Genomic DNA, 230,686 nt, shown 5'->3' with positions numbered 1-230,686 from the left:
TGCGCGGTACCAGATGTGAACCACTTCTGTAGTCGACTAACACTCCAGTATGTCAGTTTTGAAAGCTCTCCATATGTCAGCCTTTTCCCGAATCGAGCCATGTAGGCCTCTGAAATAACCTCAAAGAATTGAGGCTGGTCTATATCGATAACCCTTTCCCATACAGGGAACTCAGCTAATTTTGACTGCCTAGGTTTATGCGGTGTCGGGCTTTTTCTATACGGGTCTATTCCTAGCTTGTGCCTGCGTTGCATGACCCTAGATGCTGATAGACCAAGAACTCCGGCGACTTTCCTGTCTGACATTGTCCCAAGCAGAGCATCATCGCTATTGCCCCACACAACTTCTGAGCTTTTACTATAAGCAGCGATCCCCAGTTCCTTGCGAAGCTGTGTAACTCTTGCCGTGCTACATCCAATTTTCTTGCCAATTTTTTTGTCCGTATCAGTTCCTAGTAGATCCTTATACTTCAGCGCAGTATCTTTTGGTTCTGGCCTGGGAGTAAATGCTTGGATTTCCTCGTATATCCGCTTGTTCATAACCTGAATACGGTCAAGCCCCAACCTGTCAGCTATCCGCTGGTCAGTATCAGTCCCAAGCAGTGCTAATTCTTCTTTAGTCCATTTATGCCGTTTCTTGCTGCCTGATCGCGCAATGCCTTCTTTGATGCGCCTGCCTCTGACTACTGCAAGTGACACCCCAAGCTTTTCAGCTAATTTTCGATCTGGCATGGTGCCGAGTAGAGCAATAGCCTCTTCAGTCCATTCGTACCTCTTCATATCAGTCCTTCCAACCCATCAGCGAAACAATCTTCAAAGCCTCATTGTTCATGCTGCAGCGAACTCTACACCCGGCAGCACGAGGTAAGAGGTGCCGTGTTCATCATCCATTTCAACTGCCAGGTAACCCAGCTTGCGAGCTACCTGACCACGCATGCGCTGTGCTACCCAGCTGGCCATGCCGATGCTTGCGTCTTCGCCGATCATAGCCATTTCGAAGGCTTCCAGCACTTCGTCTTCGTCCATGTCGAAAACATCAGCTTCTTCGATAACCGCTTCCCAGATCAGATCTGATTCGGCATCGACGCTTTCTTCTGCGCATACAGCTTCGAAGGCTGCTTTTACTTCATCATGATCCAGTTCGTAATTGAGGGAGTAGTCAGTCAGGATCTGGTCATCATTCAGCTCTACAGTGTGCAGGTCACCGTGGGAGCCGGCTGTTTCTTCACATGCGCTGGCAAAGATACCGCGGAAGAGGCCTTTATCTTCAACTTTGCTGATGTTTCCGCCGTGGTAGAGTTCCATGATGTTGCTCCTGATTGCTTGCTGTTCCCCTTACCGTTGAATTAATAATAGTTCCTCAAATGAACTATTGCAAGCATTGAGGCGAAGTTTTCTTGAGTTTTTGACAGTTTTAAAATCACGCCCTCACCTCTCTCATACCTTCTGCCTGAATAATCATCTGCCGAATGCGATCAATGGTTTCGATCTCCTGCGCCAGCGCTTCCCTTGCCCTCATAAGTCGCTGCACATACTGCCGATCTCCCAACCCCAAGCGCCTACACACCACTTGCGCCGACTCCTGCGCCCAATACCGTTCAGCCAGCAGCACCATGGCGTACTCATTCTTGAGGATCCCTTTAACCAACCGCACACCCAGCCCTGAACAGCTGGCGCAACCCTGTTTCACCACCTGACCCATCAGGCTTGCTGACTTCACACTCAGCGCATCGGATAGTTGCTTCAGCTCACTTTCGGACGGCAATACGTTCCCAGCCAACCAGTCACGGCAGGTTTTGTATTCCGGCTGGCCAACCTCATCTGATGAAGCTGGCCAATTGCTTCGTATCCAGCTCGCACGTTCTTGTTCAGCAATGCCAGCAGCAGACATAGTGTTATTCAGATTTGTCGCAAACAGCCCCACTTGCCCATCCCCCTCATGGCTGCAATCACCGCACGGGGACGGCTTACCCAGCAGGTACTGGATTTTGACCAACTGCGCATGCTGCTCCCGGGTCATACCAAGCGCACCGATCATGAACGCATTGGACCGATCAAATTCGGACGACGGGGGTAGATCGCCCTTATAGTCAGCAAGTCGCTGCAGATCGTTTTCCGAGTGCCAACCTGCTTGGTGCTGCTCCAGGTGGTTCAGGTACACCGACAACAGGTTGTCGATCCGTTTGCGCATTTCCTTGTCGATCGCCATGCCCATCCCCTTCAATCAGTCGATCTTGCTGCCAACGCGCTGAGTGCCCAGCCTCAGGCTTTCGCGCAGCTCCCGGATTTCACGCGCCTGCGCAATACACTTGCTGGCCAGCGCATCCTGCAGATCTGAAAAGTAGTCCTGATCTATAGTCACGAGGCCCAGTCCTCCACACTCGCCACAGGTGTACTCATATACCGCGCCACGAATGGCCCCTGAGCCAAAACAGGCTTTGCACCGCTCCCCAGTAGGCATTTCGATCTGCAGGGGCCGGGTTTTCAGCTTCGGTTTACGCAAGGTGCCTCCTCAACCCATACAGCGCCAACATGGCGGCATCGCGCTTGTCCTCATTGCTCTTGCCTGTCCAGCCGGTCACCTGGTTGAACAGCTCGGCATCCTCCTTGATGCCCTTAATGGATCCACCCGTTTTGAAGTAGAACAGCCGCTCTCGACCAGCCGCATCACGGTACCGCTCGGCGCCGGTGAGCGGCTTAACCATCAAATAATCAGCACCCACTCGATCCAGATACTTGCGCACCACCCGGGCAATCGCCTTCACCTGCCCCACGTTCTGGCTGATCTTCGAGATCTGCGCCTGGCGATTGCCCGCCTTCAGCGTCCGGGGGAATGTCGGCTTCATCGACTCCACATCCTCAACCACGAACGTCGCGCCCATGGCATGCTGCTCATCAATTAACAGGAACAGGTCAAACAGATCCATCGAATGCAGGTCTGACAGCCGGCCATCAACCGCCACACCAACGCCACTCTTCTCCAGATCCGGATCAATCCCGATTACCACCTCAGTCATTTGTTTGTCCGCTCCCACTCTTCCCGCATGGCCTTTTCAACCTCCGATCGGCTCATGGGCGACAGTCGCTTTGTCTCCCACATAAATGCCTGTTTGCGGCTTTGGTGTGTCTCAAACGCTCGCAGGTACTTCACCAGCGCCACTACATCGATGCCGTGAACCACGTTCTCAACCGCACTCACTCAGATACCCTCGCACCTCAATTGCCGGACCTGTCTCTTCCAGAGCGCACTCATCTACACCATCAGCCGCCTGCACCAGCAGTTCACGGCTTACACCCAGCTTCAGCGCCAGCTCGGTCATGCACCGGATGGTGACCGGGTTGGTGCACTCCAGAGTGGCTGTTATCAGCGTGACCCTGTCCGACTCAGTGATAAGCCCATCAGTGATGACCGTCATTGCGACTCTCCTTCATGATTTCGGCGTGCAGCTGGCGAAGACGATTGGCTGCACAGTGCGGATACCCGCGCTCGATCTGCTCGCAGGCCTGACCAATTGCGTTGGCGAACTCCATGATCAGCTGGCGTGTGTGTTCTGCCTGATCCGCCAGCGCCCGTTCGTGCCTTCTCTTGGCCCGGTGATCCCTACCCTTAATCAGCTCATTGACTCGGCAAGACAACCTGTTAACTTCTGACTGCATGGTGCGGTACTTCTGGTTCAGCTCCTGCGGATCGCCAAGCCGTGCGAGCAGGTGCGCCATCAATTCCATTTCGCCCTTCACGTTCACTTGATGCTGCCATGGCTCCAACTCATTCTTGGTCTTCCAGCTCTTTAGCAGTAGAACGTGTCCAGCTTTTGGCTTTACGTGGCCGCGCTTGTTCACCCAAAGCAGCCCCCAGCCGTCCGGTAGTTCATCCGGCTGGATTACACCCTCCGGGCACAGGTAGTAGCGATATGTGCCCATGCCCAAAACATCACCGTTCCGGTGAGGCTTCTTTGCATCCGCAAGGAAGTCCGAACGACTTACTTTCACCTCAACTAATACTGAGCCGCCACCATGGCCCCAGCGGTAACCCCAGGCATCCGCTCGCTCACCGCCAAACAACCCACCAACCTCGACCAAACCGATATGGCAACCGGGGCCATTTGCGCTATAACTGCGCTTGAGCCATTTACTGGCGAGATAGCTAAGGCTGTCGTGTGTTAGTTCACTCATGCCGGTCACCAGTCCGTGTCGTCAATGTTCATGATTGATGCGGATACCACGGCGCGTTTCTGCTGCTGGGTGGCCGCAGGGGTATGGCCGACAGCTGCTACACGCCGAAGCTGGTTCAGGAGTTTGTGTTCCCACTGCGCCTGCGTAGCGGTATCGCCTCGCGCCTCCCAGTAGCTGCGGAATTCACCCAGGATCGATTCCTGCTGCTCAGGCTCAAGGCGGGTCAGGTTCACACCGCTGGTGCGACAGCGCTCCGCGAACCACTCGCTGGGCAACCACTCGAAGTGCATGGCGAACTTTTCACGGGTGGCGCCCTGCGGCATCAACCCAACCGGCAGGGTTTCGTCAGGTTCTGCGGTAAACAGGTTGGACAGGAACGGATCTTCAGGCTCGGTTGCCGGGATGGTACCGACATGAGTGTCGGTCGCATCGGTGTGTTCGTGATCAGCACAATCGACCGTGTGCGTGCTGCTGGACGCGCCAGCGTCATCAACAGGATTACTGGTATCTTGATTTGTCGGAGAATTTTCCGACCATTGCTCGGATATTTTTCCGACCCTTTATGGTCGTGATTCCAGGTCTTGCCGACATCGGTCAGACGCACCAGCGTGATGCTGCTGGTATGCGACAACTCGATCATGCCCTTGGCTGCCAGCTGCTTCAGCAGGCGGTATGCTGTGTCGATCTTGTCGGTCAGCAGGGGCAGCTCATCAATGATCTTCTGCTTGCTGAGCGCATAGAATACGGTGTCGTCCTTGGTGACAGCCTTGCACCAGCTGGGGCACTCGTACACAAACGAGAACAGCAGCGCCTGCTGGGCGTTCAGGCCCCACTCAAGCGCTTTGGTTTGGTTGATGGATAGGGTGTACTGCATCCCGATCAGGCCTCCAGCCGCTCAACTTCAGCGCACAGGCGGGCTGCGTATCGCTGCATATAAATTCGGGAAAGCCGCTTCTTGCGCTGCTCAAAAGTCATACCGGCCTCAATCAGTCCGGTATCGATGTTCTGCAGGTGGGTGATGCACTGCATCTCAATAGGTGACAGGTGATCCCTGATCGCTTCATTGGCGGCCAGACCGTGACGAGCACGGAACTGCTTAGCCGTAGAGCCCAGTGCAATGCGGTTGATCAGGTCGTATTCGTTAGAAAAATGGTAGTGCTTGACCGGCTGCCCGGCATCCAGGCGATTGAACTTCACAGCGTCGTTCAGGTAACGCGACTCCAGCCGGGCACGTTCGCGCTGCACCTGTTGTTGTGCCAGTTCAACCTGGTTGTTGATTAGTGCGTCATAGGCGCGAATTACCTTCAGGTGAAACGCTGCACTGATCCACATGGCATAGGCATACACCAGCTCTTTGCAGACATATGTACCGCCCTTTCGCCCCCCAGCCGTTACTACCGGAATTCCGGTAGTTTCCAGTTCATCAATCAATTCTTTGGTTTGCTGGTTGTTCAGCCAGTAACTGGGCGCGTGGCGCTTCTCATTACCCGCAGCCTTATGCAGATCATTCAGGCAGAATCGGCCTTCCTCATCTGTACGAATCTTCAGGTTGTCAATCTTCATGATTTGTTGCATCATCAACCCTCGTTTTGAGTTAACCCCGTCGCGGCTGCCCAGCCATATCAGCGTCGGGGTTTTCTTTTGTCTGGTAAGTGCCAAAACTGCCACCCACTGAACTGCACCCTCTTCCATGCCTGCGGGCCAGGATAAAAACCCAGCGGCTGAAGGCGCAGATCAGTTCCCTCTCTCTGTCGCCACCGGCGAGAGGGACACCGGTTTAAGAGGTTCGCAAAACCCGGGCTTGCAGATTGTCTGGGGCGCCGATCTGCCAGCGGTACAACGCGCCCACAACTAGAGCATTCGTGTGCCCGTCTTTCCGAGCTGTCCGCGACCGTACTCATCCAGGGCGCTGCCCCACTGCAGCTGTATCACCCTGTACTTTCAGGAGAGCGCCTGGCGTGCCGTGAGGCCCAAAGGAGTGTTGCCATCGCTCTGCTGCTGCGGTTATTCCATGCCCGGTCACTCACAGCTGATACCGGTCGGCGCAATTCCCCGCCGCTGGGTGCCATCACTGCTGGCAGTAGGCCCGCTCAAGTGCGTTGGCACTCGATTCCATCAGCGCAGCCGCTACCGGCGCAGCACTGCGCACCATGGCAGCGCCACGGCGGTTAAACATGATCAGATCAATCAGATTGGTCGGCGGTCGATTTCGGCTGTCAGTTCTTTCAGCTGCGCCAGCGCTTCTTCAAGCGCGGTCTTGTCGGTGTCGTACACTTGCAGAGGCGGGTCATATACCTGCTCATCCAGCACCACCTCAGCAGCACCGAATACCGGTACATCTGCGAACCCTTCCACTGTGGACTCAACAGCTCCGGTGGCAGCTTCCGGCTCGGCAGGGGTCTCCTGTTCAGCGTCCTGCTGGGCTGCCGTGGGCGCCGGAAGCTCGCCACATTCAAGCGATGCGCGGCCTGAATCGGTCAGGTGGTACTCGGTTTTATCTTTCAGACCGGTGGTCACGATCAGTCCACGAACATGCATGTCCTTGATCGCTGACGGAAAGGTCTTGGCTGTCACATATGTGCAACGCGCCAGCAGCTGTCCAGCCGTCAGCCCCGGTGCTTTGTTGATCGTTTCGAGCAGTTCAAAGATGCGTTGGTCGTGAGTCATGAATCACCTGTTTGTTGGAAACGCTGTTAAACTCGATCGCCAGTACCAGCCACAAAAGCAGCAACTGAGTAGCCCCCAGAGAAATGAAGAGGAAACTGGCCAAGTGGTGGGCCGGCGTCATGAACCCGCCACAGACATGGATAAACACCAAGGCAGAAGCACAGATTCGCAGCAAATGCTTCTGGCGAGCAGCTGCTTGGATGAACTGCACGCTGGTTGTTGGGGCTTTATTCGCGCTCATTTTCTTCACCTACAAAGGCCTCACCACAATTCATTCCGGCTGGGATACTGCGCGAATAGTTACTCTCGCAGTGATCCCCGGCCTTACGGCATTCATGAACATCTACTACGACCGCAAACATCTGCTTCTGAAAGACAGGGCTGCCGTTGCCAGCGAAAAAGCGAAAATGGAAAAAGATTAATCATCACCGCCCCGCTCCGAACTGTGATGGCCACACACGCTCTGCATTTCGCGTATCCCTGCCACTACCTCATTGACGCAATCAGCCAGCGATTTCCCCGACATTTTTTTGATCTCAAAGGCATGCCAGAACAGCTTTGTGTTGATCGCCGCATCAATCTGGGCTTCCGTGAGTGCTTCAGCAGCCACAGTCACTTCAGGCTCATAGCTGGCAAGTGTCTTCTCCACCGCATCCAAGATGCTCTTCACAATGGTCAGGTTGTTCCTGGCGGCTGCTATTTCTTCTTTGAGCTCGGCAATCGTGTTCATGTCGTTATTCCCTGTATGCGTATACATGTAGAGCACCCAGTAAAAAAACAGGCACCAGTTGTTATGCTGGTACCTGTCAGGCAACACGTGAGGAATTGAAAGCCGATGCAGGATAAAAGTGCGCCAGCACATCATCACGCGTCAGGGCTCCGTTTGAGTTAATGACCAGTGCAGTCATCAACTCTTTCCTCGGGGTTTTGTAGCCGGGGCGAAGGTGGCCCGTCAGATAGACAGCCGACGTCCCGCAGCGCTGTGCATAACTTGTGAGCTCTTCTTCAGTCAGTGACTTGATGAATTTGGAAAAAGTAGTGTCTTGCACGTCATCATCTCCTCAATTGGAGATGAATATAACCCTATAGGTGTTATTTAACAACCCGTAAGGTGTTTTACCTTAAAGGTGATACACGCGAAAATATGAACATGACCACTAGACCGATCAAAGAGACCCGACTACACAACGCACGGCTGCTCCAAGCTGAGGCGGGTAGTCAAAAAGCTGTCTGCGAAAAGCTCGGGAAATCACAATCCAGAGTGAGCGCCTTCATGGGTGATAACCCAAGCAAGGGCATAGGTGATGCAATTGCGCGTGAATTTGAGGTCGCGTTTGATCTACCGAACGGATGGATGGATAGCTGGCACGATGCGATCTACCGTTCACCAGCAGACCTGCCTGATAAGCCGTTACTTGTTAGTGAGCTTCCAGGATCCTACCAGGACGATTCACATCGCCGCCGTGAAATTATTCGCAGTGCGCGAAGAGGGGCTATAGACATAGATTGTTTGGCTGAGTGCATCGAGAACATCGAACTCGCGCTTGAATACCCCGACGAAGAGCCTGTTTCACCAAGCCAAAAGGCAAAAATGATCGCCGGCCTCTATGTTACGAGGACAGCAAACGGCAGCAAGACAGAGGGTGGTGATGTAGACACTGCTATTGCTGTAGTTCTAGCCGGTGGCGTCTAATTAAATCATCCAGCTCCATCTGAAGACGGGCCCTGCCTGCAACGCGCTCGGACTGACTCATAACCCCTAGATGCACCACCTTCTGGAAAGACACCAGCCTCTCCATATAGGCAATATAGTCACGATCTCTCTTGGCCAAGTTAATGCGCGGCTTGAGATCCAGAATTTCCCCTGACATAGCAACCCCCTCTATCCATGTGCTGTATGAATATACAGCTTAAAGGTTTGTGTTGCCACCCTGGGACAATCACATCTTTTGCAATCAAAGTTGAGAATTATCAATTACCGATATAATCGTTCCATCAAGCCCCACCTTTGCAATAGCCTGGTACAGTCTCTTCGCCCCAAATCCGTTAACAGCGCGGTACTTGAGCGCCACCATAAGGTGATCACCTTTATCGGAATATCTCGTCTCAACGTGGTCATAACTGTCAGGGTCATGCAGCGAATCCTGAATAAGCGCTTCAAGATTGCGGTGAGAGCCGTCCCATGCTGAAAACTGCCTTCTGATATCTTTTGCGCGCTGCTCAGCAGGTGTTAGAACCTTCTTCGGTTTAGGCTCTGGCCTTGGCTCTGGGCTTGCCCTTTCCTCGACCCGCTCTGGTTCAGAACGTTCATTCGAATCCTTATATACCCCACTCATCCATCCGTAGCCGCCAACCACAAAAATCACCAGCCAGATCACCGCGCCAACGCCGATGCTTTTGGGCTTGGTTTTAACTGGATCAGGTGTATCCAGAACAGGTGCAGCCTGCTCCATCGCCATTCTTGGCGATCCGCAATGAGGGCAATGTGTCGCCCTTACACTGACGGTCCCACCGCAATCATCACACTTAACGATGTTCGTTTTTGCGCCATCGGCAGGCGAGCCTTCCGGCTGTGAAGGCTTCGAGCGAAAAGATTCTGGCTTCGCAGATTTCCCATCCAAGCGGCTTCCGCAAGCCGAGCACTGGGTTGCCAAAGACGAATTAGAGGCCCCGCATTCAGGGCACTGTTTTTTGCTCACTCATCTCCTCCTTGATAGTCAGAACCAGCGCCTCGCAGAGGCGCTTTGCATCCACCCAAACGATAACCCAAAAGAAAAAATTGCAAAAACACCTTTTGGGTGTTGACGAATATAACCCTAAAGGTAATACTAAGCTCAAATACAACCTTTAAGGTGTTTAAATGATCACGCGCACAGAACACGGATACGCACTGAACGGATGGGAGGCTCGCCCAATGCCCCTGCCGTCTGGCGCCAAGTTCACCGCTGGTGAATCACGCGCAGCAGTGTGTCGGGTCAACGGCCTGAAGGCATCCGAAGCCGCTCAAGAGCTGCACTGCAGCCGCCGCAACATCGACCAGTATTGGCAGACCCTCTACTACAAGCTGGGCTGCAACAACGCCATCGTCGCCATCAACAAACTGGTCGAGCTGGGCGCACTGCACCGCATCAACACCCTGCTGCTGGCGCTGATACTTGGCACCGGCAGCGCACTGGATACCGATCTGGATATCGAGGCCCGCGCCGGCCGCGTCCGCAGCAGCCAGACCCGCACCGCCCGCCGTGGTGGACGCAGGTCTGGTATGCGCACCAACCGCGACATGATGACCGACCTCGATATGTGGACCAACGGCAGCGCCAGCGACATCTACACCCTCGCTGACCTCGCCAGCTAAACGATTACAGCAGTACCGAGCAGGCGGAACCTGCCCAGCTTTGAACCACAAGGCGCAAGCCGAATCCCGAAGTGGCGAGCTGTGACCGAACCGAGCCTCTGAATGTAAGCCGGTAGGTGTGTCGGGGACCATTAACAGGTCTTTTTCCAAGAGTGCAGGTGCGCCTGTGCTGCTGGAAAAAAACAGGAGAACCACATGGACGCACAAACGGTTTTTACCTTCATCCTGCTGTTTGCAGGCCCCCTGCTGGCGCTAACGGCCGGTTGGGCACTGTTCACCTTGGCTTTCTGCGCCAGGGCATTAATCAAGCGCCAGCCGGTAGGCCCGGTACTGCGCGAAATGCTGGAGGAGTGGTAATGCTCAACCACGTAATGCTCGACCTCGAAACCATGGACACCCGGCCCACGGCAGCCATTGTCGCCATCGGCGCAGTGGCCTTTAACCCGCACATGGGCAAAGTCGACCGTGAAGGCGGCTTCTACGTCACCGTAGACCTGCAGAGCTGCCTCGATGCGGGCCTAACCGTCAGCGCCAGCACCATCAACTTCTGGCTCAAGCAGAGCGAAGAAGCGCGCCAGCAGATCACCGGCTGGTCTGAACCGCTCGAAGACGCTCTGCGCATGCTGGAAGGCTGGCTGCACAGCCTGAATATCGCGGCCTGTCCGCCCGACGGCGACCCCTACGGCCCGCATCTTGAGATCTGGGGCAACGGCGCAGACTTCGACAACGTCATACTGACCAACGCCTATCGCGCAGCCGGTTTCGATCTGCCCTGGGGCCGATACCACAACCGCTGCTACCGCACCCTGAAAAAGCTGTTCCCCAGTATTGAGATCGAGCGCACAGGAATCCACCACTGCGCCATCGATGACGCTGCCAGCCAAGCCGAGCACGCCTGCCGGATTATCCAGCACCTGGACGACCTGAAGCGCCTTGGCTACCAGAACGCAAAACAAACAGAGGCTATCTGATCATGTTCGCACCCAAAAACGTAATCGCCTACACCGTTACAGACCTGCCGCCCGTTCACGACCTCGAAGCTGCCCTGCGTGAACATATCTTCAAGCCGCGTGGCGCATCAGAACTTAGCCGCTCCGGCTGGGCAGAGCCAGCGCCAGACGTGTTCGCAGAGGAAACACTGGTGGTCGACAGCAACGGCATGCTGCTGATCACCCTGAAAGAACAGGAAGCCGATCTAAAAGGCTCCGTTGTCCGCGAAGCACTGGACGAACGTGTGGCTCTGATCGAGGCCGAACAGTCCCGCAAGGTGTACCGGAAAGAAAAGCTGCAGCTCAAGGATGAAGTGATCCTCGACATGCTGCCCCGGGCATTCAACAAGACACGCACCACCAGCGCCCTCATCAACCCGGCAGGCGGCTACATCTTCATTGACGCATCCAGACACACCAAAGCCGAAAACCTGCTGAACCAGCTACGTCAGGCGCTGGGCTCGCTCAAGGTAGCACTGATCCAGACCCTGCACCCTTTAGACACGGTGATGACCACCTGGCTACAGGGCGCCAGCATGCCGAAAGGCTTTGCGCTTGAAGATGAGTGCGTGCTGATCGATCCAATGCTTGAAGCCGGACGGATCGCAGCCAAAGGTCAGGACCTACTCAGTGAAGAGATCACCGCCCACATTGCCGGGGGCTACTACGTCCGACGCCTGGCGCTGGAGTGGATGCAGCAGTGCCGGTTCGTACTGCACTCGGACCTCAGTATTCACCGCCTGCGCATGGTGGATGAATACCGTGATCAGCTTGATGCCGAAGCGCCTGAAGACGTACAGGCAGCCATCCTCGCAGACGTATGGCGCTGGAATGTTCAACTCACCCAGCTGACCACCGAGCTGATCGCAGCCTTTGGTGGATCGGATTACCAGCTGGCACAGGAGACAGACGGGGTGGCGGCATGAACACCGCCCTGATAGCCAGCATGAAACCCGGCCAGGAATACACCTCCCGCCTCCTCTCCGAAATCACCGGCATGGATCAGTCAGATATCTGCCGTGAGCTGAAAGAAGCGTCACAGGGGGGGTGGTAACCCGCTACAAAAAGACCGGCGTGCGCGGCTTTGTGTACGTCACCAATCAGCTCAGATTTGAATTCCAGAACGGAGATACACAGTGAAAAACGTGCAGATCACCACCCCGGACAACAGCATCCGAATCAACCTAGCCGACAGCGAACTATCCATCGCGATCAACCCTCAGGTTGCGGCAGAGCCCACTATCAAAAACTCATCGCTGGAATGGAGCGGAACCCTGCTTGATGGCGAAGCGGTCACCTATACCGATGCTGAAGAAGCGGTAGCAGCGCTCGGCCAAGGCTGGCGACTACCAACTCGCCAAGAGCTCGAGTCGATCCTCGACTTATCGTGTCACGACCCGGCGATCGACACCGACACATTCCCCGACACACAGAGCAGCAGCTACTGGACCAGCACGCCGTGCGCCTGGAATGACTCTGCCCGCTGGGTGGTCTTTTTCTACTACGGCTATGTCAACCACCTCCTCCGCTACTACGGCGCCTGCGTTCGTGCGGTGCGTGCCGGTCAGTAATCTCTGATCTTTTTGAAAACCCACTGGAGAAAAAACCATGACACGTTTTGTTCAGCACGATAACGACACCGTAACTGACACCCAGACTGGCCTGATCTGGATGAAAAAGACCTTGGTCAAAGATGTGACACACCAGGATGCCGAGCAGGCTGTCGCCGATCTGGGTGATGGATGGCGACTCCCAACCATTCAGGAGTTGTTTTCACTGGCGGACCACTCTAAGCACAGCCCAGCGATTGATGCTGATGCATTCCCGGATACAGAGAGCGATTGGTACTGGACCAGCACGTCGTGCGCCTGGAATGACTCTGCCCGCTGGGTGGTCTATTTCTACTACGGCTATGTCAACAACTACCCCCGCCACTACTACGCCTGCGTTCGTGCGGTGCGTGCCGGTCAGTAGTTTTTGATTTTTGAGGTGAGTATGACGACTAGCAATCAGCTGCCAGAAATCGCGAAAAAGGCTGAACGGATGATGGTTGATATTGAGCAAGCGGTTCGCAGCTTTGTTCGGTACCACAAGTACACGCTTGGTAGTGACATTCGCGCTCAAGCCATGACCGTAGTACGCCTGTGTCATCGCGCATGGAGGGATCGCAGTCGTCAGTCTCACTGGGTTTCAGAACTGATCTGGGCGATTGACGAACTGAAGCTATCCCTGCAGCTGGGTAGCCAGCTTCGGGCATTCAAGAGCTTCCGCCAGTTCGAGTCCATCATCCGGTCCGCCGAAGAAGTTGGTCGGTGTGCCGGAGGGTGGAAGCGACAGCTACACCGAAAGAGCCAGAATCCAGCGGGTAATGCCCCGCAGGAGCGTGCTCAGATACTGAGTGGCCGTGACGCCTCTGCGTATTATGCGGGGGCCAAATTATGACGAATCCGAACTACCAGAACGGCTGTCCGGCAGAGTCGAAAGTGCACGGCAACACGTCTGCCCGCTGGGTGGTCAATTTCAACAACGGCAATGTCAACAACAACCACCGCAACAACAACGCCTGCGTTCGTGCGGTGCGTGCCGGTGAGTATCACGGTGAAGATACAGTCACACTGAAAGCCCTGCACATCGCGTGGATGATAGCCAGAAAAGGTAAAAAACCAAGTCGAAACCAACTTGCGTTTGATGCCCGCTGGGCTGATGGACTGCTCAAGTTGCACCGCAGTCTAAACGACTGTACATGGCAGCCAGGCCCAAGCGCCTGCTTTGTCGCTGAAAAGCCAAAGGCCAGGGAGATACACGCGCCTGATTTTGCCGATCGAGTCGTTCATCACTGGCTTGTGCCTCAGCTGGAGGCACTATGGGAGCCGTCATTCATATTCGACAGCTATGCCAACCGGCAGGGAAAAGGCAGTCACGCAGCGGTGCAGCGGCTGCAGAAATTCGTTCGGCAGGTGCATAGCGGCCAAAACGGCGGATGGTACCTGCAACTTGACATCCATAACTTCTTTAACTCAATACATCGGCCAACCCTATGGGCGATTTTAAAGAAGAAACTGGCTCGAATCGATGCATCGAATCAGGTAATGCGCGCCACGCATGCCCTGCTGCGCCATCCACCCCTGAAGGCCGGCGTAATTCGCCACGGATCTGCAGAGCAACACGATCTAGTGCCGCCGCACAAGCGACTGGCAAACGCACAGCCTGGATGCGGGCTACCTATTGGCAACCTCAGCAGCCAATTTTTCGCGAACGTCTATATGGACTCACTGGACCAGTTCGTAAAGCACACGCTAAAAGCCAAGCGCTACCTGCGCTATGTCGATGACTTTGTTCTGATACACCAGAGCCGAGAACAGCTTGTTGAGTGGCAACTGAAAATCGAAACCTTCCTGAAGGAAGCGCTTCGTCTGCGCCTTAAGCCGGATATTCGGCTTCAAAGACTAACTGACGGAATCGATTTCCTGGGCTACATCGTACGGCCAACACACACGCTTGTTCGCCGGCGTGTCGTCGTTAACGCCATAAAGGCCCTATCTGACTGGGAGGAAAAGCACGTAAGCGACAGCACCATCAGTGCTACGCCTCATCAACTACGCGCAATCCAGTCAACAGCGGCGAGTTTCTGCGGCCACATACGTCACGCAAATAGCAAGCGCCTGCTGCAGAAGCTGGACAACAAATACCCCTGGTTAGTCACCGCCACCGCCAAGCGAAGATTCGACTACCGCCTGGAAGGCGTGCCCGTGTCACTAACAATCATGAGGAGATCAGCATGAGCACCATCGCTACCCGCCCACTGGCAAACGCCGCCGTGAACATCATCCTCAGCGCAAACAGCAGCGCTGAGGACTACACCGAAGCCGACGCAAGAGCTGCAGACATTGACTTACTGCGGGCTCACATGTCGACCGGACAAATGGATGAAGCAACCCAAAGACGCGCATCGCGCACACTGAGGCTGCTGCACTCTGGACAGCGGAGATACTGAAAATGAACCATCTGAATATGGATGCGCACCTGATTGACGGTGACGTAGGTGACGAACAGCATCACGTACACAAACAGTGCGTTGAGCCGATCGAACAGCGACCTGCAACAGCTCACTACTGGAGCGCCGGTGGCGCCGGCCACGTACCGGGCTGGTACAAAGTCGCGCACGATGGCGAGTGGTGGTTCTGGCGCACTGATAGGGATTGCTGGCTGCACGCCCCCTGTCCAGCGGGTGAGGTGCTTCGTAACCTGGTTGCGTTGCCGCCGCTGGACAACGCCACCTACGTGACAGGTAGCCACTATTTTCGTCTAGGCCAGTACGGCTGGGAGCACTGGGAAAGTGGCTCGAAACAATGGACCCCTTGCGACGCGCCCAACCCCGGCAGCGTAGACCGCGTTATTCATCCCGGCCTCAAGCCCAACGCTTCGGAAATACCGAACAGTTCAGATCATATTGCTGACGCCGGGGAAATGGTGGAAGGCGCCCCCGCAGCGCTCGAAGCCAAGCGCCAGCAGTTGCAGCAAGACCATTCCGGTGACACCACCAAAAAGCCCAGCATGGTCGATCTGTACCCGAAGTATTACAAGGACTTCACCGGCGTAGATGAAGTGGATGTGTACATGGTTCACGACCGCTTCCAGATCAATGATCCGTCCGGGTGCATCCATCATGCCAGCAAGAAGCTGCTGTTGTGTGGCGTACGCACCGGCGGCAAGGATATGGCAACCGAGATCAAAGAAGCCCGCGACACACTGACGCGAAAGCTGCAACTGATGGGTGTGGAGAAATGACAACAGAACAACTTGAGCAAGCAACCCGGCTTTGGAACCGGGTCTGCACTCTACAGCAGAGCATTACCAGCCTTGGGCATGGCGGCCTGACCGATATCGTTATGCGCTTCGATGATGGCACAGCCAAGCGCATTACGGATGAATCCTTGATACTGGCCCGCGCCGGTATTGAGCAGGCATTCAGACAGGAGATCGACCAGATCAAGTATGTGCTGCGCACCGAGTTTGGCGTGACCGAAACTGTGCGGGAGGTGGCATGAATCCACCAAAGGCATACCCAAGAGGCGGAAGATGTGCCGCCTGCAAGCACCGTGACGCCGACTGTTCATGGCGTGACTTTGAATCCATGCCGCCGATGCAAAAGGACGGCGAGGAGATGATCGTGAAATGCACAGAATTTGAGAGGATCGAGCGATGAACGAGATCGAGAAAATGCGCAGCGAATTGGAGCGGCTGCAGCAGCGGATAGACGACCGGCAGGCAACAGGCATCTCTGAAAATGATCCGGTACTTGCCCGAATGATCGGACGCAAGGTGGAGCTGGAGCGTGCGATGAGCATGATCGAGCGGTTGCGAGAAGGCATGCAGCGAGATGGCGAAATCATGAACAACATGATCGCTGCAAACCAAGCCGCATGGATTCAATGGCAGCGCGGCCAAGGGGCTGAGGCTGCAATGGTATGGGTGCATAACGGCTTGGACGGCCTCGGCCTTATCCCTGACGAAAGCGAGGCTTGGTCAGATGACCCTCAAGCCTACTACGACGCCAACAAAGCAGCCCCCTTCCCTGTTTGCCACTGCGGCCGCCCGTCGAACCAACTCTGGATGGGGCATGGTGCGTGCTGCCATGAGCACATGAAAGAGATCCAGCAGAAGGAGCAAGCCAATGAAGCGTAACGTACTGATGGACGGCAACGGCTCCGACACAGTGATGATTGAAGGCTTGGGAGTGTATGTGCCGGTGAGTCAGGTTCGCTCGATGCAGGCCGAGCTGGAGCGGTTGCGTACCGCCAATCTCGACAGCGTTGCGGTGTGCGAGCAGGCGCTGCAGGCGAAGACTGCAGTAGAGCAAGAGCGCGATCAGCTGAAGGATGAGGTGCCGCCTAATGAGTGTGGTTCAAACCGTTACGGCCTTGATTGCTCATATTTCCGTGGCGTAATCAACCGCGAACTAAACCGCCCACTGGTCGACTTTAAACCAGATGAGTTGGCCCGCGTCCTGATGCGCATGGCTGTCACAGCAGATGCGGCTGTTTTGAGTGAGCCTGAATTTTTACGGCGCGTTGATCTCGCCCAGCACGACGCCGAGGTGATTGAGCGGGCGTTAGATCATCTTGAAAGAAGAGCAACGGAGGAAGGGTACTTCACTATCGACCCTATTTGGTTGAAGGAATACGCGGATCAACTCCGCCAGCAAGCCAAGGAGGCGCAGTCGTGACAGGCAACAAATTCTTCCGCGCCCTGCCCTACATCGTAATTTCGCTGGCTTTAGCAGTGGTGTTCGGTGTCGGGTATGGAATTTATGGGATTTATCAGTGGGTGGCGGGATGAACATTCTCAGCAGAATAACCGGACGCAGGTATCACTACCTTGTTCGGTTCCGGTACCGACCTGATAGCGGTAGTGATAGACAGTACGCCGATCAGGTGATGACCATCTGGATAGACGATCAGCGGCTTATCAACGATCAAAGAACGCTCAAGCAAACGTGCTGGAGCATTGAGGAGCTTCCGTTATGGATGCGGAAAAACGGAACTCTGCAGATCGAGCAGATCAATTATCTCGGCTGGTTCAAGCCGAAGAAGGTAGCGAGAGGTAAAACATGACCTGCATCGGCCAAGGCATAGCTTTCGCCGGACTGGCAATCGCGGCAGCCATGCTTGAAATCCACGATAAGGACGCAGCCGGGCTTTGGTTGATAATCGTTCTTTGGTGGGTATTTGCAGACTGGCATCCAAAGGAAAAAGCCAATGACCCTACCCCTTGATGTATCCCGTTGTTCTGGCCGGTACAGCTTCCTGAAAACTGATTATTGCCCAGAGCGACACACCTGTGAACGGCATCTGGCGTGGATTGAGCGGGATGCTGAGGCCGGTATCCAGAATTACAAAGGCATCCCGGTCAGCATGGCTGTGCGGGATTGTGAACACAAGATTGAGGTGAGTGAAGAGTGAGTATTGGAACAGGTATGACAGGCAGGCACCTGCCGTCAATGCAGAAGGATGAATGGTTAACGCCGCCGGAGATCATCAAGGTGCTAGGGCCTTTTGATCTCGACCCTTGCAGTCCTGCTGATCGCAGACCGTGGGATACCGCTACAGTCCATTTAGGCGTTGAGGATAACGGTCTGGATTGGGAATGGTTCGGTAGGGTTTGGTTGAATCCGCCATACGGCAGGGAGGCGGCAAAGTGGTTGGAGCGCATGGCAGATCACGGCAACGGCATTGCACTGGTCTTTGCACGCACCGAAACGGATATGTTCTTCCGTCACGTATGGCAGCGAGCGCACAGCATTCTGTTTATCAGGGGACGCCTGCATTTCCACCACGTAGACGGAACAAGGGCCAAGGCAAACAGCGGCGCACCTTCTTGTCTGATTGCATACAGCGATGCTGACACGGAGGTACTGAGGAGCTGCGGCATTGAAGGCCAGCTGGTTGAACTCCAGCAAAGTGAATCGAGTGCAGCATGAAGAAATCAAAACTCGCGCTGGCTTGTGCTGAGGCAATGACGGCACCGATGACTGCACAAGCCGATGCGGTGCTCTATGGTCCCGGGCTGATCACGATTGATGACCCGGGCATGCGAAAAATAGAACGCCAGCTGCACTGGAGACGGGCTGAATCAGTCACTCAGACACACGAGCCGCAGCCAGTACCCTCAACCTACTGGGACTGGCGAGCGGTGTCGCGGCAGATAAATCGGAGGAAGTGATGGAGCTATTACCCTGTCCTTTTTGTGGAAGCTCTCCCGTATTTCCAGAGGCAAAGCATGTTTTAGGCACTTTCTATGAAGGCGGGTGTGAGGACTGCGGCATTCCGACAATCTCCATTCAGATTATCGATTGCTTTGATTACCCGAGAGACAAAATCCACGACACATGGAATGAAGAAACCCTTCAGTATGGAATTGAATATATAGAAGTTGCACGAGCCAAGGCACTAACCGCATGGAATAGCCGAATGACATATGCGCCAGCATCAACTAAATGTGACAAAGCAACACAGGAATAGGATCATGAGAGAAGAGATCAGTCCTAAACAGAACGAAAAGCTCACCCTTGGCGACAGCCTGTTCATTGCAGAACTGACGGGCTATATCTCGTTGGAGATGTGGGCCTTGTATGAGGGCTGCACAACCAACGCTATCCGAGTGCGGGTATCCAAAGGCATCTGGCAAAAGGGCAAACACGTGGTGACGCCAAAAGGCGGAAAGTCCATGGTGAACTTGAAGGCGGCAAAACAATGGCTGGAAGGAAAAGGCAGCTCCCGCGTGGCGTAAAAATCCGGCAATACGCCAACAGCGAAGCAATCCAAATCGCGTTTACCTACAAAGGCATCGAGTGCCGGGAAACGCTCAAGCTACCGGCCACAGCCGGCAACCTCCGATACGCCGAAAACCTGCGCCATGAGATACTGGCCGAGATCGAACGCGGCACATTCAACTACCAAGAGAAGTTCCCCGAGAGCAAACGCGCTGCAAAGTTCGGCTTCCAAACGCGGCGACCATTCATGCGAACCCTGTTCGATGAAGCCCTAGAGATGAAAAAACCGCAGCTGAAGAGCTCATCGATCAAGGCCTACACAAACTCGGTTGAACTACAGCTCAAGCCCGTCTTCGGTCACCTGCGCATCGATATGATCACCCCGAAGGTTATAAGGGATTGGTTTGTAAACTCAGGTCTTTCTGCAAAAACGTTGCGCACGCACAGGATAATGCTCGACTTTACACTGAACTGGGCAGTGCAAGAAAAGATGATCCCAAGCAACCCAAGCGACTCACTGAAGCTGGAACACATACTACCCAAGAAGCAGCTATCCAGTGACTACGAACCAGACCCGCTCAACAAAAGCGAGATTGCCGCCGTCATCAATGCCGCCGATGACTGGTACCGGCAGATGATCATCACCTGGCTGTTTACCGGCGTGCGACCGGGTGAACTTCTGGGCCTGCGCTGGTCTGATATCGACTTCAAGAACCGCGCGATCCACATCCGCCGCGCCCGGGTTATGGGTGTCGAGGATACCCCCAAAACAAGTACATCCATCCGACAGATCGACATGCTACCGATGGTGTACGATGCTCTGCAGACCCAGCGCCAGCAGACCTATTTCATATCAGGTACTGACGGGTACGTGTTCCTGTCCAAGCACCAGAAAAAGCCCTTCAACGATCACCGGGGCCTTGGCCGTGCTGCGTGGAACCCAGCCATCAAAGCAGCCGGCATCCGACACCGCAACCAGTACCAAGCTCGCCACACATTCGCCAGCCAGATGCTGACCGAAGGCAACGACCCATGGTGGCTTGCACGTCAGCTTGGTCATAAGGGCATTGAGATGATCAACCGCGTATACGGCAAGTGGATACCGGACAACGGGGCTACCGCATACCAGCCGAAAGGCGACTGGTCAGAAGTCGTGACAAATTCGCACGCTGGCCGCACGGATTGAAACAAACTTTAAAAACCGCCTTTGTTTACAGCCGGTTATAGCAGCATGCGACAAAGACGCGGACTATGTAGCACAGAAACTGGGGCTGTAACGCCCCTTTAGAAGTAATACACCCGCTCTTCAAGCATGATCGACCGGTGCAGCGCCTGCTCTGACCGGTCGATCAGCTCATCCGCTGTCAGACCATCATCCGGGCTCACCGCCACGCCGATATTGATGCAAAGCCCCGGCAGATCCGCTTGCTGCATCTGTTCCAGCGCCGCCGCCAGCTTGTTGATCACTCGCTCAATGGCTTCCGGGCAGTCGATCTGTTCCAGCACCACCAGCCAGGCGCCTGAGTCCAGCCGCGCCAGCGTATCACCCTTGCGAATCTGCTCCTGCAGCACTTGCGACATCCGCCTAAGACTGTTGTTGTAGCGCCCCTCCGCTTGCTCCGGCTGCTGCCCGCTGAGTTGCAGCGACAGAAACACAACATACTCCTGAGCTCGCTGGGCGCGCTGCAGGGAGTGCTCCAGGCGTGCCCGCACCTTCATGTCTGCTGCCGGCGGCAAGTTGTCCTCACTCAAAGGTGCCAGCGGATGTTGCAGGCGGTACAACGGTGTCATGTCACGCCCAGTAATCAGAACCGAATCGATCGCCTCGTCATCGCCGACTCCGGGGGTCACCTCGAATCGAATCAGACGTGGGCTGGAATCAGGCACCTCCAGCCAGCGCTCCAGATCCTTGCGCTCGTCCGCCACCATCAGTTCACGCAAGACAGGCAACGGGTAGGCCTTGCCCAGCAGCACTTCACGAGATTTGCCGGTGAGACGCGCAAACGCAAGATTACACCAGCTGCAGGTTCCATCCAGACTCAGGACCAGAATCAGCTCCGGCAACTGGTCCATAAGGGCATACAGGTGTTGCGGGTTTACAGCCTGTACTGTTTTTTGTTCTGTGCTGCTGGCACTCATTGGGGGGCTTTCCTGATCTGGTTGTTACAAAGTCTGTCGGGCCTGACACGATAACCAATCCTGCGCCATCTGACCAGATTGTCTCGACCTGTCAGGCCATCAGGTGCGACAATTTGTCACCTTCACGGCTTACCCCTGCTCACCTAAACTGGAGCTCGAATGAATACGCGCACCGATACTGCCATGGACTGGCTGAAGCCACTGCTGATGGCACTGTTGATGATCGGCCTGCTGGCCAGCTTCTGGCTGGGTGCACGCTTGATCCAAGAAAGCCTCAGCAGTGGGACGCATGCCCAAACAGTGGACTGTGACCTGCAACAGGGGCCGTGCCAGTTTGAACTGGACGGGGTATTGATGCAGCTTGAAGCAACACCGAGACCTCTGCGATCATTACTGCCGTTCGAGCTGTTTCTGAAGGTACAGGGTGAACGGGATATTACCCAAGTTAATGCAGAGCTGCAGGGGGTAGATATGTATATGGGACAGAACCGTTTCAACCTCACAGCTGAACCCGGCAAAAGCAACCTATGGCGCGGACGCAGCGAGCTCGCCATCTGTACCACCGGCGAGATGCGCTGGTACCTTCTGCTGATGCTTGAAACGGCCACCGGGCAGAAACAGGCCCGATTCGAGTTCAATGCCCGATGAATACACAGCTGAAAACACTCAAGATATTGCTGTTACTGACCGCCTTTCTACTGGCGGGGCTTACGCTCGCGTTCGTATTGCGGCCACAGCCAGTCGAGACACGCATTGCACAGGGCGATACCCGCCTTGGCGGCGATTTCACCCTGACTTCTGCCACGGGGCCGGTATCCCTGTCCGACTTCAGGGGGCAGGTTGCCGTTGTATATATCGGCTACGCCTCCTGCCCGGATGTATGCCCCACTGCGCTGGCCGTGCTGACCCAGGCACTTCGCAACCTGGATGACACTCAGCGCGAACAGGTACAGGGCATTTTCATCAGTGTTGACCCGGAGCGAGACACCCCCGAGAAGCTGGCACAATACACCGCTTTCTTCTCACCACGCTTGATCGGTGTTACCGGCAACAAGAGTGAAATCGACAGAGTGGTGAAACAATATGGCGCTTTCTATCGACGCGTAGAGATGCGTGATTCTGCGTTGGGATATGCCGTGGATCACTCATCAAGGCTTTACCTGATCAATCGCGAAGGACAGCTGGTGGACACACTGCTGCACAACAGCACCCCGGATGAACTAACGCTGCACCTTAAACAACTTCTCGCCGAACAAGGATAACATCATGACTCGATTGTCGACTCTGCTGACCGCCCTTTGCCTGAGCAGCTCCATGGCCTTTGCCGCCGATATCAGCGTTGAACAACCTGTTGCCCGCGCCACACCACCGGGCCAGCCTAACAGCGCCGCATTCATGCAACTGGTCAACAAGGGCGAGACAACCGCGCTGGTCGCAGCCAAGTCATCCGTGGCAGACGTGGTTGAACTGCACACGCACACCAATGACGAAGGTGTAATGCGCATGCGCAAAATCGAGAAGATTGAACTGCCCGCCGGAGAAACTACTGTACTGCAACCCGGTGGACTGCATGTAATGCTGATCGGCTTGAAGCAACCGCTGCAGGCCGGCAGTCAGATCGACCTCAGCCTTGAATATGCAGATGGCAGCCAACAGCAGGTTGAGGTTCCTGTACAAATGGCGATGCCGGCCGGCATGCAGATGCAACAGCAAAAACACGGTAGCCACTGAGCCCGGAATGGACCGGAGCCTGCAGGCTCCGGTTCAGCACATCTTGCAGCCGCGCAAGCGTGCATCGAAATGGCTGTAAATTGCCAGGCAGGCTTCCTTCTCGCTTGCCACACCCAAAAATTGACTGTTGTAACCTTCCACATAGTGCATGCTGCGCAGTTCGGGATCCAGCTTGTCCGTCTCAACCCGATACGACTTGAAGCCTACCCGGTAAACACCGGCATAATCCGCATAAGTCAGCTTCCCGCCGTCCACCGTTACGGGCGGGCCTGACCGAGGCAGCTCCAGTGCAGGCACTTTCAGCGGATTGTCAGTGTGCAGAGCCAGAAAAAAGTCTGCCTGCCCAGCGGTATCAAATACACCCAGCACCCAGCTGGCGTCTTCATTCCAGGCATAAAGATACCAGAACACCTCAGCCCCACGACTCAGCGCCAGGCGCTGGTAGTAAAACTGGTCAGAGCGGGCACACTCAAGCGTCAGCAACCGCTCCTGATTTGGCAGTTCACATGACGCATCCGGCAGGCAACTGGCCCAGTCGGTTGCCTGAATCATCAGGTTACGCATATTCACACTCGTCATGTCCGAGGCAGAACTGTTCCGGCTGAAGGGGTTCTGTGCCATATTCTTGCTGCAGTCCTTCCACCAGCGTTCTGACCCGCGGCGGCAACCCCCGCTGCAGTATCATCTGCACCTCAGCCAGTACCGACTGCCTGAAGCCATCGCTGGCACCGATACCGGCACTGAGATTATCGGCACTGAAGTGAAACTTGCGTCCGGCGGACATATTGAAGATCCACTCGTAGGCCTGTGGACGCACTTCAACACGTTCGAACTCGGCCTGTTCATCCGCAGTGCGTCCATCCGGCTTGTACCAGTAACCAAAATCTTCCAGCAGACGACGCTCGGGACCCGCCACGCACCAGTGTGCAATTTCGTGCAGCGCACTGGCATAAAAGCCATGCGCAAAGATGATGCGATGATGCGGATGAACCTGATCGGCCGGCAGATAGATCGGCTCATCGTCACCCGCTACCAGTTCAGTATTGTAGCTGAGAAGAAAAAGGCGGTTGAACAGCCGAATCAGCGGCTGGTAATCCGGTTCAGTCACTGATGTACTCCTGCCAGCGGGTATCGTTGAGCCACCAGGTACTGCCGGTGTTACGATCAATCCTGACCGCCACATACCCTTTGCGATCCTGGTCCGCTCGGTGCAGCAGCACTTTATAGTCCCCTTGCGATGGCGCTTGCTGCTCCTGTAGCGGACGCCATTCACCTCTGTCCGCAAGCCAGGTCGAACCGTTCAGTCGGTGGTAACGCAGCAGAATCCAGTCGCCGTTGCGTGTATAGGTCGTGCCGAGTGCATATTCACCGTCCGAGGAACCGGTATTGTCGAGCGAATTCAACACCTGCATCAGCTGCCCGATCACCATATCCAGCTGTTCACTACCATTGGCAGCTGTTCCCGAGGCTTCAGATTCAACATCCACTTCACTTGTAGCTGCAGTACTGCTGCTGATCAGCTGCAAGCGATTGAGCACCATCTGGTTTTGCTCCTGCAGCCGCTGATTATCGGAGCGCAGTTGCAGCATCTGCTCCTGAATGAGCGTAAGGCGACCACTGAGTTGATCAAACTGGGACTGGCTCGAAATCGTTGGTGCAGCAGGTGGCTGCTGTTCGGGACGTGAGCGATCTTCGCTGGCAGATTGACCGCCAGAGGCTTCTGCCCTTGCACCATCACGCACCTGCTGAGTTTGTGGGGCTTCGTCAGAGGCGCTTTCCGGCCGCGTCTGATTGGTGGCATTACACCCCAAAAGCAGGGCGCTCAACAGCAAGGGAGTTAATTTGATGATGCGCACATTAGCCTCGGGTCACCGTAAAATGTGTAGTTATCTTATCCGATCTAGCCGCCGGCATCAGCATTGCCTGAATCCGTTTCATGACCCAATTGCAAACGCTGCAGCTTGCGATACAGGGTACGTTCACTGACTCCCAGGCGCCGTGCCAGTTCCCGACGTTCACCGCTGAAGCGGGCACTGACTTGCTCCAGATAGCGGTTTTCAAGCTGATCCAGTGGCATCAGCGGCAACGCATCCAGATCCTGCTGCGGCAGCGGTTGTATCTCCAGGCATTCCTGTGGCAAGTGCTCCGGCTGAATAACGCCATCATCGGCCAGCAGAATCCCGCGCTCCAGAATGTTGCGCAGCTCACGGATATTCCCCGGAAAGGCATAGTGCTGCAGCAGGTCGAGCGTTTGCGCAGCCAGCGTCACCCCCACTCCACCCGGCAGACGTTGCAGCAGCGACGCCGTCAGCAATGGCAGATCTTCTATACGCTCATGCAACGCCGGCAAGGGTACCGGAAACGCTGAAATCCGATAGTAAAGATCCTGACGGAACAGCCCTTCTCTCACCCGCTGACGCAAATCACGGTGAGTCGCACAGACCAGCCGGAAATCGGCATGTTGTGGCTCAACACTGCCCACGGGCCGAAAGCTGCCGGTTTCGATCAAACGCAACAGCTTGACTTGCAGACTGAGCGGAATTTCGCCAATCTCATCCAGAAACAACGTGCCACCTCGGGCCGCTTCCACCAGCCCCTTCTTGCGACTGACTGCACCGGTAAACGCCCCCCGCTCATGACCGAACAACTCACTTTCAAACAACCCTTCACTCAGGCCGGAGCACTCCACTGTTACGAATGGCGCACGCGCACGCGGGCTGCTCTCATGCAAGGCACGCGCAACCAACTCCTTTCCGGTACCGGACTCGCCCAGCAACAGCACAGTGATTTCACTGGGCGCCGCGCGATGGATCAATGACAACATGCGAGTAAAGGCAGGCGCACGCCCAACCAGCCCTTCCTGATCACTGACCTGCGCCCGCGCTTCGCGTACCTGGTGCATCACTTCCAGAAACCCGGTCAGGCGCCCGCGCGCATCGGTCAGCGGCATCATTTCCACATCCACATGCTCGTCACCATAGGGCGTGTTGTGCAGATGCAATACACGTTGACGCTGACCACTCTGACGGCATTCCTTCAACGGGCAGGATTCCCCCGCCTGGTCACAGGGCACCGAATAACCGTGTGACACCTCATAGCAGGTGCGGCCAATCACCTCCCGTTCACCCGCATAAAGGGCACGGTAAGACTGATTGGTTGCCATGACTCTGTATTCAGTCGACAGCAATGCTGCCGGTTCGGGTATTGCTTCCAGCATTGTCGCAGGATCAAACGGCCCGGTTTGTTGCATCGACTACCTCCATATTTCACCTAAAGCCTTACCGCCACAGATGTCAGCCACGCCATCAACGACTGACATTATTGACGCTCCGCGACACTTTGTCACTTCCACCAACGCCAAGATCAGCGTAAAACTCCAGTCACTATTGTGATCTACACTTGATGAATACTGACTTATGCAAAAATGTTACCCATTACAAACAAATTGAAATATATGGCACAGGTCCTGCATTATTGCAGGCAGTCGCATTACGCACTCGGTTTTAACCTGCAACAGGAGACTGGTAATGATCACTGAGGAAATCGTTGATCTTTCCCGGCTACAGTTCGCCATAACGGCGCTGTATCACTACCTCTTCGTCCCGCTGACGCTGGGACTGTCATTCATGCTTGCCATCATGGAGTCGGTTTACGTCATGACCGGCAAGCAGATCTACAAGGACATGACCAAATTCTGGGGCAAGTTGTTTGGCATCAACTTTGCTCTTGGGGTCACTACCGGTCTGACCATGGAATTCGAGTTCGGTACCAACTGGGCTTACTACTCGCATTACGTAGGCGATGTGTTTGGCGCTCCGCTGGCGATCGAAGGCTTGATGGCATTTTTCCTTGAATCAACCTTTGTCGGCCTGTTCTTCTTTGGCTGGGAACGACTGTCCAAGGTCAAGCACCTGATGGTGACTTGGCTGGTCGCACTGGGCTCAAACCTGTCTGCACTCTGGATTTTGGTGGCCAACGGCTGGATGCAGAATCCGGTCGGTTCCGAGTTCAACTACGAAACCATGCGCATGGAGATGACCAGCTTCGCCGAAGTGTTCCTCAACCCGGTAGCGCAGGTGAAATTCGTCCATACTGTTTCAGCAGGGTATGTCACCGCAGCCATGTTCGTGTTGGGCATCAGCGCCTATTACCTGCTTAAGGGGCGCGACCTTGCTTTTGCACGCCGCTCATTTGCGATCGCATCCGCTTTCGGTCTGGCCTCTATTCTGTCGGTGATCCTGCTGGGCGACGAGTCCGGTTATGAGCTGGGTGACGTGCAGAAAACCAAGCTGGCCGCAATCGAAGCTGAATGGCATACCGAAGCGGCACCGGCAGCTTTTACCCTGTTCGGCATGCCGAATGATGAGACCATGAACACCGACTACGCCGTCAAAATCCCTTATGTGATGGGTATCATCGCGACTCGGTCGTTGGATGAAGAGGTCACTGGCATCCGTGACTTGATTGTTGAGCATGAAGCCCGTATCCGCCGCGGCATCTACGCTTACGAGGTACTGCAGAAACTGCGCAATGGTGAAGTGACCGAAGAGCTTGAGGCCGAATTTGATCGCGTCAAAGTCGATCTGGGTTACGGTTTGCTGCTCAAGCGGTATACCGAAAACGTGGTCGATGCCACTGAAGAACAGATTCAGGCAGCCGCCCGGGATACAATCCCAAGTGTTGCACCGATGTTCTGGGCCTTCCGCATCATGGTCGCCAGTGGCTTCTGGATGTTGCTGGTATTTGCACTCGCATTCTATTTCACTGCCAAGCGCACAGCCTTTACCAAACGCTGGTTGCTCAAAGCGGCATTGTTCTCCATTCCAGCCCCCTGGATCGCCAACGAGATGGGCTGGTTTGTTGCCGAGTATGGCCGTCAGCCATGGGCAATCGGTGAGATTCTTCCCACCTTCGTTGCACCATCGGTACTGACCAAAGCTGACCTGTTGGGCAGTCTGGCCGCCTTTATCGTGCTGTACACCCTGCTGGCGATTGTTGAGATCTACCTGATGGTGAGATTCTCGCGCATCGGCCCCAGCAGCCTGCAAACCGGCCGCTACCACCACGAGCAGGATGAGCAATCCGCTTCCGAGCCGGCCAAGGCCTGATCAGGCAAGAGGAGAGATACGATGCTATTCGATTATGAAACACTGAAACTGATCTGGTGGGTGCTGGTTGGCGTGTTGCTGGTCGGCTTCGCCATTACAGACGGCTTCGATATGGGGGCCTGTGCCCTGCTGCCTTTTTTGGGCAAGACGGATGACGAACGCCGTGTGGTAATCAACACGGTAGGCCCACACTGGGAAGGCAACCAGGTCTGGTTTGTTACCGCTGGTGGCGCATTGTTCGCTGCCTGGCCTGCGGTTTATGCCGCGGCCTTCTCGGGCTTCTACTGGGCGATGCTGCTGGTGCTGTTTGCCCTGTTTTTCCGCCCGGTCGGTTTTGACTACCGCTCCAAACTGACCAATACCAAATGGCGCAAAGCCTGGGATATGGGGCTGATTGCCGGAGGTGTCGTTCCCTCACTGGTTTTCGGTGTAGCCTTTGGCAACCTGCTGCTGGGCGTGCCCTTTCAGCATGACGAGCTTTTACGCCCAAGCTACTCTGGCAACCTGTTCGGTTTGCTCAACCCCTTCGGCCTGCTTTGCGGTGTTGTGAGCCTCGCAATGCTCTCAATGCACGGCGCCGTCTGGGTACAGCTGCGCAGTCACGGCGTGGTAGAACTGCGCGCCCAGCGTTATGCCCAGTTACTGTCAGTGGTGACACTGGTGGCCTTTGCGCTGGCCGGCATCTGGCTCAGCATGGGCATCGATGGTTATCGCATCATCAGCCAGCCCGCACTGGATGCACTGCCCAACCCGCTGGCCAAGGAAGTTGAAGTCGCAGCCGGCGCCTGGCTGAGCAACTACAGCCTCTACCCGCTCAGCATGCTGGCACCCATCACCGGTTTCACCGGTCTGATTGGCGTCTTCCTCATGGCAGGACGTGGGCGCACAGGATGGTCATTCCTGTTCAGCGCACTGGCATTGGCCGGTATCATTGCCACTGCGGGGGTTTCCATGTTCCCGTTCGTGATGCCATCAAGCCTGAGCCCGAACTCCAGCCTCACGCTGTGGGACGCTGCCTCCAGTCACCTGACCCTGAATGTGATGACCATCGCCGCCATCATCTTCGTACCAACCGTTCTGGGCTACACTCTGTGGTGCTACCGCTCCCTGTGGGCCAAGATTTCGGTGGAATACATTCAGGACAACGATTACTCATCCTACTAAAGGAGATTCAGCCATGTGGTATTTCGCCTGGATTCTCGGTGTGCTTCTGGCCTGCGCATTCGGCATCATCAACGTGATGTGGCTTGAGGCCGAAGATATCGACAGCGAATGATTCGCTGACGCTATGATCATCTCTCCCCAAAGGCGCCCGCACAGGCGCCTTTTTATCGTCTGATCAACGGTGCGTCCATTCCGGTTTGCGCTTGTTGATGAACGCATCAATGCCTTCCTGTGCATCTGCCGTCAGCATGTTTTCCACCATCACCTCACTGCAGGCCGCATAGGCATCCGCCAGCGGCAGCTCACGCTGGCGCTGGAACGCCTGCTTGCCGATCTGCAGCGTGCGACGTGATTTGGATGCTATCTTGCCGGCCAGTTCAGCGGCCGCCTGATCCAGATCGGACTCAGGCACCAGACGATTCACCAGACCGATCTCGTAGGCGCGTTGTGCATTGACCAACTCGCCGGTCAGCAGCAGCTCCATCGCATGCTTGGGCTGCACGGCACGGCTCAGCGCCACCATCGGTGTGGAGCAGAACAGGCCGATATTGACACCAGGGGTAGCAAAACGGGCATTATCCGCCGCCACTGCCAGATCCGCCGTGGCAACCAGCTGACAACCTGCGGCCGTCGCCACGCCGTGAACCTGAGCGATCACCGGTACAGGGAGGCTGACGATGCGCTGCATAAGCCCGGCGCAGGTCTGGAAGGTACAACGGTAGTAGTCTTCTTCGCCCTCACCCAGCATTTGCTTGAGATCATGGCCAGCACAGAAACCTTTGCCTGACCCCTTGATCACCACACAACGAATGGTGAGGTCATCAGCAATGGCATCAAGCTCAGCATGCAATGCCTGCATCAACTCCATGGAAAGGCTGTTGTAGGCGTCGGGACGGGAAAGCATCAAGGTGGCCACGCCTTCGTGGTCCTGACGCTGCAGTAATGAATGAGTCATGCGGTTACTCCCTTTTTGTTGTTATTCGGGTTTACCCGAATATCGGTCAAAAGGGAGCAGCAGGTCAAGCCGGTTTTTCAGACCGAGAGAATATCGATCTTCTCCATCACCTGTACACCCGACCCACCAGCTGTAGCTTCATCATCTTCACCTATTGGGCCTGCCATGGCCTGCATGGCCGGGCCAATACCGTGCGGAAAGCCCAGCTGCAGGTTTTTGAAATCAAACAGTTGTGGATCGGCCAGATGGGAGGGCACCACATTGCACAGGGCACGGAACATGGTCTCAATCCTGCCAGGATGGGATTTATCCCAGCCCTGCAGCATCTCCTTGATCACCTGACGCTGCAGGTTCTCCTGCGAGCCGCACAGGTTGCATGGAATGATCGGGAATTCACGCAACTCGGCGTATTCCATGATGTCCTTTTCACGGGCATAGGCGAGCGGGCGGATCACCATGTTCTTGCCGTCATCGGACACCAACTTGGGCGGCATCGACTTCAACTTGCCACCGAAGAACATGTTGAGAAAGAAGGTTTCCAGAATGTCATCACGGTGATGACCGAGCGCAATTTTGTTGGCCCCGATCTCATCGGCAAAGCCATACAGCGTGCCGCGGCGCAAGCGTGAACAAAGACCACAGGTGGTTTTGCCTTCAGGTACCACCGATTTAACGATGGAGTAGGTATCTCGTTCAACGATATGAAACGGCACACCCAGAGACTCAAGGTAGGCCGGCAGTACCTCTTCGGGGAAGCCAGGCTGCTTCTGATCCAGATTGACCGCCACCAGCTCAAACCGGATCGGCGCGCTTTTCTGCAGGTTCATCAGAATATCCAGCATGGCAAAGGAGTCCTTGCCACCAGACAGGCAGACCATCACCTTGTCGCCGTCTTCAATCATGTTGAAGGCTTCGATCGCCTGCCCCATTTCACGGCGCAGCCGCTTTTGCAGCTTATTGAGGCGGGTTTTCTTCTGCTTATCGAGGCTATCGGTCTGCATGGTTAGTTACTACTGATGACGGGTTAAAAATTGAGCACAGATTATACATGAATAGCGCTGCGGATAATAAACCCGATATTTTAATGCAGCCCTGATCCATTAAATAAAAAACCTCTAATTTAATGGAACCTTCATGCCCTAAGGGCTATGCTTTTTGGCTGAACTCCAACATCAACGTGGCGCAGTTCTGGGTTAACCGTGCAGCTGATCTACCCGTACTTCCATGACAGGCGGCCACTCGACTGAGGCTGGGCCTCGGCGTGCAGTAGGGACAGTGCAATAAACTTCTACTATTGCCCCCATTGCCATGTTAAATTTCATTTTATTATAAGCTTATAATATTGTGTTCTCAGTAGGGGCGCAGCAGCGCCAAATGAATGACAACAGGAGAAACAAAATGGCACTTCGCATTAATGACACCGTACCCAACCTTGATCTGAAAACCGATCTGGGCGACTTCAAACTGCACGACTTCATCGGTGACAGCTGGGCGATCCTGTTCAGCCACCCGAAGGACTTCACCCCGGTCTGCACCACCGAATTCGGTGCTGTAGCACAGCTGGCTGCCGAGTGGGAAAAACGCGGCACCAAGGTGATCGGTCTGTCCGTTGATGGCGTGGACGAGCACGTTGAATGGAAAGCCGATATCGAGAAATACGCCGGCGCACCGGCCAAGTTCCCAATCATCGCTGACGAAGACATGGCTGTTGCCAAGGCTCTGGACATGCTGCCGGCTGATGCCTACCTGCCGGATGGCCGTACCGCAGCTGACTCCGCCAGCGTACGTGTCGTGTTCATCTTCAGCCCGGACAAGAAGCTTCAGCTGTCCATGACCTACCCGATGTCCATCGGCCGTAACTTCGCTGAAGTCGTTCGTGCTCTGGATGCGCTGCAGGCAACCTACAAGGTGCCGATCGCAACTGGCGCCAACTGGGAAGTAGGTGATGACGTGATCGTGGCTTTGTCTTTGAACGATGAAGAAGCCAAGGCCAAGTTCGGCGATATCGACGTCAAACTGCCGTACCTGCGTACCACTAAACAGCCGTCTTAATTCCGGCTGTCACTATTGCTCGAACACTATGCTCGAAACAATAGTACTCAACAGCTCTGATACACATTGGTGCTGATTCCGGCCTGCCGAGGCAGGCCGGATGGTACACCAACCTGAGGGCTCGGTTGGCGGTGTGCCTCTCCGGGTTTCCCCATGCCTGTCTGGCAGCACCTGCATAAATACTGGCCTGTATTTCTGAAAACCACAAACAGACAGGTTCACGATATGAAAATTGCCGTTACCAGTCAAAACCGCAAGACCGTTACTGAACATGCCGGACGCTGCCGGCGATTCTGGATCTACACCGTCGAAAACGGTGTCATTACCGACAAGAACCTGCTCGAGTTAAGTAAGGAAGAGTCTTTTCATGACAGCGACAGCAATGTACCTCATCCGCTGGATGGGATAGATGTACTGCTGACCGGCGGCATGGGTAGTGGTCTGGCCCAGCGTCTGGCGCGCAAGGAGATAGTGGCAAAAGTTACAACCCAGACTGAGCCTGATAAAGCCATCCAACATTACCTTGATAGCCGGACAGGACAGGAAGATGACTGACATTAAGACGTCATCCGGTAGATTTTAGTCTGGTCCGTCCTGGTATGGCGCTGTGATCGACAAGGAGCAGGAATGACCCCTTCACCTCTTTTGACGCCTTTTGTTCGCCGGATACTCGTTTTCAGCGTTCTGCTCGCACTGGCAGGTGGTTGGTTGATGGGTCGGCTTACAACACCAGTGCTGGGCCTGGAAGTCAGTTTTCGCAACGTCAGCGACGTGACAATTGAATCCATACAGCTGGATTTTGGCAGTGCCGATACACAGTCCAGTATTAAGGCTTTTCGCATTGAGCCGGGGGAAGTACGCACACTGGCGCTGAACCACGGTCCCGGAATGGGCTTCAACGTGCAGGTCAGCTACAGTAATGGTCGTAAGCAGGAGTTCTGCGCGTTGCGCGGAGATGAGCGTACTCAGCCAAGGCTTGATTTACGGCCATGAATTTCTAATCACCTGTTCGCAATTGACAAGGAGTTAACATGCGCAAGGTAACAGTTGCCGTTATTGGTGCCGGAACTGCCGGCCTTACCGCCTATAGGGCAGCCCGAAAGCATACGGACTCGGTACTACTGATCGATCCAGGTCCGCTGGGCACCACCTGTGCCCGTGTCGGCTGCATGCCCAGCAAGTTGTTGATTGCCGCGGCCGATACCGCCTGGCATATGCGCCACGCGGATATGTTCGGCGTGAGTGCGGCCGACATTCAGGTGGATGGCCACAAAGTGATGCAGCGTGTCCGCCGGATGCGCGATCGTTTTGTCAGCAAGGTACTGGAGGGAATGGAGTCAATTCCGGAACAGGATATGCTGCATAAACCCGTGCGTTTTATCTCTGATCATCTGCTGGAAACGGCTGACGGACAGCTCATTGAAGCGGAAAAAATTGTAATCGCCACCGGATCACGCCCTGCTGTGCCCGAATTTCTGCAAAAAGCCGGCAAGCGGCTGCTGCTCAATGATGATCTGTTTGAGCTGGATACTTTGCCTGAGTCCGTTGCCGTGTTCGGTCCCGGTGTGATCGGGCTGGAACTGGGGCAGGCCCTGCTCCGCCTTGGGGTACGGGTGCGCATGTTCGGCGTTGGTGGAGCCGTAGGACCAATCGGTGATGATGAGATTCGCCAGGCAGCTGTTCAATGTTTCAGCGCTGAATTCCCGCTTGACCCCGATGCCCAGGTAAAAGAGATCCGTGAAACGGACAGAGCTGTCGAGGTCACTTTCATACATACCGATGAAAAGCCTCTGACCGAGCACTTTGACTACCTGCTTGCGGCAACCGGGCGGCGGCCCAACGTGGATCAACTGGGACTTGATCAGACTCATCTGCAGCTGGATGACCGTGGCGTGCCTGTTTTCGATCCACAAACGTTGCAGTGTTCGGTCGAACACATATTCATCGCCGGTGATGCCAACAACCATCTGCCCCTGCTCCATGAGGCTGCGGATGAAGGTGGCATTGCAGGCCGTAATGCCGCCCTGCTGCCCGATGTACAGCCGGGAGATCGCACAGTCCCGTTGGCCGTTGTGTTTTCCGATCCGCAAATTGCGACGATCGGCATGCGCCCTGCCGATATCCACGAGCAGTTTTCTGGCCGCTTTGCAGAAGCCGTGTATGACTTCGCTGATCAGGCCCGCGCCAAGGTACTGGGCAGAGACAGGGGCTTAATGAAGGTATGGGCTGAAACCGGCAGCGGAACCCTGCTCGGGGCCGAGATTCTCGGGCCTGACGCTGAGCATCTAGCCCACCTGCTGGCATGGGCCATGCAGCAACAGTTGAGCGTTAGCGATCTTTTGGCGATGCCCTACTATCACCCGGTGCTGGAAGAAGGGCTTCGCAGCCTATTGCGTGATCTGCAGACACGCCTTTGAAGTCATGAGTACAGGCACGACTGGCGCTCTTTCTGTGCCACAACGCTTGCAAACTCTGCTTTTCCTTCAAATGTTCGGCTTGCAACTGTATTTTGAACTCTTCCTCTTTTTGGTGATGTCTAAGACCCAGTGAAAACTTACAAGCCTCAAAGATACAACTAATAATTTATTTGGAATGATAATGAATTAATACGCTAGGAATTTCGGCAGCTGGAACAGGCCTACTGATGAAGAACCCCTGAATTTCATCGCAGCCAAAAGCGGTCAGAAGTGAGAGCTCTTCGGCGGTTTCAACGCCCTCGGCGATCACGCGCATATTCAGACTTTCAGCAATACCCAATACAGCTTTGACAATCCCCTGGTCGGCCGGGTTATGAACCAGATTTTTGATAAACGCTCGGTCAATCTTGATGAAGTCAACGCAAAATTTTTGCAGATACTCCAACGATGAATAACCGGTACCAAAGTCATCAATCGCGAGCGTCACACCCAACTGTTTCAATTCACTGAGCAAAAACAGTGCTTGGTCAGGGTTATCCATGGCGACACTTTCCGTGATTTCCAAATCCAACAGTTTTGGGGGTAAGCCTGACAAACGGATCATATGACCCAGCTTACTAGCCAAGTCACCATCCATGAACTGTCTGCCAGAGAGGTTAATACCTACACGTAAACCAAGTCCTTCGCGATACCATTCAGACGCTTGCCGAATTGCTTCTTCCGCGACCCAGTAACCGATACTGTGAATTAGCTCCATTTGTTCGGCTATAGGGATAAACTCAGCCGGAGAAACCATCCCCATTTCAGGATGAATCCAACGAATCAAGGCCTCAACACCCACTATACGATTTGAATGTGCATCCAACTGGGGTTGGTAGAGTAGCTTGAATTGGTGCTTCTCAAGCGCATGTCTGAGTTCTGACTCAATATAAAGACGTCGAGCGTAGTCGGCCTGACAGCTTTCATCAAAAATTTTGTAGCGGCTGCCACCGGCTTTTTTAGCAACCTGACGCGCCTGAATCGCGGCACTGATCAGTTGATTGGGCTCGGAGCCGTGATCAGGACTTATGGCGATGCCCACACTGGTTTCAATGAATATCGGCTGACCGCCCAATTCATAGACTGCTCCAAGTCTCAGTTGTAGATCAGCAATCCAGTTGATGAGTACCTGTTGATCATCAAGCTCAGGTATGAGAATGGCGAATTCATCTGCACCCAGCCTGGCCATTGGATATAGCCCTTGGGTGGCACTTTGCAGCCGTAAAGAAAAAAGCTGCAGCAACTTATCCCCTTCAACCTGGCCGAAGGAATCATTGATCATATGAAAACGAGCGACATCAAGTGTCACCACAGCGCAGGGCTGAACCTGCTCCAATTGCTTGGCCAGTAATGCCTGGAAACTTTTCCTATTTGACAACTGTGTCAGGTTGTCATGATGGCGCTGAAATTCAATTGTCTGCCGAGCCTGCCAAAAGTCTGTGACATCCTGCAATACACAGAGGATCGTATTCTCTGAAGTTTTACGGGCTGTCATACGAACATGGCGATCGCCGTCTCCAGCCTTGAATCCATGGCCCAACATTGCTCTTTCATGTTCGTCCGTCAGCAGTTTTTCAAGCTGCTGTCGCACATGCTCTCGCTGCCCGGACTCAACTCGCTGTAAATACCCCTCCAACCCCATCTGCGAAACGGTTTCAGGTAACTGAAACAACTCAATCAGCCCAGGTGCCCAATCAAGGGTATCGGTTTTTGGGCACCACTCAAAAAAGCCCAGCTGAGCAACCCCCTGCGCTTCGTTTTGCATTGTGCGCACCTGATCCAATGCACAGGTGATGCGATAGGTTCGCAATGAATATCGAACCCGTCTGATAAGCAACGCCCAATTGATGGGCTTGGTTATAAAATCGGTTGCTCCCTTAGCAAATGCATTATCTACTGCCGTGACGTCATCCAGCCCTGTCAGCATAACAATGGGCACGTTGGCATCCAGTTTTCGAATATGTTCACAGACCTCGAAGCCATCCATGTCCGGCATCACTACGTCCAGCAGCACAAGATCGGGGATAGAGTGTGTTTCAAGCCATTCAAGCGCGGCTTGGCCGTTCAAGGCCTGAAATACTTCGTGGCCTTCCTTCTGAATAATCTTCGTCAGTGTCAGCCTCGTGGTAAGATCATCATCCACCACCAGTATGCGGCTTGCCTCTGCATCATTTGTATTCAGTTCAAACAATATTCACTCCTGGTGTCCGCGTAATTGCAGAAACTTGTGCAGAGCACCCTCCAGGCTCTCTGACTCAACGCAGCACTCACATGGAGACTCCCTATGAAAGCCTTGTTTCCATCATCCTATCAATGTCGCTATCACACAACACAAATGGAGACTGTTTTATTGACCCAATGCAAAATGATGGCTGCCAAAGTGTTACTTCAAAATGGCAAGCCTTCCCAAACAATGCAATTAAACCATTGTTTTAAATAGCGGACTTTTAATAAAAATCACCAGTAATAAATCCAGTCAAAGTGTATGTTCACACGATTGTGACATAGCAGCCATCAATCGGAAGTCCGCGTTTCATGAGACTTTGGCAACGTCACCTTGAAACAGCTACCTTTACCAAGAGTACTCTCAACCTCAATACGGCCTTCATGGGCACTAATGATGCCATATGCGACCGCAAGCCCCAGTCCGGTTCCTTCACCGGGCTCTTTGGTTGTGAAAAAAGGCTCGAAGATATGATTTAGGTTTTCAGGAGCAATACCACAGCCGCTGTCACAAACTTCGAATATTACATTTGTTTCAGTTTGACTTGAGGTGATACGAATGCAGCCATCGCTTCGAATAGCCTGCGCAGCGTTAACAACCAATGCCATGATCACCTGGTTAAGCTGTGCTGGCACAGCCCTGATCTGTGGCAGTGACGGATCCAGTCGAGTTTCGACTTTGGCCTTATATTTGTACTCGTAATGGCAGATGACCAATGTAGTTTCGATACAGTGGTTCAGATCACAGGCCTGCCATGCCGTATCACCGGAGTGGGAGAACTCCAACAGACTCTCGGTAATATGACGGATACGGCGGACGCCCTCCATCGAGTCAGCCAGCAAATCACCTATGTTATCGGTAATATTCACATAGCGTTCTTGAGTTTCCAGTTTGCTCAAATGTTCCTGTTGTCCGCCTGGAACAAGCTCAGAAGCATTCTGGTAGAGGCGTAACAGTGAGGGCACATAATCATTCAGGATACTCACGTTGGCACTGACGAATGCCAATGGGTTGTTGATTTCGTGCGCTACCCCGGTAGCCAGAACCCCAACGGAAGCCATTTTCTCGGACTGCACCAGCTGTGCCTGAGTAGATTTTAGTTCAGAAATCAGCCTATTTTGCTCTTCACGTTCATGCTGCAGATCCACGTTGGTCTGGCGTAACTCTCGCGTCCTCTCCTCTACCCGGGCCTCCAGCACTTGATTCAGTCTGGCCAGACGCCGGTTCGCTTCATCAAGCTCTGCGCGACTGAGTTCAATGGTTTTACCCATTTCAAGCAAACCACTTGAAACGGCACTCAACTCCGTAATATCGGTTGTCACAGGTTCAGGACGATAACGCCCCTGACCGATGGCACTGATCATGCGCCTCAAGCCTTGCATTGGCTGAGACAAACGCAAGCTCACCTGCTGTGACTTGCGGTACAGGTACACCATGAACAGCAGATAAAACGCCAGCAGCCCTAAAATTATTCCGATAGCAATTTGATCCACGCGCGCTTTCAAAGCGTTGGCATCGGCATACAATCGTGCCTGATCAGCAACTACCAGCAAATGCCAGTCGGCACCGGGAATCAGCGACCAGGCAGCCAATTTAGGCTCTCCTGCCATCTCCAGCGCAACGACACCATCCTCTGAGGTGTGAATACCTTCAGCCAACAAGATGCTGTCTTGACGCTTGAACAGGTTAAAGGCTTCCGGCTTGAAGGTATCCTGCTTGATCGCTGTCGCGTAATCATGCTCAGTTAGCTCTTTCAGCTGCCAATCATGCTCAGCGGCTTCCGGCATTGCCAGAATTGTACCGCTACTATCAACCAGCAATGCATAGCTGTCCCAAGGAAGGCTCAGGGCCAATACCTGCTGGATGATTTCAGAGACCCTGATATCCAGCCCTGCAACCCCTTCAAGAAAATCGCTGTTGCTGCGATAAACAGGCGCAATTGCTGATGCCATCCAACCTTGCCCCGCCGGATCAATGTACACATCCGTCCACACCACTTTACGCTCAGGGTTATGCTCCGCATCCGCTTCATAATAGAAGTTGTAGTCACGCACATTCAGATCGTAGGGATACTGCTCCACCACGTCGAATGGTGGATAAATCCGATTCATTGAATCGTGGGTGTTCATGTAGGCCTGGGTGACCAGCGAACTGCTGTATACCAACTGTTTCATCAACGGGTCGATTTGTACCAGCTGCCAAGCCTTGTTCATTTCGGCAGTACCCACAGGTGTAATGGATGAATAGAACATGGCGGCACCTTCTGTATCAGCCCGTGTATGCCAAACACCGTTTTCACTCAGGGCATAGCGGGATTTTTCCACAGCACTGGCTTCATGCGGTGTGTCATAGGCCTGTGAGATGAGCGCCGCGAACAGATCAGTCATTTCGGCAACGCCATTAAGCTGACTGGCAATCACGTCGGACTCGATGCGTGCTGTTTCCAGCAAAGACTCCTGCGCACTGCGCTGCATGGTAGCGATGTTTTCATCACGGATAATGTAGTTGGTGGCAAGATAGGCCGCGATCAACGCCAATTCTATGAAAATAATGGGTATCAGAGCATTTCTTATATAGGTACTCCACAATACTCTGAAGACGTTTTGTTCGTGGCTGCTCTGCTGTTTGTTCATACCAAAATCAACTCTGTTTGATTGGAAGGGTCAAAGTGAAGCAAGCGCCTCCACTTGGCCGATTTTCGGCACGAATTTCACCTCCATGGGCAACCATTATTTCATGGCATATCGCTAAACCGAGCCCGGTTCCCTTCCCTGCAAGCTTCGTAGTGACGAAAGGTTCAAACAGACGCGTTTTGATCTCTTCAGAAATCCCATGGCCTTCATCACAAACACTAATCTCAACGCGGCTCTCGGCACATTCATGTATACCAATATAAATATCGCCTCCCCTGGGCATAGCTTGGGCGGCATTGACAAACAGGTTCACCAACACCTGAGACATCTGAGCCGGACGGCACCACACCTCAGGCACTTCTGTAAATTCGCGTTTAATTTGGCGAACCGTGTATTTCAGTTCGTGGGTAACTAGACGAAGCGCCGTTTCAACCAGTTTTTGCAGGCACACAAACTGCTTCTGGTCTTCATCATCATGAGCATAGTTTCTCAGGTTTGAGACAATACCTTCGATACGCTCGACACCTTCACTGGTTTCATTCAGCAGGATAGGCAATTCGGCATGAAGGTAGTCATAGTCATGCCGTTTCTTTAGTTCTGCCAAACCCTTGGATAACGTTGAATCCAGCTGTGAATCAGCCAGTGACAACATACTGTCAACTAATTGATCAAGCTCCGCCACATACTGCGTCAGAGTCTGTAAGTTGGTCTTTACATAACAGACGGGATTATTGATCTCATGGGCAACGCCAGCAACCAACCGGCCAAGGGTTGCCATTTTTTCCAACTGCATTAACTGTTGCAGTTCCTGCTGACCGGTAAAATCACTGCTCTCTAGGGGAAGCTTAGTCACTATTTGCCTCAACGGCATCATTCAGAGTGCCATACTGCAGTTTGACAGCGGCATTCAGAATTTCGGTTGCAGGCTCACAGTCAGAGGGCAGATCAGGATCCAGTTGATGCTGTATCGCTTCAATCACTTCTGACTCAAAGCCCCATAATTCCAGCAGGTAGGCACTTGCAAGATTGTACTCTTGAGAGTCAGCGCCCAGTAACAGTACACCAATGTTGTGCAACAATGCGCTGACCACTGCAAGGTTACGAATATTCCTACTGACACCTCGACTGTCGGCCAAGGTTCCAACGTGCTCGGCCAACAACAATGCATCACGCATCAATCGATCACCCAGTGCTCGAGGCACGGTGCTGTTGTGTTGGTAAAGTTCAATAATTAATACCAGATTATGAATGGTCTGGAGTCCCAACCGCATCACTGCAACTTCAACATCGTGGGTACGGGAGTTAAAACCAAAGAAAGGAGAGTTCACCAACTGCAATACTCTACTCAGCAATACCTGGTCGTGCCGAATCAATTCAGCCACCTCAGCGACGTCTGGTTCTTGCTGCTCCAAAACATGAGTAATCTGTTGATACACTTCAGGAAGCACGGGTAGACTTTCCTGCTGCCCCAGACGACTACGCAACGTTCCACTCAGAGGCAATTGGTGCAGAACACGTGCCCTTGTCAACAGATCATCGATGACTTCACGCTCAAAGGGTTTGCGGATGACCAAATGTGCGGCTGCTGTTGCCCTGATAGCACTTTCCATCTGCGCATCACCCGAAAGCAACACACGTATAGCTTCAGGTGCAGTATCTGCGACATGTCCCAGAAGCTCAATGCCATCCATTTCGGACATATGCCGGTCAGCCACCACAACCCATGGAGTGAGGCTATCAAGTTGATCCAGCGCTTGTACAGGCGAGCTGAAAAAGTGCATATCCCAATCACGATGACTTAGACGCAGAAGGCGCCTGAGAGCATTAAGCACACCTGGCTCATTATCAACAAACACTATACAGGGCGCGTTCATGTGCCATCCTTTTCACTACAAATATACACGTGGCCTTTACCATCAAGCTACTGCAGACTCTTGCAAGGGTAGTAATCGTGAAACCGTTCTGGTGAGCGTTTCGATGTCGAAAGGTTTGGAGAGTACGGCATCCGCCCCCTCGTCCCGAGCACGCTGGAGTGACAGCTGATCCAGCGCGGATATGACAATAACCTTGATATGCTCAGTTTCGGGAGTTGATCGGATGAACTTCAAGACATCATATCCACTAACCCCAGGCATCCTGAGATCCAGTGTAACCAGTGCAGGCTGGTACTTGATCATCTGACTTCCACCCTGAAACCCATCCAAGGCGGTCTCTGTCTCATATCCCTCCGCCCTGAGAATACGGGCAATAGAACGTGCCACTGCAGCCTCATCGTCAATGATCAGAATACGCTTATTATTTTCCGCAGCCAAATCAGGCGGGACAGGCATATTGTGCTCATGGAGAAACTGGACAAAGTCCTCAACACGCACTCGGTTGTTTCCTCGTCCAGGAAGCTTGAATCCTTTGAGTGCACCGCGATCTATCCAGCGAATAACCGTTCGCAGATTCACGTCGCACATCTTCGCAATATCGCCCGTTGTGAGTGTTTTCATGTCATACCTGATCAGGTTGTTCAGTCATAAGCGGGGTTACCTTCAAGCACCGGCAGGATCAACCCAGAGAAGGCCTTGACCTATTTTATAGACAAATGACAAAAATGCGACAGTTGTGACAGGCTTTTCTACCTCTGCTTTATGCCAGCAATAACACCAGTGACACGATAATCAGAAGCCAAGCGCTTTGTGCAGACATCCAAGGCTCAAACCTTTGAGCCCAAGGTAATACTCTTCTCAGACTGCTGTACAAAGGTCTTATCAATTCAGTGTAGACTATGGGCTGCATTTGGTAAGGAAGCGTTACTCGCTTGCAAAGCACTTCCAAGGGAGCAACCAGATCACCCGCCGGTACTCTGGGGGCACGCAAATGAACTTTAAGGGATATCCCACCCAGCAGAAAAGCCAGCAGTATCGGCCATAACAGTGTCGGCAATGCATTGAGTTGGTCGACCGGCACTGACTCAATTGCCAGCGGCAGACCGGGTGCAAGCAAGGGGAACAGTACCAGACTGGTCACCAGCGTCAGCAGCCAGCCCACTACTCTGCGCGGATCAGTTCCATCCTTGTTTGTGTGCTGCCATTGCAGCCAGAGGAACCTCAACACCAGCACCATAGTTGCAACGGCGCCAGCACTGAGCAAGCTACTCAGCCAAGGCGCGAGCCAAAGGGACAGCCCTTCTGGCGCCAGCGCCTGCTTCATGGCCAGCTTGGCATGGGCTCCACTGGTAAAGGGCAAGCCGGCCAGTGACAGCCCCGGCAATGCAAGCAGCAGCCAATACAGCCCTCGCGGAACAGAAGCACATGGCGATGATATGCCCACCGACAGAAACATCGCCCCTTTGGCCAGGCCATGATGCAGTGCGTACAGGCCAATCAGCGGCAGCAACCAATGGGCACGCTCGGGCTCAGCCAGCGCAATACCCAGCATCAGCGTCATCAACCCCATCTGGCTGATGCTGGAATAGGCCAGCACTGCCTTCGCCTGCTGCTGACAGACTCCGATCAGCGCAGCGCCGAGCGATGCCACAACACCGGTGAGTGCAAGCACCGTACCCGGAAGTTCATAGCTCGCCAGCCCCAGCGGCAGGGTCAGTAGCCATCCCAGCAAGCCCGCCTTGATCATAGCTCCGCTGAGCACGGCACTGGCCGGCGTCGGCGCAACCGGGTGAGCCAATGGCAGCCACATGTGTAACAGTGGAAGCCCGGCCTTTACACCAAAGCCACACAACAATAGCGCCATGATCAGCACAGTATCGGCTGATGCCGCGATCGCACCGGGCAGGTCAGCCAGCAGCAGGCTGTCAGCGGCACCTGCCGCCAGAATCAGTCCTGCCAGCAGCGCCATCTCACCGAACACCGCCATGATCAGGTATAGCCGTCCCGCCCTGAATGCATCAGGCTTGCGCTCATGCACAACCAGCCCATAGCCGGCAAAGGTCATCAGCGCAAAAAAGGTATAGAAACTGACCAGATCCCCCGCCAGTACCAACCCCAGATTACCGCTGAGGGTCAACCCCCAGTACAGGGCAAAACTGGTTCGCCGCGTTGTTATATAGCCGGATGCAAACAGTCCCGCAAAGCTCCACAGCAGTGCCGTCAATAAAAGGAATGGCTGGCGCAGCTCATCAAGTTGCCAACTGGCTCCAAGCAACAACCCGGGCAGCTCCAGTTGCCAATTCCCGGGCCCCATCAGAGCCAACCCCAGCGCAGGCAGTGGCAACAAGGGAAGCACGGGCCACAGCAGTGGCCGTGTTGCACGGCCCGGTACCAACAGCAACACGCACAGCGGTATTGCAACAGCGCTCAGAATCCAAAAGGTCATGGCAGGTACTCCCGTGCAGCGATCAGCTTAGCCCAGCTCAGAGGACTAAAGGGCAGAGCAGCAAACAGGCCCACCAATAGAGTCAATACGGCGGTTACCAGCGGAGGCCAAAGCAGCCAGCTATGGGTCTCCAGTTTCCCCCAGCGCCGCTGCTCTGACCAATCATATTCCGGTTGAAACCAGAGGCGGTGAATCACAGGCAAAAAGTAGGCGGCATTCAGCAGACTGCTGATCAGCAGCACTCCTATAACCCACTCCATCTGGACATTAAGTGCCCCTGTTCCCAGGGTCCATTTGGTAATAAAGCCTGCCAATGGTGGCACGCCGATCATGCCAAAGGCCGCCAGCGTGAAAGCGGTTGACGTCAGGGGCATGCGCTTTCCAGCTCCATTCAACTCATGGATCTTGTGAATGCCAAGTGTCTCGGCATAATTACCGGCACAGAAAAACAGCGTGATTTTCATAATCCCTTGATGCAACAGATGGACCAGACCACCCACTGTTCCCACCGGGCCGAATACTGCAGTGCCCAGCACGATATAGGACACCTGGCTGACAGTGGAAAAAGCCAGCCGCCGCTTCAGGTCCGTCTGAGCCAGCGCCCGGACAGAGCCATATATAATCGTAAACGCCGCCAGCCAACCCAAAGGTTCCAGAACACCCAACAGGGTCGCAAACTCAATACCGTACAGATCATATACAACGCGCACGATGCCAAACGCCCCGGCTTTTACGACCGCTACCGCATGCAGCAGAGCGCTGACAGGCGCAGGTGCAACCATGGCCTGTGGCAGCCAGCCATGCAGTGGAAACAGCGCCGCTTTGACACCGAGCCCAGCCACCAGCAGAACAAAAACCATAATCAGCTGAGGGTGCAATTCTGCATTAAGATCGACCAGTTGGCCGGTTTCTTGAAACGATAGATCACCTGCCAGCCCCTGCAGCCAGATCATGCCCAGCAGCAACGCAGCCCCGCCACTGAGCGTATAGATAATGTAGTTACGCCCGGCCTGTAATGCTTTCTCAGTTCCCCGGTGGACCACCAATGGGTAGGTGGAGAGCGTCAACATCTCGTAGAACAGGAAGAAGGTGAAGAGATTGCCCGCCAGTGCAATACCCATGGTACTGGCCACGCAGAGACTGAAAAATCCGAAAAAGCGGCTGCGATTCGGCGAATCTTCGAGGTAGCCCACTGCATAAATGGTGGTCAACAGCCACAACACGGCCGACAGACCAGCAAACATCATTGCCAGCGCATCGGCCTGCAGCTCAAAGCTGACACCGGGCAGGATCTCGTAGCTGAGGCCATAATCCAGCTGATGAATAACCCCCCAGGTCATTACCCCCACCAATACCACCTTGATCAGGGCTGCCAGCAGGTTGATACCAGTACGCAAGCGGTGCCGCTGCTCCGGCAGTGCAAAGATGATCACCGCTGCAAGCATTGAACTGAGCAGCGCCAGTATCGGGATCAGAACCAGCTGGGTCATTGCACCTCCTCAAACGGCAGCGCCATCACCGACAGGACCTGGCTGCCCGCCAGGCCCAGCCCCAACGAGGCCACTGCCAACAACATTGCCACCACTTCAAGCCGGCGATCCGGATGGTAAAAATGATCCTTCTCATCCCTTTCCAGAAACGATGCGCGATAGATGCGAAACACATAAGCCGCCGACAGCAGACCGCCCCCCACCAGCACCAGTATCCACCACCACTGGCCCGACGCCATACTGGCCTGTAGCAGCATCCACTTGGCCGCAAAACCACCCGAAGGCGGCAGCCCCATCAGGGAGACGCCGGCCAGACCAAAGGAAAACAGTGAAAACGGCAGAAAGTGGCTGACACCTGCCAGCGCATCCACACGATTGCTGCCCACCGCCAGAATCAGGTTACCTGCTGCCAGAAACATGGCCGACTTGGCCAGAGCATGACTGATAACCTGCAAGGTAATGCCCTGCTGTGCCTGTAATGATGTGGATGCATCAACCCCGAACGTCAACGGAAACAGCAGGAACAGATAACCGATCTGCGCAACCGAGGAATAGGCCACCACCTGTTTAAGCCGTGGTTGGCACCAGGCCAGCCAGCTTCCCCATATAACGGCAGCGGCTCCCAGCGCTCCAATAAGCTGAGCCATCCATTGGGTGGCGACAACCTCCCCTGCCTCAAGCCAGATTCGTGCTGCAATATAGAACGATGCCTTGACCACCAGTGCTGACAGCAGAGCACTGACCGGTGACTTCGCAATGCCGTGCGCAGGCGGCAGCCAGCCGTGCAAAGGGAACAGCGCCGTCTTGAGCGCCAGCCCCACCAACATCAGTACCAATGCGGGACGCATCAGCTCCGCCTGATGCATCAGTCTGACCTGATGTGCCACTTCGGCCAGCGAAAGCGTACCAAACTGACCATAGATCAGCGCCACACCCAACAGATAGGCCATGGAGCCCAATAATGCCGCCAGCAAATAGCGCAGCGCCGCCCGCAGCGCCTCCGCCTGCCCACCCAGAGCCACCAGTCCAACCGCTGCCAGACTGATCAGCTCCAGCCCGACATAGAGGTTGAACAGATCACCACCGATCCAAACCGTATTCAGTCCGGCCCACAGAAACCAGTACAGCGGCCAGAAATAACGCTGCCAGGGCTTGTCAGGCTTCAAATAGATACCGGCATGAATGCCACAGCCACTGGCCACCAGCGTCGTCAACAGCAGGAAGGTCACGGCAAGGCCATCCACCCGTAACTCAATTCCGAGGGGAGCATCCCAGCCGGCCAGACTGTAGTAGAAACCTCCTTCCTGCTTCACCAGCCCCCAGAGTCCGACCGACACCAACAGTTGTAACACCATACCCAGCCAGGCCAGAGCGCGCCCCTGCCTGAAATCCAGCAGCAACGAGGTGGTAGCCAGCGCCAGTGGGGTAAACAGCAACCCTGCCATTAACCAGTTGCTCATGGGGCTTTGTCCTCCTTCGAGCCCTCAGCACCGTTACCCAGTTCTGTGCATCCGGTCAGATGGAAGTAACGTCGTATCAGCACCACCCCCAGAGCAGTGGCGGCTATGGATACGACAATACCGGTCAGCACGAGAGCCTGAGGAACAGGATCAGGCCCGTTATGGTGCTGCGCCAGGCCCACCAGGATCAAAAAGGTGGCTGAACCGATCAGATTCAGTGCCAATAACTTGCGCAGCAGATGCCGCAGGCCAACCAGTCCCAGCAAGCCGACGCCCCAAAGCACAACGCCTGTCAGGGCATACAGCAAAGGTGTGCTCATTGTTCACCCTCCTCAGGCTCACTGGCGTTATTCACCGGCGCCGAAACAAACAGAGCCAACAGAATCATGCCGATCGACAGCGTCAACAAGGTTTCGATTGACAGAATCAGTGCCTTGCTGAGTTCCGGCGGATAGGCCAGAAACGCCTCACCCGCGATGGCGCTCGCCAGCCCCACCAGCAGAAAAAGGGCAAATCCGAGCACCAACCCTATCCTCAGCAACAGGCCCGGACGCAGGAAATCGAGCGGCATGCCGGTCAGCCGCATCAGCACACCGGTTGCCGCCAGCATCGCACCGGCCTGAAACGCACCGCCGGGCCGGTCCGCTCCGGCCCAAATCAGGTAGGCCGCCAATAACAGCATCAAGGGTACAAGCCAGCGCAACAACGCCCTGAGCAGGGCATCAGCGGTACGCAGTTCCGGATCTTCCAGCGAGCGAGTCCGCGCCATGGAGATCCCCACCATTGCCGCAATCACCAGCACTGCAATTTCAAGCAGGGTATCGTAGCTGCGAAAATTCAGCAGTACGGCGGTTACCGGGTGCTCAACCCCGCTTGCAGCGAGGTTGTTCTGCAGCAATCGAGGCAGTTCAGAGCCCGAGTCAAACGCTGCCAATTGCCAGACCGCCCGCCCCAGCAGTGCCGTCAGCATGATGACCAACAGCAGGACCGACACATATGCAGTGGGTGAGCGCATCAGTTTTCCTCCTCGGCCTGGCTTTCCAAGCCATGGCTGTTGCCACGACGAAAGTGACTCACCGCATCCAGCAGCAATACGCCGGTGAGCCCGGCACCGATGGCGGCTTCAGCAAGGGCAAGATCCGGCGCCTGCAACCGTACCCAACACACGGCCATCAGCAGACCAAAAGCGATAAACACCACCACTGCACGGAACAGATCGCGCGACAGCAGTGCGGCGGCAGCGGTCGATACCAGTGCCAGTGCCAGCAACAGGTCCAGCAGCCATTCAATCATCACACCGCTCCCGTTGCTGCATCGGGCGTTCATGCATGCGAACGGCTCTTGCCACCAGATGCGCCGAGGTTGCACTGGCCGCAAGTGCAACCCACCAGATCAACAGCGTTTTCAAGCTACTGGCCAACGATGGCGTCATCATCAGTAAGGCCAGAGTGATCAGTCCCAGTCCCAGATTATCGATTTTGGTCAATGCGTGAATCCGACACAGTGTATCGTCGAACCGAAACAGCCCCAGCGTTCCCAAAGCAAAGAAAATACAGCCGCTGACTAACAGCAGCACCTGCACGACAGGCAACAGCCACTCAATCATCTCCATTCCCCTTTACGGCATGTCGATCCGATCGGGCACTTTCGATCCGCACAACACGCGTCACAAAAGCGGCAACTGAAAACACGGCCAATACCGCCAGGATCAGCGCCACATCTCTCAGGGACGGCATCTGTTGTGCCTCGGCCAGTACCAACAGCAGCGCAACCCCCGTAGTACCAAACAGCTGCGAGGCCAACATCCGGTCGGCCGCCGTGGGCCCGCGCCAGATGCGGACAAACCCCAGCATCAGCGTCAGTAGAAGAAACAGTGCAACAAGGTGCAATACCAGTGTCATCCGTCCCCCTCCCGCTGGCCTGGCGTAAGCCCAAACAGTGCTGCAACCCTGGCTTGCGTGTACTCAAGGTCCTGTCGTACCGGCTGAGTCAGATCCAGGCAATGCAGCTCAATCTCATTACCCTCCAGGGTTACACTCAAGGTGCCAGGCAAGAGTGACAAGGTGTTGGCCAGCACCCAGCGGGGAGCACCTTCCGGCAGCGACAGCACGGCACGCAAATAGCCGGGGGTCACCGGTAAAGAAGGTGAAAGCAAACGTCGAGAGACATCGAATGCAGCAAGCAATGAGCGACTAAGGAAAAACAGCACGAATCCGGGCAATGCCTGCAGACGGATGAGGTAACGCGACGGAGGAAACAGCAGCAGCGAGATCCAGGCAACCAGAAAACTGACAGCCAAACCGAACACAAGACCGGACGCATCACCGTCGGTCAATGCCCACCAGACCAGCGAAAACATCAGCCACCGCAGTACTAGCGTCGGGAGTCGGGACATGGGACCTCCTGCTCGTTTGTATCAATGTCTGAACTGACCACGAATCAAGCGGTTAGGTTCAGCCTAACACAGAACAAGAAAGCCCGCGCAGCCTCGTTTATCAATCCAGTACGCAAAGGCTTAAAGCAGGGCCGGCAAGCCCTGATCCCGGCGGAATGGCCAGCCAACTCAACTGGGAAGGGGTTTACAACACTCAGTGGTGCAGCTCCAGCCCCTGCAGATCCTGCCAGCTGAACGTCAGGTCTCGGCTATCGTTCAGCCAGAGACTGACATAGGGGTTGGAAGCCGTTCCGGCATGGAACTGCACCACTGCCAACGGTGATGAAGCCCGGGATATGCTCAGGGTCTGCACCCTATTCGGCGTGATTGCATGATCACGCACCCCATTGCGGAAACCGTTCTCCATCGGGTGGCGAACCTGAGCCCTGACCTCCCCCGCTCCACCTGCATCAGGCATGGCAACACGGGGGGTGTGCATTGTCATTGTCTCGGCGGCAGGGGCTGGCCCTGTCAGACAGCCACTCAGCGCAACACGGACCTGAACTTCTGTTTGCCATTGCCGCCCTGTATTGCTTTGGGCACGAATGACAACCCGCTGCGACTCACTCAACCGTATCCGGGTTGCCAACCTGATCGGAACCACGGCCTGCAGGAATTCAAAACGGATCACATCCGGCTCAGGGTTAAGGGGAGCCTGCACCTGTATCGTTTTCAGGTATTCACCGGGATCAAGCCGCTCATCAAATGCGATCCGCAACGGCACCTGCGCACCATCCTCAATCACGGCGGGCAGTTGCACCTTAAGCCCTTGCATGAGCACCGGCTCGCCCCCCAAGGCCGGGTTGGCCAGCAGCAACAACAGTGCAACCCAGTGGCGCATCGAATCAGCCGCCCCAGATATCAGCGATGGTGGCACGATACCAGCCTTCAGCCGACCGAGCTTCGGACTGACGCAAACGAGGTGAAGCCTCCAACGGGCTCAGATGATCGGTACCGGGCTTGAGCACCAGAGCCCCCTGATCCACTTCATACTGACCCGCCACCGAAATGGCATAGCTCGGCTCTACCAGGCTGTAACAGATATTGGACAGTTGCGGCGTGACAACATCCTGCCCTGTCAGCTCGCTGATGATGTGCGTCACTGCCACGCGTGCCTGCATGCCGGCGGCAAAGCCGGATTTGGGCATCGGGGCCGCAATACAGGCATCCCCTATCACATGTACACCTGCGGCATGGCGGGATTCAAATGTGTGCGGATCAACCGGCACCCAGCCGCTGGCATCGGTCAGCCCGGCCGTTACCGCAATACGACCGGCTTGCTGCGGTGGAATCACATTGAGCACTGCGGCACGGTGGCGGCTGGAGAAGTCGGTTTCCACCTCCCGCCGCTGCGGATCCACCCGCATCACTTTGCCATCATCCGACAGCCCAACCCACTCAACTCGGTCACCATAAAGGTTTTTCCACGCCGACATGAACAGGGCCTGCTTGGAAAAACGGTCCTTGCTGTCCAGTATCAGCAGTTTTGAGCGCGGTTTATGCCGACTGAGATAGTACGCAATCAGGCTGGCACGTTCGTAAGGACCCGGCGGACAACGGTAGGGATTGCCAGGCACCGTGATGATGACGCTGCCACCATCCGGCATCGCTTTGAGCTGACGACGCAAGAGCAGCGTTTGTGGCCCCGCCTTCCAGGCATGCGGCACCCGCTCGGCGGCCGCTGCATTGTAACCCTCTATCGCATCCCAGCGCAGATCAATACCGGGCGAGACAATCAGGCGGTCATATTCAATTCGGGCGCCATCGTCCAGAATGACCTGTTTACGAATCGGATCAATATCCAGCGCCTGCTGACGCCGATGGCTTACCCCTGCCTGTATCAGTCCGGCATAATCCTGCTCAATAGCCTTTAGCGGCAGCAGGCCGGCCAGTACAAGATTGGAAAAGGGACAGGTATAGAAACGGCTGGCGGGTTCAACCAGAGTGACATCCAGCTGCGGTGCCTGCTGCCTGAGCAAGCGCGCCGCCGTGGCACCCCCAAAGCCGCCACCGATAATCACCACCCGGCCTTCGGACGGGCGGCCTGACAGCATACGCTGACACCCGCTCAGCAGCAGTGGGCTCAACAGCAGACCCGCCAGCAGCGTGCGTCTTGAAACAGCGGAGATGTTTCTCTGCTTCATATCCCTTCCCGTCTGGACCATTGCGGTTTGAGACTAGCAAAGAGAGCAGTGGCTGAAAGCAGTACTTTAGAACCTTTTATCCAGCCTGTGGGCAAACTCAAGAAACTGTTATGCACTCAAGGAGTGGCAGTCGCCCAGATGAAAAAACGTTCAAATCCGAGTAAACAGCCACAACATGGCCCAGCACACCAGTAACATCACCGGCGCATAGAGTCGATTCAGCCGCATCAACTGGACAGCCGGTATGGAATAGCGTGCCCGCAGGCTGAGCTGAACTCCCGACAGAGGGGACAGTCCCACACCCAGTGCCCACCCCATCAGCATGGTCAGCCCGAGCAGGTTCGGGTCACTCACGCTCGGTGCGAGAATACTGCCCACCAGTACGACACTGGTCACCGGGTGCATGCCAGCAAAGGCGAGCAATATGAGTACCAACAGTGTGATACAGGCTTCCAGAGCACCATAGTGTTCCGGTGCAAGCGCCAGATCAAACGCGCTCAAGCTGGACGCCACGCCAGCCGCCAACACCGCAGCGGCCAGAAACAGCATCACCTCTCCTGCCAGGCCCGGCAGACCTTCATGAATGTGGTTCAGCAGACGTCGACCACCCTGTCGTTTTTGACGCAACAGCAGCCAACTGACGGCAAACAGGATGGAGATCAATGTCACCAGCGTCAGCACACTGATCGCAGGCCATATCTCATGACAGATCACTACCAGAACGGCCAGCACCAGCGGCATCCATAATGCCTTCAGGTGCATGGGATAGCCGCGTGCCTGCTCAACAGCAGGTGCTCGCGCCACTTCCCACATGCTGAACAGCAGACCTGCCAGCGCGACCGGCAAACCAAACAGCACCAGAGTTTTCAGTTCCGCCCCGGGGGCGCTTACCAGTGTTAGCCCCATGGCTGCAAAAAACGGTGACCAGAAGGCACAGATGCTGAAACTGCGCAGCAATACCAGCGCCTGAACCGGTTGCAGTGGCTGACGAGCAGACAGCCGATCCCCCACAATCAGCACGGATGAAATATTGATCACCGAACCGATCAGGTGCGCCCCCAGAAGCGTCTGCCACAGTGCCGTCCGACCACGCGGCAGCTGCTCATCACTGTGTACCCCCTGCATGGCGACAAGGCGCAGAAAGCTGACCCCGACCAGCATGGCCAGCACCAGGTAGTTGGCCTCCAGCGCCTTGAGCAAATATTGTGGGTCATCACCATAGACCGTACCAAACAGAAGCAGCGGGGCACCTGTCAGCAGAAGAACAGCGGTTTGCTTGCGCTGCGCCGACTTGAGTCGCGGCCAAAGCAGCAGGGCCGAGATCCAGACAGGAACACCTATAAGATAGCCGGGAAGAACTGAAAAGAATGCGTTCAAGACAGCTGCAAGTGCCATCCCGATCAACAGGTAGCCTGATAGAAACAACATGCACCTCGGGCGAAAAAACGAGGCGGCGAGAATAGCACGCCTGCCGGAAAGCCGACAGGCGCAAGAGCGGGACCTGCAGGCCCCGCCACGGGAGTATCAGCGGTCGATACGGTAGATTTTTTCAGGGTTTGGCTTGCTGCCCCAGGGCAAACCAGAGTTCTGCCAGCCGTTCTGGATGCGGAACCCGGCATTGTCTCCAGCCTTGATGCTGTCACCCTGAAAGCCGTTAATTACATAGGTCGCATTGGGAAAGCCGTTCTCGCGCAGAAATTCGGCACTGGGCAGGCCACGCTCGCTGCCCGAACGGCACATGGTGATGACGGTCGCATTCTTGTCCAGACCACGCTGTATCAATGCCTGCTCTACCTGAGCGGCAAAGTCAGGATTCTGATACAGGCGGAAGCGGTTTTTCTGCGCATCCCACTGACTACGGTCCACCATCAGGTAGGGAATATTCAGATCCACCTCGTCGGTGAAACCGATGAACATGATCTCAACCGGATCACGCACATCGATGAACAGCACCTCATCACGCTTTTCCTGTACCAACTCATAGGTCGCTTCAGGCGTAATGCCGATTTCATCATTAGCCTGTGCAGCCGCCATCGGCATTGCCAGAGCTGCACTGAGCAGCAGCGGTGTCAGCAGTTTTTTCATTAAGCCGTTCTCCTTAGAAGCTGAATACACGCGTCTCTTCAGACGTCATCTGTTTGGCAATGGCAGGCGGTGTCGCCACGCCAACACCTTCACGCAGGGCTGCCTTGTCATGACCGCCATTGGGCAGATACAGCGCACACACGTTTACATTGGCACCACCTTTCTGCAGCTTCATCAGCAACTGTTCAGGGGTCACATCACGTGGCTTGAGGGGTTCATTGGCGGTTTCGCTGAGGGCCAGGTCCCCTGCCTTGTCGCACAGCAGTACATCAACCTGAGTACCCTGCTGCTGCATGGCGTTGCCCAGCACCATCGCCATGCCCTGAGTCTGCAACGACCCACTGTTGACCAGAATCAGCGCCTTCTCGACCTGTTGGCCGTCAGCCTGAGCCGCCAGCGGAGCCATCAAACTGGCCCCCAACAGCAATGCGGTAAGTTTGCCTGCTTTCATGAATACCACCTTTATTATTCAATTTAAGAATATAGTTCTTTTAAATGCGAATAATCTAATTAATGAGGAAAACTACACCACTCCCCCGCCACTGTAAAGCCGATTCCCTCCGCCCGGGCCGGTTAAAGGTCAAACTGTTATGCGACAGCCAACGTACTACAATGCACAGGCTTATGATTAAACAGAAAACTTTCCTGCAGGAACAATGATGATACCGACAATGCTTAACATGGACTTCAGTCAGCACGTTGTGATTGAAACAGCCAACATGGATTGGATCACCAGCCCTGCGGCGGGGGTGTTGCGCAAGCCCCTGGAACGAGAAGCCAAAGAGTCCGGCCACACCACCAGTATTGTGCAGTATCTGCCCGGCTCCGCGTTTGCAAGCCACCCTCACCCGCTGGGTGAAGAAATTCTGGTACTGGAGGGTGTGTTTTCAGACGAGAGTGGGGACTACCCGGCCGGCAGTTACATCCGAAATCCACCCGGTAGCCAACACGCACCCTTCAGCCGACAGGGATGCACGCTGTTCGTGAAACTGAATCACTTCAGCCCAAACGATCTGGCACAGGTATGTATCGACACCCAGAGTGCACCATGGCAGCCGGGACAGGGAGGGCTTGAGGTGATGCCGCTGCACCACTTCGAAACCGAGCATACCGCACTGGTTCGATGGCCAGCCGGCGAACGCTTTCAGCCGCATCGCTATTTTGGTGGCGAAGAAATTCTAGTGCTGTCAGGCGAGTTTCGGGATGAGCACGGCGTATACCCCGCTGGCACCTGGCTACGCAGCCCGCACTTGAGCAAACATTTCCCATGGGTTGAGCAGGAAACCGTGATATTTGTGAAAACAGGCCATTTACCGCTGAACTCACAATCTCAATTACCGGATACGGATCTTTGACCGTTTGACATTATGGCTGGGTGTCAGCAGTTCAAGCTCGGCCCCCAAATCTTCCAGCTCATCATAACCTTCCAGCCGTAGTACCTCGCCCTCCTGAGTCGTCATCTGGATCTGCTCCAGGTGATAGCTGCGGTATTTGAGGCGCAGATCGAGAATATGACTGATATCGACCTGAATTCGGTTATCGCCCTGAACCAGCGTCAGGGTTTTCGCCTGATTGTCCAGCTCGATTTCCGGATAGGCCGAACGCCCCTGCCGTACATGCTGAAACAGCTTGATGAAGTAGGCCGAGCAGGCCGCTATACCCAGTACCGGCAGTATGAAGTCTGCAACTGCCGCGGCCTGAAACAGGTAATAGAAACTGGCCAGCACTGCTGCAACCAGACCCACCATCCAAAGCAGATGCCTGGCCGTTTGGGTACGATAATAGGCAGATGAAATGCGATACAGCATGACACGCAATGTCCGTAGTTGTGATCAGGGGGTCAGAGTGTAGTCACGACAGGCCGCTTTGGGAATCCTTGGGCGGCTTAGCCGCCAGAATCAGGATTCTGTGCCTTCGCTGTATTGATGCGAAACAACATTGCATAAAACAGCGGCAACACCACCAGCGTCAAAGCCGTTGCGAATAACAAACCAAACATCACCGTCACAGCCATGCTTTTAAAAAAAGGGTCAATCAACAGGGGGGCAACCCCGAGTACCGTCGTCAATGCACCCAGCACAACCGGGCGCGCACGCCCAAGACAGGCCTCAATGATGGCACCATAGGGCTGCTGCCCCTCATTTATCCGGGTATCGGCCTCGTCGACCAGCACAATAGCGTTTTTGACCATCATACCGATCAGGCTCAGGAACCCCAGAATCGCCATGAATTCGAAAGGTGTCCGGAACAGAATCAGGCCAAACACCACACCGATCAGAGCCAGAGGAGCCGTCATCCAGATGACCAGCGGCTGTTTGAACGCATTGAACATGAACACGACCGCCAGCACCATGGCAGCAAATCCATAGGGTGCAGAAGCCGCCAGACCCGCATTGGCCTCACGCGATGATTCATACTCTCCATACCACTTCAGCTTGTAACCCGGGGGCAGTGGTATGGACTCAATGGCGGGACGAATCAGGTTAAACACATCGCTGGTAACCTGCCCCGGCGCCGGGTCGGCCTGAACCATCAAGGTGGGTTCACGGTTTAACCTGCGTATGGTGGCGTCCTGCCAGACCAGGTCAACCGACTCAAGCAGCTGGCCCAGAGTAACGGTCTGGCCGGCAGCAGGGCTGAAGACTTCAGTATTCTGAATCACGCCTGCCTGTTCACGCTCCGTCACCGGTGCTCTGACAATCAACGGAATCAGCTCATCCCTTTCACGATACACACCCACCTGACGACCACTGAGCGTCTGTGCCAGTGCCGCATTCACATCAGAACCCGTCAAGCCCAAGCGCTGCAACTGTTCCTGACGCCAGCGTGGCTGTGCTACCGGAACCTGCTGCCGCCAGTCATCCTGTATCGCGATCAGTGCTGGTTCTGTCAGCATTCTTGCCTTGGCTTCTTCCGCCAGTTGGCGAAGGATTTCCGAATCAGGTCCAGTAAAGGCCGCTTCAATCTTCTTGCCGCCACCACGCCCCAGCATGAATTTCCAGACCTTGACCGATGTATCCGGCAGCAATACGGACAACTCCTGCTGCAGCTGCTCAACCAATCCGGCGATACGTCCATAGTCATCCACATTGATGAGCAACTGGGCAAACGCCGGGTTACGTGGTTCCGGCGAGTAGGTCAACATGAACCGAAGTCCTCCTCCACCGATAAAACCGGTGGTGTGCACAACCCCCTCCCTCGAGGCCACAACCTTTTCCGCCTGGGCCAGTATCTCCGCCGTACGACTGATGTCGGTGCCCTGTGGCAGGTACAGATCCACCACAAACTGGGGCCGCTCGGAATCAGGCATGAAGCCCGGAGGTATAAGACGCGAAGCCAAGACTGCACCTGCAAGAGCCATTACCAGCATCACCACGGTCACACGTCTATGCGCCAGGACCCAATGCAGGAGTTTCTCATAGCTTTGAGACAGTTTTCCTCGGGGACGATCTGAATCAACGGTGGCAGGACGAAGAAATTGATGACAGAGCATGGGCGTCACCGTAATGGCAAACAGCCAGCTCAGCAGCATCGAATAGAGAATCACCCAGAACAGCGAACCGGCATATTCCCCCATATCACTGGGCGACAGACCAATGGCACTGAACGCCAGTATCCCGACCAGTGTCCCACCCAATAACGGCCAGATGGTACTGCGAACCACTGCTGACACGGCCTTATCTCGGTCTTCACCTCGTTGCAACCGAACCAGAACCCCATCACTGACCACAATGGCGTTATCCACCAGCATACCCAGCGCAATGATCAGCGCCCCCAGTGAAATGCGCTGCATGGCAATGTTATCGAACAGCATGATAATCAGTGTGCCCGCCACCGTCAGCAGCAGTACAAAACCGATAATCAGACCCACTCTGAGCCCCATAAACAGCAACAGCACAACAAACACAATCACCACTGCCGCCAGAAGATTACCGGCAAATGCCGAAACCGCCATGCGTACCGATTCAGACTGCAGCGAAATCGGGTGCAGCTCCATTCCCACTGGCCGCATGTTTTCAAGTTCACTCAAGCGCTGGCTGACTGCATCTCCCATGGCAACCACATTGCCTCCCTGCACATTGGAAATGCCAAGACCGATGGCGCGCTGACCATCAAACGTCATCAGCATTGCAGGTGGATCGGCATAGCCTCTCGAGACTTGGGCGATATCAGAAAGACGCAGTACGGTACTACCGGTCCCCAGCCCTATTTGAAGGTTTTTCAGATCTTCAAAACTGCTCACACTCCGATCCGGAATGACAGGCACCCGCAATCCATCAGCCGGCACATCTCCAGCAACCGTGATCAGGTTTTGCTGCTGCAACACCTGATACACCTGCTGAACGCCCAGGCCAAAGTGAGCCATGCGTTCACGGGAAATCTCAATAAAGATCTGTTCCTGCCGTGCTCCCAGCAATGCGGTGCGCGCCACACCGGGTACCAGCGCCAGCTCTTTTGCCAAGTGATCAACATAATTGAACAGCTCACGCTCCGTGTAACCTTCAGCTGTCACGGCATAAAACTGGGCATACACATCCGCGTAGTCATCATTGACAATGATCGGCCCTGCACCGGGTGGGAGCGTGCGTTGTGCATCGTTCACCTTGCGCCTGAGCTTGTCCCAAACCTGCTGCAATTCGGCCTGTGTGCGGGCAAACTCCAGCTTGATCTCGACGCTGACCTCCGAGTAACCCTGCCGGGAAACCGACTTGATTTTTTTGACCTCTTGAAGCGCCTGCACTGCCGCCTCAATTCGATCGGTTACCTCTTCAGCGACTTCCTGTGCACTGGCGCCTGGGTAGGTCGTAATCAGAATGGCCTGCCGAATGATGAATTCGGGATCTTCAAATCGGGGCAGCTTTTCATAGCTCAGATAGCCCCCAAAAAGAATGAGCACAATCACGACCCACAGACTGGTGCGTCTGGCAACTGAATAGCCTGCAATATCCATCAGCGTGAAACTCCATTACCCTGCAGCGGACGGACCTTCATGCCTTCACGCACACTGCTGACCCCAGCGGTGATAATGCGATCACCCGGCTGAAGACCCGACGTAACAACCACTCTGTCACCGGACAGTTGCCCGGCTTCAATATTGGCACGCTGCGCCCGGTTATCGACATCAAGCTTCCAGACAAACTGTTGCCCCTGGTTGTTGGGCACGATGGCTCCAAGAGGGACTGTCACCCCGGCATTTGCTGCGCTGCCGCTGTCTGAAAAAACTCGCGCAGACATGCCAGGCAAGATCCGCGCATCTCCCTTTCCATCGAGTCCAAGAATCACCTGATAGGTCTGGGTAGTCGGGTCGGCTTCGGTTGAGAAAAACTTGAGTGAAAGCGGAAAGGTCTGATCAAGTCCCGATATCTCGGCATAGACATCAGAACTTCCGGATGACTGTAACACCACACGATCCGGCACCTGGATCACCACTTCCAGATCCTGCAGGTTTTGTACAACGAGGACGGTCTGGTTCGCGCCTACTCGGCTGAAATCCTCAACCAGCTTACGCCCCACAATGCCGTCGAAAGGCGCCTTGAGAAGGGTTTCATCGAGTGCCAACTGTGCGCTGCGCAGACGGTTGGCCGCCAGATTGCGCTGGGTTTCGAGTTTCTCGAGGTCACGCCGCGAAATCGCCTGGCTACGTTCATAAATCGCCTGTCCACGACGGTAATCGGCATCGGCAGTAGCAAATTCGGCCTGAGCGGATGCCAACACCGTTCTGAACTCGCGATCATCAAGACGCGCCAGCTCCTGACCGGCAGTGACCGAGGCGCCCTCATCGACCATAACCTTGTCAACTCGCCCCGCCACTTTGAAGGCCAGCTCAGCTCTTTGAGCTGCGCGTACGGTACCGTTAAAGACCAAACCGGACGAAGAGACCGATTGCAGTGTTTCGATCCGTGCGGGCCTTACCACCTCTTCGACTTCGGTTTCACCCTTGTTCGTCTGTGGTTCGCAGGCAGCAAACAGACCCACCACACAAACAAGCACAACATGCCTAATCCGTTTCCCTGACCACACCCGGTGCAAAGCCATCTTGTCTGCCCCCACGCATTTCCTTAATCGGTATCCACATACCTGATATTAGCGCTGGTTGAGAAATCTGCAGCACACTTCAGTTGCTATTTTCTTTCTCCGCCGCACGGCGCAGTAACGCATCCAGCCAACGGGCCGGCAACACGCGCCGGAGATACCCCAGCAGGTAGGTCGGCACGGTCACATAGTACCGTGCCCTTGGAGATCGAGCGGTCAACGCGGACTGCAGCGCCTTGAACACGGCCTCCGGCGGAAGAGTAAAAGCCGAGCCCTCCTGCTCACCCGCTTCCAGCCGATTCAGAACGCCCCGGTAGGTATCCGCATGTGCACTGTGCTCGGTATCGATGTTGCGCTTGAAGGCGACAAGGGCATTTTCCCGGAAGGCGCTGGTGATAGGCCCCGGTTCAATCAGTGAAATATGAATACCACTGCCATGCAGTTCCTGACGGTAAGTGTCGGTGATCCCTTCCAGAGCAAATTTTGAGGCGTTATAGGCGCCACGGTACTTCATCGCGACCAGCCCCAGAACCGACGAATTCATGACGATTCGTCCCCTCTGCTGCCGACGCATGACAGGAATCACGAGGTTCGTCAGCTCAACCCAGCCAAACAGGTTGGTTTCGAACTGGGCTCGCAACACCTCACGGCTCAGATCCTCAACGGCCCCGGGCTGGCCATAGGCACCGTTATTGAACAGCGCATCCAGACGTCCGCCCGTCAACATCATGGCCTGCTCAAACCCGGCCCGAACAGACTCGGATGAATCCAGATCCAGCACGAAGCTTTCCAGGCCCTGAGCTTCCAGCGAGGCAATATCTTCCGGGCTGCGAACCGTTGCCAGTACGCGCCATCCCGCTTTTTTCAGTTCAAGCGCACAGTGACGCCCTATACCGGTTGAGCAACCGGTAACCAGAATCGTTTTCTCCACGTATATTCCTTCAATATTCCTCGCGGGCGGTCAGTGCCCGCCTTCCTCACTGCCATAACGCTGTACCACCCAATAGGCCACACTCATGGCAACCACTATCAGTGCCATGCCCCAGAGGTATTCAGCCGGCGTGGTATCCAGGTCAAGAATAATCACCTTTCGGGCAATGGCCATCAGAGCGGTCGCAATGACGATTTTGACATGGATAACGTTGTCACGCAGATAGATCGTGATATTGATAAAGATTTCGATGGCGATCAGTACCGCCATAAAGGCACCAAAGGTGGCCAGCATGTCGGAAATGGTGAGGATGTATTTGGGAGCGGCCAGCAGCTTCTCATATAGCGTCCAGCCCACGTCAACAACGCCCATAATGATCACGAAAACCATCAAAATGGCCAACAGCCGAACAGACCACTTGATCAGCCGATTAAGGAAATCCATTAACCGGGCATCATTGTCTTTATAATCCATTTCTGACTCCTGATCGGTTGAGCAGGCTGAAAATCATACTGAACGAAAAAGGGCCGGATAGCTACTGCTATCCGGCCCAGGGGGTGTCAATTAGCAGCTGGGTCAGGCCGCTACGTTGCGAAGATGCGGCGGCGTATGGGGTGACTGAGGCGCCGCGCTCTCTTCCACCCTGAACAGGTGGTAGGCCTCTGGCCCGAAGGGGTCCAGCGCCGTATCCATGTATTCATAATGCATCGCCACCGGCTTTCCGGTCATGGTAACCTTGAAGCTCGCATCGACGTAAGGAACGTCGGCCCTCAGCGGCTCTTCAGCCCAGAGGAACAAGCCTTTTTCAGCCACCAGATACTCGAAGCGTACAATGCGGAAACCTTCACGCAGGCGCAGTGTGGTCAGTGAATCGGACGCATCCAGATGGTATTTGTGAATTGCTTTCATGGCCGTGGCCCTCTTCTGATTGCTTACGGATTCATATTGGCCAAGCATCACGAAAGAAAAAAGCAGATTTATTCGTCTCTTTCATCAGATTTAATCTGATGGTCTTGAGTACCACGGGCACAAATAGCCTCAACAGCGGGGTTATGGATTCGACTTGAGCGCGTCACGGCGAACAAGCGATCCTGAACTGCCTCCACCTCACCCAAACATTCCACTTCGTACTGACGGCAGACTTCATCGGCAATCATGGCAGGCGCTGCAAACACGCCCATACCATGATGACCAAACACCTTGATCAACGCACTGTCATCCACTTGGCCCCGGACTGAGACTCGAATCCCCTGATCATTGAACCACTGCATCAACTGACTGACATGCGGCGCATCCACGGCATTCACCAGAAACGGCTGCCCCTCAAGGTTTGCTGGAAAAGGTCCTTTTAACGTATTGGCCAATTGGGGCGCAGCAAACAGCATCATCGAAGAACTGCCCAACTCATGCAGACGAAAGCCCGAATCATGCGCCAGCACCGGCGGGTGGTCCGTAAGCACCACATCCAGATGACGCTTACCCAGATCGGACAACAGATACCGTGTGCGCCCCGTTTCACACACCACATTCACTTCACGCTCCAGCTGCAGCGCAGGCTCCAGCAGGCGCCAGGCAATAAGCTTGTGAATGGATGCGGAAACGCCCACAGCCAAGCGCATAGGGCGTGATTCCAGCGGTACCTCCATAGCCTGCTCAAGCGCTTCAGCCGCTTCAAATATCTCATCGGCATGGGACTGAACCCTGAGCCCCAGATCCGTTAAGCGCAACCCCCGGCCCTCTCGACGAAACAGAAGCCCACCTATTTCGCTTTCAAGCGCAGCGACCTGGCTACTCAGCGTTTGCGGTGTCAACTCCAGGATCTGGCCAGCACGCGCCATACTGCCTTCTCGGGCCACAACCCAAAAGTGATACAGGTGCCGGAAGTTCAGTCTATTCAACATGGCAGAGCTCGATTCTTGACTGTCAGGGTTAGAGTCTACCTCAACCTCAGTCACACAAAACCTCATTCAGAGTGCAGAACCCAAAAACGCCACCCGAAGGTGGCGTGTCGTGGTACGACCGAATCAGGATTTTTTATCAGTATCCAGATAGAACACCGGCAGAATCATCGCCAAGGCGAGGATATTTTTAATCCTGGTTGCCAATGCGTTTTCCTCTAAACCTGAGTGGTGTCGATCAAGTCCAGCCAACGGTTAACCAGCGTGCGAGCAAAGTCCGTCTGCGCCGCCTGGTACTGCGTAAAGTCCTGTTGTGCCTGTGCGATAAGTTCCGCTATGTGAGCTTGATCCTGGGCAGGATCGCCAAGCAACTCGCGGCGGTTCCAGGTATCCACGATCTCCGGCGTCACTTCAAAGTGGCATTGGAAGGCATAGATCAGATCGCCCAGACGATAGGCCTGATTTTTGACCGCCTTACCGCTCATCAGTAACGTAGCACCTTCAGGCAGGTCAAACGTGTCCGAATGCATTTCGAACAGCTTCGGCTGTAACTCAATTTCTTTCAACAGCGGGTCGTCTTGCCCCGCTTCAGTCAGTTGCAATGACGTAAAACCGTACTCCAGAAAGCCCTGTGGCTTAACTGCCGCACCAAAGGCATAGGCAATTGACTGACACCCCAGACAAGATCCCAGCACCGGCTTGCGAGCGGAAGCGAACCGACGAATCAGATCAGCCAAGTCATCGAAATAGGGCTGAAGCAACGGGTCATGGACACTGACCTCACCACCAAAGACGATCAGGCCATCAAACGCGTCAATATCCAGCGGCAGCACATCACCCTTGCGGCGATAGAACCAGTGCAGGGTTCCCCCACGCTCTGCGACGACTTCGCCTATACGACCCGATTCTGCGGGCCCGTCCATCCCGCCAGCCATAATGGCGACAATTCTCATCAGACGACTCCTTTCTCCAGATACTCGTCAAGACCCGGTGTGCGATAACCGTCTTCGCGGTAGGTGATCGGGAAATAGCCTTCATCGACTTCGTTGGAGCCCAACTTCTTGTACTTGCCGTAGATCGGGCCATTTCCGATGCTTATCCGTTCCGGATTGAACTGAATATCATGCTGGAAGAAGTGTGCTGCCAATGCTCGTCTCGGCACATCAGCCTTATTGACCCGAGAGCCATGCCAGAGCCAGCCATCGTGGAAAGCACCGCCTCCCGGAGGCACAACAATCGGTACCAGTTCCAGCTCAAAACCATGGATTTTGGCCCACTCTCGCACCTCTTTCAGGTCATCTTCGGGGCCATGAAATTGCATGATCGGTTTGGCTTCACCCCATTTGTGTGACCCTTTGATATACACCAGCGTGCCACCATCAGCCGTCGTCTTATCCAGCGCTACCCAGCAGCTTACCAACTCAGGCTTGTCGATCCAGAGCGAGTACATACTGTCCTGATGGAAGCCGATTGAGCGACCGTTCACCGGCTTCCACAACAGATTGTCGATCATCAGCCGGACACCATCCCATCCGCCCAGCTCTGCACATGCCTTGCCGAGATTCTCGGACAGGATGTGGCGGGCAACGGAAAGGTCTGATTTCCACGCATTACAGATCTGCTTGGTAAAGGGCGGCTCACCCACTGGCAGATTCACTTCATCCGGTTTGATGCCCGTTTGATAGTGTCCTTCAAAAACCCCTTCAAAATTTTCCAGAATCTCGGCAGCGGCTTCCGGTTCAATGATCTTGTCGACGATCAGGAACCCGTCTTCACGAAATTGGGCGATCTGCGCTTGAGTCAGTGTGATCATGTTGGATGCTCCAATCAGTAAAAAGTCAGATAGCGGTTGATTTCCCACTCGGAAACGGCGCGATGGTATTCATGCCACTCTTGCCGCTTCAATCGCAGGAAACTGTCGATCAGACGTTCGCCCAACGCTTCGGCAAGAAAGGTATCTTCAGCCAGTGCTTTCAAGGCTTCATTCAGGTTTTCAGGCAAGCGGGCAACACCAAGTTCATCTACCTGCTCGGGAGTCAGGTCGTAGAAGTTGATGGAATGAGCTTCTGGGGCCTCAAGCTCACGATCAATCCCATCCAAACCGGCCGCTATGATGGCAGCCGTAGCCAGGTAGGGGTTCATGCTGCTATCGCCGATACGCACTTCAATCCGACCATAGGGAATACGCAGCATGGCGGAGCGGTTGTTATCGCCATACGCGATGAAAACGGGTGCCCAGCTTGGGCTTTGCGGTGTGCCCGTGATCAGGCGCTTGTATGAGTTGACCGACGGACACAGCAATGCAGCCAGTGCTGGCGCGTGTTCCATGACACCGGCGATGAACTGATAGGCCGTTTTCGATAGCCCCATGCCGCTGGGATCATTAGCATCATGGAAAATGTTATTGTCGGCTTCATCCACCAGCGAGCAATGTACGTGCATGCCATTACCGGTGGTGGTGGCGGATAGCTTGGGCAGGAAACTGCAAATCGCCCCCAAATCATTGGCAACCTCTTTCGCCGCCATTTTGAAGAACTGCATGTTGTCCGCCGACTGCAACGCTTCATCGTATTTAAAGTTGAGCTCAAACTGGCCGTTGGCATCCTCATGGTCAATCTGATAGACATCAAGCCCTATCACCGTCAGCGCGTCGTACAGCCCTTCAAGGAATGCGGCGTTGCGAGTCAACCCTTGATAGTCATACGTTGGCCTGTCGAGGGTATCAGTGGAATCAAACGGAACCACTCTGCCCTCCTGATCTCGCTTGAGCAGATAGAACTCCGGTTCAAGACCGGTCATGAAACGCAGGCCACGCGCTTTCAAGCGTGCGGCCTGTGCCGCCAATACATTGCGCGGGTCCAGCGGATAAGGCGCATCGCCAACCATACCGGTACCACGAATACAGGCGTAACCGGGCAACCAGGGCAACAATGCCAACGTGGACAGGTCAGCGACCATCATGAATTCAGGGTCTTGCGGTGTCATATCGAAACCGAGAATTGCACCACCGGCAAAACCTGCACCGGTTTCAGACAGACCTTTCAGGCAATGGACAGGAACCGCTTTGCTCTTGATGCCGCCATGCAGGTCGACAAACTGAGCCAATATATATTTGACGTTATGACGCTCCAGAAAAAGACAGGCTTCTTCAAGCGCGTTCTCTGGTGGGCAAACCCATACAGAAGGCAGAACATTTGGCATCTGTGACATGGAAACCATCCTCGTAGATGTTGGACGGTTTCAGTGTCTCAGAGGGGGTGGGAAAAGCAGTTGACTGCAGAAACTGAAGTTTTGACTTCTGGCGCCATTTCGTTGGCACCGGATATCAAAGAGGGAAATTACCGCACCCGCCAGTCACTGGGACTCATGTTTTTCCAGCGGATGAAGGCACGGGTGAACGCGCTGACCTCAGAGTAACCCAGACGGTAGGCCACTTCGGAAATGCTGAGGCGCTCATAGCCAAGGTAACAAATGGCCAGCTCCTCACGCACTTCATCGATAACCCCCTTGAACGACTGTTGTTCCGCTGACAGCAGACGTTGCAGCGTGCGCGATGACAGGTTGAGCCGGCTGGCGACCCGATCCAGGCTGACCTCTCCACTGGGCAACAGCTCGATAATTTCACTCTTGGTGCGCTGCACCGTACTCAGATTCTGTTGCACCACACCAGCCAACTCCAGAATGGAGCCACGGGTAACATTGTTCAGCATTGCATTGGCATCAGGCATCGGCTGATTCAGACAGGACTCACGGAACAGGATCAAATTGCTCTCTTGCCGAAACCGAATATCACACTGAAACGCTTCACGATGCTGCCCCGCATCAACCAGTGCCGGATGTTGAAAGTGTACTTCGAGCGGTGACCACTGATCACCCATGGCACGGCGCAGTACATTATTGAGCATGCCTACTGTCAATTCGGCGTCTTGGCGCCGGTCCATGATATCGCCATCCAACAGACGATATTCAAGCTGGCAGATGCCATTGCTGACTGTCATTTGAAGCAGACTGTTACGCTGAAATACCGGAAAGTACTCCTGCATACTGTGGATCGCCGCCCGCAAGTCTGGCGAGGTGATCGCATGAAAACCGAACAGCCCCAGCCCTTCAGGGTCGAACTGCTCACCGAACCAGAGCCCAAAGTGCTCGTTATGGGTAGAGCGCGCAGCCTCATGCATGGAGTTACAATAATGTTTCAGTGGAATGTGGCGATTAGGCTTCTCATAGAGGCCGGATTTCAAGCCAGAGCGTGCCAGAACTTCTGCACTGTGTCCGCCCTGTGCCTCAATGAACTCTTCCAATCCCAGCGTGACGGATGCCAGCACACTAGAGGGTACATGGTTGCTGGCAGGGCCTCGTTTGGTATTCAACAACATGATGCAGACCCTGATCTGTGATTCGTACACAGAACGGATGCAACAAGCAGGCCACTACAGAGCATAATCCGGTAACAGGCACCGCACCTGATCCCATGACAACATAAAACCGTCCGGTTCCGCTCCCAGGTGGGGCACGCCTGAGCACCCTGCCACAAATCAGGGCGTGCCAACGAGGGGCTGGCGCAGCACCAATAAAAAGGACAAACCGATTATGCCTGACAAGTCGCCAGCCAGAAGTTCCAGCTGCCATACTCGGTGATCTCTTCAGCACCAGCCAAGCTTAAAGATTGCATGTTGCGATGATCACCTCCATCTATTAAGCTCAAAATCAGGTTACGGCTGCGGTGTTGTTTAGCAAGCCGAACCACGCCCGTCGATGACTATGCAAAATCAAGCCCCTTTTTGGAGATAATAACCATGTATAACCGCCTTCCAGTATTTGGGGCTGCCTTGCTGCTTGCCACCCAGGCAACTGCCGCAATACAGGTCAACATAGAACCTACTACCCTGCTGACCAACGAAGACGGCTCAGCGGTCACCTACTTTGTGGTTTTGGATCAAGCGCCCAGCGCTGGCGAGACTGTCACTGTAACACCATCGAGCGGCGACGTGACTGAGGGGACGGTCAGTGGCGCAGTCTTGTTCACAGATGCCAACTGGGACGTGCCACAAACGATCACCGTTACGCCCGGTGCATCAGGCGACGGCAATGATGGTGACGTCATGTATACGATTGGGCATACTACGACCGCGGCAGGAGGTACCGCTTCATTCAACGGCGCACCCTCTCCGAACGTTAGCGCCACCAATCGAAACATCGAAGGCATCAATACCATTGTCATGGACCCTGCCAGTGGCGGCGCATTTTATCTAACCGAGGGAACATCGCAGACTGTAACCGTATCGGTGACTGGAGCGCCCACAAATAATATCTCTATTGATGTAAGTATCGCCGGGGCCGAAGCAACGGTGACGCCCGCAACGGTAATCCTTACCGCCGGTAATGGCTACGCGGCAACGTTCAATGTAACAGCAGCTGATGATACGAACATAGACGGTGATCAGCCATTTACCGTGGTGGTAGACCCGGCTGTCAGCGCTGATCTCAGTTATTCCGGACAGAATTTGAGTGATATCAATGGCGTGGCCCTTGATAACGATGTGGCCACGCCACCGCCAGCACCAGCACAAGTAACACCTGTTCCGACCTTGCCCCTTTTCGGCATACTCGCTCTGAGTGGCCTGCTTGGCCTGTTTGGCATGTTTGGAATGCGCAAGACCAAGGCGTAATAGACCAGTGCAACCATGAAGCCCGGCAGCACATCTGCCGGGCTTTTGTCCCGTCGTGTAGCCCCTCACTGAAAGATCGAGTGCTCTCGGACCAGTCACAGCAACTGTGCAGCCGGAACCCTGGCGCACTATTGGTCAAATTGTCTGTCGCGTAATGTCGGCAGCATTCAGCCGTATCAGGTCTTGCTGACCTTGAACCAGAGCGCGTACAACGCAGGTACAAACAGCAGGGTTATCAGCGTACCCACCGCCACGCCACCGATCAGTACATAGGCCAGAGGCCCCCAGAACAGATCCAGCGTCAGCGGGATGAAGGCCAGCATTGCAGCCAGCGCTGTCAGAATCACGGGGCGTGCCCGCTGCACCGCTGCTTCAATGACGGCGTCACGCACCGCCATGCCGGTGTCGAAATTGTCCTGCACCTGCTGGGTCAGAATCATGGTGTTGCGCATCAGAATCCCCCCAAGGCCGATCAGACCCAGCAGCGCCGTAAAGCCAAATGGCTGCTGGAACAGGAGCAGTGCTGCCACGGCTCCCACCAGCCCAAGCGGAGCCGTAGCCACCACCATGAAAGTGCCCGAGAATGAGCGCATCTGCAGCATGATGAAGATCAGCATCAGTGCCAGCATCACCGGCTGCAGCTTCTGAATGGACGCATCCGCCTTGCCGGACTGCTCAACAGAACCGCCAATGTCAATGTGATAGCCCGGTGGCAGCCCGGCCCGCAGCTGTGCCATCTGCTGCCAGATGGCCTGAGTCACATCCGGTGCCTGTGCCCCCTGCACATCCGCCTGTACCGCCAGGAAAGGCTCCCGGTTGTAGCGTTTGATCACCGGATCTTCATAGCGGATTTCAAGCTCACCCAGCTGCTGCAGCGACAATTTTCGGCCTTCTGCAGTCTTGATTTCGAGCGCCTCCGGCAGCAGAACACCGTCACGCGCACTGCGCGCCACCACCTGCACACTGCGGATATCCTGCCGCACCTCAGTGACAGCAAGTCCGTTCAGCTGCAACTGAAGCTGCCTCGCCACCTCGTTCGGCGTCAGCCCCATCAGGCGCAGGCGTTCAGCGTCCATATTCAGATGGTAACTCGGTGCCCGCTCGTCCCACTCCAGATGCGGGATCACGGTATTGGGATGTGCTTCCATCCGTTCACGTATCTGATGTGCAATACGTCGCAACTCATTGGCATCGGGCCCCATAACGCGGAAGCTGACAGGCCAGACCACGGGCGGACCAAACAGCAGTCGTGTCACCCGCACCCGCGCCTCGGAACATTCACCCGCGACAATATGCCGATCCAGCTCAGCCATAATGCGATCACGGGCCGCGGCATCCTCTCCAATGGCAATGATTTTGGCGAAGGCAGGGTCAGGCTGTTCGGGATTGGCCGAAATAAAGAACCGAGGGGCACCGGCTCCCACATAGGCCGAAAGGCTTTTGACTTCTTCCATCTGTGACAGAATCGCTTCCAGCTTGCGCACGGTTGCATCTGTCGCGCCAATGGCACTGCCCTGTGGCAGGTAGACTGAAACCAGTACCTCCGGGCGGTCCGAACTGGGGAAGAACTGCTTCTGTACCTGTGTAGCCATGCCGATCACACTCAGTACAAGCACGCCTATCGTTGCGGCCACCACCGTCTTGCGAAAGCGCACACAGGCGCCAATCAAGGCACGCAGGCGACGATACAGTGCCGTTTGATACAGATCACCGGAGGTGTGCTGATGATAGTCCGGCAGCAGCTTTACACCCAGATAGGGCGTAAAGGTCACTGCGACTAGCCAGGAGATCAACAGCGCGAATGCCAGCACCCAAAAAATATTGCCCGCATACTCGCCCACGCCGGACTGGGCAAACCCGATCGGCACAAACCCCACCACCGTAACCAGGGTGCCAAACAGCATCGGTGCCGCCGTGACATTCCAGGCATGGCTGGCTGCCTGTACGCGGTCCCAGCCTTCCTCCATCTTCACGATCATCATCTCGATCGCGATGATCGCATCATCCACCAGCAGTCCCAGTGCGATGATCAACGCCCCCAATGTGATGCGGTCAAGATTGATGCCGGCCATTTTCATCAGCAGGAACGTCAGGCCGATGGTGACCGGAATTGCGATCCCGACCACAAGGCCGGCACGAAAACCGATCGCCAGAATGCTCACTGCCATCACCACCAGAACCGCGACCAGAAACTTGACCTGAAACAGGTTAACCGCCTGACTGATCGCCTCGGTCTGGTTGGTCAGCATCTGCAACGACATGCCCAGAGGCAAGCGCGACTGCTCGTCTGCAATGAAGGCTTCAAGACGCCCACCAAATTCGAGCCCGTTCTGACCGGATTGCATCACGACACCCAGCAAAATGGCGTCCTTACCATTGGCACGTACCAGATAGCTCGGTGGATCTTCATATCCCCGTCGCACTTCAGCCAAGTCAGACAGCTTGATGAGCTGCCCTCCTACTCTCAGCGGCACCGCCGCCAACTGTTCAGGGTCGGCCAGGTCCGCCTCAATGCGTAGATAGGCTCGCGGACCGTCCAGATCCACAAACCCCGAGGCCACCATCCTGTTGCTGGCTTCGATGGCAGCAAATATCTGCTCTGGGGTCAGGCCAAGATTGTTGAGCCGATTCATGTCAAATTCGATATATACACGCTCAGGGCGTTCACCCAGCACCAGCGCCTTTTGCAGACCCGGCAGACGCTGCAAACGATCACGAATCGACTCGGCTTCACGTGTCAGTTCGCGCATCGGCATGCCCGGGGCCGTCAGGGCGATCAGCGAGAAGTACACATCCGAAAAATCATCATTCACAATGGGGCCGATCACACCGGCAGGCAGGCTGGCGGCCTCATCCTGCATCCGCTTGCGCACTTCATAAAACAGATCGGGTACCACCTCGCTGGGCGAAAAATCTTCAAACTCCACCTGCAGATCCGCACGCCCCGGACGTACAGTGGTTTCAACCTTGTTCAGATATTCCACTTCCTGGATGCGCTTCTCCAGTCGATCAACGACCTGATTCTGCAGCTCTTGCGGGGTTGCTCCGGGCCAAACCACCGACACCACCATCACGCGAACGGTGAAGGCCGGATCTTCAGCCCGCCCCAGTGAAAGGAATGCATACACACCGGCACACACGGACAGAATGATGAAAAACAGCGTGACGGAGCGCTCACGTACCGCAAGCGCCGAGAGGTTGGGAAAGCTCATTGTGCCTGCTCCCTCACATCCATTCCCGGCGTCAACAGATGGGTGCCCAAGGCAATAATGCGGCTGCCCTCGGCCAGTGAAGCGCGAATTCTGGCCTGCTCGCTTTCCAGTGACAGAACCTCAACCGGAACAGGCTGTGCCTTGCCCTCCAACACCTGCCACACCTGCGGGCCGCCGCTGCGCTCATCCAACGCCCCCAGCGGCACACTCAGCGTGACACCCTGCTGATCCTGGTTCAGCAGTACCTGCACCACCGTACCCAGGCTCAGGGCGTCAGAAGGCTGTTCAATGCGGTAACGCGCACGCCAACTGCGGCTTTGCGGGTCCGCCGCACCGGCAACCTCACGTAAGCTCAGTGGTAGCATCCTGTCTTCCAGTTGCAGCTTGCCACCTTCGGGGGGACGCACACCTTCGGCAAGATATACCTCAACCTCCAGTGGACCATCTTCAACCAACACCGCCAATGGCTGCCCCACGGCCACCACCTGGCCCGGCTCTGCACTGACCTCGGTCAGCACACCCGACCTGTCAGCTGCAAGTTTGGCGTAACCAAGGCCGTTGTGTGCCTGTGCCAGCACCGCCAGTGCGGCATCACGATGGCTTTCCGCTTCACGCAAAGCCAGCTCAAAACGATCCAGTGTCTGCCGGCTTACAAAATCACGTTCAACCAATTGCTGTTGACGCTTTAACTCGCTGCGGGCAATCGCCAAAGCCGCTTCAGCGGTTTTGACTTCGGCTTCCGCCACTCGAACCGTTGCCATCAGGTCGCGTGTATCAAGCTGAAACAGCAGCTGCCCGGCTACCACTCGCTGCCCAGCATCGACATGGCGTTCCAGAATGCGACCGGGGACCTGAAACGAGACAGGGATTTCGTGACGTCCCTTGACCGTACCCGACAATTTCACCCACGCACTGTCATGACTCTGCACTGCCACTGTTCTGACCAAGGGAGCCGGTGTTGTCTCTGGCGAAGCGGATTTGTCACCGCTGCACCCGACCAGCAGCAGAGAAAGCAGAATCAGAGGAAGTGTCAGTCGCATGGCAATATACCCGATGGTCGCGTCGATTCAGTTGACCCAATCGTAAAATATTAGAGATAACAAATATATATTCGCAACGTATTGAATACTGGCTGGTTACTCAAGCGGGGTGTTGAAACGAGTATCACTGCGGACCACTGTCTGCCCCACCGGAGCCAGCGCAATCATCGCCAGTTTGAGGTGCTGAATGCCGAAAGGAATACCAATGATGGTGATAAAGCAGGCCAGTGCCGACATTAAATGACCAATTGCCAGCCATATACCGGCGAAAATGAACCAGATGATGTTGCCAATCAGCCCCAAAACCCCAGTGCCAATATCGTCACGACCCGTCAAGTCGCGACGGTTGACCGGTTCCTTGCCGAACGGGAAAAAGGCAAAACTGCCTATTACGAAGCATGAACGCGCCCAAGGGATACCCACAATGGTGATTAACGCCAGCAAGCCGGCCAGCCACCAGGCCAACCCCATCAGCACACCACCCAACACGAACCAGAGAATATTACCCAGTACACGCAGCATTTGAATGATCCCTCACATATGCAAATAAAGTTCGAGCCATTGTTCCACTATTTATCCAGTAGAGCGAGAGGCAAGACAAGGGATGTTCTCTCCCTTGATACATACAAAAAAGCCGAGCCCCTCACGGGGCCCGGCTTTTTACTGGTAAGCCAGAGATTACTTGGCTTTCTTGAGCAGTTTTTTCAGACCTTTCAGCTTGCCTTCGTGCTTGGCAATTTTGGCCTTGCGTGCCTTGATCTCTTTCTTAACAGCTTTGGTCTTTACTTTGTTCGCCATGGTCGTTCTCTCCATCTAATGAGCAGACTATTTCTGTAGCGAAGCATGTTCGGCTACGAAGCTGCGAATAAAACGTCGAATTTCACGTGCTGCACTGGTATCCAGTTCATCACAAAGCGCGACAAACTGATCGCGATCTTCATTATTGATCCGGATAACCAGCTGGCTGTTTTTGGGTCTGCTTTTCTTTTTACCGCTCATTAAAAGCCTCCCAAAGCTGCCTGCAGCGACTATCGACTGACAATCATATGTATATACAAAGCAAACCATAGCAGCTGACAGAGGCAGGGTCAAACTGCCTTAACCAGAGGCAGACCTATTCACATCTTTGCTAAACTGTTGACCAGCTTAAACGTGCAACCGCATTCAAATCATCGGGGCCAGCAAAGGCATCCGATCTCAGGGAGACAATGATGAAGCATGACGATACGCTGGTGCAGCAACTGAACAGGGTACTGACGCTTGAGCTTACATCCATCAACCAGTATTTCCTGCATGCTCGCATTTTCAGGAACTGGGGGCTGGAACGACTGAACCACAAGGCCTACAAGAAATCGATTCTTGACATGAAGCAGGCCGACCGGTTGATTGAGCGCATTCTGTTTCTGGAAGGGCTACCCAACCTGCAGCACCTGGAGCGCCTGCGCATCGGTGAAGATACCGAAGAGATGCTGCAGGGGGACCTGAGCCTTGAGACTGACCAGATTGCGCTGCTGCGTGATGTGATCGCCCAGTGCGAAGCCGGTGGTGATTATGTCAGCCGCAAGCTGCTGGTCGACATTCTGGAAGAAGAAGAGGAACACCTGGACTGGATTGAAACCCAGCAGCATCTGATCCGAGAGGTAGGTATTCAGAACTACCTGCAATCGGCCATTGAGGAGGATTGATTATGCAAGGCAAGCAAAATGTCATTGACGCACTGAACAAGCTACTGGCCGGCGAACTGGCCGCCATGGATCAGTATTTTATCCATTCGGAAATGTATGCCGACTGGGGGTTCAACAAGCTCTATGAGCGCATCGCGCACGAGTTTGATGATGAAAAGGGTCACGCCAAATTGATGATTGAGCGCATATTGTTCCTGGGTGGCACACCGGACCTGGTAACACGTGAGCCCATTCATGTCGGCAAAACCGTCCCGGAAATGCTGCAGAATGACCTGAACACCGAATATCAGGTGGTGCATAACCTTAAACAGGTCATTGCGCTGTGTGAACAGGAACAGGATTACCAGACCCGAGAAATGCTGCGTCAGCAACTGGCCGATACCGAGGAAGACCATGCCTACTGGCTAGAAAAGCAGCTGGGGCTAATCAACCGTGTTGGCCTGCAGAACTACCTGCAGTCACAGATGTAATTTTGGGGACCGACCTCCAAGCGCGGTCGGTCATCCCCTCTGTTTTAACATCCGGCCCACAGCATGTGATCGAAGAGGGAGCTAGCATTATAAGTCTCGGTGAGTCCACCGAGGCTCTTCAGAACCGTCCAACAGGCACTGCCAATCAACAAGAGACCCTGTATTGATTCAACGATGCTGATCTGCTTGAGTTTAAACATGGGAAATGGCGGTCAGGGAGGGATTCGAACCCTCGATACGTTGCCGTATACACACTTTCCAGGCGTGCTCCTTCAGCCACTCGGACACCTGACCGCATTGTGCAATTGATGCTGTTTTTGGCTGTCATGGCGACCGCCTCATCAATTGAGGTGCGCATTCTAGCAGACTGATTTCAAAGCACAACATCTGGCCCTACTTTTTTTGTCGGTGCCTGTATCCAGACCAAGACGTGGGCCATTTGGCGGGGTATCATGCCGCTATTGCACAAACCGTTCGACTATTCAGGGAGTTCTGTTACAGATGTTAATGCCAATTTTGGCCGTGGTTGGGGGTCTGGCTCTACTGGTGTGGAGTGCTGACCGTTTTATTGACGGAGCGGCAGCAACCGCGCGTTTTGCCGGGATGCCACCTTTACTCATCGGCATGGTAATCATAGGTTTTGGTACCTCTGCTCCCGAAATGGTCGTTTCGGCTTTTGCTTCGGTCCAGGGCAACCCTAACCTGGCACTGGGGAACGGCTATGGCTCCAATATTGCCAATATCGCACTTATTCTGGGTCTGACCGCCCTGCTCAGCCCTATTGCGGTTCATTCCCAGATTTTGCGCAAAGAGCTGCCGCTGCTGACCGTGTTCACTTTTCTCGCGGGTTACCAGTTGCTCGATGGACAGATTACGCGCGCTGAAGCAGTGGTACTGCTGATTGTGTTCTTTGCCATGATGGGCTGGTCAGTCATGCAAGGCATACGCCAGCGAGGCGACACCCTCGGCAACGATATGGAACATGAACTGGAAAGCGAGCCAGCCATGACACTGGGAAAAGCCATCTTCTGGCTGCTGCTGGGGCTGGTATTGCTGATCGTGAGTTCCAGAGTCCTGGTGTGGGGCGCTGTGGACATTGCCAGTGCGCTTGGCGTCAGTGATCTGATTATTGGTTTGACTGTAGTGGCAATCGGCACCTCCCTGCCGGAGCTGGCGTCCTCTATTATCGCTGTACGCAAGAACGAACATGACCTGGCTTTGGGCAATGTAATCGGCTCGAACATGTTCAACACCCTGGCGGTTGTTGGTATTGCCGGCGCCATTCACCCGATGTCATTCAGCCCTGAAGTCCTTACCCGAGACTGGGTCGTAATGGCGGGCCTGACACTGTCGTTGTTTATTCTGGGCTATGGTTTCAGAGGCAAGGGCCGAATCAATCGCATTGAAGGTGGCTTGCTGGTAGCGGTCTTTGCTGGCTATACCACATGGCTGATCTTCGGTGTAATCGCCACACAGGCCTGACAGGGAGACACAGATGATCCGCACATTCACGCTAGAACACGGCAAGCTGCGTGAGCAGGAACAGCTGGCCAGTGATGGATTGACCACTGCCAGCTGGATTGACCTGCAAGATGCGGATGAAGTCGAGCGCGCCAATGTGGAGCAGTTGTTTCCGGAGAGCTTGCCGGATGCAGATGAGGTCGAAGAGATAGAGTCCAGCGCACGCTACTTTGTCGAGGGCAATGATCTGCATGTCCATTCCCTTTTTCTGTACCAGAGCGAGGGGCGCTTCAAAACGGCAACGGTGGCATTCACCCTGCAACCGGAGCGTTTGATCAGCACCCGTGACGTTGAGCTGCCTGACTTTCGTCTGACCCGCCTGCGAGCACGGCGCGGATGGGTTGAAGCCACGTCCCCACTGCAGATCCTGACCGCACTGTTTGAGCAGAAGGTGGACAACCTGGCTGACCAGCTTGAAGACCTGCATCGGGACCTGGAACAGCTCAGCGTCGAAGTACTGGAGAACCGAGACGCGGAGCTTGGTGACCAATTGGATCGGCTGGCCAAGCTGGAGGACAGCAACGGCCAGATTCGTCTCTGTTTGATGGACACGCAGCGCTCGACCTCGTTTCTGCTGCGACACATCCGCGACCAGAAACGTGAGGTCAAAACCTTCCGCGAGATTCTGCGAGACCTGGACACGCTAATGGCGCATGCCACCTTCGTGTTCGAGAAAATAAACTTCCTGATGAATGCTGCCCAGGGTTTTATCAACATCCGCCAGAACCAGATCATCAAGATCTTTTCCATTGCGGCGGTGGTGTTTCTGCCCCCCACACTGGTAGGCACTGTTTACGGCATGAACTTTGAGATGATGCCGGAGCTGGAGTGGGTTTTCGGCTATCCGATGGCGTTGGGGCTGATGATCATTTCAGCCATCTCGCCCTACCTTTTTTTCAAGCACAAGGGCTGGCTCTGAAGCCACCGCTTCAGCCCCCCTTCATTTCAGCTTCAGCTCAAACTCACTGGCGGGCAACGGACGGGCGTAAAAGTAGCCTTGCGCAATATGGCAACCTGCTCGGCGCAGGAACTCACAGTGCGCTTCGGTCTCGACACCCTCCGCTACTGTTTTCAGCCGCAGATGGCGCGCAATATCGATAATGGATGAGGTGATCGCCACATCATCCTCATCGTCCGGGATGCCCATAATGAAGGTTCGATCGATCTTGAGCTTGTCCAGTGCAAACCGTTTCAGGTAGGCCAGACTTGCGTAACCGGTACCAAAATCATCCAGCGCGATACGAACGCCCAGTTCACGCAGCTGATGCAGAAGACTGACTGAACCTTCAACATCACTCATCAGCACACTTTCAGTGACTTCAAGCACCAATTGATCGGCCGGGAAGCCGCTTTCTGACAACGCAGCCTTCACCTCGTCAACCAGCTCAGGTCGGAACTGTACTGCTGACACATTCACCGCCATGCTCAGCGGCTTGCCATGGATACGATCCCATTCACGCGCCTGGTTGCAGGCCTGCTGCAGCACCCAGGCACCAATTGGAATGATCAGACCAGTCTCTTCCGCCAGCGGAATAAAACGATCCGGCATCACCAAACCCTGGCTACTGTTCCACCGCAGCAAGGCTTCACAGCCAGTGAGGCAGTTGCTGGAAACGTCATATTGCGGCTGATAGTAGAGCTCAAGCTCATCACGGCCCAGCGCATCTCGTAATCGCGTTTCCATCAACAGACGTTCGGAGACCTGCTGGTTCATCGCCTCAGTGAAGAACTGGAAGTTGTTACGCCCCTGCCCTTTGGCGTGATACAGCGCCGTATCAGCATTCTTGAACAACGTATCAAAATCTTCACCATCACCGGGATAAAGTGCCAAACCGATACTGGCTGTGGTGACCATCGTATGATCTTCAACCTGTAAAGGCTCCGCGATCAGTTGCAGGTAGCGTGAAGCCAGGCCTGATAGGTCAGCCTGTTCACCCAGATCCGGCAGCAGGATTACGAATTCGTCCCCCCCCAAGCGACTGATGGTGTCACTATCACGCGCCTGCTCGGAAAGCCGGCTCGCAATAATCTTGAGTACCGTGTCACCACTGCCGTGACCCAGCGAGTCGTTGATGTTCTTGAACCGATCCAGGTCAATAATCAGCAGTGCAGCCTGCTCATGGCGTCTGCGTGCACGAGCAATTGCCTGAATGGTACGATCACGCAACAGGCGACGGTTGGGCAAGTCCGTGAGCGGGTCGAAGTCAGAGAGGTAACGCAGTTGGTCTTCTGCCTCCTTTCGCTCAGTCATGTCGGTCAGCATGGCGACATGATTGCGCACCGCACCCGCCTCATCCCGAACCAGGCTGATCGACAGCCATTGTGGGTATATCTCGCCACTGCGTCGTCGGTTCCATACCTCACCCTGCCATCTACCCTGTTCCTGCAAGGTCTGCCACATCCGCTCGAAGAAAGCCGAACTGTGGCGTCCGGAAGCCAATAACGCCGGCGTTTTACCCACCACATCTGCTTCCGGATAGCCTGTAATACGAGTGAAGGCAGGGTTGACCGCCATGATGCGGTTGTCGGCATCGCTGATCATGGCCCCCTCACTGGCTGACTCAAACACCTGCGCCGACAGTTTCAATTCATCCGCCGTACGCTCAAGCTCAACCTGACGCTGGTCGATCTCCTGCTGGTAACGGCGCATCAACGTACGCAGCCAGCGTGAAATAATCCAGGCGACCAGAATGGCGGCCGCCATGGCAAACAACAGGACCAGAATCAGCCACTGCAGATCATTCTGCAGTTCCTGCTCCAGCTTGGCTTTTTGCATTGCCAGCACTTCGTCCATGCTTTCTTGATAAATCCCGGCAATGAGCACCCAGTCCCTCTCGGGGACGTCCTGCACCAGCGACAGTTTATGGTGAATTCCTTCAGCACCCGGTTTGTACCAGTCATACTCAACAAAGCGCCCCTCGGGCGTTGCCTGTTCAAGCAGCCAGTTAACCATCTTGCGGTGTTCAGAGTCGAGTTGACTCACCAGCTTTCCGGATGAGCCGGGGCGCGTTGGCGAAAGCAGCACCTGTCCATTTTTATGCAATACCGCGATGTAGCCCTCATCTCCAAACGTCAGCGCCTCAAGTCGATTCAGTGCCTGCTGTTTGAGATCGTTCTCGACCTGGTAAAGGTAATCGCCGGTGCCGATAATCCAATCAAGCGGTTCAAACAGTTCCACATAAGCGATTTTTTCCCGCATTTCATCCGGGTAATCCGGTGCATACCAGCGATAGCGCGAAAAACCGGCCTGATTCGGGTTCTGCACTGCCTCAATCAACCCACGCATGATGTAGTGACCGGTATCATCCTGGTTATCGAGCAGGGATTTGCCTTCAATGTCAGGACTGATCGGCAGCAGTATGCATTCACCTTCAAGCGTGTCGATGAAAATATAGCCTCGCCCATCGAAGAAGCGCAGATCGCGCAGTGCTTCACGGATCAGTTCGCCAACCTGCTCCTTTGCACCATCGCCATGCAGCTGAATTTCCATGTCATAGATCGACTGGGCCAACTGCATCGCCTGACGTACCTGAGCCTGGATATTGTCACGCAGAACAGCTTCGGTTTGCTGGCGAGTAAAATTGATGTAATCGAGAGTGGCATCCACTTCCTGACGCAGCTTTTCCTGACTGCTTTGCTGCAGCGAAAGGCGTTGCTGGCGCAGCCGTTCATGGCCATTCTGCCAAGCCGTCATCACAAAGAAGGCCGACACCAGCAGCATGAGTACAAGCACGGTACCGATGAAGGCACGGGTCTGATAGCGTGGAAGCGTTTTTGAATCAATCGTCAGGGGCATGGTTTCATCTGGCCCATCTACATCTGGGCAAACTCAGTACAGATTCAGCTCCCTGCCGCCTGCTGAGAAGTTATTGAAATTTCATGTTTTATAACATTGAGTCTACACAGTAGCAAACCCGCAACATGGCTAAAGCGGAAGATTCTGAGTGTTCTTGATCTCACGCAAGGCAAAATTGGAGTGTACTTGGGCAATGCCTTGAAGTGTAAAGATCTTTTCATTCAGAAAACGATCATACGAAGGCATGTCCGGTACCACTACTCGCAGCACAAAATCAGCATTACCGGTTACGGCAAAGCACTGCAGTACCTCGGGATAGGTCATCACCTGTTGCTCAAATTCAGCCGTACTGTCGATGTTGTGTCGCTGCAGCGAAACCAGTGCAAACACACTCAGCGCCTGCCCCAAGACCTGTGGATTAAGTCTCGCCGCATAGCTTTCAATGGCGCCCTTCTCTTCCAGAGCTCTCACCCGGCGCCAGCAGGCCGCTGGTGATAACCCTACCTGCTCAGCCAATTGCTGGTTACTGATGCGCCCATCCTGTTGCAGATGATCGAGTATCCGGCGATCAAAACTGTCCAATTCAACCTGTTTCATTTGGTAACACTCTATTTTTTTCAAAGATTATTTCTTAAATATACGTTTAGCGAAATAATTTTTTAATATTTGTTGAAACCCCTGTTCAAATAGCAAGCACCTTTACCCGCCTTCTCCCTACAATTTCACTTCATGAAAACGGGGTTATCCGCTCTGCCATCCGGCGTTAACCACCGATAACAACAAGATCCAACACAGAGAGGTACCGGGTATGTCTGTCAATGATGCCCCCACGCTCGATGACTATCGTCTCGAGGATCGCTATCTGCGCGACACCGGTCGCGTGTTTCTCACCGGCACTCAGGCGCTGGTCCGCATTCCGCTGATGCAGGCACGCCTCGACAGGCAGAACGGCCTCAACACCGCTGGCCTGATCAGCGGATATCGTGGCTCACCGCTGGGCGCCTACGACCAGGCACTCTGGCAGACCAAAAAGCTGTTGGATGAACACCGCATCGATTTCGTACCCGCCATCAACGAAGATCTGGCGGCCACCATTATTCTCGGCAGCCAGCAGGTCGAGACTGATGCCGACAAGCAGGTCGAAGGCGTCTTCGGTCTTTGGTATGGCAAGGGTCCGGGCGTCGATCGCGCCGGGGATGCACTCAAGCACGGCACCACCTACGGCAGCTCGCCCCATGGCGGCGTACTGGTCGTCGCCGGTGATGACCACGGCTGTGTATCCTCCTCCATGCCGCACCAGTCCGATGTAGCGTTCATGGCCTGGTTCATGCCGACTATCAATCCGGCCAACCTTTCCGAATATATGGAGTTTGGTCTCTGGGGCTACGCCCTGTCGCGCTTCAGCGGCTGCTGGGTGGGTTTCAAGGCGATCTCCGAAACCGTCGAAAGTGCGGCCTCTGTCGAACTCAAGCCGCTGCCAGCCTTTGTGACCCCAACCGATTTCACACCGCCGGCGGATGGTCTGCACTACCGTTGGCCGGACCTGCCCGGGCCTCAGCTGGAAACCCGCATCGAGCACAAGATGGCAGCAGTTCAGGCCTTTGCACGCGCCAATCCCATCGACCGTCGCATCTTCAACACCGACAATGCGCGCTTCGGTATCGTGACCACCGGCAAGGCATATCTGGATCTGATGGAAGCGCTGCAGCTGCTGGGTATCGATGCAGCACGTGCCAAAACGCTCGGTCTCGATATTTACAAGATCGGTATGGTCTGGCCTCTGGAGCGCAAGGGCATTCTCGATTTCGTTCACGGCAAGGAAGAGGTGCTGGTGATCGAAGAGAAGCGCGGCATCATCGAAAGCCAGATCAAGGAGTACATGTCCGAGCCCGACCGCCCGGGTGAAGTGCTGATCACCGGCAAGCAGGATCAGAACGGCGAGCCGCTGATTCCCTATGTGGGCGAACTGAGCCCGAAACTATTGGCCGGCTATCTGGCTGCCCGTCTGGATCGCTTTTTCGGTGTGAAGTTCAGCAACGGACTGGAGCAGATCAACTGCTCGCTGGGCATTACCGACCCGGGTGGCGTGCGCCGCATGCCGTACTTCTGCTCCGGCTGTCCGCACAACTCCTCTACCAAGGTGCCCGAAGGCAGCAAGGCGCTGGCCGGTATCGGTTGTCACTTCATGGCCTCCTGGATGGGACGCGACACCGAATCCCTGATTCAGATGGGCGGTGAAGGCGTCAACTGGATCGGCAAGAGCCGTTACACCGGCAACCCGCACGTATTCCAGAACCTGGGCGAAGGCACCTACTTCCACTCCGGTTCCATGGCGATCCGTCAGGCGATTGCGGCCGGGATCAACATCACCTACAAGATCCTGTTCAACGACGCCGTCGCCATGACCGGCGGTCAGCCGGTAGACGGCCAGATCACTGTGGACGCCATCGCCAAGCAGGTATCGGCCGAAGGTGCCAAACGCGTGGTCGTCCTGAGCGACGAGCCGGAAAAATACAAGGGCCATGAGTCCCTGTTCCCGCAGGGCGTGACCTTCCACGACCGTTCCGAGCTGGATGCCGTACAGCGCGAGCTGCGCGAGATTCCGGGCTGTACCGTGCTGATCTACGATCAAACCTGTGCCGCCGAGAAACGCCGTCGCCGCAAGCGTGGCCAGTTCCCGGACCCGGCCAAGCGTGCCGTCATCAACCATCACGTCTGTGAAGGCTGTGGCGACTGTTCCACTCAATCCAACTGCCTGTCCGTGATTCCGCGCGAGACCGAACTGGGCCGCAAGCGCAAGATCGACCAGTCCTCCTGCAACAAGGACTTCTCCTGCGTCACCGGTTTTTGCCCGAGCTTCGTGACCATCGAAGGCGGCCAGCTGCGCAAGTCGAAGGGACTGGATCTGGGCGCCGAGCTGGAGCAGCGCCTGCATAACATCTCTCAGCCCACCGTTCCCGCACTGCAAGGCAGCTATGACCTGCTGGTCGGCGGCGTCGGCGGCACCGGTGTGGTCACTGTGGGCCAGCTGATCACCATGGCGGCCCATCTGGAATCCAAGGGCGCCTCGGTACTCGACTTCATGGGCTTTGCCCAGAAAGGCGGCACCGTGCTGAGCTATGTGCGCCTGGCACCCTCACCGGACAATCTGCATCAGGTGCGGATCGAGAACGGTCAGGCCGATGCCATGGTCGCCTGCGACATGGTCGTGGCCACCTCGCAGAAAGCGCTGAACGTGCTGCGCCCGAACCACACCCGCATCGTCGCCAATGAAGCCGAGCTGGCCACTGCCGACTACGTGCTCTACCGCGATGCCGACATGCAGGCCGACAAGCGACTGAAGCTGCTGCAGGATGCCGTGGGTCAGGACGCTTTCGATCAACTGAATGCCAACCTGATCGCCGAAAAACTGCTGGGCGATACCGTGTTCTCTAACGTGATGATGCTTGGCTTCGCCTGGCAGAAAGGCTTGGTGCCTGTATCACTGGACGCCCTGATGCGGGCCATCGAACTCAATGGCGTGGCGATCGAGCGCAACAAACAGGCATTTGGCTGGGGACGTCTGGCGGTAACTGATCGTGACTACGTAATGTCGCTGCTCAGTGAAGAAGCCCGCGAAAAGACGATCACGCCTGAAAAAGAGACGCTGGAGCAATTGATCGAGCGTCGCATGAAACACCTGACGGCGTACCAGAACGCCGACTGGGCCGAACAGTATCGTGTACAGGTTGAACAGGTCCGCCTGGCCGAAACGGCGCTGGGACAGACAGATCTGCCCCTTACCCGCAGCGTGGCCCAGCAGCTGTTCCGGCTGATGTCGTACAAGGACGAGTATGAAGTTGCACGACTGTTCACCCAAACCGATTTCCTGCGAGAGATCGAGCAGACCTTTGATGGCGACTACCGTATCCACTTCCACCTGGCACCCCCACTGCTGAGCCGGAAGAAGGATGCTCGTGGTCGTCCAGCAAAACGCCAGTTCGGTCCGTGGATGCTGAGAGCCATGAACGTTCTCGCACCTTTGAAGGGGCTTCGTAACACAGCGTTCGACCCCTTCCGTTTTTCCGCCGATCGCAAGCTGGATCGTGCCCTGCTGGCGGAATACAGAGAGCTGCTTGGCCGTTTTGCCAAGGAGCTGAACGCATCCAACTACAGTTTTGCCCTTGAGCTGGCAGAACTGCCGTCCGAAATCCGCGGCTACGGCCCCGTGCGCGAGCAGGCAGCCGAGGGTGTCGCCCAGAAGCGCACGCTGCTGATGAAAGCATTCGAGACCGGACAGGCTACGCTGATCAAGCTGGCCAAAACCGAGGAGGAAGCCCATGTTTGAACAGCTGAAAACCCTGCCACAGGACCCGATTCTGGGGCTGATGAAGGCCTTTCGTGAAGACCCGAGAACCGACAAGGTAGACCTTGGAGTGGGCGTGTACCGGGACGAGGCCGGTCAAACACCGATCATGACTGCTGTACAGGCTGCCGAACGGCGTCTGCTCGGAACGGAAACCACCAAGGCCTACATCGGCCCGGCAGGTTCCGAAGGCTTCAATCAGCTGATCGGTCAGCTGATGCTGGGGGCTGGCCATAACGCTCTGCGTGATGGCCGCGCGACCGTGGTACAGACACCCGGTGGCTGTGGCGCCCTGCGGATGGCGGCCGAGTTTCTCAAATTGTGCCGACCGGACACCACTGTCTGGGTCAGCACCCCAACCTGGGCCAACCATATACCGCTGCTGGGCGGGGCTGGCCTGACTATTCGCGAATATCCCTATCTGGACCGCACCACCTTAAGTGTCGATTTCGATGCCATGATCTCGTGCCTGGAGCAAGCCGATAGCGGCGATGTGGTGCTCCTGCACGGCTGCTGTCATAATCCGTCCGGCGCAGATCTGGACGCCGATCAGTGGGCCGCTATCACGGACCTGATCGAGCGCAAGGGACTGCTGCCGTTTATCGATATGGCCTATCAGGGCCTGGGTGAAGGGCTGGAACAGGACGCACAAGGCGTTCGCCTGATGGCAGAGCGGCTGCCTGAGGTGATCGTGGCCTCGTCCTGCTCCAAGAACTTTGGCCTGTACCGGGAACGTACCGGTGCCCTGATGCTGATTGCCGCCACGCCCGCACAGGGCAAGGCGGCGGCCAGTCAGCTGCTGAGTGCGATCCGGTCGCACTACTCCATGCCGCCTTCGCATGGCGCAGCGGTGGTCGAGCTGATCCTCGACTCACCCGAGCTGGCACACCAGTGGCAAACAGAACTGGGCGCGATGTGTGATCGCATCCTGGATCTGCGCGCCGCCTTCAGCAAGGCACTGGCCCCGGCAGGTGACTTCAGCTTTATCGAACGGCAGCGCGGCATGTTCTCCTTCCTGGGGATTACGCCACAACAGGTTCAGATCCTGCGCGAGGAGTTTGGCATCTACATGCTGGATTCCAGTCGGATCAATATTGCCGGTCTGTCCGCCACCACCCTGCCCCGCGTCAGCGAAGCGATCAGGGAGGTAAGTGGACGCACAGCCTAATTTGTTTTACCAGGCCTCGCTGCAACAACAGCGGGGCCTTTCAGTCAGCACCGGCCTCTGACCGATAACAATAACGAAACCGGAGAACTCACACCATGAGTCAAGCAACATCCAAAGCACACCAGCAGGCGGGCAGCCTCTGGTCGTCCCGCATGGCCTTTATTCTGGCCGCCGTCGGCTCGGCCGTCGGCCTTGGCAACATCTGGAAATTCCCCTACATTACCGGTGAAAACGGCGGCGGCGCCTTTGTTCTGGTGTACCTTGCCTGCATCGCCATCGTTGGCATTCCCGTCCTGATCGCGGAAGTGATGATCGGCCGTCGCGGCGGTCAAAGTCCGGTGGCGAGCATGCGCGAGCTGACCGCCACCGAGGGCACTCGGAAAGGCTGGCGGTTGATCGGCTGGAACGGCATTGTGGCCTCCTTCCTTGTCCTGTCCTTCTATTCCGTCATCGGTGGCTGGGCACTGGTCTATGTATTCAAAGCCGCATCCGGCATGTTTACCGGAGCCGACGCCGATGCCATCGGCGGCACATTTGGCGGCATGCTCGCCAGCGCAACAGACCTGTTGCTTTGGCACAGCGTGTTCATGGCGATCGTGATTTTCATTGTGGGTCGCGGTATTCGCTCCGGCATGGAAAGAGCGATCAACACCCTGATGCCACTGCTGTTCGTACTGCTGTTCATCATGGTGGGCTACGCCATGACCACCGGCAAGTTCGGTGAAGCGGTCAGCTTCATGTTCTCGCCCGACTTCAGCAAACTCACCACTGAAGGGATACTCACCGCACTGGGCCACGCGGCCTTTACCCTGAGCATCGGTATTGGCGTTATGATGGCCTACGGCTCCTACCTGCCACAGAAGGTCAATATTGCGCGTACTGCCATGACCATTGCGGTACTGGATACAGGTGTCGCCCTGATGGCAGGTCTGGCCATTTTCCCGCTGGTGTTTGCTAACGGGCTGGAACCCGGCGCAGGCCCCGGTCTGATCTTTGTCACCCTGCCGCTGGCATTTGGCCAGATGAGCGGCGGTGTAATCTTCGGCACCCTGTTCTTCGCCCTGTTGCTGGTGGCCGCACTGACATCCGCCATCTCCATGCTGGAGCCCGTGGTTGAATGGCTCGAAGAGCACAAGGGCATCAGCCGTGCCAAGAGCGCTTTGGGTGGTGGCCTGGCAATCTGGCTGGTCGGTATCGGTACCGTACTGTCATTCAACAACTTGGCTGATTTCCATCCACTGGCCTTCATCCCGTTCTTTGAAGGCAAAACCATTTTTGACCTGCTCGACTTCCTTGTCTCCAACCTGATGATGCCACTGGGCGGTCTCGCCATCGCGCTGTTTGCCGGTTGGGCCATGAAGCGCCAGGGACTGGATCAGGAAATCGGTTTGAAAGGCGGCGTTTACAGCACATTCATGTTCGTACTGCGTTTCCTGACTCCGGCAGGGATTGCTGTGGTGTTCCTGTATAACTTGATCTGATACTGGATCACCTTGCGTCACCCAAGCCGGCCGGTTTCTGACCCGCCGGCTTTTCTTTGTGCAAAGATGTAACAACCGTTACAGACCAGGCATGGGCAGATTAGAATAAAGCTGTTGTCCATGAAGAACAGGAACTCTCGATGACCGCGTCTCAACCCTCTGCGTATGAGTCAGCCTCAGTGCGCTGGCTCACGCTGATCAGCATCTGTGTCGCAACGTTTCTGATGCCGTTGAACATGTCCTCCGTCAACGTCGCTCTTCCGGCCATTGCCGCTGATCTGAGCGCTGATGCGGTACTGGTCAGCTGGATTCCAACCATGAATCTGCTCGGTGCCATCGCCCTGCAGCTTCCGGCGGGTCGTATCGCTGACATGATCGGACGCAAGCGGGTATTCCTGAGCGGACTGCTGCTGTTTACTCTCAGCTCACTGGCGGTAATCATCATCGACAGCATCGGATGGCTGCTGTTGGTGCGTCTGCTGCAGGGGATCTCTGGTGCCATGATTTTCGGTACCGGTATGGCTATTGTGTCACAGGTCTTTGCTAATCACGGTCGCGGTATGGCCCTGGGGTTAACGTCCACATCGGTCTATCTGGGGCTGACCTGCGGGCCACCCATCGGCGGCTGGCTGACAGAATGGTGGGACTGGCACGCCGTGTTTCTGGCACCACTGCCGCTTGCCGTGATCTGTGCCCTTCTGGTCTGGCGTCATGTGAGTGAAACCGAGCGGCAGGTGGATGAGCGGCTGGACTGGATCGGCAGCCTGCTGTTTATCGCGGCCTCAAGCCTGTTTTTTGTTGGCCTGGCAGAGCTGCCCACCATCAATGGCGGCCTGCTGGCACTGTGTGGTCTGCTATTGCTGGCCGGGTTTGTATATCAGCAGGAACACTCACCTCACCCACTGATTCGTCTGCGGCGCATGGTGCAGAACAAGATCTTTTTCCGCTCCATTCAGGCCTGCTTCTTCATGTATGCCGCCAACTATCCGCTGCAGTTCCTGCTCAGTCTGTATCTGCAGTATATCCGCGGACTGTCGCCGGCCGAGGCCGGTCAGCTGATGCTGCTGCAGGCGATGATGATGGCGCTGCTGGCACCTTTTGCCGGTCGCCTTTCGGACCATTTTGAACCTCGAATACCGGCCACTCTGGGCTGCCTGATGTTTGCAGCTGGCTTTCTTATACTGGCTATGCTGGATCAGGACAGTGGCAATATGCACGTCATCATTGCGCTGCTGGTCATGGGTACCGGCTTTGGTCTGTTCTCGTCGCCCAATAACAACAGCGCCCTCAGTGCGGTACCCACTGAAAAGCTCAGCATCGGCTCCTCACTGCTGAATATCTCCCGCACGCTGGGCAACATGTTGGGGATGGCCGTTGTGGTATTCCTGTTCAACATTATGCTTGGCAATGAAAGGATTACACCGGAGCAGTATCCGGCCTTGATGAACCTGTTGAAGCTGGCGTTTGTATTGTGCTGTGGCTATGCCTTGATGGCCGGATGGCGGTCCTGGTCACGTGGCAAGGTCAGGTAGAAGCTGGTAGAAGCGAGGTCAATGAAGGGAAAAAGCCGGGGGCCGAGGCCCCCGGAAGCACTTCCGTAGCGTTGAACTTTGAAGTGAGATGATGAAAAAATCAGCCGCGGCTGATGTTGAGCAGTTGCGGAGCCGTGTATTCCAAAAGTCCTTCTTCGCCAAACTCCAGACCAAAACCGGACATCTTGCAGCCACCGAAGGGGCAGTGGGGCAAGACTTCAGCATGGTTGTTGATCCAGGCAGTACCACACTCAAGCCGTGATGCCACCTTGCGTGCCGCCTCGATATCGGTGCCCCAAACAGAGCCACCCAAACCGTTGACGTTATTGTTGGCACGGGCCACTGCATCGTCGATATCGCTGTAGCGAACCACCGGCAGTACCGGGCCAAACTGTTCTTCATCCACCAGACGCACGCCATCACTCAGGCCTGCCACGATGGTTGGCGGGTAGAAGTAACCGGCACCGGCCAGTGGAGCACCGCCAGACAGAACCTGTCCACCCTGCGCCTTGGCATCTTCGACCAGCTCAGACACCAGGTCAAACTGTGCCTTGTTCTGTACCGGACCAAAGGTCACACCCTCGTCCAGCCCTGGGCCAACTTTCTGCTCGGATGCGATTTTGGCCAGACGCTGACACAGATCGTCATACTGAGATTCATGCACGTACAGACGCTTGAGCGCGGCACAGGTCTGTCCCATGTTGAGGAATGCGGTCTGGAAGATGGCAGGCGCCACCTTGTCCAGGTCGGCATCCGGCAACACGATACCGGCATCATTGCCACCCAGCTCAAGCGTCAGGCGCTTCAGGTTATCGGCCGCCTTGCGCATGATGTCCTGACCAGTCGGGGTGGAGCCGGTAAAGACAATCTTCTGAATGTTGGGATGAGATGTCATGGCTCGGCCGATACCGCCCTCGCCAGTAACAATGTTGGCCACGCCCGCGGGCACGACCTGATTGATCAGCTCAACCAGTTTCAGTGTGCTGAACGGCGTAAATGAGGACGGCTTGGACACGAAGGTGTTACCAGTACGAAGCGCTGGCATCAGGTGCCAAACCGCAATCATCAGCGGCCAGTTCCAGGGGGTGATCGACCCCACCACACCCAGCGGCTTGCGGTGCAATTCAACAAGACGCTCAGGGCTGTCTTCGATCAGCTTAACCGGGATATCCAGATCAGCCGTATAACGAGTCCAGCCGATGGCACCACCGACTTCCATCTGCGCCAGTGCCAGGGGCTTGCCCTGCTCAAGAGTCACCAACCGTGCCAGTTCTTCTACATTGGCCTCGATCAGATCGGCAATCTTGTGCAGCATCGCCTTTCGCTCGGCATCGGGCGTGTGCTGGTAAGTCTTGAACGCTTCGGCAGCCGCCGCAACCGCCTGATCCACCTGCTCCGGCGAAGCAGCCGGACAATCCGCAAAGGCCTCTTCGGTCGCCGGATTGATCACCGGGAAGGCATCACGGTCACCCTGTACCGCCTGACCGTTGATGAAGAGTGAAAATGTAGTCTGCATAAAAAATCCTTTGTCTACAGATGACACAGCCGATGCAGGCACCGGCTGTGTGTTGTTCAAATGCTTGGTAGAAATCAGAACGGAACGATCGCAATCACCTGACCGTAGACGTTGGTGTCGTTACCACCCAATTGTGATCCGGCGCTGCTGTCAGGCTTGTAGAAGCCGACCAGCGGGCTCACGATCAGATTTGGTGTCACCACCCATTCGGCATAGAGATCCAGTTCCTGACCATCCATGAAACCTGCATCGGTATCGCTGAAATTGAAGTACAAGGCACCGACACTCAGCATCTCTGTGGGGTTAGCTTTCACACCTACATGGTGAACATCAGTTCCTGTATTGAACGGACCGGCATAGTTGGCCGCCACTTCACCCTGGAACCAGGTGCCGTAACCACGGTTGAAGCCGAAGAACAACGGATCAAAGCCTTCGTCGAAGCTGGAATAGCGGTAGTTTACGCTCGGCGACCAGGGCATGTCGGCAAAGGTCCAGCCTGCTTCTACATACCAGGCATCACCATCTGCCTGAGAACTGTCGCCCTGATCCTGGGTGACGATTTCACCGGAAAGGAACAGGTTTTCGACACCGGCGTTGCCCTGATAGCGCAAGCTCAATGTCTGCTGTCCGTCACGATGTGTCGCGCCACCATTCATGACATCCAGGCCCTCAATGTAGGCCACACCAAAGGTGCCTTCCGGCATCACGTACTCGGCATTAATACCCGCGAGTTCCATTTTGGACTGGGCTACGTTGTCAGACTCCAGCCAGAACAGGTCAGCACGCATTCCTTCGGCACCACCGACACGCACGATGGCAGTACGGTCAAACGCCTTGCGCGCGGCCAGCCAGTAGGCACCGCCACGATCCATCTCTGGTCCAAGCGCATCACCGAAGTTCAGCGCATCGCCATTGATCAGGAAGCCGTCACCAATGGAGAAATTTTGACGGCCAAAAGAAAACTCCAGACCATCTTCACCCAATGCCGGGATCAGGCTACCGGAGCGCCAGCCCACGTATGCATCTTCAAGATCCGTTTCACTTTCATCACCTGATGTGAAACCACCGGCATCACCATCGCCCCAGGTTGCCGAGCTGATCAGATTCAAACCACCAAATACACTGGCACCGGAGCTGTAGGCATGGCTGCCGGACAAACCATACTTGATATAACCTTCCTGCCAGCTGGAACGACCCGGGTCGGTTTTAGCGCCCAAACCATAGCTCTCTTTGCTGGTAAAAACGCCGAACACCGCCTCGATATCGAGGTTCAGTTCGGTGCCGTTTTCGCTGTGAAGAGTATAGGCAGAAGCAGAAGCTGACAGGCCTGCCGCAACGGCAGCCGTCAGGAGGTATCCGGAAGTGCGACGGAAGATCTGATTTTTCATGGGCGTGATTCCTTGGGAACATGTCCGATAGCCGGACGTCCAGCTACCGTGTCTACGCTGTGTATTATTGTTAACGACACTAAGCGTAGAACGCCGCTGTAAACCAGTTTCGTGTTTATTGTGTGAACTTGTACCCTTTTGTAACAAGTTGTAAATATCAGGCCAGACCCAGGGATTTCATGCGTCGATACAACGTGGCACGACTGATCCCCAACTCGGTGGCAGCCGCCGTGACGTTGCCTTGCTGCTGCTCCAATGCCTGACGAATCAGCGCCTCCTGAGTTTCCTGCAATGTGCCACAAGGAGCGGGAGCGTGCACCAGTTCATCCAGGAACTCATCACTCAAGTGATCTTCACTCAGGCGGGTTTCTTCAGGCTCCATAAAGGCCAACGCCACTTTCAGTACCATTTCCAGTTGGCGCACGTTACCCGGCCAGTGATATTCGGACAGTTGCTGCAGCAGCTGCGGCTCAATGCCAACTTCAGATCGACCCAACTGACTCAGCAAACGTTCACACAAACCTTTAAAATCACTACGCTCACGCAGTGCCGGCAGCCGAACACAGACACCGTTCAAACGGTAGTACAGATCCTCACGGAAACTGCCTTCTGCCACCATCTGTTTTAAATTACGGTGCGTCGCGCCGATCAACGCAATATCCAGTACCACTTCCTCGGCGCCCCCCAGCGGAGCCACCTTACGCTCCTGCAGCACTCTCAGCAGGCGAGCCTGCAGCGACAGCGGCATATCCCCGATCTCGTCCAGAAACAGAGTCCCGCCATTCGCCTGCTGGAAGCGCCCAACCATGCCACCCTTACGAGAGCCCGTAAACGCCCCTTCCCGATAGCCAAACAGCTCGGACTCAATCAGCCCTTCAGGAATAGCGGCACAATTGACTGCTACAAAGGGCTCCCCTGCGCGGGCACTGGTACGGTGCAAGGCCTGTGCTGCCACCTCCTTGCCACTGCCAGTCTCGCCACTGAGAAGCACCGGGATATCCTGATCCAGCGCCTTTACAGCCATGGTCATGGAGCGCTGCAGCCTGGGCTCACCGGCCGCAAAGCACTCCAGCGGACGGGGCTGTCTATCTGCTGCAGGAGCAGTGCCGGGTTTGAGGTTGGGGGCCAACCCGGTCAGACGCTTGGGAAACTGCAGCAGCTCACAGAACAGCTCACCCGCCCGGGTTTGCAAAGAGGCGATACGTTGGCGCATACAGGTGTTAAGCAAAACACCGATCTTTTCTCCCACCAGCTCATCCAGCGTCCGGTTGACGATCTGTTCACGGCTGCGGCCCAACAATTGACAGCCCTGCTCGTTGATGGCCAGCAGGCGACCTTCCTCATCCAGTGCCACCAATCCCTGCCATGCCGAGCGCAAATACTGCTGGCGGGTATGAAAAGCCAGTACGATCTGATTCTGGTACTGACCCGCGAACAAGCGCCCCTCGATACTGCGGGCAGCCAGCTGTACGACTCCCAGTGTATCCTGAGGCTGGCTGTTGCGACCGATGCGTGTCAGATCCAATACACCAATCAGTTGACCGCTCGCATCAATCAGAGGGGAAGACGTGCAGGAAAAATGAGATACCGTATCGAGAAAGTGCTCTTCCTCGTTGATTAGGATGGGACGACGTTCTATGACGGCGGTACCGATGGCGTTGGTTCCCCGGTGTGTTTCACTCCAGGAAACACCCTGACGCAGCGCCAACTGCCTTGAGGGGGTAATGATGTCATCACTGCCTTCAAGCGCCAGAATGCGAGCATCCGCATTGGCCAGCATGATCAGCCCCTGATCACCAAACTGGTGCGCCAGCTGCTCTATTTCGGGCATGGCCGCATGAATAAGCAGCTCGTGTTGCTGACGAAAACCCTTCAGGTCGTTGACCTCGTCAATCAACTGCTGCGACTGACTGGAGTTGGTCAGCCCTGCATCAAGGCTGCGCCGCCAAGAAGCTTCAATTTCATCACGCAGATAACCACAGGGGAGTTCTCCCTCCTGCTGCAGCCGCTCACGGGCAACGCGGGCGGCATGAACGGGATCACTGATCAGATCCTGACGTAAACGGGGTGCCATGTTTCCGGCCTCTTTATTGTTATTTTCCGGATATACTATCGACATAAATTGTCACTCCTGTATACGCCAAAGACAGTCGAGGCGCAAACCTCTTGCCACTCTCTTACTGTCACAAAGCAATATACAGGCCAGTGTTCACAGGAGCCCCCATGAACCGTTTAATGCTTGTCTTTATCGTCCTTTTCATCAATGGCTGCGCGACGGTCCCATCCGATTTGCGCTCAGGGCCTGATCAGGCTCTATTGCCGTTTTCTGAGGCCTCTACCGTAATAACTCATGGTCAAGCCGCCCGCTGGGGTGGCGAGATTGCCCATGTCAGCAACCTGCAGCAGGGTAGCCAGCTGGAGGTGGTTCAGTTTTCACTCAATGCCAGCGGTCGTCCGCTGAAAACGGATAAAAGCGGTGGTCGCTTCAGAATTCTGGTACCAGGCTTTATCGACCCAGCCATTTATGCGCCCGGCAGATTGGTAACCGCGCTGGGTACCTTTACCGGCATCAAGCAGGGCAAGGTCGGCGAGCAGGAGTATGCGTTCCCGACACTGGAATCAGAACAGATACACCTTTGGCCCGAAATCAAGGATCCGCCGGTGCATTGTGACTGTGATCCGTTTTTCAGCAGCCCCTTCATGATGCGGCCCATTATTGTCGTGCCTGCAAAGTAGCTCAGGCAGGGCGGTTTCCCGCCCTGCCCTTCAGCTGCATCCGTTCCCAACCTCGATCAGAACGGTACGATTGCAATCACCTGGCCGTAGACATTGGTGTCGTCTGTGCCGATCTGGCTGCCGCCATTGGCGCTGCTGTTATCAGGCGTATAGAAACCGATCAGCGGGCTTATGATCAGGTTGGGTGTGACCACCCACTCGGCATAAAGATCCAGTTCCTGTCCGTCCAGGGCTCCGGAGCCCCCAGCGGTATCACTGAAATCAAAAAACAGTGCGCCAATACTCAGCATCTCGGTTGGACTGGCTTTTATCCCGATATGATGGACATCGGTATCCGAATTGAAGGGGCCTGCATAGTTGGCAGCCACCTCACCCTGGAACCAGGTGCCGTAACCTCGGTTGAAACCGAAGAACAGCGGATCAAAGCCTTCGTCAAAAGTGGCGTAACGGTAGTTCACGCTGGGTGACCAAGGCATGTCGGCAAAGGTCCAGCCCGCTTCCACATACCATGCATCGCCATCCTTGCGCGTATTGTCGCCCTGATCCTGAGTCACGAGCTCACCGGATAAAAACAGGTTCTCGACACCCGCATTGCCCTGATAGCGCAGGCTCAGGGTCTGCTGACCGTCACGGTGGGTATAACCCAGTGCCTGAGCATACTTGTCATTGACCCCCAAGCCTTCAATATAAGCCACGCCCACGGTGCCTTCAGGCATCACATACTCGGCGTTGATACCGGCCAGCTCGGTCATCGCCTGCGCCGGGTTGTCTGACTCAATCCAGAACAGGTCGGCACGCAAGCCTTCGGCACCACCGATACGCGCGATAGCAGTGCGATCAAACGCCTTGCGCGCTGCCAGCCAGTACGCGCCACCTCGGTCAAAATCGTAGCCACCGCCATTAAGCGCATCACCCAGGTTCAGGGCATCGCCATTGATCAGGAAACCATCGCCAATGGAGAAGTTCTGGCGGCCGAATGAGAACTCCAGACCATCATCACCCAATGCCGAGATCAGACTGCCGGAGCGCCAGCCCACATAGGCATCTTCGAGATCCGTTTCGCTTTCATTGCCCGTGGTAAAGCCGCCGGCATCACCGTCACCCCAGGTGCCTGAACTCACCAGATTGAGGCCTCCATAAACACTGGCCCCTGACGGGTAGGCATGGCTGCCGGAGAAACCATACTTGATGTAGCCTTCCTGCCAGTCGGAGCCGCCGCCTTCAGTTTTGGCACCCAGCCCATAGCTTTCTTCACTGGTGAAGACACCGAACACCGCTTCAATATCAAGGTTCAGCTCAGTGCCATTTTCACTGTGAAGCGTGTAGGCCGACGCGTGCGCCGACATCAGTGCAGCCACCGTGGCCGCGAGGATCGTCTTTGTCATTCTGCAGTACTCCTGATACTCCTGTCTTTTGGCACCGGAAAAGGGCCCGGACTTGCGTCCGGGCAAACCCGGTCAGGCCATGAGTGCAGACAGGGGAATGATGAAATCAGCGGATGAAAACCTGTGAAGTGGAGATCGCCATATCGCCACCGGGCAGCTGGATGTTGCCCAGCTTTTCCATGCTGTCGGCATCGTAGATTGCTACGTCATTGAATGTGCCGCCCAGATAGATCTTGGAACCTTCGTGGTTGATGGCAACACAGTAGTAGGAATGATCCAGCTCGGCGGCGGCGATCAGCTCCTTTTTCTCGATGTCATATTTGGCCAGACGGTTAAGTACGCCAAACACCAGGTTCGGGTCCTTGGGCGAGCGCACGCCACTGAAATAGATCTCGGTGATCGGACCAAAATCCGTTGTCTCGGTCTCACCGGTTTCAAGGTTGATATTCATGAAACCATAGATCCAGTCAGCCGTGTCCAGGTTGTAGCTTTCATCCTGAAACTTCGCAGTGGTGTAGAGGATGGTGAAATCCTTGGACGGGGCCTGTATCGGCCAAGCGTTCAGGACATCCGGTGGTGCATAGAGCGGACGCTCCCAATTGCGGCTGGGAATGGCAACTCCGACCTCACCGGTGTTCACATCCACCTTGTAGATGTCGGCGCCGGCCATGTAGAGGGTGCCATCGGCACCGGTCTGCATTACGGTCACCTGTCGCGGTGACGGAAAGGTACGAACCGGTTTGGCATCAAGCCCCGCACTGGTGTCGTACACCGCCAGGCGAGCCGGCTGAACGCGATAGTGGTCGCGGTTCAGCATGGTGGGGTTCTGTACTGCATACAGCTCCGAACCATCCGGGCTCAATGTAAACGAGAAGATCGACTTGGTACGTTCGTTCTTCTGCAATGACATTTTGGCATGGAAGGTAATGTCACAGTTGTCCAGATTAATGCCATAGATATCCTCATAGCGGTTGTTGAGGATATAGGCTGTTTTTCCATCCGGGGCCATCTGAGTCACGCCAGGGCCAAATGCATCCGGCAGATCGCAGCTCTTGTAGAGGCTGTCGCTCTGCAGGTCGATCACATGCATGTTGTTGGGGTAGTTGGCCACGATCATGTATTCGTTGCCTTCCTTGAGTGCCGGCCCCTTGGCCAGCACGGCACCGGACAGCGTGGTGCCCAACACCAGTGCCGCCGCCGGGATCAGAGATGTAAATCGCTTGTTGTCCATTATCAGGTCACCCTCGGCTTAGTTCTTGTCTTTCGGGAACACGGTACCCAGGTTGCGCCAGTCATCTTTCGAGTTCATGGCGTCCTTGTTCCAATCCGGGTAGGTATTCATCATGTCCGGCACCTGTGCAGGCCACCAGCAGGGGTCTGCACAGCCATACAAATCGGCTTCCATCGGCTGGCACAGCGAGGTTACGCCGCCAAAGGCATCGATCTCCCAGCCCGGGTCGGTAGTGGCGGTACAGCCTGCCAGTGAACTCATGGCCACGACCTCTTCCACACTGTCGTCGGCCACGGCCTGAGTGAGCAGCTGAGCCTTGTTGTTGATCGCTTTGAGATGTTTCATATCAGTGCGCCCTCCGCGGCGAGATGTACTGGTCTATGAAGGCGGGGTTGGCCGCCATGATGCGGCTGTAGACTTCGATGCCGAAGTCGACCCAGTCTCGCATCAGGTCGCAGTAGTGATAGGTTGGATGGGTGGGATCCCCGTAGCGGGCATAGCTTTCGTGATAGCAGCCGCCTGAACACAGGTTGCGGATACGACAGCTGGCACAGCCGGTATCGGTTCGATCCAGCCGTTTGGAGAGAAAGTCCCCCAGCTCCACCTGCTGGACACCGGTTTTCACATTGCCGAACGTCGGCATGTCGGACCCGGTAAACCGGTGGCAGAGATTGAGCTCCCCCTCATGATCCACCGCCAGCATTTTCAGGCCGGCACCACAGGGCAGTGCCTTTTTATGCCCTTCGTGCAGGTCGGTAATCAGCTGATGCATGTTGGAGAAACCGATATTGCGGTGCTCCAGTGCCGCATCGAGATAGCGCTGACCAAGGCGTTTCATGCCGGCAAACACTTCGATCAGTTCCTCTGAACTGAGGTTATAGCTGCTGATATCGCCCGAGGTAACCGGCGCAAAGCCCACCTCCGAAAAGCCCATCTCGTTGAAGAGGTGGTCCCAGATCCGCTCCACTTCAGTGGTGCCGCGGGTCAGCGTGACACGCGCGCCGATGGGGCGAGAGTCGTACCGCTCCAGCAGCCTCAAGGCCTTGCGACGCACAACATCGTAAGTCCCCTGGCCACCCACGGTGATACGGTTTTTGTCATGAATCGCCTTGGGGCCATCCATGCTGACCGACAAGCCAAAACGATGGGCATTGAGCCAGTCAATGATCTCATCGGTCAACAGTGTGGCATTGGTGGTCATCACGAAATCGACCTGCTTGCCCTGTTCGGCAAAGCGACGCTCGCAATAGTCCACCATCGCCTCAATCAGCGGCCGGTTGCTCAGCGGCTCACCGCCAAAGAACACTACTGTGTAGCGTTCTTCGTCGGGTGATTCGCGCAGCAGCATCTCCACCGAATCAATTGCAGTCTGCAGCTCCATCTTGCGACCGGCGGACGGGATATCCAGGTCTTCCTTGTAGCAGTAGGTGCAGCTGAGATTGCAGCCGGTGTTGACGTTCAGTACCACGGTTGTGAGTGGAAACTGATCAACCCGGCGGGTACCGATTTCATCCGTCAGCGGCCGGCCATCATTGACCAGTTCCAGCGCCAGCAGCTCTCGCACCGTTTCGGTAATCTCCTGCTCCGTGAAACGGTTGCTCAGCTCGGCCACCAGCGCTTCGGCGGAGTGTTCCTGTCCGCGCAGCCGATCGAGAATGTCCGACGTCAGGTTGTCCAGCGCAAACAGCGAACTGGACGGTATGTGGAACAACATGCGGGTATCCCCGACCTGCACTTCATGCAGGTTGTGTTCCACCAGATTGAGTACAGCGCCCATGTCTGTTCTCCCCTGTTAGGTTGCCATCCGGATGCCTGCAGGCATCCCCCCTTCTCTGCCATCGGGCATCTGTCAGGGGATCGGAGGGTTGTTCCAGCGCTGCACCGTCACAATCATCTGCCCTTCGGCATTGTGCGTGTCGTCGCCATCCATCACCGTTGCCTGTACTTTCAGGTTACCGGCGTTGTTGGTCATCATGCGTCGCTCAGGATTGGGACCCGCAGCGGCTGGCGTGAATACACCAGTATCCGGGTTCATCTGGCCGGTAAAGCGAACATCCCCATCAGCCTCGGCCACTTCATCAAATGGCGCCACTGCCCATTGCGCAGGCATCATGCCGATGCGGTAGTCATCGTCGGTACCGGGCTTGCCGTCCGGCCCAACGGCCCAGGCTTCAGCTTCAAAACGAGCCTCCACTTTCGGTGTTGAGCTGCCATTGCCACCCACACGGGCCACGGCAAACTCCGGCACCACTTTCACCTGAGCGATGCGATCATAGACAGCAAAGCGCCCGCCCTGAGCGTCGCCCACACTCACCTCATGAATGCCCGAGGCGGCCTCGGATGCTCTGGCACGTACCTTGATCAGGCTGTCGCTTTCACTGATCACCTCGATAACATCAATGCCCTGGCCCAATACCGGCATGCCCTTAAGACCTGTACCGATAATGCTGACCTCAGCTTGGTTGCCCGCCCTGATGTAAGCCGGCTGCAGTGCCAGTACCCGGCTGTTGCCATCGGCACGCGCCGCTACCACATCAGCCCCCACTTCATCGTGATCACGCAGGAACATGCGACCTTCCAGCTGCCCATTGCGCAGCGCAAACACCTGTCGCATGGCGCGCCCATCGATCTCAAGATCCGCACGCCACTCATAGCCGGTATACACCACCGCCATGCCCTGCCCCTGAATGGGAGCGCCGTCGTCATACTGGCCACTGAGGCTGACTTGATACTGATCCTGACCCTCTGCGGGCATGACCTTCATCTCGGCATGGAAGGCGCCACGACCCGGCATATGGCCCACCAGCGTCCAACCACCGCTGACCGACGCTGCCGGCTGCTGCTGCCATTGATCCCAGGCTGCGGATTCCATGGGCAAGGCTTCAGCCAGATGCGGCACCATCTGATTCAGCGCAAGCTCGAACCAATCTCGATCACGCGCCAGCGCCTGAAATTCGGTTGTAGGCCACTGGCCCAGATGGAAGTGCACCAGATGCTCCCACTCTTCAGCGGGCCGACGCTGCAGCAGCACACGTGCTCCTGAGTGACAGCGGGCACACATCTCGGTAAATTCCTGTGAATCGAACGCTTCGGATGTATTCAGACGACGCTCAAGTGCATAGCGGGCTCCTTCGGTTTCTTCCGGTGCCAGTCCCTGCCGGTCTGCCAGATATTTCACCAGCGTGCGCCGGTCTTCATCGCTGATCTGCAGGCCATGCATGATCTGCATGCGGGCAATTGTCATCAACCAACCTTCCGGCGTTTTGCGTTGATGGCTGATACGGCTCCACTGCTGGTCAGCCTCCTGGGTGTGGCACGCCAGACACTTGCTGCTGATAATCTGCTCGGCACTGTCGTTGGCCATGGCCGTCTGAGCACTCACCGCCAGCGCCAATGCCAGCAGCCCCCCGCCCAGCGGTTTCAGAGTTGTTGTTTTCAAGGTCCGACCTCCTTCTGTGGTCATTGCAAGGGGCATCTGTCGGGACGCCCGTCGAGATCCAGGTCAATGTTGAGTCACAAAGGAGGTAGCACAGCCTGTGCCAAGTTCATCTTTTCAAAACAAAACAGTCACTTGAGTGAAATATTACGACTTTCGACCCCGTCAGCCAGGCAGCGTAATCTGTTTAATATCGCGACACCTGTTTCATCCTGAGACACACGCCCATTTTCAGGGCCTGACGCCGGAATAGCGGGCTGAATCAGATTCAGACAGTTGTCTCATTCTGCGACAGGCCATAACAGCCAGAACATGGGCACATGAAAATAAAGTTATTAATTTTCATATAGTTAGAATTCAGTCAAAACTGGCACAGCCATTGCGATACAGGGGAGACAGACTCAACGACAACGATAAGAGGTTCACCATGACGGAGTTTGCCCTTCACTCTGATACTCAGGCTTTCATCAACCGTCGCCACAACCTGCTGATTGGCGATCAACGCCCTGCCGGTACTGACGGCCGAGAAATTGATGTAATCAACCCCGCCACCGGTGAGTGCTTCACCAAAGTGGCCTGCGGCACCGCCGCTGATATTGATCAGGCCGTCGCAACGGCACGCCAGACATTCGAGGACTCCAGCTGGAGCCGCATGACACCGGTCGAGCGTGAACGCCTGTTATGGCGTTTTGCCGACTTGATCGACGCCAACGCCGACTCGCTGGCCGAGATCGAGTGTCTCGACAACGGCAAGAGCGTCGCCATCGCCAAGGGAGTGGATATCCAGCTGGCCGTCAACTTTCTGCGCTACATGGCCGGCTGGGCAACCAAAATCGAGGGCAGCTCGGTACAGCCTTCGGTGCCCTTCATGCCCGGCGCGCAGTTCCACGGCTACACGCGGCGTGAGCCGGTTGGTGTCGTAGGTGCCATTGTGGCCTGGAATTTCCCGTTGCTGCTGGCCTGCTGGAAGCTTGGCCCGGCACTGGCGACCGGGTGCACCGTCGTACTGAAGCCGGCTGAGGATACCCCTCTGACCGCGTTACGCCTGGGTGAATTGGCACTGGAAGCAGGCTATCCGCCCGGAGTGTTGAACGTTGTCCCGGGACTCGGTGGTGATGCCGGTGCAGCCCTGTCTTCGCACCCTGATGTCGACAAGCTCACTTTCACCGGCTCGACCGGTGTCGGCAAGCTGATCGGCAAGGCCGCCATGGACCACATGACGCGGGTTACCCTTGAGCTGGGCGGCAAGTCACCCACCATCGTGCTGGATGATGCCGATCCGCAGGAGGCCGCCGCAGGGGCCGCCAATGCGATCTTCTTTAATCAGGGGCAGGTGTGCTGTGCCGGTTCGCGCCTGTATGTGCAGCGTAAGCTGTTCGACAATCTGGTGGCGGATATCACCGATATCGCAGGTAGGATTCGTCTGGGTAACGGACTGGACCCGAACACCGAAATGGGGCCGCTGGTTTCCGCCGTGCAGCAGCAGCGAGTACACGGCTTTATCGAGAAAGGGCTGGCCGAGGGTGCCAGAATCACCACCGGTGGTGACCGTCAGGGGCCCGGCTTCTTCATCCAGCCAACGGTGGTGGTAGATGTGGATCAGCGTTCAACACTGGTACAGGAGGAGATCTTCGGCCCGGTACTGGTTGCCATGCCGTTTGATGACATCGACGAGGCGGTCAGAATTGCCAATGACAGCCAGTATGGCCTCGGTGCCAGCATCTGGTCGAATAATCTGTCAGCGGTCCATCGCATGATTCCCCGTATCAAGTCCGGCAGCGTGTGGGTCAACTGTCACACCGCACTGGACCCATCGCTGCCGTTTGGCGGTTTCAAGCAATCCGGTCTCGGGCGGGAAATGGGCGCGGCCTGCATCGAGCACTACACCGAGATCAAGTCGGTATTGATGAAGGTGTAATCAGCCTTGCCGGTGGTAGCCAAACCCCTGCCGGCATCCCTCAGGCGCGGCGGTAACTGCGGATGCTGAATTGCGGCTGGAAGCCCAGTTTGCGATACAGCGGCTCGCCAGCCGCCGAGGCCTGAAGACAGACATATTCAGCCCCAGCCGACTGCGCTCTCGCCAGCAGTTCGCACATCAATGAATATGCAATCCGCTGCCCCTGCAACTCAGGCGGTACTCCAACCTGATGCACCCCCATGATCGGTCCAGTGCGGTAGAGAACTGCTGTCGCAAGCGGTCTCCCCTCTCCCCATGCCCAGAGAACTTCCACGTCCGCCTGCCGACGCAGTTGGTCGATTACATCAACGTCCAGCCGGTAGCCAAATGCGCGTCCACACAGGTCCGACCACTGTCTGGCCTGTTGTCGGTTGTCGATCAGTCTGACGTCCAGCCGAACGCCGGCAGGTGGTGGTGTATAGGCCTCCAGGGGCAGTATCATCGCCAGCTGTTCAAGCCCCACTTCCAGCCCGTGTTGACTCAAAGCGCTTTCCAGAATTCGGCTGGACTCACCCGCATGCCAAACAGGAAACAGGTAGTGGGCCGGGATACACTCTATGGCACTCAGGCCATCGGCCGCTTGCCGGGCAGGGCTGCGCCAACACCGGTATGGCCATCGAGTCGAACAATGAAGCCCTCCGTCGGTTTGTTTAGCACCCATTAACTGCCAAAGGCCGATTAAATTATCGACATTGGCACGCTCAAGCTGCGTTTCCATCAGGTTTTCTCCCAGTAAATCAGGCTAACACCGGCCACCAGTATCAGCAGGCCTATCACACGTGTCAGATTCATCGGTTTCACCGGCTGATCAAACCAGCCGAAGTGACTGGCAATCACGGCGAGTACAATTTGGCCGGTCAAGGCAAACGACATCATCGGCCCTACGCCCATACGCGGGATCAGAAAATAAAACATGCCCACACCAAAAGCGCTGATGATACCGCCTCCCCAAAGGTACAGAGGCACCGCCTGCAGGCGGTCCACGCTGGGCATGCCCGCACGCTGAAACACAACCACCAGCAGGGACACCAGACACGCTACCGCAAAAGCGACTCCTGTCCCCAGCATGGTGCTGCCCAACTCCACTCCAAGCCGGGCGTTGATGCCCGCTTGAATCGCAATGGCACCTCCGGCAGAAAGCGCCAGCCAAGGCAGCAGACTGCTCACGCCAGCACCCGGGTCATCACCTGCGCCGGCAAACGCACTTTCGGCAGGTCTGCGACGGTATCCTCGGCGTGGCGCACCCCCAGAGGACAGATCGCCACACTCCTCAACCCCTGATCGGCAAGCCCCAGCAGCGCATCATAGCCGGCAGCATCAAACCCGGTCATGGGACAGCTATCAATGCCCAGCAGAGCGGCACTGGTTAAACAGGTCCCCAGCGCCAGATATACCTGTTGGTCGGCCCAGTGTGATTTCTCCTGATCGGTCATATTGTTGAAATAGTCGTTCAGGTGCGCCTGAAAATCCCGATAAGCACCGTCACCGCCTCCCCGTTGCCGCGCCATGAGTTTTATATGTGCAGCCACAAAGGCTTCATCTATTCGTGTCAAGGCGGCAAAGACCAGCAAATGGGAGGCGTGGACAACCTTATCCTGTCCCATGGAATAGGCCAGCAGATCAGTGCGCAGCTCAGGGTTGCTGATGACAAGAATACGGTAGGGCTGCAGACCAAAGGCGCCTGGGCTCAGGCGTGTCGCTTCCAGCAAGGGTTCCAGTTGCTCGGTGGTCAGTGTGGTATTGGCAAACTGTTTAACGGCATAACGCCAGTTCAACGCATTCAAGGGGGACATTATCGACTCCAGTCTTGTGGGTCACATAGCGGGATACCCGCTGACTGGGTCCAGATTACGCACGTCGGCCCTGCCCCTCATTTACATAGGTTGATCACTCAGGATTTTTTTCGAATCCGGCTTAGCTGGGTCGGTGTCACCCCTAGATGGGATGCGATGTGATACTGCGGCAGGCGTGTCAGCAGCTCGGGATACTCCCGTTGAAACGCCTGATATCGCTCGGCTGCATCCTGCTGTACCAGACGTATCTCGCGGGTATCCTTGTCCAGCAACCAATGCCTCTCAAGGTAGTGAATGTGGAACAGTTTAAGATCTTCACTGCGATACAGAAGATCGCGGAAGGCCTGAAAATTGATTTCGATGATGGTCGAGTCTTCCAGCGCCTCTATCGAATGCAATGAGGGCTCCTGGCGCAGCAGAGCGGTCATTGACCCGGGGAAGCGACCTTCCTGAAAGAAGTTCTTGTTAAATTCATTGCCTTTCTCATCCAGAACAAAGACCCGAAACAATCCCTGACATACAAAGGCAAAGGAGCGCGGCACCTCACCCACCCGGCATATCTGCGTTTGCTTTGTAACCTGCCGGTAATGACAAATCTCCGTCAACGCCTGCCAGGTTTCATCCGATAGCGGATAATAGCCGGACATGACTTCGCGTAACTGGATAAATGCCTGTTTCTTATTCATTTTGCCCCCACCTGCTGACGCCGCAGTATACGCTGAAAGCCAGACGCTATTGGAAGGGCCATAAATACAACCGGTAGTTCAGAACGGATGCACGGCTCGATCGCGCAGGCGGCTTCAGTTGGCAACCTGAACCCTGTTGCGACCGGATGATTTGGCTGCGTAAAGCGCATCATCTGCGCGGTGTATAAGGGTTTCGACGCGCATGTTGAGGTGTGGCCTGTTTGAGGCCACGCCAAGACTGATGCTGACATGTCCTGTCGGCCCGTGAGCGTGTGGAATCCTCAACCCTGCCACAGCAGCCCTTAATTGCTCGGCGAGCTGTTTCGCGTGGGAAAGATCCAGCCCCGGCAAAAGAACGATGAACTCTTCGCCCCCGTAACGCGCAATCATGTCACCGCTGCGCTTCAGCTGATCTGACATCACTTGTGCCACCTGACGCAGGCAATCATCACCCGCCTGGTGCCCATAAGTATCGTTAAAGCGCTTGAAAACATCGACATCAGCCATCACGATGGCCAGCCTAGTGCCGTCGCGTAATGCCCGTCGCCACTCATGTTCAAGCTGTTGATCGAATGAGCGACGGTTGGGTATGCCGGTCAGGGCATCGGTTGTACTCAAACGCTCCAACTCGGCATTCATCTTTTGCAAATGCATGTTCGCCTGCTCCAGCTGCTGCTCTGCCTGGCGACGAGCATCGACGAAAACCGCAAAGCTGGCCCCCATCGTGCTGATTTCATCACTGCCTGATTCAGGAACAGGCACCTGCTTACCCTGCAGATGTGCCTGCATTGCAGCATTGAGACGATTTATCCGGAGTACGATATGGCGCCGGATATACATAATGGCACCGAACGTTATGGCGAGCAGAGTCAATGATGCCAGCAACAGTCCAAACAACGAACTGCGAATCAGCTTCTGGTGGTCTGTAATGGCCTGTTGAGCCGACGCTTTCAGCTGCAGATGGTAGCTGAAACTTGCCCCTGTCAGCTTTTGGGCCAGTACCCGGGTTTCCCGCGCCGTTGCCAAACTTGCCCGCGACGCCTTCAATAACGGTCCTCGGCTCCTGAACGCTTCAGGCAATACTTCGGTAAGCTGACGGCGCAACTCGAGCAGTTCTTCATCTTCAAGTGGCAATAATGCCAGTTTCTGTAACGCTTGCTCACAAGCGCGTTCCAGTTGTGCTACATGCCCCGGACGTTCAGCACTCAATGCTGACGAAGCGGCAACCAGTGCGGTCAGCGCATGACTGATAAAACGCTGCTGGTTAGGAGACTGCGCACCGAAGTCACTCAGCGGTAACCGTTGCTGTAATATGAATAGTGTGTCGATTAACTGAAGATGCTCGGTTTGTAGTTGTTTTTCCAGTTCAAGGCGCTGATCCAGCTGCCCCAGGCTCAGGAAAAACGGCTCCTGCCAACGATCAAGCTCTCTGTTTGCTGCCCTATCGGCATCGGCTGACGACGACAACTGCTGCAGTCGGTCACGTGCAGAGCGGTAAAGGCCAGCCAGATTCTCTGTCCGCTGACTGCCCGCACTGATGGAGCGACGGCTACCCACCATCATTTCAAACACTTCAGCAGCAATGATCTCTGCATCTCGGGTAAGTTCAGCGGCCGCCATGGCACGGCCAAACTCACGATCTGCCAGGTTACTGAACCCCTGGTATTGCTGGAACATCACATAACCAACAGCTGATACAGCCATCAGATACAATCCGAAAATTGTACCGATGATCAGTGTCAGTCGAGTACCTATGCTTGTGTGCGGTTGTTGCATAACGGCGCTGGAGCTCACAGAAACAGGGGAGCAAACAACAAGCCACCACGCGACCAAGGCTTGTTCACTCCCTGCTCCATCCCGATAGCTGTATCAGGACCATAGTGACGCTGGTAGATTTCACTGTAGTTACCAACACTGGCTATCACCTTGCGCGCCCAGTCATTTGGCAACCCCAACTGGCTTGCCAGATCACCTTGCTGCCCCAGCAGATTAAGAATCTCTTGATCCTCCGTGCTGTTCAAGACCTGATCAAGGTTGCTTTGGGTTATGCCCTTTTGATCGGCCAGAATGGTGGCGTTGACCACGGAACGGATAACACGCGCCCAGCGGGCTTCATCGTTCCGCACCATTGGGCCTATAGGTTCACGAGACAGTGTTTCAGGCAGGATAATATAGTGTGCCGGGTTGTCCGCACGGTTGGCGCGGTTGGTTGCCAGGTTCATTCGATCGGCGCTGTACGCGTCGCAATGACCTCGAAAGAAGCTGTCGCCATTGGAAAACTGAACTTGCGCGTCAATACCTTGCTGTTCGAGTGCATTAACAAGGTTTTTGTGAGTTGATGTGTTTTCAGTCACGCAGACCGTTTTGCCCTGCAGGTCTGACAGCATTGAAATGCCACTGTTGGCACGGACCATTACGCCCTGGCTGTCAAAGAGATATATCGCCGGGAACACAACCTGATAGCGGTTTTCTCGACCCAATGTCCAGGTCGTGCTGTACATCACCACATCCGTCTGGCGCTGCTGCAGAGTGGTAAACCGTGTCGTGGCATCAACTTCCACATACTGCACCCGTTCGGGATCACCGAACAGCGCAGCCGCCGTGGCGCGGCAAAAATCAACATAAAAACCTTTCCAGGTTCCGTCCGTGTCGATGGAACTGCGACCGGGGTCATCCGGAAAAACACCACAGCGAATATCACCATGACGCATGACTTCATCCAACGTATCGGCATGCACCGATGACAGAAGCATGACATTCATGGCCATCACGATCAGATAACAACAAAACCGGCGAAGAATCGGCATACATGAACCCTTGGCGTTTGGCGCATAACAGCGATGCAGGTCATTCTACCTGCAGAGTTCAGCAGCACCAGCAAAAGTGTCACCGCCGTTCGTCTACAGGGGCTCCAGTGACCGCAACTGCCTGTCATGCAGTCGGTTCATCAGCACCAACGCCAGTATTGCGCCAGCCAACGCCCAAGCCATATCGGACTGGGTATCCCAGACATAGCCCTGAGTACCAAGAAAATCCTTGGCACCTTCTCCTGAGATCAGGGCTACCCACCACTCGATCAACTCGTAGAACGCACTGAACGCCAGACAAAAGCACACGATAAAAAAGTTGCGCCATGCCGCTGACGGGATCACCTTCAGCCGGATCAACAGCTCACGTGCAATCATTGCCGGCACTAGGCCCTGCACCAGATGGCCCACCTTGTCATAGTTATTCCGTTGCCAGTCGAACATTTCTCTGAGCAGGTCGAAGAGCGGCACCTTGGCATAGGTGTAGTGCCCACCGACCATCAAAATGATGCAGTGGAACAAAATCAGACTGTACAACAGCGGCGTAAGGGGGAATCGACGACGCGTACACAGCAAAATGAGGGCGCCAACAACGGCCGGCAGGACTTCCAGCGCCCAGGTAATGCGATCAGCCGGCTCCCACGCCGACCAGAACAAGACCGGCAAGAACACCAGCGCCCAGAGCGCGGGCCCCCGCCTGTCTGATGATTGGTGAACATGCGACATCCCACTCTCCTTGTCAGCCAGATACAACCTGTTCATCCAGTCAGTGCCGCCGACGGCGTCAATGGCAGGCCGCATCCACCTGGGCCAACTGCTCCTGGCTGAGCGTCTTCTGCGCGACCTCAAACAGCTCGCGTTCCTCGAAGTGAATATGGGCCTGGAGCAATTCACCAAAGGCCTTCAACTCTTCATAGCCACGCGTCTGTCCCGGCTGAAAGAAGTCACGCAGCTGCGCGTGCTCTCTTTCCAGCCGGTCTACCAGAGAGGTTTCACCGGCTTCTCTTAGTGGCTCAACCAGTGTTTCTTCCTCGATTTTGAAGTGCGGTTCCAGCACGTCACTGAAGTGCATGGTCACTTCTGCCCAAACCATTTTTGCAGGCTTGTACTCTTTCGCAGCCTGCATGGCCCGTTTTGCCAACACCAGCCCGTGGTGATGATCGCGGGAAAGGGATTTCAGCTCTTCGGCTCGTTTCATAACGCACCTGTCAAATCAATGACCGATTCCGAGACGGCGCCGTTCCATTCTGCGCAGAAATTCTTCCATGATCATGCGATAGAGGCTGTCCTTGAGATAGAGGTCCTCTACCCCGGAATCGATACTGGGATTATCGTTCACTTCGATCACCACCACCTTATCACCGGACTGTTTCAGGTCCACCCCATACAAGCCATCACCTATCAATTTGGTTGCCTTCAGCGCAGCTCTGACCACCTTCGCCGGCGCCTCATGCACCGGCAGGGTCTCGAAGCCACCCGATTCGGCCTGGCCGCTGCTGTGGTTATAGATCTGCCAGTGACCACGGGTCATCAGGTACTTGCAGGCATAGAGTGGCCTGTTGTTGAGAATGCCGATACGCCAGTCGTATTCCGTGTACATGTATTCCTGTACCAGCACAATGGCCGACTGTTTGAAATACTCATCGGCCTGACGCAGCAACTCCTCCGGCGAACTGACTTTGACCACTCCCTTTGAAAAAGCCCCATCGGGGATCTTCAGCACCCGCGGATAGGTCAAAGACTCGGCCAGTGCCTGCACCTCCTTTTTACTGTCCTTGAACAGGAAGTGGGTCTCCGGCATCGCAACGCCATTGGTGGCCAGCAGGTCTGACAGATACACCTTGTTGCAGCAGCGCAGAATCGAAGTGGGGTCATCAAATACCACCAGCCCTTCATGTTCGGCCTTTTTGGCAAAGCGATAGGTGTGGTTGCTGATTGAAGTGGTTTCACGGATGAACAGACCATCATATTCAGCCAAATGGCTGAAATCTTTCTTGCCGATCAGGCTGACATCGATGCCCAACTGACGCCCGGCACGGATGAAACGTTTGATCGCCATGGGATCGGAAGGTGGAAGCACTTCCTCTCGATCAACCAGAATCGCCAGATCATACCGGTATTTGCGACGTGCCGTGGGCTTGCGCCACAGTTTGCGACTGAACGTATCGATGGCAGTGGCAAACAGATCCTCTTCAGCACTGTTAAGCTGTTTCAGACTACCCGCCTTCAATGTTTCGATCTGCCAGCTTTCCCCCTTGCGGAAGGTCAGATGCAGGATGGGGCAAGGAAAATGCTCGAAAATCTGCCGCGCCAGATCCTGCAAGGGGGCAAACAGGGTCTGCCCGAAGCAGATGGTCACTTCCAGCTGTCGATCAGCTTCCAGTTGCTGACGCAGCACCGCATCTTTACTGACCAGCTTGCCCAGCAGCTCGTTCAGATTCTTCATGTTCAGGCCGTAGACAGACTTGCGCCCCAAGTCATTAATGGTCTGAATCGATGGAATCACTTTGTGGCCGCGCGCTTCAGCCAGCAGCGAGGTGTAGTAGCCGTAACTCAGATAGCGATAGTTGCGGCACAGGTTGATGATCTGAACCGGTGTGCGGTCCTTTCGACTGCCTTGCGCCAGGTACTCATGGGCACTCATCAACTGCTCGGCGGGATAGAACGCCTGCCAGTCCTCTTTTTTGTCTACAACAATTTTCAGTTTGGTCATGGTATTCCCTGCACGTAAACCTGAGTGTCACTATGGAATGCATTGTCCGGTTGCGCAATCAGGGACAAATAATATTTCTGCTTGCCTCTGGCTCTACAGGCAGCTCCGGCAGTAGGCTAGAGGCATTCCCTTGAGTGGTAAGAGCCATGTCAGACAGTGTTCAGTTACGCCCAGCCAGCCTGCAGGATCTGCCGGCACTGGTTGCGCTGGAAAACCAGACCTTCAGCGAAGATCGCATCAGCCGACGTCAGTTTCGCTGGATGCTCAAGCGCGGTCACTGTGCTCTGATTACCGCCAGTACTGAAACGATTGGCCTTGTGGGATATGTGCTGGTCCTGTTTCACCGTGGCACCTCGCTCGGACGCATTTATTCGCTGGCTGTAGACGATCGCATGCGTGGACAGGGTATCGCCCGTCAGCTGATGCAGGCGGCGGAGCAGGCCGCACTGGAGCATGACTGTCTTGCCTTGCGGTTGGAGGTGCGTACCGACAATGCCAGTGCCATCCAGTTGTATGAAAAGCTGGGCTACCGCCAGTTTGGACTGTATGAAGATTATTACGAGGATCACGCCCCTGCGCTCCGGCTCCAGAAGCGCCTGCTGGCCCTGACTACCCGCTCACCGGGGACGGTGCCCTGGTATGGCCAGACCCTGCCCTTTACCTGCGGCCCAGCCTCGTTGTTGATGGCGATGAAGGCTCTCGACCCGGCCATCGTAATGGACCGACGTCAGGAGCTTCAGATTTGGCGCGAAGCCACGTCCATTTTCATGACAACCGGTCACGGCGGCTGCGGCCCGCGAGGGCTGGCACTGGCGGCCTGGCGACGTGGCTTCGGAGCGGAACTGTATATCAACCGCGAAGGCCCCCTGTTCATTCACGGGGTCCGAACCGAACTGAAAAAGGAAGTCCTTGAGCTGGTGCATCAGGACTTCAAACAGCAAACCGAAACGGCTGGCATCATCGAGCATGCAGAAGAGGTCAGCCTGGAGGCCATCGAGCAGGCACTGTCAGCCGGTCGTTTTGTTCTGATGCTGATCAGCAGCTGGCGTTTCAGTCGGCAAAAGAGCCCGCACTGGGTGGTGCTGACCGGCATCGACAACCACTACGTGTATCTGCATGATCCGGAAGTGGATGAAGAGGATGACAAAACGCGGCTGGATATCCAGAACGTGCCGGTGCCCCGCAATCATTTCTGGCGCATGGCGCGCTTTGGCAAGGAAGGGCTGCGAACGGCGGTAATCATTTCAAAACAGGCCACGGGGTGAGACTCAGTCCGTATCGGCGATCACCAGCGCGTTACGATTGCGATGCTTGGCCTCATAGAGGGAGCGATCGACTCGTTCAACAAAGGCTTCAAGGGTTTCAATCGCACCGGGCAGGCAACTACCCAAACCACAACTGAAGGTCAGCTGCTCGGAAATCGGGGAGTCACTGTGCGCAATACCTGCCTTGGCCAGCTGCTCATAACAGCGCTGTATCACTCTCTGCGCCGCCACACGGTCAGTCTGCGGCAGAACCAGGACAAATTCCTCGCCTCCAAAGCGAGCCAGAAAATCACCACTGCGAATGGCAGCCTGTAACAGCTGCGCCACCTGCTTCAGGCACTCATCTCCCTGAAGATGACCATAGCAGTCATTGTATTGCTTGAAGTAATCGATATCGAAAATTGCCAATGACAGCGGCTGGTTGTGACGCTGTGCCCGTTCCCATTCCTGTTCCAGAATCTGATCCAGATGGCGACGATTGGCCACGCCGGTAAGACCGTCGCGCAGTGAGAGCTCTTCCAGTTCTTTCTGCAGGCGCAGCAATTCCTGCTCGGTACGCTTGCGTTCACTGATATCGAACATGAAACCGACAAGGGCTTCTACTTCTCCGGCTTCATCGCGCACCACATGCACCACATCACGAATCCAGACATAATCACCCGAGGCTGTCAGAGCCCGGTAGTCCGCCTCATGGTCAACGCCACTTTGTGACTGTGATACACAGAAGTTGACCACCCATTCACGATCATCCGGATGCATCCGTGTTGCCCAGTCGTCAACACTGACCCAGCTTTCCTGACTCCAGCCCAGCAGAGGCTCTATCTGAGGGCCGATATAGGCAAACTGCAGGGTTTTCCAGTCGATTTTCCAAGGGATTGCCCGAGTTGATTCCAGTAGAGTCTTGTAGATACTGGCGTCCGTTTCCAGCGCCTGAGCAGCTGAGTCATCCGCTACCGACATGGCTATCTCCAACAGAATTCAGGTTTCATCACGATGATCGACTCTACTTTATACCTGCAACGGGAGGGAGTGTTCCAGTACAAAGGCCTCAGCCGAAAGACTGACGCGCCAGGCCAGCACTTCAACTCCCTGTGCCATCGCCATGCACAACAGTTCACCGTAGCGAGCATCGATCTCGTCCGCCGGTCGAGCCGCCATAGCCCCCGTGTGCTGCACGCAGAAAAACAGCACGGCTCTATGGCCCTGCGCCACGACTTGCATCAGAGTTTGCAGGTGTTTCTGGCCACGCTCGGTGACTGAGTCGGGAAAGGCGATGATGCCATCATCGGAATCATCCGGCCCAGGCCCCAGCGTCACGTTTTTCACCTCAATAAAGGTATGCGGTTGCGCACGCTCTCCCAGCGCCAGATCAAAGCGGCTGTCACCGAAGGTCACTTCTCGCTCAACACCGGTCAGCGGCGACAACTCGGGAATCCGACCTGCACGCACAGCCTCTTCCACCAATGCATTGGTGCGGCTGGTATTCACGCCTGCCCAGTGACCGTGCGCGACCTGCAGCGCCTCCAGCGTGTGGCGATACTTGCGCTTGAGGTTGCCGCTGTCGGAAATCAGTGCAAGCTGCTCGACACCCGGCAGCACGCAGTTTTTCATTGAGCCGGTATTGGGGCAATGCACCGTCATTTCACTGCCATCGGCACGGCGCACATCCGCCAGAAAACGCTTGTAGCGGCGCAGCAGGATCACGACCTCAAGCGGGGGGTCAAACTTCATGTTCACCCTGTCCTTTCGGGTCGTCAACCCAGCCCTGCTGCTGCATCCACAGCGCCAAGCGCTCGCCCATCACAGGGCCTTGAGTGTGTGACAACTGCTCGGCAGGCGTCAGATCGGGCCGCGCCCTTACCTGCTCAAGCAGCGGGGCGAGCTCCAGCCCATTGAGATGCCAGATGCCCAAAGGTTGGTCGGGGGTAATCACCACCTGCGCTTCACGAATCAGCCCATCCTGCACCACAGGCCGCACGCCAGTGCTGACCTGATCGGGCGTCACGTCCAGATGCAGCGGGACCTGATCCGGCCATTGGCTGCGTCCCTGCCAGAACGGGTTGGTCGGCCACTGGGATTCCTGCGCATAAAAGTCACGTCCTATGCGCGCAAAACGGTAAAAAAGCCCTTCAATCCGGGCCTCATGGAACTGCTTGGCAAGACCTGCCCGCTCCGGGTGATTAATCAGCGTGTTGATCACTGCCGGGGCCTGCAAGGCCGATGACAGTGCCTGAAAAATGCCGTTGCCCGAGAGCGGGTCCACCGCCATTGCGGCATCGCCCACTCGAATCCAGTCATTACCAACACTGTGCTCACACAAAACCGGTGTACTGGTACGCGCATAGACTTCGCCAGCCGGTTCGGCGCCGGCCATAAAAGGCTGAGCCTGCTCAAGCTTACTCAGGCGCGCCTGACACCAGTCGCCCAGTTCTCGCTTGGGCGGCAGGTCGGCACTGGCCACATCCAGTGTCAGCTGCAGGTAGCGGCGCCCATCGGCTCGCAGGGCCATCCAGGCCCATCCATCGGCAAAGCTTTGTACCGCCGAACAGGGTGTATCCGCCGGCCCCTGCCAATACTGCAGCAAGGATACGGTCTGCGATCCTTTCACGCGGGGCACGCCGGCTGCCGGGGCCGCTCGCCCGCGGGCTTCTACCAGAAAATCGCCTTGCAACTGCAGCTGCTCTCCACTGACCAGACTGGCTTCGGCCACATGCCCGGTTGCATTGGGCTGAATGCCGGTGACACGTCCCTGAATCACGTGAATGCCCTGCGCCTTCAGATCATCCAGCAGTGCCAGATCGAAGGCTTGACGCGGAATCAGACGCTCGGTATTGGCGGCACTGGTGATACCGTTCCAGGTTACCCGCCGCGGTGAAGGTTCAGCCATCTGCTCCAGTGCCAGATTAAATCCGGCACCCTGCAGCCCCTGCACCACACGATCGGAGATACCCTCAACCGCATCAAAGGGGCGCGGCTCGCTCACCAGCGTGACCGAGTAGCCCAATCTGACAAGACCGATCGCAACCGCACCCCCTGCAGGACCACCGCCCAACACCAGCACCTGTGACTTATTCATCCTCTGCTCCTGTATAGACACCTCTGCGCTGTTCAGGGCCCTGGTAGCTGGATTGTTGGACCAGCCAGTCCCTCACTTCGCTGAGGCTGACAGCATTCCGTTGGAGACAACGTGCCACCCACGCGCTCAAGTGAGCACACCCCATACTGGCCCCCGACTGCCCACGACTGTTATCCAGAGGCCGGACACAGCCACCAAAATCAGCAAACTCGGTGTCCAGGTGGGAGATCTGTTCACGATCACAGCGAGCATCGCCCGTCATGCGAAACACCCCGGGATAGGCAGACGGATAGACTGGTTCCCCTCGGGCCGGGCTGGCCGCACAGAGAAAAACCCCCTGTTTCAGGGCCCGCTCACAGGCTTCCCTCAGCACTGCTCGGTCCTGCCTTAAGCCAAGACTCAGGTTGATCACCTGTACCCCCTGCTCCACGAGCCAGTCGATGGCAGCCGCCACCTGTGCAGCCGTGGTGGACAATCGATCACTGAATACCTGCGCACTGAACAGTGTTGCCTCGGGCATCAGGTGCTGGATGATTTCAATGATGCGAGTGCCATGCCCCAACTGATCAGGCTCCGCTTCCGTCAGCCAGAGTTGACCATCCTGCAGCACAAAGGCGGCACTGGACGTCACCGCTTGCTGCTCTGAATAGCCGGAATCCACAACCCCGATACGAATCGGCTCAACCGACATCCACCACCTCTTCAATCTCACTCAGATGGCCGTTTTGCAGCAACAACCGCAGATCGGCTCCTGCCAGCGTAGAGGGACGGTGACTGATCAAAATACGCGTGCGGTCGGCAAACAGCCGGTCCACAGCCGCAATGACCTGCTGTTCGGTGGCTTCATCCACCGCTGACGTTGCCTCATCCAGCACCAGCACAGCAGGCTGCTGCAGCAGCGCACGCGCGATGGCGATGCGCTGTTTCTGGCCTCCTGACAGCTGCTGGCCGCGCTCGCCGAGCGGAGTGTCCAACCCCTGCGGCAGACGTTCAATCAGCTCATCAAGTTGAGCTTCACGGGCCGCCCCCCGCACCTGTTCATCACTGGCCTCCGGGCAGGCGTAGCGCAGATTGTCCGCGAGCGAGCCTCTGAACAGCGTAATTTCCTGCGACACCACTGCAACAGTGCGTCGAAGATCCGACAGGCTGAGCTCGCGGATATCAACGCCATCGAGCAATACCCGTCCCTGTAGTGGGTCGTAGTGGCGCTGCAGCAGGTCGATCAGAGTGGACTTGCCCGCTCCCGAGGCCCCCGCCAGCGCGATTTTTTTGCCCGCCTGCAGACGGGCGCTCACATTATCCAGCACTGGATCTCGGCCAGTGTAGGCAAAGCAGACCTGCTCAAGCTCAAGCTCGCCCCGCAGCGGCTGTGGCAGCGCGCGCGGGCTCTGTGGCGATTCGATTTCGGCCTCAGCCTGGCGCAGCTCGCTCACGCGGTTAAGGCTGACGCTCATGCGCTGAATCGCAACATACAGGCCCAGCAGACTGTTTACCGGCCCCGTGGCCATCCCCAGATAGGTGGAAAAAGCGATCAGCGAACCCAGCTGCCACTGCCCCTGAATCACCCACCAACCACCAACCAGAAAAGCCGCGGCACGGGTCATGGAGGTCAGTGTATTGGGAATCGCCTGAGTAAAGAATTCGGTAATCTGCAGCCGCAGCAACTGGCTGAGATAGCCATCGTTCAGACCTCCGAGTCGGGTGCGCTCACGATTTTCCTGGCCACTGGACTGGATGAATTTCATCGCCGGCATGGTTTCCACCAGAAAGCTGGATAGATCCGCCGAACGCTCGCGCAACTCGCGGGTGTTAACCTCCACTTTGCGCCGCATCCAACGCAGCCAAAGTACCTCCAGCGGAATCAGTATCAATACCAGTAATGACAGCTTCCAGGACAGTGTTACCAGCAGAGCAAGCGCACCGATCAAACCGATGATACTGCTCACCGCCGAGAACAGACTATCGACGGCAAAACGCTGGATTTCGGCCACATCCCCGTCGATACGGGACATCAGATCACCGATGCGGCGTTGACCAAAAAAGGTGGGCGAAAGCCGCTGCAGGTGAGCATAGAGGTCGGTCCGCAGGGCAAACAGGATACGCCCGGACAAGCGCGTGTGCAGGTAACGGTTCAGACCGGACAGTGCGGTGCCGAAAATGCCGACCAGAATCATGGCCACGGCCAGCTTGACCAGCATGCCATAGTCCTTGGCCAGCAGACCGTCATCAATCAATAGCTTGGTCAGCCAAGGCTGCAGCAGCACCAGCGCCGAACCAACAAAAGACAACAGCAACAGGCCGGCAATTGCCTTCTGCTGTGGTTTGACGAAGCTGTACAACCAGCGAAACCCCTGCTCCAGACGGCTTTTGTCCGGAGCGTGGATGGCGCGTACCAGCCAATTCAGCATGGTGAGCCTTTCCTTGCATCCTGTTTATAAACGAAAAACGGGAGGACCGTTACCGGCGCCTCCCGTTGACTATACCTGATTGAGGGCCTGATCAGATATCAGTCTCTGATGGTGGCCACACGCAGGTCAGAGGTGGTCATGTCACCACTGAGTTCAATGGAGCCGATCTTATCCAGTGTTTCTGAATCATGGATCGAGATGTCATTCGCTGTTCCACCTACGTAGATGGTTTTACCATCCGCGGAGATGTTCAGGTTGTAGTAGGTGTGCTCCATTTCATGCAGCGCCAACGTTTCTCCCGTGCGCAGATCATGTTTGGACAACGTGTTAAATGACCCGTAAAGGATGTTCGGATCACGCGGATCAGAGATGAAGTTAAAGATGATGAACTCAAACGGGAATATCTCCTGACGCGTAGCTTCCCCCGTTTCCAGATTAACGCGGCTCATGCCCCACCACCATTCGGCCGTTTCGAAGTTCCATTCTTCGGAATCGAACTTGGCTGTCGAGTACGGCATGATGTATTCGTTGCTCTGCTCACCCTGAGAGTGCATTGCAAAGGCATCAGGCGGCAGCCACAGGGGCCCTTTCTCCCAATTCTGCAGCGGAGTCACCATACGAATATCGCCGGTTTTCGGGTCGATCGCTTTTACATCAGCCCCACCCAGAATGACCTCACCCTTTGCAGTGGCTGCAATTTTGGTGATACGTCGCTCAACGGGGAATGTCCGCACCGGCTTGGCACCCACGCCATCCGCCACGTTAAACACCGCCAGGCGGGGTTGCTCAACGGTGAATCGGTCACGTTTCAGCCCAAACGGGTTCTGAACCGTATACACTTCTTTTCCGTCAGCACTGACTGCCAGTGACTGGAAGCTTTTCACTTTCAGCGTCGGCGTGGACTGAGCCGCATGGAAGGTGATCTCACAGGTACGAATATCGAACCCGTACACATCCTCCATGCCATTGCTGAGCACGTAGGCGATCTTGCCGTCCGGTGACGGGGCAATGGAGCCAGAGCCGAAGTTGCCCGGAATGTCGCAGGTGCGCTCGACTTTGTTGGTTTTCATGTCGATCACATGCAGATGACCCGGACGGGTCACGGTCAGCAGGTATTCCTGCGCAGCCGCGGCCGCCGGCGCCACTGCACTGAGCAGGGCTGCCGTACCCAAAGAGCCGGCCAGAGCGGTCGATTTGAACAGTTTACTTATTTTCATTGCCAGGCTCCCTTATTCACCATCCTCAAAGATACCGTCCAGCTTGCGCCAGTCCTGCGTGGCCTTCGCCACATCCTTGTTCCAGTCCGGATAGGTGTTCATGGTGTCGGGTACCTGAGCCGGCCACCAGCAGGCATCAGCACATCCGTACAAATCCGCTTCCATCGGCTGACAGAGCGAGCCCAGCCCACCGAAGGGATCCAGTTCCCAGCCCGGGTCAGTGGTAGCAGTACAGCCCACTACCGTTTGCATGGCTACAACGTCTTCGACCTCGTCCGGGCTGACGGACTGGTTGATCAGCTGTGCTTTTTTGTTCAGAGACTTCAAATGTTTCATATCAGGCACTCCTCCTCGGAGAGACGTATGCTTCGAAGAACCCGGGGTTCTCAAGCATGATCCGCGAATACACTTCCACGCCGAAATCGACCCAGTCTCGCATCAGGTCACAGTAGTGGTAGGAAGGATGCGTCGGATCTCCATATTTGGCATAGCTTTCGTGATAACAGCCACCGGAACAGAGGTTACGGATGCGGCAGGTCGAGCAACCGGTGTCGGTACGGTCCAGACGCTGCTCGATGAACTGGCCCAGCGCAGCACGGTCAATCCCTTTCTCGACATCACCGAACGTGGGCAGGTCAGAGCCGGTGAATCGATGACAGAGGTTAAGCCCGCCATCCTTGTCCACCGCCAGCAGCTTGAGCCCGGCACCACAGGGCACCAGTTTCTTGTTGCCCTCGTACATGTCGGTGATTAGCTGGTGCATGTTGCCGTAGCCGAAGTTTTCATTGCGCAGCGCCGCTTCGAGGTAACGCTGTCCCAGTCGCTTCATGCCGGCAAACACCTCAACCAGCTCTTCACCGGTCAGGTTGAATTCGGCAATATCGCCTGAGGTAACCGGGCCAAAGCCCACCTCGAAGAAGCCCAGCTCGCCGCTGAGGTGATCATAGATCCGCTCCACATCGGTAATGCCACGCGTCAATGTGACGCGGCAACCGATCGGGCGCGCGGTATAGCGCTTGAGCAGCATCTCCACCTTGCGCCGCACCACATCGTAGGTGCCCTGACCGCCAACCGTTATGCGGTTCTTGTCGTGCATCGCCTTGGGCCCATCCATGGAGATGGTCAGGCCAAAGCGGTGCTCGTTGAACCAGTCAACCAGCTCTTCGGTCAGCAAGGTCGCATTGGTGGTCATGGTGAAATCCACCGTGGCACCGTGCTCGGCGAAACGCTTCTCGCAGTACGCCACCATCTCACGTATCAGTGGCATGTTGGAGAGCGGCTCACCGCCGAAGAACACCACGTTGTAGTTGCGCTGATCCGGCGACTCTCGCAGCAGCATTTCCACTGATTGAATCGCGGTTTCAAGGGCCATCTTTTCCCCCTTGGATGGGGTAGTCAGATCTTCCTTGTAACAGTAGGTACAGCTCAGGTTGCAACCGGTGTTGACGTTGAGCACAACGGTGGTCAGCGGGAACTTGCTGACCTTCTGCGGTTCAGGGTTGATTCTGGCTACCGCTCCTGACTCGGAGATCACCTCCAGCGTCAGCAGTTCCTCCAGAGCCTCAGACACCTCCTGCTGAGAGTAGCGCTCACACAGCGGGGCCAGGTATTCGGGAGTCACCTGGTCATGGCTGTCGAACAGCGCCAGCAGCTCTCGACTCAAGCCATCAAGCTCAAAAATGCTGCTGCTTGGAATATGAAACAGCATCTGACGGGCATCAACATCAACCCTGTGCAGATTCGGTTTCACCAGCGTCATGGCACCCATAATCACCTCTTTATTATCGTATCTCGGTGGCTGTTCCGGCTTTTGGCTCAGTCGAGCACGCGACGGACAAAGTCAGGCACGGCAACCAGCATGCTGCCTTCACCATCGACTTTACTGGCGCCATCATTCACCGTTGCCACCACTTTCAGGCGACCCACGTTGTTGGCCGACATCTTGCGCTCAGGGTTTGGCCCTGCGTCACCGGGTACAAAGATACCGGCCGCATTGATCTGACCCGCATAGAGGTGATCCTTGTCATGCTCGGCCACTTCATCGGCCGGCAGGATCGACCAGCTGGCCGGCATGTAGCCCAGGCGCAGATCGTCTTCGGTGCCAGGCTTACCATCAGCACCGGCGCTGTAGCCCACGGCACGATAGGTGGCACGCACCTTTTCCATCTCACTGCCGGCGCCACCGATACGGGTGACCGCATTGGCGGGCGTCACGTCAACACGCGCCAGCGTGCTGTAGACATTCAGGGCAGCGTTATTGATCGCCTTGCCGACCTTAATGGTACGTGGACCTTCCGCCCCGGTTGCCTTGGCTACCAGCGTGATTCGGTCATCGCTGCGGGCAACGATTTTCTCGACAGTGACGCCTTCGCCAAGATCGATATCACCCTTGAGGCCGGCACCAATCAGTGTCAGCTCGGCGCTTTCACCGCTGCGCAGATAGGAAGGCTGAACCGCAACCAGTTGACCCATGCCCTGATCCTTCACGGCATTAAGTGCCCCGCCGATCTCCCGTTCGGTAGCGAGGAACATGCGACCTTCCATCTGACCATTCGCGTCCAGCGCCATCACCTGACGCATTTTCACATCATCAATGGTGACGGAGGCACGCCATTCGTAACCGGTGTAAACAGTCGCTTTGCCCGTACCGCTGAGCACGGTGCCATCGGCATAGTGACCTTCCAGCGTCAGGTCATATCGACCATCGCCGGTTTTGGCAGCACTCATCCAGGCGTCAAATTCGCCCTTCTCGGGAATGTAACCGGTCACACGCCAGCGACCCATGACGTCGGCCTTATCGGCTTTCTTCCAGTTATTCCACTCTTCGGTGACCAGCGGATACTTCTCGAACAGGGTATCGACGGTCTGAGTGGTGGCAATCTGATACCAGGGACGGTCACGTGAGCCGGCGTGCAGCTCAATCCCAGGGAACTGGGCCATATGGAAGTCGACCAGCATCTTCCACTCATCCTTGGCACGACGCTGCAGTCCCGAGCGCGCTTCGGAGTGACAGCGGGCACAGGTTTCGACCAGATGTTGATCCGCGCCGGCTTCCACCAGGTTGGTATCCTGCTCCAGCAAATAGCGATAGGGGGCTGCTTCGGACGGGGCCAGCCCCTGCTTGTCAGACAGGTATTTGATCAGCACCCGTTTTTCCTCTGCGCTGATTTCAAGATCACGCAGGTGGATCATACGGTTCAGCGTCATCTGCCAGCCTTCCGGCGTTTTGCGCTGCTCACTGATACGGGAGAAGGTCGGTGCCGCTGAATCACCTGACTCGGTATGACAAGCCAGGCAACGGTCCCTGATTATCTGCTCTGCGTCTGCGGCCTGCAACGGCATACTGACCAGTCCCGCCAGGGCCAGAGCACCGGTGCCGAGTACCGCACGCTTGGAATTATTATTACTCAATGCCATCACTCCCTCACTTGAGATGGGATCCTGTTTTCGCCGGAGCAGTCAAAACGTCAATTGTCGCCAGGCTGCTTCAGTGCGTGTAGCTAAACTAACCCCGTCATGTAAATGAAATTCTGAGGATTTGTGTTAAGTTGTGCACAGATGTAACAGGATGTAAAAAGCCCTTTTACTTTTCTGTGCTGCAGTTGATATTGCACCTGTCGAGTTTGCCCAGAGATGCCCAACACCCATGAATATAGCCCCATCCCACGCACATATCCTGATTGTCGAAGATGATATTGCCTCACGGTCACTGTTGGTGAGCTACTTCGAAAATGAAGGCTACCATGTGTCCGAGTCCGACCAGGCTGATGATCTCTGCGAACGTGTGGTGCAGGAGCAGATCGATCTGGTGCTGCTGGATATCAGCCTGCCCGGCAAGGATGGACTCACAGTCACGCGTGAGTTACGGGCCAGCTCCAGTGTCGGAATCATTCTGGTTACCAGCAAGGGGGATGAGATCGACCGCATCGTCGGGCTCGAGCTGGGCGCTGATGATTATGTGACCAAGCCGTTCAACCCGCGTGAATTGTTGGTGCGCGCGAAAAACCTTCTGTGGCGCATTTTCAGCGCCCGCGGCGGCAGTGGCGCCAGTGACCGACGAGGCCCGGCCGGCTACCAGTTCGAGGGCTGGGTGTTGGACCCGCACAAGCGCCAGCTGACCAGCCCTGAAGGTGAACATGAGCGCCTGCCCGAAGGCGAGTTCAAGCTGCTGCAGGCTCTGATCAACCACCCCGGGCAAGTGCTGTCCAGGGATCAATTAATGGATGCAATTCACGACCGTGAGTGGACCCCCAATGATCGCTCGGTTGATGTGTTGATCGGGCGGTTGCGACGCAAGCTCGGTGACAATCCATCCAACCCTCAATTGATTCTGACCGCCCACGGTGCCGGCTACATGTTTGCCGGTGACATCAGCCCATGAGTGTCCCTGAAGGCTACCGGGTTCTGCGCCGACTGCACCAGAGCCCGGGCTGCACCGTCAGCCGCGCCGTCCGGCTTAAAGACGGTGCAGCGGTGGTAATCAAGCAACTGTACCGCAGCCACTGCAGCCGCGAACGCCTGAGCCGGTTGCAGCATGAGTTCGAGATGCTGTCACGACTGGACATTATTGGCATTGTGCGTCCGCTTGAGCTGATCCAGCTGGAAGCCGGACCCGCGGCCCTTTTTACCGACTCCGGCTCGGCTTCACTGCGTCAACTGCTGGCTGAGCAGCAGCTCAACTGGTCCCAATGGCTGTCAGTGGCGATCCGCATTAGTACCCTGCTGGGAAAGCTGCACGAAGCAGGCGTTATTCATAAGCAGGTGAATCCTGATCACCTGCTGTTCAACCCCGACACCGGCCTGGTCGAGTTGATCGGTTTTTCTCTCAGCACTGGCCTCAGCCGCGAGCAGGCCAGCTGGAACACACCGGAACTCGGTGACGGCGGCCTTGCCTATATCGCTCCGGAGCAGAGCGGACGTATCAACCGCAATATCGACTACCGCAGCGACTATTACAGTCTCGGCGCCACACTGTACGAGCTGATGACCGGGCGCCCGCCCTTTGTCAGCGACGATGGCATGGCACTGGTGCATGATCATATCGCCAAGCAACCTGCACCGCCGCATGAGATCAACCCGCAGCTGCCGCAGATGCTGTCGCAGGTCATTCTCAAACTGCTGTCCAAGGACGCCGCCCAGCGCTATCAATCCAGCGTCGGCCTGGTGCATGACCTGCGCTTCTGCCTGCAGGCACACCAGCGTGGCGAGCATGAGCTGGATTTCACACCGGGCGAGCAGGATCTTTCAGCCAGGTTCCAGATTCCACAGCGGCTCTATGGGCGAGAAGCGGTGCTGGAACAGCTGCACCATCTGTATGATGGTTGCCGTGATGGACAAAGCCCGCTGGTATTGATCACGGGCTATGCAGGCGTGGGCAAGACCAGTCTGGTGCACGAGCTGCGCCAGTACGTCAACCAGAAGGGTGGCAGTTTCAGCAGTGGAAAATTCGACCAGTTTCGACGCAATCGCCCCTACTTCGCCATTTTCCAGGCACTGCAGGGGTTGGTACGCCAGCTGCTGACAGAACCCGAAATTCGCATTGCTCGCTGGCGCGAACAGTTGCTGGACAGTGTCGGCAACCATGCTCAGATTTTGTTGAAGCTGATCCCCGAATTGGAGTTGATCATCGGCAGTCAGCCGGACGCACCGCCCTTGTCGGCAGCTGAAGAACAGAACCGTTTTTCCCGCATCTTCATCCAGATGTTGCGCGTTTTTGCTTCACCCGAACGACCTCTGGTGCTGTTTCTGGATGACCTACACTGGGCTGACCTGGCCTCTCTGCATCTGATCGAGACCCTGGCAGGCGTAATCGACCCGCCCAGACTTTTGCTCATCGGCAGCTTTCGCGACCATGAGCTGGGCGCCACTCATCCGCTGCGCATCAGCCTTGAGCGGTTGCACAACTCCATATTGCCGCCGGTAGAGCTGGCACTGGAACCCCTGAGTCCGGACCAGGTGAATCAGCTGATTGCCGATACACTGCGGGCCGACCTGAATCAGTGTCGCTCACTGGCCGAAGCGTGCAGCGAAAAGACCCAGGGTAATCCCTTCTTTCTGAGCCAGTTTCTGCACTCCCTACACCAGGACGGCCTGATCTGCTTCCGTGAACAGCGTTGGCAGTGGGATGAGCAGGCGATCCGGTCTCAGGAGATGACCGATAACGTCATCCAGTTGATGGTCAGTAAAATTCAGCGACTGCCCGCGAATACTCAGGCGGTCTTGCCCCTGGCGGCCTGTATCGGCAGCAGCTTCAATCTGCGTACGCTGGTGGTGGTCAGCGGCCTAGAACCGCGTCAGGCCGCCGACCAACTCTGGCCTGCGCTCACCGAAGGCCTCATCGTGCCGCAGGATGACAGCTACCGCCTGTTCCAAAACATGGACCCAGGCCGCACCCGCTATCGCTTCGTGCATGACCGTGTCCAGCAGGCGGCCTACTCCCTGATTCACGATGATGAGCTGGAAGCCCTGCACCTTCAGATTGGCCGCCAGCTGGAAAACAGCCTGCGACCCGACGAGATCGATGCTCGCATTTTTGAAATCAGCAACCATCTGAATCAGGCACGACGTCTTCTGGATACACCGACCCAACGCATACGACTGGCCAACCTCAACCTGCGCGCAGGGCTTCGCGCCCGGGAAGCCGCTGCCTTCGATTCCGCACTCGACTACCTCAGCACAGGACTGGAGCTGTTGCCGGAAAACGCTTGGCAGGAAAGCTACAGCCTGGCGCTTGAACTGCACACATCCGCTGCCGGCATTGCCCACATCAAGGGCCAGCAGGAGCGGATGCAGCAACTGATTAATGCAGTCGAGACACATGCACAAACACTGCTGGACCGGGTACGGGTATTCGAGATCCGCATCCAGTCACAGGTCGCCAACAATCGCTTTCACATGGCGCTTGAAACTGCGCTGGAGCTGCTCAACCAACTGGGTGTGCGGATTCCTTCTCGTCCCGGCACCGGCCAGTTGCTCAGGGCGGTGGCACGCACCCAGTGGCTACTGCGCCGACAGCCACCTGAAAAGGTTGTTCAACTGCCGGCCATGGAATCCCCACAGCTGCTGGCCGCCATGCCGATACTCGCCAGCATGTTCGGTGCCATCAAATTCTCAAGCTCCGAGCTGCGCCCGCTGGTGATGGCGCGTCAGGTTGAACTGACACTCAAACATGGCCTTAGCCCCTCTTCCGCACTTGCCTTTGCCGGGTACGGTGGCGTGCTGTGTGGCCAGTTCCAGGCGATTGAGCAGGGTTACCGACTCGGCCAGATGGCACTGGAACTGGATGCACAACTGCCCTCCACGCCCACTCACCACCGCACTCTGTCGCTGTTTGATTGTTATATTCGCCACTACCGCGAACCGTTGCAGCATTGCATGGAGTCGCTGCTCAAAGCGCATCAGCTGGCACTGGACTGTGGCGATATGGAATGGGGGGCCTACGCACTGGCCGCCTACATCCAGTACGCCTTCCCGCTGTGCCGCAACCTGGACGAACTGCAGCCACGGCTGGAACAGTATGCTCGCTGGCTTGAGCAGTCGGGACAGCAGCAGTCGCTGCAGTACTCCCTGTTTACGCTTCAGACCATGGAAAACCTGCGCGGCCAGAACAGTGACCCGACGCGGCTCGATGGTCATTTCTATCAGGAAGAACGCGACCTGGCCGAGCTGGAACGGGAAAACCACCGTACTGCCATCAGCCTGCACCATTTCTACAAGGCACTGCTCTGCTACCTGTTCGGCGAGTACGAGCTGGCCTATACCCACAGCGAAGCCGGTGATGCACTGCGCTCATCCATCAGCGGGACATTTACCGCGCCCTGGCTGTCATTGCTGAACTCACTGAGCATTCTGGCGCTGCTGCCACGCACCAGCATCCTGCAGCAGCCGGCACGGTTGCAGAAAGTGAACAAGACCCTCAAGCGTCTGCGCAAACTGGCGCGTCACGCGCCGGAAAACCAGCGTCACCACGTCGACCTGCTGCAGGCAGAACTGTATCGCAGCCAAAAACAGTACAGCAAGGCGATGGATCTGTACGAGCAGGCGATTGAGCATGCTCGTCAGCAAGGCTTTCTGCTGGAAGAAGCGCTCGCCTGTGAACTCGCCGGACAATTCTATCTTGAGTGGGACAAACCTGGCGTGGCCCGCTCGTACCTGCAGGATGCCTGGGAGCGTTATGCCGACTGGGGCGGACGTGCCAAGCTGGAGCAGATGCTCAGGCGCTACGCGTTTGAACCCGAACGGCCGTTGCGCCAGGTGCGTCCCGAACCGTTCAGCAGCCGTTCCGACAACGGGCAGTCGCTGGACAATCAGGCTTTCGACATCACCTCCGTGATTCATGCCTCGCAGGCGATTTCAGATGAAATTGTACTGGAACGGTTGCTGGAACGACTGATGCGGCTCGCACTGCAGAATGCCGGTGCCCAGCGGGCAATTCTGATTCTGCGCCGGCAACAGAACCTCTACCTGGAAGCGGAAATCTGTCTTAATCAGCCACCAACGCTGTTTAACGTTCTGCCACTGGAACAGAGCGGCAGCCTGCTGCCACTGAGCATCATCAACTATGTTGCGCGCACCAAGGATGACGTCGTGCTGGGTAACGCGGTTGAGCATCAGATGTTCCAGCAGGACAGCTATATCCGCCACCACCTGCCCAAATCGCTGCTGGCCATCCCGATTCTGTACCACGGTGAACTGACTGCCATTCTCTATTTGGAGCATTCACAGAGCCGTGACATCTTCAACCGCGACCGACTCAAGACTCTGCAGATACTGGCGGCGCAGGCCGCCATCTCGATTGAAAACGCCAAACTGTACCAGAGCCTGGAACAGTCCGAGCGGGAGTACCGCTCACTGTTCGAAAACTCCAGCGAGGGCATTTTCAGAATCGATCGCCGTGGCCGCTTCATCTCCGCCAACCCGGCACTGGTGAGGTTGCTGGGATATGACAGTGCCTCCCAGTTTCTGAACTCGGTCACCGATGTCATTCGTGACTGCTTCATCGACCGCGAGGACTGCCGTCGATTTCTTGCCCTGCTCAATCGACAGGAGCGAGTGCTGCGCTTCGAGACGCGCTGGCGCCGGCGTGATCGCTCCGAGGTTTATATCTCCATCTCGGCCCATCGCATTACCGATGATCAGGGTCAGCTGAAATATTACGAAGGCTCACTGACCGATATCAGTGAGCGCAAGGCCAAAGAGCAGGCGGAGATTGCGCGCGAGAAGGCCGAAGCGGCAAGCGAGGCCAAGAGCCATTTCCTCGCCACCATGAGTCATGAAATTCGCACCCCGATGAATGGCATTCTCGGTATGGCTCAGTTGCTGATGCGCTCAGGTCTGAGCCCGGCGCAGCAGCAACAGGTCGATTCCATCTACCGCTCGGGACAGTCTCTGCTGACCATCCTCAACGATGTGCTCGACTTCACTAAAATCGAAGCCGGACAGATGGAGCTGGAACGGACGCCTTTTAACCTGGTAGAACAGCTGGAGCAACTGCGCCAGCTGCTGTTGCCTATGGCGCAGGAAAAGCAGCTCGATCTGATTCTGCGTCTGGAACAGGACCTGCCGGAGCGTGTCATCGGTGATGCCCGCGCCCTCAATCAGATCCTGTTGAACCTATGTACCAACGCCCTCAAATTCACCCAGGAAGGCTATGTCCTGATCAAGGTGCGTGTCCTTGATAAACAGCAGGAACACTGCCGTTTGCGGTTTGAAGTGGAGGACACCGGCATCGGCATCCCTAAGTCGGCTCACTCTCGCATCTTCATGCATTTCAGTCAGGCGGACAGCTCAATTACACGCCGTTTTGGCGGCACCGGACTGGGGCTGTCGATCTGCAAACGGTTGGTCGAGCTGCAGGCAGGCCAGATCGGTTTTGACAGCCACGCCGGTCAAGGCAGCCGCTTCTGGGCTGAGTTGGAATATACCGTCACCAGCGGCAGCGCACTCCCGCCGCCAAGTATCGAACCTGCTGGGACGCTGGAAGAGAAGGCACGACTGGATATTCTGCTGGTGGAGGACACCCCAATCAATCAGCAGGTCACGGTTGGCCTGCTTGAGTCAGAAGGACACAGCGTCAGTGTGGCGGACGATGGCTACACCGCCCTGTCGATGCACAATGATCATGACTATGACCTGGTGCTGATGGATATCCACCTGCCGGATATGGACGGTATCGAAACCACACGCCGGATGCGCAACCACCCTGAGCCTTCCCGTGCAGCCGTACGCATCATCGCCCTGACCGCATCGGTCACACCCGCCGAAATGCGGCTCTACCAACAGGCGGGTATGGACGCTGTTGTCAGCAAGCCGCTGCAGTTCGACGAACTTAATCGCTTGCTTCGGGATACGCCGGCCAGGGATCAGTTACCCACGCTCAGTCGCGACAGCGAAGATCCCTTACTCAACCTTGGCCTGCTGCAACAACATCGTCAGATGCTGGGCAGTGATCGCTTCACCGCCCTGTGCCAACAAATGCAGGAGCAGTGTCTTGAACTGCTGCAGCAGCTCGATGCAGCCGATTCGGAAATGCGCCCGATATTACTGCATAAACTGGCCGGAACACTGAGCAACTTCGGTCTGCAGCAGGCCGCTCGACTTAGCCGAGACCTGGAGCAACAAGCCGTAACACAAGAGAACCTGCAACAGTTGGATCAGCTTACACGTAACAGTCTGAAGGCTCTGTACAGCTGCTCAGAGCTGGGGCTGCGGGAGGCGGTGCCTGATCAGGATAGAGGCTGAAGCAAAGCCTCTTCCTGATCGGGCCGCTCAGCATCCACGTCTGCAAAGGGGACGCTGAACCGAGGATTGATCAGATAGCGGCTGACGTCTTCAGCACTGAGAGCACGGCTGAAAAAGAAACCCTGTACTTCATCACAACCGGATAACTTCAGGCACACCAGCTGGTCCGGTGTCTCGACCCCCTTGGCTGCCACCTGCATTCCCTTGCGTCGAGCCACCGCCGCAATGGAAGTCAGTATCACGTTGTCGTCATAACTGTTGCGGATACTTTGTATGAAGCTGCGCTCGATCTTGATACGGCTAAAGTGCACACCCTCCAGCCGGTCATGTTCCAGCCCGATTTCACTGCAACCAAAGTCATCAATCACCAGCTCCAGCCCAAGGCCATAGAGTGCTTCAAGCAGACGTATCTCGATCGGGCCAAGCTGATCCAGAAACTGGTCATTGATCTCAATCTGAATCAGGCCAGGAGCCACTCGGTAATGGTTGAGCCGCTCCCGTAACCAGTCAACCAGTTCGGGATTCTGTAGCTGAGCCAGACCCAGGTTGACCGAAACCGGCAGCAACTCGAGGCCTTGCTCCTGCCATTGGTTCAGCTGGTGCACCACCTGCTCCAACACCCGGTAGCCAAGCTCGGGCATCAACCCCCGAGCCTTTGCAACATCGAGAAAGCCATCGGGCTCAATCAGCCCATGTCCTGGGCAATCCCAGCGCACCAACGCTTCAAACCCGGTCGTCATATAGCCACGCAGGCTGATGCAAGGCTGGTAGTGTACGCGCAGTTGATACTGCAGTGCCTGCAGCGACAACAGCGACAGGTCGGGTTTGCTGCCCGATTCATTGCCCTGCCGCGGATCATAGAAGGCAAACTGCCCCCGGCCTGAGCGTTTGGCACGATACATCGCCATATCGGCGTGCTTTACCAAGGTTTCGATATCCACCCCATCGCGGGGTGACACAGATACACCGATACTCGGACTTGTACTGAGCCCATGACTTTCCAAATCGGCATAGGGCGCTGACAGGGCCTCTACCAGATGCCGGGCACAGGTTTCCACATCTTCATGTCGGCGAACTTCGGTCAGCATCACCACAAACTCGTCTCCACCGAAGCGGCTCACGATATCGCTCTCTCGCAACCCTGTATCCAGCCGTCTGGCAACTTCCTGCAACAGCAGATCACCCACCTTATGACCCAAGGTGTCATTGATCAGTTTGAAGCGGTCCAGGTCAATAAAGCAGACAGCGGCAAATCGACCCTGCCGTTTTGAGCCCAGCAGATGTGAGTGTGCCAACTCCATAAAAAGACGACGGTTATACAGCCCCGTCAGATGATCGCGGGATGCAGCTTCCAGAATATGCTGATGTTCGTTACGCAGGGAGTTAAGCAGCTTGAGATTTCGAGTTTCCGAGCGTTGCAGCGCCTGTAGATACTCATCACGTCTGCGCAGCGTCCATAGCAGCCAACCTAGCCCACTTACGGCAATCAGGGTAAGCCCCAGCACGGTCGCCAGAAACAGATCACGCTGTTCACGGTAATTCAACATGAGGTCAGGCTCTGACCGGCAGGCCTGTTCAAGCATTTGATAAAGGCGCTCCAGCTCATCCAGTTGCCAGACCGTGAGCAGCCAGACAGCCAGCACCAGCAGCAACGCAAAACCGGCAATACCAACGCGCGGCAGCATCGAGGGCGTAACGTGTGACTCGGAAGGAGGAAGGCTCAAGACAGATCCCTGCTAGCCTGCAACAGATTGAAAGCTCCCTGTTGGTATAGGGAGACACCCGGCAGCAACGCTAGCAGAGGAAGATGACAGCAGCATGACACCCCCGACCAAAGCCGGGGGTGTCATTAATCAGTTGGATTCAGAGCTGTCCATTTTGGCGTCTGAACCAGGCGCTTCTTCCTGCCGCATCTCTTCCATTTTCTGACGCGCCGCTTCGGTCATCTCTTCAGTGGTTTCAGCGGCCTTTTCGCCCATTTCTTCAGCCTCGGACTTGACCTGCTCATAGGTCTCTTTGGCCTTTTCTTCCACCTGCCCGCTCACTTCAGCAGCCTTGTCCACCATTTCAGAGGTTGTGCTGCGAACCTCTTCCCCGGCTTCAGAGGCTACTTTGCCCGCTGCATCCATGGTTTCACCCGCTTCCTTCTTCAGTTCATCCATTGCGGTGGAGCCTTGCTGGCTGGCGGGTGCCGCACCGTTTGTCTTTTCATCAGATGCGCTGTCATCGCTGCAACCTGTCAGGACAACGGCCGATGCCAATACCGCCGGGGCAATCAGTTTGTGCCAACTCATATCAGTCACTCCTTTTACTTCAGTCGTGGGTAATGTGCGTGCAGTATAGAACATTAAAATGAGTCTAAGGTTAACAGGGTCGCGACTCCAAGCCCCACAAACAGAAGACACGCGGCCCAGCGGGCAACGTTAAGCGGTATTTTCTGCATCAGCCAGCTACCGGCGTACGCCACCGGCACGTTGGCCAGCAACATGCCCAACGTCGTACCGACCACTACCCAGAACAGGCTGTCATAGCGCGCCGCCAGAATAACCGTGGCGATTTGAGTCTTGTCACCGATTTCGGCCAGAAAAAACAGAATACAGGTTGCGACAAAGGCACCGTACTTGAGCACCGCGCCACCGTCTTCATCATCCTTGTCGGGGATCAGAACCCAAAGCCCCACGGCGATGAAGCTCAAGCCAATAATCCAGGGCACCCACTGGTCGGGAATCCACTGTACCAGCCAGGCACCCAGCCAGGCAGACAGCGCATGATTCAGCAGGGTAGCAACCAGAATACCCATCACAATCGCACCACGATGGGCGAAACGGGCAGCAAGAAAGAGGGTCAACAACTGGGTTTTATCACCGATTTCGGCGATGGCAACCGCGAGGGTCGAGGGCAGAAAAGCGTCCATAACAGTTCATCCGGCGGGCTGTTGATTCCATAAGACACGCCACACCGGCCCGCCAGGACAGTGCGTTGTGTCTCAGGTCTCATCAATCCCGAACAGGACGTGACAGCCATGAGCATGAGGCTCAATTATGTTGACAGTCACTCTGATGGCCAGGGCCATTCAGACGATTACTCCCCCAAGAGTGGCGCGAATCTTAACAGCCTATCCGGCGAGGCGCAAACGGGCTGGTCTCGGTACCGATGTCAGGTAGAATGGCGTTTTATTTGAACCGTCAGAGGCCGACTGAATGAGTGCCCGTTCCATCTCTGTCACCATATTGCTGATCACCGGACTGGGTCTGAGTGGCTGCGAGAGCCTGCCTGCGCCTTTTGCACAGCCAACACCCAAGCCCCCCCGTAGCGAACCGGTGATTGCCGAGTCCACACCCACAACACCTGTACCGCTGTCTGAACAGGCGTTGCCGGCCGCGACCGATCTAAACTGGAACCCTTCACTGGAAGCGCCTTTGGATCAGCTTGAGTCCCGATTGACGCAGCAGCAGGAAAACGGCAGTTCTCAGCTGGAGATAAACGAAACCCTTTCCAGCATTGCCTATCTTTATGACGCTGAGCTCTATCTGCTATTCAAGGACACACTGGACTACCTGCCACCCAAGGCACAGCGGCACGAAGTTGATGTACAGAATCGCTGGCTGGATCAACGCCAGCAGGTGATGACACAGGCCTTTCTGATTGATCAGGATGGCGAAATCGCGCGCTACACGGCAGGTCAGGCGTTTATCGCCGAGACCCGCAAACGAATCGAAGAGCTGCAGAACCTGCGCAAGCTGATCGTCATCGATTAACCGGGCTTTATGCTAGAATTGCCTCGTTTTTCAACCCTTAACAGGACCTGTGCCACCATGAGCCTTGCCCAATCCGTTCTGGCCGTAAACAACGACCTGCCGATCCGTACCGACCGCCCCGTTCACAGCGGTAAGGTACGCTCCGTTTATTGGCTGACCGAAGCCGACAGCCGCCGTCTGATCGAAGAGAAAGGCTACAACGTGGCGCCTGACGCACCACTGGCTATCATGGTGATCAGCGATCGCATCTCGGCATTCGACTGTATCTGGCACGGCGAAGGCGGCCTCAATGGTGTACCCGGCAAGGGCGCTGCGCTGAACAGCATTTCCAACCACTGGTTTCGTCTGTTTCGCGAACAGGGTTTGGCTGACAGCCATATTCTGGATATCCCGCATCCCTTCGTCTGGATCGTGCAGAAAGCCCGCCCAGTGATGATCGAGGCAATCTGCCGCCAGTACATTACCGGCTCCATGTGGCGCGCCTACAGCAAGGGCGAGCGTGAGTTCTGCGGCATTACCCTTCCGGAGGGACTGCAGAAGGACCAAAAACTGCCCGAACTGCTGATGACACCGTCCACCAAGGGTATCCTTCGCGGTATTCCCGGTGTTCCTGAAGCGGACGACGTGAATATCACCCGTGCCAACATCGTCGACAACTACGCCGCTTTCGGCTTCCGTTCTGCGGCGGATGTGGATCAGTACGAGAAACTGCTGAAGGAAGGCTTTGCCGTCATCAGCAATGCGCTGGCCGAGCTGGATCAGGTATTCGTCGATACCAAGTTTGAGTTTGGCTATGTCACCGATGCTGCCGGCAATGAGAAATTGATCTACATGGATGAGGTGGGCACACCGGACTCCTCCCGCATCTGGGACGGCCCTGCCTACCGTGAAGGCAAGGTGATCGAGAAGTCAAAAGAGGGCTTCCGCCAGCTGCTGCTGAACCACTTCCCTGACCCGGACATCCTGCTGAACAAGGATCGCATGCCGGAACGTGAAGCGCTGGCCCAGGACAACGCCTTACCGGCCGAGGTGCTCATGGACGTGTCGCGTACCTACCTGGACATTGCCGAAAAGGTTGTCGGCCACCCCATCGAACTGTCTGACAACCCGAAAGCCGAAATCATCGCGATTCTGCGCGACCAGTATGGGCTGATCGACTGACAGAACAGACATAAAAAAGGCCGCCTGTCATTCCAGCAGGCGGCCTTTTTTGTACAGTGACCCTGGTGTCAGCGCGGCCTCAGCCGGTCACAGTCAGGCTTGCGGCCAGCTGCCAATGCCTGCTGATACAGCGGCATGTACTTGCTTACCTGACTATCCAGTTGCCGGATACGCGTGCCAGGTGCCGGGTGGGTAGACAACAGCTCCGGTGGTGCAGCGCCCCCCTTCTGCGCCATCTTCTGCCACAGGCTAACCGCTTCACGAGGGTCAAAACCGGCCTGGGCCATCAGCTCCTGCCCCAGCATGTCCGCTTCTGATTCGTGTTTACGGCTATAGGGCAGCAGAATGCCGTACTGAGCCCCAAGCCCCAGCGCCATGACCGCAGCCTGCTGAGTTTTTGAGTCCACCCGATCCGCCAGCGCTATACTGGTTGCCACTATCCCCAATTGGGTCAGCTGTTGCTGACTCATGCGCGCATTACTGTGCTGTGCCAGCACATGAGCCACCTCATGTCCGATCACCGACGCCAGTTGATGCTGGGTATTGGCCACCTGAAGCATGCCGGTGTAAACACCGATTTTGCCGCCTGGCAACGCAAAAGCATTAACGGCCTCATCCTTGAACACCACCAGCTCCCAATCCTGTGGCGCGTAGCCATATTTACGGGGCACCTGCATCACGATCGCATCGGATACACACTCCACATAACGGTTGGTGCGCGCATCGGTCTCGATCGGGATTTTCTCTTTCATCTGCTCAAAAGACTGGGAGCCAAGCTCATTCATCTGTGTAGAGGAGTTGAGCAGCAGGGTTCGCTCACCGGTAGGGGAAACAGCACAGCCGGTCAAGCCGAGGGTTACAGTCAATGCAAGCGATGCCAACCATCCGGGGCGGCACCGCTGTTTCATGAAGCAGAGCATGGGTCCATATCTCCTTGAACGGATCAACTTTCCCGCAAGAATACCCTGATCAGAGCCGGCTCTCCAGTTCAAGCATCGCCTCAAACAGATCACCCACCAGGCCATAGTCGGCCACCTGGAAGATCGGCGCCTCTTCATCCTTGTTGATCGCCACAATGATCTTGGAGTCCTTCATGCCGGCCAGGTGTTGAATGGCGCCGGAGATGCCCACCGCGATGTACAGCTCTGGCGCAACCATCTTGCCGGTCTGCCCTACCTGCATGTCGTTGGGCGCAAAGCCGGCATCGACGGCGGCACGGGACGCACCGACCGCGGCACCCAGCTTGTCCGCGACCTTGTACAGCAGCTCGAAGTTTTCGCCGTTGGCCATGCCACGACCACCTGAGATGACCACCGAGGCAGCCGTCAGTTCGGGACGATCCGACTTGGCCAGCTCTTCGCCAACAAAGCTCACGTCAGCATGCTGATGAACGGCGCCGCAGCTCTCAATGGCTGCACTGCCGCCCGTGGCTTGCGCCGCATCAAACGCGGTGCCGCGCACAGTCATCACCTTTACCGCATCCGCTGACTTCACGGTTGCAATGGCGTTGCCGGCATAGATCGGGCGCTTGAAGGTATCGGACGACTCAACCGCAATGACGTCCGACAGCTGGTTCACGCCCAGCAGTGCTGCCACGCGGGGCGCTATGTTTTTACCGGTCGTCGTGCCCGGCGCCAGAATATGGCTGTAACCATCTGCGATCTCAGCCATCAATTTACTGACGTTTTCAGCCAACTGGTGGGCATAGGCGGCATTATCCGCAACGATCACCTTACGCACACCGGCAATGGCAGCCGCGGCATCGGCCACAGCCTGACAGTTTTCGCCCGCTACCAGCAGGTCGATATCACCCCCGATCTGCTGAGCGGCTGTTACCAGGCTCAGGGTAACCGGCTTGAGAGACTGGTTGTCGTGTTCGGTCAGGATCAGAATGCTCATGCGACCACCTTTGCTTCGTTACGCAGTTTGTCTATCAGCTCTTCTACCGAGCCAACCTTGATACCGGCCTGACGCTCAGCCGGCGGCTCAACGCTCATCAGCTGTACACCGGCAGCCAGCTGTGCACCCAGCTCTTCAGGGGTTTTCACATCCAGCGGCTTTTTCTTGGCCTTCATGATATTGGGCAGGGATGCATAGCGCGGCTCGTTCAAACGCAGGTCAGTGGTCACAACTGCGGGCAGTTTCAGATTCAGGGTTTGCAGACCGCCATCTATTTCGCGGGTCACCTTCAGGCTGTCGCCTTCAACCACCACTTCGGACGCAAAGGTTGCCTGCGGACGATCCATCAGCGCGGCCAGCATCTGACCGGTCTGGTTGTTGTCAGAGTCGATCGCCTGCTTGCCCAGCAGAATCAGGTCGGCTGATTCTTCTTCCGCCAGCTTCTGCAGAATGCGCGCTACCGACAGGGAGTCCAGCTGATCCGGCGCCTCAACCTGAACGGCACGATCAGCACCCAGTGCAAGTGCGGTACGAAGCTGCTCCTGGCAGGCCTTGCTGCCAATAGAGACGACTACGATTTCATCTGCCTTGCCGGCCTCTTTCAGGCGTACCGCCTCTTCCACCGCGATTTCGCAAAATGGGTTGAGGGACATTTTGACATTCGCCAAGTCTACATCCGAACGGTCGGACTTGACCCGCACCTTGACGTTGTAATCAATCACACGCTTAACAGCGACCAGTATTTTCATATCTCAGTACCTTTATCGATCAGCAGCAAAGGGGAAAAAGGAGGCCCGAAGGCCTCAATGCTCACTAAGAAGCCATTTCCTCAGCTGCCTGCTTACGCAGAAGGAAACGTTGAATCTTGCCGCTTGAAGTTTTGGGCAGATCGTTCACGAATTCGATTTCACGCGGGAAAGCGTGGGTGGAAAGCCGATTGCGCACATGCTGCTTCAGAGTTTCAGCCAGCGCATCATCGGCATCAACATGCGGGTGTGTCACCACATAGGCCTTAACGATGAAACCACGACTGTCGTCAGGCTTGCCCACCACAGCACTCTCGACCACTGCCTCATGCTCCAGCAGCGTGCTTTCCACATCGGCAGGCCCGATGCGATATCCGGCAGAGGCGATGATGTCGTCATCACGTCCGGTGTAGGAATGTGAGCCATCACCGTTGTTGATCACCACGTCACCGGTCAGGTAGTACTTTCCGTGATAGGGGCTTTTTTCACCCCAGGTATACCCCTGGAAGAAATAGAGCGGTGAATTTTCCATATCGATGGCCAGCTCGCCACTTTCACCCGCCGCCACTTCATTGAAGTTGGCATCCAGCGCCACCAGACGGTAGCCCGGCAACTGATAGCCCATGCTGGCATCGCGCAGCTGATGTTCCAGTTCATGGAAGTTGGCAGAGGTCATGCCGGTCTCGGTCTGACCATACTGGTCGCAGACCAGACAGCCGAAGGCGCGCTGTACCCAGCTCACGATTTCAGGGTTCAGGGGCTCACCAGCACTATTGGCCACCCGAAGATCGATCTCGGGATAGTCTTTCAACAGTTTGTCGTTGGCCTTCAGCATGCGGTAGGCCGTAGGCGCGGCTGCCAGGTTGGTGATGCGATGCTTGCGCAGAAACTCGAAGGTGTTTTCGGCGGTAAAGCCGGCTTCATTGAAGTGGGTGGTGCAACCCAGCAACAGCGGCCCCACCACGGCGTAGTACAGTCCATACGCCCAGCCCGGGTCAGCCACGTTCCAGAAATTGTCGGTATCACGCAGACCGATGGCATAGCGCATATAGACATAGAACGCCGACAGCGCCTTGGCCGGAACCGTCACCCCCTTAGACTTGCCGGTGGTACCGGAAGTGAACATCTGCAGGAAGGGATCTTCCGGGCCGATTTTTACCGGTTCAAACTGATCCGACTGTTGATCCAGTGTCGACTGGAACAGGAAGTCCGCCTCCCCTTCCAGCGGATGACCGGTTTCAGCCACCAGCATGGTGGTGGGCAGCCCCTTTACATCCGCCAGCTTCGACCACTGGTCAGGATTGGTAATGATCAGTTTGGTATCGGCTTTCTGTACCCGGTACTCAATGGCACCCGAGCCAAAGGCGGTAAACATGGGCTGATAAACGGCACCGGCGCGCAGTGCACCCAGAACAGCAACCATCAACTCGGGGGTACGGGTCAGCAGGGCCGAGATGCGATCACCCTTGCCAATCCCCTGAGACTTCAGGAAGTTGGCAAACTGAGCAGAACGCTGCATCAGTTCGCGGAAGGTCATTTCACCGCCGCTGCCATCCGCAAGCTCATAGCGCAGTGCAACCTTTTCAGGGTCGTCGGCCCAACGGTCACAGATCTCCTCGCAGACATTGATCCCCGCGTTAAAATCGCCCACGAAGTTCTGTATGATCGATTCCGGCGTGAAATCCTTGATGAAATCGTTGTAGCTGATCTTGTCCATACTGAAACCTGCTTATTGTTCTAATGAGGTTCACCATTACCCGGACAGACCACACTGGCCAAACCGGGCATGAATAAGGGAAAATACCTATTCCTTCTGTATGAACGCAGAGTAATGCAATCGCCCGTGGCAACAGAATGACAACTTTCGACAGATAAATTGACATTTTTTGCACCACTGATTCGTCATCAAAAACAAGCGGTTGATATCAATCAGCCCGCACAGAGCCCAGCCCTGACCTATGAAGAACCTGACTTTTTCGTCCCACTATGCTCGCGCCATGCTGCAGGGCTATCGCGCTCAGGGGCGTGATGTGGAGCGCTTGCTGGCCAGCTGTGATATCGATCCAGACCTGATCAACCAAACCAAGGCACGACTGCGCACCGGTCAGTTCATCCAGCTGTTTCGCCGCATCTGGCGCGAGCTGGACGACGAGTTCATGGGGCTTACATCATCCCCCTGTCGGGTTGGGCACTTTCACCTGATGGGATCATTGGTGGTGCACAGCACCAATCTTGAAGACGTAATGCGGCAAAGCATTCGCTGTTACCGGCTGTTCTCGGATGATATCGAGATCAGCCTGAGGCTGGAGGGCGACGAGGTCGAGCTGAGCCTGACCCATCATCACCCTGAGCTGGACCCGAATAATTTTCTGGTGGAGTGGCTGCTGATGGTCTGGCATCGCCTGATCGGATGGCTGATTGGGCGCAAGATCGTACTCAGCCATGCCAGCTTTACCCACCCGCTTCCCTCTCACTTCGATGAGTATCGCTTCATCTACCCCTGCAAATGCCTGTTCGAGCAACCCCGCAGCAGTATTTTCTTCAGCAAAAACTACCTCAGCATGCCGGTAACGCGCACCACACGGGAGCTGGACGAGTTCATTCTCAGTTCACCGCGCGACCTGCTGATCTGGACCGACGAAGACGATAGCCTGAGCACCCGGGTACGCGGCCTGCTGGAAGGGTTTGAGGAAGGTGGCCTGCCCAATCTGGACTGGGTCTCGGAGCAGCTGCACACCACCTCTTATACGCTATCACGCAAATTGAAGGCTGAAGGTACCTCCTACCAGAAGATCAAGGACAACCTGCGCCGAGACCAGGCGATCATGATGCTGACCCGGCAAAATTTGAGCATCGGGGATATTTCAAGCCAACTGGGGTTTGCAGAACCCGGTGCATTCTCGCGAGCTTTCAAGCACTGGACCGGTGTCAGCCCACTGGCCTATCGTAAGCAGGAAGCCTGAATGAATATGTATACAAACTTAACTCGACATGACAGATCGAGTTCTTTATAAAGCTAGATAGTTACCTGAAAAACGGAACTTTCAGCCGAAGATCTCCGTGTTTGGACGAACGGGCGGGCAATAGCCCGATGTGATCACATACTCTGCCCTTTTAAGGAACGGACTTTATGACCAACCTGTCCATCCGCTTCAAGCTACTGATAGGCTCGGCGCTCGCTATTCTTGCCTCACTGGGAATTGTGATTTATTTGGCGCTTTCCGCTTACCAAACATCCATCCACAAAGCTGTCAAAGACACGACAGATATAATTACTGACAACGTACACAACCAGCTTCACTTGACCGCAGATCAAATTACAGTCGATATTCGACAGCGATTGGAGCGTGGTTTCGACTCGGCTACAGCACTCGCGACGTTCATGGAGGCAACCGCCTGGAGCGATCAATTAATCTCTCGTCATGCCGTCAAACAACTGGTCCGAGCGCACCTCCTGGCCAATGAAGAAGTCAGTTCGATGTATACCATGTTTGAGAGTAACGGCTACGACAACTTTGACAACCTGTACAAGGGTGATCTTGAACACAGTACTAAACAAGGCAACCTTGAAGTTTACTGGGTTAGAGAAGGAAACACCGTCAACTTTTACCCGACCGAAGACTCAGATCGCAAGCTGGATGAAACCCTAAATGCTGCCGGTATACGTGAGGCCGAGTGGTACCTTTGCCCTCTCGAAACCAAGCAAGCCTGCATGGTCGAACCTTACCTGTATGAAATTTCCAAGGGTAATTCCGTTCTGATGACATCCCTTACCGTCCCCATTATTCATGACAACAAATTTATTGGTGTGGCCGGTACAGACATTAACCTTCCAGTACTTCAGGAGCTGACCGAGCGTTTGGCCAGTGACCTGTATAACGGAAGGGCCAGCATCACGCTTCTGAGCCAGAAAGGACGTGTCATTGCATCCAGTCAGTTTAAAGGCGCGGCCGGAAAGCCCATACAGTCCGTGGCCCCAGCTTTCCTTGACCGGATTAATAACAATAGTGAAGACAGTGATGTGATTATGGTGAACGAAACACTGTCAGTTGCCGGCACCCAGTGGCGCTTGGTTGTTGAAGTTCCCAAAGCCGTCGCGCTGGAGCAGCTAAACAAGTTGCAGGCCGACATGGAAGATAACCGCAGCAGCACCATCTGGGATTTGCTGATCACCGCAGGCGTCATTCTGCTGATCACCCTGGCGGTGGTGAATCTGTTCATATCCGGCATTACTAAACCGCTGGCACAACTCGGCGAGCGCATGCAGGCACTGGGAGGCACTGAAGGCGACCTGACACAGGAGCTGGAGCATTTCCGTCATGCTGAACTGAACGCCGTTTCGGATGGTTTCAACAGCTTTACCCGCAAGATCCGCACCGTCATTCATGAGTTGATCAGCCTGTCGGCACAGTTGCAGCAGAATGCCAAGGCCCTGGCAGACAATGCACAACAAACCCGAGAATCAACTGAAGAACAGCAGAAACAGCTGCAAAGCGTGGCTGCAGCCGCCAACGAGATGGCCGCCACCGCCACCCAAGTGGCCAACCTGGCCGGTCAAACAGCCCAGGACGCCGGCAGCTCCGAGCATGAAGTCAGCGCCACCCGCAATACCCTCAAGTCGACCGTTGACGAAATCGGCAACATGTCCGGTGCACTGGATGACGCTTCAGAGAGTATTGGTCAGGTTGCCAGCCGCAGTGACGAAATCTATAAGATCATCGAAACCATACGGAATATCGCCGAACAGACCAACCTGCTGGCCCTGAACGCCGCAATAGAAGCCGCGCGCGCAGGTGATCAGGGACGTGGCTTCGCGGTGGTTGCTGATGAAGTCCGAAACCTTGCCAGCCGCACGCAGGACGCTACCGGCGATATCGACACACTCATTTCAGCCCTGAAACGCGATGTGGATGACAGTGTCGGTCGCATGCAGCACTGCCGTGGCATGGCCGCTCAGACCGTAGAGCAGAGTCACTCCAGCTATCAGCGACTGGAAGGTGTCTCTTCACGCATCACGGCCATTTCTGAAAACACCACTCAGGTCGCGACTGCTGCCGAAGAACAGAGCATGGTGAACGAAGAGATCAACCGCAACATCACCAGCATCGGCGATTCGGCCGACGTACTGGCGCAGGCTGCTGCACAGGTCACAGCACTGGGTAAAGAGGTATCCACCAGTGCCGCTCGCCTTGACCAGCAGCTGGGCCGTTTCAAAGTCTAAGTTACGCGCCGGCCCGACACCGGCAAATGCCTTGGCGCTCAACATGATCATTCATGGCAAGCGCCAAGGCAGCTCTGCATATGGCGACAACCCCTTTTTACGTCAGGCCCTCCTGCTCGGCCTGATCGTTCAGTAGGCTTGCCTCTTTCTATTCACTACGAAGCGGTTTTTAGCGCGGAGCAGTCCTTTCAGAACTCGACGTTATGGTACACCTGCTGTACATCGTCCAGATCGTTCAGCATCGCCAGAAACTTCTCAAACATCGCCACATCGTCACCACTGAGGCTGGTATAGCTTTGCGGGATGAACTGAATCTCATCAACGTCGAAATCAAGATCGCCAAAGCGCTCGATCAGCGCGGTCTTGGCCTTGAAATATTCAGTGTTGGGCGCGAAGACGGTAATTTTGCCGTCTTCAAGCTCGATATCGGTAACGTCAACATCCCCTTCCATCAGGGCTTCAAGCACCGCTTCTTCATCATCGCCAGCAAAGACGAAGATGGCACAGTGATCGAACATATGGCTGACACTGCCCTGAGTACCGATCTTGCTTTTGGTCTTGGTAAACGCCTGACGCACGTCGCCGAAGGTGCGGTTGGGATTATCAGTCAGGCATTCGATGATGGCCATGCTGCCACCGGGGCCGTAACCTTCGTAACGCGCCGGGGAGTAGTCTTCGCCGCCAGCCCCCTTGGCTTTGTCGAGCGCCTTTTCGATCACGTGCCCTGGAACCTGCTCCTTTTTCGCGCGATCGATCAAGCCACGCAGCGCCAGATTACCATCGGGGTCGACCCCACCCGATTTGGCCGTGACATAAATTTCGCGCCCGTAACGGCTGTAGAGCTTGGCCTTCATGTCTGATGTTTTGGCCATCGACTCTTTGCGGTTCTGATACGCTCTGCCCATGGGTGGTTACTCCGATAGTGATCGTTAAAGCTGGCGATTTTACTGCGATCTGTGCAGCATGAATAGCAAGCCTCGAGCGAGCCCTGAAAGAAGAGTTCTCCAAACGCGAAATACTGGTTTAGTTTGCACCTGCCAGAGTTGTCTCTTCCAGATACTTTACCCTGCGCTGTTCCTGCAACAGCACGATCAAGGTAGTGATCCCCATAAACGCGGCTGCCAGCAGACAGCTGTAGGTCGGTATGGCCGTTCCGTGTCACGTTCACCTTTGACTCTCCTTGCCTCTTTCTACGGGGCTAATGACGGGGAATAACCGAGTATAACGGCAACCTCGTATAGCCGAGACACTTTCGCCTCAGGCATAGACCGGGTAACGGCGGCACAGCGACAGCACCTGCTCCCGCACCCTGGCAATGACAGCATCGCGGTCGGCGGATCCCAGCGCATCCAGCACATCACACAGCCAACCGGCCAGCTGTTCACACTCTGCCACACCGAAACCACGGGTGGTTACTGCCGGTGTACCGATGCGAAGTCCCGAGGTAACAAACGGCGAGCGTGGATCATTAGGCACCGAGTTCTTGTTGGTGGTGATCCAGGCTTCACTCAAGGCTGCATCCGCCTCCTTGCCGGTGTAACTGCGGCCGATCAGGTCTATCAACATCATATGGTTATCCGTGCCACCAGACACGACTTTGTATCCACGCGCCTGAATCACAGTGGCCATTGCGCGAGCGTTGATCACAACCTGTTGTTGATAGCTTCTGAACTCGGGCGCCAACGCTTCCTTGAACGCCACCGCCTTGGCGGCTATCTGGTGCATCAGTGGGCCGCCCTGCACACCCGGAAATATCGCCGAGTCCAGTCGTTTGTAGAACTCCTCATCCTGCCCCTTGGACAAAATCAGCCCGCCACGCGGTCCCCTTAGCGTCTTGTGGGTGGTGCTGGTGACCACATGGGCATGGGGCAAGGGGTCCGGGTATTCACCGGCCGCCACCAGACCGGCCACGTGCGCCATATCAACCCAGAACAAGGCTCCCACCTTGTCGGCAATGGCGCGCATCCGACCCCAGTCCTTACGACGCGAATAGGCTGAAAAACCACCGATCAACAGCTTGGGACGAGTCTCCAGCGCGATGCGCTCCATCTCGTCGTAATCGATCAGGCCGGTTTCGGGGTCCAGGCCATAGGGCACGATATTGTAATGCCGCCCTGAAAAATTTGATGGGTTACCGTGGGTCAAGTGACCACCCTGTGCCAGGTTCATACCCATCACGGTATCGCCCGGCTGCACCAGCGCCAGAAAGACCGCCGCATTGGCCTGAGCCCCCGCGTGTGGCTGCACGTTGGCATAGTCACAGTTGAACAGCGCCTTGGCACGGTCGATGGCCAGCTGCTCAGCCTGATCGACGTACTCGCAACCGCTGTAGTAGCGACGTCCCGGGTAGCCTTCGGCATATTTGTTGGTAAACACCGTATTCTGCACCGCCATCACCAGCGGGCTCGCATAGTTCTCGGAGGCGATCAGCTCGACATGGTCTTCCTGACGCTGGATTTCGCCTTGCAAAGCCTCAGCCAACGATGCATCAAAGGTGTCCAGGGTGATCGAAGAATCGTACATAGTGCGGTAATTCCTTAACGATAAGTGGGTAAAAATAAGAATGGGTAAACGTGCCGTTGCAGCCAGCCAACTATGCCGAAGGCCAGTAATGACTGTCCGGAATAGCGCGAGCACCGAAAATGGCCTGGCCAACACGAACGACGGTAGCGCCTTCCTCTATGGCGATTTCAAAGTCACCTGACATTCCCATCGACAAGTCATCCAATGTGACGCCTGCGGGTATCTCCTGACGCAAACGGTCTCTAAGTTCGCGCAAAGATGCGAAGCAGGTGCGGACCCGAGGCGCATCGGACGAAAACAGAGCGAGTGTCATCAACCCGCGGACGCGTAGAGCGGAAAAATGAGGCATCTGCCGCATGAAAGTCGCCACCTCGTCCGGGGCAAGACCGTACTTGCTGCTCTCACCTGAGGTATTGACCTGTACGAAGACATCCAACTCCCTCCCCTCTGCCTGAAGACGCCGGTCCAGCGCCTCCGCCAGTTTCAGGCTGTCCAGTGCCTGAAATTCGCTGGCGAAACGTGCGACCAGTTTGGCCTTGTTGGTTTGCAGATGGCCTATCACCGACCATCGCAACTCAGACAGGTCAGACAGGTTGCCCCATTTCCGATAGGCCTCCTGCACCTTGTTTTCACCCAGCTGGCGACACCCTGCTTCATATGCCAGTCGCAGCTGGGGCTCGGAAAAGGTTTTGCTGACCGGCAGCAAACGCACATCCTGAGGATCTCGCTCCACCCTGAGGCAGGCATCAGCGATCCGCTGCCGTACCTGCATCAGGTTGCGACGAAAGTCAGCGACATTGCCTGCTTGGGGATAGCGACCGTGCTGTTCGTGCCAAGTAGAAGTGGCAGAAGACTTAGACTGCGTGTTCATTGAGAGGCCTCTCCCGAGCATGCCACGAGCTCAACGGTCTGGCGGCGAGGCAAGCGACCATTGAGCACAAGGTAGGATCCCAGGCCGATCACTAATCCCCAAAAGGCACCGCCAATCCCCAACAGCGTGATATTCGCGGCAGATGCCAGGAAAGTGATCAGAGCCGCTTCCCGAGATTTGGGATCATCCATGGCACTGGCGAGGCTGCCGCCAATCGTGCCCAGCAGAGCCAAACCCGCCAAAGTGCTGATGAAGGCCTGCGGGAACGCCATGAAGACGGCGGCAAGAGTCACGCCAAAGACACCCACCAGGATATAAAAAACACCTGCGGCGATCCCTGCGACCCAGCGCTTGGAAGGGTCATCGTGCGCTTCCTTGCCAGTACAGATTGCAGCCGTGATAGCAGCCACGTTGAAGGCATGCGATCCAAAGGGAGCCATAAGCAGGGAGCCCAGGCCCGTAATGGTCAGGATCGGGTTGGCGCTGGTTTTGAAGCCGTCATTACGCAACACCAGCATGCCGGGCATATACTGTCCGGTCAGCGTAATCAGGAACAAAGGCAAGGCAACACTCAACAGGGCGTTGAATGAGAACGACGGCATGGTGAAAACCGGCGCTGCGAGTTTCAGTTCCAGTGCCGACAGATCAACACGCTCTTGAACCAAAAGCAGAACAACACCCAAGAGCAGAATACCCACCACGGCATAGCGCGCCGTGAAACGCTTGAGTACTACATACGCCAGGATCAGCATACCGGCCAACAGCGGATCAACGCTCATGCCACCAAAGGCACCGATACCAAACTGCAGCAGAATACCGGCCAACAACCCGGCAGCAATGCCGGATGGAATCAGACGAATGACCTTTTCGAAATAACCCGACAGACCAAGTAAAACAAAGGCTATCGCCGATACCAGATACGCACCAATGGCTTCTTCGTAAGGCGTTGTGGCCAGAGCCGCAACAAGGAAAGCGGCGGCAGGTGTCGACCAGGCTGTGATGATAGGCTCGCGAGAAATCCAGCTGAGTATGATCCCGGTTACACCAACTCCGATCGAAATGGACCAGCCCCATGAAGTCGTCAATTCAGGACTCAGACCTGCGACCTGCGCAGCCTGGAACACCAGGATGAAGGTTCCGCCATAATTCACGATAACCGAAATCAGGCCCGCCACGAGCGGATGAACAAAATCATTCAGCCTGGAAGATGAAGTTGAACTTGGACACGACATGATTGCGCGAGCCTCTTCTGACGATTTGAATCAAAAATTGAGGCAATCATTTATATCGTGAAAATGGATTGTGAAAGACATCCATTTTTATAGAATCCACCAGACCATTTACACTTTCAGCGCAAAAAGTCCTGTGAAATATTTTTCGACTTAATCAATCGCGACACCTGTCAATGATGCGGCTACAAACGAAAGAGGCATCATTTTTCTGTCTTGACAGATTGCACAATGTGAAATTTATATTATTTTTTCCTAAGAACATTAGACAAAGCTATAACTGATTTCTCTATCTCATAATCCGATAACGAAGAATAACCAAGAACCCAACCTTCTCTCTTTTTTTCATTCGTATATAATTGACTAAGGCCCAATATATTAATTCCATGGCGCCTGGCTTTGGTTATTGTTTCTTCTTCTGACCAACCTTCTTTCAAAAAGCATGGTATCTGTAGCCCGCCTTCTGGACGTATTACATCAACAATATCACTCATATACTTTTCCAATGACTGGACCATGACTTCCCGTCGCCCTGCATATAGTTTACGCATCGCACGTATATGTGTATTGTAATGACCATCCGCCATGAAATGGGCCAATGTTAACTGAGGTATTTGCGGTGTGTATCCATCTATTATATTTCTGGCATTAACAAAAATATTAACCAGTTCAGAAGGCAAAACCATATACCCTAACCGCAGCCCCGGGAATAATGTTTTACTAAAAGTCCCCAAATAGATTGTTCTATTATAGCTATCCAAACCCTGCACGCAGGCTGTCGGCAATCCTTCATAGTGGAATTCACTATCATAATCATCTTCGACTATCCATTTCCCATTACTGGCAGCCCACTCTATCAGCTCAAGCCTGCGCTCCAATGACAGAGTCACACCTGTTGGGTATTGATGTGAAGGAGTTACGTAAACAAAACTCGCATCAGTGTTTTCACTGTTGAGAAAAGCCGTTTTTAAACCATGTTCATCCACTTCAACCGGAATCAAAGGTGCACCATTTGCTTCGAAAACCTTCTTCGCACCATAATAACTTGGGTCTTCAATTAAGATAGGTTTGTTATGATCTGAAAATAACTGTGCGCATAAAAAAAGGGACTGTCTTGTACTACTCAATATGAGAATCTGGTTAGGAGCAACATTGGCACCACGTTCCAAGTTCAAGTACGTAGCTATGGCTTTTCTCAAGGGCTCGGCACCTTGAGGGTCACCATGAAGCATAGCTTTTTCTCCATACTCTCTGGTGACTTGGCGCTGAATTTTTTCCCAAATTGCCATTGGGAAAGTGCGGGTTTCCGGCAACCCTGTTATAAAGGCTTTCACTGAGTTTGTGTCCGCTACAGAACCTGTTTTTCTGTAACCCTCACCTCGATGGCTCAAACCGAGGTCAATGCTTGAGTCGTTTTTTCCGCCTTTTGCAGATCCTCTTCGTTTGCTTTTCCCTCTTACGGCTCTCCCCAAACTTTCTGTTACGTAGCTCCCAGAACCTACTCTCCGCTCGATGTATCCGTCACGATGTAACTGAACATAGGCATTTTCGACTGTATCTCTCGCTATTCCGAGTGACTGAGACAACTTCCGGGTAGCGGGTAACCTCATCCCCGGTTCTAGCGTTCCTTCAAGGATAAGGGTACAAAGTGATCGTTGGATTCGTTGGTGCAAGTCCAATGGTTTCAACTCAGAGCTGTTAATCAAAATTCTGAGGGTTTCAAGCTCGAATGTTTTTCCCATTTGGTCTTCTCTGAACTCTACAATTGGTATGACTGCATCATCAATACTAACTTTATACTTATCGCCTGTCACTATGCGTACGTATCTAAAAACGGAAATCACCTTAAAATCAAAAGACATATCATGTGAATTTATTAAATTTAATAAGATTTATTGACTCGGTTTAATCTATTTTTCAATTAACATATAAGAAAGACAGGCATCACCCTATTTAAAAAGGCATTGTTTTTAATTACGACCATATTTTATATGAACATCCCAAAAGAATATCAGGTAATTTATGAACGTTAAAAACTCATATCTCATGGATGCTTACTCACGCCAGGAAATATCCTTCACTTCTGGCTCAGGCATTCGACTGTGGGACAATAACGGTGTCGAATATATAGACGCCATTTCGGGTGTCGCTGTAACCAGCCTGGGCCATTCTCACCCCGAAATCGCCTCAGCTATTGCTGAGCAGGCCTCTCAGTTGATGCATACTTCCAATCTATTCAAAATAGACTGGCAAGAGAGGTTAGGTGAAAAGCTTTGCTCAATATCAGGAATGGAACGCGCCTTCTTTTGCAATTCGGGTGCCGAAGCGAATGAAGCTGCCTTGAAGTTGGCCCGCCTGCACGCCAACGCTAACAATGTTTTTGACCCCGTTGTCGTTGTAATGGAAGGCAGTTTCCATGGCCGTACACTGGCAACACTATCGGCAACAGGCAATCCTGCTGTGCATTCTGGGTTCTCTCCACTGGTCCCCGGTTTCATGCATATACCATTCAATGACATTGAATCCATACATCGACTGGCTGATCAAGTCCCCAATATAGTTGCTGTACTCGTTGAACCGGTACAGGGAGAAGGAGGAGTTAAAGCTGCATCCCAGGAATTCATGCAGACTATCCAGCACCTGTGTCATGATAAGAACTGGCTTTTCATGGTTGATGAAGTTCAAACGGGCATGGGTCGTACCGGTGCCTGGTTTGGCCATCAAAATGTGGATGTCGAACCTGATGTTATCACGCTCGCAAAAGCCCTCGGCAATGGCTTTCCAATCGGCGCATGCCTTGCGCGTGGTAATGCCGCAAAGTTGATATCACCCGGTAAACATGCCTCTACTTTTGGTGGAAACCCCCTCGCATGCCGTGTTGGATGTAGCGTCGTTGATATTATGGAGCGCGATAAGGTTCCTGATAATGCATTAATCCAAGGCAAGCGATTGCTTCAAGGCTTGAAGGCTGAACTGGGGCATCACCCTGAGGTTATTGCCATTCGGGGAGAGGGGCTGATGATAGGAATAGAGCTTTCCTATCCTTGTGAGAGCCTGGTGCAACGGGCTCTCACTGAACACAAGATTCTGATAAATGTTACGCGTAAAAATATTATCAGACTATTGCCACCTCTTATTTGTAACGAAAACGAGACCGATGAAATCGTAGCGCGTGTTTCTGACCTTGTTCGAACAACAAATCGTCATTAAGCGTTCTCAAACAGTGCTACATCATCGCCGCTGACGGTGGTGTAGCATGCGGGATGAACTGGATCTAAGCAACGCTTGTCAGCCGCACCTACGCCTTGACAGGGTAACGGCTGGAAATAGCAATACGATTCCATGTATTGATGATAACGGCAAGCCACTCAATGGCCGACACTTCCTCTTTGGAAAGGCTGGCTGTGGCCTGTTCGTAGATAGCGTCAGGCAATTGGCCGTCAGAGATCAGTGTAATTGCCTCAACAAGCTCTAACGCAGCACGCTCTTTTGAGCTGAAGTATTCGGTCTCTTTCCATGCGGAAAGGACTCCTACCCGATCAGCAGATTCCCCGCTAGCAAGTGCATCCCGCGCATGTAATCTGATGCAGAAAGCACATTGATTTATCTGGGATGCGCGCAGGCGTAAGAGATGCGAAAAGCCTATGGCGACCCCCGCATTGGTTAAAGCATCGGAGGCAAGCCGGTCAAGCTCAATGACTGTTTGGTACAGCTCAGGTGCTGACTTACCAAGATTTACTCTTTCGGCCATGTGACCTCCTTGATTTTGCCCAGCAGCAGTGGACACACCGTTAAGGTAGTAAACTAACCGAGGTGTCCCATGCAAGACAAGCTGTCTCCGATGAAAATGAGCGCTAAAGGCACTTGCTACGACAACGCCTGTGCGGAGCACCTTCTCCCACAGCTTAATTGCTGTTGTAGGATCAGACTATCCCTTAGAGCTCGTCATTCACGATTGCTTCGTGTTTGCTAATCTTCTGCTCAATGGCAGCCGATAACGCTGCAATCATCTGCAAAGACGTACCTTCCTGCCACCTTAAACCGATACTTCGCTCTACCTCTAGCCCTGAAACTTTTATAGAAACGAGGTCAGAAGGAACAAGGCTTTCTGGTGCTAATGTAAACTTTTTGCTTCTCCTGATTAGTTCAAAAGCCAAGCTTTCACTTTCAATTCTTGCTCGAGCATCCAGCTTGACCCCTTCCGCCTTAAGCCTAGCTCTACCCAAGGGATCCAACTCACAATTAGAACGGTGTATGAAGGGATATTCAGTGAGGTCTCGGATAGAAATAACGTTAGCAGTACTTATATAAGGGTGGTCAGGTGCCACCACAGCTACTAATGGCTCCCTCCAGAGTAATTTTTCATTAGGCATCAAACTGCCAACATTACTTAAAATAACGTCGACTCGTTTATGGCTAAACCAACTTTCCAACCTACTAACTGAACCTTCCCATAAATTTAATTTAGTGCCTGCTTCATTACTCTCAAATGATCGAATTGCCTCAACAATTAAATCTTTAGAAATAGTATCAGCCACACCCAGCACCAATTTTTTTTCCTGTACAGGGTTACCTGAAAACTCTGCGTGAGCTGATTCACAGATGCCAAGGATTTCTATTGCCCGGCGATAAAAACCCTGCCCCTTAGGTGTCAAAGTTAGAGGTCGATTAGCTGGTCCACTTCGATCAAATAATGCCCCTCCTAATTCATCTTCCAAAGCTTTAAGACCTGCCGATATTGATGGTTGGGAAATATGAAGCCGTTCAGCCGCTTTGGTGGCGCTACCATAATCAACTACAGAGACCAAAAATCGTAGGTGCTGAGTCTTAATCATAGATAAATCCAATTATATGGAATAAAAATAATCAAATATACCTATATCATAAGTGTTGTTAAATTGTTGTCAACGGCTAAGCCAATCCGAGGATTATCACAATGTTGACAGAACTAACACGAAACCGTGTCTACTTTGCAGGCATCTGTAGCATGCTTGTTGCCGTTGGTGTTGCTCGTTTTTCATACACCCTCCTTCTTCCTATCATGCAAGACGGAACAGGTCTGACTGAGTTTGGTGGTGGCTGGTTGGCATCAACCAACTACATGGGCTACATGTTCGGAATATTTATCGCTTCTACACTGAACAGTCTCAAGACTAAGTACTACCTGCATCAGCTTTACATGGTATTGGCTGTCATAAGCTGTGCAGCAATGGTGACAACAACCAATCTCGTGTATTGGTCTGTCTTACGCTTTATCGCCGGAGTATGTGCTTCAGGAAGCATGATCATTGCCTCAGGTTTGATCCTGAAATGGTTAGTGCTCAACAAGTACCACGCTGAGTTGGGTATACATTTTGCCGGATGTGGTCTTAGCATCATTGCCGTCTCAGTCCTGATAGACGGTATGATTTCTTTCTCAGCGGATTGGAAACAACAGTGGATGGGGCTTTCTGTATTCGCAACAGTTGTCGCTTTGCCCTCAATGCTATGGATGCCAAAGCCTAGTGTTAAACATCAAGCCGGGAGTACTGTAAGTGATACGCCCCCCAGCAAACTATTCAATCGCCTGATGCTGTTAGCATACTTCTGCGCGGGCTATGGTTATGTGGTTACCGCAACCTTTATCGTGGATATTATTGAAGGGGTGGAAAGCCTGCAGGGCCAAGGTAATTTAGCTTTTATTCTAGTTGGCTTGGGGGCGACTCCAGCTGTTATTTTCGCAGACAGGGTTGCACGCCGAATCGGCACTCTCAAGGCACTGCTATGGGCATACGGCTTACAGATCTTTGGAATCCTTTTGCCAGCAATTAATCATTCAGTGTCAGTTGTTATTCTCAGTGCCTTAATATTTGGTGGTACCTTTATGGCCTGCGTAAGCCTAGTACTGACAATGGCTGGAAGATTTTTCCCAAGTAATCCAGCAAAATTCATGGGGAAAATGGCCCTGGCTTATGGCACTGCTCAGATTCTGGCACCTGCCCTGACCGGTTATTTGGCAGATCAATTTGGTAATTATGATCTAGGCTTGTACCTTTCCTCAGGCGTAATGCTTGTTGGGCTGATAGTAATATTATTTTTACTAAAAATTGAGCAGCCCCCCCCAATAAATAACAAAATTCCAGATAAACCTAAATTCGTTTCCTCTTAAGCCAAATCCTGAGGAATTACCCTGTCACAGAATGAGCGTGACGGATATCCAAAATCATATCACACACTTAGATAACACCACCGTCTTATATTTTTCATTTAAAAAATTTGATCATAGATGAAAGAATTAATTAAGAAATAGAGTATATTTTTAATTAATGATTTTTTATTTTATAGGATAGACACCTAGAAACCGGGGGAATGCATATGAAATCAATACTTTCCACTTTAGATTTTTTGCAACAACATATTGAAGGTAGCCTGCCTTCAAACGCAGTAACGGAAATGCAGTATCCAACTGCTATTTCAGAGCTTCTCGGTTTTCGTATTATTGCCATTGCTAAAGGTAAAGCGACTTTAGAAGTATGCACTGATCCAAGTATCCATGGTAATCAGCAGGGCACTGTACATGGAGGTTTTCTGGGCGAACTAGCAGATGCCGCTATCGGCACTGCTCATTCGACGGCCATAGATACTGGGGAGTCATTCACGAGTATAGATCTGCAAATAAAATTTTTTAGGCCAGTGTGGAAATCAAAATTAACTGCAACAGTTTTTCCTGTTAGGGCCGGTCGAACGGTAAGCCATTACCAGTGCGAGATTACTCGCGAGGATGGCCAATTAGTTGCTCTAGCATCCGGCACAATAATGACCCTGCGTGGAGACTTAGCACTTGGCCGCTAGACACCAAAATCATATGCTAGCTGAGCTTTTTAAGTAAGCCTTGCTCAACATTAGGCCACTCCGTATTTATTATCGAATAAACAACCGTATCCCTCACACTACCGTCTTTTAGAATGATATGATTGCGCAATATTCCATCTTGCTTTGCGCCAAGGCGTTCAATGGCTTTTCTAGATACTGTGTTATGAATGTGAGTTCGAAACTCTACTGCAATTGCACCATACTTCTTGAATAGCTGTTTAAGGAGAAGATATTTACACTCTGTATTAATTCGAGTTCCCCTTGCTGTATTAGAGTACCAAGTATAGCCAATCAAAGCCCGTCTATTCAGTTCATCAACATTGTAGTATCGAGTCGTACCAACTATCTGGTTTGTAGCTTTGACTCGCACAGCATAAGCAATATTGCCTTGCGCCATCTGAGCGATTGCATCTTTGACATATTGATGCATTATTTCGGGGCTTGGTACATTCGCGAACCAGAGCTTCCAGTGCTCACCGTCTTTGACGGCTTCAATCAATGATGATACGTGCTCTAAACTTAGAGGCTCGAGAACTACATACTTACCCTCAATTAAGCTATTTTCTATCCACAAAGCTTCAACCTCCTATTACCACTAACACCTTTTTAAGGGGTGAGCAACGCAATGCTAAAGCCGCCGCATACCACCTTAAACACTAAACTTAACACATATTAAAATGCCACATTTTAAAAATCCCTTTTACAAGTATACCGGTTCACATCCAAGAATATTACTGTATCACAAGCTTCAAACCTTATATCAAGTGTGCTCTGATAATTACCATCGATAATCCAGCACTCGCTATCACATATGCCCTTCTGAATTTTTATCCAGTCTTCTTTTGGAGTCTTAACCCAATTTGGTTTCCAATATAGCTGATCAAGGTGATGAACAGGCAAATTCAATTCTTTACCTAATAAAGCCGAGAATGTAGATTTTCCCGAACCGCCGGAACCAATGACTGCAATTTTTTTCATCGTACCTACCTCGTCATCAATCCAGTTAACGGTTGCATTCACCGGCGATGCGCAGCTTTATTGCGCAGTGTCCAGTGGAATGATTGGTTGGGCACATGGGCTCTGTGCGTTACGTAGTTATGGAATATAAGTCCAACCCCATTGGTTGAGAACCCCATAACCGCAAACTGGCATCCAGTAGGAACTCATCTTGATAGTGACCAGCTGTCAGAGAAAGCCCAACAGGAATGCCATTAACCTGAGCCAGTGGAATGGTGACCTCGGGTAACCGGGCAACACCAGCAAACGATGTGACGGCCATAGTACGGTCGTAATAATCGCGTACAGAATTTAGGTTGCTGCCGGTGAGTGTGCCTTTCTTCGGAGCAAGCACAGGGGCCGTCGGGTAACAGTAAACATCGCCTGGCTGAGTAAACGCGGCTACCCGTGAAAAGAGGGCTTCGCATAAGTTCAGGGCGTCGCTCATCGTGCTGCGGTCGAACTGTTCGACGTTACGATATCCTGCCTGGAAGTTCGGCCCTTGTTCGGGCCGATTTTCCTGAATCCAGCCTCCAATGGAGTTGGCAATTTCCGCCGTCTGGAGTATCCGAAGAGCATCCTCGTTGCACGATTTCAGGCTGATGTCCAAGCCGGTGATGTCGCGCAGAGAAATGGAGGTGACGGTGATGTTAGGGAAATTACTCAAATGCGTAATGCACTCGGATAGGGCGCTCTGGATCTCGGGGTCGGCTAGCGCGAAAGCTTCCTTCACCAAATAGATATTTTTCACTGGTGGAAGTGCAACGTCACGGCTGCGAAGAAGCACACGCATCGTTTGGCGCAGAATAGGAAGATTTTGAGCCAATATGCCAACAGTGCTGACACTTGGTGCAAAAGGAAGTACTCCGGCTTCGGAGATGCGGTGCAGACTTGGCCGCATGCCGAACACCCCACAAAGGCTAGCGGGAATCCGGATTGATCCGCCACAGTCGGTACCCAGCGCAAAGTCTACCAACCCACAGGCGACTGCTGACGCCGAGCCACTTGAAGACCCGCCGGGGATCCGATCCGGGGCGCGGGGGTTCACTGGCGTACCGTAGAAATAGCTCTCGCCATCCAGACTATAGGTAAATTCGTCGGCTATTGTTTTGCCCGCGCACCGCGCTCCAGCCATCAACAGTTGTTCCACACAAACCGCATGGTAGGCAGCTCGCGGATGTGCTTCACGCCATGGCTTACTACCATAGGAGGTAAATCGACCACGAACATCAATGTTGTCTTTAACTGCAAAGCACAAACCATCCAATGCACCGGATGCATAGGGGGCTATTTCAAAACGTTCAGCAAAAGCGTTGGAGGTCTGGAAATCGTAAGTTCTCATTGGTGGCCTGCGATATACGCGTGATATTTAACTCCACGATCCGTATGAAAAATCAGACCCGGATCAGGCCGCCGGTTGCGTAATGCCATCTGTAGCGAGGCCTTGGTCAATGATACCGTTTTCTGCTTACCCAAAGACCGGCCTACAATGCGACGGGAGTACAGATCAATGACTGCAGCCAGATACAGCCAGCGTTTTCCAACGCGAATATAGGTCAAATCGGCAGTCCAATGCTGATTGGTTGCTGTCGGTCTAGGCAGGTCATTTTCCTCTTTCAAGTCAGCAACGTGTTTCTCAAGCTTTCGTATACGCTCGTTCTCACTCAAAGCCTTCGGCTTCTTAGACACCATTTTACGTTTATCAGCCACAATCTTGCCTTCCCGGTATTCCTTGCGCCAGCGGAACAACATGAAGGGATGGATATCCAGCGCTTCCGCCACTCCCTTCACGCTCGCCCCACTCAGATGGGTCAGCTTAACCGCTTTGGCCTTGAACTCGTTCGTGTACTGTCGCGTCTTTTTTGGATTCTTGTACGCTGGCATTTCTCACCTAGTCTGAATTAGATCGAGGTGTCCACTGAACCGGGGGAACTACAAGGGGCGACAACAGCCGCTTGTTATGTATTTCACCACGATGACCAGTGGTACTTATTTACAAGCTTTCCGTCTGCACTAAAACAAAACGCATATTTGCTGGGTAGCTTTAGCGCGTTCTCGTACCAGACTTCTTTAACGCACCCAGAAATCCTTTGTTCTTGATACTTTTTAAAACCTTGCTCTGGCCCTTCCGTGCCATCAGTGACATATGACGGTTCACCTACCAAAGCTAGCAGATCATCATATGAGCTTCCTATAGGCAATGATTGCATAGCTTCAGTAGGACCATTTTTGCCCAAGAGTATGTAGCCACACACACCGAAAACAAATACAAAAAGGCTGAAAGTAAGTACCTTCTTATTCATGATCACACGCATACATTTAACGCCCGACTTTGGGGCAGACTTGTAGCCGCAACGCTGCGCAAAGGCCGTCCCAACCCCGAAGAGGCGACAACAAGGCCGCAGCAACGTAGCTGCGAAGGTCCCAGTGAGCGAAGCGAACGATTTTGAACGCCTGGTTATGTGTTCTCACTGTCACTACCGCTCTCTTTTTTAAGACTATCCATGTTACCCACGAACTAATAGCTCCTACTATTATGCTTCCCGGGAGAACGATGAGCAGCCATAGGAGACCTAAACCAAAATCATCGGCCAGCTCTGCTCTGCTCTGCTACTAGCGCCAACGGACCACATTTCAAAGTAGACAGCAACATCACCTAAAAGCTGCTCAGCAATTACGGTGGCCAATATAAAGGCGGTTACACTACAAGCTACTCTTTTCATCTGTGATACACATAACGCCTTGCACACGGGCTGACTGAAGCGCAGCGTAAGGAAGTCCGAGCCACGCAGCGGCGCTTTGCGTGCTGCAAATTGTTATGTTTCATAGCTGCACCGGCTTTAGCCAAAGACTAATGAATGCAGCGCCTACACTGAGGGAGTTAGCCGCTAGCAACCAGAGAAATGCTTTACTCTTAAACCGGAAGTCTGGGAAAAACCACTTTCTATAGACAGCCCCCTCAAGTAGGCCATTAACTAAGCAACCGAGAAAGAATGTGGCACCCCATGTAATTGGGTTAAATGTTCCCCAGCTAAAAACCTTGTTTATGAGAGAGCCAGGAAACAGCTCCCAAGCTATACCAGCTAACGGTATTAAAATTATACCTGCAATAGCAGAAACGGCATTTGCAGATATGGTTGCAATTGAAGCTTTTTTTATTGGAAGAGTAAAAATCCATTTTACAAACAAAAACTCAACCAATAGTCCAATGCTAATTGCCCACCACGAAAAAAGCCTAGTTTCTAGATAAAGTGCTGGCCAGACTACGTTTGCGTAAGCAGCAGTCGGCAGTAAGCAAAACAAAAATATTAGCAGCTTACGCACCATCTCTCCTTGAAACATAACGCGCCACACAAAAGTCCGAAAAGCATAGCTTTTGAGGCCCCAGCTCACGAAGCGGGGGAGCTTCGTGTGTCTGTTAGGCATTTGAAGCCACCACATAGGTAGTACCATATTCGTTTATCATGGTGCCTATTTTAAACCGGTTCTGATCAACCAATTTAATTAGAAAATCATTATTAGTCTTCCCCCAATCCACTCCTTCAAAGTCATAGGGAAATGGCGATTTATTTTCATTAGGACTATGTAAGTATACAGCGTCCTCATATGAATTCTCGTGGATAAACCACCAACTTTGAATAGGGCCTCTTACATTCAATTTAAAGTCTTCAACCATATTAAGAATTTCATAACCTAACATAATTGAAGCTTCGCGATTTTCAGGTTTTTTGTCTCCTTTGCCCTGCCAATCGATGTGGCAATGCCAGTAATCGAACCAGCCCGACGGATCAAGATTGGCAATGCTGTTAACAGCATATTTTTTCATCTTGCCCCAGTATCTATCCATTCTCTTTGTGTATCTGCGATCCATCATTCTTAATGCCTAACACTCAGCTAACAGGCGCAGCGTTTTTTGCTGCGTGATCTTCCCCCGATAAATCGGGCACCTACGCGGCTCATACCGTCATTGCTTCATATTCGACCGGACTCAGGTAATTTAAGCTTGAGTGCAATCGAACTCGATTATAAAAGTGTTGGATATATCCAGCCAGCTTGTCCCTCAGATGCATCTCGCCATAAAAAACGTTTTCCTTGATCAGCTCACCTTTCAAGGTATGGAAGAACGACTCCATCTCGGCGTTGTCGGTGCACATGGCTGGGCGGCTCGCACTGGGCTGGATTTCCTGTTTCTTTAAGAGTGCCTGGATCTCATGGGCACGATATTCAACTCCACGATCCGTATGGAAAATCAGACCCGATGCAGGCCGCCGGTTGCGTAATGCCATCTGTAGCGATGGCCTTGGTCAATGATACCGTTTTCTGCTTACCCAAAGACCAGCCCACAATGCGACGGGAGTACAGATAAATGATCTGCAGCAAGGTACAGCCAGCGTTTTCCAACGCGAATATAAGTCAAATCGGCAGCCCAATGCTGATTGGTTGCTGTCGGTCTAGGCAGGTCATTCTCCTCTTTCACGTCAGCAACGTGTTTCTCAAACTTTCGTATCTGCTCGTTCTCACTCAGGGCCTGAGGCTTCTTAGACACCATTTTACGTTTATCAGCCACAATCTTGCCTTCCCGGTACTCCTTGCGCCAGCGGGACAACATGAAAGGGATGGATATCCAGCGCTTCCGCCACTCCTTTCACGCTCGCCCCACTCAGATGGGTCAGCTTAACCGCTTTGGCCTTGAACTCGTTCGTGTACTGTCGCGTCTTTTTTGGATTCTTGTCCGCTGGCATTTCTCACCTAGTCTGAATTAGATCGAGGTGCCCACTGAACTGGGGGAACTACAGGGAGCGATTGCTGCGGCTTGTTATGTGGCTCAGCGGTCATGTTTACTCCGAACAAGACTGGGAAATATTTTTCCAAGCTCTTTCTTACCTGCAACACCGTAAACCACGAAAATAAGCCCCAAGAAGAGAATCGAGACACCCGAAACAACCGAGGCCGTTGAAGTAGACAGCATCAGAATGCTGCCAATAACGAAGAATACTCCGACTACTGTTCCAAACACTCTAATGATCATCCACTTTCCTCTTTAATCGATCCCTGGGATAGCCGCATAACGCCTAGTTAAATTGCGCCGCCGGGCGTCAATTTGAACCATTTTTAAGTTTTTACCTCTCGATCCAAGATTCCAGAGACTTTACTGTCAAGTTCATCAATTAACTCTGGATCCATAAACTTGTATTCATCAGGAATATCCAACACAAACAGAGGCTTGTGATCCATCATGCGAGTGAACTCAGCCAAAAGCCTATTTTTATGCTTCTTTTCCATGACAAATATATAGTCAGCCCAGCGGATATCCGCTGGGCCAACAGTTTTTCTAGCATTTGGGCTCGTGCCTGCTGAACGAGAATTGAAGCCGGGGCGTTTTTTCCAGACTTCCTCGCCAGTAGGGCTTCGCCATTGGTTGCGACTACAAATAAATAGTAGGTTCAAACTATTATTCATCAGAAGGTAATTCTTGATCTAAAAGTTGTCTCTTACTTTTTATGGGATAGTCTAACCCAAGCTGCTTAGCTCTAGCTATTTTATTTTTACGAAAGTACATTAGCTTCCATTTCTTTTCGGGCTTATAAAGCTCATCTGAACCCATGCCTTTTCCTTTTTTTACTCTATCTTTGAACCTTCTCCAGGCTCTGCTTCTATTTTCGCTCATTTGTCTTTCCTATATAAATTATCGGGTTCAGCAGCCGCGATAATACGGAAAGAACTCATTTAGATTTTGACACTTAACGCCGGCCTATGGGGCCGGAACGGAGCGCCAGCGTAGTGGAGGTCCCAAATGTGATAGCGGCGAAAACCAGGCCTTTGTTATATTTTTCCTGTTTATTGATGGCACCTAGTCCAAAAAATCAACTGGTATAGTTTTAACAAACTCAGTTGCCTTTTCCATTAGTTCATTCCATTCCTTTTCTGGACGAGAGGAGAACCCTTGATTAATCAGCTCTTTTTCGCACAGATCCTCGAGCCCCCAAATAGCTCTCTTTTCTTCTTCAGCAAACTCATCATTTAGGTATGAAGAAGAAAGCTTCTCGGACAAAATATTCCAGACGACTAGTAGATGACCCGCAGGCATCTTGACCGTAGTTTCCTTACTTAAATTGTCTTCGAACATTTCGTTTCCACCAATAAAACATAACGCCGCCAACAGCGGCCGAGCTTCGCGAGGTCCAGCCCGGTTGCGTAATGCCATCTGTAGCGATGGCCTTGGTCAATGATACTGTTTTCTGCTTACCCAAAGACCAGCCCACAATGCGACGGGAGTACAGATAAATGATCTGCAGCAAGGTACAGCCAGCGTTTTCCAACGCGAATATAGGTCAAATCAGCAGCCCAATGCTGACTGGTTGCTGTCAGTCTAGGCAGGTCATTCTCCTCTTTCAAGTCAGCAACGTGTTTCTCAAGCTTTCGTATCCGCTCGTTCTCACTCAGGGCCTTCGGCTTCTTAGACACCATTTTACGTTTATCAGCCACAATCTTGCCTTCCCGGTACTCCTTGCGCCAGCGGAACAACATGAAGGGATGGATATCCAGCGCTTCCGCCACTCCTTTCACGCTCGCCCCACTCAGATGGGTCAGCTTAACCGCTTTGGCCTTGAACTCGTTCGTGTACTGTCGCGTCTTTTTTGGATTCTTGTCCGCTGGCATTTCTCACCTCGTTTGAATTAGATCGAGGTGTCCACTGAACCGGGGGAACTACAGGCTCTAGCTGGTTTGATTTGTTAGAAGTTTTTATACTCATTGTGAGCCTGCCGAAAAATAGTAAGTTGTAAAGAAGCGACCCGCCAGCTCAGTTGTATGAACTTTTGTAGACATTTTGTTTAGTGCCTTGTATACGGGCCTACTGTCTAGCAAATGAAACAGTATTTCTTTATGCCCCAGATCGCTTGCCCAACCCATGAGAGTTCGAAAAATGGGTAAGCCAAACCCCCAAAATCTTTTTGAGATAACAATAGCTATTTCAAAGCCTTTATCATCTGGCTGGATACCACACCAACCTGCTAATACTCCATCTATGTAAACTGCTCGAACACGGCAACCCTGTTTGGTATCAATACTGATTTTATCTTTCATCCACGCTTGAACGCTGGTTCTATCAAAATAGGGATGATCAATTAAATGTGTTCTCAGAGCATCTTCATTGACAATTTCTAAGAAGTCTTCCGGATTAACCTCGTCAAAACCAAAATACTCGATTTCACTCATATCTGCATACTTCTAAAGCTTTTGTTTAGAGGCGACTACGGAGCGCAGCGTAGTAGGCGTCCGGTGTAGGGCCGCCAGGCCCGGAACGTACTACAACAATTTGTTATGCAGTGCCCAGTCGTCGCACGACATTCGATACACCCGCACAGGTCGGGCATGGAACTCTCGAATCGTATAATCTCCGAACCCGACCTTCTCCGTAACCCTGACGGAAGCTGTATGCTCCGGCTCGATAATAACAACTACCGACTCGCAGTCTTTTTGGTCGAAAGCATACCGGAGAACACCTTTTACTGCTTCTGTCGCATACCCCTGATGCCAGAACCTGCGCGCCAGACGATAACCTAGGTTGATCTCCTCAACATCGCCAACTAACTCCGGCCCAACGCCGCAGAAGCCGATAAAATTCCCTGATTCTTTCTCACACAATGCCCATGGCCCTATCCCATGAGTGGCGTAACACTCAAGGCACCTATCAACGAATTTTCGGGTAGCTTCTTCGTCACAAATTCCACGGACGGAGAACTTCATGACTTCTGGATCACTGAGCATTGCAGTGAGCACCGGAACGTCTTGATGGGACAGCTTCCTTGCAATCAACCTCTCTGTTTCAAACAATGGCACCTACCTCTCCCTGTGCATAACGCCGCCAGCACGCGCGGCTTTGTAGTGAAGGCGATGCCGCAACGGAAAATCCGTCGCTGTGCCTGGCCTGGTTATAAGGCATGTAACTCCCACTGATCCTTGCTTATCTTGTACAAAACATGCTCGCAAAGCGGGTCAGAAAATTCTAGGTCAGGATGCTCAAAATTGCTGGTATAAGCCATCCCGATTTTCTCCATGACAGACTGCGAGCGAATATTACCCACTGTCGTAAAAGAGACCACTTCATCTAAATCCAAGTGAGTAAAAGCGTACCGCAATGACTCTTTGGCGGCCTCTGTCGCGTAACCCATACCCCAATATCGTTTCGCAAGACGCCAGCCGATCTCAACACATGGTGAAAAAGGCATGCTTTCCTTGGGAATGTGCAGACCCACAAAACCAATAAACTTACTATGGCCAGGAATCTCAACTGCCCAAAATCCCCACCCGCGCTCAGCAATGAGTGATCTGATTTTTTCCCCCATTGCGTAGCTTTCTTGAACGGTAAGAAGCTTAGGGAAAAACTCCATCACATCCTTATCCTCACACATCTGTGAAAAAGGAAGGAGGTCTTCGTCATTCCACTGTCGAAGTATCAATCGTTCCGTTCTAATCATGTGCCAGATGATGCCTTATAACGCGTTGACTTTGCGGCCCACCGAAGCGCGAGCGTAGGTGCGTCCGACAACAGCCACTGGTTATGTGGCACGTAAACGATTCCGTCGAACTACCCCTCGTGACTCCGCGTAAAGTCGTCAACTTCCTCATATACGGTCACGGAAATCCGCTCACCAATCTCCCGCATTCCCTTCATCTCGGACGGATTATCCGCCACCCAGAAGGCCTTCCAGTTCTCTACTGAATCCCACTTTGCCACTGTCAGAATTTCAGTCGGATCGTCTGGGCTGCGAAGCATAAAACTTCCCAACGCTCCCACCACAGTCTCATGTATATGATTCGTGGTGCGGTTCCACACCTCTTGGAAGTTCGCAAAGTCGTCTTCCTTTACTTTCCAGCGGTAAATTACTCGAATCACCTTGCCTCCTTCTCACATAACGCCTGGCTCATTTGCGCCGCTTTGCGGCGTCAAATGGAGCCACTTGATACTGATTGAGCCTTCTCCCCAGCTCAGCGGTTAACCCGCTAAGCTGGATGGCGACCAAGCACAAAAAGGAGAAGACTCATGAACTTCTACCATAGCACTCATCAGTATTATTGCAGTATCGATCTGCATGCCCGCAGCCTCTACGTATGTATCCTCGATCAATCAAACGAAACGTTGTTGCACAAGGAAATCCCCGCCAACCCCGAAGCCCTGTGCCGTTTGATCGAACCCTATCGCACTGATCTGGTGATCGGCGTCGAATGCATGCATTGCTGGTACTGGGTTGCTGATTTTTGCGAGGACAACGGCATTACGTTTATTCTGGGTCACGCTCTGTATATGCGTGCTACCCGGGACTTGCTGCGTCGTCGCACTCATATCGTCCGCCACGGTGCCGAGCTGAAAGCCCATGTCGTCAACACGACCAGCCAGTACAATTTGCCGCCCAATAAGGTCAATCTGAAAACGGCCGATGCTCGCAAACAGTTAAGGAGCACCTTTGACCAGCCAGAAGTTCAACGCAATATCGATCTGGATATGACAATCCTGGACTGCTATTCCCAGGAGCTTTACCGGCTAGAGCGCTTCATCGAACAGCAAGCCAAACAACACAATCCTTTGTATCTACAGGTGCTGCGAACAGTACCGGGGATTGGTCGAGTGCTGGCTCTGACCATTCTGTATGAAATTGGCGATATTCAGCGTTTCGACTCGGTTCAGAAATTTGCCTCCTATGCCCGCCTGGTCAAATGCAAGGCCGAGTCCGCTGGTAAGAGTTACGGTACTCAGGGCAACAAGATAGGCAACGCTCATCTGAAATGGGCGTTCTCCGAGGCGGCTGTGCTGTACTTGAAAGGCAACCCTAAGGCACAGCGTTACCTCCAGCGGTTGCAGAAGCGAATGAGCAAGGCCAAAGCTCTATCAGCACTGGCTCACAAGTTAGGCCGAGCAGTGTACTTCATGTTAAAGAACGGGACGGTGTTCAATGAACAGCGATTCTTAGCGGGTTAGTCACGCAGCGGGGTGAGCCTAAAGCCTAACTGGATCTTTCCAGAGTGTATCCAAAGCCGGTGTCTGCTGACTGATCCTTGAGATCCAAACCGGTTTTGTACGCCATTTTGAAGCTCATTCACTTGATTAGCCACCCCGCTGGCGTGCATCAATGCCCTGAGCCAGTGCGCTTACACCGGTCCTGAGCCTGAATCTAACTGGAGCCTATGCAACCTGTCATTTGAATAGTGCCGGTGACCGGTTAACCGATGAATGTCTAGCGCCCCTGACCACTCCAAGGAGCTGAACCGGTCAGGCCACGGTGTTCAACCGTGATAAGAGAGCCTCTATATGTGTTTGCTGTAAGTGCCTTAACAGCCGACTCAGACAGACGAAGTAGTCGCCCTCGTTCAGGGTTTTGTATTGGCTGCTCATGCAGCCAATGAAAATACTATTGCCTATTGACACCGAGAAGGCTCATATGTGTTAGGATTTTCTAGTCGCATTTGCAAATTTCCATAGTTTAGTTGTTCTCACTTCCATATTTCTTTTTTCGTCTGAAAATGACTTAGGATAGTTTAAAACCCATTTTCGAATATTCTCATCCGAGTACAGCTTTGATAGTTCTTCTTCATTATGGAGGCTGTAATTATGGGCCATTACATTTCTCAGTTTTCTAAGGCTTTTTAACGAAGTCACGAAGTTAGTTCGAGATTTCGAGCCACTGCCAAAATCTAGCTTTTGAAGCAAATCCAACTTTTGAATGAGAGACATTCTTTCCAAGAAATGTTCGTGAAAATCACCCCAACGATCACGTAGAGCAAAATATTCTGCCAGTATATTATTAAGCCGATCTTCAAAGATCGCGCAAAGACGAATTGCACGACCTGCAATTTCATCGGAATTTATTCTTTTATCGAACTCTTTCCGTGACACAATTTAATCCTAACGCCCGCAGCACGCGCGGCTTTGTAGTGAAGGCGAAGCCGCAACGAAAAGCCGTCGCTGTGCCTGCGATTGTTATGTTTAGACTTCTTGAGCATAGACAATAACTCGCTCTCTAGACGCATCTTCCAAGAAGTGGCTGTAAAGCGCGGTTAACTCAGAATATGTCATATCCCGAGATCCAATTTTTCCCTTGTTAAATAAAAACTCAAAAATCTCACTAGAAAGCGATATTTCTTTTATTTTATCGTACTCAAGTTTTCTTCCGCCGCGATCGCCAAGAGTTGCGCACTCATCGATTTTACAAATTGGAAGATGCTCTCCAGTTGAGAGAAATTTTTGGTCGGCTTTTTGCAACTTGTCCGTCGGCCTGATAAAAGCAGAACAGCAAGGAAATCTATATCCATGATCCTCCTTGGCAGCTTCACATATGCTTTTCTCGCACAGGAAATTTCTCATTTTATCAATCTGACCCAGCATGCGCTCATCAGACAAGTATAGTTTCCGATCCTTCCAAATTTTATACTGTACCGCTACGACAGAGACTGTTTCATTTTGAGGGTGATGTCGTTCATAAATTAAATCAGCCCCAGTTATATGCTCTACTCTATCAGGGTGAAGAACCCTTAGCCTTAGTACTCTACCATTTGGTAGTTCAAAATCTCTGTGCCCATGACCACTGGCAATGCTAGGAATAACTCTTGAGACATTATAGGCATCTCTAAAAATTAGCTGGTTCTCGCTATGATCTTCTGGATCAAGTTCTTTCTTGGACTTGTAAAACTGCGCAAGCTTTCTCTTCAGCTGGTCAACTTTTTGATTGTTTTTCTGGGCCTCAGCTATCGACAAAAGCCCCTCGTACTCCGTTATATCTGAAGAAACCAAATCAAAAGCTAGGACTTCCTTTCCATCCCTGATGGAGCACAACTCAGCCTTCTGCCTGTACTCTTTCGTCGTATCACTTTCTCGCTCTCTTTTGAGCAAGCTGACCTCATCTCCGAGCAATTCGGGATAAACTTCTCCGCCGAGCTGCAATGCGTTGTCATAAGTAGATTTCACCATATCACCTCCAGAGGCGATTTTGGTTAACCCTCTGAACGCATTTAAGGAAATCCACTCTGCATTTAGCCTATCAATATCTTCTGTTTCCATTTGGTCTCTCAGAGCTGAAGAACATAACGCCGCATTCAGCGGCTTGTCCGCTGTAATGCTTGTTAAGCCAATTGTTCAATTTTGGTCCAATGGATGCAATTTTCGGGCAGCGTCGCGCCCTCAATCTGAATCAGATAGTCAAGCAAAGATTTAACTCTATTTCTCGCAATCTCATCTGTACGAATTTTAGTTAATGCATTATATGGCTTTTCACCGCTAACTTCTTCACCAAAAATCGCTGTTTCAAAGCATGTTTTACATGCAACAAGATTTACTTTCCCGTCTTCGTCTAGAAGAGTTGCTATAGTATTGTTCATTCCCCAAGCAGGATTTTTCTTCCCTTTGGATGTTAGCTCTTCGTCAGTATCATGAAGAATAAAAAATGACTTTGAGAATTGCTTCAACACCTTGGCAACTGAAGGGATGATTCCCTTACCCCTAGCCCTGATTATCTGCACATCACTATATTCATCAGGGTAGATTTCTTTAATCATTGAGAATGCGGTGTACTCTGTATCGCCTTCGACAATAATCTGGCGCCCACCAAAAAAGAACTCATGAACATAAGGATCACAAATATTCATCAGCTTTAAATTTTTCTTGTCATCATCATCCAGTTTTGCTCTTTCTGGTCTATATAATGTGGTGCTTTTAACCTCGCTATCATTCTCTCGAAAAACTCTAATGATGGTCGTATTATCTTTTGAAAGATCAATAAAAATTGGCGAGTGGGAAGTAATCATTACTTGCCAATTCCCGCTAGCGGGCAATTCATAAAGGACAGTTCTAGCTTCTCGAATTGCTGATGGATGCAAGCATATTTCTGGTTCATCCAGTAACAATACGTGTGGACGGGAACCTTTCTTATCTTGGGATTCAGAAAGATACTTTAATGTAGCCCACAGTAAAGTCCTTCTTGCTCCTGAACCCTGATGTTCAATAGAAGAAAAATAGCCATTTTCTGGCCCCATTAGCAGATCAGCGGTACTTTTAAATGGTTGATATGCACTTTCTAAATCAGCTTCCGGTTTGGCATCAAATTTAATCTTATGCTTAGGAAAAAGCTTTCCTAAGTAGTCTGATATTTCATTCTCAATGACTTTTATTTCATCTTCAGTTGCTTGAACTACTTTTGTTTGAAGATCCTTAATTTTATCAAGAACAAGTTCGTAGTCAGATTTTTCCTGATCAGGTTCAGATCTAATATCAGAGAGTTTTTCCTTTAGAAGGCTAGTTATCAGCTTTGTTATTTCAGCTGCTTGTTTGTCAGGCGTAGCGAATGCATCAATCCTGTGAGGAAGTGGTCTACGAGAATTAGCAACATTTGGAGCCCCCCAAGGAACCTGATCGTCCCAATCATCCTTGTGAACATCAAACCCTTGCCTTTTGGGGTCTTTATTGGGGCTGTCCCACGTCCATTTTTCTCGAATTAACCACTCGCCTGCGGTGGTAGGACTAACCCATCTATCTCCTGGAGCATCATTAAACACGATAGTATGAAGCTCAATCGTTGGCAGATTATCAGCATCGACTTGCCCATTTGGAAAATCATTAATAGTCAATTTTCCATCTTTAGAGCCATGCGACATCACAGTCTCATATGCCCTCAAAATACTACTTTTGCCAACATTGTTAGGCCCAACCAAGACAACAATGTCATCAAGTTCTATTTCTACTTTCTCAGTACCAATTGATCTGAAATTTTGGATTATGAGTTTATGTAATCTTGGGCGAGGTGAATTTTCTTCTTCACCAACTAGGGCAACTATTTCTTCGCTTTTTTTCTTCGCAGCCATGTGATTTCCTTATTGGCTTAACAGCCTATTTATGAGGTAAACCTCATAATAATTATTAGCGGGTATACCTTTTAATCCTCAGCCAAGCAGCTAACCCATTGATTTTCATAACAGGCCCAAAGACAAAAAGGTATTCCCATGCATGCCATCACGCGGGTCGGGTCGCACGCATAACAGGCAAGGGAGCAAACACGGCTCAAGAAAGCAATCGATAGTGAGAGAACTGCTGTAACCATCCCTGCCATCGACCCATCCCCTTTTCCCTGTCACTGCGGCCACCGACTTCCTGCTGGTGGATTTTTAGACTTTACCAATATGTAGCGTCAAAGCAACACCCAAAAAGGCTAATACGATCACACCTGAAAACCACACGAAAAAAAGGCCACCCGAAGGTGGCCTACTCTCATTCAAGAGCCAAGGGCAGAGATGTAATCCAGGCAATACTGATCAGAGCAGCTCGACCGCGACGGCTGTCGCTTCGCCACCACCGATACAGAGGGATGCAACCCCTTTCTTCAGGCCGCGCTGCTTAAGGGCGTTGAGCAGCGTGACGAGAATGCGTGAGCCGGAGGAACCGATCGGGTGTCCCAGGGCGCAGGCACCGCCGTAGACGTTGACCTTGTCGGCATCCAGACCCAGTTCGTTGATCGCCAGTAGGGAGACCACGGCGAAAGCTTCGTTGATTTCGTACAGATCCACTTCGTCCTTGCTCCAGCCTGCCTTGTCGAGCACCTTTTGGATGGCGCCGATCGGGGCGATGGTGAACTCAGCCGGCAGCTGGGCATGGGTGGAGTGCGCCACGATACGCGCCAGCGGCTTGAAGCCGCGCTTGTCGGCTTCAGCCTGAGTGGCCAGTACCAGTGCAGAACCACCGTCGCTGATGGAGCTGGAGTTGGCAGCGGTAACGGTGCCGTCTTTCTTGAACGCCGGCTTCAGCTGCGGGATCTTGTCCGGACGGGCGTTGCCCGGCTGCTCGTCGGTATCGACAACAGTGTCACCCGCACGGCCCTTGATGGTAACCGGGGCGATCTCGTCCTTAAACCAGCCGTTCTCGATGGCGGCCAGTGCCTTGGTCAGTGACCCGATGGCGAACTCATCCATCGCTTCGCGGGTAATATTGAAGTCATCAGCAGAGCGCTGGGCGAATACGCCCATCAGGCCGCCTTCGTAGGCGTCTTCCAGTCCGTCGAAGAACATGGAGTCCAACACCTGACCGTGGCCCATGCGCATGCCGGCGCGGGCCTTCGGCAGCATGTAGGGTGCCTGGCTCATGTTTTCCATGCCACCGGCGATCATGATACTGGCGCTGCCGGCCTTGATCTGGTCGTGGGCCTGCATCACCGCTTTCATGCCGGAGCCGCACATCTTGTTGATGGTGGTGGCACCGGCCGCATCCGGGATGCCTGCCTTGCGAGACGCCTGACGAGCCGGGGCCTGACCCAGCGCACCGGGCAGTACACAGCCCATGATCACTTCGTCAATGTCGCTCGGCTGCAGGCCGGCACGCTCGATGGCCGCTTCGATGGCCACCGCACCCAGGTCCGGTGAACGCACGTCGCTCAATGCGCCCATCATGCCGCCCATGGGGGTACGGGCCGCGCCCAGAATCACAATGCTGTTGTCTGACATCTTGTTGCTCCTGTTAAGTCGCTAATATTCTGATCCGTTATTCGGCTGGCCGTTGCGTTAGCGCCCAAGCACCGAGCGCGCAATGACTTCCTTCATCACCTCGGATGTGCCGCCGTAGATGCGCTGCACACGGGCGTCAATAAAGGCGCGTGAGATCGGGTATTCAGTGGTGTAGCCGTAGCCGCCAAACAGCTGCAGGCAGCCATCGGCCACGCGGCACTGCATTTCGGTGGCGGTGTACTTGGCCATGGACGCGGTGGACGCATCCAGCTCGCTGCGGGAGTACTCGCTGATGCACTGATCAATGAACGCCTTGTTGACGCGGTAGTCGGTCTCCATCTCGGCGATGCGGAAACGGGTGTTCTGCAGTTCTTTCAGCTTCTGGCCGAACAGGGTGCGTTCGTCAGCATACTGGATGGTCATATCCAGCGAGCCACGGGCTGCACCGACACCGATGGCGCCGATCACCAGACGTTCACGGGGCAGTTCCTTCATCAGATACATGAAGCCCTTGCCCTCTTCGCCCAGCAGGGCCGATTTGGGTACACGCATATTCTCGAAAAACAGCTCGGAGGTATCGCCGCTGTGCTGACCGATCTTCTCCAGATTGCGGCCCTTGCCGTAGCCCGGCAGCGTGGTGTCGACCAGGAACAGGCTGACACCCTTGGCGCCAGCCGCCGGATCGGTCTTGGCAGCGACGATCACCATGTCGGCATGCTGACCGTTGGTGATGAAGGTTTTTGAGCCGTTGATCACATACTCGTCACCGTCCAGTACCGCCGTGGTGCGCAGCGCTGCCAGGTCACTGCCGGCACCCGGCTCGGTCATGGCGATGGCACCAACCACGTCACCGGACACCATGCCCGGCAGCCAGCGGTTTTTCTGCTCGTCATTGCCGATATGGGCGATGTAGGGGGCCACGATATCGGAGTGCACCATTACATTGGTGGCCAAGGCACCGTAGCCCAGTCGGGCCATTTCAGTGACCAGCATGACCGAATACTCAAAGGGCACACCACAACCGCCGTGGTCTTCGGGCGCATCCACGCACAGCAGACCCGCTTCGCCCAGCGTATTCCAGAGCGCACGCGGCGTAATGCCCTCGCGTTCCCACTGTTCATAATGCGGCGCGACTTCACGTTCCAGTGCGCGCAGCACCATCTCGCGGAACAGGTCCAGCTCTTCGGTATCGATTACGGCTGCATTCATCACTCGATCCTCGCTTACTTCGGTGCCATGCGCAGCGCGCAGTCCAGGCGAATGGTTTCGCCGTTCAGCAGCGGGTTTTTCACGATCTGTTCAACCAGCATGCCGTACTCTTCAGGACGCCCCAAACGCTGCGGGAACGGCAGGGTTGCGGCCAGACTGTCTTGCACTTCCTGCGGGAAGCCAGCCATCATCGGTGTCATGAAGATGCCGGGTGCGATGGTGTTAACACGAATGCCACTGCGTGCCAGCTCACGGGCCGCCTGCAGCGTCATGGCCACCACACCGCCCTTGGATGCACTGTAGGCGACCTGCCCGATTTGGCCTTCATAGGCGGCGATGGACGCAGTGGAAATGATCACTCCACGTTCGCCATCATCGTTCGCTTCACGGGTAGCCATTTCGGCGGCGGCCAGGCGTATGATGTTGAAGCTGCCCACCAGGTTGACCTGAATGACTTTGTTGAAGTCATCAAGCGGCATCGGGCCTTCTTTGCCGACGATCTTGCCCGCCGGGGCGATGCCGGCACAGTTGACGGCAATACCGCAGGGGCCATGCGCTTCACGCGCCGCAGCAAACGCAGCTTCCGCGCTTTCAGCCGAAGACACGTCACAACGTACAAAGATGCCACCCAGTTCTTCAGCGATCTGGCGACCGCGCTCTTCATTCAGGTCGAAAATCGCAACCTTGGCGCCAGCGGCCGCCAGTGCACGGGCCGAACCTTCACCCAGACCGGATGCACCACCGGTAACAACTGCGGGTACGTTTTTGAAATCCATTGCTCTCACCTGTCGCTTGTAGGGTTAGTGCCACCTGCTGTGGCTGACCAATAAGGGAATGACCTTAGTTTGGATCAGCAGGCGATGCTCCGCCATGACAATTTCCGGCAGCAAATTTGTTAAAAAAAGACAACTGAATACCACCTCATACAGGTAAAATAATGTCTCCCTTCAACTGCAATTTCCGATTTTTCGCCTATAATCAAACTCCCGTTCCAATACTCCGGGTGCAATATGTGGTTTAAGGCTGTACTGCTACTCTGCTTCTGCCTGCCCATTTCGCTGAGCACACCTGCCATTGCTGCCCATTCAGCGGATACCGCCACTGTTGAATTGACTACGGCTTTTCTGATCGAAACAGGACCCCGCTTGAGCCCTTCCACGGCTGCAGAACTTTGGCACAAGGGGCAATTCACACCCTACGCCGACACACTGGCGCTCGGGTTGGGCAGCAAACCGGTCTGGGTTGCCCTGGAGTTGCACAATGACACTGGCAGGGAACTGGAGCGTAGCCTTCTGCTGGATACTGCCTGGCTGGATGAGATACGGCTATACCACTACCTCGGCCCACGGTTACACCACCAGGTTGTGGCGGGAGATCTGCAGCCATTTGCCAATCGCAACCCATTACTGACCGGGTTTCTGTTTCCACTGGAGCTGAGCCCGGGTGAGCACTTTGTGCTGCTGCGAGTCAGTACACCCGATCCGATGCTGTTACCGTTGCGCCTGCTGGATGACGAACAGCTGGAACACCTCCCGCTGCAGCGGTTGACCAGCTACGGCTTGAGTTATGGCTTTCTGCTGGCATTGATCTTCTACAATACGGCCCTGTTCTTCGGTATTCGAGACCGTCACCACCTGTTATATGCGCTCTATCTGGGCTCATTCCTGCTGGTTAACCTGGCCTACTCGGGCCATGGCCTGGCCTGGTTTTGGAGTGAAGCCACCGAATGGCAACGCTGGGCACCGCCAACACTGATGATCCTGTTCGGCTGTTGCGGACTCCTGTTTGCCACCAGTTTTCTGCATATACGTCAGTACTGCTCCCGTGGCTATCGGGTGGTACAGCTTACGGCCGCTCTGGCCCTTCTCAGCCTCACTGGAGGCTGGCTGATGGACTCACAACTGGTCGCACTGAGCGCCGCTTTTATGTTCATGCTGGTCTTCACCAGCCTCATGCTGCTAATGGGGCTGTGCCGGGTCACACAAGGCAGTGTCAGTGCTCGTTTTTACCTGTTGGCCGTTATCTCTGGCACCTGTGGCACCGTCATTACCACACTGGCCGTATTAGGACATCTGCCCTTCAGGGAATGGAGCTTTCGCGCCGCCGAAATCGGCATGCTGGCCGAGGCCACCCTGCTGGCACTGGCGCTTGCGGCGCGCATACGTCATGTACATCGTGAACAGATTCAGGCTGAGCACGCTGCCAATACAGACCCTTTAACGCTGCTCAATAACCGTCGTGCACTCTATCGTCTGGCTGAAAGATACTGGCAGACCGGGAATCGTCGGCGCCGGCCACTCAGTGCCGCAGTGCTGGATATCGATCATTTCAAGCAGTGCAATGACACGCATGGTCACGCAGCCGGTGACCGGGTGTTATGTCAATTGGGCCAGTGCATTCTGAATACGGTACGCGAGGGTGACTTGGCGGCGCGCTGGGGCGGTGAAGAATTTCTGGTTTTGTTGCCTGATACTAACCTGGAGGATGCTGGTCGATTTGCTGCCCGACTGCTTGAGCAGATCCGCCTTACACAACTGGCGCTGAACGGCCGGTTGATTGAGGTTACGGCCAGTATCGGGATTGCAGAGCAGTCAGAGCAGGATCGCAGCCTCGACGATCTGATCGGTCGTGCTGATCAGGCGCTGTATGAAGCCAAGCACCAGGGGCGCAACCGCATTTTTCAACAGCAGATGGGCACCGATGGAAACGATCAGCTCAGCGAGGTGTTGATCCACGAATCAGCGGGCTGAAACAGGCCACATCAGCATGGGGAAAACTAACGCTCGCCTGCCAGTGCTGCGCCAGCCAGCGAAAGCTGGTTTCAGCAAAGAAGGTGATATGGGTAGGGTCATTGCGGTAGTGCCAGCTGCGAAAGCGCTCGTCATCCAGCACCCGCTTGGTCTGTAGCACCAGCAGCCCGTTCGGAGTCAGCAATGACCAGAGCTGATCCAGAACGGTCAGGGGGTCGGCCAGGTGCTCGACCACTTCGGTACAGGTAATAAAATCGTACTGTTGCTGCAGAGGCGCCAAGTCAGGATGGTAATACTTGTCATACAGTGACATCTCATAGCCGGCTTCACGTGCCATCTCAACCAGAGCAGGCCCCGGGCCACAGCCAAAATCGAGCCCCTTGGCGGGTGGTGACTGTTGCTGCCTGACCTGATCAAATGCGCGTGACAGAAAGCGGCGATACCCTGGATCATCAACCGTATTTTCATGATCGTCATAAACAGCCTTTTCAGCCTGCTCAGACAACCTCTGCGCAGGCTCCAAATGCACCAGCTCACAGGTTCGACAACGGTAATATAGTCGTTCTTTACACGACAGCGGGTAAAGGTCATCACTGCCGCACAAAGGGCAACACCCAGTGGGGTTTTCTGTCTGCAGCACGCGCCAGCTCCGCTCAAGTTAAAACAGGCGGATAATGTCATATGACTGACGTGCGCACCATATTCGAGCCCCCTGTTTGCTGACAGGACTGTCAGTGAAAGGCTTTGTGGCGACGGTCCAGCTTGTGGTTGCTGAGAATAACATGCTTAAGCTTGTTCAGTTTTGCCAACCGATTCATGGCCAGCAATTCAATGACCCCTGCCGCCAGCATCATCTTGATCACAAACGATTGCTCCGCCAGCAAGGGGTGAAACTGGCCACCATTGCCGGTAAACAGAAGGTAGATGCCAAACCCGATAACCAGCGTGGCAGGCAATGTAATCAGGTTATATTTGCGGATGTGACGGTTAATGTCTTTAACTGAACTCTTGCTGTCGGTGCTCATGGTGAACCCTCCCGATAGGTTGATCACTAATTGATCAGAATCCATTGCGGGAACGATTGTAGCGCTAACCCAAACAGTGCTCTAGTGTCTCAAAAGTGCCGACATTTGCAGCAAAACGCTTGTATGTTGCGCGGTAACAACAAAAAGGGCCACCCGAAGGCAGCCCTTGAACACATGGCTTCACCCGGCTCAGAGAGTACCAAGCTTCAACCAGAGCGTTTCACCTGAACTGTCATCCACACCGTCGTTGTCCGTCACCACATAAGCTTTGCCACTGACATCGATTGCAAAGCCTTCAACCTTATCGGTGATATAACCGTTAAGGCTCTTCAGATCGGGTATCAGGTCACGTACGAGCGTTTTGGATACAACCGGCAGCGCCTCACCCAGTGGACGCGGCTTGAGAGCTGACAGTTCGATGCGATAGAGCCGCTTGATGGATGCTTTTTCACCGATCTGGTTGTCACGCTCAATCACATAAAGACTGTCTTTATGAAGTTCTAGCTCTGACAGCCCTACCCAGCCTTCGCTCACCTGCTCCAGTGGGTAATGTACGGCACCCCATTGACCGGTTTTCAGGTCATAGGCCAGCAGTTTCGCATGATGATCAAGGTCATCACCCCACGGCCGCTGCATTGCAATCCAGAGCGTATCGCCTGCCAGGGCGATCCCTTCCGCACCGAAACGGCTTTGATGTTTGAGCAACTGTGAAGGCAGCTCAATGGTACGGGTGATTTCGCCCGCCGCATTCACATGATGGATCGCATGCGGAACTTCCTTGTCGACATTGCCTTCAGAGGCCAGCCAGAAGCCTCCTTTGCCGTCTGACGCAATCCCTTCGAGATCGAGCTTGCCGGCAGTCTTACCTTCGCGGGTGATATCGATCGCAGCGGTAATACGGGCGGGGTGCTCAGTTGCATCTATACGGAAAATACGAGGCTGCTTTTTGTAAAAGCTGTCATTAACGGCATAGACAATACCAGGCTCTTTGTCATCTGCAGCCAACCCTGAAAGGGCTCCCCAGCCAATCGGATTTCCCGCTGTGTCGTTTTCTGAAATCAGCTGAGGATAAGCGGCAGGTGCATCTGACCACTTGAACAGCATGACATGTGCACGCGCACCACCCTCTTCAACCAGGTCCTTTTCGTTGGCGCTGGCCAGCAAGCCACGTGAAGGGATCGCAATGGCTGACTCCGGCGCCATACCGGACGGCAACAACTGCACAAACTCAGGTTCTGCACCTGTATCTCGGTAGACTCCCATCACCGATCCGCGCTCAGACAATACGAAGATATAGGTATCATCACCAAAACGGGCAACTTCAAGCCCTTCAGGTTCACTGCCCTTTTTGCCTGAACGCTTGTCCGGGTAGTGGCCGGCACGTACCACTTCATGCTCAAAGGCCGCTCCCGACTCGAACAGCAACTCTCCACTCTTGTGGAAAATACTGAACCCGCGCGCGCCACCCTGATAGTCGCCTTCATTGGCAATCACGAAACGCTCATTGTCCAGCCACTTGACCGCATCAGGCTCTCGCAGCACGCTTTTCAAACTGTCTGTAAAGGTCAGCGCACCATCCTTTTCGGTGTCGATGCCCTCAAGATCAACGCTGCCCGCTGAAAAGTGATTGATCACCTTGCCGGTGGCGCCGTCAACGATCACCAAGTGATTGTTTTCCTGCAGTGTCACCACAATCTCACCCTGAGCATTGAAGTCGACAAATTCCGGCTCAGGATCTGAAGGCGCGATTTCGGCCAGCCCTGTCATGTCAACACGCTTCATGCTGCTGCAGTCCAGCTGTCCGTCCTTGACCGACAGGATGACCAGGTCGCCTGCCGGCAACTGCGGTATCTGTCCATCATTCAGGTCCTCATCGCGCTCGTTCTCGATTGCGATGGCAACCAGCGACTTATCAGCTGAAACCGCCACTGAATCAGGCTGTCCACCCAGTTCGCACTGATTGATCACCTTCATCTGATCCGGTGATACCAGCGCCACAAAACCGGAAGGTTTTACATAGCTTTCTGACGTGTTCACAGCGGTCACAACCAGATTACCCAATGCACTGACAGAGGTAGGCTCACCCTCCAGTGCCAGAAAGCCTGCGGGCTTTGGCTGCTCCGCTTCACGAATATCGACAAACCCAAGTCCGCCACGGGGGCTGTCCGAGTAGACCAGCGTCTGTCCGTCGGCCGTTGCGGTGATGATTTCAGGCGAAGTTTCCTGAGTCCAGTTGTCGGCCGGCAAGTTCTGACTGACCGGGAAACTGGCTACCCGATTGAACTGTTCTGCATGCGCGCCGGAAGAAGCGGCGACAGCCAATGCAAGCAAAGAAAGACGAGAGGTTAACGACAGCATTTGAACGGTTTCCTTTGAAGGGGTTGGATTCCATACACTCAAAATCTTTTTAACCGTATACCAAGATAACATTTAAAAAAGATTACAAAGCCAATAAAAAACCTTAATACAACTGAAACAGCAGCGTAACATTTGAAAAATAATATGCACCTCAACTTTCAGATACCGAGTTACAGGTACATACATGAAAAAAATACTCTTACCGCTGCTGATATCCTGTTCAATCATGCCTTCCATGGTGTTTGCAGATATCAAAATCGCTGCCGGATCAGGTGTAAATATTCTGGCAGTCAATGGTAAGGCTATTGATCAAGGCACACTGTTTTCTGATTCCCCTGATATTACCGCAGAGAATGGCAGGTCTCAGATCGTTGCCGAGTACACTGCCGAAATAACACAGTCAGCTGACGACTACATCCTTGAAAAGAGTGATACTTTTGTTATCACCTTTACTGCCAACGATACCACTGTCAGTGTTCACGCGCCTGAAATATCCAATCGATATGGTCTTAAAGCATTCAATGAATCGGGCAACTGGCGTTTGCAAAATACTGATGGAAAATCCATTCCTTTTGATTTTGGCAAGTTGGAGAAAGAAGGTTTCCAGCTGGCACGTGACTATGAAAAAGAGCTCAAGGCCTTTAATAGTTCTTCCGCTGAAGCAGCCATGGTCTCTTTAAATACCGAAACACACAATTTTAATAAAGGAACACCTGCTCAGCCGGTTTCAATTGGCGTTCATGCTGACCAGAAAATGGTCGGGCAAATGCTGCAGTTCTGGTATGAGCAGGCCAGTACGGAAACACGGAATAAATTCAAGAGCTGGATTAAATCCAGCCAGTAAACCTCACCCTTACTATTCTTTTATTTGGAGTCTCGCACATGAAAAAGCTTCTTCTGGCTGTTGCAGTTTCCGCTGCTGCCAGCTCCGCCAGCGCTGTTACTGTTTATGAAGGCAATGGCTTTACCTATAAGCTGAACGGTGACCTGCAGGTTCAGCTGCGCAAGGAAATTGGCGAAGACGAACACGCTGATATCGAGTTCGATGATCTGGAGCTGAAAAACTACGTCAGCTACGACCTGGGCAACGATATGAAAGCCTTTGGTCGCGTCGATTTCGGCTTCAAGGATGCCGCTGAAGACAAACAGGATGGCAGCAAGCTTGAAGAAGCTTACCTGGGCCTGGCCTTCGGAAACACGTCTGTTTCCTTCGGTAAACAGAACTTTGCATCTGACGAGTTCGGTATCGAGGAAGCCTACGAACTGAAGACCGTAAACGAAGACCGCTTCGATGGCATGTCTACCGACGGTGATGACACTATCCGTATGGACATCGAGCTGGAGAATGTTTATCTGGTTGCGTCCTACGAGATGGATGCCGAAGGTGAAGACAGCGAAAACGGTGAGTATTTCGATCTTTTCGCATCCACCAACCTTGGTGATCTGACACTGGCAGCGGCCTATCAGAACGCAAAGGAAGCGATCGGTGCCGATTCTTATGACACCTGGGGTATCAGTGCCTCTTATGACGCAGGCTTTGCTACTTTCGCAGCTGACTACAGCAGCACTGATGACATCGCTGACCTTTACAACATTGCCGTATCGTTCCCGGTCGCCAGCACTACCAGCATGGCTATCGGTATGGTTAACGAAGACTTTGATGCCGGAGACGACATCACTGAATGGTACGCCAACGTAACCTACAAGTTCCCGACTCAGAAAAACGTCAGCCTGTTTGCGGAAATCGCTGACTCTGACGAAGATGGCGCCGACATGGGCTACCTGGCAGGTATGCGCGTCAAATTCTAATGGACTAGCGTAGCCGTTCACGCCTTACCCCCTTCGGGCCTGAACGGTCACGGCTCACTGCCGGCTCTCTTGAGCCGGCTTTTTCGTTTCGGAACCAAGCCGTAATTTATTCATTCTCCGGCAGATCTGGACCAATCCGAGTTGTCATCATGCTCTGCACCAGTAATATTTCTGTAGCTACCCTTCAGCCCTCTCTACAGGCGACTTCTGCCTGACAGGGGCAGTAGATCAAAATGCACCGGAGATCGGGTATTCGATCAGGAACCGGATCTGGTCATCATCCAGCTCTGCCTGAGCAACATTGGCTCGATGGGAACTGTGTATCAGAGACAGGGTCAGCCCCTCTGCTCCGCCCCCCTGAACGGTGTAGTCAAGACGCAGGTCCCGCGCCCAGTGCTTGCCGCCCTTACCATAGCCCAGCCAGGCATAGCTGCCGTTGGGATCCACTCCGGTGCCATCAGTCCCCGAACCACGGAAGTAACTGGCCCTCAGTTTCATGCCTGGCATGATCGCGGCCATGTCCAGATCATAGCGGAGCTGCCAAGAGCGCTCATTGGGACCGTTAAAATCGGAAAGCTGAGCACCGTTTGACAGCCAGATGGCCCCGCGGCTGACATAATCAAAGGGAGTATCACCATCCACCTTCTGATAGCCAAGCCCAAATCCGTGCGCCCCGGCTCGGTAGTGTACAAACAGGCTGGCGGTGGTGTTGTCGACCTCACCGGCAAGACTTTTTCCGGTATCCTGGCTGTGATATATCTGGAAACTGGTGCGCAAGGATCGTTCCCCGGACCACTTGAGGCTGTGATTGATCCCCAGATAATGAGTATTCCAGCTATCTTCAAGCTCAGCGGTGTACAGACTCAGATTCAGTGCAGGTGAAAGGGTGTAGTTTCCGCCCAGATAACTGAAACTGTCGCCAAGGAGTATGGCAGGGTTAGCATAATTGATGGTGAGATCGTTATTGGTGTTACGTGAGTTTCGGTCAGTTGATCCGGTGAAACGACCTGCCTGCAAGCTCAGCCCCTTGATGTCCCGGCTAACCAATGAGAAACCATACATACTTTCAGGCAACAACCTGCTGTCCGAGGAAGAAAACACGGGGGTTTTAACCCGCTGCTCACCATAGCGAAGCTCACTGGATCGGATACGCATTTTTGCGGCCACTCCTCCACGGGCCATTTCATCCAAGGAGTAGCCATCATCTGAAACCGGCAGCATTCTAATTTTTCCGACAGAATAGTCCGACCCATCCAGTTTATGTCCCAGATAGAGCTGTGCATCCAGTCCAAAACCGACCGGCCCGGGGGTAAAGCCGGATTTCAGCTCTGCAGTGACACCGACACCCCACTCACGGGCCTCATCAGAACGCCGAGCATAGGGCAGATAACGATTACGCCCTCCGTTGCTGCGTCCCCCGTTAAGATATTCCCGATCATAGTAAAGGCTTCGCAGGTTCAGATTCCACTGAGCATCAGCAATCACCCCGGATGCTTCCGCCTGTTGGTTTTTATTCAGAAGACTGTCTGCCGAAGCCGTGGGTACTGTAGCCAGGGCTCCCAGGGACAAGGCTAGAATTACGGGACTGTGTTTGCTTTTAAGCATGATTCCTTTATCCAGACAGGTTAAAATTACATCCATTTATAGCTATGAAACATAAATTCTGATTCATTACCGGGCATCATATAAAAATCGTGATTTCTATATACCTCTGACTTCACATGCACTTTCAACTCAAGCCATACGTACCTCCCTTGATCTCAAAACAATAAGAACAGCGAAAAGCGTGAGGGCTATTCCAAATACTGATACCGGATCTGGCAAGTCGCCAAAAAAACCATAATCCATACTTAAAGCCCAAAGCACTGCGGTATATTCAAAAACCGCAAGGGTTGAAATTGGAGCCCTTGCTATTGCCTCAGTCATCATCACATGGGCTATTCCACCAAAAAGGCCTGCTCCAACCAGCCAAACCATGGATTCAAAGGCTATATCTGTCCATCCCCAGAAACTTGTTGCCCCGCCAACAAGACTGCAGACAAGCGCAAAAAAGAAAGCGATACTTCCGGCGTGTTCCGTTTGAGTAAGCGTCTTGATTTTTATTTTGGCGATAGCCGTAATAGCCGCCATTGCCACCCCTGACAGACTCCCAAGCAGTGTAGCCCGGGTTACTTCCGGCGACTCCAGCGAGGGATACAAGGAGATAATCACCCCTGCAAAACCCACAATGACCATGCCGACCAGAAAGGTGGAAGGTCTCTCGTCAAGAAGAACTACTGCTATCGGGATCGCCAGCAGCGGTGCCAGAAAACCAAAAATGGCCGCCAGCGATAGCGGTAGGTAAGCGAGAGAGATGAAAGAAAAAAACATGGCCAGACAGCCATAGGCGCTTCTTTCAATGTGCCCTTTCCAGTTTCGGGTTTTCAGTGCCTCCGGAAAAACACCAATACACATCAGATAAATCAATATAGGAATAATTGCAATACTACTTCGCCAAAAAACAACTTGCCCTACAGGAGCCTCAACCGAGGCCTTTTTGACACAAAGAGCCATACAGGCAAACAACCCCGTCGCCATAAGCCGGAGCATTACGCCTTTCCAAGTATTCATTTAAGTTCTCTTAAATCTTATATAGAAAACACAGGACTTGATTTATTTAACTCAATCTAAAAAATATTTTCTTCTGAAGTCTTTTTAAAAGAAATGAAATACCGGCCTTTTGATATCATCGTGATGCAGCATGCGGACATTAACACCAAAGACCCTTTTGATATTATCCTGTGTAAGCACTTCTTCCGGGGTACCTATGGCAACCATATTGCCGGAGCACATCATGATGACTCGATCACATGCGGTTGCCTGATTGAGGTCATGCAATGCAACCACGATTGTGGTTTCCAGTGTTTCCACCAGCTCCAGGATTGCTAGTTGGTTCTGAATATCCAGATGATTGCTGGGCTCATCAAGCAATAGCACCTCCGGCTGCTGAGCCAAGGCTCGCGCCAGATGGACTCTTTGCCTTTCACCACCGGACAGGGTCTGCCAGACTCGATGCTGAAGATGCTGGATATTCAGCGCCTGTATCGCGTGATCAACGATGGCATCATCCCGTTCGGACCAGGGATTCAGCGGGGAAAGCCAAGGCGTACGTCCCAGCTCAATGGCGTCCCTTACATGGATACGATCATGGGTCTCAGCCTGTTGTGCCACATAAGCCAGCTGCCGTGCCACCACATGTCTTGACAAGGAATATATACACCTACCGTTCAACAAAATTTCCCCATTGCAGGGACGATTGATTCCCGCTAGCAGCCGAAGCAACGTTGACTTGCCCGAGCCATTGGGACCGACCAGCCCCACAACCTCTCCCCGGCATACATCAAACGAAAGGGGCTCAATCAAAGGTTTTCCATTCAGAGTGGAGCTCAACTTGTGTACAGAGATCATCGGTTCCTGGCTCCGCGGATCAAAATAACGGCAAAGGCGGGAGCACCAATTAATGCGGTGACCACCCCGATGGGCAGCACTTGCCCGGGAATCACTATGCGTGACAATACATCTGACAGCACAAGGAAGACGGCCCCCATCAGAGCCGCTACAGGGATAAGCACCGCATGGCGGACTCCAACCAGAAAACGGGCAGCATGAGGAATCACCAAGCCCACAAAGCCGATGGAACCGACCATGGAAACCATCACGGCTGTCAGCATGGCTGTTACAAAAATCAGAATCAGTCGAACTCGGGCAACCGGAATGCCCAGAGATTGGGCAGACTCGGCACCAAAGGTAAAGGCATCAAGAGCTCGAGCATGATAAAGGGCTACCAGCAATCCAATCACTGCCACGGGCACTGCTAGCCAGGCATCTTCCCAGCGGATGCCGCTCAGATTGCCCAGCAACCAGAACATGATGCCCCGCGCAGCCTCCGCATTGGCTGATTTGGTAATCATCAGAGCCGAAAGTGCATGGAAAAGCTGTGCACTGGCGATGCCGGCCAGAATAATGTGCCCGGTAAAGCGGGACAGCAGCAGCACCACAGCGAATGCCAGCAGAGAGCCGGCGAAGGCCCCAAATGACATAGAGACAGCACCTGCTCCAATCCCGATGATGGCTACCGCCACGGCACCGGCAGAAGCGCCTGCAGAGATACCCAGAATATAAGGATCAACCAGGACATTTCGCAACAGAGATTGCAGCACCACACCACTGACCGCCAAAGCAGAGCCACAACAGATGGCTATAATCGCCCGACTGAGCCGATACTCCCAAAGAATACCTGCGTCAATGGCATCAACCACATGGCTCGCACCAAGCAGCCTATTGGCCAGGGTTTTATATACCGTATCCAGAGCAATGGGGCTTTCCCCCACCATCAATGCGATCATGGCCGCTGCCAGCAAAATGCCGGCAGCGATCAGAAGGGAGCGACTCATGGCAAGCAGCAGTTGCCCTGTCCTATACAGGAACACTTGGATCATCTTATTCCCTTCCCAGATCCAGTGTCTGCAGTGCTTCGCTCAATGTTTCAAGTCCATCGATGGAACGCAGGGTGACATCCATGGCATGAGCATCCATCACAACAACTCGATTGTTTTTGACCGCATCCATTTCTTTGGTCACCGGGTCCGTACGAAGAAACTCCAGTTTCTTTTTGTAATCATCGCCCTCAAAGCGGCGCCGGCTCATTTCTGCAACCACAATGATGTCAGGGTTGGCTTGGGCAATGGTTTCCCAGCCCACCATCGGCCAAACCTCTTCGGACTGGACCACGTTTTCAATCCCCAGGGTCGACATCATCCAATCAGCTACGGTTTTTCGGCCAGCAACCCAGGGATCGACCCCCAGTGCAGCACTGGAATACCAAAATACGGCCGTCAGGCCATCTGTCTGGTGTTTCCTAGCCTGATCCACGACAGCCGCTTCCCGCTTGCGTATGCTGTCGATCAACTCATTCCCACGTTCTCTCACCGCAAAAAGATGTGCGATGTCTCGGATATTCCGGTAAAGGTCATCCAGCGAAAACATGGCGGTACGAGTACCATCAATGCCTTTACTCCCATCCTGATTGCTGCACTGAGAGGCTAGCACATAGGTATTGATACCCAGCGAATGAAACTGTTCGCGCTTGCCGACAGCCCCCTGAGGGCCAATGGTAAACAGAAAGTCTGCTGTGACCAGATCCGGCTTTTTGCCAATCACCCCTTCAAAGCTGGGGAAGTTATCCGCTATGCGTTCAATGTCGGCATTCACTTCACGATACTTTTCATCAACATCGGTAAACCAGTTGGATGTTCCTGCAACCCGATCATGCAGTCCCAGAGCATAGATGATTTCAGTACCGGCCTGGCCCACGGTAACCACACGCTTCGGCGGGCTGCTCAGATTCAGCATCTCACCACAATTCTCCAGCTTGATGGGCCTCCCCTGCTCCTGACCAACAGCAACGGCTGAAATACCTGACAACAAGCCAGCGCAAACCAGAGTTTTAGCCCAAGGAAGGCTGCGGAAAAAAATCATGAGAATCTCCTTAAAAACAGAATTACCGAATGTGTTCATCCCTTCAGGAACGGCGATTCTCACAGCATTGATAATGATTATCAATTGAATTAATATTAACAACATATTCCATATGGGAATACCTTTTTAATATTCTGTAAAGCGCAGGGAACAATGCGAGAAACCTTCAATATCCGCCAGCTGGAAGCATTCAGAGCGGTCATCAAGCATGGGGCTGTCAGTCGCGCAGCAGACAGCCTGTATATCACCCAGTCAGCGGTCAGCAAGCTGATTGCCGCCCTGGAGGAGCAAACCGGCCTGACACTGTTTGAACGGAGCTCGGGTCGCCTGCAGCCCACATCTGACGCATTAAAGCTGTTTGACCAAAGTGACCGTGTTTTTTCCGAACTGTCCGGCCTCAGCCGCAAGGTTCAGCAGCTAAAAAATAACGGGAGCAGAAGCTTCGCCATTGGCTTCCTGCCCGCTCTGGCTAGCCAGTATTCTGCTGAAATATGTAGAATTTTCCGCCAGGAACATCCCGACATCGAGCTGTCACTGGTAATTGGCAATACACCGGCCATTAAGGAGATGCTGATCAACAGAAAGCTTGACGTGGGCGTAGTGGCAACGCCGATTGACCACCCATCCTTCACGGCTGAACCGATTTTAAGCTCATCCCTAGTGTTGATCCTGCCCCAGGGACACCCGCTTGCTGATCAGGAGGGAGTCCACGCCCGTGATCTGGATGGACTGGATTTTGTTGATTACAACCCGGATGATCACTGCAGCGCTCTGCAAACCAAACTTTTTGGACAGTTTGGAAGCACCCCCAGGTTTACCATCAACGGCACCACGGCCTCCGTTGTCATTAATCTGGTTGCAGCTGGTTTCGGTGCAGGGTTGGTACACCCGGCTTCGGCCCACTGGCGACGACCGGACCTTTGTATCAAGCCTTTTTACCCGAAAACGCCCATCTCCTATTATTTCTGTCACGACAACCAGCCACACAACGCTGAACTGATCCAGTACTTACGTCATTGCATGCAAAGGGTCCACAACCACGTTTTTCACTCGGAAAAGGAGGCGCCTTGCTGCGGGGAGCAAACTCAGTTCGAGGAATAAATCCGACCTCCGGATACGCTGTACTCTAATCCTGCCTGGATTCTACTGCAGCTGGTAATCCACCGGTCGCAGCAGTTCCGGTGCAGGATCCCCCAGAGCTTCAGCCACACTGATCTCATGAATGCGGCATATTGCATCCAATGGCAGGTCATTACTTTCACGCCCGAAAGGGAATTCCAGTTGCTCGGATAGTCGGTCCAGCCCAAAAAACGTGTAGGCCACGATGGCGCAAAACACCGGGGTAAACCAGCCAGCGGCACCGACCAACCCAAACGGAAGAAGGTAACAGTAAATATAGGCTGTCCGATGTGCCAACAGTGTGTAGGCAAAAGGCAAGGGTGTATGCGCAATCCGCTCAGATGCAGCCTGAATCCCTGCCAGCTCATGCAGGTGACGATCCAGGGCCGCCGCCGCGATGGTATCGATCTGTCCCGACTGCAGCGCCTGAGCAACCTGTAACCCCGCCTGCTGCAGCATGAACTCCGCCGGATTGCGTTTCGAAAGCGCCATATTGATCACTTCAGCCGGCAGGTCCGGTGGCAGATCATCACGTACATCTTCGCCACGCAGTTGACCCCGCAACAGGTGACTGTGCGCCAGTACACATGACAGCAGGTGTCGACGCTCTCCGTCTGCCAAATAGATACCACTGGCACGCGCCAGGCTGCGCACTTCATACACCATGTGCCCCCACTGCTTTCTGGCCTCCCACCAACGGTCATAGGTTGCGGTATTGCGCACGCTCAGCAGTATCGACAGGGCTATACCGATCAGAGTAAACGGCAACAGGCTGTACTCGACAACCCCATCAAGATAATGCCGCCTCATGCCCCAGGTAACGGCAAGAGCGAACAGCCCGACCAGAATGATATGAGGCAACACATGAGGTACAACCGAGCCTTTCCAGGCCAGCATCAGGCCGATGGCGCCCGGGCGCTTGCGAACGATCATTTAGATTAACTCCCGACAGCGAGTTGTATTTTGACTCGCCTGAATAAAATGCATCTGGCATAAATTGTATGTGGGCGATAGTGTTGACCAGAACCCGTGTCGTGAACAGTTTTAATTATTGCCAAATAACAACAATACAGAGGCCCAACATGAAACTGCTTGAAAACTCTGCCACCCCGAGCGCTCTGCGTGTTGCCATTTTTCTCAAAGAACTGGGAGTCGAAGTGGAACGCCAACAGGTTGATACCAAAGGCGCCGAAAACCGTACCAAGACGTTTTTACAGAAAGCGCCCAATGGGCTGATTCCGGTGCTGGAGCTCGATGATGGCACCTGTATCTGCGAAAGCCTTGCAATCTGTCGCTACTTTGACGCCATTACACCCAACGACAAGGCTCTGTTTGGCGATACGCCACTGGAGCAGGCCCGCGTTGAAATGTGGCAGCGGATAGTAGAGTTACAGGGTTTAGTGCCCGCTTTTCAAGCATTTCGCAACCTGACAGGGTTCTTCAGTGACCGGGAAAACTGTGTCAAAAGCTGGGGAGAGGAATCACAAAAAAGGGTAAACGCATTTCTGCCTGTTGTGGATCAGCAGTTGAGTACCCACTCATGGGTTGCAGGAGAGCATTTCAGTATCGCCGATATCACGTTGTGGGTCCTGTGCCGCTTTCTGCCTCGGTTGGAACTACAGGTCGATGATAGTTTGCCAAACCTGCAAAAGTGGCTTAACCAGATGGCCAGGCGTCCATCAGTTGCCGGTCAGCAGGACCGTTGATGTAGCTTTACTCTGACCCTGCCACTGCTACAATTGCTGACCTGAACTCTTAGGAACCGCCCTCAACCTGCAGGATGTGTGCATGAAGTTTCGTTTCCCCGTCGTCATCATCGACGAAGATTTCCGCTCCGAAAACATCTCAGGTTCCGGTATCCGGGATCTGGCTGAAGCGATCAGTCGCGAAGGCATGGAAGTGGTCGGATTTACCAGCTACGGTGACCTGACATCATTCGCACAGCAGGCCAGTCGGGCCTCCTGCTTTATCCTGTCCATCGATGACGAGGAGTTCGGTTCCGGCTCCGATGAAGATGTGGATAAGGCGTTGAAATCAATTCGTGACTTCATCGGTGAGGTGCGCAAGCGCAACGCTGATATTCCGGTGTTCCTCTACGGTGAAACCCGCACCTCACGCCATATCTCCAACGATATCCTGCGCGAGCTGCATGGTTTCATCCATATGTTCGAGGACACACCCGAGTTCGTGGCCCGCCACATCATTCGCGAAGCGACCAAGTATCTGGAAAGCCTGGCCCCGCCTTTCTTCAAGGCGCTGATGGACTACGCCAGTGACAGCTCCTACTCCTGGCACTGCCCCGGCCATTCAGGCGGTGTTGCCTTTCTGAAAAGCCCTGTAGGCCAGATGTTTCACCAGTTCTTCGGTGAAAACATGCTGCGCGCCGACGTGTGCAACGCAGTAGAAGAGCTGGGCCAACTGCTGGACCACACCGGCCCGGTATCAGCCAGTGAGTCCAATGCCGCACGCATCTTCAATGCCGATCATCTGTTCTTTGTCACCAACGGCACGTCCACGTCCAACAAGGTCGTGTGGCACTCTACCGTAGCGCCGGGTGACATCGTCGTAGTCGACCGGAATTGCCACAAGTCGATTCTGCACTCGATCATCATGACCGGTGCGATCCCAGTGTTCTTGATGCCGACCCGCAACAACTACGGCATCATTGGTCCGATTCCCAAAAGTGAATTCGACCCTGAAACCATCCGCAAGAAGATCGAAGCCAACCCCTTTGCCCGCGAGGCGAAGAACAAAAAGCCACGTATCTTGACCATTACCCAGAGCACCTACGACGGCATCGTTTACAACGTGGAAACGATCAAGGAGATGCTGGGCAATACCATCGACACCCTGCACTTCGATGAGGCCTGGCTGCCGCACGCATCGTTCCATGAGTTCTATCACAACATGCATGCCATCGGGCCGGATCGTCCACGCTCGGACGAAACGCTGGTGTTTGCGACCCAATCCACTCACAAACTGCTGGCAGGATTGTCGCAGGCCTCCCAGATTCTGGTACAGGACGGCACCAGCCGAAAGCTGGATACCCACCGTTTCAACGAATCCTACCTGATGCACTCCTCTACCAGCCCGCAGTACGCGATCATTGCATCCTGTGACGTGGCCGCTGCCATGATGGAACCCCCGGGCGGCAAGGCTCTGGTGGAAGAATCATTGCTTGAAGCGATCGATTTCCGCCGTGCCATGCACAAGGTGGACGAGGAGTTTGGCGAAGACGACTGGTGGTTCAAGGTCTGGGGGCCGGATGTGCAGGCTGAGGAAGGCCTGGGAGACCGTGACAACTGGATCATCCATGACAACGATGATTGGCACGGCTTTGGCAAGATCGACTCTGGCTTCAACATGTTGGACCCGATCAAGTCTACCATCATTACACCGGGGCTAAATCTTGAAGGCGAGTTCGACGAAGTCGGCATTCCAGCCGCCATCGTCAGCAAATATCTGGCTGAGCACGGCATTATCATTGAGAAAAGCGGCCTCTACTCCTTCTTCATCATGTTCACCATCGGCATCACCAAGGGCCGCTGGAACTCGATGGTGACCGAACTTCAGCAGTTCAAGGATGACTACGACCAGAACCTGCCCATGTGGCGTGTGATGCCCGAATTTGCCCAGCGTCACCCCACCTATGAGCGCGTTGGCCTGCGTGATCTCTGTACCGAGATTCATAACGTCTACAAGCAGTATGATGTGGCTCGCATCACCACCGAAATGTACCTGTCCAACATCGAACCGGCCATGACACCGGCTGATGCCTGGGCTAAAATGGCGCACCGTGAGGTAGAGCGGGTTTCCATCGACGCCCTCGAAGGCCGCGTCACTGCGATGCTGGTGACCCCCTACCCACCGGGCATCCCGCTGCTGGTACCGGGCGAACGCTTCAACAAGACCATCGTGCGCTATCTGCAGTTTGCACGCGATTTCAACTCTCGCTTCCCTGGCTTCGAGACCGATGTTCATGGCCTCGTACGTGAGCAGGTAAACGGCAGAGATGCGTACTTCGTGGATGTGGTCAAAGACTGATCAACGTACAACAAACAACACGTACAGAAGCGGCTTACAGAAGCCGCTTTTTTTATACATGAATTATTTGGCACACAGTTTGTAGGTAATCTATAGTGAGTCGGAGGTTCGTGAGGGACCATACGGCAATAATAAGGATAACAGGTGCCATGAAAAAGAATTTGCCCATTACCGACCGCGAGGTTGAGTTCCCCAACAACACCAACATTCTCTCCACCACCGACCTTAAAGGTCAGGTGACCTACGTGAATCAGGACTTCATCACGATATGTGGCTTTCGCCAGGATGAGCTGTTGGGCAAAAACCACAACATCGTACGTCACCCTGACATGCCCCCGGCTGCTTTCCAGTCCCTGTGGGATACGGTACAGACCGGCAACTCCTGGATGGGAATTGTGAAAAACCGCTGCAAAAACGGTGATCACTACTGGGTCAGCGCGTACGTCACGCCGATCACCGAGGATGGCAAGGTCATCGAATACCAGTCGGTGCGTACCCGTCCCGAGCCAGAACAGATTGCCAGAGCCAGTCAACTATATGCTCGCCTGTCGGCCGGAAAAGAGTTCAAGCCCAGCCTGGCCAGCCGCATACGGCTGCCTTGGCGACTGCTGGGGGCCGGTATACTGGCGACACTGGCGGCACTGGGTTTGCACCAATCGGGTGTTGCCGGCACCGATGGCACTGCAGCGATTGTGATTGCCGCCATGTTGGCAAGCCTGCTGTCTATGCTGATCATACAGCCTATCCACCAGGTGATTGAGCAGACACGCAAAAGCGTCTCTGATGATGCACTGGCACGGCGTATCTACACCGGCCGCGACGATGAAGCCGGCCAGCTAAAGTTCGCTCTGTTCCGTCTGCGCTCAGAAGCCCGTGCAATTGCCGGACGTATTAATGATTGTGCCGAGCAGCTGGGTCAGAATGCCGAACGGCTGGCATCCGCCGTTGAGCGCAGCAGCCAGGGACTGAACCACCAGCAATCGGAAACGGAACAGATCGCTTCGGCCGTCACCCAGATGGTCGCCAGTATCGAGGAGGTCGCACGTCATGCACAGATGACAGCGGTCAGTGCAGAGGGCTCCAATACCTGCGCCAGTAACGGTCAGGCCGTCATGGCCGATGCACGCGAAGCGATCCTGTCTCTGACTGACGAAATCGAAAATGCCACTGGCGTTATTGACCAGTTGGCGACCAGCAGCGATAACATCCATGGCATTCTGGAAGTCATCACCGGCATCTCCGAAAAAACCAACCTGCTGGCACTGAACGCCGCCATCGAAGCCGCCCGCGCCGGTGAACATGGACGTGGTTTTGCCGTGGTAGCCGAAGAGGTTCGCAATCTGGCACAACGCAGCCAGGAGTCGGTCGGTGAAATCCAAACGCTGTTGGAAAGCCTGCAGCTCGGCTCTCGCAACGCGACCGATGCCATGCGTCAGAGTCAGAGCAAGGCCCGCCACACCGTTGAGAGGGCACTGCAGGCTGCAGACGCACTGCAGGAGATTACCGCAGCGGTAAATCAGATTACGGACATGAACACGCAGATTGCCTCTGCCGTGGAGCAGCAACTCAGTGTCAGCGGTGAGATCGAGCGCAACGTGGGACTGATCCGTGATGTGGCACAAAACAACCTCAGCGATGGCCGGCAGACACAGCTGTCGGCCGAAGAGATGGCAGGACTGTCACGCAACCTGAAGCAACTATCCACCAATTTCTGGGTTGTGAAAGCCTGAGCGAGCAACCCTTTTCCAGAACGTAAACGCCCCGCAGTGCGGGGCATTTCACCTCAGCCAAGTTTATCTATTACTTACGCTGCTGCACCTTGTCTTCCAGCGCCGTCAGCTTTTGTACGATTTCGGCAGAGATGGCCGCAACCTGATCGTAGCAGTTTTCAGCACGATCAAACTCTTTGGCCTGACGATACCGAATCGCTTCCTTCACCTGTGCATGCAGCTTCTCGTGCGGTGATTCAATGCTGGTGAATTCGCGCAGGCTGCCATATTTCTCTTTGCCTTCCGAGTAGTACCACTTACCGAAAGCACAATCCATATGCGATACGGCCTCTTTCTCTGTCAGGCTTGACTTGCCATCCAGAAAGCTGCGCAGCCGTGTTTTCCAGGACAGGTGGGCCGCCTTGGCAGCACCCAGGTCGATACCCTGTACATTGGTTTCAAACCGACTGACTTCCTTCAACAAACTTTCCACATAACCACTGATCTGGCTGGTCACCTCAACCGACTGCTTTGAATACGCGGAGGTTCTGCGCGCCTGATCCGCAATACCGGTAATATGGCGATCCATATCGTGTGCCACCTGGCTCTGCTCTTCGGCAGCGGTAGCGATCTGGGTGTTCATGTCGGTGATGACGCCCACCGCATCCACGATTCTCAAAATGACACTGCGCGCCTCTTCAGCCTGCGCCACACTCTCTTCGGCCATACGCTGACTGGTTTCAATTGAGTGTACCGCTGAGGTCGACTGTTTCTGCAACCGCTCAACGATCCGTGCAATATTTTCAGTTGATTCCTGGGTACGCTGAGCCAGCGTACGAACCTCATCAGCTACTACGGCAAAACCACGCCCCTGCTCACCGGCGCGAGCAGCCTCAATGGCGGCGTTCAGTGCCAGCAGGTTGGTCTGCTCGGCGATACCGGTAATCACATCCAGAATCTGGCTGACCTCTTCTGAGTCTTTCGCCAGTTCACGAATGACCTCACCGGAGTGACGTACCTGATCCGCCACACCACCGATCTGATCGCTAACCTGTGCCACCAGCTGCTGGCCACCCTTGGCAGAGTCTTTGGCCGCCTCGGCCGAGGACGCGGCGCTGGATGCACTCTGAGCCACCTCCTGCACCGTGGACGCCATTTCGGTCACCGCTGCCGCTACCTGATCAATTTGCGACTGCTGATTGGTCACACCACGGTCGGTGTCCGACAACGCCGAGTTCACCTGCCCCACCCCTGTACTGATACGCCCTGCAGTCTGAGTTACCTGATGCAACAGTTCGCCGATTTCGAGGATGATTTCGTTGTAGGCAGTATAGTTTTGACCTACCTCGTTTCTCGGGTTATCGATTTCAATCGGAATCGAGAAATTGCCCTGCGCCAGTACCCGCAGATGGTCACGCAGGTTTTTGATCTGACGGAACATGACTGTCAGGCCAAAAGAACGGCCCATCACGATCAACAGCAGTACCAGAGCGGTTACCCAAAGCGCGATTTGCTGCAGCAATTTCTGCTGTCCCAGTGCTTTGGATTCCATCAACCCAACGGTGTTGTTCATTTCCTTGAGCAGTGTCAGTGACTGCTGCTCCAGCTTTGGCAACAAGGCAGTATCCGGTTGCTGCAGATACTGGTTCAGCGTTGCACGATAACTGTTCCAGAGTGTGCCCACCTGCTCCAGCCGAGAACGGATCTCTGCATCCTCCGCAGCCTTGATACCTCGCTCGGCAGAGCCATTCAGCAATGCCTGGTGTGCGCTTTCAAACGCATTCATGGTCTTTGTTACTCCGCTGCGATCCCCGACATCCTGAGACAGCAGCAGCACTTCCTTGGCCATTTTCTGGCTCAGCATGCGTTGGGCGCCCGCCACATTGATTGCGGATGCATCTGTATTGTCAGAAAGGTAAACGGCAGCGCCAATCACTGCAGTCAGCACAAAGATGATCACATAGGAAAACATGAACTGGGCATCGAGCGAACGCATGCCAACCAGCTCGAGTAACCGCTCCAGCAGTTTGCCGGCGCGGTAGCGCATCGATTTTGTATCGGGAGAATATTTGAACATCTTTACCTTCCTCTGGGGCTGGCAGCATCGGTGAATCGTTGGGCTAACCCTGACGAACCGCGGACTTTAACGGTTTTTGTCTCCAGCAGTCATTAAATCGTGCCTGACAGTCAGTGTAAACGTATTCAGACAGGGTTATTGACCTGCTGCACAATGACTGTATTTGGTGACAGACAATTTACAGGTTTACAGCTTCCAAATAAGCAAATACCCTAAGTAAAAACCCACCAATAACAAGAATCTGGGTCACGGCATGAAAATCTATATAACACAACGTATTGCCATCGGTTTCGGCCTCTTGGTCGTCTTCATCATGCTGGTCGGTGCTGGCGGACTCTACGGTAGCCGAACCGTCAGTGCCGGCTTGAGTGCCGTCACGGAAGACGTGTTGCCACTGGTTGATGACAGCTACGCCCAGACACTTGCTTTGGGTAACTCAACCACGGATCTTTACGGTGCCCTGGCTCAGCGCCAGCCGGAGCGATTTGAAAGCTATCGAGAGATGTTCAACACCAGCTTCGACCGTTTCAGTAAGCAGCTGGATCAACTCCAGCTTCGGCTTGATAACCACACCGAACTGGCCCCCATTGTAAAGCGGATTCGCAATAATGCAGTAGAGCTTAAAGGCCTGTCGGAAAAACTGTTCGCACTCCACCAGGAACAGCGGCGACTGCAGGCGGCAGTCAGTGACATCTCAGTCAAGTTCATGACTCAGAATGATGCCCTTGCCAGCTGGGCACGCAACTACCTTTCCACAGCAACCAGCGATGAAGGCATATTGCGCATCCGCTCCGTCACCCGCGCAGCCAACAGCTACCGATTCATGCTGTTCAATTACCAGCGCAATCAGGATATCGAACGCTTGCGCAGTGATGCCAAAGATAATCGAGCCAGCCTGGTCCAGGCACATGAGTTTTTCGCTGAAGCTGAACCCCGCGCCAACCAGGTCGAGCCGCTGGTGCAAAATCTTGAAACCGCTTTTTACGGTGATGATGGCGTACTGTCGCTGTATAACCAGCTTACCGCCGCTGATATTGAACTGACCCAAACGCTGGAACAGTTGTCAGCCTTGATGGAAGCGTCCAGCAAAGAGTCTGCCAGCATGGTCGAGGCAGCGCGTACACTGGCAGCCGATACCCGTCAGAAAGGACAACAGGCGATTATTTTGAGCAATACGGTTATCCTGATAATCGCTTCCGCCGCCATCGTACTGGCGATCGTGATAGCGCTGTTGACCATTAACGCGCTGCGTAAACCCCTGGCCGAGATCCGTCAGCAATTGGGACGGCTGCGTCAGGGTGATCTTCGTATCAGCTTTGATGATCAGCGCAAGGATGAGTTCGGTGAGCTGGGCGAAGCCCTCAACGATGTGGTCAAGGGCCTGCGCGAAATCGTCACCACTATTACCCGTGGTTCTGAGCATCTTGCATCCGTTGCCAGCCAGAACTCAGCCATCAGTGAGCAGACCACGCAGGCGATGGCTCATCAAAGTGACCAGTTGCATCAAACGGCATCCGCCGCTACCGAAATTTCCAGCAGTGTGGCCGAAGTGGCCAATCACAGTCATACCACACTGGATGCCGTCAATGAATGCGAGTCCCTTAGTGTCAGCTTGACAGATAATGTCCGTGAAACCCTGCAAAGCATCGAACTGCAGGCCAGTGGTATACAACAGGCAGTCAGCGTCAGTGATCAGCTTGCCAGCTACGGCTCGGAGATTGACAGTATTCTGTCTACCATTCGGGATATCGCTGAACAGACCAACCTGCTGGCACTGAACGCCGCCATCGAGGCTGCCAGAGCCGGTGAGCATGGTCGCGGCTTTGCGGTAGTCGCCGATGAAGTGCGCGAGCTGGCCAGTCGAACCCAGAATTCCACAGGGCGGATTCAGGAGATGGTGGAAAATATGCAGAAAAACATTACGCAGGTCGTGAGCGTGATGCAATCAAGCTACCACCAGACGCAAAGCTGTGTAGAACACGCCCATGCCTCTCAAACCTCTTTGGATTCTCTCAATGCCGCCATCGCCCATATTGGCAGCCTGAGTACACAGATTACAGAGGCAGCACGCCAGCAAACCGATGCAGTCGAAGAAGTCAGCCGTACGCTGAACGGTCTGAATACCACCGCCAGCGAAACAACCGAAGGCGCACGTCAGGCGTCCGGCAGCAGTCGTGAGCTACTCAGTTACGCCCATGAACAGCAAGAGTTGCTGAAGCGCTTTTCGATCTAAAACCCTGGACTCATTCGGACAGAGTGGTCCGGATGAGTCCAGTGCAGGCGGGTTACTTCTGTTTCTTGACGAACTTGGTCAAAATCACGATTTGCTGACCTTCAACCCGCCCCTCGATGTGTTCGGGGTTATCCGGGACCAGTGAGATGTTGCGCACTGCAGTACCGCGCTTGGCCGTCAGGCTTGAGCCCTTCACGTTCAGATCCTTGATCAGGGTAACGGTATCACCCGCCTCAAGTACCACCCCATTGCTGTCCAGATGACGTACAACTTCGTCGTCTGACAAGTGATCACCTGTCGCCTGAGCCCAGCTCAGTGTTTCGTCATCCAGATACATCATGTCCAGCAGGTCCTGCGGCCAACCCTCACCACGCAGACGGTTGAGCATGCGCCAGGCCAGAACCTGTACCGCCGGCACCTGGCTCCACATGCTGTCGTTGAGGCAGCGCCAGTGGTTGGCATCCATCTGCTCCGGATTGTCGATCTGGTTGCGGCAGGTGTCGCACAGGAGGACAGACTGATCGACACTGTTATCCGAGGATGGAGGAACCGCAAACACCGCCAGATCTTCGGTTGCGCCACAAAGTTCACACTTGGATTCGCTGCGAGCCTGCAGCGCCTGTTCGATTGACATGATCGACCCTCCTGTTAATGAAGCGGCGCATTATGCCAGAAACCGCGCAGTTTTTGTGGCCTTGAACGTAAAAGGCTGCCTGTAGGCAGCCTTTTATTGATGTTCACAACAGATCGATTACTCTTCGAAGAAGAATTTATCTTCACCGAACGCCGGCTTGAGATGGTTCAACCAGGTGGCGTTTTCATCGTAGGCGGCGAAAAACGGACGCTGCACCCAATCCGGATTGCGACCCTGAATGAAGCGCAGCACAAACACCTTCTCACCATTGATTTCAGTCACGCCCTGAATCTCGACTTTGCCCGGTGTCGCTGACATGGACGGGCCGCGTGCGGTACGGGCGATACCACTAACCTGTTTCATGGCATCACGGTAGGTGTTCCAGGCCTGTGCCAACGGTACTTCGAAGTAGTGCTGAGCACCGGTGTCACGCTCGACAAACATGTAGTACGGCTGAATACCCATCTCTACCTGTGTCTGCCACATTCTTGCCCAGTCATCTGCTTCGGTGTTGATGTGGTTGAGCAGTGGGCCCTGGCTGCGGATATGTGCACCGGTTTCACGGATGCGTGCCACCGCCTGACGGTGAATATCGGTTTCCATCTCGCGCCAGTGGTTGTAATGCGCCATAAAGGCCAAATGCTTTCCTGCGGCGATGATGTCACGGAACAGTGCCATCAAGTCATCGCTGTCCTCATCCGTGACAAAGCGGTAAGGCCAGAAGGTCAGTGCCTTGGAGCCGATACGAATAGTGCGGATATGGTCAAATTCCGGTTCCAGCAGTGGATCCAGATAGGCACGCAGGTTTTTGGTTTTCATCACCATGGGATCGCCCCCGGTGATCAGTACATCGGTCACTTCAGGGTGTTCTCGCAGGTAATCACACAGCTGCCCTGATTCCTTGGCCGCGATTTTCAGTGACTGGTCACCGACAAACTGCGCCCAGCGGAAACAGAAAGTGCAGTAGCTGTGACAGACCTGACCGGAGCTGGGGAAGAACAATACGGTCTGGCCATACTTATGCTGGATGCCGTTGACCGGCTCGCCGTTCACTCGTGGAATGTTCTGTTCCAGCTGACCCGCCGGATGCGGATTCAACGCCTGACGTACCTCATCGACCACGCGCTTGATCTCGGTCTTGTCACCTGCTTCCAGCGCCGCCTCCACCGCCTCATAATGCTCGGGCTTGAGCATGCCGCGCTGAGGGAAGGTTAGCTGAAACATGGGGTCGTTGATCGCATCATCCCAGTTGATAAGTTGATCGATCACATAGTTATTGACTCGAAACGGCAGAACGGATGCAACCACTTCCATCTCATGCCTGAGTTGGGATGGAAGTCGTTGCAACTGCGGAATCTGCGCCAGATGACGGGCCGTGTAGACTTTAAAAGCGGGGGCTATATCGGCCTCGGTGGCCTGGATTAGGTTGATAGGCGTTTGTGAATTCATGGGCTCCCTTGCAAGCTTGATAGGATTCAACAGTCAGCTTCAAAGCCTGAAGCAACTGTGTGTAAAACAGATGAATGGGAGCATCCAGAAGCAGTGGCCATGACACCAGCCACCAAGAGGACAAAGGTCCGTTGTAACGGGCATTTGCACAAGAAAGATTGCACACACGAAAAGCAGCAAAAAGGGCGTAAAAAAACGCCAAAAACCGCGATAAACCCGCTAATTATCCTCCAAATCCTGAATGCAGAAGACGGATTGTCCTACAGGGGACTGCAGGGGTCAAGAACGTGGCTCGGCCGGAGCCGCAAGCCAATTAATCTCAATCGCGGTCGCCGCTCCCACCACCACATGCTCCAGACTGGGTGGCAGCAACGCCCAGCCCGGCGATACCTGCACCCTGCCGCCCATGATTTCGGCTCGGGTTTGTGGAAACAACGGCACCTTGGTCGGGTCGGCATAGCCATCCGGCCAGAGTGGTTCGGTCGTTTCGGCATTGTACTTGTCACTGGCGCCCAGCGTATGCAGGAATTCGTGCGTTGCAATCAGGTTGTTGCGTCCCTGGTAGTCAACCCCCGCATAACCGTTTACCAGTCCTATCAGCCCACGCTGAAGCCCCAACGAATGGCGCATACCAACCTCGTTATGCGGCAGGTGAAAGTTCATGAAGACGCGGGCATCGACCTCATCATCCGACAGAGTGTCATTGAATACGACCCAAACCTGCATTTTGAGCGACCACCAGATCGCATCCAGAATGCTGGGGTGCTCAGGAACCTGAGGGGGGATGGATTCAACCTGTGGCGCCAGTTGCACCCGTACCGGTTGCTCCAGCGGCAAACGGTATCGAGAAGCTTCACGATTGAAAAACAGCTCGATATCCTGAAACTGCTCAACGCGCAGCTGATCGATCCAGGCCTGGGTCAAGGCTTCGCCATCCGCATTGACCGGATAGATGGCAAGGCGCACCGGTTGATGCCACCAGACTTCGTTGCTGCGGCTGAACCAGACGTTGGCCAACAGCAGCAGGAGAATCAACAGCAGAAACAGCTGGATACCATATAGCAGTGACGTTTTGCTCATCCGAATCTCAACTGAAAATTCCGATGATGACAGCATAGCGCAGCAGCTTGCCCAGTGTAATGGCGACAAGACTGGCAAACAGATTGACCCTAAGCCAGCCAGCCACGAAGCAAAGCGGGTCACCCACCACTGGCAGCCAGGCCAGCAGCAACACCAGCGCTCCATAGCGCTCGATCCAGTGTCTGGCACGCTGATGCTCGGGCTTGTCCAACGCACGCAGAGGAAAACGATGCGCTACCCAGTACCCCATGCCCCAGGTAATCAGGCTGCCCAGCACATTGCCAACGGTTGCCATAAGTAGCAGTAACCACAATGAATGCTCGCCGGAAGCAACCAGCCAGGCCAACAGGGCTTCAGAACCACCGGGCAGTAGAGTGGATGAGATCAGCGCACTGAGAAACAGCCCCAGAGGATTCAGCAGCAGCTCGCTCACATACTCAGCCCTTGCCGAATACAGCGCAAAAGGCCGTACTCATACTGCCCTGCCAGCGCCTCATGTACCGCCTTGAGTGAATCACCAAACTGTTGCTGACAAAAAAGCATGGTTTTCTCGATTTCAGCGCGCTCACCGGCTGGCAGCTCAATCACCTCGTCTACGCTGATCTTGCGCTCGCGGATCGCATGGGCCAAGTGACCATAGATGACATTGATTGAAAGCTTCTGCTGCCGCGCCACCTGCTCAACAGTCATGCCGGAGCGATACAGAAGCAGTGACTCTTCCGCCTGTGCCTGTTGACTATTGGAGGGCTCATCCTGAAATTCGGCAATCAACTCCAGGAAGGGCTGACCATACAGGTCCAGCTTGCGTTCTCCCACTCCGCTCAGACGACGCATCTGCTCTCCGGTAAGCGGTCGATACAGCACCATCTCCATCAGGGTTGCATCATGAAAGATGACATAGGGCGGTACATCCTGCTCCTGAGCCAATTGGCGCCGCAGAGCGCGCAACGCTTCCCAGAGACGATGCTCGGCCGGATCAAGTTTCTGCTGCGTGGCCGAGGAACGGCTGCCGCCCGTGCGCTTGCCGGCAGCACTGGACACTTTCAAATCGCGGCGCAGTTCCAGCGTTTCCTCACCTTTCAGTAACGGCCGGCAACGATCACTCAAATGCAGTACACCAAACCCTTGCGGGTCCACATTCAGGTAACCCCGCGCCACCAGCTGCCGAAATACCGAACGCCACTGCTGTTGATCCAGGTCCTTGCCGATGCCCCATACTGACAACTGCTCATGCCCACGCTGGCGAGTTTTGTCACTGGATTGGCCACGCAGGATATCGATGACGTAGTTGACCCCATATTGCTGACTGCTGCGGTACACCGCCGACAGGGCCTTGCGTGCCGCTTCAGTACCATCCCAGACCGGTACCGGCTCCAGACAGGTATCGCAGTTGCCGCAAGGCTGGTGTGCATTTTCACCAAAGTAACTCAACAGGGCCTGACGCCGGCAGGTGGTGATTTCACACAGCCCCAGCATCGCTTCCAGCTTCTGCCGCTCGACCTGCTTCTGGGCCGCTTCCGCCTGCGAACCTTCCAGCATCTGGCGCAGAAAAATCACATCCTGCAGCCCATACACCATCCAGGCATTCGCCGGCAGACCATCCCGGCCGGCGCGTCCGGTTTCCTGGTAGTAGGCTTCGATTGAACGCGGCAGATCAAGATGCGCCACAAACCGCACATTGGGCTTGTCGATCCCCATGCCGAAGGCGATGGTGGCCACCATAATGATCGATTCTTCAGTCAGAAAGCGGTGCTGGTGATGCTGGCGCAGTTTTGCGTCCAGCCCGGCGTGATAAGGCAACGCATTGAAGCCACGTTCGCACAGCCAGGCGGCGGTTTCCTCTACCCGCTTACGTGACAGGCAGTACACCACACCCACATCCTGCGGATGTTCATCGCGGATAAAACGCAGTAACTGCTCCCGTGCCCGGTCCTTCTGGCCGATACGGTAACGAATGTTAGGGCGGTCAAAGCCACAGACAAAGGCAGCGGCGTCGGTCAATGCCAGCCGATCGATGATTTCCTGGCGAGTACGTGCATCAGCGGTTGCCGTCAGCGCAATGCGCGGCACCCCGGGAAACAGTTCACGCAATTCGTTCAGTTGCATGTACTCGGGACGGAAGTCATGCCCCCACTGAGATACGCAGTGGGCTTCATCGATGGCAAAAAGTGCCACACGACACTGACTCAGCAGCTGACGAGTGCGCGGCTGCTGCAAGCGCTCGGGGGCAACATAGAGCAGATCGAGTTGACCGTTGCGCAAAGCCGCTTCAGTCTGCTGCAGCTCATCAAGGGTCATGGCGGAGTTGAGACAGCCGGCACGTATGCCCAGTTGTGACAGGGCGCTGACCTGATCATGCATCAGGGCTATCAGGGGCGAAATCACGACCCCACAGCCTTCGCGTACCAGTGCCGGCAGTTGATAGCAGAGTGACTTGCCGCCCCCCGTGGGCATTACCACCAGTGCATCGCGGCCATTTATCAGGGTTTCAACCACAGCTTCCTGCGGGTGGCGAAAGGACTCGAAGCCGAATACATCGGCCAGTATTTGTCGGGCGCGCTCTATCATGGCCGGCATTATCCGCGATCACTGGCATGAAGTCATCCACAGCCATACCCCCGGGGCACGCTTCAGGGTAGAATCATCCGTTGACCTGAACTTGCGGATGCTGTGAACCATGAATGCGAACATGCCTGCCCTGATTACCGAAGAGGAACTGGACCGTCTGGAGGAATTTCTGTTCTCTGATGCCGTGTCCGACGAAGCCCTGGACCTGATCGGCGCCCACGGCTTTCTCTGCGCCCTGAACATCAGCCCCGAACCCGTTGCCGAATCCGAGTGGCTGGAACAGCTGTTCGACGGTGAACCCGAATGGGCCAATGCTGAAGAAAAAACCGAAATTCTGGCACTGCTACGCAAGCTGTACCAGACCATCGGCAACGACCTGTACAACGATCAGGAGATTCTGCTCCCCTGCGAACTGAGTCTTGAACCTGAAGATGACGAAGAGCTGACCGAGCTGACCATCTGGGCCCAATCCTTTATGGAGGGCGTGTTCCTGAAGGAAGAACAGTGGTTCGGTGCGGATGAAGAAACCGTAGCAGGCCTGCTGTTGCCGATTATGGTGGCCTCAGACCTGTTTGAAGACGAAGAGATCCGTGACATCAGCCAAGACCGTGCGCTACGTGAAGAGATGTGCGTGCAGATCCCTGAAGTCCTGATCGACCTCTACCTGCATTTCCACGCCCCGGAAAAATGATTTCGGTTCACTGATCCGCGGGCAGGCCGGGCGCAGCGCCCGGCCATATTTACCTGTGCTTCAGTAGGTCACACGCAGTGAACTGCCCTGCCCCAGCACTCTGATACGATCACCCGGACGGAAAAACTGTCCGTTATCCACTTCCTGTACGACAGAGACCACACGGCCAGAGTCCAGGCGGATGGTCAACTCCTGTCCTTGCCGGGTCGTGGCAGACTTTTCGATTCTTTGCCCCACCAGACCACCGGCAACAGCCCCGACCACCGTGGCCAAAGTCCGCCCACTGCCGCCACCAATCTGATTGCCGGCAATACCGCCAACAACAGCACCGGTACCGGCACCCACAACGCCATCGTCACGTCCTTCGATCACCACCGGCGTCACTGACTCGATAGTGCCATATTGAACTGTTTGAGCCTGACGCACCTGATCACGACTGTAGCTTGTGCCATACAGCCCCTGCTGGGCGCACCCGCTCAAAAGACTGGCAGTGAGCACGGTCGTTAGAATAATGGCTTTATTCATGACACTCTCCGTTATCTGATCTTCAATACCAGTTGACTCAACAGTGCCCAGACAAGTTCTTTCGCCTTGCGATACCATGGGCGACGTGACCACTCTTCAGCTGTCACTTCGTGACATTGCTCCATGTCGACATTGATCAGCTGTTCCACCTGAGCCGTCAGCTCAGGGTTCTCTATCTCTATATTAGCCTCTAAATTCCAGCGCAGGTTCCAATGATCGAGATTACAGGACCCCAATGATACCCAGTCATCAACCAACCCCACCTTGGCATGCAGGAAGCGCGGTTGATATTCGTAAATTCGCACACCCGCATTGAGAAGACGCCGGTAGTAACGCTTTGAGGCATGATAGACCCAGAACTGATCTGTGTAAGGCCCCGCCACGATCATGCGCACATCCACCCCTCGTCGCGCCGCACGACGCAGTGCCGTGCGAATCGACAGAGAGGGCAGAAAGTAGGCGGTTTCAAGCCAGACACGGTGTCGAGCACCATTTACCTGATTGAGAAAGGCAACTTTAATATCCTGCTGGTACAGCCCCTGCACGGTGGTTACACGCATTCGAGCATCACCCACTTCAGGCTGAGCAGAAGGTGGAGACAGCGCCTGGCCACTACAGCGCAACCAAAGACGGTTGTAAAGGCACGCCAGATCCTCGACCACTGGCCCCTGAACCTCGCACATGATCTCATGCCAGGGGCAGCCCGTACGTTGAGAAAGCCAGTATTCATCGGCCAGACCGGCTCCACCGATGAATGCCTTATGCTCATCCACCAATAACAGCTTACGGTGATCACGAGCAAAGTTGCGAGTCCATTTAGACAGTTGCAACGGATTGTACAGGACCAGTTGAACGCCCCCTGCCCGGAGCCGCTCACGGTCAGCCCGGGCCAGATGTCGACCGCCAAAACCATCGATCAACAAGCGAACATCAACACCCCGCAACACCGCATCAGTGAGCGCCTGAATGAATCGATCCAGAATTTTGCCTGAGCTGACCATATAGAACTCCAGCCTCAGGCTGGAGTGGGCCTGTTCAATAGCCTCCAGCATCTGTGGGAAAAAGCACTCCCCATCCACCATCAGCGAGACCCGATTGCCACCACGCCACTCAAAGCGCTGCCGCATCGACCTTCCTCATTTCAGAGCTGGCGCTGACCATAAAGCTTCGCATACAGCCCTTGTTGGTCAAGCAGTTCATCATGACTGCCCTGTTCGATAACCTTTCCATCTTCAAAGACATAGACCTTATCCGCCTGACGTACCGCACTGAGGCGATGCGCCACAATCACGGTGGTACGGCCACTGAGAAACTCGGACATGGCCCGATGCAGGGCAAACTCGGTCTGGGTATCCAGAGCCGAGGTCGCCTCATCGAGAATGACCACCGCCGGATCGGTCAGCACCATACGCGCAATCGCCAGACGCTGGCGCTGGCCGCCGGAAAGCCGAACTCCCTGACGCCCCACCATGGTATGCAGCCCCTGTTCCAGCCCGATGACAAAGTCTTTCAACTGGGCAACATCCAGCGCCTGCCATAGAGCATCATCTGAAATGTCACGCCCCAGCGTCAGGTTATCACGTACAGAACCGTTAAACAGAGCCGGCTGCTGCAGTACCGTGGAGACATGCTCACGCACCCGCTCCAACCCGATCCGTTGCACCGAAACCCCATCAAAACAGACATCACCCTGCTGTGGTGGATACAACCCAAGCAGCACCTGTACCAGCGTGGATTTGCCGCCACCACTGGCACCGACCAGCGCCACCTTCTGCCCCGCCGGAATATCCAGGCTGATGCCGCGCAGCACCTCCTGCCCCGGATAATAACTGAAATGAACATCACGCAGACTGATGGAAACCGTTTTGCGGGACTCAAAGGGGTTCTCTAGCTGTGGATATCGCGGCTCCAGATTCAGAGCCAGCAATCGATTGACCCGCTCCAGCGCTGCCCGCGCACCAAACCAGGCGTACTGCATGCCCAGAATTTCCTGCACCGGCCCCATCATGAACCAGAGATAACCGAAAACGGCCATCATCTGCCCCACAGACAGGTCAGAAAACACTACCATCAGCATGGAAACGGCACGGAACAGATCCACCCCGACCATGAACAACATGAAACTGAAGCGGTTAGCAGCATCAGAACGCCATTCAAAACTGGAGGAGTGATTGCGCACCTGTCTGGCGCGCTCAATCAGCTGCTGCAGATAATGCTGCTCACGATTGGCTGCACGGATCTGCTGGATCGCATCCAGAGTCTCGGTCAGAGCCCCCTGAAACAGCTCATAGGCTGAATTTTCCCGCGCCTTGAGATGCTTTACCCGTTTGCCTACGGCCATCGTCAGCCAGATGACAAAGGGGTTAAGAAACAGAATAAACAGTGCCAGCTGCCAATGCATCCAGAGCAGAATCACGGCGGTACCGATAATCGATAGCACAGCTACCAGAAAGCGGCTAACCGAACTGCCGACAAAGCGATCAACCGTATCCAGGTCCGTGACAAAGTGGGATGCCACGCTGCCGCTGCCCAGCGTTTCGTACTCGGCCATGGAGATCCGCTGCAACCGTTCGAGCAAACCGGCGCGTATGTGATAGATCACATCCTTGGAGATGATCGTAAACTGGCGTGCCTGCAGCACGTTAAGCCCCAGAGAGAGCAGTCGCAGCAGGACCGTCAAGACCAGAACCGACCCAATGTACAGGGGTGGTCCCTGCCAGGATTCAGAAAACAGGTTGTTGACGGTGGCAACCACAACTCCGGGCTGCTCCAGCAGCACCTCATCAACCAGAAGCGGCATTAACAGAGGCAAGGGCACACTCAAGGTGGCCGCCAGGATGGCAATCAGATTGGCCAGTATCAACTCACGGCGGTGGCGCAGTGCAATATTGAAGATGTAGCGCCAGTCATAACTGGATGGTGAAGTGGCAGACACCCGAAACTCCCTATCGACAGACCTGTAGTTGCACTACAAATGTACGCCGCCCGCGCAAAGAAAAACACCCGCGATCAGCGGGTGTTTTCAGCGACTGGTTCGGCGTTATCAGTTGCCGGCGTCTTTCAACATTGCGTACAGCTGATCTTTCAACTGCAGACGCTTCAGCTTGTACTCTTCTTCCGTGCGAGTCGAAACCGGAAGGGTTTCCGCTTCCATCTGTTCCACTTCCTTGGTGATCACATGATATTCGTCGAACAGCTTGGCAAAATGCGCGTTTTCCATCTTCAGAGTGTGAATCTGATCACGGTATTCGGGCAGCTCATGGACGAGATCATGGTGTTCAATAGTCATCAACATATTTCCTGAGGTTGTTGTCACGGTACAGTTTCACTATCCTTCAGGCATAATAGGTTTTCCATGACAGGCGTCAATAGCTATTCGCGGGGGCCCACATGATCCACACACTTGTCCTTGCTGACACCCCGGTCGGGCCCCTGACGCTGCAGGCCGATGCCAAAGGCCTGTGCAGAATCGATTTTGGTCAGCGCAGCACCTCTCAAAACCCTGAGCACCCTGTCCTGCAGGCAGCCGCCAGCCAGCTTGAAGCCTACTTTGCCGGCCGGCTAAAGCAGTTTGATTTGCCGCTGGCCCCCGTAGGCACCGCCTTTCAGGAACAGGTATGGAACCAACTGCTCAATATTCCCTGGGGACAAACCCGCAGCTATGGCGAGATCGCTGCGGCACTGGGCAAGCCCGGTGCATCACGTGCCGTGGGGCTGGCCAACAACCGCAACCCGCTATCCATCATCATTCCCTGCCATCGAGTGATTGGCAGCGGCGGCGAGTTGACCGGGTATGGCGGTGGCCTCACACACAAGATCCGCCTGCTTGAGCTAGAGCAGCTCGTAATACAACCCGCCGAATTGCTTGAGCGCGCTCGCGTCATCCGTAAACCGGCGTAATCGGCCCTCCGAGGACTCGACCTTGACCGGGATACAGGGTAGTTTATGCACCCCACTCCCAGTGTTTAAAGTGAAGCTGCCTCAGATGGATACCCTGACCCTGCAGCCGCTGGCCCAAGCCAACGGTGACGTTCAGATTCCGGGCTCGAAGAGCCTCTCCAACCGCATTCTGCTGCTGGCCGCACTGGCCGAGGGCAGTACTCGTATCACTAACCTGCTCGACAGTGATGACGTGCGCCATATGTTGAACGCACTCAAGGCACTGGGCGTAAGCTATCAATTGGCGGATGACCGCCGCAGCTGTGAGCTGGACGGCTTGGGGCAGGCATTCAAGGCAGAACAGGCATTGGAGCTGTTTCTGGGTAACGCCGGTACCGCCATGCGTCCTCTCTGTGCAGCACTTTGCGCCAGCGAAGGCAGCTTTACCCTGAGCGGTGAGCCACGCATGTATGAGCGGCCAATTGCCGACTTGGTGGATGCCCTGCTGCCGCTGGGTGCTGATATCGAATATCTGGGCGAGCCGGGTTACCCCCCCCTGCGGATCAACGCCAAAGGCTTGAAGGGTGGCGAAGTCAGTATTCGCGGCAACATCTCCAGCCAGTTCCTGACCGCTCTGTTGATGGCGGCGCCCCTTGCCGAGGGAGATCTAAGCATTCAGGTAGAGGGCGAGCTTGTCTCCAAGCCCTATATCGACATTACCCTGCACACCATGGCGCTGTTTGGCGTAGAGGTGGAAAACCACGACTACCAGCGTTTCGTGGTACGCGCCGGTCAACAGTATCTCTCACCGGGTGAAGTGATGGTGGAAGGTGATGCCTCTTCAGCCTCCTACTTTCTGGCCGCTGCCGCAATCGCCGGTGGCACCGTGCGAGTTTACGGCGTTGGCGCCGACAGCGTTCAGGGTGACAAGGCCTTTGCCGAAGTACTGGGCAAGATGGGGGCGCAGGTCAGCTATGGCCCGACCTGGATTGAAGTGACGCGGGGCGAGCTCAACGGCGTTGATCTGGACCTGAACGCCATTCCCGATGCCGCCATGACCATTGCCACCACAGCGTTGTTTGCCAAGGGCCCAACAGCCATTCGCAATGTCTACAACTGGCGCGTCAAGGAAACCGACCGTCTCAGCGCCATGGCAACTGAGCTGCGTAAGGTCGGGGCGGAAGTGGTCGAAGGTGAAGACTTTATCGAAATCACGCCACCGGCACAGATTCAGAGCGCCGCCATCGATACCTATGATGACCACCGCATGGCGATGTGTTTCTCGCTGGCTGCCTTTGGCGATGCGCCGATCACCATCAATGACCCAGGCTGCACCCGCAAAACCTTCCCGGAATACTTCGAGCTGTTCCGCCGCATCACGGCCTGATGCATACAGCTTGGGCACGGCTTCAGCGTGCCCAAGCGGTTTAGCCCTTATCCGCCTTGGAACCACCCATGCAGTTGGGTGACTCCGGTACCTCACCATTGCGCTGCTGCCACTCTTCAGGTGTATGCAGGTGTAACGCCAGTGCATGGATCGGGTTCTGCATCAACTCGGCCACCAGCCCATATACCAGCTGATGGCGCTGCACCAACCGCTTGCCGGCAAAGTCAGGGCTGACCAGTACCAGCTTGAAATGACTTTCGGTTGCCGGGCCGGAATGCATATGGCTCTCGTTTTCCAGCGCAAACCGTTCAACCTGCATGCCGGCATTGACCAGCTCTTCAATACGTTCCGCAACGCTCATCTACAACTCCAGGACTCACTGATCACGCAGACGATCCTTGCGTGCCAGCTTGATAAAATGATGGTGGATACGGCGCGTGGCCAGCCAGACACTGAAGGCAACCACCGGCACCGAAATGCCGATTGCCAGTGACTTGTCCAGCGGTACACCTGCATCGTACAGCGCTTCAAACAGATACTTCAGCAGCCCGATCAGGTAGTAGCTGATCGCCACCACGGACAGCCCCTCTACCGTATGCTGCATCATCAACTGAATGCGAGAGCGACGGTCCATGGAGCTGAGCAGCTGCTGGTTCTGCTGCTGAATACCCAGTTCCACTCGCGTGCGCATCATATCAGACACACGATCCACCCGCCGCGACAGATCCTCCAATCGTTCACTGCTCGCCTGACACGTCCGCACAGCAGGCGTCAGACGACGGGTAAGAAACTCGGTAATCGTGAGATGACCTGACACCTCATCCTCACGCAACGCATCCAGGCGCGTCAACACCAGTTCATGGTATGCCTTGGTGGCGCCGAAGCGAAAGGTTGAACGTGCACGCCATGACTCGATACTGGCAGCCATTTCGATCAGGTCGGCCAGCAACTCTCGCTCATTGACTTCACCTTCCCCGGCCAGTTGCTGAGTCAGTTCGGCGAGCCGAGCATCCATTTTGACCAGCTCGGGTGATACCGTACGTGCCAGCGGCAGAGCCAGCAATGCCATCAAGCGGTAGGTCTCAATCTCCATCAGACGCTGAGTCAGACGGCCAAGCTGACTGTCACTCATCTGTTTGTTGACCACCATCAGGCGACCAAAGCCATCCGAATGCAGCTGAAAACTGGCCCAGACCCGCGCATCACCATCCTGCGGGCTGCTGCCGACCAGGCGCATTTCCTCGAATGCCTGCTTCACCTGCGGCAGACTCGGCTCCGGCCCCTGCCGGGCATCTTCAATGCTGACATGAAACGCCGCCACAACCTGCCCCGGCAGAGCTTCAATCCAGCCCTCGGGCAACGGGGTCAGACCGGTTACGTCAAAGGGACCACTGCCCTCGGGAATATCCAGATTAACGAAAGTGAAGGTAGTAAATTCGGTGTGCTGCTCCAGGCGCATGCGAAAGGTACCGCAATCATATTCATAGCAGTTGCGATCCCCCTGCTCGACCGGGCAACCAAACAGGGCATACAGCTGTTGCAGGTGCTCATGCTGCGCCTGACGGTCAGCTTCATTGCACAGCAGTGCCATATGAGTGACGCGCGCCGGACTGGGAATGACCTGAAACGGCCGTGAATGCAGCTCATCGTACAACAGCGAACGCAGTGGGTGGATATTCATGGGCCTGTCTTTATATGCCAAAAATCTAACATTAAAGAATTCTGCCGCCGCAGGCCAGTGGCTCGCATCGTCAATTGTGGTCGGTTTGCTTTATACTTGTGACCTGATGTGAGTGCAGGTGACCATGATTATTCGCGTATTGCCCCAGCTGGAAAGTCGAGAGGAATGGTTGGCGTTTTGTCGCCGCGAGACACCCTATTGCCTGATCGACCAGCCAAGCTGCCTGGTCGACTTTCAGACCCACTTTCTGCAGTTGACCCTGTTCGAAACCGTGCCTGAAGTACGCTACACACTGGGCTCACGCCGCACTATGGAACCCGCCTGGCAACTGATCAAGGGCTGTAACTGGAGCCTGACCCGGCTTATCGAAGGGCTGGCCTCACTGGATTTTGGCAGTAACGTACGAGACAACGGACTGCTGGGCCTTGGTGGCGACCTTAGCGCACGTCGCTCATTCCCCCGGGATCGGCACCTGCACAGCCCCGCCAGCAGCCGCCTGCTCCCTCCCTTGAAGCAACTGCCACAACAGTGGAACAGCCACACGCTGAGCTGCCTGCTGGCCAACGAGCAGTTTCGAGATTGGCGCGACGAGCAGGAGGAAGCGAGCCTGAGTGCGGCAGGTATTTTGCTGGATATGCTGGACCAACCCGAACAGTGGAGCGGTCGCCCATTTGGTCCACGCCTGCAGTTGCTCTATCGCAATCAGGTACTAACCAGCCTGATTCCTGCACTGGACAGGCAGCCTTCAGAACCAACGCGGCGAGGACTGCTGGCAGCCCCGCCCCGCTGATCGATTCAAGGCGTCAAAGACGCCTCTTCCATTTCAGCGGCTTCAGCCGCCATGATCTTGTAGGGGTGATCGGACGCCAGCAGCTCCTTGCCCTGCTCTGTCGGGAACTCCACATCCAGATCAACAATACGGCCATCGCGGCAAACGTTGATGATCGTATCCATGCAGGACGACAACAACGAGTACTTCTCATCCGGCGCGGCGATGATAGTCTGCAGGCCCAAATCCGACATGAAGCCCAATGACGTCACCGTGTTCTCGGAGTCAAGTTTGTTGAACGCCTCATCGAAGACGGACAGACTCATGCCGCCCACCGGACGGCCATCACCACCTTCCTTGAGGCGGTAAGTTGCACCCAATGCAGCCGCCATGGCCACATAGAACGGTACCTGATGCTCACCACCGGAGCCGGTCTTGATACGCTGCGTCAGGGTCGTCTTGCGATTACCTTGCAGGTCTTTTACCACCAGCTCGAAGTTGTAGAAGTTGCGGTAGTCCTGCAGCAGACTGCTTTCGCCTTCATCGCGCAGCACATCGTGGATCTTGTTCAACGCCTCGCGGTGGGTATTATCACCCTGATGCTGAATATCGAACAGGGTGCCCACGTTGGCCTGATCCAGACGGGTATAGGCCTCGACCAGCTCCAGAATGTCCTTCAGCTCCGGGTTAGGCATCATCTCGAAGCTGTACATCTCTTGATGGAACGGACGGTTCTTCAGGTGACTGTTAAGTTCACGGATCAAGTCCTTGATCTTGTTGATCTGGTCATTCAGGTGCGCCACAAAGTCTGAGCGGAAGGCAGTCTCGGCTTCCAAACGGGCACGTTCGGCCTTCTTGGTATACTCGGCCAGCTCGGAGTCACGCAGCGCCTGCACTGTCTTGTTGACGTAGAACTCCAGATCTTCATGAGTGGAGTCGGCACTGATATTATCCAACTCCTGATGGCTCATGCCACCGCCGTGATAGCGCGCCTTGTACTGGGCCACGGCATCACGCACGGCGTTTTTCTTTTTCTCGTGCAGCTGCAGTTCTGACTGTGCTTTCTTGGCTGCCTCAAAAATGATGCGCTCCAGCTCCCCGCCACAGCTTTCATCCAAATAGTCGCGCTTTTCCTGCGCCGACTGGGCATCAAAGTGGGGTTTTTCCTCGCACAGCGTACGTGCCTGAGCGTGTTCCACCAGCTCCTGCTCCAGCACTTCAAGGGCCGCATTGTCCTTGATCATGCCGGTACGTACCTTCTGCAGCTTGTCCATCAGGGTTTTCTGACGGGCTTCCACCTGCTTCTGGCTGTCGGCCAGCTCGGCAATGCGCTGCTGGATCCCGCTGTCATCATGGTTACGCAGATCAACAACCGCCTGCTCGTAGCCCTGTATTTCGCTGCTGAGCTGCTCACGCTGATTGACCAGATCGAACACGCTTTCGGTGACCTGAGTCAGGCCCGACGTCATGCTGATCAAGGCATCACGCAGCTTTTCCAGAGACTCGTGACGCTTGCCCAGGGTGGTGAACTCCGCGATCAGCTCATCAACCTGACGCCCTTGCACTTCGAGCTGATCCTGACGGCGACGGATACCCATAATCGGGCTCAGCTCATTGATGGAAGTGGTTGAACCTTCGGTCTGCAGCATGCAGTCGTAGGTCAAAGCCCGCTCCTGACGCAGCAGTTCCTGCTCGGTTTCCACCGCCATCACGCCACCCAGAGCACGGTTAAGGTAGGCCTGGGCGTGTTCGTTGTCGGTATCGATAAACTGTGCCAGTGAGCCCGGTTTGCTGCGGTGCAGCCAGTCACCTGACTTGGTGGTATTGATGATTCGGCAGCCCTTGAGATGACGCCCCTTGCGTCGGTAAAGGGTGATCGCTTCCTTGACCCTATCCGGTGCCACCACCAGTGCTTCGCGGCGTGCGCCCAGGAAGGACTCAATGGCGATACGCCACTTGTCATCATTGATGTCGGCCAGCTCGCATATCGGAGTGGAATCGATACCATACTCGCTCAGCAGCTCCATTAGCTCACGGGTATTGTGACGGATGGGCGCACGCCCCTGCTGCAGCTGTTCCACCGCACTTTTCTGGTTCTGGATCAGGCTGCGCAGGTCGTTAATACGGATTACCGACTCCTCATAGCGGCGCGAGATCGCCTTGCGCACGCTGTCGACCTGCCCCTTGAGCTCGCTGATCACCTTATCCACACTGACCGGCTCAGACGGCCAGGCATCAGCCAGCATGTTTTCACCGGAGCGCCAAAGCTCAACCGAACGCTCCACCAGCGGCTTGAAATCATCCGGCAGCAGATCGTTGTAGTTGGCAAAACTCACGGTGGTACGCAGCAGATTGTAGGCCTGCTGGATCTTGTCCTTGACCACGTTCTGCTCGTGCTGACGTGCCTTGACGGTGGATTCCAGGGCATTGATCTTGTGGGCCGAGTCGCTGCTGTTCAGCTCGGCACGCGCATCGGCCAGATCCTGCATCGCCTGATTCAGTCGCGCACTGTTTTCTTCCAGCTCCTGCTGCAGCTTTTCTTCCTGCTCACTGTAGGCTTCCAGCCGCTCGGCGGCATCTTCCTTGCGCAGATCCGCCTGCTCAAAACGGCCTTCGTGAACGACCCACTCATATTCAACCGCATTTTTCACGTTGCGGCTGATGCCGTTGCACAGCTCCTGCGCCTTCTCCAGCTCGGCAATGCGGTTGGAGACCTCCAGCGTCTTCTGCTCCATCGCGCGGTATTCATCCAGCGACTTGCGGAAAGCGCCAACATGTACGATGTTTTCGTCCAGCACGAATTCACGAATAAAGCGTGTCGGGCTGTCGATCGGCACAAATTTCAGCGCGTTCTTGAAGTTTTTGACGAACTTGTCGTCATCATTCGGCATCTGCGCATCATGGCTCAGGTGCGTCACCATATCGCGGATAAAGCGATTGGCTCGTTTTTCCAGAACCATCTCCGGGCACTGCTTGAGCAGGCTGTCACGCACCTCGTTCCAGGGGCGCGGCATGCGGCCATTGCCTTCCTTGACCGAGAAGTCATCAAGCGACACGGAAAACTCAGGCAGAATAAACCGGCCCAGTACATCCTCTTCCGCACTGGCGGTCGATGCACTGATGGCAATACCAATACAGCTTTCTTTCGCGGTTTCGGTATCGAAGAAGCTGAGCGCCATGTAGGTCAGCGAGTCTTCGCGGGCGGTGGCCTTCTTGCCGTTATCATCCATGAAGCCCAGACAGTAGGTACGCAGAGAGCGCTCGCTCTTCTCACCGGCCGAGGCGTTGAAGCTCAGGTGGCGCTTGTGGCCGCCCATGAGTATCGTCTGGATTGCGTCCAGCAGGGATGACTTGCCCGAACCGTTGGGGCCGACAATCGCCACATTACCCTTGATCGGAATCTCGACTGCGCCCAGCACATACCAGTTGACCAGTACAATCCGGTTTAGCTGCTTCATGCGGGCTTCTCCTCAGTCTCGGGGGTTGGCGTGTCAGGAAGGTCAACCGGTTCGATATCTTCAGGCTCCTGCTGATCACGAATGTCGGTGTCGCACAGTGCTTCCAGCTGGCCAATATAGTCTTCCACCACCACCTGACGGATGGTCGGATTGATCTTCAGTGGAATGTTTTTAGGATCAGTTTCATCCTGCTTGCCACGCTCAATCAGGCCATGGCGGGTAAACAGGGAGATGATCTCCTTGAGACGCGTCTCGTTGGGAATCTCCTTGCCGGTCAGGTTGCTGAACAGGCGCAGCAGCTCGTCTGTACTGGTGTAGGCCTTGCCGCCTTCCACCTCAAAGCTTTCCAGTTTCTGCTCGTACTGCTGACGCAGGCAGAGCATCAGCAGCGACTCGTCCAGCTTCAGACGCAGCACACGCTCTTCACCCTGCGGCAGAATACCCAGATAGGCTTCATCTGGCTGATACACCAGACTCCAGCCAATGGCCGCAAACAGGTTACGAAAATACTCCGTATTGCCGGCAATGAGAAAATAGCTGTCACGGTGTACCGGCCGGTCCGCATAGAGAAACTGATTGCTCAGCAGCTGGTTGGCGGCACGGATGAAGTCATCGGCGTCATGCTGTTCATTGCGGGAGACGATTTTCTGCAGATCACCAAGCATTAGCTGTTCCTGTGGATAACAAAACCACGACACTCCACCATTCCGGAGACGTTAACGTAGTTGTCTTCAAATTGAATTCGATAGCGCTGCCGCATCCGCTGTGCCTTCTTGCCCAGCGAGTTGAAGTGGCGCACGTAACTGAAGCAGATGTAGTCCTCCACCGTACCGATCCGAAAATCGGTGGCCCTCAGCTGGTCGCGGCCGGCAAGCTGGCTCTCCAGGTAGGTTTCGATACGATCCACATTGACCTCGCGCCGCTCTTTCCACTCCTTGAACAGACGCCGCAACTCCAGCACGGAGGGGTCGATCTCTTTCTGGGTGATGATGCGCGGCTGAGCCTCTACCCGGCGGCGTACCGGTGCGCGTACACTGGCAGGTGAAATAAAGCCCACCTCATCCAGCGTAGTGAGCGGCGGAATGACCTTTTCCGGCAGGTTGCCCACCGCCGCAATCAGGCGCGACAAGCGCGCTGCCATACCCGGTGTGGTCTTGTCCATGTAGCGAACGGTATCCGCTACCCGCTTCTCCAGCTGGTAGCGGAAATCGTCAATGGCGGCCAGGCGCTGATCCACTGACTCAAAGATCCGGATAATGCGGTTGATATGCTGGTGCACCTGCGCTTCGGCAACGTCGTATGACATATCCAGCTGCATCTGATAATGCTCTGCAAGCTGCTGCAGTTTGAGCGGATCGAACTGCAGGTCACGCAGCATGGAGAGAATCTGACGGCGAAAGCGGAACGGGTTGTTACGGGTTTTCAGCGTCTTGTAGTCGGAAACCAGTATCTGCTCAACAAAACGGTCAAAGAAACCGCGCACGATCTCCTGCGGGTTATTGCTGGCCGACAGGTTCATCTTCAGCTCACGCAGGCCCAACATCATGTCAGTCAAATGGGCACTGAAATCCGCCGCCGTCTGGGCCGCTTCAGACAGCGTGATACCTCGTCCCAGAGGGTCACTGATGGCCGACTCCAGCGAACTGAGCACGTTCAGTACGGCACCGCCGTAGCTGCGTTTTTCCAGCCGGGCGATGCTGACCAGCGAGCGCAGCAGGTAGCTGACTGAAGGTGAAAGCAGTACATAGGTACGGTAAACCTTCTGTTCCTCTTCCAGCCAGCCGGTCTGGACCAAACGCCGATAGATGCGGTTGGTGTACTCGGCACTGGAACGAGGCGGCTCTGCGCCTGCATCTTCGCCGGGCTCTGCCTCCCAGCGACGCACACCCAGCCGCACCACGGCATTCTCGATGCTGGAACGCACCAGATCCCGTGGAATAAAGGGATCGATCAGATCCTCGTCAAAAAAGAGATCTGCCAGCTCCAGCAGCACCGACTGATACACCTGCCGGTTCTGCCCCGAGAGCGGGAGAAATATGTCTTCAGGAAGCTTGTTGAAAAGCACTGATCCGTCCAGTTATACGCCGATTCCGATAGCAGGCTATGTTAGCGAAAAACTGGCAGGGAGATAAGGGGAATTACAGCGCTCTGTCCGTACTACAAAACCCGCCCTCTACTTACACACGTCTTCTGCCAAACACCATGAATTATCCCCTTGATACAAAAAGGAATAATAATTTAGCCAAAGGGCTTGACGGTACAGGGTCTCATCACTAATATACGCCCCCACAGTTCAGGTGTTCCTCGATAGCTCAGTTGGTAGAGCAGTAGACTGTTAATCTATTGGTCGCTGGTTCGAGTCCAGCTCGAGGAGCCAAATATCTGATCTGTGAATCGGTTTTCCTCGATAGCTCAGTTGGTAGAGCAGTAGACTGTTAATCTATTGGTCGCTGGTTCGAGTCCAGCTCGAGGAGCCACCGAAGTCGGAGTGTAGCGCAGTTTGGTAGCGCATCTGGTTTGGGACCAGAGGGTCGGGGGTTCGAATCCCTCCACTCCGACCATCCTTATATTGTCCCGGTTTTCCCGCATATTACCTTCGTCATAAATCTGTATACTGGCCGCCTCTTAAGGAGGAGCCGATACCATGACGGACGTTTTATCCATTACCGCACCGATTTTCATCATCATTGGCTTTGGTTATCTGGCGGTCAAATCCGGCCTGATGCCACGGGAAGCGATGCCCTTGTTGGGGCGATTTGTACTCTATTTCACTTTGCCCGCCCTGATTTTCGGCACTCTGTCGCAGATGCAGGTAAGCGAAGTTATCCAGTTTGACTTCCTGACCATTTATGCCATTGGCTCCCTTGGCGCACTGCTGGGCGGTATCGCCCTTAACCGGCTTATTTTCAATACCGATCTGGCCGAGGCCAGTGTTCGCGGCATGGGGATGTCAGCATCCAACAGCGCCTTTATTGGCTACCCCGTTTTACTGCAGGTATTTGGTTCAGCCCCCACCCAGCCTTTCACCATGGCACTGCTGGTGGAAAACATCCTGATTTTGCCGCTGGCCCTTATTCTGATCGAGTATGGCAAGCGCGATACCGGTACTGGCGAGCCTTTGTTACAGGTTTGGCGCCGCATTTTCATGCGCATTTTGCGCAGCCCCTTGATCATTGCCATTCTGGCCGGCCTGATCTGTGCCAGCCTGCAGCTGTCGATACCGTCCGCGCTGGACCGCAGCCTGGAGATGCTGGCCATGGCTTCAGTGGGCACAGCGCTGTTTGTAATCGGCGGCTCTCTGGTCGGCACGCGCGTCAATGACAGCCTTGGCAGTATCAGCCTGGTCGCTGCAGGCAAGCTTCTGCTACACCCATTGCTGATGCTGTTGCTGGTTATGCTCTGGCGCGACTTTGATCCGCAGCTTGAAAAGGCTGTCATACTCGCCGCAGCGATGCCGATGCTGAGCGTATTCCCGATCATAGGCGGCAACTACGGGTATGGTCGTCAGTGCGCAGGTATGTTGCTGGTCACCACCGCACTTTCCTTTATTACCCTGACCCTCATTCTGGCGCTGATGGGGTAATGGTTTTATGCAGTGGTAATATGAACACTCACATCCAGCCCGATTGCTGCACAGGTTTTTATTGTTCATGAATGTTCTTGTTGTTGGTTATGTTTGGCCCGAGCCTGCTTCCAGTGCCGCAGGCTACCGCATGCTGGCCCTGCTCGATGCCTTCCGGGATCAAGGCTGGACAGTGACTTTTGCCAGTCCTGCTGAAAAAAGCATCCACCGCGCCAACCTGCCCGCTCGCGGTATCAACGAAGTCAACATCGCACTGAACTGCTCCAGCTTTGATGACTTCATCCGTGTCCTGCAGCCCGACCTGGTGATGTTTGATCGTTTCATGATGGAGGAGCAGTTCGGCTGGCGGGTGGAAAAACACTGCCCCGAGGCCATTCGTCTGCTGGATACCGAAGACCTTTCCTGCCTGCGCCATGCACGTCATCAGGCCTGTAAACACAGCGGTGAAGTCAGCCTGACGGTCGGCCCTGACCTGCTGTTCTCGGATCATGCCAAACGCGAGGTTGCCGCCATTTTGCGCAGTGATCTGACGCTTATGATTTCCCGGGCCGAAATCGAGCTGCTGACGTCAACATTCAAGGTCGACCCTGCCCTGCTTCACTACAGCCCTTTCATGCTGCCACCTCTAAACAGAAAAGAAACGGAGCAGCTGCCAACCTTCGAGCAGCGAGAACACTTTCTGGCCATCGGCAACTTCCGTCACGCCCCTAACTGGGACGCCATCCTGTGGCTCAAACAATCCATCTGGCCACTTGTTCGTCAACAGTTGCCGCAGGCCGAGCTGCATATATATGGCGCCTACCCTCCCCCAAAGGCAACGGCACTGCACAATCCGAAACAGGGCTTTCTGGTAAAGGGCTGGGCAGAAGACGCCCATGAAGTGATGCGCAAGGCGCGGATTAATCTGGCGCCACTGCGCTTTGGCGCAGGCCTGAAAGGCAAACTGGTAGACGCTCTGGCCTGTGGCACACCCTCTGTGACTACATCTGTAGGTGCCGAAGGAATGGCTGATACTGATACCTGGCCGGCACCTGTAGCAGATGATGCCGAAGCGTTTTCGACTACCGCCGTTGCATTATACCGGGATGCGCCACAATGGAGAGCATGCCAGCAGCAAGGCTTTGAGCTACACGACCGCCACTTTCAGTTCCAGCGCCATGCCGATGCGCTGATATCACGCCTTAACCTACTCAGAGCCGACCTTGAACAGCACCGACTGGACAATTTTACCGGTGCCATGCTGCGTCACCATACTCTGAAAAGCACTCAATATATGGCACAGTGGATCGAAGCCAAACAGCGCAAGTGAGCCCACATGATTGATATCCAGGATGTAACCGTTTACCAGCAACAGACACCGGTATTACAGCACTTCTCCCTACGGGTGGAGCGCGGTGAGCGCGTCGCCATTCTCGGCCCGAACGGAGCCGGCAAGAGCACATTGCTCAAACTGATCAGCCGCGAACTATACCCCGTGGTGCGCGACGGCAGCCATGTGCGGCTCTACGGCAGCGAAAGCGTCAACCTGTGGGAGTTGCGCAGCCGTATTGGTTTCGTCTCGCATGAATTGCAAGAGGATTACACACCCTATACCCGCTCTCTGGATGTCATCCTGTCCGGGTTGTTCGGCGCGATCGGGCAGCACGATCACCTGCAGGCCTCTGATGAGCAGCGTCAAAGAGCCATCGGCCTGTTACAGCAGATCGGACTGATTGACCAGGAGCAGCAGATGTTTCAACGCCTCTCCACTGGCCAGAAACGTCGGTTGCTGCTGGCCAGAGCACTGATTCATCAACCCGAAGCTCTGATTCTGGACGAGCCAGCAAACGGCCTCGATATGGGCGCCGCAGCACTTATGCTAAGACAGATGCGACAATTTTGTCAGCAGAATGGCTCCATGCTGATCGCAACCCACCATGTGGACGAGATTATTCCTGAAATTGAGCGCGTGGTATTGCTGTCACAAGGTACAGTGGTTGCGGACGGCCCGAAAGAAGAAGTACTGACTGGCGCCAACCTTTCAGCGCTGTACCAAACACCGTTGGAAATCAGCGAACAAAATGGCTGGTACCGGCTCTGGCATTGTTGATGGCATTATGTATTAATAAAATCTAATATAAATGCAAAACTGATGCACAACCTTACAGGAGCTACAAATGAAAACAGCCCATGATTTGGTAATGGCCGCCAAGGAAAATATCACTGAAGTCAGCGTCGAACATGCTGACGAAGCCATTAGAGCCGCCGATCTTCTGGTTGATGTGCGCGAGCCGGATGAATACCAGAGCGGCCATCTTTCAGGTGCCATCAACATTCCACGCGGCCTGCTGGAATTCAAGTTCAGCAACGACGAGTCGCTCAACGCTCGCGATCTCAATATCGTCATCTATTGCAAGAACAGCGGTCGCGCAGCCCTCAGCGCCAAAAGTCTGGCTGAGATGGGATACCTGCACGTTACCTCCATCACCGGTGGCATTGAGGCTTGGCAGGCCGCTGACAAACCCGTTGTTACGCCCACTCTTCCCGAGTTTGACTGAACAGCCGCTCGATCTCGTTACAGACGTACTCTGCCGGCAACCACTGCTCCAGTGAGCCGGCAGCATAATCGAGAAACCCCCGCGCAGCGTGTGGCAGACGCCGGTCACGTCGAATAATGAAGTGCCAGTGACTGTCGAGCGGAAACTGCTGCAACGGCAACACTTCAATGCCCGGGTGCTGCAGCGGCAGCACATGACGCGACACCACTGCCAACCCCATACCTGAAGAAACACCCACGCGAATTGCTTCATTACTGGCCATCTGCAGCGTATCGGATAACTGCACACCCTGCGCATGCAGCCAGCTCTCGAACAACATGCGAGTGGCCGAGCCAGGTTCACGCAACAGGAACCGCTCATGTTTGAGATCGTGAATGGATAGCTGTGCCTTCTGCACCAAAGGGTAGTGCTGAGGGGCAATCATAACCAGTGGATTGCGCAAAAACCGTGCTGCAACGGCCTGCTCCAGTGCTGGCGGATGACTGAACACATAAACGTCATCCAACTGTTGTTCAAAACGCTGCAGCAACTGCTGACGGTTACCGATCTCAAGAGTTAGATCCACCTCTGGAAACGCCTGGCTGTAAGGGCCGAGCAATCGTGGCAGCACATACTGCGCCGTGTTCACCAGTGCAATACTGAAGCGTCCGCGGTGACCACCTCTAAGCTCTGACAGATAGTCGGCAAAATCTTCAAATCGGCCGGTGACATCCAATGCCGAGCGATACAGCTCTCGTCCCACATCGGTCAGCTCCAACCCCTTGTTACCTGTCCTCAACAAGGGTTCGCCCACCGTTTCGGTCAGCCTTTTAAGTTGCTGGGATACTGTCGGCTGACTAAGGTGAAGCTGATGGGCTGCCGCCGTCACCGAGCCGGTGCGCACAACAGCCACGTATACTTCCAGCAGTCGAAACGTCAAATGCCTGAGTCGCACGGACACACCTATGTATAGATAATTATCTATACATAGTTCACCAAGAATTAATTAGATTCAATACTCTTTCAACGGCACAATTCGCGCAAGATTCAGAGACGGAGCCAATCATGCCTGATATTGTTGTGATGTTTTTTCTGCTCGGCGTTGTTGCCGGGCTGGTCAAATCCGACCTGACCATCCCCAAAGCCGCCTACGACACTCTCAGCCTGCTGTTGATGCTGACAATCGGCCTCAAGGGCGGCATGGGACTGCACGGCAACCTCAGTTGGCAACTGGTGCCTGAGATGCTGCTGGTCATGGTAATCGGTGCACTGATTCCACTATTGCTGTTTCCGCTGTTGCGCAAGCTGATCGGTCTGTCGCTGGCGGACAGTGCCAGCATCAGTGCACATTACGGCTCGGTAAGCGCCGGTACCTTTGCCGTCGCGCTGGCGTTTGCTGAAACCCACCAGCTCACAATCGGCCCGGAAGTCACGCTTTACCTGGTGCTGCTGGAACTGCCCGCGATCATGGTGGGCCTGGCGCTGTATCGCAAATTTGCCGCCGACAGCAATACCGGCTCACGCACCAGCCTGCTGCATGAGACCCTCACCAACCGAGGCGTCATTCTGTTGGCCGGCGGCGTGATCATCGGTTACCTCTATGGCCCGATGGAAGGCGCCTCGGTAACTGACCTGTTTACCAATGCCTTCAAGGCGGTACTGGCCCTGTTCCTGCTGGAGATGGGGTTGACGGCTGCCGAAACACTGCGCCCAATCCCTCTTAAGCACTGGCGCCTGCTGGCCTTTGCCTGCTGTGCACCTTTACTGCTGTCACTGTTTGGTCTGGGCGCAGCCATGGCGCTTGAGCTGCCGAGCGGCAGCGCCCTGATTCTGGCCAGCTTGACGGCAAGCGCCTCCTACATCGCGGCGCCGGCTGCTATCCGAGCCGCTATTCCGGAAGCCAATATTGGCCTGGCCATGCTGGCATCACTGGGCTTCACCTTCCCCTTCAACGTGATTATCGGTATCCCGCTATACCACCAGATGAGCCTGGCACTGCTGTGATATACAACCCGAAAGATCTGTGTAATGCTCTGAACATGAAGGTAATCTGCTCAAGAGACAGACATGAAGACTCTCTCTGCGCTCAAGGTGCTGGTCGTTGACGACCAGCCCATCATCGACGAATTCTGCCGTAAGGTGCTTGAGCACCTGGGTTGTGAGCAGGTTTACTCAGCCCTGAGCGGTCGCGAAGCGATCGAGATTCTGACCCGTGAGCCCTGCATTGATATGGTTCTCACGGATATCGACATGCAACCCCGGAATGGCCTTGAGCTTTTGCAGACAATTCGTTGCGGTGATATTCCCAAGGTACCGCGCGACCTCTGCGTTTTGATGTTTACCGATTACAACTATCGCAACAACGTGATGAACGCGGTAGGGCTGGACTGTAACGGATTCGTCAGCAAACCACTCAGCGTAGCGCTGCTCAGTGACAAGATTGATGCCGCTCGACGCCGGAAAATCACCCTTGCTGATACCGCCGCATACCGCTCAATCCCGACAGGCGTGAATACGGCAGTCGGCGTCAACAAACCTGCCAATGGTAGTCTGCATCCGCGGCAATCCGCTGACTCCACTCATACGCCTGTACACGAACCCTCTAGACCCGAACCAACAGTATCGACCACTCCAAACCCAGGCCCTTCACAGACACAGGCGCCACCAGAAGAAAATGATGCCGACAGGTTCAGACAGGCCCTCACGGAACTGGTACCGAGCAACAGCAAAGACCCCTTCCTGCAACAGAAACAGCAGCAGTTGACTGACATTCTGCACCAGTTGGATGCCATACGCCGCGAAATCAGTTTCGGCAGCGACGATACAGCGGCACAGATGACCAATAGCCTGGAACAGATCAGTGCCGAGATGTTCGGACAAGAGTATCAACATCAGCGCGAGCATCACTTCAACCATCTTTCAGCACATCAGGCCGAACATGGCATGATCCTGCAGCGCACGCAGATGCTGGCCAACAAGATTCGCCAGAACAAGAAACCCAAGGCCCTGTTGGCGCACCAGCAATTGCTGCAAGCCTGGTACCGCCACATTGCTGGCAAGGACCAGCAGTATGCTCGCTATCTGACAACACAAGGAACACACGGATGACAGACCACGGGCAAGACGGGCAACTGATGTTGCTGATCGCCAGCCTGGCAGCACTGATGTTCATGCTGTCCTCGGCGCTGCTGTTTCGGTTTTATCAAGTATTGCGGCGCGAGCGTGACATCCACAGCGAACACATGGGGCTGGTTTTTGATAATACTGCAGAGGGCATTGTTCTCCTGCGTCATGGCCAAATACTGCGCATCAATCAAAGCGGAGCAATACTGCTGGGCCAGGACAGCGAGATATTGGCCGGCAAACCCCTGACCGAGCTGCTTGAAGCAGCTGATTCGGTCTCCATTGAGGCACTGCAAGGCCATCAGAACCATCAATTCAACGAACTCAAATGCCGCCACGGTAACGGTCGCCTGATTTTGCTTGAAGGCACCCTGTCACCCATTCGAACCGAGCGCCGCCACAAGCAACACTCGCCGACAGGGGTACTCATTTTTCGTGACGTATCCGACCGTTTGCAACAACAGGCACAGGAAGCACGCAACCACCTGGTTCTGGCAGCAGTCTCGCGGGTTAACAACAATTTCCTGCTGTACAAAGACCCCAAACGACGCTTTGGCGAGCTACTGGAGACACTCAAGGAGCTGACCGGCTCCCCCATGGGCTTTATCAGCGAGCGCATGGAACAGGATGGAAAGCCGTTCATGCGCTGTTACGCCATCACCAACCTGGCCTGGGACCAGTCCTCCCATAACCTGTATGTAGATAATATCGAGAAGGGCATCGATTTTCACAACCTCGACAACCTGTTCGGGCGTACCTTGTTAACTGGCGAAGTGGTCATTTCCAACCACCACGATCCGGTTCATCGCGCAGGCTCCTGCCCGGCCGGACACCCGGACCTGAACTCCTTTGTGGGCATTCCGCTCAAGTTTCGCGGTGAAGTGCTGGGCATGTATGGCCTGGCAAACCGGGCAGACGCCTACGATCAGGAGCTGGTGGAATGGCTCCGCCCTCTGACAGATGCCATTACCGGCATCATGTACGCCTTCCGCATTGAACGCGCCCAGCGAGAATCGGAGCGACGCATGCTGCAGGCCCGTGATGAAGCAGAGCATGCCAACCGTCTCAAAAGCGATTTTCTGGCTACCATGAGCCATGAAATTCGCACTCCGCTCAATGCTGTCGTCGGCATGCTGGACTCGCTGGAAGCAACCGAGCTGGATGACCGCCAAACCGGCTATGTGCAATCGGCATCCATTGCCGCCGACACCTTGCTGCGACTGATCAATGATGTACTCGACTTTTCCAAAATCGAGGCAGGCATGCTTACCCTGGTGCAGGAGCCATTCAACCTGTGCGAATCGATTCACTCAGTGTTGACCGCCACATCCGTCAACGCTGCGGCAAAAGGTCTTGATCTGTACCTGAACTATGCACCCGACGTTCCCTTGAGCATCATCGGTGATCCAATACGTATGCGCCAGATTCTCAACAATCTGGTCAGCAACGCAGTCAAATTTACCGAGGCGGGCCATGTCATACTCACCGTCAGTCAACGTACTGTCGAAGCAACCGGCGAAGTACACCTGTTAATCAGTATTGAGGATACCGGCATCGGTATCGACAACCGCGACCTGACAATCATCTTTGAAGCCTTCCGTCAGATTGACCACTCCATTACCCGCCATTATCAAGGCACCGGGCTGGGACTTGCGATCACCCGCAATCTCGTCAATGCGATGCAGGGACGTATCGATGTAAAAAGCTCGCCGGGCACAGGCTCACGCTTCATTGTGGAGCTGCCGCTACAGCCAGCCAACACTGCCACATTGCACACGCGGCTGGCAGAACTCAATGCATTGTCTCAGCAACAGCTGCTGTGTGTTACCAACTCTCATCAGCTGTTTGAATACCTGTACAGCCTGCTGAGCCCACACTTCGAGCAGTTCGACTGCCATTTTCGCCCTCTTGAAGAGGAACCCCAGGCAGGCCAGTACTCCATGTTGCTGGTGGATGACCGCCGCTTCAAACTGGCTCCCGAGAGCTTGCGTGGGTGGATTCAGCAGCGAGGCGGCAACGGTGAATTGATCGGCCTGTCACAACGCGACCTGGCTCAGGCCTTTATCCCCGTCACAGCCCAGTTGCAACCACCGCTGTCACCGCTGCAACTGGTGGATACTCTGAGTCGAATTGTTCAACCGGAAACAGCAACAGCCACAAGCGATACCGCCTTCGAGGAACCGGAGCACACTGCAGAGCCAATAACAGACGGGCTGTCGATCCTGATCGCGGAAGACCACCCGATCAACCAAAAAATGATGGAGATTCTGATGCAGCGTGCCGGTGCGACCTGGCAGCTGTGCAGTGATGGGCTTGAGGTGATTCAGGCAATGCAGTCAGATGCCCATTTCGACCTGATTCTGATGGATTTGCACATGCCTAACATGGATGGTTATGAAGCCACTCGCAGCATCCGAGACCTGCCCGGCCCGGAACGGAACATTCCGATTATTGCGGTCACCGCCGATGCACTGGCTGGTGATCGAGAGAAATGCCTGGCGGCCGGCATGAATGACTATCTGGCCAAGCCGGTTCGCCTTGCGGACTTGCAACAGGTGATCGCACGCACTATGGCGGCCCATACAGACACCGCAACAGCCAATAGACCAGAACCTGAGGCGCCTGAGACGTTCGACAGTGACAACCTGGTTGAGCAGGTTGGTGATGCAGAGTCAGCCGCCTTACTGGTACGTGAGTTTGCCAACACGTTGCGTGCCGAGCTGCAGATTCTGCAGCAGGCGCTGGATGCGGACGACCTGGAAGCGGCACGCTCAGCCTCACACCGAATTAAGGGTAGTGCTCGCACCATCGGCTGTAATCTCCTGGCCGCGCAGCTGCAGCAGATCGAAACTGCCTGCCGCAGCGAGAGCAAGCCAGGTGCCAGTAAAGCCATGACCGACGTCATGAAACAGCTCCCCGACCTGCTGGAGCAGCTGAACAGCTTCAGTGAAGCCAACACTCTGCTTTGATTACAACCGCGGCTCTGCCATGAAACGCTGCAGCACACGGTATAGCCCGTGTGCATCGGCACTTCCCGCCAGTTCACGGATCGAGTGCATGGCAAACTGAGGCACACCGACATCCAGCGTACGCATGCCCAGCTCTCCGGCCGTGATTGGCCCGATGGTACTGCCGCAAGCCATATCGGAGCGCACCACAAAACTCTGAACCGGCACCCCTGCCTGAGCCGCCAGGTGCCGGAAGATTGAACTGGTTTCGCTGTTGGTCGCGTAGCGCTGGTTGGCATTGATCTTGATAACCGGCCCACGATTGAGCAGCGGGCCGTGGTTATCATCGTGCCGATCGGCAAAGTTGGGATGCACACCATGAGCATTATCGGCTGATATCAACATGGACCGGGCCAGTGCGCGATTGCGGTTGTCCACATCCGGCATAAGGCGCTCCAACCATTGCGCCAGCATCGGCCCCTGCGCACCACATGCACTAAGACTGCCAACCTCTTCATGATCATTGCAGACCAACACCTGCCCCGCACCTGCAGCCGGGGCATCCAGCAGGGCCTGCAGACCAATGTAACAACTGAGCAGATTGTCCAATCGCGCAGAGGTCAGAAATTCCTGCTCAAGCCCAATCAGCGCAGCGCCCTGGGTATCATAGAGGCACAACTCATAGTCCAGCACCTGAGCCAGATTCCCCGTACCTTCGCGCATCAACCAATCAGCCAGCAGCTGACGAAAATCCGGCTTCTCATCTGTTTGCCCCATCAGCACCGGCAGGAAGGTCTGCGCATTGATGGTGCGGCTGGAATTGGCTTCTCGATCAAGATGAATGGCAAGGCTCGGCACCACCGCGATCGGGCGACGCAGATCCAGAAGCGTGCTGCAGACATCACCATCTTCACTGCGATAGGTCACACGCCCCGCCAGTGACAGATCGCGGTCAAACCAGGGGTTGAGCAAAACCCCGCCATAGACTTCAACGCCAAGCTGGAAGTAGCCCTTGCGGTGCAGCTCCGGATTCGGCTTGACCTTCAGACAGGGGGAGTCGGTATGCGCCCCAACAAGACGCCACCCCTGATTAACGGCGGCCTCCTGCTCAGGATGACGCCAGGCGATGATTGAGGATCCATTGCGACGGATAAAGTAACCCTCTCCCGGCTCCGGACGCCAGCGCTCAGCTTCGCTCATTTCACGAAAACCGGCCTTGAGCAGGCGCTGCGCCATCTGTTCCACAGCATGAAAGGGTGTGGTTGCCTGATCCAGAAAGCGGATCAGGTCCTGATTGAATTCAGTTTGCTGTTTCATTGCGCGCCCTCAGCCTTGATCACCTCTATCAGTTCCACCCGAAAAATCAGCGTAGAGTTGGCCGGAATATCCGGGGATGGACTGGTAGCACCGTATGCCAGCTCGGGGGGCAGATAGATCATCGCTTCACCGCCTTCCTGCATCAGCATAAGGCCTTCACGCCAGCCTCGGATCACCTGATTCAGTGGGAAGGTAGCCGGTTTTTCCCGCGCGTAGGAGCTGTCGAATACCCCCCCGTCCACTCGCGTACCCTCATAGTGAACCACCACCGTATCACGTGCGGTAGGGCTGGCCCCGTCACCCTTGCGCAGATGTTCGATCTGCAGCCCAGAATCGGTGACGCTGACCGTTTCGCGCTCGCGATTGCTGGCCAGAAATTCATTACCGGCCTTGCGGGTTTCATCGTTCAGCGCCTTGTCGATCAGCTCCTGACGAAAGCGTTCTTTTTCCGGGTCTTCACCGCACCCGGCCAGCAGGCCGGCAAACGCCAACGTCACGACCAGAGATTTCCAGATCTGCATCCTCACACTCTCCGTACATACAGGTGTAAAGCAATGATTTTACATTACCCAGCTCCATGACTACACTCACAAAGCTGTAGCTGACGGAACTCGGAGCCCAGAGTGCCTGTCACAGAAGGAGCCACCGCCTGATTCAGGTGTTTTTCAGCGGTGGAGCTCAGCTCCAGCCACATGATCCGGAGATCCGCCTCTCATGCTCAAGCCTCATTTTCTGACACTCGTCACGGCACTGACATTCACGCTGGGCATCGCCCCTGCACAAGCCAATCTTGCCCCCGAGCCCATCCATACTCAAACGATGCTGGATGTCGTGACATCACTGCAGCAGGGGCACTACAACCGGATCGATATTGACGACCAGCTGTCTGAAGCCGTACTGGATCAGTATTTGGCGACTCTTGACCCTGAACGCAGTCACTTCCTGGCCAGTGACATTCAACAGTTTGAGCAGTGGCGCCACCTGCTCGACGATCAAATTCTGCAGGGCGAGACTGAAGCGGCATTCGAGATTTTCAACCGTTATCAAGAGCGACGTTTGCAACGGTTGAATTACATGATCAGCACCCTGGAAGACGAAAGCAACACCTGGGATTTCAACCGTGACGACGTGCTGGAAGGTGATCGCTCAGAGGCAGAGTGGATCAAAACCGATGTAGAACTGCAGCAGCTCTGGCGCAAGCAGTTGAAAAGCTCATTGCTGAGCCTGAAGCTGGCCGATAAAACCACCGAAGAAGCACAGGAAGTTCTGCTGCGACGCTACCAGAACCAGAAACAGCGCACCGACCAGGCCAAAAGTGACGATGTATTTGAAAGTTTCGTCAATGCCCTGACGCATGAATTTGACCCCCACACCCAGTACTTTTCCCCACAGGGGTCCGAGAATTTCCAGATCAACATGAGTCTTTCTCTGGAAGGTATCGGTGCTGTATTGCAGTCGGAAAACGACCAGACCAAGGTCGTACGACTGGTACCGGCCGGTCCCGCTGACAAAACCGGCCAGCTGAAGCCCGCTGACATCATCGTGGGTGTCGGACAGGGTGAAGACGGTGCCATTGAAGATGTGGTGGGTATGCGCCTGGATGATGTTGTCAGCAAGATTCGCGGTCCCAAGGGCACATTGGTGCGCCTGGAGGTGATCCCCGCCGATGCAGTCGATCGTCAAGCCCGCAAAGTCATAAGGATCGAACGCAACAAGGTAAAACTCGAAGAGCAGGCTGCCCGCAAGCGAGTACTGGAGCTTAACCGTGACGGCAAAGAGTTCAAGCTCGGCGTCATCGAAATACCGACATTCTACATCGACTTTGAAGCTCTGCAGAAGGGTGATCCTGACTACAAAAGCACCACCCGAGACGTGGAAAAGCTTATCAATGAACTGCGTGAAGAAGATATTGACGGCCTGATTGTCGATCTTCGCAACAACGGTGGCGGCTCGCTGCGTGAGGCCAACGAATTGGTAGGTCTTTTCATCCAGCGCGGCCCCACCGTGCAGATTCGCGATGCCTCTGGTCGCGTTGATATTTTGGGTGACTTTGATCCGAAGGTCGCATGGGATGGTCCCATGGCCGTTATCGTCAACCGCCTGAGTGCTTCTGCCTCCGAAATTTTCGCCGGCGCCATACAGGACTACAACCGAGGTATCCTCATTGGCAACCGCACCTTTGGCAAGGGTACCGTCCAGACACTGCAGCCGATCGAACACGGCCAGGTAAAACTGACTCACGCCAAGTTTTACCGCATCTCCGGCGACAGTACCCAGCACCGCGGAGTGGAGCCTGATATTCGCCTCCCTTCTCTGTACACAGTTGAAGACATTGGAGAAAGCGCACTGGACAAGGCGCTGCCCTGGGATCAGGTACGCCCGGTGCGACATGGCCGCTTCCCCAGCCTGTCGCCTTTTATGCAGCAACTGCTGGAAAGACATCAGGCCCGTACCGAAACCGATCCGGATTTCATCTTCATGCGCAAACAGGTAGAACACCTGGAAAAACAGAAGAAAATCACCCATATCTCACTCAACCAGGACACGCTGCAACAGGAGCGAGAGACCAACGAGAACTGGCTGCTGAGCGTTGAGAATGAGCGTCGCGCCGGCCTTGGGATGCCGCCGGTGAAGACCCTGGCCGAAGTTGACGACACGCTGCCCAAGGATGAGCAGGGACGCCCAATCAATCCCGAGTCAGAAGCAATTCTGGCCGAGAGCGGAGAGGTCCTGCTCGACTTGATTGACCTGACACTGAGCCACACAGCTGCCCTGCCGGACCACATATCGAACCGAAAGGCGATGGAGTAAACCCATGAAGCTGGGCAAGGTGAGTGTTCTGCTGTTGGTACTGGTACCGATGTTGCTGGCAATTGCTGCGGTCGCCAGCTACTTCGCCTACCAAAAAATGCAGTCTCAGCATGAAGTGAACCTGGCGGATCTGGAAAAGTTCGGCTACGAAATGGTCCCCAGCAGCACATACACTGAAAGCACAGGTATGTTGGGCGCTCAGCAACTGCCAGCCACTTTCGCCGAGAAGAAGCTCACCCCAACCGAGCGCGTCATTCGTGGTCTCATGCAGGACAAGGAGAACCTGCTGGCGGAGCAGGATGCCCTGAAGAGCGAAATCGATGCACTGAAGCAGCAAATTACTGAACTGCAGGAATACAAGCGCCTGAACCAGCACTTTGCTCCCGAAACCTTCGAGGATGAACTGGCCCGAACCAAGACTCAGCTCAAGGCCATTCTGGCGCGGATGCCCGAGGCCGATCAGTTCAGCAATATTCGTCTTGAAATCATGGCCGCCGCCGGCATGCAGGAGTACCGACGCTTTGTCAGCGCCAACCGCCTGATGCTGGAACAGCCACAGCGGGGCAGGATTGTCAGTGACCACCTGCCCGCTTTCGCTTTCTGCGTCGGCAACGCTACAGAACTTGCGGCCAACAGCCGCGCTGAAGAACGACTGCTGATCGACTGGTTCAACCAGCCAGACGGCACCACACTGCC

225 protein-coding genes, 4 tRNA genes and 2 pseudogenes (2 of these 231 only partly in view) are annotated in these 230,686 nt (G+C 54.6%); 81 read left to right on the top strand and 150 right to left on the bottom strand.

What is annotated here, in order from left to right; translation table 11 throughout:
• The 12 genes from ACAM29_RS02535 to ACAM29_RS02480 all read right to left on the bottom strand — a co-directional run.
• A protein-coding gene (locus tag ACAM29_RS02535) for a hypothetical protein (RefSeq protein WP_369623104.1) crosses the window boundary here: on the bottom strand, positions 1-779 show its 5' portion. 88 nt of this gene lie to the left of the window's left edge; the window shows 779 of its 867 coding nt (coding positions 1-779); the start codon lies at positions 777-779; its stop codon lies off the left edge, out of view.
• A 48-nt stretch (positions 780-827) separates the two neighbouring features.
• A complete protein-coding gene (locus tag ACAM29_RS02530; RefSeq protein WP_369623103.1) occupies positions 828-1,304 on the bottom strand; it encodes a hypothetical protein in 477 nt (158 codons plus the stop codon).
• Positions 1,305-1,419: 115 nt separating this feature from the next.
• Complete coding sequence (locus ACAM29_RS02525) at positions 1,420-2,208, bottom strand: hypothetical protein (protein ID WP_369623102.1); 789 nt, start codon at positions 2,206-2,208, stop codon at positions 1,420-1,422.
• Positions 2,209-2,223: 15 nt separating this feature from the next.
• Positions 2,224-2,502, bottom strand: a complete 279-nt coding sequence (locus ACAM29_RS02520) for a hypothetical protein (protein ID WP_369623101.1) — start codon at positions 2,500-2,502, stop codon at positions 2,224-2,226.
• Positions 2,495-3,016, bottom strand: coding sequence for a hypothetical protein (locus tag ACAM29_RS02515; protein ID WP_369623100.1), 522 nt, complete (start codon positions 3,014-3,016; stop codon positions 2,495-2,497). Before ACAM29_RS02515 ends, ACAM29_RS02520 begins: the two co-directional genes overlap by 8 nt.
• Complete coding sequence (locus ACAM29_RS02510) at positions 3,013-3,198, bottom strand: hypothetical protein (protein WP_369623099.1); 186 nt, start codon at positions 3,196-3,198, stop codon at positions 3,013-3,015. The genes ACAM29_RS02515 and ACAM29_RS02510 overlap by 4 nt, the downstream gene beginning before the upstream one ends.
• Positions 3,185-3,415: a hypothetical protein gene (locus ACAM29_RS02505; protein WP_369623098.1), complete on the bottom strand. Its 231-nt coding sequence runs from the start codon at positions 3,413-3,415 to the stop codon at positions 3,185-3,187. The genes ACAM29_RS02510 and ACAM29_RS02505 overlap by 14 nt, the downstream gene beginning before the upstream one ends.
• Entirely contained in the window at positions 3,399-4,172 is a 774-nt protein-coding gene (locus ACAM29_RS02500; protein WP_369623097.1) for an adenylosuccinate synthase, read from the bottom strand. Before ACAM29_RS02500 ends, ACAM29_RS02505 begins: the two co-directional genes overlap by 17 nt.
• Before the next feature lie 5 nt (positions 4,173-4,177).
• Positions 4,178-4,495 carry a DnaT-like ssDNA-binding domain-containing protein gene (locus ACAM29_RS02495; protein WP_369623096.1) on the bottom strand — a complete coding sequence of 106 codons (318 nt, stop codon included), beginning with the start codon at positions 4,493-4,495 and terminating at the stop codon, positions 4,178-4,180.
• Complete coding sequence (locus ACAM29_RS02490; protein WP_369623095.1) at positions 4,495-5,046, bottom strand: hypothetical protein; 552 nt, start codon at positions 5,044-5,046, stop codon at positions 4,495-4,497. The genes ACAM29_RS02495 and ACAM29_RS02490 overlap by 1 nt, the downstream gene beginning before the upstream one ends.
• A 5-nt stretch (positions 5,047-5,051) precedes the next feature.
• The gene (locus ACAM29_RS02485; protein WP_369623094.1) at positions 5,052-5,750 is read right to left on the bottom strand and encodes a KilA-N domain-containing protein; all 699 of its coding nucleotides are present in this window, start codon (positions 5,748-5,750) and stop codon (positions 5,052-5,054) included.
• Between the two features lie 609 nt (positions 5,751-6,359).
• Positions 6,360-6,839, bottom strand: a complete 480-nt coding sequence (locus ACAM29_RS02480; RefSeq protein WP_369623093.1) for a hypothetical protein — start codon at positions 6,837-6,839, stop codon at positions 6,360-6,362.
• A gap of 83 nt (positions 6,840-6,922) precedes the next feature.
• Between ACAM29_RS02480 and ACAM29_RS02475 the strand changes: the two genes are divergently transcribed.
• The gene (locus tag ACAM29_RS02475) at positions 6,923-7,261 is read left to right on the top strand and encodes a hypothetical protein (RefSeq protein WP_369623092.1); all 339 of its coding nucleotides are present in this window, start codon (positions 6,923-6,925) and stop codon (positions 7,259-7,261) included.
• On the opposite strand, the gene ACAM29_RS02470 is transcribed toward ACAM29_RS02475, so the two are convergent.
• Together ACAM29_RS02470 and ACAM29_RS02465 are read right to left on the bottom strand one after the other, a co-directional pair.
• Complete coding sequence (locus ACAM29_RS02470) at positions 7,258-7,569, bottom strand: hypothetical protein (protein ID WP_369623091.1); 312 nt, start codon at positions 7,567-7,569, stop codon at positions 7,258-7,260. The genes ACAM29_RS02475 and ACAM29_RS02470 overlap by 4 nt on opposite strands.
• A 76-nt stretch (positions 7,570-7,645) precedes the next feature.
• Positions 7,646-7,888 carry a hypothetical protein gene (locus ACAM29_RS02465; protein ID WP_369623090.1) on the bottom strand — a complete coding sequence of 81 codons (243 nt, stop codon included), beginning with the start codon at positions 7,886-7,888 and terminating at the stop codon, positions 7,646-7,648.
• Positions 7,889-7,983: 95 nt separating this feature from the next.
• Between ACAM29_RS02465 and ACAM29_RS02460 the strand changes: the two genes are divergently transcribed.
• Positions 7,984-8,532, top strand: coding sequence for a hypothetical protein (locus ACAM29_RS02460; protein WP_369623089.1), 549 nt, complete (start codon positions 7,984-7,986; stop codon positions 8,530-8,532).
• Between the two features lie 262 nt (positions 8,533-8,794).
• Here ACAM29_RS02460 and ACAM29_RS02455 read toward each other — a convergent pair whose 3' ends face one another.
• Both ACAM29_RS02455 and ACAM29_RS02450 read right to left on the bottom strand, forming a co-directional pair.
• Complete coding sequence (locus tag ACAM29_RS02455; RefSeq protein ID WP_369625162.1) at positions 8,795-9,298, bottom strand: hypothetical protein; 504 nt, start codon at positions 9,296-9,298, stop codon at positions 8,795-8,797.
• Positions 9,299-9,319: 21 nt separating this feature from the next.
• Positions 9,320-9,538 (bottom strand): annotated as a pseudogene (locus ACAM29_RS02450) (zinc ribbon domain-containing protein); the annotation flags it as partial.
• 161 nt (positions 9,539-9,699) lie between these two features.
• On the opposite strand from ACAM29_RS02450, the gene ACAM29_RS02445 reads away from it, so the two are divergent.
• The 22 genes from ACAM29_RS02445 (at position 9,700) to ACAM29_RS02340 (ending at position 20,641) form a co-directional block, all read left to right on the top strand.
• Positions 9,700-10,194, top strand: coding sequence for a helix-turn-helix transcriptional regulator (locus ACAM29_RS02445; RefSeq protein WP_369623088.1), 495 nt, complete (start codon positions 9,700-9,702; stop codon positions 10,192-10,194).
• Positions 10,195-10,389: 195 nt separating this feature from the next.
• Complete coding sequence (locus ACAM29_RS02440) at positions 10,390-10,551, top strand: hypothetical protein (RefSeq protein WP_369623087.1); 162 nt, start codon at positions 10,390-10,392, stop codon at positions 10,549-10,551.
• On the top strand, positions 10,551-11,165 hold the full coding sequence (locus tag ACAM29_RS02435; RefSeq protein WP_369623086.1) for a 3'-5' exonuclease: 615 nt from the start codon (positions 10,551-10,553) through the stop codon (positions 11,163-11,165). Before ACAM29_RS02440 ends, ACAM29_RS02435 begins: the two co-directional genes overlap by 1 nt.
• Before the next feature lie 2 nt (positions 11,166-11,167).
• The gene (locus tag ACAM29_RS02430; RefSeq protein ID WP_369623085.1) at positions 11,168-12,109 is read left to right on the top strand and encodes a recombination-associated protein RdgC; all 942 of its coding nucleotides are present in this window, start codon (positions 11,168-11,170) and stop codon (positions 12,107-12,109) included.
• On the top strand, positions 12,106-12,237 hold the full coding sequence (locus tag ACAM29_RS02425) for a hypothetical protein (protein ID WP_369623084.1): 132 nt from the start codon (positions 12,106-12,108) through the stop codon (positions 12,235-12,237). The genes ACAM29_RS02430 and ACAM29_RS02425 overlap by 4 nt, the downstream gene beginning before the upstream one ends.
• Before the next feature lie 82 nt (positions 12,238-12,319).
• Positions 12,320-12,754, top strand: a complete 435-nt coding sequence (locus tag ACAM29_RS02420) for a DUF1566 domain-containing protein (protein ID WP_369623083.1) — start codon at positions 12,320-12,322, stop codon at positions 12,752-12,754.
• A 37-nt stretch (positions 12,755-12,791) separates the two neighbouring features.
• Positions 12,792-13,157 carry a DUF1566 domain-containing protein gene (locus tag ACAM29_RS02415; protein WP_369623082.1) on the top strand — a complete coding sequence of 122 codons (366 nt, stop codon included), beginning with the start codon at positions 12,792-12,794 and terminating at the stop codon, positions 13,155-13,157.
• 21 nt (positions 13,158-13,178) lie between these two features.
• Positions 13,179-13,625: a four helix bundle protein gene (locus tag ACAM29_RS02410; RefSeq protein ID WP_369623081.1), complete on the top strand. Its 447-nt coding sequence runs from the start codon at positions 13,179-13,181 to the stop codon at positions 13,623-13,625.
• Complete coding sequence (locus ACAM29_RS02405; protein ID WP_369623080.1) at positions 13,622-14,965, top strand: reverse transcriptase domain-containing protein; 1,344 nt, start codon at positions 13,622-13,624, stop codon at positions 14,963-14,965. Before ACAM29_RS02410 ends, ACAM29_RS02405 begins: the two co-directional genes overlap by 4 nt.
• Complete coding sequence (locus ACAM29_RS02400; protein ID WP_369623079.1) at positions 14,962-15,177, top strand: hypothetical protein; 216 nt, start codon at positions 14,962-14,964, stop codon at positions 15,175-15,177. The genes ACAM29_RS02405 and ACAM29_RS02400 overlap by 4 nt, the downstream gene beginning before the upstream one ends.
• A gap of 2 nt (positions 15,178-15,179) precedes the next feature.
• Entirely contained in the window at positions 15,180-15,971 is a 792-nt protein-coding gene (locus ACAM29_RS02395; protein WP_369623078.1) for a hypothetical protein, read from the top strand.
• Positions 15,968-16,231 (top strand): hypothetical protein, encoded by a 264-nt coding sequence (locus ACAM29_RS02390; protein ID WP_369623077.1) that lies wholly within the window; start codon positions 15,968-15,970, stop codon positions 16,229-16,231. The genes ACAM29_RS02395 and ACAM29_RS02390 overlap by 4 nt, the downstream gene beginning before the upstream one ends.
• 154 nt (positions 16,232-16,385) lie before the next feature.
• Entirely contained in the window at positions 16,386-16,868 is a 483-nt protein-coding gene (locus ACAM29_RS02385) for a hypothetical protein (RefSeq protein ID WP_369623076.1), read from the top strand.
• On the top strand, positions 16,858-17,409 hold the full coding sequence (locus ACAM29_RS02380) for a hypothetical protein (protein WP_369623075.1): 552 nt from the start codon (positions 16,858-16,860) through the stop codon (positions 17,407-17,409). Before ACAM29_RS02385 ends, ACAM29_RS02380 begins: the two co-directional genes overlap by 11 nt.
• 109 nt (positions 17,410-17,518) lie before the next feature.
• Complete coding sequence (locus ACAM29_RS02375) at positions 17,519-17,797, top strand: hypothetical protein (RefSeq protein WP_369623074.1); 279 nt, start codon at positions 17,519-17,521, stop codon at positions 17,795-17,797.
• Entirely contained in the window at positions 17,794-17,958 is a 165-nt protein-coding gene (locus ACAM29_RS02370) for a hypothetical protein (protein WP_369623073.1), read from the top strand. The genes ACAM29_RS02375 and ACAM29_RS02370 overlap by 4 nt, the downstream gene beginning before the upstream one ends.
• Positions 17,942-18,145, top strand: coding sequence for a hypothetical protein (locus ACAM29_RS02365; RefSeq protein ID WP_369623072.1), 204 nt, complete (start codon positions 17,942-17,944; stop codon positions 18,143-18,145). The genes ACAM29_RS02370 and ACAM29_RS02365 overlap by 17 nt, the downstream gene beginning before the upstream one ends.
• Before the next feature lie 38 nt (positions 18,146-18,183).
• Complete coding sequence (locus ACAM29_RS02360; protein ID WP_369623071.1) at positions 18,184-18,663, top strand: DNA N-6-adenine-methyltransferase; 480 nt, start codon at positions 18,184-18,186, stop codon at positions 18,661-18,663.
• Positions 18,660-18,905: a hypothetical protein gene (locus ACAM29_RS02355; protein WP_369623070.1), complete on the top strand. Its 246-nt coding sequence runs from the start codon at positions 18,660-18,662 to the stop codon at positions 18,903-18,905. Before ACAM29_RS02360 ends, ACAM29_RS02355 begins: the two co-directional genes overlap by 4 nt.
• The gene (locus ACAM29_RS02350; RefSeq protein WP_369623069.1) at positions 18,905-19,204 is read left to right on the top strand and encodes a Lar family restriction alleviation protein; all 300 of its coding nucleotides are present in this window, start codon (positions 18,905-18,907) and stop codon (positions 19,202-19,204) included. The genes ACAM29_RS02355 and ACAM29_RS02350 overlap by 1 nt, the downstream gene beginning before the upstream one ends.
• 4 nt (positions 19,205-19,208) lie before the next feature.
• Positions 19,209-19,472, top strand: a complete 264-nt coding sequence (locus tag ACAM29_RS02345) for a hypothetical protein (RefSeq protein WP_369623068.1) — start codon at positions 19,209-19,211, stop codon at positions 19,470-19,472.
• Positions 19,436-20,641: a DUF3596 domain-containing protein gene (locus ACAM29_RS02340; protein ID WP_369623067.1), complete on the top strand. Its 1,206-nt coding sequence runs from the start codon at positions 19,436-19,438 to the stop codon at positions 20,639-20,641. Before ACAM29_RS02345 ends, ACAM29_RS02340 begins: the two co-directional genes overlap by 37 nt.
• 98 nt (positions 20,642-20,739) lie before the next feature.
• Here ACAM29_RS02340 and ACAM29_RS02335 read toward each other — a convergent pair whose 3' ends face one another.
• The gene (locus tag ACAM29_RS02335; protein ID WP_369623066.1) at positions 20,740-21,594 is read right to left on the bottom strand and encodes a diguanylate cyclase; all 855 of its coding nucleotides are present in this window, start codon (positions 21,592-21,594) and stop codon (positions 20,740-20,742) included.
• Positions 21,595-21,753: 159 nt separating this feature from the next.
• On the opposite strand from ACAM29_RS02335, the gene ACAM29_RS02330 reads away from it, so the two are divergent.
• Genes ACAM29_RS02330 through ACAM29_RS02320 form a run of 3 tightly spaced genes read left to right on the top strand, consistent with a single transcriptional unit; the run spans position 21,754 to position 23,325 of the window.
• The gene (locus ACAM29_RS02330) at positions 21,754-22,242 is read left to right on the top strand and encodes a hypothetical protein (RefSeq protein ID WP_354405846.1); all 489 of its coding nucleotides are present in this window, start codon (positions 21,754-21,756) and stop codon (positions 22,240-22,242) included.
• Positions 22,239-22,856 (top strand): SCO family protein, encoded by a 618-nt coding sequence (locus ACAM29_RS02325; RefSeq protein WP_091826553.1) that lies wholly within the window; start codon positions 22,239-22,241, stop codon positions 22,854-22,856. Before ACAM29_RS02330 ends, ACAM29_RS02325 begins: the two co-directional genes overlap by 4 nt.
• Before the next feature lie 4 nt (positions 22,857-22,860).
• Positions 22,861-23,325 carry a copper chaperone PCu(A)C gene (locus ACAM29_RS02320; protein ID WP_091826554.1) on the top strand — a complete coding sequence of 155 codons (465 nt, stop codon included), beginning with the start codon at positions 22,861-22,863 and terminating at the stop codon, positions 23,323-23,325.
• A 33-nt stretch (positions 23,326-23,358) separates the two neighbouring features.
• On the opposite strand, the gene ACAM29_RS02315 is transcribed toward ACAM29_RS02320, so the two are convergent.
• The 4 genes from ACAM29_RS02315 to ACAM29_RS02300 are packed head-to-tail and all read right to left on the bottom strand — an operon-like array spanning position 23,359 to position 26,575.
• Positions 23,359-23,889 (bottom strand): hypothetical protein, encoded by a 531-nt coding sequence (locus ACAM29_RS02315; protein WP_354405842.1) that lies wholly within the window; start codon positions 23,887-23,889, stop codon positions 23,359-23,361.
• Positions 23,882-24,433: an elongation factor P hydroxylase gene (locus ACAM29_RS02310; protein ID WP_369623065.1), complete on the bottom strand. Its 552-nt coding sequence runs from the start codon at positions 24,431-24,433 to the stop codon at positions 23,882-23,884. The genes ACAM29_RS02315 and ACAM29_RS02310 overlap by 8 nt, the downstream gene beginning before the upstream one ends.
• Entirely contained in the window at positions 24,426-25,181 is a 756-nt protein-coding gene (locus tag ACAM29_RS02305; RefSeq protein ID WP_369623064.1) for a hypothetical protein, read from the bottom strand. The genes ACAM29_RS02310 and ACAM29_RS02305 overlap by 8 nt, the downstream gene beginning before the upstream one ends.
• Positions 25,182-25,225: 44 nt before the next feature.
• Positions 25,226-26,575 carry a sigma-54 interaction domain-containing protein gene (locus ACAM29_RS02300; protein WP_369623063.1) on the bottom strand — a complete coding sequence of 450 codons (1,350 nt, stop codon included), beginning with the start codon at positions 26,573-26,575 and terminating at the stop codon, positions 25,226-25,228.
• Between the two features lie 277 nt (positions 26,576-26,852).
• On the opposite strand from ACAM29_RS02300, the gene ACAM29_RS02295 reads away from it, so the two are divergent.
• From ACAM29_RS02295 to cydX, 3 genes are read left to right on the top strand one after another with little or no spacing between them, the layout of a single operon-like run.
• Positions 26,853-28,433 (top strand): cytochrome ubiquinol oxidase subunit I, encoded by a 1,581-nt coding sequence (locus tag ACAM29_RS02295; RefSeq protein WP_091826561.1) that lies wholly within the window; start codon positions 26,853-26,855, stop codon positions 28,431-28,433.
• A 21-nt stretch (positions 28,434-28,454) separates the two neighbouring features.
• A complete protein-coding gene (gene cydB / locus ACAM29_RS02290) occupies positions 28,455-29,597 on the top strand; it encodes a cytochrome d ubiquinol oxidase subunit II (protein WP_091826563.1) in 1,143 nt (380 codons plus the stop codon).
• 13 nt (positions 29,598-29,610) lie between these two features.
• Positions 29,611-29,709 (top strand): cytochrome bd-I oxidase subunit CydX, encoded by a 99-nt coding sequence (gene cydX, locus ACAM29_RS02285; RefSeq protein WP_206834746.1) that lies wholly within the window; start codon positions 29,611-29,613, stop codon positions 29,707-29,709.
• A gap of 63 nt (positions 29,710-29,772) precedes the next feature.
• Here the strand turns inward: cydX and ACAM29_RS02280 are convergent, their stop codons facing one another.
• On the bottom strand, positions 29,773-30,552 hold the full coding sequence (locus tag ACAM29_RS02280; RefSeq protein ID WP_369623062.1) for an enoyl-CoA hydratase: 780 nt from the start codon (positions 30,550-30,552) through the stop codon (positions 29,773-29,775).
• 77 nt (positions 30,553-30,629) lie between these two features.
• Positions 30,630-31,553, bottom strand: coding sequence for a tRNA 2-thiocytidine(32) synthetase TtcA (gene ttcA, locus ACAM29_RS02275; protein ID WP_369623061.1), 924 nt, complete (start codon positions 31,551-31,553; stop codon positions 30,630-30,632).
• A gap of 397 nt (positions 31,554-31,950) precedes the next feature.
• Here ttcA and ACAM29_RS02270 point away from each other — a divergent pair, with 397 nt between their 5' ends.
• From ACAM29_RS02270 to ACAM29_RS02255, 4 genes are all read left to right on the top strand, one after another.
• On the top strand, positions 31,951-32,604 hold the full coding sequence (locus tag ACAM29_RS02270; protein WP_206834752.1) for a peroxiredoxin: 654 nt from the start codon (positions 31,951-31,953) through the stop codon (positions 32,602-32,604).
• Positions 32,605-32,829: 225 nt separating this feature from the next.
• Complete coding sequence (locus ACAM29_RS02265) at positions 32,830-33,159, top strand: NifB/NifX family molybdenum-iron cluster-binding protein (protein WP_354405832.1); 330 nt, start codon at positions 32,830-32,832, stop codon at positions 33,157-33,159.
• A gap of 72 nt (positions 33,160-33,231) precedes the next feature.
• Positions 33,232-33,597, top strand: a complete 366-nt coding sequence (locus tag ACAM29_RS02260) for a hypothetical protein (protein WP_369623060.1) — start codon at positions 33,232-33,234, stop codon at positions 33,595-33,597.
• A gap of 38 nt (positions 33,598-33,635) precedes the next feature.
• Positions 33,636-35,021 (top strand): dihydrolipoyl dehydrogenase, encoded by a 1,386-nt coding sequence (locus ACAM29_RS02255; protein ID WP_369623059.1) that lies wholly within the window; start codon positions 33,636-33,638, stop codon positions 35,019-35,021.
• Positions 35,022-35,187: 166 nt separating this feature from the next.
• Here ACAM29_RS02255 and ACAM29_RS02250 read toward each other — a convergent pair whose 3' ends face one another.
• The 19 genes from ACAM29_RS02250 to ACAM29_RS02160 all read right to left on the bottom strand — a co-directional run bounded on the left by ACAM29_RS02250 (position 35,188) and on the right by ACAM29_RS02160 (position 54,301).
• Positions 35,188-37,251, bottom strand: coding sequence for an EAL domain-containing protein (locus ACAM29_RS02250; protein WP_369623058.1), 2,064 nt, complete (start codon positions 37,249-37,251; stop codon positions 35,188-35,190).
• A 323-nt stretch (positions 37,252-37,574) separates the two neighbouring features.
• The gene (locus tag ACAM29_RS02245; protein WP_369623057.1) at positions 37,575-39,917 is read right to left on the bottom strand and encodes an ATP-binding protein; all 2,343 of its coding nucleotides are present in this window, start codon (positions 39,915-39,917) and stop codon (positions 37,575-37,577) included.
• 7 nt (positions 39,918-39,924) lie between these two features.
• Positions 39,925-40,770, bottom strand: coding sequence for a sensor histidine kinase (locus tag ACAM29_RS02240; protein WP_369623056.1), 846 nt, complete (start codon positions 40,768-40,770; stop codon positions 39,925-39,927).
• A complete protein-coding gene (locus ACAM29_RS02235; protein WP_369623055.1) occupies positions 40,763-41,791 on the bottom strand; it encodes an HDOD domain-containing protein in 1,029 nt (342 codons plus the stop codon). Before ACAM29_RS02235 ends, ACAM29_RS02240 begins: the two co-directional genes overlap by 8 nt.
• A 42-nt stretch (positions 41,792-41,833) precedes the next feature.
• Positions 41,834-42,412, bottom strand: coding sequence for a response regulator (locus tag ACAM29_RS02230; protein ID WP_369623054.1), 579 nt, complete (start codon positions 42,410-42,412; stop codon positions 41,834-41,836).
• A 139-nt stretch (positions 42,413-42,551) separates the two neighbouring features.
• Complete coding sequence (locus tag ACAM29_RS02225; RefSeq protein WP_369623053.1) at positions 42,552-44,237, bottom strand: complex I subunit 5 family protein; 1,686 nt, start codon at positions 44,235-44,237, stop codon at positions 42,552-42,554.
• A complete protein-coding gene (locus ACAM29_RS02220; protein ID WP_369623052.1) occupies positions 44,234-45,727 on the bottom strand; it encodes a complex I subunit 5 family protein in 1,494 nt (497 codons plus the stop codon). Before ACAM29_RS02220 ends, ACAM29_RS02225 begins: the two co-directional genes overlap by 4 nt.
• Positions 45,724-47,187: a complex I subunit 5 family protein gene (locus ACAM29_RS02215; protein WP_369623051.1), complete on the bottom strand. Its 1,464-nt coding sequence runs from the start codon at positions 47,185-47,187 to the stop codon at positions 45,724-45,726. The genes ACAM29_RS02220 and ACAM29_RS02215 overlap by 4 nt, the downstream gene beginning before the upstream one ends.
• Positions 47,184-47,507, bottom strand: a complete 324-nt coding sequence (locus ACAM29_RS02210; RefSeq protein ID WP_369623050.1) for an NADH-quinone oxidoreductase subunit K — start codon at positions 47,505-47,507, stop codon at positions 47,184-47,186. Before ACAM29_RS02210 ends, ACAM29_RS02215 begins: the two co-directional genes overlap by 4 nt.
• Positions 47,504-48,202: an MnhB domain-containing protein gene (locus tag ACAM29_RS02205; RefSeq protein ID WP_369623049.1), complete on the bottom strand. Its 699-nt coding sequence runs from the start codon at positions 48,200-48,202 to the stop codon at positions 47,504-47,506. The genes ACAM29_RS02210 and ACAM29_RS02205 overlap by 4 nt, the downstream gene beginning before the upstream one ends.
• Complete coding sequence (locus ACAM29_RS02200; RefSeq protein WP_175527640.1) at positions 48,202-48,480, bottom strand: DUF4040 domain-containing protein; 279 nt, start codon at positions 48,478-48,480, stop codon at positions 48,202-48,204. Before ACAM29_RS02200 ends, ACAM29_RS02205 begins: the two co-directional genes overlap by 1 nt.
• Positions 48,473-48,793, bottom strand: coding sequence for a monovalent cation/H(+) antiporter subunit G (locus ACAM29_RS02195; protein WP_091826607.1), 321 nt, complete (start codon positions 48,791-48,793; stop codon positions 48,473-48,475). The genes ACAM29_RS02200 and ACAM29_RS02195 overlap by 8 nt, the downstream gene beginning before the upstream one ends.
• The gene (locus ACAM29_RS02190) at positions 48,786-49,088 is read right to left on the bottom strand and encodes a monovalent cation/H+ antiporter complex subunit F (protein WP_091826609.1); all 303 of its coding nucleotides are present in this window, start codon (positions 49,086-49,088) and stop codon (positions 48,786-48,788) included. Before ACAM29_RS02190 ends, ACAM29_RS02195 begins: the two co-directional genes overlap by 8 nt.
• On the bottom strand, positions 49,085-49,582 hold the full coding sequence (locus ACAM29_RS02185; RefSeq protein ID WP_091826611.1) for a Na+/H+ antiporter subunit E: 498 nt from the start codon (positions 49,580-49,582) through the stop codon (positions 49,085-49,087). Before ACAM29_RS02185 ends, ACAM29_RS02190 begins: the two co-directional genes overlap by 4 nt.
• Before the next feature lie 193 nt (positions 49,583-49,775).
• On the bottom strand, positions 49,776-50,462 hold the full coding sequence (locus ACAM29_RS02180) for a thiosulfate oxidation carrier protein SoxY (RefSeq protein WP_091826613.1): 687 nt from the start codon (positions 50,460-50,462) through the stop codon (positions 49,776-49,778).
• A 4-nt stretch (positions 50,463-50,466) separates the two neighbouring features.
• Positions 50,467-51,765 carry an FCSD flavin-binding domain-containing protein gene (locus tag ACAM29_RS02175; protein WP_369623048.1) on the bottom strand — a complete coding sequence of 433 codons (1,299 nt, stop codon included), beginning with the start codon at positions 51,763-51,765 and terminating at the stop codon, positions 50,467-50,469.
• Between the two features lie 150 nt (positions 51,766-51,915).
• Positions 51,916-53,193 carry a hypothetical protein gene (locus ACAM29_RS02170; RefSeq protein ID WP_091826617.1) on the bottom strand — a complete coding sequence of 426 codons (1,278 nt, stop codon included), beginning with the start codon at positions 53,191-53,193 and terminating at the stop codon, positions 51,916-51,918.
• A 96-nt stretch (positions 53,194-53,289) separates the two neighbouring features.
• Positions 53,290-53,850: a rhodanese-like domain-containing protein gene (locus ACAM29_RS02165; protein ID WP_206834863.1), complete on the bottom strand. Its 561-nt coding sequence runs from the start codon at positions 53,848-53,850 to the stop codon at positions 53,290-53,292.
• A gap of 13 nt (positions 53,851-53,863) precedes the next feature.
• Positions 53,864-54,301: a hypothetical protein gene (locus ACAM29_RS02160; protein WP_206834866.1), complete on the bottom strand. Its 438-nt coding sequence runs from the start codon at positions 54,299-54,301 to the stop codon at positions 53,864-53,866.
• A gap of 208 nt (positions 54,302-54,509) precedes the next feature.
• Between ACAM29_RS02160 and ACAM29_RS02155 the strand changes: the two genes are divergently transcribed.
• Positions 54,510-55,205: a cupin domain-containing protein gene (locus ACAM29_RS02155; RefSeq protein ID WP_369625113.1), complete on the top strand. Its 696-nt coding sequence runs from the start codon at positions 54,510-54,512 to the stop codon at positions 55,203-55,205.
• Here ACAM29_RS02155 and ACAM29_RS02150 read toward each other — a convergent pair.
• The 11 genes from ACAM29_RS02150 to ACAM29_RS02100 all read right to left on the bottom strand — a co-directional run bounded on the left by ACAM29_RS02150 (position 55,185) and on the right by ACAM29_RS02100 (position 67,088).
• Positions 55,185-55,658, bottom strand: coding sequence for a hypothetical protein (locus ACAM29_RS02150; protein WP_369623047.1), 474 nt, complete (start codon positions 55,656-55,658; stop codon positions 55,185-55,187). The two genes, ACAM29_RS02155 and ACAM29_RS02150, sit on opposite strands and share 21 nt — an antisense overlap.
• A gap of 77 nt (positions 55,659-55,735) precedes the next feature.
• The gene (locus ACAM29_RS02145) at positions 55,736-58,801 is read right to left on the bottom strand and encodes an efflux RND transporter permease subunit (RefSeq protein WP_369623046.1); all 3,066 of its coding nucleotides are present in this window, start codon (positions 58,799-58,801) and stop codon (positions 55,736-55,738) included.
• Positions 58,801-59,841, bottom strand: a complete 1,041-nt coding sequence (locus ACAM29_RS02140) for an efflux RND transporter periplasmic adaptor subunit (RefSeq protein WP_369623045.1) — start codon at positions 59,839-59,841, stop codon at positions 58,801-58,803. Before ACAM29_RS02140 ends, ACAM29_RS02145 begins: the two co-directional genes overlap by 1 nt.
• A 124-nt stretch (positions 59,842-59,965) precedes the next feature.
• Positions 59,966-60,814 carry an SDR family oxidoreductase gene (locus ACAM29_RS02135; protein WP_369623044.1) on the bottom strand — a complete coding sequence of 283 codons (849 nt, stop codon included), beginning with the start codon at positions 60,812-60,814 and terminating at the stop codon, positions 59,966-59,968.
• Positions 60,815-60,844: 30 nt separating this feature from the next.
• Positions 60,845-61,288 carry a phosphate-starvation-inducible PsiE family protein gene (locus ACAM29_RS02130; RefSeq protein WP_091826627.1) on the bottom strand — a complete coding sequence of 148 codons (444 nt, stop codon included), beginning with the start codon at positions 61,286-61,288 and terminating at the stop codon, positions 60,845-60,847.
• Positions 61,289-61,390: 102 nt separating this feature from the next.
• Positions 61,391-61,723: a hypothetical protein gene (locus ACAM29_RS02125; RefSeq protein WP_091826629.1), complete on the bottom strand. Its 333-nt coding sequence runs from the start codon at positions 61,721-61,723 to the stop codon at positions 61,391-61,393.
• Between the two features lie 68 nt (positions 61,724-61,791).
• Positions 61,792-62,715 carry a LysR family transcriptional regulator gene (locus ACAM29_RS02120; RefSeq protein ID WP_369623043.1) on the bottom strand — a complete coding sequence of 308 codons (924 nt, stop codon included), beginning with the start codon at positions 62,713-62,715 and terminating at the stop codon, positions 61,792-61,794.
• Positions 62,716-62,930: 215 nt separating this feature from the next.
• Positions 62,931-63,665 (bottom strand): type 1 glutamine amidotransferase, encoded by a 735-nt coding sequence (locus ACAM29_RS02115; RefSeq protein ID WP_369623042.1) that lies wholly within the window; start codon positions 63,663-63,665, stop codon positions 62,931-62,933.
• Positions 63,665-64,525: a phytanoyl-CoA dioxygenase family protein gene (locus ACAM29_RS02110; protein WP_354409947.1), complete on the bottom strand. Its 861-nt coding sequence runs from the start codon at positions 64,523-64,525 to the stop codon at positions 63,665-63,667. The genes ACAM29_RS02115 and ACAM29_RS02110 overlap by 1 nt, the downstream gene beginning before the upstream one ends.
• Positions 64,526-64,539: 14 nt before the next feature.
• A complete protein-coding gene (gene glnT, locus ACAM29_RS02105) occupies positions 64,540-65,922 on the bottom strand; it encodes a type III glutamate--ammonia ligase (RefSeq protein WP_369623041.1) in 1,383 nt (460 codons plus the stop codon).
• 128 nt (positions 65,923-66,050) lie between these two features.
• Positions 66,051-67,088, bottom strand: coding sequence for an AraC family transcriptional regulator (locus ACAM29_RS02100; protein WP_369623040.1), 1,038 nt, complete (start codon positions 67,086-67,088; stop codon positions 66,051-66,053).
• Between the two features lie 420 nt (positions 67,089-67,508).
• Between ACAM29_RS02100 and ACAM29_RS02095 the strand changes: the two genes are divergently transcribed.
• Entirely contained in the window at positions 67,509-68,381 is an 873-nt protein-coding gene (locus tag ACAM29_RS02095; RefSeq protein WP_369623039.1) for an IPTL-CTERM sorting domain-containing protein, read from the top strand.
• 176 nt (positions 68,382-68,557) lie between these two features.
• On the opposite strand, the gene ACAM29_RS02090 is transcribed toward ACAM29_RS02095, so the two are convergent.
• The 4 genes from ACAM29_RS02090 to ACAM29_RS02075 all read right to left on the bottom strand — a co-directional run bounded on the left by ACAM29_RS02090 (position 68,558) and on the right by ACAM29_RS02075 (position 73,632).
• The gene (locus tag ACAM29_RS02090) at positions 68,558-71,593 is read right to left on the bottom strand and encodes an efflux RND transporter permease subunit (RefSeq protein ID WP_369623038.1); all 3,036 of its coding nucleotides are present in this window, start codon (positions 71,591-71,593) and stop codon (positions 68,558-68,560) included.
• Positions 71,590-72,633: an efflux RND transporter periplasmic adaptor subunit gene (locus tag ACAM29_RS02085; RefSeq protein WP_369623037.1), complete on the bottom strand. Its 1,044-nt coding sequence runs from the start codon at positions 72,631-72,633 to the stop codon at positions 71,590-71,592. The genes ACAM29_RS02090 and ACAM29_RS02085 overlap by 4 nt, the downstream gene beginning before the upstream one ends.
• 96 nt (positions 72,634-72,729) lie before the next feature.
• Positions 72,730-73,155 (bottom strand): YccF domain-containing protein, encoded by a 426-nt coding sequence (locus ACAM29_RS02080; protein WP_242529982.1) that lies wholly within the window; start codon positions 73,153-73,155, stop codon positions 72,730-72,732.
• 303 nt (positions 73,156-73,458) lie between these two features.
• A complete protein-coding gene (locus ACAM29_RS02075; RefSeq protein ID WP_175527641.1) occupies positions 73,459-73,632 on the bottom strand; it encodes a hypothetical protein in 174 nt (57 codons plus the stop codon).
• Positions 73,633-73,844: 212 nt separating this feature from the next.
• Between ACAM29_RS02075 and bfr (ACAM29_RS02070) the strand changes: the two genes are divergently transcribed.
• Entirely contained in the window at positions 73,845-74,318 is a 474-nt protein-coding gene (gene bfr, locus ACAM29_RS02070) for a bacterioferritin (RefSeq protein WP_091826641.1), read from the top strand.
• Between the two features lie 2 nt (positions 74,319-74,320).
• Entirely contained in the window at positions 74,321-74,788 is a 468-nt protein-coding gene (gene bfr, locus ACAM29_RS02065) for a bacterioferritin (protein WP_091826643.1), read from the top strand.
• A gap of 206 nt (positions 74,789-74,994) precedes the next feature.
• On the opposite strand, the gene ACAM29_RS02060 is transcribed toward bfr (ACAM29_RS02065), so the two are convergent.
• A tRNA-Ser gene (locus ACAM29_RS02060) sits at positions 74,995-75,082 on the bottom strand.
• A gap of 207 nt (positions 75,083-75,289) precedes the next feature.
• Here ACAM29_RS02060 and ACAM29_RS02055 point away from each other — a divergent pair.
• Complete coding sequence (locus ACAM29_RS02055; protein WP_206834935.1) at positions 75,290-76,270, top strand: calcium/sodium antiporter; 981 nt, start codon at positions 75,290-75,292, stop codon at positions 76,268-76,270.
• A 13-nt stretch (positions 76,271-76,283) separates the two neighbouring features.
• Complete coding sequence (corA, locus tag ACAM29_RS02050; RefSeq protein ID WP_091826647.1) at positions 76,284-77,228, top strand: magnesium/cobalt transporter CorA; 945 nt, start codon at positions 76,284-76,286, stop codon at positions 77,226-77,228.
• Positions 77,229-77,249: 21 nt separating this feature from the next.
• Here the strand turns inward: corA and ACAM29_RS02045 are convergent, their stop codons facing one another.
• Both ACAM29_RS02045 and ACAM29_RS02040 read right to left on the bottom strand, forming a co-directional pair.
• Positions 77,250-80,105, bottom strand: a complete 2,856-nt coding sequence (locus ACAM29_RS02045; RefSeq protein ID WP_369623036.1) for an EAL domain-containing protein — start codon at positions 80,103-80,105, stop codon at positions 77,250-77,252.
• A 129-nt stretch (positions 80,106-80,234) separates the two neighbouring features.
• Positions 80,235-80,702, bottom strand: a complete 468-nt coding sequence (locus ACAM29_RS02040) for an Lrp/AsnC family transcriptional regulator (protein ID WP_369623035.1) — start codon at positions 80,700-80,702, stop codon at positions 80,235-80,237.
• A 211-nt stretch (positions 80,703-80,913) separates the two neighbouring features.
• On the opposite strand from ACAM29_RS02040, the gene ACAM29_RS02035 reads away from it, so the two are divergent.
• The 4 genes from ACAM29_RS02035 to ACAM29_RS02020 all read left to right on the top strand — a co-directional run bounded on the left by ACAM29_RS02035 (position 80,914) and on the right by ACAM29_RS02020 (position 88,631).
• Positions 80,914-84,432, top strand: coding sequence for an indolepyruvate ferredoxin oxidoreductase family protein (locus ACAM29_RS02035; protein WP_369623034.1), 3,519 nt, complete (start codon positions 80,914-80,916; stop codon positions 84,430-84,432).
• Positions 84,425-85,618, top strand: a complete 1,194-nt coding sequence (locus ACAM29_RS02030) for an amino acid aminotransferase (protein ID WP_206834945.1) — start codon at positions 84,425-84,427, stop codon at positions 85,616-85,618. The genes ACAM29_RS02035 and ACAM29_RS02030 overlap by 8 nt, the downstream gene beginning before the upstream one ends.
• Before the next feature lie 95 nt (positions 85,619-85,713).
• Positions 85,714-87,099 (top strand): sodium-dependent transporter, encoded by a 1,386-nt coding sequence (locus tag ACAM29_RS02025; protein ID WP_369623033.1) that lies wholly within the window; start codon positions 85,714-85,716, stop codon positions 87,097-87,099.
• Positions 87,100-87,239: 140 nt separating this feature from the next.
• Positions 87,240-88,631, top strand: a complete 1,392-nt coding sequence (locus ACAM29_RS02020) for an MFS transporter (protein ID WP_206834951.1) — start codon at positions 87,240-87,242, stop codon at positions 88,629-88,631.
• Positions 88,632-88,731: 100 nt separating this feature from the next.
• Here ACAM29_RS02020 and ACAM29_RS02015 read toward each other — a convergent pair whose 3' ends face one another.
• The 3 genes from ACAM29_RS02015 to ACAM29_RS02005 all read right to left on the bottom strand — a co-directional run bounded on the left by ACAM29_RS02015 (position 88,732) and on the right by ACAM29_RS02005 (position 93,654).
• Positions 88,732-90,147: an aldehyde dehydrogenase family protein gene (locus ACAM29_RS02015; protein ID WP_369623032.1), complete on the bottom strand. Its 1,416-nt coding sequence runs from the start codon at positions 90,145-90,147 to the stop codon at positions 88,732-88,734.
• Positions 90,148-90,221: 74 nt separating this feature from the next.
• Entirely contained in the window at positions 90,222-91,535 is a 1,314-nt protein-coding gene (locus tag ACAM29_RS02010; RefSeq protein ID WP_369623031.1) for a hypothetical protein, read from the bottom strand.
• 157 nt (positions 91,536-91,692) lie between these two features.
• Complete coding sequence (locus ACAM29_RS02005) at positions 91,693-93,654, bottom strand: sigma-54-dependent Fis family transcriptional regulator (RefSeq protein ID WP_369623030.1); 1,962 nt, start codon at positions 93,652-93,654, stop codon at positions 91,693-91,695.
• 104 nt (positions 93,655-93,758) lie between these two features.
• On the opposite strand from ACAM29_RS02005, the gene ACAM29_RS02000 reads away from it, so the two are divergent.
• A complete protein-coding gene (locus tag ACAM29_RS02000; RefSeq protein WP_091826668.1) occupies positions 93,759-94,271 on the top strand; it encodes a Slp family lipoprotein in 513 nt (170 codons plus the stop codon).
• Between the two features lie 56 nt (positions 94,272-94,327).
• On the opposite strand, the gene ACAM29_RS01995 is transcribed toward ACAM29_RS02000, so the two are convergent.
• The 5 genes from ACAM29_RS01995 to peaA (ACAM29_RS01975) all read right to left on the bottom strand — a co-directional run bounded on the left by ACAM29_RS01995 (position 94,328) and on the right by peaA (ACAM29_RS01975) (position 100,326).
• The gene (locus ACAM29_RS01995) at positions 94,328-95,656 is read right to left on the bottom strand and encodes a hypothetical protein (protein WP_369623029.1); all 1,329 of its coding nucleotides are present in this window, start codon (positions 95,654-95,656) and stop codon (positions 94,328-94,330) included.
• A gap of 106 nt (positions 95,657-95,762) precedes the next feature.
• Positions 95,763-96,887 carry a quinohemoprotein amine dehydrogenase subunit beta gene (gene peaD / locus ACAM29_RS01990; protein WP_206834963.1) on the bottom strand — a complete coding sequence of 375 codons (1,125 nt, stop codon included), beginning with the start codon at positions 96,885-96,887 and terminating at the stop codon, positions 95,763-95,765.
• A gap of 18 nt (positions 96,888-96,905) precedes the next feature.
• Entirely contained in the window at positions 96,906-97,232 is a 327-nt protein-coding gene (qhpC, locus tag ACAM29_RS01985) for a quinohemoprotein amine dehydrogenase subunit gamma (protein WP_206834966.1), read from the bottom strand.
• 1 nt (position 97,233) lies between these two features.
• Positions 97,234-98,664, bottom strand: a complete 1,431-nt coding sequence (peaB, locus tag ACAM29_RS01980) for a quinohemoprotein amine dehydrogenase maturation protein (protein ID WP_369623028.1) — start codon at positions 98,662-98,664, stop codon at positions 97,234-97,236.
• Between the two features lie 72 nt (positions 98,665-98,736).
• A complete protein-coding gene (gene peaA / locus ACAM29_RS01975; protein WP_369623027.1) occupies positions 98,737-100,326 on the bottom strand; it encodes a quinohemoprotein amine dehydrogenase subunit alpha in 1,590 nt (529 codons plus the stop codon).
• Between the two features lie 424 nt (positions 100,327-100,750).
• Here peaA (ACAM29_RS01975) and ACAM29_RS01970 point away from each other — a divergent pair, with 424 nt between their 5' ends.
• On the top strand, positions 100,751-102,241 hold the full coding sequence (locus ACAM29_RS01970; RefSeq protein ID WP_369623026.1) for an aldehyde dehydrogenase: 1,491 nt from the start codon (positions 100,751-100,753) through the stop codon (positions 102,239-102,241).
• 40 nt (positions 102,242-102,281) lie between these two features.
• On the opposite strand, the gene ACAM29_RS01965 is transcribed toward ACAM29_RS01970, so the two are convergent.
• The 9 genes from ACAM29_RS01965 to ACAM29_RS01925 all read right to left on the bottom strand — a co-directional run bounded on the left by ACAM29_RS01965 (position 102,282) and on the right by ACAM29_RS01925 (position 110,279).
• Entirely contained in the window at positions 102,282-102,998 is a 717-nt protein-coding gene (locus tag ACAM29_RS01965; protein WP_369623025.1) for a GNAT family N-acetyltransferase, read from the bottom strand.
• Positions 102,998-103,447, bottom strand: a complete 450-nt coding sequence (locus tag ACAM29_RS01960; protein ID WP_369623024.1) for a DMT family transporter — start codon at positions 103,445-103,447, stop codon at positions 102,998-103,000. The genes ACAM29_RS01965 and ACAM29_RS01960 overlap by 1 nt, the downstream gene beginning before the upstream one ends.
• On the bottom strand, positions 103,444-104,073 hold the full coding sequence (locus tag ACAM29_RS01955) for an NAD(P)H-dependent oxidoreductase (RefSeq protein ID WP_369623023.1): 630 nt from the start codon (positions 104,071-104,073) through the stop codon (positions 103,444-103,446). The genes ACAM29_RS01960 and ACAM29_RS01955 overlap by 4 nt, the downstream gene beginning before the upstream one ends.
• Positions 104,074-104,171: 98 nt before the next feature.
• Positions 104,172-104,759 (bottom strand): Crp/Fnr family transcriptional regulator, encoded by a 588-nt coding sequence (locus ACAM29_RS01950; protein ID WP_369623022.1) that lies wholly within the window; start codon positions 104,757-104,759, stop codon positions 104,172-104,174.
• A 114-nt stretch (positions 104,760-104,873) separates the two neighbouring features.
• On the bottom strand, positions 104,874-106,463 hold the full coding sequence (locus ACAM29_RS01945) for a diguanylate cyclase (RefSeq protein ID WP_369623021.1): 1,590 nt from the start codon (positions 106,461-106,463) through the stop codon (positions 104,874-104,876).
• Between the two features lie 86 nt (positions 106,464-106,549).
• On the bottom strand, positions 106,550-107,566 hold the full coding sequence (locus ACAM29_RS01940; RefSeq protein WP_369623020.1) for an amino acid ABC transporter substrate-binding protein: 1,017 nt from the start codon (positions 107,564-107,566) through the stop codon (positions 106,550-106,552).
• Positions 107,567-107,659: 93 nt separating this feature from the next.
• Positions 107,660-108,292 (bottom strand): DUF2238 domain-containing protein, encoded by a 633-nt coding sequence (locus tag ACAM29_RS01935; protein ID WP_369623019.1) that lies wholly within the window; start codon positions 108,290-108,292, stop codon positions 107,660-107,662.
• Positions 108,293-108,350: 58 nt separating this feature from the next.
• The gene (locus ACAM29_RS01930; RefSeq protein ID WP_206834997.1) at positions 108,351-108,764 is read right to left on the bottom strand and encodes a hemerythrin domain-containing protein; all 414 of its coding nucleotides are present in this window, start codon (positions 108,762-108,764) and stop codon (positions 108,351-108,353) included.
• A gap of 15 nt (positions 108,765-108,779) precedes the next feature.
• On the bottom strand, positions 108,780-110,279 hold the full coding sequence (locus tag ACAM29_RS01925; protein ID WP_206834999.1) for a RimK family protein: 1,500 nt from the start codon (positions 110,277-110,279) through the stop codon (positions 108,780-108,782).
• A gap of 146 nt (positions 110,280-110,425) precedes the next feature.
• Here ACAM29_RS01925 and ACAM29_RS01920 point away from each other — a divergent pair, with 146 nt between their 5' ends.
• Positions 110,426-111,544, top strand: coding sequence for a GNAT family N-acetyltransferase/peptidase C39 family protein (locus ACAM29_RS01920; protein ID WP_369623018.1), 1,119 nt, complete (start codon positions 110,426-110,428; stop codon positions 111,542-111,544).
• A 3-nt stretch (positions 111,545-111,547) separates the two neighbouring features.
• Here ACAM29_RS01920 and ACAM29_RS01915 read toward each other — a convergent pair whose 3' ends face one another.
• From ACAM29_RS01915 to peaA (ACAM29_RS01875), 9 genes are all read right to left on the bottom strand, one after another.
• Positions 111,548-112,504, bottom strand: coding sequence for a diguanylate cyclase (locus ACAM29_RS01915; protein WP_369623017.1), 957 nt, complete (start codon positions 112,502-112,504; stop codon positions 111,548-111,550).
• Between the two features lie 48 nt (positions 112,505-112,552).
• Positions 112,553-113,275 (bottom strand): DNA/RNA nuclease SfsA, encoded by a 723-nt coding sequence (sfsA, locus tag ACAM29_RS01910; RefSeq protein WP_369623016.1) that lies wholly within the window; start codon positions 113,273-113,275, stop codon positions 112,553-112,555.
• Positions 113,265-114,620, bottom strand: a complete 1,356-nt coding sequence (locus ACAM29_RS01905; RefSeq protein WP_369623015.1) for an NAD(P)/FAD-dependent oxidoreductase — start codon at positions 114,618-114,620, stop codon at positions 113,265-113,267. The genes sfsA and ACAM29_RS01905 overlap by 11 nt, the downstream gene beginning before the upstream one ends.
• Positions 114,613-115,311 (bottom strand): S8 family serine peptidase, encoded by a 699-nt coding sequence (locus ACAM29_RS01900; RefSeq protein WP_091826701.1) that lies wholly within the window; start codon positions 115,309-115,311, stop codon positions 114,613-114,615. The genes ACAM29_RS01905 and ACAM29_RS01900 overlap by 8 nt, the downstream gene beginning before the upstream one ends.
• A complete protein-coding gene (locus ACAM29_RS01895; protein WP_091826704.1) occupies positions 115,301-117,028 on the bottom strand; it encodes an ABC transporter ATP-binding protein in 1,728 nt (575 codons plus the stop codon). The genes ACAM29_RS01900 and ACAM29_RS01895 overlap by 11 nt, the downstream gene beginning before the upstream one ends.
• A 98-nt stretch (positions 117,029-117,126) precedes the next feature.
• A complete protein-coding gene (gene peaD / locus ACAM29_RS01890) occupies positions 117,127-118,245 on the bottom strand; it encodes a quinohemoprotein amine dehydrogenase subunit beta (RefSeq protein ID WP_091826705.1) in 1,119 nt (372 codons plus the stop codon).
• A gap of 12 nt (positions 118,246-118,257) precedes the next feature.
• On the bottom strand, positions 118,258-118,581 hold the full coding sequence (gene qhpC / locus ACAM29_RS01885) for a quinohemoprotein amine dehydrogenase subunit gamma (protein ID WP_091826707.1): 324 nt from the start codon (positions 118,579-118,581) through the stop codon (positions 118,258-118,260).
• 1 nt (position 118,582) lies between these two features.
• A complete protein-coding gene (gene peaB, locus ACAM29_RS01880; RefSeq protein WP_091826709.1) occupies positions 118,583-120,013 on the bottom strand; it encodes a quinohemoprotein amine dehydrogenase maturation protein in 1,431 nt (476 codons plus the stop codon).
• A 47-nt stretch (positions 120,014-120,060) separates the two neighbouring features.
• Positions 120,061-121,662, bottom strand: coding sequence for a quinohemoprotein amine dehydrogenase subunit alpha (gene peaA, locus ACAM29_RS01875; protein ID WP_369623014.1), 1,602 nt, complete (start codon positions 121,660-121,662; stop codon positions 120,061-120,063).
• A 229-nt stretch (positions 121,663-121,891) separates the two neighbouring features.
• On the opposite strand from peaA (ACAM29_RS01875), the gene ACAM29_RS01870 reads away from it, so the two are divergent.
• The gene (locus ACAM29_RS01870; protein WP_091826713.1) at positions 121,892-122,626 is read left to right on the top strand and encodes a response regulator; all 735 of its coding nucleotides are present in this window, start codon (positions 121,892-121,894) and stop codon (positions 122,624-122,626) included.
• The gene (locus ACAM29_RS01865) at positions 122,623-128,985 is read left to right on the top strand and encodes an AAA family ATPase (protein WP_369623013.1); all 6,363 of its coding nucleotides are present in this window, start codon (positions 122,623-122,625) and stop codon (positions 128,983-128,985) included. Before ACAM29_RS01870 ends, ACAM29_RS01865 begins: the two co-directional genes overlap by 4 nt.
• On the opposite strand, the gene ACAM29_RS01860 is transcribed toward ACAM29_RS01865, so the two are convergent.
• From ACAM29_RS01860 to ACAM29_RS01850, 3 genes are all read right to left on the bottom strand, one after another.
• A complete protein-coding gene (locus ACAM29_RS01860) occupies positions 128,970-130,709 on the bottom strand; it encodes a putative bifunctional diguanylate cyclase/phosphodiesterase (RefSeq protein ID WP_369623012.1) in 1,740 nt (579 codons plus the stop codon). The genes ACAM29_RS01865 and ACAM29_RS01860 overlap by 16 nt on opposite strands.
• Positions 130,710-130,838: 129 nt before the next feature.
• Positions 130,839-131,279, bottom strand: coding sequence for a hypothetical protein (locus ACAM29_RS01855; RefSeq protein WP_369623011.1), 441 nt, complete (start codon positions 131,277-131,279; stop codon positions 130,839-130,841).
• 53 nt (positions 131,280-131,332) lie between these two features.
• On the bottom strand, positions 131,333-131,899 hold the full coding sequence (locus ACAM29_RS01850; RefSeq protein WP_091826721.1) for a TMEM165/GDT1 family protein: 567 nt from the start codon (positions 131,897-131,899) through the stop codon (positions 131,333-131,335).
• Positions 131,900-132,185: 286 nt separating this feature from the next.
• On the opposite strand from ACAM29_RS01850, the gene ACAM29_RS01845 reads away from it, so the two are divergent.
• A complete protein-coding gene (locus ACAM29_RS01845) occupies positions 132,186-132,743 on the top strand; it encodes a lysozyme inhibitor LprI family protein (RefSeq protein ID WP_369623010.1) in 558 nt (185 codons plus the stop codon).
• Between the two features lie 57 nt (positions 132,744-132,800).
• Positions 132,801-133,904: a phosphoribosylaminoimidazolesuccinocarboxamide synthase gene (locus ACAM29_RS01840; protein ID WP_369623009.1), complete on the top strand. Its 1,104-nt coding sequence runs from the start codon at positions 132,801-132,803 to the stop codon at positions 133,902-133,904.
• A 68-nt stretch (positions 133,905-133,972) separates the two neighbouring features.
• On the opposite strand, the gene ACAM29_RS01835 is transcribed toward ACAM29_RS01840, so the two are convergent.
• The 4 genes from ACAM29_RS01835 to ACAM29_RS01820 form a co-directional block, all read right to left on the bottom strand.
• Complete coding sequence (locus tag ACAM29_RS01835) at positions 133,973-134,824, bottom strand: M48 family metallopeptidase (protein WP_369623008.1); 852 nt, start codon at positions 134,822-134,824, stop codon at positions 133,973-133,975.
• Between the two features lie 49 nt (positions 134,825-134,873).
• Complete coding sequence (locus tag ACAM29_RS01830) at positions 134,874-135,803, bottom strand: electron transfer flavoprotein subunit alpha/FixB family protein (RefSeq protein WP_369623007.1); 930 nt, start codon at positions 135,801-135,803, stop codon at positions 134,874-134,876.
• On the bottom strand, positions 135,800-136,552 hold the full coding sequence (locus tag ACAM29_RS01825) for an electron transfer flavoprotein subunit beta/FixA family protein (protein WP_369623006.1): 753 nt from the start codon (positions 136,550-136,552) through the stop codon (positions 135,800-135,802). Before ACAM29_RS01825 ends, ACAM29_RS01830 begins: the two co-directional genes overlap by 4 nt.
• A 64-nt stretch (positions 136,553-136,616) precedes the next feature.
• Positions 136,617-138,266 carry an AMP-binding protein gene (locus ACAM29_RS01820; RefSeq protein ID WP_369623005.1) on the bottom strand — a complete coding sequence of 550 codons (1,650 nt, stop codon included), beginning with the start codon at positions 138,264-138,266 and terminating at the stop codon, positions 136,617-136,619.
• Between the two features lie 241 nt (positions 138,267-138,507).
• Here ACAM29_RS01820 and ACAM29_RS01815 point away from each other — a divergent pair, with 241 nt between their 5' ends.
• Together ACAM29_RS01815 and ACAM29_RS01810 are read left to right on the top strand one after the other, a co-directional pair.
• Positions 138,508-139,512 carry an AraC family transcriptional regulator gene (locus ACAM29_RS01815; RefSeq protein WP_091826733.1) on the top strand — a complete coding sequence of 335 codons (1,005 nt, stop codon included), beginning with the start codon at positions 138,508-138,510 and terminating at the stop codon, positions 139,510-139,512.
• A 167-nt stretch (positions 139,513-139,679) separates the two neighbouring features.
• Positions 139,680-141,770 (top strand): methyl-accepting chemotaxis protein, encoded by a 2,091-nt coding sequence (locus ACAM29_RS01810; protein ID WP_369623004.1) that lies wholly within the window; start codon positions 139,680-139,682, stop codon positions 141,768-141,770.
• Positions 141,771-141,958: 188 nt separating this feature from the next.
• Here the strand turns inward: ACAM29_RS01810 and ACAM29_RS01805 are convergent, their stop codons facing one another.
• The 5 genes from ACAM29_RS01805 to ACAM29_RS01785 all read right to left on the bottom strand — a co-directional run bounded on the left by ACAM29_RS01805 (position 141,959) and on the right by ACAM29_RS01785 (position 148,255).
• Positions 141,959-142,675, bottom strand: coding sequence for a YebC/PmpR family DNA-binding transcriptional regulator (locus tag ACAM29_RS01805; protein WP_206835051.1), 717 nt, complete (start codon positions 142,673-142,675; stop codon positions 141,959-141,961).
• Positions 142,676-143,027: 352 nt separating this feature from the next.
• Positions 143,028-144,293, bottom strand: a complete 1,266-nt coding sequence (glyA, locus tag ACAM29_RS01800; protein ID WP_369623003.1) for a serine hydroxymethyltransferase — start codon at positions 144,291-144,293, stop codon at positions 143,028-143,030.
• A 70-nt stretch (positions 144,294-144,363) separates the two neighbouring features.
• A complete protein-coding gene (locus ACAM29_RS01795) occupies positions 144,364-145,164 on the bottom strand; it encodes a YggS family pyridoxal phosphate-dependent enzyme (protein ID WP_091826742.1) in 801 nt (266 codons plus the stop codon).
• Positions 145,161-146,396: a benzoate/H(+) symporter BenE family transporter gene (locus ACAM29_RS01790; RefSeq protein WP_369623002.1), complete on the bottom strand. Its 1,236-nt coding sequence runs from the start codon at positions 146,394-146,396 to the stop codon at positions 145,161-145,163. Before ACAM29_RS01790 ends, ACAM29_RS01795 begins: the two co-directional genes overlap by 4 nt.
• A 242-nt stretch (positions 146,397-146,638) precedes the next feature.
• Entirely contained in the window at positions 146,639-148,255 is a 1,617-nt protein-coding gene (locus tag ACAM29_RS01785) for a PLP-dependent aminotransferase family protein (protein ID WP_369623001.1), read from the bottom strand.
• A 160-nt stretch (positions 148,256-148,415) separates the two neighbouring features.
• Between ACAM29_RS01785 and ACAM29_RS01780 the strand changes: the two genes are divergently transcribed.
• On the top strand, positions 148,416-149,603 hold the full coding sequence (locus ACAM29_RS01780; protein WP_369623000.1) for an aspartate aminotransferase family protein: 1,188 nt from the start codon (positions 148,416-148,418) through the stop codon (positions 149,601-149,603).
• Between the two features lie 88 nt (positions 149,604-149,691).
• Here ACAM29_RS01780 and ACAM29_RS01775 read toward each other — a convergent pair whose 3' ends face one another.
• Together ACAM29_RS01775 and ACAM29_RS01770 are read right to left on the bottom strand one after the other, a co-directional pair.
• Positions 149,692-150,144 carry a carboxymuconolactone decarboxylase family protein gene (locus ACAM29_RS01775; RefSeq protein WP_354412252.1) on the bottom strand — a complete coding sequence of 151 codons (453 nt, stop codon included), beginning with the start codon at positions 150,142-150,144 and terminating at the stop codon, positions 149,692-149,694.
• A 184-nt stretch (positions 150,145-150,328) separates the two neighbouring features.
• Positions 150,329-151,228: a LysR family transcriptional regulator gene (locus ACAM29_RS01770; protein WP_369622999.1), complete on the bottom strand. Its 900-nt coding sequence runs from the start codon at positions 151,226-151,228 to the stop codon at positions 150,329-150,331.
• A gap of 101 nt (positions 151,229-151,329) precedes the next feature.
• On the opposite strand from ACAM29_RS01770, the gene ACAM29_RS01765 reads away from it, so the two are divergent.
• Together ACAM29_RS01765 and ACAM29_RS01760 are read left to right on the top strand one after the other, a co-directional pair.
• Positions 151,330-152,541, top strand: a complete 1,212-nt coding sequence (locus tag ACAM29_RS01765) for a YbfB/YjiJ family MFS transporter (RefSeq protein ID WP_369622998.1) — start codon at positions 151,330-151,332, stop codon at positions 152,539-152,541.
• Positions 152,542-152,747: 206 nt separating this feature from the next.
• Complete coding sequence (locus ACAM29_RS01760) at positions 152,748-153,224, top strand: PaaI family thioesterase (RefSeq protein ID WP_369622997.1); 477 nt, start codon at positions 152,748-152,750, stop codon at positions 153,222-153,224.
• Between the two features lie 16 nt (positions 153,225-153,240).
• On the opposite strand, the gene ACAM29_RS01755 is transcribed toward ACAM29_RS01760, so the two are convergent.
• The 17 genes and pseudogenes from ACAM29_RS01755 to ACAM29_RS01675 all read right to left on the bottom strand — a co-directional run bounded on the left by ACAM29_RS01755 (position 153,241) and on the right by ACAM29_RS01675 (position 163,140).
• A complete protein-coding gene (locus ACAM29_RS01755; protein ID WP_091828157.1) occupies positions 153,241-153,819 on the bottom strand; it encodes a GNAT family N-acetyltransferase in 579 nt (192 codons plus the stop codon).
• A gap of 113 nt (positions 153,820-153,932) precedes the next feature.
• Positions 153,933-154,223, bottom strand: a complete 291-nt coding sequence (locus tag ACAM29_RS01750; protein ID WP_369622996.1) for a hypothetical protein — start codon at positions 154,221-154,223, stop codon at positions 153,933-153,935.
• A gap of 109 nt (positions 154,224-154,332) precedes the next feature.
• Positions 154,333-155,583 carry an amidase family protein gene (locus tag ACAM29_RS01745; RefSeq protein ID WP_369622995.1) on the bottom strand — a complete coding sequence of 417 codons (1,251 nt, stop codon included), beginning with the start codon at positions 155,581-155,583 and terminating at the stop codon, positions 154,333-154,335.
• Positions 155,580-156,125, bottom strand: a complete 546-nt coding sequence (locus ACAM29_RS01740; RefSeq protein WP_369622994.1) for a DDE-type integrase/transposase/recombinase — start codon at positions 156,123-156,125, stop codon at positions 155,580-155,582. The genes ACAM29_RS01745 and ACAM29_RS01740 overlap by 4 nt, the downstream gene beginning before the upstream one ends.
• 83 nt (positions 156,126-156,208) lie before the next feature.
• Positions 156,209-156,544: a hypothetical protein gene (locus tag ACAM29_RS01735; RefSeq protein WP_139253973.1), complete on the bottom strand. Its 336-nt coding sequence runs from the start codon at positions 156,542-156,544 to the stop codon at positions 156,209-156,211.
• A gap of 520 nt (positions 156,545-157,064) precedes the next feature.
• Entirely contained in the window at positions 157,065-157,565 is a 501-nt protein-coding gene (locus ACAM29_RS01730) for a hypothetical protein (protein WP_139253974.1), read from the bottom strand.
• Between the two features lie 94 nt (positions 157,566-157,659).
• Complete coding sequence (locus tag ACAM29_RS01725; protein ID WP_139253975.1) at positions 157,660-158,115, bottom strand: hypothetical protein; 456 nt, start codon at positions 158,113-158,115, stop codon at positions 157,660-157,662.
• Positions 158,116-158,197: 82 nt separating this feature from the next.
• A pseudogene (locus ACAM29_RS01720) lies at positions 158,198-158,983 on the bottom strand (IS3 family transposase).
• 83 nt (positions 158,984-159,066) lie between these two features.
• The gene (locus ACAM29_RS01715) at positions 159,067-159,270 is read right to left on the bottom strand and encodes a hypothetical protein (RefSeq protein ID WP_369622993.1); all 204 of its coding nucleotides are present in this window, start codon (positions 159,268-159,270) and stop codon (positions 159,067-159,069) included.
• 83 nt (positions 159,271-159,353) lie between these two features.
• Complete coding sequence (locus ACAM29_RS01710) at positions 159,354-159,701, bottom strand: low molecular weight protein tyrosine phosphatase family protein (protein WP_369622992.1); 348 nt, start codon at positions 159,699-159,701, stop codon at positions 159,354-159,356.
• Positions 159,694-159,909, bottom strand: a complete 216-nt coding sequence (locus ACAM29_RS01705; protein ID WP_369622991.1) for a hypothetical protein — start codon at positions 159,907-159,909, stop codon at positions 159,694-159,696. The genes ACAM29_RS01710 and ACAM29_RS01705 overlap by 8 nt, the downstream gene beginning before the upstream one ends.
• A 183-nt stretch (positions 159,910-160,092) precedes the next feature.
• Positions 160,093-160,446: a hypothetical protein gene (locus ACAM29_RS01700; protein ID WP_369622990.1), complete on the bottom strand. Its 354-nt coding sequence runs from the start codon at positions 160,444-160,446 to the stop codon at positions 160,093-160,095.
• A 38-nt stretch (positions 160,447-160,484) separates the two neighbouring features.
• The gene (locus ACAM29_RS01695) at positions 160,485-160,901 is read right to left on the bottom strand and encodes a transposase (protein WP_369622989.1); all 417 of its coding nucleotides are present in this window, start codon (positions 160,899-160,901) and stop codon (positions 160,485-160,487) included.
• A 90-nt stretch (positions 160,902-160,991) separates the two neighbouring features.
• Positions 160,992-161,459, bottom strand: coding sequence for a GNAT family N-acetyltransferase (locus tag ACAM29_RS01690; RefSeq protein WP_369622988.1), 468 nt, complete (start codon positions 161,457-161,459; stop codon positions 160,992-160,994).
• A 90-nt stretch (positions 161,460-161,549) separates the two neighbouring features.
• On the bottom strand, positions 161,550-162,083 hold the full coding sequence (locus ACAM29_RS01685; protein ID WP_369622987.1) for a GNAT family N-acetyltransferase: 534 nt from the start codon (positions 162,081-162,083) through the stop codon (positions 161,550-161,552).
• A gap of 92 nt (positions 162,084-162,175) precedes the next feature.
• The gene (locus tag ACAM29_RS01680) at positions 162,176-162,721 is read right to left on the bottom strand and encodes a GNAT family N-acetyltransferase (RefSeq protein WP_369622986.1); all 546 of its coding nucleotides are present in this window, start codon (positions 162,719-162,721) and stop codon (positions 162,176-162,178) included.
• A 110-nt stretch (positions 162,722-162,831) separates the two neighbouring features.
• Complete coding sequence (locus ACAM29_RS01675; protein ID WP_369622985.1) at positions 162,832-163,140, bottom strand: antibiotic biosynthesis monooxygenase; 309 nt, start codon at positions 163,138-163,140, stop codon at positions 162,832-162,834.
• A gap of 147 nt (positions 163,141-163,287) precedes the next feature.
• Here ACAM29_RS01675 and ACAM29_RS01670 point away from each other — a divergent pair, with 147 nt between their 5' ends.
• Entirely contained in the window at positions 163,288-164,220 is a 933-nt protein-coding gene (locus ACAM29_RS01670) for an IS110 family transposase (RefSeq protein ID WP_369622984.1), read from the top strand.
• A 465-nt stretch (positions 164,221-164,685) separates the two neighbouring features.
• Here ACAM29_RS01670 and ACAM29_RS01665 read toward each other — a convergent pair whose 3' ends face one another.
• The 6 genes from ACAM29_RS01665 to ACAM29_RS01640 all read right to left on the bottom strand — a co-directional run bounded on the left by ACAM29_RS01665 (position 164,686) and on the right by ACAM29_RS01640 (position 171,706).
• Complete coding sequence (locus ACAM29_RS01665; RefSeq protein WP_369622983.1) at positions 164,686-165,135, bottom strand: hypothetical protein; 450 nt, start codon at positions 165,133-165,135, stop codon at positions 164,686-164,688.
• Positions 165,136-165,225: 90 nt separating this feature from the next.
• A complete protein-coding gene (locus ACAM29_RS01660) occupies positions 165,226-166,296 on the bottom strand; it encodes a hypothetical protein (protein ID WP_369622982.1) in 1,071 nt (356 codons plus the stop codon).
• A 62-nt stretch (positions 166,297-166,358) separates the two neighbouring features.
• Positions 166,359-168,092, bottom strand: a complete 1,734-nt coding sequence (locus tag ACAM29_RS01655; protein WP_369622981.1) for an ATP-dependent endonuclease — start codon at positions 168,090-168,092, stop codon at positions 166,359-166,361.
• A 447-nt stretch (positions 168,093-168,539) separates the two neighbouring features.
• Positions 168,540-169,721, bottom strand: coding sequence for an acetyl-CoA C-acyltransferase (locus ACAM29_RS01650; protein WP_369622980.1), 1,182 nt, complete (start codon positions 169,719-169,721; stop codon positions 168,540-168,542).
• Positions 169,722-169,778: 57 nt separating this feature from the next.
• The gene (locus tag ACAM29_RS01645; RefSeq protein ID WP_369622979.1) at positions 169,779-170,930 is read right to left on the bottom strand and encodes an acyl-CoA dehydrogenase family protein; all 1,152 of its coding nucleotides are present in this window, start codon (positions 170,928-170,930) and stop codon (positions 169,779-169,781) included.
• Positions 170,931-170,944: 14 nt separating this feature from the next.
• Positions 170,945-171,706 carry an SDR family NAD(P)-dependent oxidoreductase gene (locus ACAM29_RS01640; protein ID WP_091825097.1) on the bottom strand — a complete coding sequence of 254 codons (762 nt, stop codon included), beginning with the start codon at positions 171,704-171,706 and terminating at the stop codon, positions 170,945-170,947.
• Positions 171,707-171,940: 234 nt separating this feature from the next.
• On the opposite strand from ACAM29_RS01640, the gene ACAM29_RS01635 reads away from it, so the two are divergent.
• A complete protein-coding gene (locus tag ACAM29_RS01635) occupies positions 171,941-173,680 on the top strand; it encodes a diguanylate cyclase (RefSeq protein ID WP_369622978.1) in 1,740 nt (579 codons plus the stop codon).
• Here ACAM29_RS01635 and ACAM29_RS01630 read toward each other — a convergent pair.
• From ACAM29_RS01630 to ACAM29_RS01620, 3 genes are all read right to left on the bottom strand, one after another.
• Positions 173,646-174,320 (bottom strand): class I SAM-dependent methyltransferase, encoded by a 675-nt coding sequence (locus ACAM29_RS01630; protein ID WP_369622977.1) that lies wholly within the window; start codon positions 174,318-174,320, stop codon positions 173,646-173,648. The two genes, ACAM29_RS01635 and ACAM29_RS01630, sit on opposite strands and share 35 nt — an antisense overlap.
• A 91-nt stretch (positions 174,321-174,411) precedes the next feature.
• Entirely contained in the window at positions 174,412-174,705 is a 294-nt protein-coding gene (locus ACAM29_RS01625) for a hypothetical protein (RefSeq protein WP_091825092.1), read from the bottom strand.
• A 189-nt stretch (positions 174,706-174,894) separates the two neighbouring features.
• Positions 174,895-177,063: an esterase-like activity of phytase family protein gene (locus tag ACAM29_RS01620; RefSeq protein WP_369622976.1), complete on the bottom strand. Its 2,169-nt coding sequence runs from the start codon at positions 177,061-177,063 to the stop codon at positions 174,895-174,897.
• A gap of 184 nt (positions 177,064-177,247) precedes the next feature.
• Between ACAM29_RS01620 and ACAM29_RS01615 the strand changes: the two genes are divergently transcribed.
• Positions 177,248-177,907: a DUF2057 domain-containing protein gene (locus ACAM29_RS01615; RefSeq protein ID WP_369622975.1), complete on the top strand. Its 660-nt coding sequence runs from the start codon at positions 177,248-177,250 to the stop codon at positions 177,905-177,907.
• Positions 177,908-177,945: 38 nt separating this feature from the next.
• Entirely contained in the window at positions 177,946-178,872 is a 927-nt protein-coding gene (locus tag ACAM29_RS01610; protein ID WP_091825083.1) for a porin, read from the top strand.
• A gap of 228 nt (positions 178,873-179,100) precedes the next feature.
• Here the strand turns inward: ACAM29_RS01610 and ACAM29_RS01605 are convergent, their stop codons facing one another.
• From ACAM29_RS01605 to ACAM29_RS01585, 5 genes are all read right to left on the bottom strand, one after another.
• Entirely contained in the window at positions 179,101-180,477 is a 1,377-nt protein-coding gene (locus tag ACAM29_RS01605) for an OprD family outer membrane porin (protein WP_369622974.1), read from the bottom strand.
• A gap of 129 nt (positions 180,478-180,606) precedes the next feature.
• The gene (locus tag ACAM29_RS01600) at positions 180,607-181,482 is read right to left on the bottom strand and encodes a DMT family transporter (protein ID WP_369622973.1); all 876 of its coding nucleotides are present in this window, start codon (positions 181,480-181,482) and stop codon (positions 180,607-180,609) included.
• 84 nt (positions 181,483-181,566) lie between these two features.
• A complete protein-coding gene (locus ACAM29_RS01595; RefSeq protein WP_369622972.1) occupies positions 181,567-182,319 on the bottom strand; it encodes an ABC transporter ATP-binding protein in 753 nt (250 codons plus the stop codon).
• The gene (locus ACAM29_RS01590) at positions 182,316-183,305 is read right to left on the bottom strand and encodes a FecCD family ABC transporter permease (protein WP_369622971.1); all 990 of its coding nucleotides are present in this window, start codon (positions 183,303-183,305) and stop codon (positions 182,316-182,318) included. Before ACAM29_RS01590 ends, ACAM29_RS01595 begins: the two co-directional genes overlap by 4 nt.
• A gap of 46 nt (positions 183,306-183,351) precedes the next feature.
• Positions 183,352-184,389: an ABC transporter substrate-binding protein gene (locus ACAM29_RS01585; protein WP_369622970.1), complete on the bottom strand. Its 1,038-nt coding sequence runs from the start codon at positions 184,387-184,389 to the stop codon at positions 183,352-183,354.
• A gap of 153 nt (positions 184,390-184,542) precedes the next feature.
• Between ACAM29_RS01585 and ACAM29_RS01580 the strand changes: the two genes are divergently transcribed.
• The gene (locus ACAM29_RS01580) at positions 184,543-185,490 is read left to right on the top strand and encodes a LysR family transcriptional regulator (RefSeq protein WP_369622969.1); all 948 of its coding nucleotides are present in this window, start codon (positions 184,543-184,545) and stop codon (positions 185,488-185,490) included.
• A gap of 42 nt (positions 185,491-185,532) precedes the next feature.
• On the opposite strand, the gene ACAM29_RS01575 is transcribed toward ACAM29_RS01580, so the two are convergent.
• Complete coding sequence (locus ACAM29_RS01575) at positions 185,533-186,441, bottom strand: bestrophin family protein (protein ID WP_369622968.1); 909 nt, start codon at positions 186,439-186,441, stop codon at positions 185,533-185,535.
• Between the two features lie 149 nt (positions 186,442-186,590).
• On the opposite strand from ACAM29_RS01575, the gene ACAM29_RS01570 reads away from it, so the two are divergent.
• The 3 genes from ACAM29_RS01570 to ACAM29_RS01560 all read left to right on the top strand — a co-directional run bounded on the left by ACAM29_RS01570 (position 186,591) and on the right by ACAM29_RS01560 (position 191,282).
• Positions 186,591-187,214: a glutathione S-transferase family protein gene (locus ACAM29_RS01570; protein ID WP_091825077.1), complete on the top strand. Its 624-nt coding sequence runs from the start codon at positions 186,591-186,593 to the stop codon at positions 187,212-187,214.
• Between the two features lie 82 nt (positions 187,215-187,296).
• Positions 187,297-189,552: an arginine/lysine/ornithine decarboxylase gene (locus ACAM29_RS01565; protein WP_091825075.1), complete on the top strand. Its 2,256-nt coding sequence runs from the start codon at positions 187,297-187,299 to the stop codon at positions 189,550-189,552.
• Between the two features lie 149 nt (positions 189,553-189,701).
• Positions 189,702-191,282 (top strand): PAS domain-containing methyl-accepting chemotaxis protein, encoded by a 1,581-nt coding sequence (locus tag ACAM29_RS01560; protein WP_369622967.1) that lies wholly within the window; start codon positions 189,702-189,704, stop codon positions 191,280-191,282.
• 70 nt (positions 191,283-191,352) lie between these two features.
• Here ACAM29_RS01560 and ACAM29_RS01555 read toward each other — a convergent pair whose 3' ends face one another.
• Positions 191,353-193,338 carry a methyl-accepting chemotaxis protein gene (locus ACAM29_RS01555; protein WP_206835138.1) on the bottom strand — a complete coding sequence of 662 codons (1,986 nt, stop codon included), beginning with the start codon at positions 193,336-193,338 and terminating at the stop codon, positions 191,353-191,355.
• Between the two features lie 253 nt (positions 193,339-193,591).
• Between ACAM29_RS01555 and ACAM29_RS01550 the strand changes: the two genes are divergently transcribed.
• Positions 193,592-195,571 carry a methyl-accepting chemotaxis protein gene (locus ACAM29_RS01550; protein WP_354407161.1) on the top strand — a complete coding sequence of 660 codons (1,980 nt, stop codon included), beginning with the start codon at positions 193,592-193,594 and terminating at the stop codon, positions 195,569-195,571.
• Positions 195,572-195,623: 52 nt separating this feature from the next.
• Here the strand turns inward: ACAM29_RS01550 and ACAM29_RS01545 are convergent, their stop codons facing one another.
• The 5 genes from ACAM29_RS01545 to recQ all read right to left on the bottom strand — a co-directional run bounded on the left by ACAM29_RS01545 (position 195,624) and on the right by recQ (position 201,302).
• Entirely contained in the window at positions 195,624-196,205 is a 582-nt protein-coding gene (locus tag ACAM29_RS01545) for a PhnA domain-containing protein (RefSeq protein ID WP_369622966.1), read from the bottom strand.
• Positions 196,206-196,322: 117 nt separating this feature from the next.
• Complete coding sequence (locus ACAM29_RS01540; protein ID WP_369622965.1) at positions 196,323-197,654, bottom strand: KamA family radical SAM protein; 1,332 nt, start codon at positions 197,652-197,654, stop codon at positions 196,323-196,325.
• Between the two features lie 279 nt (positions 197,655-197,933).
• Entirely contained in the window at positions 197,934-198,734 is an 801-nt protein-coding gene (locus tag ACAM29_RS01535) for a hypothetical protein (protein WP_091825061.1), read from the bottom strand.
• Positions 198,735-198,741: 7 nt separating this feature from the next.
• Entirely contained in the window at positions 198,742-199,167 is a 426-nt protein-coding gene (locus tag ACAM29_RS01530) for a YqaA family protein (protein WP_369622964.1), read from the bottom strand.
• Positions 199,164-201,302: a DNA helicase RecQ gene (gene recQ / locus ACAM29_RS01525; protein ID WP_369622963.1), complete on the bottom strand. Its 2,139-nt coding sequence runs from the start codon at positions 201,300-201,302 to the stop codon at positions 199,164-199,166. Before recQ ends, ACAM29_RS01530 begins: the two co-directional genes overlap by 4 nt.
• 121 nt (positions 201,303-201,423) lie before the next feature.
• Here recQ and ACAM29_RS01520 point away from each other — a divergent pair, with 121 nt between their 5' ends.
• Positions 201,424-201,993, top strand: a complete 570-nt coding sequence (locus ACAM29_RS01520; protein WP_369622962.1) for a YecA family protein — start codon at positions 201,424-201,426, stop codon at positions 201,991-201,993.
• Positions 201,994-202,053: 60 nt separating this feature from the next.
• Here ACAM29_RS01520 and ACAM29_RS01515 read toward each other — a convergent pair whose 3' ends face one another.
• The 4 genes from ACAM29_RS01515 to ACAM29_RS01500 all read right to left on the bottom strand — a co-directional run bounded on the left by ACAM29_RS01515 (position 202,054) and on the right by ACAM29_RS01500 (position 205,807).
• Positions 202,054-202,518: a glycine zipper 2TM domain-containing protein gene (locus ACAM29_RS01515; RefSeq protein ID WP_091825056.1), complete on the bottom strand. Its 465-nt coding sequence runs from the start codon at positions 202,516-202,518 to the stop codon at positions 202,054-202,056.
• 11 nt (positions 202,519-202,529) lie between these two features.
• Entirely contained in the window at positions 202,530-203,645 is a 1,116-nt protein-coding gene (locus tag ACAM29_RS01510; RefSeq protein WP_369622961.1) for a phosphatidylserine/phosphatidylglycerophosphate/cardiolipin synthase family protein, read from the bottom strand.
• 14 nt (positions 203,646-203,659) lie between these two features.
• Positions 203,660-205,453 carry an ABC transporter ATP-binding protein gene (locus ACAM29_RS01505; RefSeq protein WP_206835157.1) on the bottom strand — a complete coding sequence of 598 codons (1,794 nt, stop codon included), beginning with the start codon at positions 205,451-205,453 and terminating at the stop codon, positions 203,660-203,662.
• Positions 205,454-205,561: 108 nt separating this feature from the next.
• On the bottom strand, positions 205,562-205,807 hold the full coding sequence (locus ACAM29_RS01500; protein ID WP_354469114.1) for a DUF465 domain-containing protein: 246 nt from the start codon (positions 205,805-205,807) through the stop codon (positions 205,562-205,564).
• Positions 205,808-205,908: 101 nt separating this feature from the next.
• Between ACAM29_RS01500 and ACAM29_RS01495 the strand changes: the two genes are divergently transcribed.
• Both ACAM29_RS01495 and aroA read left to right on the top strand, forming a co-directional pair.
• Positions 205,909-206,418, top strand: a complete 510-nt coding sequence (locus ACAM29_RS01495) for a methylated-DNA--[protein]-cysteine S-methyltransferase (protein WP_369622960.1) — start codon at positions 205,909-205,911, stop codon at positions 206,416-206,418.
• Between the two features lie 85 nt (positions 206,419-206,503).
• Positions 206,504-207,784 carry a 3-phosphoshikimate 1-carboxyvinyltransferase gene (aroA, locus tag ACAM29_RS01490; protein WP_369622959.1) on the top strand — a complete coding sequence of 427 codons (1,281 nt, stop codon included), beginning with the start codon at positions 206,504-206,506 and terminating at the stop codon, positions 207,782-207,784.
• A 40-nt stretch (positions 207,785-207,824) separates the two neighbouring features.
• Here the strand turns inward: aroA and ACAM29_RS01485 are convergent, their stop codons facing one another.
• The gene (locus ACAM29_RS01485; protein ID WP_091825041.1) at positions 207,825-208,145 is read right to left on the bottom strand and encodes a BolA family transcriptional regulator; all 321 of its coding nucleotides are present in this window, start codon (positions 208,143-208,145) and stop codon (positions 207,825-207,827) included.
• Positions 208,146-208,160: 15 nt separating this feature from the next.
• Positions 208,161-209,465: a DUF3422 family protein gene (locus tag ACAM29_RS01480; protein WP_369622958.1), complete on the bottom strand. Its 1,305-nt coding sequence runs from the start codon at positions 209,463-209,465 to the stop codon at positions 208,161-208,163.
• A gap of 124 nt (positions 209,466-209,589) precedes the next feature.
• Between ACAM29_RS01480 and ACAM29_RS01475 the strand changes: the two genes are divergently transcribed.
• Positions 209,590-210,255 carry a hypothetical protein gene (locus tag ACAM29_RS01475; protein WP_369622957.1) on the top strand — a complete coding sequence of 222 codons (666 nt, stop codon included), beginning with the start codon at positions 209,590-209,592 and terminating at the stop codon, positions 210,253-210,255.
• A gap of 5 nt (positions 210,256-210,260) precedes the next feature.
• Here ACAM29_RS01475 and ACAM29_RS01470 read toward each other — a convergent pair whose 3' ends face one another.
• Genes ACAM29_RS01470 through ACAM29_RS01460 form a run of 3 tightly spaced genes read right to left on the bottom strand, consistent with a single transcriptional unit; the run spans position 210,261 to position 215,757 of the window.
• Positions 210,261-213,692 carry an SbcC/MukB-like Walker B domain-containing protein gene (locus ACAM29_RS01470; protein ID WP_206835167.1) on the bottom strand — a complete coding sequence of 1,144 codons (3,432 nt, stop codon included), beginning with the start codon at positions 213,690-213,692 and terminating at the stop codon, positions 210,261-210,263.
• Positions 213,689-214,357, bottom strand: coding sequence for a DUF4194 domain-containing protein (locus ACAM29_RS01465; RefSeq protein WP_091825031.1), 669 nt, complete (start codon positions 214,355-214,357; stop codon positions 213,689-213,691). Before ACAM29_RS01465 ends, ACAM29_RS01470 begins: the two co-directional genes overlap by 4 nt.
• Entirely contained in the window at positions 214,357-215,757 is a 1,401-nt protein-coding gene (locus tag ACAM29_RS01460) for a Wadjet anti-phage system protein JetA family protein (RefSeq protein WP_206835171.1), read from the bottom strand. The genes ACAM29_RS01465 and ACAM29_RS01460 overlap by 1 nt, the downstream gene beginning before the upstream one ends.
• A gap of 236 nt (positions 215,758-215,993) precedes the next feature.
• Between ACAM29_RS01460 and ACAM29_RS01455 the strand changes: the two genes are divergently transcribed.
• The 7 genes from ACAM29_RS01455 to ACAM29_RS01425 all read left to right on the top strand — a co-directional run bounded on the left by ACAM29_RS01455 (position 215,994) and on the right by ACAM29_RS01425 (position 219,812).
• Positions 215,994-216,069: transfer RNA gene (locus ACAM29_RS01455), tRNA-Asn, on the top strand.
• 24 nt (positions 216,070-216,093) lie between these two features.
• Positions 216,094-216,169, top strand: a tRNA-Asn gene (locus ACAM29_RS01450).
• A gap of 7 nt (positions 216,170-216,176) precedes the next feature.
• Positions 216,177-216,253: transfer RNA gene (locus ACAM29_RS01445), tRNA-Pro, on the top strand.
• Between the two features lie 83 nt (positions 216,254-216,336).
• Entirely contained in the window at positions 216,337-217,275 is a 939-nt protein-coding gene (locus ACAM29_RS01440; RefSeq protein ID WP_206835173.1) for an AEC family transporter, read from the top strand.
• 67 nt (positions 217,276-217,342) lie between these two features.
• Entirely contained in the window at positions 217,343-218,584 is a 1,242-nt protein-coding gene (locus ACAM29_RS01435; protein ID WP_369622956.1) for a glycosyltransferase, read from the top strand.
• A 6-nt stretch (positions 218,585-218,590) separates the two neighbouring features.
• On the top strand, positions 218,591-219,364 hold the full coding sequence (locus ACAM29_RS01430; protein ID WP_206835176.1) for an ABC transporter ATP-binding protein: 774 nt from the start codon (positions 218,591-218,593) through the stop codon (positions 219,362-219,364).
• A gap of 67 nt (positions 219,365-219,431) precedes the next feature.
• Entirely contained in the window at positions 219,432-219,812 is a 381-nt protein-coding gene (locus tag ACAM29_RS01425) for a rhodanese-like domain-containing protein (protein ID WP_206835178.1), read from the top strand.
• Here ACAM29_RS01425 and ACAM29_RS01420 read toward each other — a convergent pair.
• A complete protein-coding gene (locus tag ACAM29_RS01420; protein WP_369622955.1) occupies positions 219,784-220,746 on the bottom strand; it encodes a LysR family transcriptional regulator in 963 nt (320 codons plus the stop codon). The two genes, ACAM29_RS01425 and ACAM29_RS01420, sit on opposite strands and share 29 nt — an antisense overlap.
• 110 nt (positions 220,747-220,856) lie before the next feature.
• On the opposite strand from ACAM29_RS01420, the gene ACAM29_RS01415 reads away from it, so the two are divergent.
• From ACAM29_RS01415 to ACAM29_RS01405, 3 genes are all read left to right on the top strand, one after another.
• Positions 220,857-221,795, top strand: a complete 939-nt coding sequence (locus tag ACAM29_RS01415) for a sodium-dependent bicarbonate transport family permease (protein WP_369622954.1) — start codon at positions 220,857-220,859, stop codon at positions 221,793-221,795.
• 63 nt (positions 221,796-221,858) lie between these two features.
• Complete coding sequence (locus tag ACAM29_RS01410) at positions 221,859-222,899, top strand: response regulator (RefSeq protein ID WP_369622953.1); 1,041 nt, start codon at positions 221,859-221,861, stop codon at positions 222,897-222,899.
• Positions 222,896-225,883, top strand: a complete 2,988-nt coding sequence (locus ACAM29_RS01405) for an ATP-binding protein (RefSeq protein WP_369622952.1) — start codon at positions 222,896-222,898, stop codon at positions 225,881-225,883. Before ACAM29_RS01410 ends, ACAM29_RS01405 begins: the two co-directional genes overlap by 4 nt.
• On the opposite strand, the gene ACAM29_RS01400 is transcribed toward ACAM29_RS01405, so the two are convergent.
• Both ACAM29_RS01400 and ACAM29_RS01395 read right to left on the bottom strand, forming a co-directional pair.
• Positions 225,884-227,179: a M18 family aminopeptidase gene (locus ACAM29_RS01400; RefSeq protein WP_369622951.1), complete on the bottom strand. Its 1,296-nt coding sequence runs from the start codon at positions 227,177-227,179 to the stop codon at positions 225,884-225,886.
• Positions 227,176-227,700: an FKBP-type peptidyl-prolyl cis-trans isomerase gene (locus ACAM29_RS01395; protein WP_369622950.1), complete on the bottom strand. Its 525-nt coding sequence runs from the start codon at positions 227,698-227,700 to the stop codon at positions 227,176-227,178. Before ACAM29_RS01395 ends, ACAM29_RS01400 begins: the two co-directional genes overlap by 4 nt.
• 193 nt (positions 227,701-227,893) lie before the next feature.
• Here ACAM29_RS01395 and ACAM29_RS01390 point away from each other — a divergent pair, with 193 nt between their 5' ends.
• Both ACAM29_RS01390 and ACAM29_RS01385 read left to right on the top strand, forming a co-directional pair.
• Entirely contained in the window at positions 227,894-229,990 is a 2,097-nt protein-coding gene (locus ACAM29_RS01390) for a carboxy terminal-processing peptidase (protein WP_369622949.1), read from the top strand.
• 4 nt (positions 229,991-229,994) lie between these two features.
• Positions 229,995-230,686, top strand: partial view of a hypothetical protein gene (locus ACAM29_RS01385; RefSeq protein ID WP_091824996.1) — the 5' portion only. The gene runs 100 nt beyond the window's last position; the window shows 692 of its 792 coding nt (coding positions 1-692); it begins with the start codon at positions 229,995-229,997; the stop codon falls past the right edge of the window.

Source organism: Marinobacterium sp. BA1, assembly GCF_041155135.1.
Taxonomy (GTDB): domain Bacteria; phylum Pseudomonadota; class Gammaproteobacteria; order Pseudomonadales; family Balneatricaceae; genus Marinobacterium; species Marinobacterium iners.
Note: the sequence above shows the minus strand (reverse complement) of the source record. Positions and strands in the feature narration are given on the sequence as shown.

Coding starts and splice junctions, on each gene's coding strand:
- ACAM29_RS02530 (WP_369623103.1), bottom strand. CDS start 1,304: ATGGAACTCTACCACGGCGGAAACATCAGCAAAGTTGAAGATAAAGGC.
- ACAM29_RS02525 (WP_369623102.1), bottom strand. CDS start 2,208: ATGGCGATCGACAAGGAAATGCGCAAACGGATCGACAACCTGTTGTCG.
- ACAM29_RS02515 (WP_369623100.1), bottom strand. CDS start 3,016: ATGACTGAGGTGGTAATCGGGATTGATCCGGATCTGGAGAAGAGTGGC.
- ACAM29_RS02505 (WP_369623098.1), bottom strand. CDS start 3,415: ATGACGGTCATCACTGATGGGCTTATCACTGAGTCGGACAGGGTCACG.
- ACAM29_RS02500 (WP_369623097.1), bottom strand. CDS start 4,172: ATGAGTGAACTAACACACGACAGCCTTAGCTATCTCGCCAGTAAATGG.
- ACAM29_RS02495 (WP_369623096.1), bottom strand. CDS start 4,495: ATGCCGCAGGGCGCCACCCGTGAAAAGTTCGCCATGCACTTCGAGTGG.
- ACAM29_RS02490 (WP_369623095.1), bottom strand. CDS start 5,046: ATGCAGTACACCCTATCCATCAACCAAACCAAAGCGCTTGAGTGGGGC.
- ACAM29_RS02485 (WP_369623094.1), bottom strand. CDS start 5,750: ATGATGCAACAAATCATGAAGATTGACAACCTGAAGATTCGTACAGAT.
- ACAM29_RS02480 (WP_369623093.1), bottom strand. CDS start 6,839: ATGACTCACGACCAACGCATCTTTGAACTGCTCGAAACGATCAACAAA.
- ACAM29_RS02475 (WP_369623092.1), top strand. CDS start 6,923: ATGAAGAGGAAACTGGCCAAGTGGTGGGCCGGCGTCATGAACCCGCCA.
- ACAM29_RS02470 (WP_369623091.1), bottom strand. CDS start 7,569: ATGAACACGATTGCCGAGCTCAAAGAAGAAATAGCAGCCGCCAGGAAC.
- ACAM29_RS02460 (WP_369623089.1), top strand. CDS start 7,984: ATGAACATGACCACTAGACCGATCAAAGAGACCCGACTACACAACGCA.
- ACAM29_RS02455 (WP_369625162.1), bottom strand. CDS start 9,298: ATGGCGATGGAGCAGGCTGCACCTGTTCTGGATACACCTGATCCAGTT.
- ACAM29_RS02445 (WP_369623088.1), top strand. CDS start 9,700: ATGATCACGCGCACAGAACACGGATACGCACTGAACGGATGGGAGGCT.
- ACAM29_RS02440 (WP_369623087.1), top strand. CDS start 10,390: ATGGACGCACAAACGGTTTTTACCTTCATCCTGCTGTTTGCAGGCCCC.
- ACAM29_RS02435 (WP_369623086.1), top strand. CDS start 10,551: ATGCTCAACCACGTAATGCTCGACCTCGAAACCATGGACACCCGGCCC.
- ACAM29_RS02430 (WP_369623085.1), top strand. CDS start 11,168: ATGTTCGCACCCAAAAACGTAATCGCCTACACCGTTACAGACCTGCCG.
- ACAM29_RS02425 (WP_369623084.1), top strand. CDS start 12,106: ATGAACACCGCCCTGATAGCCAGCATGAAACCCGGCCAGGAATACACC.
- ACAM29_RS02415 (WP_369623082.1), top strand. CDS start 12,792: ATGACACGTTTTGTTCAGCACGATAACGACACCGTAACTGACACCCAG.
- ACAM29_RS02410 (WP_369623081.1), top strand. CDS start 13,179: ATGACGACTAGCAATCAGCTGCCAGAAATCGCGAAAAAGGCTGAACGG.
- ACAM29_RS02405 (WP_369623080.1), top strand. CDS start 13,622: ATGACGAATCCGAACTACCAGAACGGCTGTCCGGCAGAGTCGAAAGTG.
- ACAM29_RS02400 (WP_369623079.1), top strand. CDS start 14,962: ATGAGCACCATCGCTACCCGCCCACTGGCAAACGCCGCCGTGAACATC.
- ACAM29_RS02395 (WP_369623078.1), top strand. CDS start 15,180: ATGAACCATCTGAATATGGATGCGCACCTGATTGACGGTGACGTAGGT.
- ACAM29_RS02390 (WP_369623077.1), top strand. CDS start 15,968: ATGACAACAGAACAACTTGAGCAAGCAACCCGGCTTTGGAACCGGGTC.
- ACAM29_RS02385 (WP_369623076.1), top strand. CDS start 16,386: ATGAACGAGATCGAGAAAATGCGCAGCGAATTGGAGCGGCTGCAGCAG.
- ACAM29_RS02380 (WP_369623075.1), top strand. CDS start 16,858: ATGAAGCGTAACGTACTGATGGACGGCAACGGCTCCGACACAGTGATG.
- ACAM29_RS02375 (WP_369623074.1), top strand. CDS start 17,519: ATGAACATTCTCAGCAGAATAACCGGACGCAGGTATCACTACCTTGTT.
- ACAM29_RS02370 (WP_369623073.1), top strand. CDS start 17,794: ATGACCTGCATCGGCCAAGGCATAGCTTTCGCCGGACTGGCAATCGCG.
- ACAM29_RS02365 (WP_369623072.1), top strand. CDS start 17,942: ATGACCCTACCCCTTGATGTATCCCGTTGTTCTGGCCGGTACAGCTTC.
- ACAM29_RS02360 (WP_369623071.1), top strand. CDS start 18,184: ATGCAGAAGGATGAATGGTTAACGCCGCCGGAGATCATCAAGGTGCTA.
- ACAM29_RS02355 (WP_369623070.1), top strand. CDS start 18,660: ATGAAGAAATCAAAACTCGCGCTGGCTTGTGCTGAGGCAATGACGGCA.
- ACAM29_RS02350 (WP_369623069.1), top strand. CDS start 18,905: ATGGAGCTATTACCCTGTCCTTTTTGTGGAAGCTCTCCCGTATTTCCA.
- ACAM29_RS02345 (WP_369623068.1), top strand. CDS start 19,209: ATGAGAGAAGAGATCAGTCCTAAACAGAACGAAAAGCTCACCCTTGGC.
- ACAM29_RS02340 (WP_369623067.1), top strand. CDS start 19,436: ATGGCTGGAAGGAAAAGGCAGCTCCCGCGTGGCGTAAAAATCCGGCAA.
- ACAM29_RS02335 (WP_369623066.1), bottom strand. CDS start 21,594: ATGAGTGCCAGCAGCACAGAACAAAAAACAGTACAGGCTGTAAACCCG.
- ACAM29_RS02330 (WP_354405846.1), top strand. CDS start 21,754: ATGAATACGCGCACCGATACTGCCATGGACTGGCTGAAGCCACTGCTG.
- ACAM29_RS02325 (WP_091826553.1), top strand. CDS start 22,239: ATGAATACACAGCTGAAAACACTCAAGATATTGCTGTTACTGACCGCC.
- ACAM29_RS02320 (WP_091826554.1), top strand. CDS start 22,861: ATGACTCGATTGTCGACTCTGCTGACCGCCCTTTGCCTGAGCAGCTCC.
- ACAM29_RS02315 (WP_354405842.1), bottom strand. CDS start 23,889: ATGCGTAACCTGATGATTCAGGCAACCGACTGGGCCAGTTGCCTGCCG.
- ACAM29_RS02300 (WP_369623063.1), bottom strand. CDS start 26,575: ATGCAACAAACCGGGCCGTTTGATCCTGCGACAATGCTGGAAGCAATA.
- ACAM29_RS02295 (WP_091826561.1), top strand. CDS start 26,853: ATGATCACTGAGGAAATCGTTGATCTTTCCCGGCTACAGTTCGCCATA.
- cydB (WP_091826563.1), top strand. CDS start 28,455: ATGCTATTCGATTATGAAACACTGAAACTGATCTGGTGGGTGCTGGTT.
- cydX (WP_206834746.1), top strand. CDS start 29,611: ATGTGGTATTTCGCCTGGATTCTCGGTGTGCTTCTGGCCTGCGCATTC.
- ACAM29_RS02280 (WP_369623062.1), bottom strand. CDS start 30,552: ATGACTCATTCATTACTGCAGCGTCAGGACCACGAAGGCGTGGCCACC.
- ttcA (WP_369623061.1), bottom strand. CDS start 31,553: ATGCAGACCGATAGCCTCGATAAGCAGAAGAAAACCCGCCTCAATAAG.
- ACAM29_RS02270 (WP_206834752.1), top strand. CDS start 31,951: ATGGCACTTCGCATTAATGACACCGTACCCAACCTTGATCTGAAAACC.
- ACAM29_RS02265 (WP_354405832.1), top strand. CDS start 32,830: ATGAAAATTGCCGTTACCAGTCAAAACCGCAAGACCGTTACTGAACAT.
- ACAM29_RS02260 (WP_369623060.1), top strand. CDS start 33,232: ATGACCCCTTCACCTCTTTTGACGCCTTTTGTTCGCCGGATACTCGTT.
- ACAM29_RS02255 (WP_369623059.1), top strand. CDS start 33,636: ATGCGCAAGGTAACAGTTGCCGTTATTGGTGCCGGAACTGCCGGCCTT.
- ACAM29_RS02245 (WP_369623057.1), bottom strand. CDS start 39,917: ATGAACAAACAGCAGAGCAGCCACGAACAAAACGTCTTCAGAGTATTG.
- ACAM29_RS02235 (WP_369623055.1), bottom strand. CDS start 41,791: ATGAACGCGCCCTGTATAGTGTTTGTTGATAATGAGCCAGGTGTGCTT.
- ACAM29_RS02230 (WP_369623054.1), bottom strand. CDS start 42,412: ATGAAAACACTCACAACGGGCGATATTGCGAAGATGTGCGACGTGAAT.
- ACAM29_RS02225 (WP_369623053.1), bottom strand. CDS start 44,237: ATGACCTTTTGGATTCTGAGCGCTGTTGCAATACCGCTGTGCGTGTTG.
- ACAM29_RS02220 (WP_369623052.1), bottom strand. CDS start 45,727: ATGACCCAGCTGGTTCTGATCCCGATACTGGCGCTGCTCAGTTCAATG.
- ACAM29_RS02215 (WP_369623051.1), bottom strand. CDS start 47,187: ATGAGCAACTGGTTAATGGCAGGGTTGCTGTTTACCCCACTGGCGCTG.
- ACAM29_RS02210 (WP_369623050.1), bottom strand. CDS start 47,507: ATGAGCACACCTTTGCTGTATGCCCTGACAGGCGTTGTGCTTTGGGGC.
- ACAM29_RS02205 (WP_369623049.1), bottom strand. CDS start 48,202: ATGCGCTCACCCACTGCATATGTGTCGGTCCTGCTGTTGGTCATCATG.
- ACAM29_RS02200 (WP_175527640.1), bottom strand. CDS start 48,480: ATGATTGAATGGCTGCTGGACCTGTTGCTGGCACTGGCACTGGTATCG.
- ACAM29_RS02195 (WP_091826607.1), bottom strand. CDS start 48,793: ATGATTGAGTGGCTGTTGCCTGTCGTGCAGGTGCTGCTGTTAGTCAGC.
- ACAM29_RS02190 (WP_091826609.1), bottom strand. CDS start 49,088: ATGACACTGGTATTGCACCTTGTTGCACTGTTTCTTCTACTGACGCTG.
- ACAM29_RS02185 (WP_091826611.1), bottom strand. CDS start 49,582: ATGTCCCGACTCCCGACGCTAGTACTGCGGTGGCTGATGTTTTCGCTG.
- ACAM29_RS02180 (WP_091826613.1), bottom strand. CDS start 50,462: ATGCGCCACTGGGTTGCACTGTTGTTGCTGCTGGCCAACCCGGCCTTG.
- ACAM29_RS02175 (WP_369623048.1), bottom strand. CDS start 51,765: ATGAAGCAGAGAAACATCTCCGCTGTTTCAAGACGCACGCTGCTGGCG.
- ACAM29_RS02170 (WP_091826617.1), bottom strand. CDS start 53,193: ATGTTGTTTCTATCAGGCTACCTGTTGATCGGGATGGCACTTGCAGCT.
- ACAM29_RS02165 (WP_206834863.1), bottom strand. CDS start 53,850: ATGAAAAAACTGCTGACACCGCTGCTGCTCAGTGCAGCTCTGGCAATG.
- ACAM29_RS02160 (WP_206834866.1), bottom strand. CDS start 54,301: ATGAAAGCAGGCAAACTTACCGCATTGCTGTTGGGGGCCAGTTTGATG.
- ACAM29_RS02155 (WP_369625113.1), top strand. CDS start 54,510: ATGATACCGACAATGCTTAACATGGACTTCAGTCAGCACGTTGTGATT.
- ACAM29_RS02150 (WP_369623047.1), bottom strand. CDS start 55,658: ATGCTGTATCGCATTTCATCTGCCTATTATCGTACCCAAACGGCCAGG.
- ACAM29_RS02145 (WP_369623046.1), bottom strand. CDS start 58,801: ATGGATATTGCAGGCTATTCAGTTGCCAGACGCACCAGTCTGTGGGTC.
- ACAM29_RS02130 (WP_091826627.1), bottom strand. CDS start 61,288: ATGGATTATAAAGACAATGATGCCCGGTTAATGGATTTCCTTAATCGG.
- ACAM29_RS02125 (WP_091826629.1), bottom strand. CDS start 61,723: ATGAAAGCAATTCACAAATACCATCTGGATGCGTCCGATTCACTGACC.
- ACAM29_RS02120 (WP_369623043.1), bottom strand. CDS start 62,715: ATGTTGAATAGACTGAACTTCCGGCACCTGTATCACTTTTGGGTTGTG.
- ACAM29_RS02115 (WP_369623042.1), bottom strand. CDS start 63,665: ATGAGAATTGTCGCCATTATGGCTGGCGGGATGGACGGGCCCGCAGAA.
- ACAM29_RS02110 (WP_354409947.1), bottom strand. CDS start 64,525: ATGATCACACTGACTCAAGCGCAGATCGCCCAATTTCGTGAAGACGGG.
- glnT (WP_369623041.1), bottom strand. CDS start 65,922: ATGTCACAGATGCCAAATGTTCTGCCTTCTGTATGGGTTTGCCCACCA.
- ACAM29_RS02100 (WP_369623040.1), bottom strand. CDS start 67,088: ATGTTGTTGAATACCAAACGAGGCCCTGCCAGCAACCATGTACCCTCT.
- ACAM29_RS02095 (WP_369623039.1), top strand. CDS start 67,509: ATGTATAACCGCCTTCCAGTATTTGGGGCTGCCTTGCTGCTTGCCACC.
- ACAM29_RS02090 (WP_369623038.1), bottom strand. CDS start 71,593: ATGAGCTTTCCCAACCTCTCGGCGCTTGCGGTACGTGAGCGCTCCGTC.
- ACAM29_RS02085 (WP_369623037.1), bottom strand. CDS start 72,633: ATGCGACTGACACTTCCTCTGATTCTGCTTTCTCTGCTGCTGGTCGGG.
- ACAM29_RS02080 (WP_242529982.1), bottom strand. CDS start 73,155: ATGCTGCGTGTACTGGGTAATATTCTCTGGTTCGTGTTGGGTGGTGTG.
- ACAM29_RS02075 (WP_175527641.1), bottom strand. CDS start 73,632: ATGAGCGGTAAAAAGAAAAGCAGACCCAAAAACAGCCAGCTGGTTATC.
- bfr (WP_091826641.1), top strand. CDS start 73,845: ATGAAGCATGACGATACGCTGGTGCAGCAACTGAACAGGGTACTGACG.
- bfr (WP_091826643.1), top strand. CDS start 74,321: ATGCAAGGCAAGCAAAATGTCATTGACGCACTGAACAAGCTACTGGCC.
- ACAM29_RS02055 (WP_206834935.1), top strand. CDS start 75,290: ATGTTAATGCCAATTTTGGCCGTGGTTGGGGGTCTGGCTCTACTGGTG.
- corA (WP_091826647.1), top strand. CDS start 76,284: ATGATCCGCACATTCACGCTAGAACACGGCAAGCTGCGTGAGCAGGAA.
- ACAM29_RS02045 (WP_369623036.1), bottom strand. CDS start 80,105: ATGCCCCTGACGATTGATTCAAAAACGCTTCCACGCTATCAGACCCGT.
- ACAM29_RS02040 (WP_369623035.1), bottom strand. CDS start 80,702: ATGAAACAGGTTGAATTGGACAGTTTTGATCGCCGGATACTCGATCAT.
- ACAM29_RS02035 (WP_369623034.1), top strand. CDS start 80,914: ATGTCTGTCAATGATGCCCCCACGCTCGATGACTATCGTCTCGAGGAT.
- ACAM29_RS02030 (WP_206834945.1), top strand. CDS start 84,425: ATGTTTGAACAGCTGAAAACCCTGCCACAGGACCCGATTCTGGGGCTG.
- ACAM29_RS02025 (WP_369623033.1), top strand. CDS start 85,714: ATGAGTCAAGCAACATCCAAAGCACACCAGCAGGCGGGCAGCCTCTGG.
- ACAM29_RS02020 (WP_206834951.1), top strand. CDS start 87,240: ATGACCGCGTCTCAACCCTCTGCGTATGAGTCAGCCTCAGTGCGCTGG.
- ACAM29_RS02015 (WP_369623032.1), bottom strand. CDS start 90,147: ATGCAGACTACATTTTCACTCTTCATCAACGGTCAGGCGGTACAGGGT.
- ACAM29_RS02010 (WP_369623031.1), bottom strand. CDS start 91,535: ATGAAAAATCAGATCTTCCGTCGCACTTCCGGATACCTCCTGACGGCT.
- ACAM29_RS02005 (WP_369623030.1), bottom strand. CDS start 93,654: ATGTCGATAGTATATCCGGAAAATAACAATAAAGAGGCCGGAAACATG.
- ACAM29_RS02000 (WP_091826668.1), top strand. CDS start 93,759: ATGAACCGTTTAATGCTTGTCTTTATCGTCCTTTTCATCAATGGCTGC.
- ACAM29_RS01995 (WP_369623029.1), bottom strand. CDS start 95,656: ATGACAAAGACGATCCTCGCGGCCACGGTGGCTGCACTGATGTCGGCG.
- peaD (WP_206834963.1), bottom strand. CDS start 96,887: ATGGACAACAAGCGATTTACATCTCTGATCCCGGCGGCGGCACTGGTG.
- qhpC (WP_206834966.1), bottom strand. CDS start 97,232: ATGAAACATCTCAAAGCGATCAACAACAAGGCTCAGCTGCTCACTCAG.
- peaB (WP_369623028.1), bottom strand. CDS start 98,664: ATGGGCGCTGTACTCAATCTGGTGGAACACAACCTGCATGAAGTGCAG.
- ACAM29_RS01970 (WP_369623026.1), top strand. CDS start 100,751: ATGACGGAGTTTGCCCTTCACTCTGATACTCAGGCTTTCATCAACCGT.
- ACAM29_RS01965 (WP_369623025.1), bottom strand. CDS start 102,998: ATGGAAACGCAGCTTGAGCGTGCCAATGTCGATAATTTAATCGGCCTT.
- ACAM29_RS01955 (WP_369623023.1), bottom strand. CDS start 104,073: ATGTCCCCCTTGAATGCGTTGAACTGGCGTTATGCCGTTAAACAGTTT.
- ACAM29_RS01950 (WP_369623022.1), bottom strand. CDS start 104,759: ATGAATAAGAAACAGGCATTTATCCAGTTACGCGAAGTCATGTCCGGC.
- ACAM29_RS01945 (WP_369623021.1), bottom strand. CDS start 106,463: ATGGCTGTATCAGCTGTTGGTTATGTGATGTTCCAGCAATACCAGGGG.
- ACAM29_RS01940 (WP_369623020.1), bottom strand. CDS start 107,566: ATGCCGATTCTTCGCCGGTTTTGTTGTTATCTGATCGTGATGGCCATG.
- ACAM29_RS01935 (WP_369623019.1), bottom strand. CDS start 108,292: ATGTCGCATGTTCACCAATCATCAGACAGGCGGGGGCCCGCGCTCTGG.
- ACAM29_RS01930 (WP_206834997.1), bottom strand. CDS start 108,764: ATGAAACGAGCCGAAGAGCTGAAATCCCTTTCCCGCGATCATCACCAC.
- ACAM29_RS01925 (WP_206834999.1), bottom strand. CDS start 110,279: ATGACCAAACTGAAAATTGTTGTAGACAAAAAAGAGGACTGGCAGGCG.
- ACAM29_RS01920 (WP_369623018.1), top strand. CDS start 110,426: ATGTCAGACAGTGTTCAGTTACGCCCAGCCAGCCTGCAGGATCTGCCG.
- ACAM29_RS01915 (WP_369623017.1), bottom strand. CDS start 112,504: ATGTCGGTAGCGGATGACTCAGCTGCTCAGGCGCTGGAAACGGACGCC.
- sfsA (WP_369623016.1), bottom strand. CDS start 113,275: ATGAAGTTTGACCCCCCGCTTGAGGTCGTGATCCTGCTGCGCCGCTAC.
- ACAM29_RS01905 (WP_369623015.1), bottom strand. CDS start 114,620: ATGAATAAGTCACAGGTGCTGGTGTTGGGCGGTGGTCCTGCAGGGGGT.
- ACAM29_RS01900 (WP_091826701.1), bottom strand. CDS start 115,311: ATGTCGGTTGAGCCGATTCGTATCGGGGTTGTGGATTCCGGCTATTCA.
- ACAM29_RS01895 (WP_091826704.1), bottom strand. CDS start 117,028: ATGCTGAATTGGCTGGTACGCGCCATCCACGCTCCGGACAAAAGCCGT.
- peaD (WP_091826705.1), bottom strand. CDS start 118,245: ATGAAAATAAGTAAACTGTTCAAATCGACCGCTCTGGCCGGCTCTTTG.
- qhpC (WP_091826707.1), bottom strand. CDS start 118,581: ATGAAACATTTGAAGTCTCTGAACAAAAAAGCACAGCTGATCAACCAG.
- peaB (WP_091826709.1), bottom strand. CDS start 120,013: ATGGGTGCCATGACGCTGGTGAAACCGAATCTGCACAGGGTTGATGTT.
- peaA (WP_369623014.1), bottom strand. CDS start 121,662: ATGGCATTGAGTAATAATAATTCCAAGCGTGCGGTACTCGGCACCGGT.
- ACAM29_RS01870 (WP_091826713.1), top strand. CDS start 121,892: ATGAATATAGCCCCATCCCACGCACATATCCTGATTGTCGAAGATGAT.
- ACAM29_RS01865 (WP_369623013.1), top strand. CDS start 122,623: ATGAGTGTCCCTGAAGGCTACCGGGTTCTGCGCCGACTGCACCAGAGC.
- ACAM29_RS01855 (WP_369623011.1), bottom strand. CDS start 131,279: ATGAGTTGGCACAAACTGATTGCCCCGGCGGTATTGGCATCGGCCGTT.
- ACAM29_RS01850 (WP_091826721.1), bottom strand. CDS start 131,899: ATGGACGCTTTTCTGCCCTCGACCCTCGCGGTTGCCATCGCCGAAATC.
- ACAM29_RS01845 (WP_369623010.1), top strand. CDS start 132,186: ATGAGTGCCCGTTCCATCTCTGTCACCATATTGCTGATCACCGGACTG.
- ACAM29_RS01840 (WP_369623009.1), top strand. CDS start 132,801: ATGAGCCTTGCCCAATCCGTTCTGGCCGTAAACAACGACCTGCCGATC.
- ACAM29_RS01835 (WP_369623008.1), bottom strand. CDS start 134,824: ATGCTCTGCTTCATGAAACAGCGGTGCCGCCCCGGATGGTTGGCATCG.
- ACAM29_RS01830 (WP_369623007.1), bottom strand. CDS start 135,803: ATGAGCATTCTGATCCTGACCGAACACGACAACCAGTCTCTCAAGCCG.
- ACAM29_RS01825 (WP_369623006.1), bottom strand. CDS start 136,552: ATGAAAATACTGGTCGCTGTTAAGCGTGTGATTGATTACAACGTCAAG.
- ACAM29_RS01820 (WP_369623005.1), bottom strand. CDS start 138,266: ATGGACAAGATCAGCTACAACGATTTCATCAAGGATTTCACGCCGGAA.
- ACAM29_RS01815 (WP_091826733.1), top strand. CDS start 138,508: ATGAAGAACCTGACTTTTTCGTCCCACTATGCTCGCGCCATGCTGCAG.
- ACAM29_RS01810 (WP_369623004.1), top strand. CDS start 139,680: ATGACCAACCTGTCCATCCGCTTCAAGCTACTGATAGGCTCGGCGCTC.
- ACAM29_RS01805 (WP_206835051.1), bottom strand. CDS start 142,675: ATGGGCAGAGCGTATCAGAACCGCAAAGAGTCGATGGCCAAAACATCA.
- glyA (WP_369623003.1), bottom strand. CDS start 144,293: ATGTACGATTCTTCGATCACCCTGGACACCTTTGATGCATCGTTGGCT.
- ACAM29_RS01795 (WP_091826742.1), bottom strand. CDS start 145,164: ATGAACACGCAGTCTAAGTCTTCTGCCACTTCTACTTGGCACGAACAG.
- ACAM29_RS01790 (WP_369623002.1), bottom strand. CDS start 146,396: ATGTCGTGTCCAAGTTCAACTTCATCTTCCAGGCTGAATGATTTTGTT.
- ACAM29_RS01785 (WP_369623001.1), bottom strand. CDS start 148,255: ATGTCTTTTGATTTTAAGGTGATTTCCGTTTTTAGATACGTACGCATA.
- ACAM29_RS01780 (WP_369623000.1), top strand. CDS start 148,416: ATGAACGTTAAAAACTCATATCTCATGGATGCTTACTCACGCCAGGAA.
- ACAM29_RS01775 (WP_354412252.1), bottom strand. CDS start 150,144: ATGGCCGAAAGAGTAAATCTTGGTAAGTCAGCACCTGAGCTGTACCAA.
- ACAM29_RS01770 (WP_369622999.1), bottom strand. CDS start 151,228: ATGATTAAGACTCAGCACCTACGATTTTTGGTCTCTGTAGTTGATTAT.
- ACAM29_RS01765 (WP_369622998.1), top strand. CDS start 151,330: ATGTTGACAGAACTAACACGAAACCGTGTCTACTTTGCAGGCATCTGT.
- ACAM29_RS01760 (WP_369622997.1), top strand. CDS start 152,748: ATGAAATCAATACTTTCCACTTTAGATTTTTTGCAACAACATATTGAA.
- ACAM29_RS01750 (WP_369622996.1), bottom strand. CDS start 154,223: ATGAAAAAAATTGCAGTCATTGGTTCCGGCGGTTCGGGAAAATCTACA.
- ACAM29_RS01745 (WP_369622995.1), bottom strand. CDS start 155,583: ATGAGAACTTACGATTTCCAGACCTCCAACGCTTTTGCTGAACGTTTT.
- ACAM29_RS01740 (WP_369622994.1), bottom strand. CDS start 156,125: ATGCCAGCGTACAAGAATCCAAAAAAGACGCGACAGTACACGAACGAG.
- ACAM29_RS01735 (WP_139253973.1), bottom strand. CDS start 156,544: ATGAATAAGAAGGTACTTACTTTCAGCCTTTTTGTATTTGTTTTCGGT.
- ACAM29_RS01725 (WP_139253975.1), bottom strand. CDS start 158,115: ATGATGGATCGCAGATACACAAAGAGAATGGATAGATACTGGGGCAAG.
- ACAM29_RS01715 (WP_369622993.1), bottom strand. CDS start 159,270: ATGATCATTAGAGTGTTTGGAACAGTAGTCGGAGTATTCTTCGTTATT.
- ACAM29_RS01710 (WP_369622992.1), bottom strand. CDS start 159,701: ATGAATAATAGTTTGAACCTACTATTTATTTGTAGTCGCAACCAATGG.
- ACAM29_RS01705 (WP_369622991.1), bottom strand. CDS start 159,909: ATGAGCGAAAATAGAAGCAGAGCCTGGAGAAGGTTCAAAGATAGAGTA.
- ACAM29_RS01700 (WP_369622990.1), bottom strand. CDS start 160,446: ATGGCATTACGCAACCGGGCTGGACCTCGCGAAGCTCGGCCGCTGTTG.
- ACAM29_RS01695 (WP_369622989.1), bottom strand. CDS start 160,901: ATGCCAGCGGACAAGAATCCAAAAAAGACGCGACAGTACACGAACGAG.
- ACAM29_RS01690 (WP_369622988.1), bottom strand. CDS start 161,459: ATGAGTGAAATCGAGTATTTTGGTTTTGACGAGGTTAATCCGGAAGAC.
- ACAM29_RS01680 (WP_369622986.1), bottom strand. CDS start 162,721: ATGATTAGAACGGAACGATTGATACTTCGACAGTGGAATGACGAAGAC.
- ACAM29_RS01670 (WP_369622984.1), top strand. CDS start 163,288: ATGAACTTCTACCATAGCACTCATCAGTATTATTGCAGTATCGATCTG.
- ACAM29_RS01660 (WP_369622982.1), bottom strand. CDS start 166,296: ATGGAAACAGAAGATATTGATAGGCTAAATGCAGAGTGGATTTCCTTA.
- ACAM29_RS01655 (WP_369622981.1), bottom strand. CDS start 168,092: ATGGCTGCGAAGAAAAAAAGCGAAGAAATAGTTGCCCTAGTTGGTGAA.
- ACAM29_RS01650 (WP_369622980.1), bottom strand. CDS start 169,721: ATGTCAGACAACAGCATTGTGATTCTGGGCGCGGCCCGTACCCCCATG.
- ACAM29_RS01645 (WP_369622979.1), bottom strand. CDS start 170,930: ATGAATGCAGCCGTAATCGATACCGAAGAGCTGGACCTGTTCCGCGAG.
- ACAM29_RS01640 (WP_091825097.1), bottom strand. CDS start 171,706: ATGGATTTCAAAAACGTACCCGCAGTTGTTACCGGTGGTGCATCCGGT.
- ACAM29_RS01635 (WP_369622978.1), top strand. CDS start 171,941: ATGTGGTTTAAGGCTGTACTGCTACTCTGCTTCTGCCTGCCCATTTCG.
- ACAM29_RS01625 (WP_091825092.1), bottom strand. CDS start 174,705: ATGAGCACCGACAGCAAGAGTTCAGTTAAAGACATTAACCGTCACATC.
- ACAM29_RS01620 (WP_369622976.1), bottom strand. CDS start 177,063: ATGCTGTCGTTAACCTCTCGTCTTTCTTTGCTTGCATTGGCTGTCGCC.
- ACAM29_RS01615 (WP_369622975.1), top strand. CDS start 177,248: ATGAAAAAAATACTCTTACCGCTGCTGATATCCTGTTCAATCATGCCT.
- ACAM29_RS01610 (WP_091825083.1), top strand. CDS start 177,946: ATGAAAAAGCTTCTTCTGGCTGTTGCAGTTTCCGCTGCTGCCAGCTCC.
- ACAM29_RS01605 (WP_369622974.1), bottom strand. CDS start 180,477: ATGCTTAAAAGCAAACACAGTCCCGTAATTCTAGCCTTGTCCCTGGGA.
- ACAM29_RS01600 (WP_369622973.1), bottom strand. CDS start 181,482: ATGAATACTTGGAAAGGCGTAATGCTCCGGCTTATGGCGACGGGGTTG.
- ACAM29_RS01595 (WP_369622972.1), bottom strand. CDS start 182,319: ATGATCTCTGTACACAAGTTGAGCTCCACTCTGAATGGAAAACCTTTG.
- ACAM29_RS01590 (WP_369622971.1), bottom strand. CDS start 183,305: ATGAGTCGCTCCCTTCTGATCGCTGCCGGCATTTTGCTGGCAGCGGCC.
- ACAM29_RS01585 (WP_369622970.1), bottom strand. CDS start 184,389: ATGATTTTTTTCCGCAGCCTTCCTTGGGCTAAAACTCTGGTTTGCGCT.
- ACAM29_RS01580 (WP_369622969.1), top strand. CDS start 184,543: ATGCGAGAAACCTTCAATATCCGCCAGCTGGAAGCATTCAGAGCGGTC.
- ACAM29_RS01575 (WP_369622968.1), bottom strand. CDS start 186,441: ATGATCGTTCGCAAGCGCCCGGGCGCCATCGGCCTGATGCTGGCCTGG.
- ACAM29_RS01570 (WP_091825077.1), top strand. CDS start 186,591: ATGAAACTGCTTGAAAACTCTGCCACCCCGAGCGCTCTGCGTGTTGCC.
- ACAM29_RS01565 (WP_091825075.1), top strand. CDS start 187,297: ATGAAGTTTCGTTTCCCCGTCGTCATCATCGACGAAGATTTCCGCTCC.
- ACAM29_RS01560 (WP_369622967.1), top strand. CDS start 189,702: ATGAAAAAGAATTTGCCCATTACCGACCGCGAGGTTGAGTTCCCCAAC.
- ACAM29_RS01555 (WP_206835138.1), bottom strand. CDS start 193,338: ATGTTCAAATATTCTCCCGATACAAAATCGATGCGCTACCGCGCCGGC.
- ACAM29_RS01550 (WP_354407161.1), top strand. CDS start 193,592: ATGAAAATCTATATAACACAACGTATTGCCATCGGTTTCGGCCTCTTG.
- ACAM29_RS01545 (WP_369622966.1), bottom strand. CDS start 196,205: ATGTCAATCGAACAGGCGCTGCAGGCTCGCAGCGAATCCAAGTGTGAA.
- ACAM29_RS01540 (WP_369622965.1), bottom strand. CDS start 197,654: ATGAATTCACAAACGCCTATCAACCTAATCCAGGCCACCGAGGCCGAT.
- ACAM29_RS01535 (WP_091825061.1), bottom strand. CDS start 198,734: ATGAGCAAAACGTCACTGCTATATGGTATCCAGCTGTTTCTGCTGTTG.
- recQ (WP_369622963.1), bottom strand. CDS start 201,302: ATGATAGAGCGCGCCCGACAAATACTGGCCGATGTATTCGGCTTCGAG.
- ACAM29_RS01520 (WP_369622962.1), top strand. CDS start 201,424: ATGCCTGCCCTGATTACCGAAGAGGAACTGGACCGTCTGGAGGAATTT.
- ACAM29_RS01515 (WP_091825056.1), bottom strand. CDS start 202,518: ATGAATAAAGCCATTATTCTAACGACCGTGCTCACTGCCAGTCTTTTG.
- ACAM29_RS01510 (WP_369622961.1), bottom strand. CDS start 203,645: ATGCGGCAGCGCTTTGAGTGGCGTGGTGGCAATCGGGTCTCGCTGATG.
- ACAM29_RS01500 (WP_354469114.1), bottom strand. CDS start 205,807: ATGACTATTGAACACCATGATCTCGTCCATGAGCTGCCCGAATACCGT.
- ACAM29_RS01495 (WP_369622960.1), top strand. CDS start 205,909: ATGATCCACACACTTGTCCTTGCTGACACCCCGGTCGGGCCCCTGACG.
- aroA (WP_369622959.1), top strand. CDS start 206,504: ATGGATACCCTGACCCTGCAGCCGCTGGCCCAAGCCAACGGTGACGTT.
- ACAM29_RS01485 (WP_091825041.1), bottom strand. CDS start 208,145: ATGAGCGTTGCGGAACGTATTGAAGAGCTGGTCAATGCCGGCATGCAG.
- ACAM29_RS01480 (WP_369622958.1), bottom strand. CDS start 209,465: ATGAATATCCACCCACTGCGTTCGCTGTTGTACGATGAGCTGCATTCA.
- ACAM29_RS01475 (WP_369622957.1), top strand. CDS start 209,590: ATGATTATTCGCGTATTGCCCCAGCTGGAAAGTCGAGAGGAATGGTTG.
- ACAM29_RS01470 (WP_206835167.1), bottom strand. CDS start 213,692: ATGAAGCAGCTAAACCGGATTGTACTGGTCAACTGGTATGTGCTGGGC.
- ACAM29_RS01465 (WP_091825031.1), bottom strand. CDS start 214,357: ATGCTTGGTGATCTGCAGAAAATCGTCTCCCGCAATGAACAGCATGAC.
- ACAM29_RS01440 (WP_206835173.1), top strand. CDS start 216,337: ATGACGGACGTTTTATCCATTACCGCACCGATTTTCATCATCATTGGC.
- ACAM29_RS01435 (WP_369622956.1), top strand. CDS start 217,343: ATGAATGTTCTTGTTGTTGGTTATGTTTGGCCCGAGCCTGCTTCCAGT.
- ACAM29_RS01430 (WP_206835176.1), top strand. CDS start 218,591: ATGATTGATATCCAGGATGTAACCGTTTACCAGCAACAGACACCGGTA.
- ACAM29_RS01425 (WP_206835178.1), top strand. CDS start 219,432: ATGAAAACAGCCCATGATTTGGTAATGGCCGCCAAGGAAAATATCACT.
- ACAM29_RS01415 (WP_369622954.1), top strand. CDS start 220,857: ATGCCTGATATTGTTGTGATGTTTTTTCTGCTCGGCGTTGTTGCCGGG.
- ACAM29_RS01410 (WP_369622953.1), top strand. CDS start 221,859: ATGAAGACTCTCTCTGCGCTCAAGGTGCTGGTCGTTGACGACCAGCCC.
- ACAM29_RS01405 (WP_369622952.1), top strand. CDS start 222,896: ATGACAGACCACGGGCAAGACGGGCAACTGATGTTGCTGATCGCCAGC.
- ACAM29_RS01400 (WP_369622951.1), bottom strand. CDS start 227,179: ATGAAACAGCAAACTGAATTCAATCAGGACCTGATCCGCTTTCTGGAT.
- ACAM29_RS01395 (WP_369622950.1), bottom strand. CDS start 227,700: ATGCAGATCTGGAAATCTCTGGTCGTGACGTTGGCGTTTGCCGGCCTG.
- ACAM29_RS01390 (WP_369622949.1), top strand. CDS start 227,894: ATGCTCAAGCCTCATTTTCTGACACTCGTCACGGCACTGACATTCACG.